Below are 197,548 nucleotides of genomic sequence, written 5' to 3' on the forward strand. Positions count from 1 at the left end.
GCCCACCGGTCGCGATGCCTCGGCCCTCGATGCTCGCATAGACGGCGGCAGCTTCGGCTTCATGCGGGCGCAAGCCAGCACCGGAGGCGCCGAGGGCGCTTTCGATTATTTCATCAATCTTTCAGAGCAGCGCGAGGATGGCTACCGCGATCACAGCGAAGGCCATATCGAACGCGGCAACGCGAATTTCGGCTATCAATTTTCGCCGGACATGGAAACGCGCTTTTATATCAGTGCGAATTCCTGGCGCCAGCGCCTGCCTGGCGAATTGACCAAGAGCCAGTCGCTGAATACGCCGCGCATGGCGAATGCCAATTTCGTGACGCAGGATCAGCAACGCAATATCGATTCCGTGCGCCTTGCCAACAAGACCACGGTGCGCTTCGACGAAACCACCATCGATTTCGGCATCTTCAGCCACAACCGGCATGTCGATCATCCGATCTTCCGCTATCTCGATTTCGATGTGGATGATTATGGCGGCTTCGTGAATGCCGTGGACGACCGCAGCATCGGCGGCTATCGCAACCGCTTCAATATCGGCCTCAATCTTCTGTATGGCGAGTTGGATTACCGCGAATATACCAATGCCGGCAACGCCACGAAGGGTGCGCTGCAATTCTCGACATTGGATAAATCGCAAATCTACACCGCTTATGCCGAGGATGCCTTCTATTTCCTGCCGGATGTCGCACTCGTCGCTGGCACGCAGGTGCTGCATGCCATGCGCGAACGCACCGACCGCTTCCTGGGCGATGGCGATCAATCCGGCAGCCGTACCTATAATATCTGGAGTCCCAAGGTCGGCCTGCTCTGGGAGGTAGACAAGGATTGGCAGGTTTTCGGTAATGTTTCACGCAGCGCCGAGATACCAACTTTCGATGCCAACACCTTTGCCGCGCCGGCCAATTCCAACCTCGAGGCGCAGACCGCAACCACCTATGAAATCGGCACACGCGGCCGCCGTGCCGATTTCAATTGGGATCTGTCGGCCTATCGCTCGGAACTGAAGAACGAGCTGCAATGCGTGCGTACTTCGCCTTTCGCGCTTTGTTCGGTGCGGAATGTGGATCGAACCGTGCATCAGGGTGTGGAGGCCGGCTTCGGCACTGCTTTCCTGAAAACATTGTTCGCGCCGGACGATCGCCTGTGGCTGAACGCCGCCTATACCTATAACGATTTCTACTTCGACGGTGCGACGTATAACGGCAACAGCATGCCTGGCGTGCCGAAGCATTTCCTGCGTACCGAGCTGCTCTACAAGCATCCGAGCGGCTTCTATGCCGGGCCTAGCGTGGATTGGATGATGCAATCCTTCTACGCCGACAATGCCAACAGCCTCGCGGTCGATCCTTATGCGCTGCTGAATTTCCGCCTCGGCTTCGATGCCGGCTCACGTTGGTCCGGCTATCTGGAAGGGCGCAACCTGCTCGACAAGCGCTATATCTCCAGCGCCGTGATCGCCGAAACCGCGCCGGCTACCGAGGCATTATTCAATCCGGGCTATGGCAGGGCTGTGTATGCCGGCCTGCGCCTCACCTGGTAAGTGCGGCAAGCCGTTTGGCCTGGCCTGCGATGGCTTTGCCGCGTGATGGCTTTGCGGAGCGGGGGCCGGTTGCGGTCCCTGCTCCGAAAGGCGCCGCGCTGCCCGCCGTATCCCTTGCGCTGAAGGATGATAAAGAATGATCGGACAGTTCTATCGCGCGGTTTGGCGCTGGCATTTCTACGCCGGCTTTCTCACCATGCCGATCCTTGTCGTACTGGCGGTGACCGGCGGGCTGTATCTGTTCAAGCCGGAGATTCATCTGCTGCTCTACCGCGACATGATCGTGGTGCAGCCGCGCGATGCGGCTCCGGCTCCGGCCAGCGCGCTGGTTGCCGCTGCCGAGGCGGGCTTGCAGGGCCGGGTGGTGCAGATCACCCTACCGGCGCGCCGCGACCGATCGGCCGAGGCGCTGGTGCGCGTACCAGACGGCACGGTGAGAAACGCCTATATCGATCCATATGATGCGAAACTGCTCGGCTCCACCGTGGCGGGCGGCACGATGCAGACCATACGCAACCTGCATAGCCTGTCGTTGATCGGGGCCTGGGCCAATGCGTTGGTCGAAATCGCCGCCGGCTGGGCCATCATCATGGTTTTCACGGGCATCTATCTCTGGTGGCCTAGGGGCGCGCCGGGCGGCGTGCTGAGTATTCGCGGCAAGCCAGGCCAGCGGCTGTTCTGGCGCGATCTGCATGCCGTGGCGGGCATCCTGGCCGGTGGTGTGATCGTTTTCCTGGCGGTGACCGGCATGCCCTGGTCGACGTTTTGGGGTGCGAAGGTGCAGCAATGGGTGGCGGTATCCGGATTGGGCGCGCCGTCGCCGCCGTCGGGTGTGACGCCGCGCTTTCTACTGACACTGCCTGCGGGCGCATCATCCGATCACAGCCATGCCGCGCCGCGGCCCTGGGGGTTGGAGAAGCTTCCCGCGCCGCATTCCCATAATGCCAGGGGGCATGAGATCGGCATCGATGCGGCTGCCGCGCGTTTCGAGGCGTTGGGAGTACCGAAGCCCTATGGCCTGCAGCCGCCGGAGAGCGAGAAGGGCGCTTATGCCGCAACCCATACGCCGGATCGGGTGGAGGGCATCCGGCTGGTCTATCTCGATCAATATTCGGGTAAGCTGCTCTCGGAAACCCGCTTTGCCGATTATGGCCCCGCTGCCAAGGTGATCGAATGGGGCATCGCCGTACACCAGGGCCTGCAATATGGCGAGGCGAACCGCCTGGTCATGCTCGCGGGCTGCATCGCCATCCTGGTGCTGGCGGTGTCGTCGGTCACGATGTGGTGGAAACGCCGCCCGAAAGGCGGGCTAGGCATCCCGCCGCGCGGCGGCCGCGCCGAAGCCTATGTGGTCGGCGCGATTGCCGTGGTCGGGCTGCTCTATCCGCTTACCGGGCTTTCATTCGTGATCGCCGTCGTGATCGATCTCGCCGCGACCCGCTTGCGGCAGGCCCGGCGGAGCGGCCTTACTTGACGCCCAGCAATTCCACTTCGAACAGCAGGGTGGCGTTCGGCGGAATCACGCCGCCGGCGCCGCGCGCGCCATAGCCCAGGTCCGGCGGCACGATCAGGGTGCGGCTGCCGCCCACCTTCATGCTGGCCACGCCTTCGTCCCAGCCCTTGATCACGCGGCCCATGCCGAGCGGAAATTCGAACGGCTCGTTGCGATCCTTCGAGGAATCGAACTTGCGGCCGCGCTGGCCGTTCTCGAACAGCCAGCCGGTGTAATGCACCACGGCGGTCTGGCCGCGCAAAGGCTGGGCGCCGGTGCCCTGGCGGATTTCGATGAAGCGCAGGCCGGAGGCGGTGCGCTGTTCGGCATTCTGGGCGGCGGACTCATCGGTCATGGCGGGGAACAATCCTGCGAGAAGGGAAGCAACAAGAAACAAGCGGCGGGACGCGCGCATGGGTCGGCTCCGGTTGGGTTGGATAATGCGGCGGCGCCTCAGCGCACCGCCATCAGCTCGATTTCGAACATCAAGGTGGAACTGGGCGGAATGATGCGGCCCATGCCCTGGGTGGAATAGCCCAGATAAGGCGGCACGATGATCCAGCGTTTGCCGCCCACCTTCATGTAGCGCACGCCTTCGTCCCAGCCCTTGATCACCTTGCCGCTGCCCAGCACGAAAGCGAAAGGCTCCTTGCGGGCGCGCGAGGAATCGAACATGCGGCCGGCCTTGCCGTCCACATAGAGCCAGCCGGTGTAATGCACGACAACGGTCTTGTCCGGCACGGCCTTTTCGCCGTCGCCGACTTTTTCTTCCCAGACCTTGAGCCCCGAAGCGGTGGCGCTGAATTTCGCTTCCTGCCCAGACTTGTTGCCGCCAAGACCTATGGCGCCGAGTATTTTGTCAAACATTCCAGCCCGTAACCTATAAGACCAGGCCCGTTAACCCGGGCCCGCTACAGGCATCACATACCCCATGCGGGTTAACTTGGCAAACTTCAATCGGCAACGGCAAGCGGCCCGGTTTTTTCCGGCTCCAAGCTTAAGGCATTGATATCGCCTAAAGTTTCCCGCAATGCCGGCCAATGCAGGATTTCCAGCCGGCCATCGGCATGCTCAACCAGAGCGGTACAGGATTCCACCCAATCACCATCGTTGCAGTAGAGTATGCCGTCGATATCGCGGATTTCCGCATGGTGGATATGGCCGCAGACCACGCCATCCACATGGCGGCGGCGGGCTTCCTCGGCAATCGCGCGTTCGTAATCCGAGATGAATTCGACGGCGTTCTTCACCTTGTGTTTCAGGTAGGCCGACAGCGACCAATAGGGCAGGCCGAGGCGGCGGCGGGCATGGTTGAACCAGGTGTTCAGCGCCAGCGCCATGCCATAGGCCATGTCGCCCAGCAGGGCCAGCCATTTGGCATAGGTGACGATACCGTCGAAATGATCGCCATGGGTCACCAGCAGGCGGCGGCCATCCATGGTGCGGTGGATCGCCTCCATCTTCACTTCCACGCCGCCGAAATGCAGTTCGGTGAAATCGCGCAACGCCTCGTCGTGGTTACCCGGCACATAGATCACCTGGGTGCCCTTGCGCGCCTTGCGCAGCAATTTCTGCACCACGTCGTTATGGCTCTGGTTCCAATACCACGAGCGCTTCAGCCGCCAGCCATCCACGATGTCGCCCACCAGATACAGAATGTCTGATTCCGTATGGCGCAGGAATTCCAGCAGCAGATCGGCCTTGCAGCCGCGCGTGCCCAGATGGATATCGGAAATCCATATGGCGCGGTATTTCGCGGGGCGGAGGGCCATGTTCATGGGCCGGATTCCTGCGCTGTTTACGGGCGATTCGAAGGCCCGGGGAGAGATGCGCGGAGAATGAGTCAGGGCCGGGCGCTTGTCCCGTGAATTTTCCATGACCCAGGTTGCAGTTATGTGACGCGGCGGCTTCCATTTGCCAGCCTTTGGTCTTAGCTTGGCGACCCAGAAAATCCCGTCACGCCGATTTTGCAAAAAACTGATTGAGAAGGGGAAACGCCATGGTTTCGCGTCGCTTGCTGCTTTCCGTGTCCGCTGCTGCCGCCCTGTTTGCCGGCCTGGTTCTGCCCGCCTCCGTACAGGCTCAGGCCAAACAGAAGGTTTCCATCGCCTCGCTGGCCTTCGTGTCCTCGGCGCCGGTCTTTATCGCCAAGGAACGCGGTTATTTCGATGCCGAGGGCCTCGATCTCGATATCAAGATTTTCAATGCCGCCCAGGCGATTGCCGTAGCGGTGGCCGGCAATGATGCCGATTTCGGCATCACGGCTTTCACCGGCGGCTTTTTCAATCTGGCCGGCAAAGGCGCATTGAAGGTGATCGCGGCCCAGAGCCGCGAAGAGCCGGGCTATAATTTCGTGGCCTATGTGGCGGGCAACAAGGCCTATGATGCCGGCTTCCGCAGCCCGAAGGATTTCGCCGGCAAGAGCGTGGCGATCACCACCATCGGTTCCAGCTTCCACTACAATCTCGGCATGCTGGCCGATAAATACGGCTTCAAGCTGGATAGCGTGCAGATGAAGCCGGTGCAGTCGATCCCCAACATGATGGCGGCTTTGGCCGGCGGCCAGGTGGATGCCACCATCCTGCCGGCCAATAATGCACTTAAATTGCAGGCCGATGGTTCGGGCAAGATCATCGGCTGGGTGCATGAACATACGCTGTGGCAACTTGGTGCGCTGTTCACCTCCTCCAAGCATGTGCAGCAGAACCGCCCGATGGTGGAGCGTTTCGTGCGCGCCTACCAGAAGGGCCTGGCGGATTACGCCGAGGCTTTCCTGGCCAAGGATGCCAGTGGCAACCGAGTATTCGGCGCCAAGGCCGAGGCCGCATTCCCGATCCTGGAAAAATGGGTGGAGCCGAAGCCCAGCTTCGAAGTGGTGAAGGTTTCCGCCAATTACATGGATCCGCAGGGTCGCCTGCTGGTGAAGAACATCTACGACCAGGTGGCCTGGAACCAGGCGCAGGGCCTGGTGGACAAGAGCGTGGATGCCAAAAGCTTCCTCGATCTCAGCTTCGTCAAGGGGCATCTCGATCTGCCCAAGTAAGGATCACCATGCGATTGCTGTTGCGGCAGGTCGGCCATCATTATGCCGACCTGCCGGTTCTTGAAGATATCTCGCTGGATGTGGCGCAGGGCGAAACCGTCGCCATCATCGGCCCGTCCGGCTGCGGAAAATCCACGCTGCTGAATCTGGTGGGCGGTTTGCTGCCGTTGCAGCAGGGCAGTATCGAAACCCTGGGCGCGCCGCCGCCCGGCTGTCTCAATCCGCTCACTTTCGTGTTTCAGGATTTCGCCCTGCTGCCCTGGCGCGATGTGGCCGGCAATGTGGCGCTGGCGCTGGAACACCATGATTTAAGCCGCGTCGAGCGCGATGCGCGCATCCAGGATGTGCTGGCCTTGTGCGGCCTGTCGGATTTCGCCAAGGCTTTGCCCAAGCAGCTTTCCGGCGGCATGCGCCAGCGCGTGGGCATTGCGCGCGCCATCGCCGTGCGGCCGGCCGTGCTGTTGATGGACGAGCCATTGTCGGCGCTGGATGCGCAAACCCGCGAATTGCTGATGGAAGACCTGCTGGCCATCTGGGGGCGCGAACGCACCACCACGCTTTATGTTACGCATAATCTGGCGGAAGCCGTGCGGCTGGCGGATCGTGTGATGGTGCTGTCGCGCCGCCCGGGCAAGGTGAAAACCATCATCGGCATCCCGATCCCGGTGCTGGAACGCGGCAAGCCGCAGCATGCCGCCGCTCTGGCCGCGCTGCAGGAGGATCTGTGGCAATCCATCAAGATCGAGGCGCAGGTGGCAGACCGTGAAATGCTGGGGGAGGCGCAGCATGGCTGAGCCGCGCACCAGGATTGCGTTTCGCGGCGGCGGCTTCGTGCTGGGTAATCGCCGCTGGGCGCCGTGGATCGCTTTCGTGATCATCATCGCCGGCTGGGAAGCCGCCTCGCTGAGCGGCCTGCTGCCCGCGCTGTTCATGCCCGCGCCCCATGAAGTGATTGCGGCGCTGCGCGATCTGGTGAATTCCGGCAAGCTGGGCAACCATATCGGCGCCTCGCTGTATCGTGTGCTGGTCGGCTGGGCGTTAGGTACCAGTTGCGGCTTGGTGGCGGGCTTTGCCATGGGCGTGTTCAGCATGGCGCGTGCCGCCGGCCTGCCGGTGGTGGCGGCGCTGTTTCCGATTCCGAAAATCGCCCTGCTGCCGCTGCTGATCCTGTGGTTCGGCATCGGCGAGCCATCCAAGGTTGCCACCATCGCGCTGGGCGTATTCTTCCCCACCGTGGTTTCCACCTTCTCGGCGGTGGATGCCGTGCCGCGCAACCTGATCCGCATGGCGCAAAGCTTCGGCTTGGGCATGCCCGATATCCTGCGCAAGGTGGTGTGGCCCGGTGCGCTGCCGGGCATTCTCGCCGGCTTCCGTATTTCATCGTCGATTGCGTTGATCCTGTTGGTATCGGCCGAGATGATCGGCACGCAAGTGGGCATCGGCGCCTTCATCCTCGGCGCCGGCAACCTGATGCAAACCGATCAATTGGTGGCCGGCGTTGTGCTGCTATCCATCCTCGGCCTCGCCATCAGCTTCCTGCTGAGCCTGGCCGAAAAAACCCTGCTGCGCTGGCGATGAGCAAGCGGGTTTTTCCGGGCACGCATATCGTTACGGCGGGTGCGGCGCCTGCCGCCACGCTGATCGAGGCCGATCTTGCCATCCTGGGCGCCGGCATTGCCGGTGTGGCCGCAGCGCTAGAGGCGGCGGCTTTGGGCCGCAAAGTGGTGTTGATCGACGGCGCGCAGCAGCTTGGCGGGCAATCCACCGGCTCGTTGATCGGTACGTTCTGCGGCTTCTACGGCAATGGGCCGCAGCCCTGTCGCGTGGTTTACGGCGCGGCCAGCCGCATGTTGGATGATCTGCGCAAGGCCGGCGCCACCCAGCCGCGCCATGGCCGCAACACGCTGATCCTGATGTATCGCGAACAGGCGCTGGCACGCTGGATAGAGGATGCGGTGCTGGCCGCCGACACTATAAAACCGTTGCTGGGCAGCACATTGCTGGGCGTGCGGCGCCAGGGCAACCGCATTGCCGGCCTGGATATCGCCACCCGTTTCGGCGCGATCAGTGTGCAGGCCAAAGGCTATATCGATGCCTCGGGCGATGCGGCGCTCAGCCATGCCTCCGGCTTCGCCTGCCGTGAACCCGATAGCCCGATCATGGGCAGCCTGATGTTCAGCATCGAAGGCATCGACGAAGCGGCAGCCCTGGCGCTGGATCGCTGGCAGGTGCAGGCGCGGCTGGCCGAAGTCGGGCCGCGCTATGGCCTGGTGCGGCGCGACGGTTTCGTTTTCGCCATTTCCGGCGAGGGCGCTTTCGGCGGCCAGGCTTTGGTGAACATGACCCATGTGGAAACCCCGCTTGATGCAGAGGGCCAGGCCCGCGCGCAGATTGCGGGCCGGCAGCAGGCCGATCGCGTGCTGGATTTCCTGAAAGGCGAATACTCGGCGGTGTTCGGCCGCGCCCGGGTGCGGCATTACGGCCTGCTGGGTATTCGCCAGACCCGATGGATCGTCGGGCGAGAAAGCCTGACCGTGCAGCAGGTGCGCCAAGGCCATCGCCATCGGGATGCCATCCTGCGCTGTTCCTGGCCGATCGAGCTGCACGACCGGGTGGACGATGCCCATTGGGAAGTGTTCGGCGACGACCATATGCATTACCTGCCATTCGGCGCCATGCTGCCGGCGGAAGCGGAAAACCTGTTGGCCGCCGGGCGCTGCGTGGATGGCGATGCGGCAGCGCTTTCCTCGGTGCGGGTGATGGGGCCGTGCTTCGCCATGGGCAGTGCTGCCGCCCATGCGTTCGATCTTGCCATGGAGCGGGGGCGTGGCGATGCCGGCGCGGTCAACCAGATCGATATCGCGGCCCTGCAGGCCAGATTGGCCGACAATCTGGAACGCTGCGATCCATCCTGATATCCTGGCCGGCATGAAGGTGCTTTTCGTGGTGCATGCTCCGGCGACCGAATTGGCCGGGGGCGAGATCAAGCTGGCTAGCGTGCGCTATCGCGCGGCCATGCCGGTGGCCGAATTGCGCCGCATGGGCATCCAGGCCGACTTGCTCAGCACCGAGCAGATAGCGGCGCCCGGTTTCGCATTGGATGCCGATGTCGTGGTGCTGGCGCAGCCCAAGGAAAGCATCTTCGCCGAAGGGGCGCCGCTTGGCGGTTTGCTGAAATTCATCCAGGGCGTGAAGGCCGCCGGCAAGACGCTGGTGGTGGATGTTTGCGATCTCAAGCTGGGCGAACCCTATTGCGCTTATATCGCCAGCCTGCATGGCGCCGGGGTGGCCGATGCCTGTCGGCGTTTCTATCCCGCCTTGCTGCGTATGGCCGATGCGGTGGTAACGCCCACGGCGGCGTTGGGCGGCCGGTTGCGCAGCTATCTGCCTGAATTGCGAAACACCGCCATCGTGGCCGATCCCATCGAGGTGCCGCTGGGCGCGGCGGCTTTCGCCCCCGATATCGGTCGGCCGCTGCGCCTGCTCTGGTTCGGCTTTTATGGCATGCATGCAGCGCCGGTCTCGGCCTTCTGCCGCGACGAACTGCCCGCTCTGGCTACGGAATTGGCGCCCGCTCGCCCAGTGCGCTTCACCGTGATGGCGGGGCCGGAGGCGGAGGCGCCGGTTTTGGCGCTGGGGGCGGCGGCCAAGCCGGCGATCATCTGGTTCCAGGCCTGGTCGGTGCCGGCGCTGGCACATGCCCTGCAAAACTGCGATGCCGTGGTGCTGCCGTTGGATTACCGCACGGATTCAGCCGTGGGCAAAAGCAACAACCGCGCCTTGCAGGCGTTGTATGCCGGCCGCCCGGTCTTTGCCCATCCGATCGACAGCTACCGCGAACTCGCCGCCTATTGCAGCATCTCGGAAGATCTCGGCGGCGCCATCCGCGCGGCTCTGGCCGATCCGGCCGCCTGCCTGGCGCATACCAAGGCCGGGCAGGATTATGTGGCGCGGCATTATTCCATCCAGGCCATAGCGCAAGCCTGGGCAGAGGTTATTCGCCGATAGAAGCCAGCAGGGCGGCGAAGGCTGCGTCATCATCGGGCGCGGCCAGTTGCGGCGGGGCGGGGCAGCCGATCTCGTCGGCCCAGCAGGCCCAGCCGAAATCCAGGATGCGCGGCCCTTGCGGCGTGATCATCACATTGGTGGAGCGCAGATCGCGGTGGCGGATGCCGGCTTCGCGCAACGCGGCCTGCGCCTGCAATAGCTGCTCGCGCAGGCCCTTGCGGTTGGGCAAGGCCTTGCTTGCCAGGGCCTGCTGCAGATTGGGGCCATCCAGCCATGGCAGCGCCAGGATATAGCCCTGTTCATCCAGCCCCACGCCCAAAGGCTGGGGAAAGAGCGGCGAATTCAGCGCGCAGAGAAATTCATGCTCACGATACAGCAGCAACCGCGCCATGCGGCTTTTCGCCTGCACGTATTTCACCGCGGCACGTTGCGGCGGCCCGCCGGGTTCGCCTTCCAGCGTCACTGGCAACACGCGGCAGATGAAATGATCGTTTTCCTTGGCGTAAAACGGTTTGGTCTTGGCCAGCATATCGCGCAGCCCGGCCATGGCATCGGGGGTCAGGGCCTGGATTTCCATGCCCGATGCGCGCGGCTTGGCGGCCGAACGGAACAGCAGGCGCGGGCCGTGATGGCCGGGCAGCAGCCCAAGACAATCCACCCGGGCATGATGGCCGCTGTTTTTCAGCGCCTTGGCTAGGGCGTTTTGCTTCGGCCCCACGGCCAGGAACAGGGTGGGGCAGCGAGCCTGCACCGCAGCCAGCACGGCAAGCGGGATATCGGTATCGTTGATCAGCAGCGCCACATCGAAGCCGCCCATCCGCTCCATCATTTCAGGGTCGATGGCATGATCCACGAAATGCGCCTTGCTGCCGGCCAGCATGGCGGCCTCGCGGCCCCTGGCGATCAGGTCTGAATCGGGGTCCAGGATGGTGCAATCATGGCCGGCGGCAGACAGTGCCAGCAATTGCGCCAGGCAATCCGAGGTCGGATCGGCAATCGGGCCGCAGCCCAGAATCAGCAGGCGGGCCGGCGCGAAGGGGCGCGGCAGCCAGGTTTCAAGCAGGGCGATACGGGTATTGCTCATGGCGCCATTCTGGCCTTTTTCGCTTTGGCAGACCAGCCCATGCGCGCCGGCATTTCCGATTTGTTAAGGCTGAAAAGCTACTTAACAGGGATGGAAGCGCATCTCCTGATCGTCTGGGCCAATGGCTTGGCCAAGCCCCAAGCGGCCGACGCCCTCGACCTGATCCGCCTGCCGGTGCTGCGGCGCCAACGGCTGCTCTGGCCGGGGGATCGTTTCATGGCCAATTTGAGCCGCTTCTACGACCGCGATATCGCCACTTTGCAGCTCAAGTCGCATGAAACCGGCCTGGGCGAATGCCTCACCTTCGTGCTGCGCGACGATGCCCCGCGCTATGAGGCCCGCCTGACCAGCACCGGCCTGCGCCTGGTCAATGCCGCGATGTTCGATCTGCGCGAGGCGATGCGCGCCAGGCTGGGCGGCAACATGGTGCATGCCACCGTTACCGCCGAAGAAGGCCGCCGCGATCTTTACCTGCTCACCGGCCAGCGCGCCGATGCCTGGTTGCAGCAGCCGGCGATGGCCGAAGAGGCCGCGCCCTCGCAGGCCGATCTGGTGGGCGCCCATGGCTGGAAGCATCTGGACGAAATCTTCGCCCTGTTCAACGAGGCGCTGCCATATCTGGTGTTGCGCAATTTCGAGGGCCTGCCGGATCAGATTTATGTGCCGGGCCATAACGACGTAGACATGCTGGTAAGCAACCGCGATGCGGCCGTGCGCCTGCTGGGCGGCAAGCCGGTATTCCCCCAGCCCTGGCGGGTGCATTACAGCATCGATTTCAACGGCCATGATGTGCGTTTCGATCTGCGCCATATCGGCGACAAATATTACGACACGCGCTGGGAACTCGATCTGCTGTCGCGCCGCATCATGGCGCCGGGCGGCTTCTATCGCCCCGAGCCGATCGATTATTTCTACACGCTGCTCTATCATGCCGTGGTGCATAAGCGGGCGATGAAACCCGATTACGCCGAGCGTTTATCGCGCATGGCGGCTGATCTGGCGGGTTGGACCATTGCGCAGGATTTGTTCTTCGACCGCAACCGGGCGCTGGAAATCCTGTCGCGCCACATGAATGGCCGGGGCTACAAGCCCACCGTGCCATCCGACCATTCGGTCTTCTGCATCTTCCGGCCCCAGCAGCAGGCCCAACAGCAGCCCCAACAGCAGGCCCAGCAGCAATAGCCCGCTTTGTGGCTATTGCAGGCTGGATTCCACCAGCCGGCGCAGCAGGCCGATCAATTGCATGCGTTCCGCCTCGGTGAGCGGATCGAGCAGCCTTTGCTGGGTGCGTTGCGCTGCCGGCAGATAATCGCGCAGCCAGGACTCTCCGGTAGGCGAGATGGCCAGCGTGTTGGCGCGGCGATCATCGCCTGAACGTTCGCGCCGCAGCAACCCGCGCTTCACCAGGCGGGCCGCCATCTCCGCTACGGTGGAGCGGTCGATGCCGGTATGGCGCACGAGGTCCACCTGCGATGCGCCGGGATGCTGGAAGATCGCCGTCAGCAGCGCGAATTGCGGCTGGGTAGGGCCTTCGGTGCCGATTTCCTCGGCATAGATATCGGCACTGCGTTGCTGGCTGCGCCGCAGCAGATGGCCGGGCTGTTCCAGCAGGGTGAAACCGGCGAGCGGATCTCCCGCCATGCCGTTCATTGCCGGGCTTGCGACGGTTTTATTGGTGGCTGGTATTTCGCCCATGATGCCCCCCTGTTATTTTTTTTGTTGTTCCGTACACGTTACGCCCGCTCGGCGCGGTTTGCCAAGCCATGCCGTGCGGCACTAGGATTAGACTTATGGCGATACAGAAACCTGCCGATTACGGCTTCAGCCACAGCGTGCCCGAGGGCGATGACAAGCCGCGCCTGGTTTGCGGCGATTGCGGTTGGATCCATTACGTGAACCCGAAAATCGTGGTGGGCAGCGTGGTACACCATCAGGGCAGGGTGCTGCTTTGCCGCCGCGCCATCGAGCCGCGCCATGGCTTCTGGACCCTGCCGGCCGGTTTCATGGAGGAGCGCGAAACCAGCGAGGTCGGTGCCGCCCGCGAGGCGATGGAGGAAGCCTGCGCCCGCATCGAGATCGATGCCCTGCTGGCGGTCTACAACATCCCCCGCATCAGCCAGGTCCAACTGATCTACCGCGCCAGCCTGGTGGACGGGCAATTCGGCGTGGGACCGGAATCCCTGGAAGCCCGGCTGTTCGCCTGGGATGAAATCCCCTGGGCGGACCTGGCCTTTCCCACCGTGCATTGGGCGCTGAAGCATTGGTTCGAAACCCGGGATGCCGCCCGCATCGTGCCCTTCGGCAATCCGCCCGGATTGGATGCCAACACGCTTTGAGCCGTTTTTTTGTCCAAAATATGAACATTGTTCATTTTAATGAACTATGGTTATAATGGGCAAAAAACAGGAGGCGATGATGACCGAGACCTACAAAACCCTGCGCTATGAAAGCGATGGCCGCGTGGCTCGCATCACTCTGAACCGGCCCGAGCATCTGAATGCCATCACCGATGATACGCCCGGCGAATTGCGCGCGGCCGTGGAGCGGGCCAATTGGGACGAGGCAGTGCATGTGATTGCGCTGTCGGGCGCCGGGCGGGCGTTTTGCTCCGGCTATGACCTGAAAGCCTATGCCGAGGCGCCGCGTCCGGTGAAGGGCAGCCAGGACATGCCCTGGGATCCCCTGGTGGATTACCAGTGGATGCGCCATTGCACCGATTGTTTCATGAGCCTGTGGCGCTCGCTCAAGCCGGTGGTTACCAAGGTGCAGGGCTATGCGGTGGCCGGCGGTTCGGATATCGCGCTCTGCTCCGATCTGGTGGTGATGGCGGAGGATGCCCGCATCGGCTATCCGCCGGCGCGCATCTGGGGCTGCCCCACCACGGCGATGTGGGTGTATCGCTTGGGCGCCGAAAAGGCCAAGCGCATGCTGCTCACCGGCGATCTGATCGATGGCATCACGGCCAAGGCATACGGTCTGGTGATCGACGCCGTGCCGGCGGATGCGCTGGATGCGCATACCGAGGCGCTGATCCAGCGCATGGCCAGCGTGCCGAAAAACCAGTTGATGATGCAAAAGCTGATGGTGAACCAGGCCTACGACAATATGGGCATGAACTCCACGCAAACCCTGGCCACTTTGTTCGATGGCATCACCCGGCATTCGCCGGAGGGCGTGGCCTTCAAGGCGCGCTGCGAACAGGTGGGATTCAAGGCCGCGGTGCACGAACGCGATAGCGGCGATCCGCTCGCCTGGCGCAATGCACGATGACGCAAGCGCGCCTTGCTCGCCGCGAAAGCCTGAAAGCCTATAAGCGCGAGGCTGTGCTGGCGGCGGCGCGCCGGGTATTCGCCCGGGCCGGCCTGGACGGCGCCACGATCCGCGCCATCGCCCAGGAGGCCGGCATTGCCAGCGGCACGGTGTATCTGCATTTCCCCGACAAGGAGAGCATCTACGCCGAATTGCTGAGCGCTTCGCTGGCCGATCTGCACAGAATGATGCGGGCTGCCACACGGGATGCGGAGATGCCGGCAACCGAAGCGTTGCTGGCCGGTGCACTGGCCTTCTATGGCTTCTATCGCGCACGACCGGAAGATCTCGATCTCGGGCTTTACCTGGTGCATGGCTTCAAGCCGGTCAGCGACCGCCCCGGCAGCCTCACGCCCGAACTCGACCGCCTGCTGAATGGCCGCCTGATCCAATGCCTGGCGCCGCTGGGCGAGGCGATCGGCCGGCTGATCGGCCCCGATGCCGAAGCCATCCGCCGCGAAAGCGTGGATATGGCCACCCTCATCATGGGCTGCCTGCTGCTGGAAGCCAGCGGTCGCATGAAAATGCTGGGCGATACCGGCGAAGCGGTGCTGCGCCGCCAGGTCGGCCATGTGGTGGCGCGGTTGGCGCTCCGCACGGGGTTGCAAGCGCGGCGATAAACCGCGAACATACGGCAAGCCTCCCTTATCCGACCTAGCATAACGAGACCGGCGTGACCGTTTTCACCGAAACCTATCGTGGCAGCGTGGCTGCCTGGGAATGCGACCAATACGGCCATATGAATGTGCAATTCTATGTCGGCCGGATTTCCGATGCCGCGGCCAGCACCATGCTGGCTGCCGGGATGGGGCAATCGGCCCTGACCGAGCGCGGCCTGGGCATCGTGGCGGTGAACCAGAATATAGATTATGTGCAGGAATTGCGTGCCGGTGCGCTGATCCGCATGGAAAGCGCCATCAAGAGCATCGAGGGGCGCAAGGTGGTGTTTCATCACCGGCTGTTCGATGCCGAAACCGGGGCGCTGGCCATGCAGGCCGATGTGCTGGGCTTGTGCTTCGATCTCAAGGCGCGCAAGACCACGCCTTTCCCCGACGACCTGGCGCAGGGCTTTGCCCGGCTGCTGATGGATGGCACCGAGCCGCAGAAGCCGCATCAGATCGTTCCGCAGGCGCTGCCGGAACTGGAAGACGGTTGCCTGGCGGGATATCGCGGCCCGGTGAATGCCTGGGAATGCGACCGCATGGGCCACATGAATGTGCAATTCTATCTCGGCCGGGCCGCCGAGGCGGTGAACCATGTGTTTGCCGCGCTGGATCTGGGCGCCACGCGTTTGCGCGAGGATGGCCTGGCCTTGCGGCCGCATCTGCATCATCTGGTGTTCCGCCGCGAAATGCGCGAGGCGGCGATCGGCCGGGTGATCAGCGGTATCCGCAAGGTGTCGCCCGACAGGCTGACGATCAGCCACCGCCTGCTGAATGCCGAGACCGGTGAGGTTTCCGCCCAGGTGGAAAGCGAAGTGAGCCTGATGCGCGCGGCGGATGGCGAGGCCGTGCCGCTGCCCGATGATGCGCTGCTGCGGGCCGAGCAACTGGCCGCCGGTTTTGCCGGGCCTGAGACAATCAAGCCGCAAGCGGGGCCGAAAGCGCCGGCCTTGGTGCAGCCGGAAATGCTGATAACCAGCCGCAGCATGGTGGATCGTTGGGAATGCGACCGCAATGGCATCATGGCCACGCGTTTCTACATGGCGCGCTTTTCCGATGCCGTGGGCAACCTGGTGGCCGGCCTTGGCCTGAATCCGATGGAACTGCACGCCCGCGATGTCGGCTTTGCCGCGCTGGATTATCGCATTGTGATCGAGCAGCCGCTGCGCCTGGGCCAGGCGCATTCCGTGTGTTCCGGCGTGCTGGAAATCCGCGACAAGACCTGGCGCTTCTGCCATCTGCTGCTGGATAGCCGCACCCAGGCGGTGATCGCCCGGGCCGAGGTTGTTTCCACCACCTTCGACCTCAAGGCACGCAAATCCATCAGCATCCCCGACGACCTGCGTGCTGCCATCGCCAAGCGGCTGATCGCGCTGCCCGGCGCCGAAGCCGCGGCGCAATAGGCCTGGGATAAGGAAGGCACGGCGCCATGGAAACCCTGCTCACGGTGTCATTGCCTTTCTTCGGCCTGATCTTCACTGGCTATGCCGCCGGGCATTTCCGGCTGATCACCGCATCCGCCCATCTGGGCCTCAATGCTTTCGTGATCTGGTTTGCGCTGCCTGCCATGCTGTTCATGAAGATGGCCGAAGCGCCCATCGTGGAGGCCTTCAATCCCAGCTTCGTGGCGGCCTATACCGGCGGCGGACTGATCGCCTATGCAATCGTGATGCTGGTCAGCCGGTTGCTGCTGCCGCGTTTGCGCTGGGGCGAGCGCGCCGTGCAGGGCATGGGCGCAGCTTTCGGCAATGTGGGCTATATGGGCCTGCCGATCCTGTATGCGCTGTTCGGCGATGCCGCTGTGCTGCCGGCGGTGCTGGTGCTGGTATTCGACCATGTGGTGCTGATTCCGCTCACCACGGCGATCATCGAGGCCAGCAGCGGTCGTGCCGCCTCGCTGCGCATGATTTTCAAGCGCGTGCTGTTCGGCATGCTGCGTAATCCGCTGATCATCGCCACGTTTGCCGGCTTGCTATGGAATGTCAGCGGATTGAGCCTGCCGGCGCCTTTGGGCGCGTTCGGCAATCTGCTGGCTTCGGCCTCGGCGCCCTGCGCGCTGTTTTCGCTCGGCCTCACCCTGGTGGGCCGGCCGCTGCAGGAAGGGCTGGAAGAGGTGAGCATCACCGCCATCGGCAAGCTGGCGCTGCATCCGCTGCTGGTCTGGATTCTGGCCAGCAGCGTGTTCAAGCTCGATCCGTTTCTGGTGGCGGTGGCGGTGATCCAGGCCTCCATGCCCACGGCGGCCAATGTGTATATCCTGGCCAGCACGATGAACACTTTCATTGAGCGCACCTCCACTACCATCCTGATCACCACCCTGATCGCCACCGTTACGGTGTCTGCCTTCATGGTGCTGTTCACAGCCTATTAGCGGCAGCAATAACTCCGTAAACGGCGCAACTCCTTAGCAGTTGCACAATACTCCGCATTGCGCCTATTGCGATTAATTTACCTTGCAAGCTTCACGCGCATACACGCATCATGCGCAGCAGTAGCTCTGCCTTGATTCCATAAAAAACATGGCTGCATCGCGGCCCCATAACATAACCGGAGGAAACAGCATGACCGACACCACCAAACCCACGAAAGCAGCATCGCGCCGGCGTTTCATCGGCGGCGCCGGCCTGGCCGTGGGCGCTGCCGCAGCCACGGTAGCGATGCCCAATGTCAGCCGGGCGCAAACCGTGACGATGAAATACCAGAGCACCTGGCCCACCAAGGATATCTTCCATGAAATGGCCGGCGATTATGCCACCCGCGTCAACGAGATGTCGGGCGGTCGCCTGAAGCTGGAAGTGCTGGCCGCGGGTTCGGTGGTGCCGGCTTTCGGCATGCAGGATGCGGTGCATAGCGGCGTGCTGGATGCCGGCCATGGCGTGACCGCCTATTGGTATGGCAAGCACAAGGCGTTTTCGCTGTTCGGCACCGTGCCGCCATTCGGCTGGGATGCCAATGGCGTGCTGGCTTGGATGGCCTATGGCGGCGGGCACAAGCTGTATAACGAACTGGTCAACGATGTGTTGAAGCTCAACATCGTCGGCTTCGTTTCCGGCCCGATGCCCTGCCAGCCGCTGGGCTGGTTCAAAACCCAGGTGAAGGTGCCGGAAGACCTGAAGAACCTGAAATACCGCACCGTCGGCCTTTCGGCGGATGTGTTCAAGGAAATGGGTGCGGCGGTCACCATCGTGGCCGGCGGCGAAATCGTGCCGGCGATGGATCGCGGCCTGCTGGATGCGGCGGAATTCAACAACCCGTCGTCGGATCGTGTGCTGGGCTTCCCCGATGTGTCGAAGGTCTACATGCTGCAAAGCTGGCATCAGGCCGCCGAATGTTTCGAGATCATCTTCAACAAGACCAAGTTCGACGGCCTGGCCGCCGAGCAGAAGGCGATCCTGAAATATGCCGCCGAGGCGGCTTCGTCGGATATGTCGTGGAAGGCGCTGGACCGCTATTCGCGCGATCTTGCCGAATTGCAGACCAAGGACAAGGTGAAGGTGTTCACCACGCCGCGTCCGGTGCTGGATGCCCAGCTCAAGGCCTGGGATACGGTGCTCACCGAACAGCGCAAGGAGGCGTTCTTCGACAAGGTGGTGAAGTCGCAGCTCGATTGGGTGCGCCGCACGGTGCGCTACGAATTGCTCAACACCCCCAGCAAGCAGGTGGCCTACAACCACTTCTTCAATCGCAAAACCTGATCCTGCCGATGCAACAGGCGTGATGGCGCGGGAACCGCCGCCGGTATGGCGGTTCCCGCGTCGGGTTTTTTCAGCAGCAGGGCCGCTGGAGTGCAGATGGACAAGAATGGTTTCGACGGGCGCTTGGTCTATTGGATAGATGCGCTCAATACCTGGATCGGCAAGGCATTCGGTTGGTGCATCCTTCTGCTCACACTGGCCACATGTTACGAAGTATTCGCTCGCTATGTGCTGCGCGCGCCCACCGAATGGGCGTTTGATGCCGCCTATATTCTTTACGGCACGCTGTTCATGATGGCCGGTGCCTATACCCTGGCCCGCAACGGCCATGTGCGCGGCGACTGGCTGTATCGCGGCTGGCAACCGGCCACCCAGGCGCGCTGGGATATGCTGCTGTATTTCCTGTTCTTCTTCCCCGGCATTCTCGCGCTGATCTATTCCGGCTGGGATTATGCCGCGCATTCATGGGCGATGCGCGAACGCAGCCTGTTCAGTCCCAACGGCCCGCCGATCTATCATTTCAAAACCTTGATACCGCTCACCGGCCTGTTGCTGCTGTTGCAGGGCGTGGCCGAGGTTTTGCGCTGTCTGTATTGCATCCGCAACAATGCCTGGCCGCCGCGCATGGGCGATGTGGAGGAGTTGGAAACCGTTATCCTGCGCGAACATGCCGACCCTGATGCCCCGAATGGGCAGGAGGCCGCGCGATGAGCGATCCGCAGGTCGGCATTCTGATGCTGGTGGTGTTCCTGTTCGCCATCGGCTTCGGCTTTCCCATCGCCTTCACCCTGATGGCCATGGGCGTGGGCTTCGGCTATTACGCCATGGGCGATCATATCTTCCAGCTTTTCGTACAGCGCACCTTCAGCGTGATGGCCAATGATGTGCTGATCTCGGTGCCGCTGTTCCTGTTCATGGGATATATCGTCGAGCGCGCCAATATCCTCGACCGATTATTTTTCAGCATAGAATTGGCGGCCAAGAACCTGCCGGGTTCGCTGGCGGTGGCTACCTTGCTCACCTGCGCCTTGTTTGCCACGGCCACCGGCATTGTCGGCGCGGTGGTAACGCTGATGAGCCTGCTGGCTTTGCCCGCCATGCTGCGGGCCGGCTATGACCCCAAATTGGCGGCCGGCGTGGTTTGCGCCGGCGGCTGCCTGGGGATTCTGATTCCGCCTAGCGTTCTGCTGATCCTGTATGGCGCCACGGCGGGCGTTTCCGTGGTGAAGCTTTATGCCGGCGCTTTCTTTCCCGGTCTGATGCTGGCCGGCCTGTATATGGCCTATGTGATCACCCGCGCCTTGCTCAATCCGGCGCTGGCGCCCAAGCCGCCGAAAGAGATTCTGGATGTGCCTTTCTCCAAGGTGGTATGGGCGCTGCTCACATCCTTCGTGCCGCTGGCCACGCTGATCGTTACCGTGCTTGGCGCCATTCTGGCCGGCCTGGCCACGCCCACCGAGGCTGCTGCCGTAGGGGCGGCGGGGGCCATTCTGCTGGCGATTGCCTATCGCAGTTTCGATCTGGTGAAGCTGCGGGAATCGGTGTTTCTCACCGCGCGTTCGGCGGCCATGGTGTGTTGGCTGTTCGTCGGATCGGCCACCTTCTCGGCGGTGTTTGCCTATCTCAATGGCCATGAGGTGGTGAAGGATCTGATCGATTATCTCGATCTGTCCTCCACCCAGTTCATGATGCTGGCGCAGTTCATCATCTTCCTGCTGGGTTGGCCGCTGGAATGGACCGAGATCATCATCATTTTCGTGCCGATCTTCCTGCCGCTGCTGCAGCATTACGATGTGGATCCGCTATTCTTCGGCGTGCTGGTGGCGCTGAACCTGCAAACCTCGTTCCTCACGCCACCGGTGGCGATGGCGGCCTTCTATTGCAAGGGCGTGGCGCCGAAAAACATCAGCATCGAGCAGATATTCCGCGGCATCTATCCTTTCGTTGCCATGGTTCTGCTGGCGATGGCGTTGCTTTATATCTTCCCCGATATAGCGCTCTGGCTGCCCGATGCGCTGTATTCATCCAGCAGTGGCGAGGGCGCGCTGCCGGTCGATGGCCTGCCGCTGGACTTACAGGCGGACGATGCGCAGATGCAGCAGGATCAGGCCACCGAATCGGGCGATGGCGCGTCTGGCGAGGATGACGATGGCGCCGTGCCGCCGCCCGAGGAGGAATAAGGCGCAACATTAAAAAGGTTTAATCCGGCATTCAGGCCCCGTGCAGGCGGGGTTTCCTATCTTGCAGGCATCCGATGAGCCAAAGGAGGATGCCATGCGCTTCAAACGGACCCTTATCGCTGCCCTGCTGGCCAGCACGATGCTTTCGGCCACCGGCGGTTATTTTGCCGCCCGCGCCGCCGGCAAGGATTTTCCGATGCCGGCCGCCAATCCGCCGGCTGCCGTGCAGGCGCCGCTGGTTCAGCCCAATGTCCATCCCGGCTTTGCCGATCTGGTGGAGAAGGTGAAGCCCGCCGTGGTGAATATCGCCACCACGGAGAAGATCGAGGCCGGCCGCAATCGCGGGCCCGGATCGGGTTCTGGCCAACCGCCGCAAAATCTGGAGGAATTCTTCCGCCAGTTCATGGAACAACAGCAGCAACAGCGCGGCCCGCGCCATGCCCTGGGTTCGGGCTTCATCATCGATCCGGCCGGTTATATCGTTACCAACAACCATGTGGTGGATGGCGCCGCCAAGATCATGGTGAAGCTGGAAGACGGCAATGAGTATGCCGCCACGCTGAAGGGCCGCGACGAAAAGACCGACCTTGCGCTGCTGAAGATCGATGCCAAGCGGCCGCTGCCTTATGTGGCCTTTGGCGATTCCGATGCCGCGCGTATCGGCGATTGGGTGCTGGCGGTGGGCAATCCCTTCGGGTTGGGTGGTACCGTCACCGCCGGCATCCTGTCGGCGCGCGGTCGCGATTTGAATAACGGGCCTTACGACAGCTTCCTGCAGATCGATGCGCCGATCAATCCCGGCAATTCCGGCGGGCCGATCTTCGATGCCACCGGCCGGGTGATCGGCATTTCCACGGCGATCTATTCGCCCAATGGCGGCAGCATCGGCATCGGCTTCGGCGTGCCGGCCAATATGGCGGCCAGCATCGTGGAGCAGTTGAAAAGCAACGGCCAGGTACAGCGCGGCTGGTTGGGCGTGAGTCTGCAGCCGATGACCGAGACCATGGCCAAGGCGCTCAACCTGCCCAAATCGCCCGATGGCAAGGTGGCGGGCGTGCTGGTGAACGGCGTGCAAGATGACAGTCCGGCTCTCAAGGCCGGCCTGCGCCAGGGCGACGTGCTCACCGCGCTGAACGGCACAGGCCTGCGCGATGGCCGCGATCTCGCCACCCGCGTGGCGGCGCTCAAGGCCGGCGAGAATGCGGCGCTTACCTATTGGCGCGATGGCAAGGAGCATGTCGCCCGCGTGGAGGTGGGCAAACAGCCGACCGAGCGCACCGCCGATGCCGCTGCCGATACCGGCGAGGCCAAGGTGGGCCTCAGTCTGGCGCCGCTGAACCCACAATTGCGCGAACGCCTGGGGCTTCAGGGTGGCAAGGGCGGCGCCGTTGTGGCCGAGGTGGAACCGGCCAGCAAGGCCGATGAAAGCGGCGTCCGGCCCGGCGATGTGATCGTGGGCGTGGCCGGCCAGCCGGTGCGCGACCCAGACCAGGCAGTGAGTGCCATCCGTGAGGCCCAGCATCAGAAACGGGAAGCCATCCCCTTGCTGGTCATGCGCGACGGCACTACCTATTATCTCGCCTTGCAACTGACCTGACCTAACCGAACCGGGCGATCTCGACATGAAATTCCTTCTGGTGGAAGACAATGCCGAGGTCGCCCGTTTCGTCCGCAAGGGATTATCCGAAGCCGGCCATACCGTGGATCACGCCGATAACGGTCGTGATGGGCTGTTTCTCGCCAGCAGCGAAAAATTCGACGCCATCATCCTCGATCGCATGCTGCCCGGCGGTATCGATGGCTTAGGCATCATCGAGGCGCTGCGCCGCACCGGCAATGCCACGCCGATCCTGATCCTGAGTGCGCTGGGCGACGTGGACGAGCGCATCCGCGGCCTCAAGGCGGGCGGCGACGATTATCTCACAAAGCCCTTTGCCTATGGCGAATTGGAAGCCCGGCTGCTGGCGCTCACCCGGCGCGGCCAGGGTGCGGTGGCCGAAACCGAACTGGCGGTGGGCGATCTGCGGCTCGATCTGCTCGGCCGCAAGGCCAGCCGCGCCGGCAAGCCGATTGCGCTCAAGCCGCGCGAATACAAACTGCTTGAATATCTCATGCGCCATGCCGGCCAGGTGGTGACGCGCACCATGCTGCTGGAATCGGTGTGGGATTATCATTTCGATCCGCAAACCAATGTGATCGACGTGCATATCAGCAATCTGCGGCAGAAGATCGATGCCGGCTTCGATGCGCCCCTGCTGCATACCGTGCGTGGCGCCGGCTATAAGCTGAGCGTAGAACCATGAAGCTGCTGCGCTCCACATCCCTGCGCGTGGCGTTGCTGTTTGCCGGCCTGTTCGTGGTCGCCGCCCTGGCGCTGAGCGCGCTGCTCTGGTGGAACACCACCGGCTATCTGGACCGCGAAACCGATGCGGTGATTGCCGCCGATACCCGTGCGGTGGCCGACCGTTTGCGCGATTTCGGTCTGCCTGGCGCCATCCGCATGCTGGAAGAGCGTATCGAGGCCGGCGCGGCAGACAGGGGCGGCGCGGATCGCCGTGCGATTTATCTGCTGGCCGATCCTCGGCTGCGGCCGCTGGCCGGCAATGTGGATGCCTGGCCGCTGAAGGTGGGGGCGCGCGCCGGCTGGTATGAGATCGATCTGGTCTACCGCGACAAGCTGCATGCCACGCGCCTGCTGCATGTGGAACTGCCAGGCGGTTTTCAATTGCTGGTCGGCCGCGATGTGCAGGATCGTGCACTGATCCGCGACCTGTTCCTGCGCGCCTTGCTGTGGTCTGGCCTGCTGGTGCTGGCCCTGGCGCTGGGCGGCGGCTGGTTGGTGCGCCGCGCCGTGCTGCGTCGGGTGGATGGGATCAACCGCACGGCGCTGGCGATCCAGCAGGGCGATCTCACGCAACGCCTGCCGCAGCATGCCAGCAGCGATGAATTCGATCAGCTTGCCGCCACCATCAACCGGATGCTGGATCGCATTCAGCAATTGGTGGAGGGCGTGCGCCAGGTTTCCAACACCATCGCCCATGATCTGCGCACGCCGCTGGCCGAAACACGCGTGCGGCTGGAAGGCCTGCTGCGCCATATGCCTGAGGCAGGCCAGGCCGAAATCGCCGCCGCCATGGCCGATATCGACCGGCTGATCGGCGTGTTCAACGCGCTGCTGCGGCTGGCCGAATTGGATTCCGGCCTGCGCCGCGCCGGCTTTGCCGAACTCGACCTCACCGAACTGGTGGAGGAGGCCGCCGAGCTTTACGCGCCCAGCGCCGAGGCCAAGGGATTGACGCTGAGCTGGGATGCACCGCCCGGCCTGCGCCTGCATGGCGACCGGCAATTGTTGGCCCAGGCCATCGGCAACCTGATCGACAATGCGATCAAATATACCCCAGCCAAAACGCTTGATGGGGCTGGCGGACGTATCATGCTTACGGCACGCGCCGATGCCATCACCGTGGCCGATAACGGCCCCGGCATGAGCGATGAGGATCGCACCCGCGCCGCCGAACGGTTCTATCGCGCCGATAGCAGCCGCAGCCAACCGGGATTCGGTTTGGGGCTCAGCCTGGTGCAGGCGGTGGCCCGGCTGCATGGCGGACAGTTGAAGCTGTCGGACAATGCGCCGGGTTTGCGGGCGGAGATCGTTTTTTCGGCAGCCTAAACGCAACCGCAGGATTTAGGATCCGGCCTGATGCAGCATTGATGCTGCAAGATGGATGCCCGGAACAAGTCCGGGCATGACGATTAGAGAAAGCTATGCGCGCCACCAAAGGCCGTCACCCTCGGGCTTGTCCCAAGGGTCCATGCCTGAAGTGGCGCGCATGCTCGTAAGGGCTAAGCCGCGTAAAACCGCTTGCCTTCGGTGGCCATGTCGCGCAGCAGCTTGGGCGGCGTGAAACGCGTGCCATGCTTTTGCGCCAGGGCGTCGCATTCCGCCACGAAGGGTTTCACGCCCACGGTGTCGATATTGCTTACCGTGCCGCCCCGGAAGGGCGGGAAGCCCCAGCCCATGATCGAGCCCACATCGGCATCGCGCACATCGATCACCACCTTTTCCTCAAGGCAGCGCGCGGTCTCCACCGACTGGATGTAGACCAGCCGCTTGATCACATCCTGCACATCGGGTTGTTCGGCTTCCGGCTTCTGCGGGAAGGCCTGGGCCAGGCCGCTCCACAGACGCTTCTTGCCGTCGGTGGGATAATCATAAAAGCCCTTGCCGGCTTTCTTGCCGATGCGGGCGAGCTTTTCCACCATATTGGTGAGCACCGGTTCCGAACCATCGGCCTTGTAGGCCGCGCCGAGATCCTTCTTGGTCTGCTGGCGCACGCGATGCATCAATTCAAGCGACACTTCATCGGCCAAGGCCAGCGGACCCACCGGCATGCCGGCCATCTTGCCGGCATTTTCGATCAGTGCCGGGTTGACGCCTTCGCTCAGCAGGGTGAGGCCCTCGTTCACATAGGTGGCGAAGACGCGGCTGGTATAGAAGCCACGGCTATCGTTCACCACGATGGGGGTTTTGCGGATCTTCTTCACGAAATCCATGGCACGCGCCAGGGTTTCGTCAGAGGTCTGCTTGCCCCGGATGATTTCCACCAGCGGCATCTTGTCCACCGGCGAGAAGAAATGCAGGCCGATGAAATTCGCCGGGCGCGCACTGGCTTCCGCCAGGCCGGTGATCGGCAGGGTGGAAGTGTTGGAAGCGAAAATCGCACTTGCTGCCAGTTGCGCCTCGGCCTTCTTGGTCACATCGGCCTTGATCGCACGATCCTCGAACACCGCCTCGATCACCAATTCGCAACCCTTCAGCAAGGCATAATCCGTGGTGGGCGTGATCAGCGCCAATTGTGCATCGCGCGCTTCGGGCTTCAGCTTTTTCGCGGCCACGCGTTTGTCCAGCAGGCCGGTGCTATAGGCCTTGCCCTTGTCGGCGGCTTCCTGCGTGCTATCCAGCAGCACCACGTTCAGGCCGGCGGACGAGGCGGCAAAGGCGATGCCCGCGCCCATCATACCGGCACCCAGGATGCCGATCTTGCTATAGGCCTGCGTCGGCACGCCCTTGGGCCGGTTGGCCAGCTTGTTCGCTTCGCCTACCGAGATGAACAGGCTGCGGATCATGTTGCGTGCCGCGTCCGAGGTGGCGCAGGCGGTGAAATAACGCGCCTCGATGCGGATGGCGGTGTCGATATCCACCAGGCTGCCTTCATAGACGCAGGACATGATATGCTGCGCGGCGGGATAATTGCCGAAGGTCTTGGCCCGCAGCATGGCATTGCCGGCCGTGAAGGTTTGCGCGCCGGCCGGGGTCATGGCGGCATCCTTCATGCGATAGCCCTTTTGATCCCAGGGCTTCTGGCTGTCGGCCGGCGTGGCGGCGAGAATCCATTCCTTCGCACGCTTGAGCAGATCGGCTGGCGGCACCACTTCGTCCACCATGCCCATGCCGAGCGCGGTTTTGGGATCCACCTTGCGGCCTTCCAGCAGCATCGGCAGGGCGTTGCGCACGCCGATCAGGCGCGGCAGGCGCTGGGTGCCGCCGGCGCCGGGCAACAGGCCGATGGTCACTTCCGGCAGGCCGATCAGCGCCTTGGGATTATCGGCCACGATGCGGCGATGGCAGGTCAGGCAGATTTCATAACCGCCGCCCAAAGCCGTGCCGGGAATGGCGGCAACAAACGGCTTGCCGGCCTTTTCGATGGTGCGGAACAGCTTGTGCAGGTCCATCGAAAAATCGAACACCGCCTTGGCGCTGGTATCCTTGAACAGGGTGATCAGGTCGGCGCCGGCCACGAAATCGGGCTTGGCGGAGGCGACGATCACGCCTTTCACGGTCTTGTCGGCAATCGCTTTCCCTACTGCGTCCTTGAAGGCGGCGATGGAGCCTTCGTTAAGCACGTTCATCGACCGGTCGGTCATGTTCCAGGTGATGGTGGCGACGCCGTCGCCATCGACAATGTAATCGATCATGGCTGTTATCCTTTAGACGCGCTCGATGATGGTGGCAGTGCCCATGCCGGCGCCCACGCAAAGCGTGACCAGCGCGGTGCTTTTGCCGCTGCGTTCCAGCTCGTCCACCATGGTGCCGAGGATCATGCCGCCGGTGGCACCCAGCGGATGGCCCAGCGCGATGGAGCCGCCATTCACGTTGATCTTGTCATGCGGGATATTCAGTTTCTGCATGAACAGCAGCACCACGGCGGCAAAGGCTTCGTTCAATTCCCACAGATCGATATCGGAGGGCTTCATGCCGGCGAGCCGCAGGGCCTTTTCGGCGGCGAAGCTGGGGCCGGTGAGCATGATGGTGGGTTCCGAGCCGATGGAGGCGAAGCTGCGGATGCGGGCGCGCGGCTTCAGGCCGGTTTTCTTGCCGGCTTCGGCATTGCCGATCAGCACGGCGGATGCGCCATCCACGATGCCGGATGAATTGCCGGCATGATGCACATGCTCGATACGCTCCACTTCCGGGTAGCGCTGCATCGCCACGCTGTCGAAACCGAATTGCTCGCCCGGCACGGTGAAGGAAGGATCCAGCTGCGCCAGCGTCTGCATCGTGGTTTCCGGGCGCATATGCTCGTCGTGGTTCAGGATGGTGAGGCCGTTTATGTCCTTCACCGGCACGATGGATTTCTTGAAGCGGCTTTCGTCCCAGGATGTCTTGGCGCGCTTCTGGCTTTCCACGGCGTAGGAATCCACATCGGCGCGGCTCATGCCGTATTTGCTGGCGATCAGATCGGCCGAAATGCCTTGCGGGATGAAATAGGTGGGTATCGCCACGGCCGGATCCAGCGCCCAGGCGCCGCCATCCGAGCCCATCGGCACGCGGCTCATGCTTTCCACGCCGCCGCCGATGGCCATCTGCGATTGGCCGCTCATCACCTGGGCCGCCGCCATGTTGCAGGCTTCCAGGCCCGAGGCGCAGAAGCGGTTGATCTGCACGCCGGCGGTGGTTTCGGCATAACCGGATTGGATCACCGCCACGCGGGCGATATCGGCGCCCTGTTCGCCCACCGGCATCACGCAACCCAGCACCACATCGTCCACCAGAGCGGTATCCAGTTCGTTGCGGTCGCGCACGGCTTCCAGCACCGTGGTGGCCAGCCGCATCGGGGTCACTTCATGCAATGCGCCGCTCGAGCGGCCCTTGCCGCGCGGGGTGCGCACGGCGTCATAGATGAACGCTTCGGTCATTTGGCTTTCTCCCTAGCTTGTGCCTTCACTCGCCGGATACCCGGTTATGCTCAATTGGTTCAGAGCGTGCGCCCGATCAACTCCTTCATGATCTCGTTGGTGCCGCCATAGATGCGCTGCACGCGGGCATCGGCATAGGCGCGGGAAATCGGGTATTCCCACATGAAGCCGTAGCCGCCATGCAATTGCAGGCAGCGGTCGGCCACCTTGTTCTGCAAATCCGAGCACCAGTATTTGGCCATCGCGGCGGTGGCGACATCCAGTTTGTTCTGCGCCACCAGTTCCACGCATTTATCCAGAAAGACGCGGGCGATCTGGGTTTCGGTCTTGATCTCGGCCAGCTCAAACCGGGTATTCTGGAAATCCAGGATCGACTTGCCGAAAGCCTTGCGTTCGCGGGTGTAATCCACGGTCCATTTCAGCATGGCCTCGCAGGCTGCCACCGCCATGATGGCGATCTGCATGCGCTCCCAGGCCAGTTCCTGCATCAGCATGTAAAAGCCCTGGCCCTGGCCGCCCAGCATGGCATCGGCCGGCACCCGCACATCGGCGAAGAACAATTCGGATGTGTCCTGCGCCCGCATGCCCAGCTTGTCGAGATTGCGGCCCTTGGTGAAGCCCGGCAGGCCGGCTTCCACCAGAAACAGCGAAATCCCCTTGGCGCCCTGGGCCGGATCGGTCTTGGCCACCACGATCACCAGATCGGCATTCTGGCCGTTGGTGATGAAGGTCTTCTGGCCGTTGATGATGAAATCGTCGCCATCGCGGATGGCGGTGGTTTTCACGCCCTGCAAATCCGAGCCGGCGCCCGGCTCGGTCATGGCAATCGCGCCGATCACATCGCCGCTGGCCATCTTGGGCAGCCATTTCTTCTTCTGCTCTTCGGTGCCGTAATTCAGGATATAGGGCGCCACGATATCGGAATGCAGCGAAAAGCCCGGGCCGGTGAAGCCGGCATAGGATTGCTCTTCCATCAGGATGGTGGAGTACATGCGGTCGGCGCCCACGCCACCGTATTCTTCCGGCATGGTGGCGCAGAGGAAGCCGGCTTCGCCGGCCTTTTTCCACAACGCGCGCGGCACGATGCCGTCTTCTTCCCACTTGGCATGATGGGGCGCCACTTCGCGCTCGTAGAAACGCCGCACGGATTCGCGGAACTGATTATGCTCGTCGTCGAAAATCGTGCGCGGTATCGCCAATTCGATCATTGTGGTGTTTTCTCCCTAGACTGCAACGAAAGCTTAGAAGGCGGCGGCCTCCAATGCCATGGTGGATGCCGCACCGGCCTGGATCTTGGCCAGTTGCGCCGCCGTATCGGGCAGCATGCGGTCCATGAAGAATTTGCCCGTCAGCAGCTTGTTCTGGAAGAAAGCCTCATCGCTGCTGCCGGCCGCCAGCTTCTCATTGGCCACCTGGGCCATGCGGGCCCACATGAAGCCGATGGAAACCAGGCCGAACATGCACAGGTAATCCCAGGATGCGGCACCCGCTTCATCGGGATTTTTCAGGCCCTTTTCGCTGATATAGCCGGTGGCGGTCTGCAGCCGGGCGAAGCTTTTCGCCAGCGGCATCACGAAATCCTTGCCGATCTTGGGGTCGGCCATGTTGGCCTGGATGAAGCCATCCACCTGATGGAAGAAGCGCCGCGCCAGGCGGCCGATACCGGTGGGCAGCTTGCGGCCGACGAGGTCCAACGCCTGGATGCCGTTGGCGCCTTCATAGATCATGGCGATGCGGGCATCGCGCACGAACTGCTCCATGCCCCATTCCTCGATATAGCCATGGCCGCCATAAACCTGCTGCGCCATGGTGGCCGACTGATAGCCGTATTCGGTGAGATAGGCTTTCACCATCGGTGTGAGGAAGGCCACCAGATCGTCGGATTGCTTGCGCTGCTCCTCGTCGGGATGCTTGGTGGCGAAATCGATTTCCAGGCCGGTCCACAGGGCAAGCGCGCGGGCGCCTTCGGTGAAGGCCTTGATGCTCATCAGCATGCGCCGGATATCGGGATGCACGATGATCGGGTCGGCCGGCTTTTCCGGTGCCTTGGTGCCGGTGATCGAGCGGCCCTGCAGGCGGTCGTTGGCATAGGTCACGGCATTCTGATAGGCCACTTCGGCTTGTGCCAGGCCCTGGATGCCCACGCCCAGGCGCGCGGCATTCATCATCACGAACATCGCCTGCATGCCCTTGTGCATCTGGCCCACCAGCCAGCCCTTGGCATTGTCGTAATTCAGCACGCAGGTGGAATTGCCGTGAATGCCCATCTTGTGTTCGATCGAGCCCACGCTCACGCCGTTGCGCTCGCCCAGCGAGCCATCGGCGTTGACCAGGAATTTCGGCACCACGAACAGGCTGACGCCCTTGATGCCTTCGGGGCCGCCGGGAATCTTGGCCAGCACCAGATGGATGATGTTCTTCGACATGTCGTGTTCGCCGGCCGAGATGAAAATCTTGGTGCCGGAGATCAGATAGCTGCCGTCTGCCTGCGGTTCGGCCTTGGTGCGCATCAGGCCCAGATCGGTGCCGCAATGCGGCTCGGTCAGGTTCATGGTGCCGGTCCATTCGCCGGTCAGCATCTTGGGCAGATAGGTGCGCTTCTGTTCGTCGTTGCCATGGCGATGCAGCGCCTCATAGGCGCCATGCGTCAGGCCGGGATACATGGCAAACGCCATGTTGGCGGCCGATTGCATCTCGGCCATGGCGAAGCCCACCACATGCGGCAGGCCCTGGCCGCCATATTCCGGGTCGCCGGTCAGTGCGCCCCAGCCGGCTTCGCAATATTGCTCATAGGCTTCCTTGAAGCCGGTGGGCGTATACACCACGCCATTCTCCAGCCGGCAGCCCTCGCGGTCGCCCACCTGGTTCAGCGGCTGCAACACCTCGCTCATGAACTTGCCGCCCTCTTCGAGGATGGCATCGATGGTGTCGCGGCTGGCATCCTCGAAGCCGGGGATCGCCAGATGGCTGTCCAGCTTCAGCATGTCGTGCAGGATGAACTGGTAATCCTTCACCGGGGCGGTATAGGTCGGCATGGCCTGTCTCTCCCGTCTTAATCAATTACGCAGGGGCTTGCCGGTGGTGAGCATATGCTCGATCCGGTCCAGCGTGGCATTGGTCTTGATCAGCGCCATGAAATTTTCGCGCTCCAGCTCCAGCAGCTTCTTTTCCGTCACCACTTCGGTGATGTCGGTATTGCCGCCGGACACGACGTTGGCCAAGGCGGCGGATACCACCACGTCATGCTTGGTGGCCTTGCCCTGCTGGGCGAAGCCTTCCACGGCAAGCTGCATGGCGGCGCGCGCGGTGGCGCCGGGCAGGTTGATCTCCACCGGCTTGGGCGGCGTGTAGTTTTCCGCCAGCTTCAGCGCCTTGGCCTTGGCATCGGCCAGCAGGCGGCGGCGGTTCATGGTGATGCCGTCGCTTTCGCGCAGGATCAGCATGTCGCGGGCTTCCATCGCCGAGGTGGAAACCTTGGCCGTAGAGATCGCCTCGAAAACCTGCGCCAAAGCCGGCATCGGGCCGCCGGGGCGCTTCTTGTTGGTGATCGCGCGGGTCACCAATTCCTTGCAGCCGCCCCAGCCCGGGATCACGCCCACGCCCACTTCGACAAGTCCCATATAGCTTTCGGCATGGGCCTGGATGGCATCGGAATGCAACGTGATTTCGCAGCCGCCGCCCAAAGCCATGCCGGCCACCGCCGACACAACGGGGAAGGGCGCGTATTTCAGCTTCATATAGGCATCCTGGCCTTCCGAGATGCCCTGTTCGATGGCCGGCCACATGGCGATATTGGCCTGGAACAGTGCGATGCCCACATTGGCGCCGACGGAGAAATTGTCGTAATCGCCGCCGATGACCAGCGCCTTGAAGCCTTTCTTGTCGATCTTGGCGGCTTCCTTCACCATGGTGATGATATCGGCATCCACCGCATTCATCTTGGTGTGGAATTCCAGGCCGGCCACGCCATCGCCCAGATCCCACAGGCTGGCGCCCTTGTTGGATGCGATGGGCTGCTTGCCGCGCTTCTTATCGGCCAGGGTCCAGGCATCGGCCTGCACAACGATCTCGGCATATTCGCCATTCGGCATCAGGCGATAGGCCTTGTCGCCGTCTTCCTTGTAGAACGGCCGGCCATTGGCCACCGCCACCATCTTGGGCACCGGCAAGCCGCTGGCTTTCAGCTTATCGGCAAACCATTGCGTGCCGAGCTGGTCGATCTGCTCGAAGGGGCCATGCTTCCAGGCATAGCCGGTCTTCATCGCGGTATCGACGGCCAGGATATCGTCGGCGATTTCCGGCACCAGGTCGGCGGCATAGCCGAGCACGCGGCTCAGCACGCCCCAGGCATAGTGGCCGCCCTTGTCGTCATACTCCACCAGCGCGCGCAGGCCCTTGCGCGCCGCCTTCACGGAGGCGAGGTTCGGCTTCTGCTTGGGGCGGAATTCGCCGCTTTGCAGATCCAGCGCTTCCTTGCCGCGGGCGCGGTAGAAACCGCCCTTGCCCTTGCGGCCGGTATAGCCATCCTTGATCAGCTTCTGCATCAGCGCATTCAGCGGATGCTCCGCCTTGTAGAATTGATGCAATGCGTCGGTCTTGGGCAGGGTCTTCAGCATCGAGCCCACCACATAGGGGCCGAGATCGATGCCGGTGAGATCGGCCAGGCCGAAAATGCCGGTCTTGGGCACGCCCATCGGGCGGCCCACCACGCTATCGGCCTCTTCCACGGTGAGGCCGAGATCATAGGCCAAAGCGGTGGCCACCGTAGACCAGTAGATGCCGATGCGGTTGGCGATGAAGCCCGGGCGGTCTTTGCAATCCACCACTTCCTTGCCCAGCTTCACATCGCCGAAGCGGCGCAGCGCTTCGATGGCATCCGTGCGGGTCTTGGGGCCTTTCACCAATTCGAACAGCCGCATGTAGCGCGGCGGATTGAAGAAATGCGTGACGGCGAAATCGGCGGCGAAGCTTTCCGGCAGGCCCTGGGTCAGCAGGTCGAGCGGGATCGTCGAGGTGTTGGAAGTGACGATGGAGCCCTTCTTGCGGTTGGCTTCCAGCTTGGCATAGAGGTCGCGCTTGAGGTCCACATTCTCGATGATGGCCTCGCAAATCCAGTCCACGTCGGCCAGCTTGGCCAGATCGTCCTCGATATTGCCGGGCGTAACCAGCTTGGCGACACGCGCATGCATGAAGGGCGCGGGCTTGGTCTTCAGCATCTTCTCGATGGCGCCCTTGGCCAGCATGCTGCGATCATTCGCGCCATTTGGCACGATGTCCAGCAACAGCACGGGAATGCCGGCATTGGCCACATGGGCGGCAATGCCGCTGCCCATCACGCCCGAGCCGATAACGGCTACTTTTTTGATCTCGCTCATGATCTGGCTCCCGTGGCTCACACGGCTTCCAGCACGGTGGCGATACCCTGGCCGCCGCCGATGCATTGCGTGGCCAGCGCGAATTGCTTGCCTTCGCGCTTCAGCAGCGATGCCGCCTTGCCGGTGATGCGCGCGCCGGTGGCGCCCATCGGATGGCCCAGCGCAATCGCGCCGCCATCGAGATTGACCTTGCTCATGTCGAAATCCGACTGCTTCACGCAAGCCAGCGCCTGGGCGGCGAAAGCCTCGTTCAGTTCAACGATGTCGATATCCTTCAGGCTCAGGCCGGCGCGCTTCAGCGCCTTGTCGGTGGCGGGCACCGGGCCGATGCCCATCAGCTCCGGCGCGCAACCGGCCACGGCGATGGATTTGATGCGGGCCAGCGGCTTCAGGCCATGGGCCTTGGCGAAATCTTCCGAGCAGACCAGCGTGGCCGAAGCGCCATCGGTGAGCGGCGAAGAGGTGCCGGCGGTAACGGTGCCGGCCTCGTCGAAGGCCGGCTTCAGGCCGGCCAGGCCCTCGGCGGAGGTATCCGAGCGGATGCAGCCATCCAGTTCCACGCGGTTGTTGCCATCGGTGATGGCGACGATTTCGTCCTTCAGCTTGCCGGCCTGTTGGGCGGCGAAGGCCTTGGCATGGCTTTCGACGGCCATCTTTTCCTGGGTGGCGCGGTCGATGCCGTATTTCTTCGCCAGATTCTCGGCGGTGATGCCCATCGACACATAGGCCTGCGGATAATCCTGCAGCAGCTTCGGGTTGGGCAGGGTGTTGAAGCCGCCCATCGGCACGCGGGTCATGCTTTCGATGCCGGCGCAGATGAAAGCCTCGCCGGCATTCATCTGGATCGCACCGGCAGCCTGATGGATCGCTTGCATGGACGAGCCGCAGAAACGGTTCACCGTGGTGGCGGCGGCTTCCAGCGGCAGGCCGGCCAGGAAGCTGATCAGGCGCGCCACGTTCAGGCCCTGCTCGCCTTCGGGGAAGGCGCAACCCACGATCACGTCTTCGATCGCCTTGCCGTCCACGCCGGTGCGCTCCAGCAGGCCTTTGATCACCTGCGCCGCCATGTCATCGGGCCGCACCTTGGTGAGCGCACCCTTGCGGGCCAGGGTGAAGGGCGAGCGGGCATAGCCGGCGATGACGACGTTGCGCATTGGTTTCCTCCTGAAGCGGTACGGCTGAAGCGGTATGGGCTGAAGCGATACGGGCGAGACGGTTTGTTTCGGCAGTGAATACGGTGAATATGGTGTGTGACGGCAGGATTGCTATTCGGCCACGCTGAGCAGGGCGTCGCTGCGGCCTTTCACGAAATCGTCGATATCGGGCACTTTGGCGCCGCGTTCCTTGAGGCCGAGATATTCCTCCAGGATGCGCACGCTGCGATGCAGCTCGTCTATGGCGGCTTCCACATCGCGGCGCTGGGTTTCCAGGGCACGCAGCCTGTCCTGCGACCGCTTGAGCGTAACGCGCAATTGTTCGGTCTGGCCATCGCCAAGATCGTAGAGATTCAGCATTTCGCGGATTTCCGCCAGGCTGAATCCCAAGCGCTTGCCGCGCAGGATCAGGATCAGACGGGCGCGGTCGCGCCGGCTGTAGATGCGGTTCATGCCTTGGCGCGAGGGCTGCAACAGCCCCTTATCCTCATAAAACCGGATGGCGCGGGCGGTTACCTTGAATTCGTGGGACAATTCGGTGATCGAGAAAGTCTGATCCGAATTGGATTGCTGTTCAGACACGCAAGACCCTCCCGGAAAGCCTCTCTGCGGTCCCGCTGCTTGCCGACGGTAAGGCGGGCGGCGCAGGATTTGCCCGACTCTTAGTTTACGTTTACGTAAACGTCAACTGAAATCTTGCCCTCGCGTCATGCCGTATGGTCAACGGCTGGCGGCAGCGCAGGCGAACCAGGGAAGCCCGACCAGGCAGGGGAGTGTCGGTAAGAAATCACCGCCTCATGGCAATGTGGCATGGCAATCCAAGGTTTACGGGTCTATGCTGCCCGGCCTCTGCGGAGGACGCTCCATGTCGAATCACGACACGAATCCGGCCATGTCACCCGATCCCCTGCCATCCGATCCCCTGCCATCGGATACCGGTGAACGCATCACCAGTTATGCCGCCTTCTGGCCCTATTACCTGCGCGAGCATGGCAAGCCGCTTACCCGTGCCTGGCATTATCTGGGCACCACCCTGGCCATCGGCTGCCTGCTCGGTCTGATCATCACCGGCGATTGGCGCTTTCTGCTGGCCGGTCTGGTCTGCGGCTATGGCCCGGCCTGGATTGCGCATTTCTTCGTGGAGAAGAACCGCCCGGCCACCTTCAAATATCCGTTCTGGTCGCTGTTTTCCGATTTCCGCATGTATGGCTGCTTCCTCACCGGCAGTATCGGGCGGGAATTGCAGAAAGCCAGCCGGGGCGCCATCATCGACTGACAGCATCGCATTACGGATTTCGGAGCCAGCCCCCAGTCATGCAGATTTACCTGCCCATCGCCGAGCTTTCGGTCAACATCTGGTTGATCCTGGGCCTGGGCGGAGTGGTGGGCTATCTGTCGGGCCTGTTCGGCGTCGGCGGCGGCTTCCTGCTCACTCCCTTGCTGATTTTCATCGGCGTGCCGCCGGCGGTGGCGGTGGCCACTTCGGCCAATCAGGTGGTGGCGGCCAGCGTATCCGGCGTCTATGCCCATTGGCGCCGCGCCAATGTGGATTTTCGCATGGGCGGCGTGCTGCTGGTGGGCGGCCTGGTCGGCTCGGCGCTGGGCGGCCTGCTGTTTTCCTATCTCAAGCAGCGCGGCCAGATCGATCTGGTGATCAGCTTGTCCTATGTGCTGATTCTGGGTGGCGTGGGTTTTCTGATGGCGCAGGAAAGCCTGCGCAGCCTGTTGCGCAAACCGCAGCCGGGGGTGCCGCCGCGCCGTATCCGGCGGTTTCATGATCATCCGCTGCTGCGCGCGCTGCCCTTCAAGATGCGGTTCCGCAAGTCGCAGCTTTATATCAGCGCCTTGCTGCCGCTGGTGCTGGGCACCGTGGTGGGCGTGATGGCCGCCATCATGGGGGTGGGCGCCGGCTTCCTGCTGGTGCCGGCGATGATCTACCTGCTGGGCATGCCGGCCGCGGTGGTGGTGGGCACATCGTTGTTCCAGATCATTTTCGTCACCGCCAATGTCACCATGTTTCATGCCATCGCCACGCAAACCGTGGATGTGATGCTGGCCTTGCTCTTGCTGGTCGGCTCTGTGGTGGGCGCGCAATACGGCGCCCGCCATGGTACCAAGCTGCGCGGCGAGCAGATGCGCGGCCTGCTGGCCCTGCTGGTGCTGGGTGTGGCGGTGGCGTTGGTGGTGGAAATGGTGCTGCCGCCGGCCGAGCAATTCTCCTTCGAACCCGCGGTAACCGGGGGTGTGCGATGATGGCGCGCCCGGTATTCATGCGCATTCTGCTGTTGCTGCCTTTGCTGCTGATGGGGGGGGCGGCTTTGGCGCAGACCCGTGCACCAATGGCCGCGCTGGCGCCCGCCGATGCGCCGCTGGTCACCGATCTGTCGGCGCATCTGATCGCCATCACCTCCAGCTTTACCGGCACCGAATTGCTTTTGTTCGGTTCCATCGACGAACCCGGCGAAATCGTGGTGGTGGTGCGCGGGCCGCCGGGTTCCACGGTGGTGCGGCGCAAGGATGAGGTGGCCGGTATCTGGCTCAACCGCCGCTCGCTGCGCTTCGATGGCGTGCCGGCCTATTATGCTGTGTCGTCCACCCGCCCGCTGGACGAGATCGCCAGCCCCACCTTGCTCAACCGCCTGCAGATCGGCGCCGAAAGCCTGCGCTTCCGCCCCGCCAGCGACCGCGAAGATCCGCAGCAATACCGCGCCGCCGTGTTGCGCCTGAAGGAACAGGCCGGGCTTTACCGCGAAGAGCTGGGCGTGGTTTTCCTGGGCTCCAAGCTGTTTCGTGCCGAAATCAGTTTTCCCTCCACCGTGGCCGTTGGCACCTACCGCGCAGAGGTATATCTGATCCGCGATGATAGGGTGATCGCCGCGCAATCCACGCCGCTTTTCGTGGACAAGCAGGGCTTGGAGCAGGAGATTTTCGATTATTCCCGCCGCGAACCCGCCATCTACGGCTTCATTGCCGTGCTGCTGGCGGTCTCTGCCGGCTGGCTTGCGGCCTTGCTGTTCCGGCGATAGGCCCGCGTATAGAAAGACAACGGAGTTTCGTTTCCATGGATGCCGATACGCTCGCCCAGTTCCGCGACACGCTGCGCCGTTTCGTGCGGGAAAAGCTCGTGCCGCTCGAAGCCGAGGTGGCCGAAACCGATCATATCCCCGATGAGATTCGCGCCGCTTTCGCCGAGATGGGATTGTACGGTCTTTCGATCCCCGAGGAATATGGCGGCCTGGGCCTGAACATGGCCGAAGAGGTGGAGCTGGTTTTCGAACTGGGCTGGACCTCGCCGGCCTTCCGCAGCCAGTTCGGCACCAATGTGGGCATCGGCAGCCAGGGCATCCTGATCGATGGCACCGAAGCGCAGAAGCAGACCTATCTGCCCAAACTGGCGGCGGGAGACATGATCGCCAGTTTCGCGCTCACCGAACCCGATGCCGGCTCGGATGCCGCCAGTTTGCGCACGCGCGCCGAGTTGCGCGGCGATGTGTATGTGGTCAACGGCGCCAAGCGGTTCATCACCAATGCGCCGCATGCCTCGATCTTCACCCTGATGGCGCGCACCGATCCAAGCATCAAGGGCGCTGGCGGCATCACCGCCTTCATCGTCGATGCCAAATCGCCCGGCATCAAGATCGGTAAACCCGATAGGAAGATGGGCCAGCGCGGCAGCCATACCGCCGATGTGATCTTCGAGGATGTGGAAGTGCCGGCGGCCAATGTGATCGGGTTGAAGCCCGGGCAGGGTTTCAAAACCGCCATGAAGGTGCTGGATCGCGGCCGGCTGCATATCTCGGCCATGTGCGTGGGGGCGGCCGAACGGTTGATCCACGAGGCGCTTGCATTCGCCGTGCAGCGCAAGCAATTCGGCCAGCCGATTGCCGAATTCCAATTGATCCAGGCCATGCTGGCCGACAGCAAGGCGGAAAGCTATGCCGCGCGCTGCATGGTGCAGGATGCCGCCAGGCGCTATGCGGCCGGCGAAAATGTTTCCATGGAAGCCTCCTGCTGCAAGCTTTATGCATCCGAAATGGTGGGGCGCGTGGCTGATCGCGCGGTGCAGATCCATGGCGGCAGCGGTTATATCCAGGATTATGCTGTGGAGCGTTTCTATCGTGATGTGCGGCTGTTCCGGCTCTATGAAGGCACCAGCCAGATCCAGCAATTGGTGATCGCGCGCAACATGCTGCGGCAGGCGGGCGCTTAGCCGATGCCGGATGAGGAAAAGGCGCATCCGCCGGAGGATGACGATTCTACCGCCACGCTGATGCGGCGCCTCGGCCTGATGGTGGCCGTCTGCGTGCTGTTCAGCATGGCGGCGCGTGGCCTCGCTGAAACCTTCACGGTATTCCTGCTGCCGCTGGTCGAGGAATTCAACACCAGCCGCACCAGCGTGATGGCGGTGTATTCCGTGCAGGTATTGTGCAGCGCGCTGGCCGGGCCGCTGGTAGGGCATCTGTTCGATCGCTTCGGCGTGTTGCGGCTTTATCTGGGCGGTGCGCTGCTGCAGATGAGCGGGCTGGTGCTGGCGGCATTTTCCGATAGCCTGTGGCTGGTGTTTCTCGGCATCGGGCTGTGCACCGGCACGGCTTCGGCGGCTTTGGGTTCCGTGCCGCATGGTGCGTTGCTGGCGCGCTGGTTCGATGGCCGCGCCTATACCCGCAACATGAGCCTGGTGTTTGCCGGCACCGGCCTTGGCAGCCTGGTGCTGGTGCCGCTATCGCAATGGCTGATCGGGCATTATGGCTGGCGCCATGCCTATCTGATCCTGGCCGGCCTGCTGCTGATCGTGCTGTTGCTCAGCCTGCAATTGATCAACTGGCGCCGTGCCCAGGCCGGTTCGCCGCAATGGCAGGCCAGGCGCCAGGCTGTGCCGGTTCAGATACCTGCGCAGGAATTGGATACAGCAACCCTCAACGATGACGCGCTTCGCAGCCAGGAAGGCCCCAGCCTGGTGCAGGCGTTGCGCGTGCCGGCCTTCTGGGGCCTGGCCTCGGTGTATTTCTTCACCAGCACCGGGATGTATTCGGTGATGGTGCAGGCAGTGGCCTATCTGGTGGAAAACGGCTTCGCGCCGCTGCAGGCCGCTTCGATCTATGGTCTGATCGGCTTGCTCACGCCGGTGGGCATGATCGGCTTTTCCTGGTTGGATGGGCGGATCGGGCGTCAGGCCTCGGTGCTGTTATCCTATCTGCTCAGCCTGTCCGGGCTGATCGCGTTGTTCCTGCTGCAATGGTGGCCCAGCATTCCGCTGCTTTGGGCCTTCGTGCTCTGCGTGGGTTTCAGCTTCGGTGCCCGCGCGCCGCTGATCGCCAGCACAACGGCGCGCATCTTTCAGGGCCGCCACCTTGGGGTGATTCTCGGCTGCGTCACGCTCGGGGCCGGTTCGGGCATGTTCGCGGGATCGCTGATGGGCGCTTTCCTGCACGATGTCACTGGCGGCTATGTGGCGGTTTTCTGCTATTCGGCTATTTCATTGCTGATCGGCGTGCTGCCCTTTCTGACGGTCCGCGCCTTGCGCGGGGCGATCTGAGCGCCTTGGCCCGGCAGATAGCCGCGAGGGCGGCTTGAAACCGGGCGTGGAATCCCTATCATTCCTGCAACTACGTGGCCCCCCGAAGGAAAATCACATGAGCAAATTCGGTCTCAGCCAGCCGGTGCGCCGGGTGGAAGACAAGCGTTTCATCACCGGCACGGGGCGCTATACCGACGATATCAACCTGCCCGGCCAGGCCTATGGCGTGATGCTGCGCTCGCCCCATGCCCATGCCCGGGTGCTGGGCATCGACACCACCGAGGCGCGCCAGGCGCCGGGCGTGCTGGCGGTTTACACCTATGCCGATCTCGCCGAGGCGAAGATCGGCAACCTGATCTGCTCGATCCCGCTGAAGAACCGCGACGGCACGCCGCGCGCCGATACCCGTCGGCCCGCGCTGGCCGATGGCATCGTGCGCCATGTCGGCGACCCGGTGGCTTTCGTGGTGGCCGCGACCGCCGCCCAGGCCCGCGATGCCGCCGAACTGATCGGCGTGGAATACGAGGCACTGCCGGCGGCGGCCGACATGGCCACCGCCATGCAGCCGGGCCAGCCGCAGATTTGGCCCGATGCGCCCAATAACCGGGTGTTCGACTGGGAAACCGGCAACAAGGCCAAGACCGACGAGCTGTTCGCCCAGGCCGCCCATGTGGCCAAGCTGCGGCTTACCAATAACCGCGTGGTGGTGGCGTCGATGGAAGCGCGCGCCGCGCTGGCCGCCTACGATGCCGGCCGCAATCATTTCACGCTCTACACCCCCACCCAGGGCGTGTGGCTGCCCAAGCGCATGCTGGCGGCCACCTTCGGTGTGCAGGAATCCGATGTGTCGGTGTTCACCACCGATGTCGGCGGCGGTTTCGGCATGAAGATCTTCATCTATCCCGAACAGGTGATGACGCTGTTCGCCGCGCGCCAGTTGGGCCGCCCGGTGAAGTGGACCTCCGACCGTTCGGAAGCCTTCCTCACCGACACCCAGGGCCGCGCCAATATCACCGATGCCGAGCTGGCGCTGGACAAGGATCACAATTTCCTGGCGCTGCGGGTGCATAACCTGGCCGATATGGGCGCCTACCTTTCCACCTATGCGCCGATGATCCCCACCATGGCCGGCACCAAGGTGCTGTCTTCGGTCTATCGCTTCCAGGCCGTGCATGCCCATGTGGAAGGCGTGTTCACCAACACCGTGCCGGTGGATGCCTATCGCGGCGCTGGCCGTCCGGAATCGAATTACATCATGGAGCGGCTGATCGATGCCGCGGCCCATGATCTCGGCGTCGAGCGCAGCGAATTGCGCCGCAAGAACTACATTCCGCCGGATGCCTTCCCGTGGACCAGCGCGATGAAGCTGACCTACGATTCCGGCGATTTCGCCAACACCGCCCAGGCCGCGCTGGATGCCTTCGATTGGGCCGGCGCCGCCGCCCGCAAGGCCGAGGCCGCCAAGCGCGGCAAGCGGCTGGGCGTGGGCATGGCTTATTATCTCGAAGCCACCGGCGGCGCGCCCACCGAACGCGCGGAAATCCGCTTTGTCGATAACGGCGCGGTGGAGGTTTATGTCGGCACGCAATCCACCGGCCAGGGCCATGAAACCGCCTATATGCAGGTGGTGGCCGACAAACTGGGCGTACCGTTCGAGAATATCCGCATCATCCAGGGCGATTCCGACCGCATCCCCACTGGCGGCGGCACCGGCGGCGCCCGCTCGCTGTATTCCGAGGGCGGCGCCATCCTTTCGGCCTCCGACAAGGTGATCGAGAAGGGCAAGGAGGTGGCTGCCGACCTGCTGGAAGCCGCCGCCGGCGATATCGAATTCAGCAACGGCGAATTCCGCGTGGCCGGTACCGACCGCTTCAAGGATATCCTCGCCGTGGCCGCCGAGGCGCGGTTGCGTTCGGGCGTGGCCGCCGATCAGCCGGCCGGGCTGGATACCGCGATGGATTTCAACATCCAGGCAATCACCTTCCCCAATGGCTGCCATGTGGCCGAAATCGAGGTGGATGACGCCACCGGCACCGCCCGGGTCACCCGCTATGTGGTGGCCGACGACATGGGCAAGGTGATCAACCCGATGATCGTGGAAGGCCAGATCCAGGGCGGTGTGGTGCAGGGCATCGGCCAGGCGCTGTACGAGCGCGTGGTGTTCGATGCCGATGGCCAGTTGCTCACCGGCAGCTTCACCGATTACTGCATGCCGCGTGCCGACGATATCCCGCCGATCAAGGTTATTCTCTGCGAAGTGCCCTGCAAGACCAATCCGCTGGGCGTGAAGGGTGCTGGCGAGGCGGGCACGGTGGGGGCCGCGCCGGCGGTGATGAATGCGCTGGCCGATGCCCTGGCGGTGCGCCATGTGGACATGCCGGCCACGCCCGAGAAGCTTTGGGGCATTCTGCAGGCCACCCAGCCCGCGCTGGCGGCGGAATAGCCACCGGCATGTCGCGCGAATATCCGGCGGCGCCCATCGTGGGACTCGGCGCCGTGGTCTGGCACCAGGGCAAGGTGCTGATGGTGCAGCGCGGTAGGCCGCCCCGGGCCGGAATCTGGAGTTTGCCCGGTGGCGCGCAACTTCTGGGTGAAACGGTGGAAGAGGGAATCCGTCGCGAAATCCGCGAGGAAACCGGCATCGAGATCGAATTGCTGGGGCTGTTGGAGGTGATCAATTCCGTACAGCGCGATCCCGAGGGCAGGGTGCTCTACCACTACACGATCATCGACTATGCCGCCCGTTGGATCGGGGGCGAGGTTCAGGCGGGCGACGATGCCGCCGATGCCGCCTGGTTCGCGCCAGACGCGCTGCATGGAATGGAGCTTTGGGCCGAGACGATACGGGTAATCGAAGAATCTCGGCGTTTTTTCGCGGTCTGAGACCCCTCCCGGGCTTTTCTTTCGCACTGCGAATATGATTTAGTAGCGCTCAGGATACGGTCAATTCTACCCTCAGGGGAAGGAATGAATTTTCCCAAAGGTGCCGGCTCGCAGTTTCAGCCGACGAAATTCGAGGAACGCGGTACGGCGGTGGCTTTCACCACGCCCGCGCTGAGCCAGGCGCGTGTCCGCAAGGATAGCCGCGACCAGCTCGAACTCACGGTTTCGTCATTCTCGGGCGTGAAAGGCAATTATGTCATCCGCTGGAAGGACGTGGCGGAAATCTTCTCCCTCTCGATGCATGACCGGGAGTTGCATGAGGTCATCCTGAAGGCCAATTCCTGCCTGCCGCCGCAGGTGCGGCATGCCATTCTGGAAGTGGCCAAGGGCGGCCTGGCCGGGCCGGAAGCGCAAAAATCCGCCGAGGAAGCGCTGGCCGAGGAAGAAAACGAAGCCCTGCTCACCCGGTTTTTCCTGTTCAAGGGCTCGCTGGAGCGCATGACCGGCGGCCAGGTGAATCTGAAGGTGGCGGATTTCGTGGCCCCCAGCGGCCGCGAGCGGGTGAAGGCGGCGATGACCGATGTTGCCCATCGCATGCATGTGCAAACCCAGGTTCTGTATGACCGGCTGGAGCAATGGGGCTCGCTGATCGCGCCGCTGGGCCTCAACGGCATGTCGAAGGAATGCCGCCTGCGCCGCATCATCAATCAGATTGCGATGCTGGAAAACACCATGACCAGCTGGAGCGCCGAGGATAAGTCCGAGGCATCCGAACTGGCGGTGCCGATTGCCCGCATGGCCGGCTATACCGCCGATTACGCCAAGGAGATCATGGCCTCGGCGCTGCGTCCGGTGGAGGTGCCGGAGAAGGTGCTATTCAACTGGGAGAAGGCCAGCGCGCTGATCCAGGTGGATCTCGAGAGGTTGTGGTGGACCGTCGATGGTTGGGAATTCGTGCTGCTGTTGTGGGCCGATGCCCAGGAGCGCGATCGTGACAGCCAACGCGCCGCGGTAACGGAAATTTATCGAGTTCTGCCCATTATTCCCGAGAAAGAGGTGGCGAATCGCCCCAAAGCCAAGGCCATGCAGGAGAATTCGCGCCTGCAGGTACGCGCGCTCGAAGGTTGGAACAGCGGTATGCTCGATATCGAGATGATGCGGCGGGTGGAGACCACCAAGAAGAGGCGGATATGACCGATCTGGCCTCCGAACTGCGCGATATCGAACGCAAGCTGTTCGAAATCCCCGACGAAAAGGTGGCGCAGCTCACCATGCTGATCGAGCGCTCGCGCGCGGTGGTGATGTCGGCTGCCATGGCCAATGCCGCGCTCGGCACGCTGCGCCCGCGCCTTACCAAGACGCGCCCGCCGCGCTATCTCACCCTGCAGCGGGTATTCTGCCATCCTTTCGAAGACCTGCTGGTCCCGTCCGAAACCGATAAGCAATTCGCCCGCATCGCCCGCCGTTCGCTGACGCCGGTCTGGGATTTCCTCATCGCGCGCCTCGATCAGGCCGCCGTGAAGGAACTCGAAGCCGCTCTGCGCGCGGCGCCGTCGCCCGAGATGGGCCTGCATGCCGATCCGCGCATTCCGCGCCTGGGCCCGAAATTCTGGGAGATCAGCGCCAAGCTGCTGCGCGCCGAACTGGCCAAGGCCGAAGCCGATGCCGCACAGCGCGATGAAATCATCCATGAACTGGGCGGCGAAGCGGTGCTGGCCGATCTGGTGGATATCGTGGCGGTGCTGGAACTGGCGTTGCCGCTGCAGGAATTGCGCGAGGAATTGTCGCCCAAGCCGGTGGGGCGCCTGCTCGAAACCCAGGTCGAGGCGATCAAGCTGGCCTATACCGGTCTGCTCGAGGCCGGCACGGCCAATCCGGGCCATCTTATCGCCGTGGTGATCGCCCGCCTGTCCGATGGTTTTCAGGCGCTGCCGATTTTCGATGGGATGGGCGAAGTGGCCACCGGCATCGAAGGCATGTCGCCCGGCAAATTCGCCCGCGCCATGCTGTCGGGCGATTGCAAGCGCTTCCTCAGCAATGTCAGCAAGGCCGACCCGGAAAAGGTGTCCGATGCCGGCGTGGCGGACATGGTGGGCGATTTCGCCAATCTGCTGAGCCGCCTGAAGAATGACGGCATGGCCGAGGGCGCGGAAAAGGAAATCCAGGCCGCCACCCAGCAGCTCAAGCATATGGTGAAGTCGAATGTGCTGGGCGGTATCGATGGCAAGGTGATGGGCGGCGTCAGCGCCGTGCTGAGCGCGCCGCCGGCGGAAGAGGCTGCCGATCCCGAAGCCGCCAAGCAGGCGGTGTTCGATGCCAAGCTGGAAGCCGAGAACCGGGTCTATGCCTTGCAACGTGTGGCAAAGGTTGCTGGCGAGATAGGCGCGGAGAAGGATATAGCCGGCGCCTTGAAGGAACTGACCGGGCAGATCGAAAGCACCGGCGCCACATTGATCAACGACATAAAAAGCGGCAAGCTGAATGCCGAGGGCAAGGATGCGGCGAAAACCAAGCTGTTTGCCGCGCTGCGCATGCTCGAGCTGGTGGCCGGCAGCAACGCCGCAACCAAGCTGATGAAAGACGGATTGGCGGCAATCGCACGCATGCCCGGCTGACAGCATCCAATCAGGATGACCATGCCGGGTGATGCCGGCGGATGTCGTGATGCCGGGTGCCGTCAGGTGCCTGGCGGGGAGCGGATAAGCCATGAGTGGCGGGATCGGCAGCAGCCGCAAGAAGCTGAGCCATGCCGAGATGGCGCAAGTCATCAAGGCGCATGAGAATTACCGCAAGGGCGTGATGGGTGGCCGGCGCGCCATGCTCGGCTTCCACGATCTATCCGGCCTGATCTTTTCCGGCGCCAATCTTTCCGATGCCGATTTCACCGGCGCGGTGCTGTATGGCGCCAAGCTGATGGAATGCAATTTCGATCGCGCGGTGTTTTTCGGCGCCGATCTGCGCGAGGCGGATCTCACTGCGGCCAGCCTGGTGCGCGCCGATCTGCGCGGCGCCAGCCTGCATGGCGCCAATCTCACCAAGGCCAATCTGTTCGATGCCGATCTGCGCGATGGCATGATCGCCGAGCGCGACAAGCACGGCAACATCCACGCCATGCAGCATATGGATGTCGGCCCGGCCGAAATGCCCGGCGCCAAAATGGCCGGCGCCAATCTCAGCAATGCCAAGATGGCCGGCGCCGTGGCCTCGCATACCGATTTCACCGATGCCATCATGGTGGGCGCCAATCTGGTGCGCGCCAATCTGTCGAATGCCAATCTCACCGGGGCCAATCTTTCGGGGGCCGATCTTTCGGGCGCGTCCTTGAAGGGTGCTTCGCTCACCAACGCGGTGATCACCGGCGCCAAGATGCAGATGGCCGATATGAGCGGCGCCAAAACCGAAGGCATGCTGGGCGACAAGCCGGCCGGCAAACCGCTGGAGGATCTGGGCATGACGCCGGAAGAGGCGCTGCGCCAGCATGCATTGTGGGTTACCAGCGGCGGCAAGGAAGGCGTACTCACGGATTTTTCCGGCTATGACCTGCGCAAGTTGGGCAATCTCTACAAGGCCCTGCTGGTCGGGCTGGTGGCCAACAAGGCGGTGTTCTTCGGCCTCAACATGGAAGCCGTGCTGATGCAGGGCGCCAAGCTCGCCGAGGCCGACATGCGCTCGGCCAAGCTTTCGAATGCCGATCTGCGCGGCAGCAATCTCAAGGGCGCCAAGCTGGCCTATGCCGATCTGCGCGATGCCAATCTGGCCGCCCTGGTGGTGGGGCCGGAGCGTTACTTCGGTGTGAATCTGGAAGGCGCCAATCTGCGGCGCGCCGATCTGCGCGGCGCCAAGTTCAACCGCGCCAACCTGCGCGGCGCCGACCTTACCGAAGCGGAATTATTCGGCGCCGACTTTTCCGATGCCGATCTGGATGGTGCTATCGGCTATAAGCCGCAGGGGTAGAGGTTATTGCCGGTGAATCCGGCCCCTACTAATCCGGCGCGCTAGTCTCACCAAATGCCATCACCCTCGGATTTATTACGAGGGTGCATGCTTTAGCAGCACGGCTACCCGATGATGAATGCCCGTAACACGTCCGGGCATGACGTAAGCGCGGGCGCATGAAAAAAGCGCGAGACAGGCCCGCGCTTTATTGCCATCCCGTTTCCAGTTGGGTGTCGGATCAGGCCAGCACGTCCACGCTGCCGCCGACACCGCTGGCCAGGGCGCCGAGGCTCTGGCTCATTGCGGCCGAAATCTGCTGCAGGTTGGCCAGCGCCTGGGTTTGGGCGGTGGAGGGTGTGTTCACACTGCCCAGGCCGCTCGAGGATGAGTAGGCGGGGGCAGAAGATGTGGCAGAGCCGATGCTTCCCATGCGGGCGATCCTTCAATCTGGTGCGAACAGCCTAATCGCCATGGCCGATGCCGGCAACAGGGTTGGTGTGGCCTGGGTGTGACGGCTGCTGCATTTCCTGCCGCAATTCCCCCCAGGCCTGCCGGGTCACCTGAGCCGCTGACCAGATCGCCAGCACGGCCATGAAGCTGGCCACTGCCAGATCCGGCCAGCCATTGCCCAGCAGATACACCGCGCCGGCCGCTGCCATCACCAGCACATTGCCGATGGCATCGTTGCGGGTGCAGAGCCAGACCGCGCGCATGTTGCTGTCGCCTGTGCGGAAGCGATACAGCACCAGTGCCGAAGCCAGATTGGCCAGCAGGGCCAGCAGGCCGATGGCGCCCATGGTGGCCGGCTCGGGCAGGGTGCCGCGCCAGAGATGCAGGCCCACGATGAACAGCACGCCCAGGCCGAACAGGCCCATGCTGGCCGCCTTCACCAGGGCGGCGCGGGCGCGCCAGGCCAGCGACAGGCTCAGCACCGCCAGGCTGAGGCCGTAATTGGCGGCATCGCCCAGAAAGTCGGCGGAATCCGCCAGCAGCGAGGCCGAGCCGGCAGCCAGGCCGGCGCCGATCTCGATGGCGAACATGGCGGCATTCAGGCCCAGTGCGATCCACAATGCCTTGCGCGCGCCGGGTTGGCTGGCATCGTGGTGATGCGAATGGCCCCCATGCCCATGATCATGCCCGTGATGATGTCCGCAGGTGGCGCTCATGATTGGCTCTCCTGGTGCGAATGGGGTTCATCCAGATGTTCGATCATGTCGGCCAGCATATGGCGCACATGGTCGTCGGCGGCCTGATACAGTACGCGCTTGCCCTGGCGTTCGGTCTTCACCAGCCGCGCGGCCTTCAGCAGCCGCAGATGATGGCTGGCGGCTTGCGGGCTTTGGTTGCAATAGGCGGCGAGTTCGCTGGCCGCCCATGGTTGATCCAGGCAGGCCAGCAGCAGCGATAGCCGCGAGGGATCGCCCAGCAGCCGGAAAACCTCCGCCAGTTGCTCCCGTTTGGCGGGGTTGGGCAGAGTGGGGCCCGAGGAAGAGGAAATAGAGCCCTGGGAAGTGGGGCTATGTGTGGGGTTGGCGGCTTGCACGCGCCTTGCTATATCGGCCATGGTTATCATTTCAATCATCATTTAATTGTTTAAACGTTTAAGTCAAGCCGGTTGCTTAAAAATCTGGCGGCGGTACCGGGAAACCGTTAGTGTGCCAATGAAAACAACGAGTTCCGCTGTTTATCCGGTCGCTTTTGGCCCCAATGCCGCCCTGACATGGTGTTGTTCGTGGAGTGTTTCACGTGAAACACGTAACTGTTCGCCCGGTGTTTCACGTGAAACACCCTGCTTTTCGTCCGGTGTTTCATGTGAAACACCCTTTGCTCCGGCTGGGCTGACGCCATGAGTCCCGTGGTTTGGTTTTTCGATTTCATCGGCAAGCATGCCACTCGGTTCATGTTCGTGGGCGTGCTGGCCGGGCTGGCCTTGCCGTGGTTTGCCGAGCTGCTCAAGCCGGCCTTCACGGTGCTGCTGCTGGTGCCGTTGATCCTGGCGTTGATGCGGATCGACTGGCTGGCCTTTCGCGCCTATGCCCGGCGGCCGTTTCTGATCCTGGCCATCCTGGTCTTTCTGCAACTGGTCTGTCCGGTGCTGCTGCTGGGGGCGTTGCAGCCTTTCGGCCTGCCGTTGCCATTGGTCAGCGCCATGGTGCTGATGGCGGCCGCGCCGCCGATCATATCGGCCGCCGCGATCTCGCTGATCCTGGGGCTGGATGCGGCGCTGGCGGTGATCGTGATCATCCTGAGCACCGCGCTGGTGCCGCTCACCCTGCCGCCGCTGGCGCTGCTGCTGCTGAATATGCAGCTGGATGTGTCGCTGGTGGAATTCATGGGCCGGCTGGCGCTGCTGGTGGGCATTGCCTTTGCGGCGGCCTTGCTGCTGCGGGCCATCACCAGCGATGCCTGGCGCGCGCGCAACAAGCGCATGATGGATGGCCTGGCGGTGTTCAATCTGGTGCTGTTCGCCATTGCCATCATGGCCGGCGTTACCGACAAGATGATGACCGCGCCGGGCTATGTGGCGCTCACCACCTTCTGCGCCTTCGCCGCCAACCTGGCGCTGCAGGCCCTGGGCTTCGGCTTCGGCAAGCTGGTGCTGCGGCTTGGCAATCCGGCGGCTGCCACGCTGGGCCTGGCGGCCGGCAATTGCAATATGGGCCTGGTGATGGTGGCGCTGGGCGACAAGGCGGAATTCGACATGGTTGTGTTCTTCGCCATGGGCCAGTTGCCGATGTATATGCTGCCAGGATTGCTTTATCCGGTGTATAAACGCTTGGCGCAGACCGCTCCCCCAGTGCCCCGTTCGGAGATCCCTTGACCATGCCCACGCTTTTCCTTTCCGGTGCCAATCGCGGCATCGGCCTCGAACTCGCCAAGGTTTATGCCGCCGATGGCTGGACCATCATCGCCACCGCGCGCGCACCGGAAACCGCCACCGCGCTTACCGCGCTGGCCGCTGAATACCAGGGCCGCATCACCATCGAGCGGCTGGACGTGAACGACGATGCGGCGGTGGATGCCGTGGCTGCCAAGCATGCCGGCCATGCCATCGATCTGCTGATCAACAATGCCGGGATTTCCGGCGGCAACGATCCGGCGCTCGCAATCGGCGATTTCAATAGCTTTCGCCGGGTGCTGGCCACCAACGCGGTGGCGCCGATGAAGGTGACCCTGGCTCTGTTGCCGGCGCTGAAGCTGGCCAGCAATCCGAAGATATTCACCATCTCCAGCCGGCTCGGCTCGATCGGCCTCAGCAATGGCGGCAAATACGCCTATCGCGCCTCCAAGGCGGCGGTGAATGCCGCCATGCATGCCCTGGCCATCGATCTCAAGCCGCTGGGCATCACTTGCGCCGTGGCGCATCCGGGCTGGGTGCGCACCGATATGGGCGGCAGCGGCGCCGACATCTCGGTGCAGGAAAGCGTGGCCGGCCTCAAGCAGGTGGCGGATAAGCTGACCTTTGCCGATACCGGCAAGTTCTTCAATTACACCGGCGAGGAACTGGCCTGGTGAGTCGCAGCATCCTCATCACCGGCGCCGGTCGCGGCATCGGCGCACAGGCAGCCATCCTGGCGGGTCGGCGCGGCTGGTCGGTGGCGGTGAATTACCGCGAGAATGCCAATGCGGCCGCCGCCACGGTTGCGGCTGTGCAGCAGGCCGGCGGCAAGGCGAAAGCCATTCAGGGCGATGTGGCGAACGAAGCCGATGTGCTGGCGATGTTCGATGCCGCCGAGGCAGCTTTCGCGGAAATGGGCGCCGGCACGCTCGATGGCGTGGTGGTGAATGCCGGCATCGTGGCGCCGAAAGCCAGCGTGGCCGAAATGGATGCCGCGCGCCTGAAGCATGTGTTCGACACCAATATCCTCGGCGCTTTTCTCTGTGCGCGCGAAGCGGCGCGTCGGCTGCCCGGCAGGGCCGGCGCCGGCATCGTATTGATTTCCTCGATTGCGGCGCGTCTCGGCTCGCCCGGCGAATATGTGGATTACGCCGCCTCCAAGGCCGCCGTGGATACGCTGGGGCTTGGGTTGGCCAAGGAACTGGCGCCGCTGGGCGTGCGGGTGAATGTGCTGCGGCCCGGTTTGATCGATACCGAGATCCATGCTTCCGGCGGTCAGCCCGGTCGCGCCCAGCGGCTGGGCAAGACCGTGCCTTTGGGCCGCGAAGGCCGGCCCGAGGAAATCGCCGAGGGCATCATCTGGCTGCTGGACGATGCGTCCAGTTATGTGGTGGGCGCCATGCTGGATATCAGCGGCGGCCGCTGAGCAGCTTTGCCGCCGCATCGCGCACGCTCATGCCTGCGCCGATGCCCTGTGCAACGCCCAGGCTGTTGCAGGCGGTGACGATGCCATTCTGCCAACCATCCAACGCCTCGCCGATGCGGGCCGAGCGGTGGCTATAGGCGATGGCGACGATGCCGGCCTGTGCCAATGGCTCCAGCCCCGAGAGGCCGGCATCATCCTTGCCGCCGCCGGCATCGTTGAAGAAGGCGGCCAGCGGCGGATGCGCCAGCGCGTAAGCCGTGGCCGAAGCGCCGCCATGGGAGCCGGCCACCACCACGCCGCCGCGATCCTGCGGCTGGATTTCGGTGATGCTGTCGATCAGCGCCACGCCGGATTGCGGCGAGGGATGCCGCATGCGGATCAGGCTGCCTTGCGGCGCGTGCGGCTGCCGGGCGGCTTGCCGATCATGCCGCTCACGCCTTGCAGCGCGCCGGGGGCAAGCTCCATCACCTGGAAACGCTCGGGGTCCACCCAGCCGGGCAGTTCCAGGCCATATGCCGGCGCATTCACGAAGCCGAAGGGTTCGTAATACGGCTTGTCGCCCACCAATACGCACAGCTTGTGGCCCTGGCGCGTGGCGGCATAGAGGCTGTGGCGGATCAGCGCCCGGCCGATGCCCTGGCCCTGGTAATCCGGATGCACCGCCACCGGGCCCAGCAACACCGCAGGCGCGGCAGCAGATCCGATGCTGATCGGCCAATAGCGGATCGAGCCGAGCAGCTTGGCTTCACTGTCGCGCACGGCGAAGCTCAGCGCCTTGATCGGCGCCACGCCCTCGCGCAGCCGATACACTGTCTTGGCGCTGCGATCCGGACCGAAGGTCAGATCGAGAAGGGTTTCGAGCTGGGCGGCGTCCTGCGGCCGCTCGCTGGAAATGGGGAACATGAGATTGCTTCCTGGCACAAGATCGGAGACCAAAACCAAGGACGGGGCGGCTTTCGCCTTCCGTCCAGACGGTCGGTTGCTCATGTGCATCGAAGGAAGCTGGCTTGCGAGGTGGGGCGAGGATGCCTGGCTTCAGCGCACACGAAGAACCGCCGTGCGCCGCTTTCGTACTTGCGGCGCAACACGGGACGGTCGTCGGTGTTGCCAAAGGCAGGTCATGGTCGTCTAGGTCCTCTGCGAACGGCGCTTCTTTAGCATGTTCGCCGGAGCCGGTAAACCGCTTTCCGCGACTTTCTGCCGCAGGTGAATCCAGCGGCAATCCCAGGGCGTGTCGATCCCGCCGGCATTGAACCGCGTGGCCAGGAAATCGATGAAGGCGCGCAGCTTGGGCGTCATATGCCGCCCGGCCGGGTAGACCGCATGCACGCCGCTATCGGGCAGGCGGTATTCCTCCAGCAGCGGCACCAGGGCACCATCGGCCAGATCGTTGCCGCACAGGAAGCTGGGCAACCGCACGATGCCAAGGCCGCCGCGCGCCGCTTGCAGCAGCACGTCGCCGTTATTGGCGCGCATCGGGCCGTTTACCCGCACCGCGCTGCCATCGCTGAAGCGCCAGATATCGGGCTCGGGCAGATATGTGTAGATCAGGCAATGATGCCATTTCAGCTCGTCGGGCGTTTTGGGGGCGCCGAAGCGTTCGATATAGCTGGGTGCGGCGCAGACCACGCCGCGGATCGGCGCCAGGCGCCGCGCCGCCAGGGTGGAATCGCGCAGGTCGCCGATACGGATCGCCACATCCACATCCTCTTCCAGCAGGTCCACACGGCGGTCGTTGAGGCTCACCTCCACGCGCAATTCGGGATAGGCGGCCAGGAATTCCGGCAGCAGCGGCGCCACATGGCTCAGCCCGAAACTCATCGGCATGTTCACCCGCAGCAGGCCGCGCGGCGCGGTTTGCAGATTCTGCACGGCAGCCTCGGCGGCCTGGGCCTCGGCCAGCGCGCGCTCGGCATGGTCCAGCACCACCCGGCCGGTCTCGGTCAGGGTCAGGCGCCGGGTGGTGCGGGTCAGCAGCCGGCTGCCCAGCCGGGCCTCCAGCCGCGCCACCTGCTTGGAAACGGCGGATTTGGACAGCCGCAGGCTTTCAGCGGCGGCGGTGAAACTGCCCTGTTCCGCCACCCGGGCGAAGACCGTCAGGTCGTTGAGAAGGTCCATGGATATTGTTCTCTATAGGAAACAATGTAATTCCTAATGCGATATTGTTTCTTTTTCAAGGATGGTTACCTTCACCCCCGGAACAACTCAATCCCGGACCGCAAGGTTCAATCCAAGGAGACCAAGACGATGACCAAGGTGCTGGTTCTGTATCATTCCATGTATGGCCATATCGAAGCCTTCGCCCAGGCCGTGGCGGAAGGCGCCAAGAGCGCCGGCGCCGAGGTGACGGTGAAGCGCGTGCCCGAGACCATGCCCGAAGCGGCCTTCAAGGCGGCTGGCGGCAAGTGGGACCAGGCCGCTCCGGTGGCCGATCCGAGCGAACTGGCGAATTACGACGCCATCATCTTCGGCACCCCCACCCGTTTCGGCAACATGACTGGCCAGATGCGGACTTTCCTGGATCAGACCGGTGGTTTGTGGATGAAGGGCGCGCTGGCCGGCAAGGTCGGCAGCGTGTTCGTGTCCACCGGCACCGGCGGCGGCAACGAAACCACCCTGTCCAGCTTCCACACCACCTTGTTCCATCATGGCATGGTGGTGGTGGGCATGCCCTACGGCATCCCGGAGACGATGGATATTTCCGAACCGCGCGGCGGCAGCCCGCTGGGTGCCGGCATGCTGGCTGGCCCGGATGGGTCGCGTTCGGCCAGCGCGAAGGAACTCGCCATGGCCCGCTTCCAGGGCAAGCATGTGGCCGGCATCGCCGCCAAGCTGGCTGCCAAGTAACCGATGAAGAGGTAACGACAAGCGCTGTCCGGGTGCCGGTATCGTACCGGGCCCGGACGGTTCGCAAAGGAGATGTGCCATGACCGCAGCAACTGCAAAAGTTGAAAAGACCACCCATGTGATTCCGTTCGACCGTTTGGGCCGCTATGGCGCCGACTGGCTCGACAGCCGCTTCCACTTCAATTTCTCGGGCGTGGCGGCACCGATGGGTTTCAGCTTCGGCCCGCTGCGGGTGTGGAACGACGACACCATCAAGCCGCATAGCGGTTTTCCGATGCATGGCCACCGCGACATGGAGATCATCACCTATGTGCGGCGCGGCGCCATCACCCACGAGGACAACCTCGGCAATCGCGGTCGCACGCCGGCCGGCGATGTGCAGGTGATGTCTGCCGGCACCGGCATCATGCATGCGGAATGGAATGAAGAGAACGAACCCACCCATCTGTTCCAGATCTGGGTGGAGCCGCGCCAGGCCAACCTGAAGCCGCGTTGGGCGCAGGCGCAGTTTCCGCGCGATGATCGCGCCGGCAAGCTGCTGCCCCTGGCCAGCGGCGAGGAAGCCATCCGCACGGCCAATCCCGAAGCCTTGCTGATCCATCAGGATGCCACGCTGTATGGCGCCATGCTGAAGGCAGGCAATGGCGTGCGGCATGAATTGCCGGAAGGCCGCATCGCCTATGTGGTGCTGGCCGATGGCGATGCCACAGTGAATGGCGAGGCGCTGAAAACCCGCGATGGCGCGGCGGTATTCCATACCGATGCGCTGGATATCGCCACCAAGAACGGCGCCGAAATCCTGCTGTTCGACCTGCCGCATCCGCAGGGGCGGTAAATCCAACCGTCATGCCCGGACTTGTTCCGGGCATCCATCGTTACCCGGCTTTGCCGTGTCAGGCATGGACCCCCGCAACAAGTGCGGGGGTGACGGCTTTTTTTGTTTTATCTACGCCCCAGGCCAGCCTATGCCGCCGGCCAGCAAGCTTCTTAATTCTTGCTGTAGCGGCTGATAATTTTTGTGAAAGCTTGCAACCATAGCCGGCATGAAACTCTGCGCGTTGATCATTTCCAACCGCAGGGGATGATCCGCCTTGGTGGCGATAAGGTCGAGAAATGTGAGTTGTATGCGCCCGTTGCCTTCGCGAAAGGGATGGATGGCATTCAGTTCACCAAGAAATATCGCTGCCTTTTCAACGAAGATATTTTCATCCAGGTCGCGCAGGAAGCTGTCGCCCCGTAATTGATCGAAAAGCGCATTCATCTGCTGCCGGATATGCTCTGGAAAACAGAACCAGTTGCCGCCCTTCGCCGTGCGTATGGTGCGATAATGCCCCGCCCAGGCATAAACATCCCGGAACAGGTGGCGATGGATATTGCGATAGTGAGTGGAGCTGAAGCGGCCTGACGGCAGCGGCTCTTCCGCCCGCAGACTGCTCAATTCAAGCTCGGCTGCTTCGAGTTGCGCCGGATCGCGCAGGCCCAGCCGATTACGCAGCGTATTTGTGCCTCTATAAAGGTACGGGTCTTCGAAGGCATCATATGCCCCGAATGGCATCAGCCTCCGAGGCGCTTGTAGGCCGTTATGATTTCCTGCCGGCGTTCGTCTTGGCTCAGGCGTCGCGTTTCAGCCTGATCGCGCCGGTTGCGGCCAGCGGTATTCAGTGTCAGGCCTTCCACGGCCGATATGGCAGCAAACTTCCTGGCCCCCAGAATATGGGGCGTGTTTTTCGCCGTATGTTTCGACTTTGCTGTCATGAGACAAATCTAGCCGAAAATGCGGCCCGCAGCCAGTGCGAAGGCGGCCAGTTTAAGCTCCAGGCCAGCTTATGTCACAGGCCAGCCTATGCCGCCGGCCAGCTTACGCCCCAGGCCTGGCCCGGTCCGCAATCGCGCGCAGGTCGATGCCCTTCGGCAGGGTGCCGAAGGCGTGGCCCCAATCGCCGGCCAGGCGCGAGGCGATGAAGCCTTCAGCCACCGCTGTGGGCGAACCTTGCACCAGCAGCGCGCCCTGCAGGGTCAGCATCATGCGTTCCACCACGCGGCGGGCGCGGGTTTCGATATCCTGCACATCCGCAAATTCCGCTTTCAGCCCGGCAATCGCGGCGTCCAGCCGCTTGTCGGCGCCGCTGGCAGATTCGATCTCCTGTAACAGCACATCCAGCGCGTCGCTGGATTTCATCAAGGCGCGCAATACGTCGAGGCACATCACATTGCCCGAGCCTTCCCAGATCGAGTTGAGCGGAATCTCCTTGTAGAGCATGCCCATCGGGCCTTCATCCACATAGCCGTTGCCGCCCAGCACCTCCATCGCTTCCACCACCGCCATCGGTGCGCGTTTGCACACCCAGTATTTAACCGCCGGCGTGCAAAGCCGGCGGAAGGCGGCTTCGGCCGGGTCGCTGTCGGCGCGATCGAAGGCGCGCGCCAGGCGTAGGGCCAGAATAGTGGCGGCTTCGGATTCCAAGGCCAGATCGGCGACAACGTTGGTCATCAGCGGCTGGTCGATCAGATGGCGCTGGAAGGCGCGGCGGTGATAGGCATGGTGCAGCGCCTGCGCCACAGCGCCGCGCAACTGGCCGGCGGATCCCAATGCGCAATCCAGCCGCGTATAGGTGCCCATCTCGATGATGGTGGGCACGCCGCGGCCTTCCTCGCCCAGCAACCTGCCCCAGGCGCCTTGGAATTCCACTTCGGATGAAGCGTTCGACTTGTTGCCGACCTTATCCTTCAGGCGCTGCACGCGGATAGCGTTGCGTGTGCCGTCGGGTTTGAAACGCGGCACGAAAAAGCAGCTCAAACCGCCCGGCGCCTGGGCCAACACCAGATGCGCATCGCATTGCGGCGCCGAGAAGAACCATTTATGGCCGGTGATGATAAACCCGCCGGTGCCATCCGGTTCGGCCCGCGTGGTATTGGCGCGCACATCCGAGCCGCCCTGCTTCTCGGTCATGCCCATGCCGATCAGCACCGAGGTTTTTTCCGGCATCGGCGCGGAGCGTTTGTCGTAGCGGCGGTCGTAAATCTTCGGCAACCAGTCCTTGGCCAGCGTGGCATCGCGGCGGATGGCGGGCACCGAGCCGTAGGTCATGGTGGTGGGGCATTGGCTGCCGGGCTCGATCTGCGCATGCATGATATAGGCGGCCCCGCGCGCCACATGGGCGCCGTCGCGCGGCTCGGCCCAGGGCGCGCTATGCAGGCCCTGGCCGATGATCAGATCCATGATCTGATGCCAGGCGGGATGGAATTCGATTTCGTCGCGGCGATGGCCGAAGCGGTCGAAGGGCTGGAATTGCGGCGGGAATTTATGCGCCAGCCGGCCGGCCTCGATGGTTTCCGGTGCGCCCAGCCTGCGGCCATAGGCAGAAAGATCCTCAGCCGCCCAATCGGCGCCGAAGCGGCGCGCGGCATCGCTCAAAGCACGGTCGCCGGCAAACAGGTCATGGCCTTCCAGCGGCGGCGGCTGGTTGAAGACTTCATGGGTTTCGAATGGATTGGCGCTCATGGCTGCCTCCTGATCTCCCTAGTGAGAGGGAGTTTATCCGGCGGGCGGCACAAGGAAAGCCTGTCGTGGCGTCAAACCAGGGGGGCGTCAAACCAGGGGCGGCAGCCTGGAAACAAAAAAAGCCCCCGCCGGGTTTCCCCGGGCGAGGGCTCGTTTGCTCGGAACCGAAAGGGCCGGATCAGGCCTTCTTCACGGCCTTCTTCGGCGCCTTCTTGGCGGCGGTCTTCTTTTCGCCAGACTTCTTGGCGGCAGTCTTTTTCTTGGCATCTGCCTTCTTGGCAGTGGCCTTCTTGGCGGGAGCGGTCTGCTGCGCCTGGGCGGGGGCGCTCAGGATCGGAGCGGCGGCAAAGCTGAGCAGGCCGGCAACCGCAAAGGCGGCGGCCAACGATTTCAGAGAGGTGGTCATGCTGCGGATCAACATAGGAGCGTTTCCTGTGCTCGGTGCTGCATATCCCAGGCGATGGCCCGAGTTGCATCGCGCTGATCTCGCGCTCATACCGAGAATCCGTCAAGCGAATCGCAAAAACCCGCCTGGATCGCGGGGTTTTGTCGCTACAATTTCGAGTCGAGTGGCGCGAATCGAATCAAGCGGCCCGATTCGCAGCTTTGCGCTCCACCGATTCGGCTTTGGTGCCTAGGCAATTCTGGCCAATTCGCGGCGATGCCGGGCCACGTCCGGGCGGGCGGCGAGGCGGGCCTGCAGGTCTGGCCGGATGGTGTCGAAAGCGCCAGCGCGATAACCGGCTTCCAGCCACAGCCAGTGGAATAGGTCGCGCTGGGCATGGGAGCCGCCGATCTCCTGGCAGCGCGGCAGGCCCTGGCCGAGCTGGCGGAAGGCTTCCGGCCAATTCTCGTCACCATAGGCCAGGATGCCCCGACCCAAGGGCAGGGCCACTTCGCGCCAGGCACCGCCGCCAGGCTTGCCGGTGCGGGCGCGGGCATGCTCGGCCATCGAGCCGAGCAATTCGGTGGCTGAGGCCTCGCGGCCGGCGCGCACCAGGCCGAGCAGGTAATGCAGGTCCAAAAACGGCTCCACATGTTCATGCAGGCGACCGGCAAGGTATTGCGCCACATCCTGCCAGCGGTCGCCCACATCCAGGCCGACGAATTCCAGCCGCGCCAGCAGGCTGACGGCGTTCACCTGATCCTGGCTGTATTCCTTCCACACGCCCCAGACATGTTCGTCGAACAGCCGCAGGGCGCGTTCGGGGTCGTCGCTATCCATGGCGAACAGCGCCAGATGCCACCAATTATGGGTGAGCATGAAGCTGTTGCAGCCGGCCCATGTATCGGAATGTTCGGCCATGAAGCTGGCGCCTTCGCGCACGCGGCCCTGCGCTTCCATCACATGCGCCACCGCGTGATGCGCCCAGGGCTCGGCGCGCTGCATGGCGATGGCGTGCCGCGCGGCGGCCTCGGCTTCCGCCAGGCGGTTATTCTCTTCCAGCGCAAAGGCCAGCATGCCGTGGAAATACGGCGAATCCTCGCATCCGGCGCGGGCGGCCTCGGCCAGCCGCAGCATGGCCGGATGGTCGCCGAGATGGAATTGATGCACCTGGCCCAGTTTCATCGCCGCGATATCGGCGGGGAATAGCCGCACGATTTCCTCGGCTGCCGCAATCGCCGCCGGGATATCGTCGGCCCACCATTGGCGCACCAGTTCGTACCACAGCTTTTCGCGCGGCAGGGCCTGCGCCAGATTGGCTTCGGCGCGGGCCAGAAAGGGCGCGGCATTGGCCACCGCATCGCCGGTCTGCATGAATAAGTGCAGCGCGGCGGCCTTGGCATTCACCAGTACCTGGTCGGGCGTTGCCTTGGCGGCATCGAAGATCGCCCCGGCGGTGACGCCATAGGAGATGAAGCTCTCCACGAAGGTATCGATGCCGGCGATGGCGGCCGGATCGTCGGTGCTTAAGGCAAGGCCGCGCCTGTCGGTTCCCATCGGTCAGGTCCAGTCGTTCAACCGATCCAGCGGATAGATCGGGCGGCGCACATGCTTGTAATCCAGCTTGGTGTTGTCGGACGTGGTAACGCCAACGCCATCCAGGGTGAAGGTGGCCTTGGCCAGCGGCGCGAAGCCGGCACGGTAATGGATGCGGGATTTCAGCAGCACATAACGCTTGGCGGCGGGATCGATGCCCACCGAGGTGAACACGCCGATATCCCAGGGTTCGTGATGGCGGGATACCACCACGATCTGCATGCCGCCGGTCTCGAACACCGCCGTCGGCCCCATCATCACCTTGTAGCCGTTATACATCGGGCCGCGCACGATCCATTCGCCGTCCGTCAATGTGCGCACCCGGCCGGTGAGGCGTAAAGGCTCGCCCTTTTCGCCGATCGAGGGCAGGTTTGTCTTGCCGCCGAGATCGATGGTGATCTCGGCGCCCACGCCGGCCTTCTGCATCTGCGCCACGGCTTCCGGATCCCAGACCGCACCTACGGCCACGTCTTCCAGGCCCTGGCGCAGCACTTCGGCGATTACGGTCATCACATCCTGGCTGCCGCCCGAGCCGCAATTATCGGCATGATCCAGCAGGATCACCGGGCCGCCGAGATTTTGGCCGGTGGCGATCTGCCTGGCTTCGGCCACGCTCTCCTTCAGGTCGCGGTGTTTGTAGATATGCTGGTCGCGCACCTGCCAGATGCCATCGGCGATGCGTTGCGCCGCGGCATCGGCAGCAGTGAAATCCTCGCCCACGGTAATCACGGCGGTGCCGACATCATGGATATCGGCCAGTGCGAAGCTGCCGAACACGGTGGCGGCTACCAGCCCCTTGGCTTCCTCTTCACGGCAAGCATGGATGGCGCTTTTCATCGGCTCGTCGTCGGTGCCCTGGCACAGCGTCTGCGACATCAGCGGCAGCTTGCGCCAGGCCATCGCCGGCGCCGGTTTGTTGCCCAGGATGAAATCCATCACCCGGGTGCCGATTTGGCGCGACACGATATCCATGTCTACATGCGGATAGGTTTTGTAGCCGATCAGGCCGGTGCAGTTCTTCACCATCTTTTCGGTGAGGTTGCAATGCAGGTCGAGTGTGACGGCGATGGGCAGGTTGGGTGCGATGGCGCGGATACGCTCCAGCAGCGTGCCTTCGCCATCCTCGGTTTCTTCCGTCACCATGGCGCCATGCAGATCCAGCAGGCAGCCATCGCAGCCCTTGGCCACGGCTTCCAGGATCGGATCGGATAGCCGCTTATAGGCATCGGCGGTTACCCGGCCGCCCGGCATCGCCTCGGCTGCCATGGGCAGTACTACCTCCGCCTTGGCCTGGCGGGCCAGATCGAGATAAACGCCCAGCGGCATGTTGGTTTTGCCATAGGCCTCGATGGCGGCTTGGCCGGTATAGACGCCCCAGGCCTCGAACCGCGCCCAATCGGTGACGATGGGAGAGAAGGTGTTGGTCTCATGCTTCATCATCGCAAGGACAAGCTTCATGGCGGCGAACGGGGCTCCGGCTGTTTTCGTTTGCAAGCGTATGAAAGCATAGCGCCGGGTGGCGGCCCGGTAAAAGGGCCAGAAAAGCAAAAAGCCCCGGGTTTCCCCGGGGCTTCCGCAACTGGGCGGCTGATTCAGCCGATCATTCGTTCTTCTGGCCGAACAGGCTGAGCAGGGCCATGAAGATATTGAGGAAGTTCAGGTAGAGGCTGACCGCGCCGAACACCGCCTGCTTGGTCTGGATATCGGCCGGGTCGCCCTCGTAGAATTCGCTCTTGATGCGCTGGGTGTCGAAGGCGGTGAGGCCGGTGAACACCAGCACGGTGATCGCCGAGATCGCCATCTGCAGCACGCTGGAACCCAGGAAGATGTTCACGATGCTGGCAATCACCAGGCCGATCACACCCATGAACAGGAAGCTGCCCATGCCGGTGAGGTCGCGCTTGGTGGTGTAGCCCCACAGGCTCATGGCACCGAACATCGCGGCGGTGATGAAGAAGATGCGCATGATCGAGGCGCCGGTATAGACCATGAAGATCGTGGAGATCGACAGGCCCATGGTGGCCACGAAAGCCCAGTACAGGCCCTGGACCGCAGTGGCCGACAGCTTGTTGACGCCGAAGCTCATCACCAGCAGCAGGCCGAGCGGGGCCAGCATCACCACGAAGGCGAGGCCGCTGCCGAAAATGGTCTGCATCAGGGCCGGGCTGGACGACACCGCCAGAGCGACGATGCCGGACAATGCCAGGCCGGAGCCCATCAGGTTGTAGACACGCAGCATGTAGCTGCGCAGCGCCTGATCGATGACGGCGGTATCGACCGAGCTGGCACCGTAACCGAAGCGGGCGCGCGGTTGATTGAAAGGTGTGGACATAGCTTCTCTGGCCTCCTTGCCGGGTCTGAGCGGCGCAATGCGCGCCATCTTTATGTCTCGAAGTGGTATATTGGAGGTAACGACCGGGATTTCAAGCCGAATTGCCCCCGCTATCTGCGGTTATCCTGTTCACAAGGCTGTCAGACTCCCGGCTTTGATATATAAATAGCGCGGAGCGTGGATTAACCGCGCCGGAGCCCTCCCATGAAGCCTGAATCCACCGCCCCAGCCAATCTCGGGCGCATAACGCTTATTCTCGGCGCGCTGACCGCATTCACGCCGCTGGCCATCGACATGTATCTGCCGGCATTGCCGGCGATGGAAGCGCAGTTTTCCGCCGCTCCCGGGCAGGTGCAATTCACCTTGGCACTGTATTTCATCGGCCTTGCGCTGGGGCAGGTCGTGTTCGGTCCGCTATCCGACCGCTATGGCCGGCTGAAGCCGCTTTTTGCCGGCTGCGTGATATTCGTGCTGGCATCCCTGGCCTGCGCGCTGGCGCCCGATGTGGAAACTCTGTCGGTCTTGCGATTCGTGCAGGCTTTGGGTGGATCGTCCAGCATGGTGGTGGCGCGTGCCATGGTGCGCGACATCTATCCGCCGCGCGAGGTGGCGCGGGCGTTTTCGCTGCTGATGCTGGTGCTGGGCGTGGCGCCGATCCTGGCGCCGATGCTGGGCAGCTACATGCTGATCTGGTTCGGCTGGCAGGCGATTTTCCTCACCCTGGCGCTGGTCAGCGCCGTGGTGCTGGTGCCGGCCTGGCTGCTGCTGAAGGAAAGCCATCCCGGCCCCTACAAGCCGCTCACGCTGGGCGGCGTGCTGGGGGCTTATGGCAAGCTGCTGGTGGATCGCAATTTCCTGGGCTACACGCTGGCCTCGGGGCTGCCCACGGCGGGCATGTTTGCCTATATCGCCGGCTCGCCGTTTCTGTTCATCCAGGTTTATGGCCTCGACCCGCAGCATTATGGCTGGCTGTTCGGCGCCAATGCGGTGGGCATGATCGCGGCCTCGCAGATCAACCGCACGCTGCTCAAGCGGTTCAGCCCGGAAAGCATGATCCCGCCGCTGGGCCTGTTCCAGGCCGCCGTCACCGCGGTGTTCCTGGCGGCGGTGTGGATCGAGCCGGCCTCGGTCTGGCTGTTGATCGTGCCGCTGTTCTTCGTGATGGCGCCGCAGGGCATGCTGATGCCCAATGGCGGCGCGGCGGCGCTGAGCGGCGTGGGCCAGGGCGTGGGCACGGCCTCGGCGCTGATCGGCATTCTGCAATTCGCCATGGGCGGCATCAGCAGCGCGCTGGTAGGCGCCCTGGCCGACGGCACCGGCCGGCCGATGGCGCTGATCATGCTGGTCGGCACCTTCGGCGGCTGGCTGGCCCGGGCGTTGCTGGTGAAGCCGCGCAGTTGATCGGCTCAAGCCTGCCTGAGCAGCGGCGCCGGCTTGGCGCCCAGCGTGGCCCAGGCGCCGATCAGGCCGAGCAGCAGGGCAACGGCCAAACCGCCCAAAGCCGTCAGTGCGCCGACCTGCGGCAGCATCACGAAGGCGGCATTCATCTGCTTGGCCACGATGGCCCAGGATGCCACCAGGCCCAGCCCGTAAGCCACCAACGCGGCGCATAGGCCCACGGCTGCATATTCCATCAGGGTTGCCGCCATGATGTCGCGCCGCGTGGCGCCCAGGGCTTTCAGGATGGCGCCCTCGCGCAGGCGGCGGCGATGTTCGGCGGCCAGGGCGCCGGCCAGCACCAGCAGCCCGGCGATCAGCGTTACCACCGCGGCCCCGCGCACGGCGGCACCAAGCTGTTCCACGATGCGGTTGAGTTCGGTCAGCACATCCTTCATGCGCACCACCGAGATATTGGGATAGCTGGCGGTGATCGCCTTGAACAGGGCGGTTTCGCCATCCGGCGTGGCCTTCACGGTGGCCAGCATGGTATGCGGCGCGCGCTCCAGAAGGCCGGGCGAAAACACCAGCACGAAATTGATGCCGAAGCTGGTCCAGTCCAACCGGCGGATATTGGCGATGCGCGCCTCGATATCGCGGCCCAGGATATTCACGGTGAGCGTATCGCCGATGCCGATGCCCAGGCCGCGCGCGGCGGCTTCTTCCAGCGAGATCAACGGCGGGCCATCGTAATCCGCCGGCCACCATTGCCCTTCCACCAGGGTTGAACCCTCGGGCAGGGCGCGGGCATAGGTGATGCCGCGATCGCCTTGCAGCACCCAGCGCTGTTCGGTGGCGGCATGGCTGCTGGCTTGCTCGGCGCTTTCGCGGCCCACCCGCACCACGCGACCGCGCATGTTGGGCACGGTTTGCAGATCATGGGCGCCCGGCGTTGTGCGCACCAGGTTTTCCAGCAGCGGCACCTGGTCGGGCTGGATATCCACCAGGAAGAAGGCCGGGGCCTCGTCGGGCAGGCGTTCGGAAACCTGGCGTTGCAGATTGCCTTCCACCAGGGCCATGGTGACCAGCAGGGTGAGCGCCAGACCGAGCGACAGCATCAGGCTGGCGGTGGCCGCGCCCGGGCGATGCAGATTGCCGAGCGCCAGCCGCAGCCGCGCGGTAAACCCGCCGCTGGGCGGCAGCTTGATGGCGGCGGCGAGCCATCCCAGTCCCCAGGCGATGGCGCGGAAGAACAGGAACGACACCGTGGCCGCGCAAACGAAATAGAAGGCGAATTTCGGCTCGGCGGCACCGAAGACGGTGAGCAGGGCCAATGCCAGGAACAGGCCGGCCGCCGCCAGCACGAAGATGCGGCGCGGCCATGTGCGGCGGCCCGCAATCATGTCGCGGTACAACGCCGCCGGCTTGATCTCGGCGGCGCGCGCAAGCGGCCAGAGCGCGAAGGCCAATGCCACCAGCAGGCCATAAAGCGCGGCCATGCCCAGCGGCAGCCAATAGATGCCGGCGGCCAACGGCACCGGAATGATCTCGGCCAGCAGGGTGACGGCCAGATAAGGCATGGCGGCGCCGAAGATCAGCCCGATCATGATGCCCACCGCCGACAGCAGGAAGGTCTGCCACAGATAGATGCGGAAGATCAGCCCGGTGGTGGCACCCATGGATTTCAGGGTGGCGATGGTGGGCAGCTTGCTTTGCATATGGGCATGCACCGCATTGGCCACGCCAACGCCGCCGATCAGCAGGGCCGTGAGGCCCACCAGCACCAGAAACAGCCCGGCGCGGTCCAGAAAACGCCGCAGGCCGGGGCTGGAGGCGCTCCAGTCGCGGATACGCCAGCCGGCCTGGGCGTGTTCGGCCTTGGCGCGCTCGGTCACCATCTCTGGCGTGAGACCGGGCGATAGCCGGATGCGATATTCCCAATTGCTAAGCGTGCCGGGCTGCACCAGGGCGGTGGCGGCCAATGCGGCATCCGATACCATCACGCGCGGCCCCAGCGTGAAACCATCGGTGGCGCGATCGGGTTCGCGCTTCAGCACGGCGGCCACGCGGAATCGCGCCGCGCCGATTTCGATCTCGTCGCCCACATCGATGCCGAAACGCACCAGCGCGGTTTCATCCACCAGCGCGCCCCAGGTATTGCCCTGGGTATTGTTCTGGGTATTACCTTGCCGTTGCAGCGCCTCCTGCAGCGGCAGATCGGGTTCCATTTGCGCCTGGCCATAAAGCGGATAGGCCTGGTCCACGGATTTCAGTTCGATCAGGTGGCGTTGATCGGTTTTCAACGCATGGCCCATGGCGCGCATCTGCGCCACTTCCGAAACCTGGCCCTGGGCTTCGAGGAACAGGCGTTCCTCGGGCGTGGCCTGGCGATGGGTGAGGCGGAATTCGATATCGCCGCCCAGGATGCGGCGGCCATCGCGCTCCAGCCCGGCGAAAATGCCCGCGCTGATCGATCCGATGCCGGCGATGGTGGCAACGCCCAGCGCAAGGCAGGCAACGAAAAGCCGGAAACCCAGCAGGCCACCGCGCAATTCGCGCCAAGACAATCTGAATGACAGCATCTCAGTCTGCCGCCTGTCGCAAGGGTGCTTGTTGATTTGCGGCATTGCCGGCGCGCATATCGGCGATCACGCCATCCTCGATGCGCAGCACGCGGTCGCATAATTCGGCCAGTTGCGGATCATGGGTGATCAGGATCAGCGTGGAGCCGAGCCGGCGCGCTTCGCCGAACAGCAGATCCACGATGCCTTGCCCGGTGCGGCCATCCAGGTTGCCGGTGGGTTCGTCGGCCAGCAACAGCGGCGGGCGCGGCGCCACGGCGCGGGCCAGCGCCACGCGCTGCTGCTCGCCGCCCGATAGCTGCGCCGGATAATGCGTGAGGCGCTTTTCCAGGCCCACTTGCGCCAGCGCCGTGCCGGCACGTTCGGCGGCATCCTGCAAGCCCGCCAATTCCAGCGGCACCATCACATTTTCCAGCGCGGTCATGGTGGGGATCAGGTGGAAGCTTTGGAATACGATGCCGACATGACTGCGCCGCCACAGCGCCAGGGCATCCTCGCTCATGCCGTTCAGCGCCGCGCCGGCCACGTTCAGGCTGCCGCCGGTGGGCGCTTCCAGCCCGGCCAGCACCGCCAGCAGGCTGCTCTTGCCCGAGCCCGAGGGACCGACGATGCCAACGCTTTCGCCGGCCTGTACCGAAAGATCGATGCCGCGCAGGATATCGACCGGCCCGGCCGTGCTGGGTAGAGTGAGGCGGATATTGCTGAGCTGTACGATGGGTTCGGCAGGTGTCATGAGGCTTTTTATGCTTTCGGAATTGGCTTTTAGCAGGTGCGGCATGCAGACAATACACGGTTTATATGGGGCCATCCTGCGGTTTCGCCAGATAACGGCGGCATTTATGGTGATCGGGCTCACGCTTTGTGCAATCGGTGCCGCGCAGGCGCAGGCCGGCGGTAAAATGCAGGGCGGCCCGAAAATACTGGCTTTAGGCGACAGTCTCACCGCCGGCTATAATCTGCCCGCCGATGCGGCTTTTCCGAAACAGCTTGAAGCGGCTTTGCGCAAGGATGGCATTCAAGCGAATGTGATCAATGCCGGCGTATCGGGCGATACCACCACCGGCGCGCTCAACCGTGTGGATTGGGCTTTGGCCGACAAACCCACCCATGCCATCGTGGCGCTGGGTGCCAACGACATGCTGCGCGGCCTGAGCCCGGAAACCGCCCGGGCCAATCTGGAAAAGATCATCGTGAAATTGCAGCAGGCCGGGGTGAAGGTGATGCTGGCCGGCATGCTGGCCGCGCCCAATCTAGGTGCCGATTACGCCGCGCGCTTCAATCCGATCTATCCCGATCTGGCGAAGCAATACGGCCTGGCGCTGTATCCGTTTTTCCTGGATGGCGTGGCGGGCCAGCCGGCATTGAATTTGTCGGACGGCATTCATCCCACCCGCGAGGGCGTGGCCGAGATGGTGAAGCGCATGCTGCCGGGTGTTAAGGCTTGGCTGGCGGGGTAGTTGGGCTTCCCGCCGCATGCGTCGCGGTGTGCTTTTGCGAAAACACATCGTCACCCTCGGATTTATTCCGAGGGTCCATGCCTGGCCCATGCGCGCTGCTTGACCATGGACCCTCGGGACAGGCCCGAGGGTGACGGTGGGGGCGGGTGAGTGGCGGCGATGGGCGTTACAGCGCCGCCTTGATCGCCGCGCCGATGCGGTCGGCGGTTTCTTCCGGCATGAAGGGGTGCATGGGCAGGGCGAGGATTTCGCCGCTCAGCTTTTCGCTCACCGGCAGTGAGCCGGGGCCGCCGCCGAATTGCGCATAAGCGGTTTGCAGATGCATCGGGCGCGGATAATACACCGCCGTGGGCACACCGGCGGCTTTCAGCTTGGCGGCCAATTCGTCGCGCTTCGGCGTGAGGATGGAATATTGCGCCCAGGCGCTTTGCGTACCCTTGGGGCGGATCGGCGTGACCACCAGGCCCTTGAGCATGGCATCGTAATGCTGGGAGAGTTTTTCGCGCGCTTCGATCTCGGCGGCGAAGCTGGGCAGCTTGGCCAGCAGCACGGCGGCCTGAATGGTATCCAGCCGGCCATTCACGCCCACGCGCACGATGTCGTATTTATCGTCGCCCTTGCCGTGCGCCCGGATCGAGCGCAGCACATGGGCGGTTTCGTCGTCCTGCACGAAAATCGCGCCGCCATCGCCATAGCAGCCCAGCGGCTTGGCGGGGAAAAAGCTGGTGGCGGTTGCCGGCGCCAGCAGGCCCACGCGGGTATTGTCGCGCGCGCCGCCGAAGCTTTGCGCGGCATCGGCCAGCAGCAGCATGCCGTGCTGGTCGCAGGTTTTCTTCAGCGCGCTGTAATCCGCCGGCAGGCCGAACAGGTCTACCGCGATCACGCCGCGCGGCTTGAGGCGGCCTTCCTTCTGCACCCGTGCGATGGCGGCTTCCAGGCTGGCCAGGTCGATATTGAAATCGCGGCCATCGACATCGACGAAAACCGGCTCGGCGCCCAGCAGCAGCACCACTTCGGCGGTGGCCGTGAAGGTGAAGCTGGGCATGAATACGGCATCACCGGGGCCGATATTCTCCGCCATCAGCACCATCTGCAGCGCGTCGGTGCCGCTTGAGCAACTGATCACATGCTTGGCGCCGCAGAATGCGCCCAGCGCCTTTTCCAGTTCGGCCACTTCCGGGCCCATGATGAAGGCGCCGTGTTCCAGCACGCGGGCGATGCGGGCGTCGATATCGGCCTTCAGGTGGCTGTATTGCGCTTTCAGATCGACGAAGGGAATGGCGGCTTGGCTCATGGCTGCTTACTTTGATTGGAGGGGAAACAAATTGCCATCGCGTTCGGCATAGCGTTCGCCGGTGCGCGGGCAGACGAGATCGGGGCCGAGGCGTTCGCCGGTGCGGCTGACCCAGCCGATGCGGCGCGCCGGATTGCCCACCACTAGCGCGTAATCCGGTACATCCTTGGTGACCACGGCGCCGGCGCCGATCATGGCATAGGCGCCGATGGTGTGGCCGCACACAATCGTGGCGTTGGCGCCGATGGTGGCGCCGCGCTTTACCAGGGTGGGGCCGAATTCGTTCTTGCGCTCCACGAAGGCGCGCGGCGTGAGCACGTTGGTGAACACGCAGGACGGGCCGCAGAACACATCGTCTTCCAGCGTGACGCCGTTATAGAGCGCCACGTTGTTTTGCAGCTTGCAGCCATCGCCCAGGCTGACATTGGGGCCCACCATGGTGTTCTGCCCCAGCACGCAGCGCGTGCCGATGCGGCTGCCAGGCAGCACATGGGCGAAATGCCAGATCTTGCTGCCTTCGCCGATCTGCACATCGCTGTCGATGATGGCGGAGGGATGAACGTAATAGGATGGCTGGCTCATGCGGCCTCTTGCAGCAGGGATACGTAGAAATCATGCATTGCGCCATGCTCTGGCCCCGGCGGCTGGCCGGTATGGTATAGCAGCACCAGATCGCCGCCGAAGCGCCGGCAGGTGGCGATGATCGGGCGGCAGAGTTCCAGCGCCTGTTGCGGCGTGCAATCGCGGTATTTGCCGCCGAACAGGCCGAATTCCATCACCGGCGTGCTGCCTTGCAGCAGATCCAGGCTTTGCCGGCGCACCAGCGAATAGGCCGGCAGCGTGCGGCAGGAGCCGCTGCGGAAACCTTCGGCTTCCGGATAGCCCAGCGAATAATCCGCCTGCATGCCGGCATCGTTCCAGATATCGGGCGAGGTATCGGCGCGCCAGGACAGGATATGCTGGCGGCCTTCGCGCACCGGGCGGCCGATGGCGGCTTCCAGTCCGTCGCGCTGGCGGCGCCATAGCGACGCATCGGTTACCGTGCCGAAGCCGGGATGAAAACCCAGGCGATGGCCGCGCGCGGCAATCTCGTCGGTCAGCTTATGCAGCAGGCCGGGCATGCTGGCGGCATAGGGGCTGTCGTAGCTGCTGTCGCTCGGCCCCATCAGATAGAAGCGCGAGCGCAGGCCGTGGCGTTCGGACAGATCGAGCAGGTCGCGCACCGAACCCCAGGGCTCGTTGCTGGCATAAGCCTGCAGCCGCTTGAAAGCCGAAAGCGGCTTGCCGCGCTTGAGCAGGTCGCCGGCGGCCAGCCGCAGCGGCTCGATGGGCCGGTGATAGGCTTTCAGGCGGTCCACGTCGTGGGTGGGGATGGCGCGATAGCTTGTGGTGCTGGCCGGGTTGGCCTCGCCGGTGATCAATTGGGCCAGAGCCAGCAGGGCTTCATCCGCCGGCGCGTTGCCATACAGGCCCTGTTGCACCATGAAATCGGCCTGATAGGGATAGCGGCCATAGCGGTCGCGTTCGGCATGATCGCGCTCTTCCAGGCGGCTTTGCAGCAGGAAGATCAGGCCGATGGCATCGAACTGGCGGGGGTCCGGCCGGGGCTTGAGCTGCGCCGCGATGGCATCCAGCCGGGCGCGATTGAGATGCAGGCCATCGGCGGCAATCGTTACCGCCTGGGGAAACAGAAAGGCCGGCAGAGGGATGGCGCCAGAGGGGGGCTCGGCGCCGTAATGCAGCCAGCAGGGCGAGTCATCCGCCCGGCGCAGGCCGTAGCTCAGCGCCAGAGCCTTGCAGACATGGCCAATTTCCGGGGAATAATCCCTGGTATCGGGGCCGAGGCTGAGGCGATAGGTGCGGTTCATGGCAGGCCGTATAGGCCAGTGTTTAGCAGCCGGAAGGCGCCAGGGTCAAGGCGTGTTCAAGATGTGAACATGACCTAGCGGGCGGTATTCAGCAGCCGGATATCGTAAAGCGCCGGCGCGGCCTCGAATTCGCCCAGTTCGCCGGTGGCCAGCCCGAGCTGGATGGCATCGCTATCCTCGCGGTCGAAGATCATCCGGGCATTGAAGGTCTGGTGCGCGTAACCGTGCTTGTCGAGGATGCGATAGACCGTGACGCCGTTGCGGATCTCGGTGGCCGAGGTGACGCTGGCGCGGATGTTGCTGATGCGGTAGCCGCCGATCTCGCGGCCCAGCAATGGCTGCATGATCTTCTCGGCGCGGGCCAGGAACATGATCGTATCGACATCCGACTGGTTCACCAGCGCGTCGGTGCCGCGATTGAACTGGCCCACCAGCACCTGATAGGGCAGCGCCTTGGCGATGATGCGGGCCAGGGTGATGGTCACGTCGCCGACGATATACTCGAAGCCGCGCGGATTGACGCCTTCCACCTGATGATAGGAAAAATGCGAGCCCACCGTGAAGGCCGCGCGCAGCGTGGGCACCAGGCGCGGATCGCCCTTGCGGCGCGCCAGCGCATTGTCGGCCAGGATCAGCAGCAGCGCCAGATAGGTGCGCAGATCGGCTTCCAGGCCCTTGCTGCGGTTCCACACATAGAAGCCGTCGCCCACCGTCGAGCGTGCCAGTTCCACGCGCAGGCCGCATTCGTTCAGCCGCTTGCTGGCGCTGTTGATGGAATATTCCAGCGAGGAAAGCTGGGCCACCTGCTCCAGCGGCGTATGCTTGGAAAACCCCACGATATCGAACAGCATCACCGCGCGGTTGGCGGTTTCGGTGACAGCGTAGCGCTTCACCAGATTTTCGATCACGCCGGGATTCACATCGGCGCGGCCCTGGCCGATGTTGAAGGGTACTTCCATGGTGAGCGGGCGGGTGCGCAGCACCTTGCAGGTTTCGGCGAAGGTATGGTCGCCCATCAGGCGGCGGCCGCGGATCAGGCGCGGATATTCCTCGGCGCGGCCCAGCACATTGTAGGGTTCGGAAAACGCGAACGACACTTCGCTGCCGCGGTGGGTCCAGCCGGCAAGGATATGCTTGCCCAGGCGCCAGGAGGAATACAGGACGAAGTCGATCTCCCGCATGCCCTGACGGACGGCGTCCTGATCGCTCATCCGAGCCTCGTTCCCCTGTATTGTTAGTCGACAGCGCCTTTGCGGGCGACTTCGATCAACCCGTTGGTTGCCGGATCATGATGCGGCTGTCGTTTCGGGTCCGTCAACTCCTCGAGGATCGGCTTTGCAAGGCGCTTGCCCAGTTCCACCCCCCACTGGTCGAACGAATTGATGCCCCATACCGCGCCTTGCGCGAAAATCTTGTGTTCGTAGAGGGCGATCAACTGACCCAACGTAAACGGATCGATGCGCGGCAGCAGCAGCGTGGTGGTGGGCCGGTTGCCGGGAAAGCTGCGATGCGGCGCCAGCATGCGGGATTCGTATTCCGGCTGGCCGCTCTGGCGCAGTTCGGCCATCACCTCGGCCTGCGGCCTGCCCATGGCCAGCGCTTCGGTTTGCGCGAAGGCATTGGCCAGCAGCATGGCGTGATGCCGGGTGCCATTCTCGCCCATCGGATACCGGCTGTGCAGCGGCACGATGAAATCCGCCGGGATCGGCTGGGTGCCCTGATGCAGCAATTGATAAAAGGCATGCTGGCCATTGGTGCCTGGTTCGCCGAACACCACGGGTCCGGTGGCGTAATGCACCGGGCGGCTCCAGCGGTCGACGCGCTTGCCGTTGCTCTCCATGTCGGCCTGCTGCAGATAGGCCGGCAGGCGGGCCAGGCCCTGGTCGTAAGGCAGCACGGCCAGGGATGTGAAGCCCAGGAAGTTGATGTTCCAGATGCCGGCCAGGGCCATCAGTACCGGCAGATTGCGCTCCAGCGGCGCGGTCTGGAAGTGTTTGTCCATGGCATGGGCGCCGGCCAGGAAGCTGCGGAAATTCTCCATGCCGATGGCCAGCGCGATGGGGAGCCCGATGGCCGACCACAGCGAATAGCGGCCACCCACCCAATCCCAGAAAGTGAGGCGATGATCAGGCTTGATGCCGAATGTTTCCATCTCGGCAGGCGCCGCCGACAGCGCGATGAAATGCGCCGGCCAATCGGCATCTCGGCCCAGGCCGGCCTGCAACCATGCACGCGCCGAGGCGGCGTTGGTCATGGTTTCTTGGGTGGTGAAGGTTTTGGAGGCGACGATGAACAGCGTCTCGGCCGGGTCCAGCCCGGCCACGGCACGCGCCAGATCGGCACCATCCACGTTGCTGACGAACCGCACATCCAGCCCCGGCTGGTGATCGGCGGCCAGGGCATCCACCGCCATGCGCGGGCCCAGATCGGAACCGCCGATGCCGATATTGATCGCGGTGCGGAAAGGCTTGCCCGTCGCGCCGCGCCAGCGGCCTTCGCGGATGGCGGCCACCATGGCAGCCATGCGTTCAAGTTCGGCCTGCGCGGTGGCGGCCACATCCTCGCCATCGAGATCGAAAGCACTGCCCGGCGGCAGACGCAGCACGCTGTGCAGCACGGCGCGGTCTTCGGTCAGGTTGATATGCTCGCCGGCAAACATTGCGTCACGCAGGCCGGTCAGATCGGCGGCCTCGGCCAGATCGAGCAGCAGGCGCAGGGTCTCGGCGGTCAGGCGCTGACGGGAGAGATCGAGCAGCAAGCCGTCCTGGCGCCAGGACAGGGTATCGAACCGCTGGGCATCGGCGGCGAACAGGTCGCGCAGAGTCTGCGGCGCCAGCGCTTCGGCATGGGCTTGCAGGGCCTGCCAGGCGGGGCTGCTATCAATCGGCGGAAGCTGATCCATGCTGACAAGGGCCTTTCAGGTTATTACATCGGGTCCGCTGCGGCCGCTTTGCCGTCGCAGACCGAGCAGGCTTTCGGCAAAATCAATCAGCGGCGCCAGGCGCTGCTGCGGATCATCCTGCTGGCCTGCCGGATCCGGCTCGTAGGCCTCGAAATACAGCCGCACCGTGGCGCCTTCGGTGCCGGTGCCGGAAAGCCGCGCGATGATGCGGGCCTGGTCGCCGCAGATGATGCGCAGGCCCTGATTGCGGCTGATGCTGCCATCCACCGGATCGGTGTAGCTGAATTCATCGGCCGCCGTGATGGCGAGGGTGCCGATCTTTTGCCCCGGCAGGCCCGGCAGCGCCTTGGTCAGATTCGCCATGCAATCGGCAGCGATGTCGCTTTGCACGGCTTCGTAATCATGGCGGCTGTAGTAATGCCGCCCGAATTGCCGCCAATGCTGTTGCACGATTTCGGTTACCGATTGCTTCCGCACGGCCAGGATGTTGAGCCAGAACAACACGGCCCAGAGGCCGTCTTTTTCGCGCACATGGTCCGAGCCGGTGCCATAGCTTTCTTCGCCGCAGAGCGTGATGCGGCCGGCATCCAGCAGGTTGCCGAAGAATTTCCAGCCCGTCGGCGTCTCATAACAGGGCAGGCCCAGCTTTGCCGCCACCGCATCGGCGGCGCGGCTGGTGGGCATGGAGCGCGCAATGCCAGCCAATCCGTTTTTGTAACCCGGAACCAGATGCGCATTCGCCGCCAGGATTGCCAGGCTGTCGGACGGGCTGACCGCGAGATTGCGGCCCAGGATCATGTTGCGGTCGCCATCGCCATCCGACGCCGCGCCGAAATCCGGCGCATCCCTGCCATTCAGCAGCGCGGTGAGCTCTTCCGCATGGGCGGGATTGGGATCGGGATGGCCACCGCCGAAATCGGGCAGCGGCGTACAATTCAGCAGGCTGCTTTCCGGTGCGCCGAGCAATTCCACCAACAGGCGGCGCGCATAGGGGCCGGTGATGGCATGCATGCCATCGAAGGCGATGCGGAAGCCGCCTTTCAGCAAGGCGTGCATGGCATCGAAATCGAACAGGTTTTGCAGCACCTGGGCATGGTCATGCACCGGGTCGATCACCGATACCCGCATGCTGCCCAAACTGGTCTCGCCCACGCGATCGAGATCGGGCAACGGCCAATCCAGGATGCGATAATGGCTGATTTTCTGTGTGGCCTGGTAAATCGCTTCGGTGACGCCTTCAGCCGCCGGGCCGCCATTGCTGCTGTTGAATTTCACGCCGAAATCGCCATCCGGTCCGCCGGGATTATGGCTGGCCGACAGGATGATGCCACCTTGCGCCTTGTGGGCGCGGATCACCGCCGAGGCTGCCGGCGTGGAGAGCAGCGCGCCGCTGCCGATGATGCAGCGCGCCACGCCATTGGCGGCCGCCATGCGCAGGATGATGCCGGCGGCCTCGCGGTTGAAAAAACGGCCATCGCCGCCGAGCACGAGGCTGCCGCCCTGCAACGCCGGCTGGCTGTCGAAAATCGCCTGCACGAATGCTTCCAGATAGCCGGGCTGCTGGAATTCGCGCACCTTTTTGCGCAAGCCCGATGTGCCGGGCTTCTGGCCGGCAAAGGGCTTGATGGCGATGTCCTGGATCGACATGAATGCCTCAGGGCTTCAGGCGTGCGGCAGGCGGCTGGTGAGGTCGTATCGCGCGCCGGTGGCGGCATCCAGAATCAGTGTGTGCAGGATGGCGGTGTTGCCCTCGATGCGCACGCCCTGGCAGACCGGGCCGCTATTGATGCCGCTGGCCACGAACAGCGCATGCTCGGCTTTCACCAGGTCGCTGCCCGCAAGCCATTTGCCGGTATCCAGGCCGAAGGCGCGCACCTTCTCGGCCTCATCGTCGCTCTGCGGATCCACGCGACCGAAGAATTCGCCGCCCATGGCGCGCGCGAAGATCGCGGTGATCACGCCTTCCGGCGAACCGCCGGTGCCAAACAGCGCATCCACCGGCTGGCCATCCTGCAGCGCCATGAAGGCGCCGGCCACATCGCCGTTTTCCTGCAACATGGTGCGCGCGCCGGCGGCATGGATATCCTTGATCATCGCATGATGGCGCTTGCGGTTGAGCACGAAGATGCGCAATTCGCGGACCGGCTTGCGCAAGGCGTCGCTCAAGGCTTCCAGCCGCTGCTTAACCGGCCAGGCGGGATCGACCTTGCCCTTGGCGGCGGCCGGCAGCACCAGCTTGTCCATGTAGAAACTGGGGCCGAGATCGAACATCGCGCCGCGCGGCGCCAGCGCCATCACGGCCATGGAATTATCCACGCCGTTGGCCATGTTGGTGGTGCCCTCGATGGGGTCCACGGCGATTTCGATTTCAGGATCTTTCTGGCCGATGCGTTCGCCGCGATAGAGCAGCGGCGCATTGTCCTTTTCGCCCTCGCCGATCATCACGATGGCATTGATGCCGATCTCGCTCAGCGCCTTGCGCATGGCATCCACGGCGGCGCCATCGCCGTCTTCCTTGGCGGAGCGACCGGCCCAATCGTAGGCCGCCAGCGCGGCTGACTCGGTGACCAGGCGGAGCGCAAAGGGAAAATCGGGGCGGGCAAAGGGATTGGATGCAGGCGCGTTGCTAGCAGACATGGGGTGGCGGTCTCCTCCTGGCCGGCCGATTGATCGCTTGGGAATACGGCAAAAACCCGGCTACGCCAAGGCGGATGCATGAATTTAGCACTGCATTATGCAGGCATTGCAGGGCCGGAAATGAGACATTCAGATTATCGGGACAAGCCGCCGGAAGTGGGACAGCGGCAGGCTATTGATCCCGGCGCCGCAGGCTATTGATCCCAGCGCCGCAGGCTATTGATCCCAGCGCCGGCGCCAGAATTCCTGGCTCTGGCGTTCGCCGATATCGCAGCCCTTGGCATAGCCCTGGTTCTGGGTGGGCATCACGCGCCAATCGTTGAGCTTGGGGCGCGGGCCGAATTGCAGCCAATCTTTGGGCACCACCGGGGCGCTGGCGATTTCCAGGATCAGCTTGCGGCGCACGGCTTCATGGAAGGTGTCGAAACCCTGAGCCACCACCACGAAGGAGCCCGGCCCGCCGGTGACACAGCCTTCGTAATAGGCGTCCAGATCCGGCAGCGTGGGAAAGCCCCAGGTATTCTGTTTGTCGTTGATGATGGTGAGGCCGTTGATCACGATGCCGGCGGCCAATGCCATGTCGCGCGCCACATCCACCCGGCCGCCATCGTTGTTGGGGCCGTCGCCGGAAATATCCAGCACGCGCCGCATGCCCTGATAGGGTGCGGCGGCAAAGCGCGGCAGGGCATGGGTGATGGCGCCTGAAATGCTGGTGCGGCGCGCCGTGCGGATCGGCTGGGCCAGCAGATGCTGCGATACCCGCTCGGCGCTGGCGGCGTCCGAGATCAGCGTCCAGTCCATGATCTGATTGTCGGTGAAGCTGTCGGCCCATTCGAAATAGGCGACGGCGATGCGGCCATGGATGCCGCCCTGGATAGCCTTCACCACTTTGGGATCGACGATTGCCTTGGCATAGCCTTCGCGCTGCAGGCGGGCTTCGTCGGGATCGATGCTTCCGGAGATATCCACCGCCAGCAGCAACACCAGATCCACTTGGGGTTTGTTGGGGTCGAAACCGAGGGTGCCGCCATCCCGGTTCCGGAGCTGGGCCGAAGCGGGAGCGGAAAGGGATACCGACGCCAGCAGAGCCAGCGCAAGAATCGCAAGGCAACGCCTGATCATGCAATCAGCCTAGCCCGGGCGCGACACCGCGTCCATCGCAGATTGCTTTACAAGCCGGCCCGGCAGGGGGATGCTGCCGGCCATGACAACGCTCGATACCGATATTGCCATCGTTGGCGGCGGCCTTGCCGGCCTCACCCTGGGCATCGCCCTTGGTAGGATGGGCGGCCGTATGGGTGGGCCGGGCTTGCGGGTTTTGCTGGTAGACCGCGAAGATCCGGCCAGGGCCCTGGCTGCCGGCTTCGATGGCCGGGTATCGGCCATCGCGCTCGCCTCGCAGCGCATGCTGGATGCCATCGGCCTGTGGCGCCATGTCAGCGAGGCGCAGCCGATGTGGGATATCCGGGTATCGGATGGCGATTCCCGGCTTTTCGTGCATTACGATCACCGCGACCTGGCTGAACTGGGCGACCAGCCCTTCGGCTGGATGGTGGAAAACCGGGTGATGCGCCAAGCCCAGCAGGCGGCCCTGGCCGATTTGCCCAACGTGACCCTGCTGGCGCCCATGGGCGTGACCGGCATGCAGCTGGGCGAAAGCGGCAGCGGTCAGCCGGCCAGCCTGCAGCTTGCCGATGGCCGCGAAGTTCGCGCCCGCCTGGTGGTCGGCGCCGATGGCCGGCAATCGCAGATCCGCCAGCTTGCCGGTATCGGCGTGCAGCACTGGAGCTATAACCAGACCGGCATCGTCTGCACCGTGGTGCATGAACGGCCGCATCATGGCGTGGCGCAGGAGCGTTTCCTGCCCGCCGGACCCTTCGCCATCCTGCCGATGACCGACGATAGCGCGGGCCGGCATCGGTCCTCCCTGGTCTGGACCGAGCCGCCGGAACGCGCCAAGGCGATCCTGGCGCTGGACGAGGCCGGCTTCGTAGCCGAGATGCGGCTGCGCTTCGGCGACCATTTCGGCAAGCTGACCAGCACGGGTCCGCGCTGGTCCTATCCGCTCACCTTCCTGCATGCGCGCGATTATTGCGCCCATCGCCTGGCGCTGGCCGGCGATGCCGCCCATGGCATCCACCCGATTGCCGGCCAGGGCCTCAATCTCGGCTTGCGCGATGTGGCCACGCTGACGGAAGTGATCGTGCAGGCGGCGCGTGTGGGGCTGGATATCGGGCAGGAAAATGTGCTGGACGATTACGCCCGCTGGCGGCGGGTGGATAGCACCGTGCTCAGCGCCGTCACCGATGGTTTGACCCGGCTATTCTCCAACGATATCGCGCCGATCGCGCTGGCCCGCCGGCTCGGCCTGGGGCTGGTGCAGAAATTGCCGCCGGCCAAGCGATTGTTCATGCGCCATGCCATGGGCGATCTGGGCAGGCTGCCCAAGCTGCTGCGCGGCGAGGCAGTTTAGCCACAATCACCCCAAATCCGTCATGCCCGGGCTTGTTCCGGGCATGACGGATTTGGGGTGGCGGGTTCGCAGGCTACGGCTTTTCAGGAGCCTTCGCGGCCGGTTTCCGCCGCCATGCCGATGCGGCCGATGCCGGGCAGTTTGAGGGCAGGGCGCAGCAGGTCGATGCCGAGTGTGAGGCCGAGCAGGTTCAACTCGATGCCTTCGGCGGGCGCCAGCGTCAGGCCGGCCAGGCCGAACAGGGAAAGCTGTACGCCATGGCCGCTGGGTGCGGTGCCAATCGGCATGCCTTCGGCGATGAAATCCTTGCCCACGGCGGTAGGCGGCAGGCTCAGGCCGAGTTCCGGCACGGAGCGACCGATATGGGCGGTGAATGTGTTGGAGTTCGGCCCCGGCCACATCACGTAACGGTCGGCATGGGGATATTCGGCAATCGCCTGCAGCACGCGGGGGATCAGCTCGGTGGCGCGAGGGCCGCGGATATCCAGCAGCAATTCCGGTTCGTTGCCGGCCCAGCGGGTATCGGGCTGGCCATAGCGTTCGCGCACATTGGGGCTGCTCCAGCGCACCACTTCAAAGCGCCGGAAGCCATCGGCGCCCTCAGGCTTCACGGCGATCCAGGTATGCACCGCGAAGGCGCCGCGCCAGCCCCATACCCGGGCGGCATAAACCTGGATGGCGGCTTCGCTGTTCTTGGTGGGATCGGGGGCCAGGCCGGTGCTGTCCCAGCGCGCGCCGCTCCATGAACGGGGCCGGTCTTCCTGCAAAGCCAAGCCGGCCGCGCTGACACCCAGCGGCAGGAAAAGCAGGGCTAGCAATATCAGGGCAATACGTCGCGCGGTCTGCATGACCTGCGATGATAGGGCGGATTATGGCGGCAACAAGGCCGTTTTCTCCGCCCTCACCATTTCGTGGTCAGGAACCGATTTGCAGTCAGGCGATATCGCTTTGGTTCTGCACGATACGGCCGACCAGGCCATAGGCGATGGCCTCATCGGCGGTCATCCAATAATCGCGGTCGGTGTCCTTTTCGATCCGCTCCAGCGGCTGGCCGGTTTCGCGGGCGAAAATTTCGTTCAGCCGCTTGCGCATGCGGATGATTTCCTTGGCCTGGATGGCAACATCCGATGCCTTGCCGCCGGCGCCGCCAGACGGCTGGTGCAGCAGGAAGCGGGTATTGGGCAGGCAGAGGCGGTTTTCCCGGGTGGCGGCGCTGAAGATCAGCGCGCCGGCCGAGGCCACCCAGCCGGTGCCGACGATGCGCACGGTGGGTTTCACGAACTTGATCGTGTCGTAGATCGTGTCGCCGGATTCGACGTGGCCGCCCTGGGAATTCAGGAAGATGGTGATCGGGTCGTCGCTGTCGGCGGCCATGGCCAGCAGCCGGGCGGTGACGCCCTGGGCCAGTTTCTGGTCGATGCCGCCGAAAATCAGGATGGTGCGGGCCTTGAACAGCCGCTCATCCAGGCCGCCGAACTTGTCCTTGGCGTCCTTTTCGTCTTTCTCTTTTTCCGGGGCGTCGTCGTTCAGCGCATACAGCATCGGTCAAACTTCTCCTGGCGGTTGATCCTGCCTAGCCCAGCCCGTTGCGGCTTGCAAGGGCCGGGGGCGCCTTGCAAGGGCCGGGGCAGGGCAGCAAGATGGTGTTACGCCGGCCAATCCGCTAGATTGCCGCCGGAAACCACAGCAAATTCCACTTATAAATCCACTTATAAAGGAGTGCAGCGATGCTGAAAGGCAAGTCCGCCGTCGTGACCGGCTCCACCTCCGGCATCGGGCTCGGCATTGCCGATGCCCTGGCCGCGGCCGGCGCCAATGTGATGCTGAACGGCTTCGGCAAGCCCGAGGAGATCGAGGCGATCCGCGCCGGCCTGGCCGCCAAGCACAAGGTGACCGTGCTCTATAGCGGCGCCGACATGAGCAAGGGCGAGGAGGTGGCCGGCCTGGTGCAGGGCGCCGAGCAGGCCTTCGGCAGCGTGGATATTCTGGTGAACAATGCCGGCATCCAGTTCGTGTCGGCGGTGGATGAATTCCCCGAAGCGCGCTGGGCTGCCATCCAGGCGATCAACCTGTCGTCAAGCTATCACGCCATCAAGGCCGCGCTGCCGGGCATGAAGAAGCGCAACTGGGGCCGCATCGTGAATATCGCCTCGGCCCATGGCCTGGTGGCCTCGCCGTTCAAGTCGGCCTATGTGGCGGCCAAGCATGGCCAGGTGGGCCTTACCAAATCGGTGGCGCTGGAAGTGGCCGAGCAGAATATCACGGTGAATGCGATCTGCCCCGGCTATGTGCGTACGCCGCTGGTGGAAGGCCAGATCGACGACCAGGCCAAGGCGCATAACATGCCGCGCGACCGGGTGATCCGCGAAGTGATCCTGGCTTCGCAACCCAACAAGCGTTTCGTGGAAGTGGAAGAAGTGGCGCAACTGGCGCTGTTTCTCTGCGGCGAATACGCCAAGTCGATCACCGGCACATCCATTGCCATCGATGGCGGCTGGACGGCGCGTTAAATCACCGCGCTAGGCGGCGCGCAGCACGAACACATAGCCGGCCACCGGCTTTGCATCTTCCTGGCGCAGGGTTTCCCGCGCCAGGCTTTGCAGCGCCAGGCTTTCCAGTGCTGGGCCTGCGGTTTCGGTCAGCTTGCGGATATAGCCCTCGCCATGGGCGTAGCGGCCGCTCTTGCCCGCCGTGAAACCATCGGGGCGCAGGGCATCGGCTTCCACGGTGGCCACGAAAATGCCGCCGGGCCGCAAGGCCGCGCGGATGGCGGCGAAGGCATCCTCCAGTGCGCCGAAATAGGCCAGCACATCGGCCGCCAGCAGCAGATCGAACTTAGCCGGCCGCGCCTGCAGCCAGGCCACGATCTCGGCCACGTCCAGCGCATCGTAGAGTTTGCGCTCGCGGGCTTTCTCGATCATGCGCGGCGACAGGTCGATGCCGCTTAAATGCGTGCAGAGGTCGCGGATTTCAGGCCCCAGCAGGCCGGTGCCGCAGCCCAGATCACAGGCATTTTCCGCCTTGATGCCGACCAGTGCCGCGCGCGCGGCATCGGCCACCAGCTTGGGGGCGCGGTATTCCAGCCAATGGGTGAGCGTGCGATCAAACGTATCGGCGAAGGCATCGAATAGCCCGGCCACATAGGCGGGATCTGGCCTGGCCGGTGCGCTGCCCGACAGCACCGCATGCATATGCGCCACTTCCGGATCGTCTGGCAGCAGGGCATGCAGGCCGGCATAGGCGGCCCCGGCCTCGGCGCGTTTATCCAGCCGCAAGGCAAGCTGCGCCACGCTGCGCAAGAGCGGGATGGATTGCGGATTGGCGGCCAGTGCACGGCTCTGGCGGGCGAATTCCTCTTCGCGCTGGCGCTTCTGCTTTTCGGCGGCCAGCAGGCTTTGCACCGGATCGGGCGCAAAAGCCGCGGGCAGGGCGGCCGTGCCGGGCATCGCCTGTTTGCCGGCCAGGCCGAGCAGGCGGTCGCTGATCGAAGTGGCGGCAACAGGCTTTTGCGGTGGCTGCGTGTTGCCGCCTGCTTTTCCTGCTTGTCGCCGCTGCTTGCGGTTCATCTGCTGGCTGTGCCGTTTTTAGCTGCGGACCAGGGGTTTGTACTTGATGCGATGCGGCTGATCGGCATCGGCACCCAGGCGCTTTTTCTTGTCGGCTTCGTAATCCTGGAAATTGCCCTCGAACCATTCCACATGGCTGTCGCCCTCGAATGCCATGATATGGGTGGCGATACGATCCAGGAACCAGCGATCATGGCTGATCACGATGGCGCAGCCGGCGAAATCCAGCAGGGCCTCTTCCAGCGCGCGCAGGGTATCGACATCGAGATCGTTGGTCGGTTCGTCGAGCAGCAGCACGTTGGCGCCTTCCTTCAGCATCTTGGCCAGATGCAGACGGTTGCGCTCGCCGCCGGAAAGCATGCCGACTTTCTTCTGCTGGTCGGCGCCCTTGAAGTTGAACCACGAACAATAGGCGCGGCTGGGCACTTCGCGTTTGCCCAGCGTGATCATGTCGTTGCCTTCCGACAATTCCTCCCACACGGTTTTCTTGTCGTTCAGGCTGTCGCGGCTCTGGTCCACATAGCCCAGCTTCACGCTCTCGCCCACGCGCAGGCTGCCGGCATCGGGCGTTTCGCCGCCGGTGAGCATGCGGAACAGGGTGGTCTTGCCGGCGCCGTTCGGGCCGACGATGCCGACGATGCCGCCAGCCGGCAGCTTGAAGTTCAAATTCTCGATCAGCAAGCGGTCGCCGAAGCCCTTGGTGAGGCCTTCCGCCTCGATCACCACATTGCCAAGGCGCGGACCCGGCGGGATCGTGATGGTGACCTGCTCCACAGCCTTGTCCTGCTGCTGGGCCAACATCTCTTCATAGGCATTGAGACGGGCCTTCGACTTGGCCTGGCGCGCGCGCGGGCTCTGGCGCACCCATTCCAGTTCGTTCTTGAGGGTGCGGCGGCGGGCGTCTTCCGCCTTGCCTTCCTGCTCCAGGCGTTTTTCCTTCTGGTCCAGCCAGGAGGAGTAATTGCCTTCCCAGGGAATGCCGGCGCCGCGATCAAGCTCCAGAATCCAGCCGGCCACATTGTCGAGGAAGTAGCGGTCATGGGTGACGGCCACGACAGTGCCGGGATATTCGTGCAGGAAGCGCTCCAGCCAGGCCACGGATTCGGCATCCAGATGGTTGGTCGGTTCGTCGAGCAGCAGCATGTCTGGCTTGGACAGCAGCAGGCGGCACAAAGCCACGCGGCGCCGCTCGCCGCCCGATAGTTTGGTCACATCGGCATCGCCGGGCGGACAGCGCAGGGCATCCATGGCGATTTCCACGTTGCGCTGCAGATCCCAGGCATCGGCGGCGTCGATCTTTTCCTGCAGCTCCGCCTGTTCGGCGATCAGCGCATTCATTTCATCGTCGTCGGTCACCTCGCCGAACTTCATCGAGACTTCCTCGAAGCGGTCCAGCAAAGCCTTGGTCTCGGCCACGCCTTCCATCACATTGCCCAGCACATCCTTGGACGGGTCGAGCGCCGGCTCCTGCGCCAGATAACCCACCTTCACGCCTTCGGCGGCCCAGGCCTCGCCGGTGAATTCGCTGTCCAGCCCGGCCATGATCTTCAGCAGCGTGGATTTGCCGGAGCCGTTCAGACCCAGCACGCCGATCTTGGCGCCGGGCAGGAAGCTCAGCCAGATATTCTTCAAAACCTGCTTGCCGCCGGGATAGGTCTTGTTCAGACCCTTCATCACGTAAATATATTGATACGAAGCCATGTTATTGATTCCACTAGATGATCATTTCGTCGCGCGGTCGGCCCGAACGGCGCCGCGCCTGCGGCCCGCACTCTATACGTTTTCACGCCGGCCTCAATGCCCAGGGTTTTTCACCGGATCAGCAGGGCGATCACCAGGGCATTCACGATATCGATGAAAAAGCCGCAGACCAGCGGCAGGATCACGAAGGCGCGGTGGGCGGCGCCGTATTGCTGGGTGACGGCGGTCATGTTGGCAATCGCCGTGGCCGTGGAGCCGAGTGTGATGCCGCCGAAACCGGCCGCCATCACCACCGCCTCGTAATCCCGGCCCATCAGGCGGAAGACCAACAGCAGCGTGTAGCCGATGGTGAGGGCGATCTGCAGCGTCAGCACCGTGATAATGAAGCCGAAGCTGCCGGCCAATTGCCAGAGCTGTAGTCCCATCAGTGCCATGATCAGGAACAGACCGAGCGATAGATCGGAGATCAGCGCAAAGCCATGGCGGATGCCGGGCCACAGCCTGAGCAGGGTGCGGCCCACGATATGCGGCAGCACGTTGCGCACCAGGATGCCGGCAAACAAGCAGCCGACGAATGTGGGCAGTTTCAGCCCCAGCGTATCGATCATGCCATGCAGGCCGATGCCCAGCATGATGGTGGTGTTGAGGATCAGCAGCGCCCAGAGGATGCCGAAATAATCCAGCGGCGCATCGTCTTCATCATGGGTGGTGCCGATATCCAGCCGGGTATCGGTGGATGGCTCCACGGCATGGCGGCGCATCAGCCAGGCTGCCATCGGACCGCCGATCACGCAGGCCGCGATCAGCCCCAGCGTGTTGCCGGCCAAGCCCAGTTCCATGGCATTGCCGATGCCGAAATCGCGCTCGAAATGCGGCGCCCAGGCCAGGGTGGTGCCCACCCCGCCGGTGAGCGAGATCGACCCCACCATCAGCCCGGCGCGCGGATCCAGCCCGAAGGCTTTCGCCATCGCCATCGCCATGCCGTTTTGCAGCAGGATGAACACGCTGGCCAGCGCCAACAGCATAATCAGCGGCCTGCCGCCCTGCAGCAGGCTGCGGATATCGGATTTCAATCCGATGCCGGCGAAAAACATCAGCAGCAGAAAATCCCGCGCCGTCAGTTCGAAGCGGATTTGCTGGCCGAAGCCGAAATAGGCCAGCGCCACCAAGGCCGCACAGAGCAGGCCGCCGATCACCGCTTCATGGATGCTGTAGCGGCGCAACGGCTCGATCAGCATGGTGACGATCTTGCCCAACACCAGCAGCACCAGCGCGATGGTGAAAGAGAGGAAGGCGTCGATATCGACGACATTCACCGGTGCTGTCATCCGCGTCATGCCGCTCAGCCCAGCATCAGCGCGCGCACATGGGCGGCGGTGGCGGAAGCCAGCGCGGCGAGGTCGTAGCCGCCTTCCAGCGTGGAAACGACGCGGCCTTGCGCGGTTTCATCGGCAACGGCCAGCAATCGTTCGGTGATCCAGGCATAATCGTCGTCCTGCAGATTCAACTGCGCCAGCGGATCGCGGGCATGGCCGTCGAAGCCGGCCGAGATCATCACCAGTTCGGGCCGGAAGGCGCGTAGCATCGGCAGCAGGCTTTCGCTGGCGGCGGCGCGGAATTCCTGGCTGCCGGCATAGGGCCTGAGCGGCAGGTTCAGGATGTTGTTGGCACAGCCGCGTTCGCTGGGGCGCCCGGTGCCGGGATAAAGCGGCCATTGATGGGTGGAGATGTAGAAGAGGTCGGGATCGTCGTTGAAACTGGCCTGGGTGCCGTTGCCGTGATGTACATCGAAATCGATCACCGCTACCCGCCGGATGCCCCAGCGTGCCCGGGCCTGCAATGCGCCGATGGCCACGTTGTTGAACAGGCAGAAGCCCATAGCCTGTTCCGGCTCGGCATGGTGGCCAGGCGGGCGCACGGCGCAGAAGGCATTGCGCACTTCGCCGGCCATCACCGCATCCACCGCAGCGCAGACCGCGCCCGCCGCCCGCAAGGCGGCTTCGCGCGAGCCTGGGCTGACCACGGTATCGCCATCGATATAAGACAGGCTGCGCCCCCGGCCGCTTTCCGGGATGCTGCCCAGGATATGCTGGATATGCGCTTCCGGGTGCACCCGGGCGATCTGGTCCAATCCGGCCTCCGGGGCTTCCCGGCGATCCAGCCACATGAATTCCTCGGTCTCCAGGCGTGCCAGCACGGCTTGCAACCGTTCAGGGCATTCCGGGTGTCCGTCGCCCGTATCATGGCGTAGGCAGGCTGAATGGCTGTAGAGCGCCGTGACCATTAAACGTGCAGTTCCTCTGCTGCTGGCGATGGTGTGGGCAGTCGATAAATCGTCGGATAAATACTGTCATGTCAGAACATGGCTAGGCAACGCTCGGGCTACTTGTGTATTCTCATCGCAGGCCAGCAGCCAGGATTGAACAAAACACATGAAACTCTGGGGTCAGATTGCGTTGATCGCGGCGCTGGGCGCCGCGGGCACCGGCGCCTATTTGTATCGTGACAAGATTCCCTTCCTGACCCCGCCCTCGGCGGCGCCCCAGGCGGTGCGGGCTGGCGGCGGCGGCCCGCCGGCCTTGCCGGTGGAAACCGCGGCGGTGAAGCGCATGGATGTGGTGCGCACCCTGGAAGCCGTGGGCACCGCGCAATCCAATGAAGCCGTGAACGTGACCGCCAAGGCCAACGGCATCGTCGATCGCATCAATTTCCAGGAAGGCCAACTGGTGAAAACCGGCAGCATCCTGGTGGAACTGGAAGCCGGCGAGTCGAATGCCAAGCTGGCCGAGCTGCGCGCTGCCCGCGATGCCGCACGGCTGGCTTATGATCGCGCCACTGCGCTGGCCGAGAGCCGTTCCGTGGCCCAGGCGCGGGTGGACGATTTATCCAAAGCCTTCGAAGCCGCCGAAGCGCGGCTGCGCGGCGAGCAGGCGAAATTCGCCGACAGCGTGATCCGGGCACCGTTCAGCGGCAAGCTGGGCATGCGGCGGGTATCGCTGGGGGCGCTGGTGCGGCCGGGCGATGTGATCACCACGCTGGACGATACCTCGCTGATCAAGCTGGAATTCGAAGTGCCGGAAACCGCGTTGAGCGGCATCGCCGTGGGCAATGCGGTAACCGCCACGGCCAGCGCCACTCCGGGGCGTAAATTCCAGGGCAATGTCACCGTGATCAACAGCCGTGTGGATCCCACCACGCGCGCTATCAAAGTGCGGGCGCAGATTCCCAATGCCGACGATGCCATCAAGCCCGGCATGTTCATGACGGTTGCATTGTCGATCGGCACCAGCAACAACGCCATCGTGGTGCCCGAGGAAGCCCTGCTGGCCCAGGGCGGCGAGCAATTCGTCTATGTGATCCGCGATGGCCGCGCCAGCCGCACGCGGGTGCGGATCGGCCAGCGCCTGCCCGGCATGGCGCAGATCCTGGAAGGCCTCGATGCCGATGCCCGGGTGGCGATTACCGGCCTGCAGCAATTGCGCGATGGCATGGCGGTGCGTCCGCCGGGGCCGCCGCCAGGGCAACAGCCTGCGCCGGCCACCGCCGCAAAACCCGCCGCCAGCTAAGACACGCCACAAACCGAAGCCGCGAGGCAGCCATGGTGCTCTCCGACGTTTCCATCAAGCGACCGGTCTTCGCCACCGTGATGTCGCTGGTGCTGATCATCTTCGGCCTGTTTGCCCTGCGCGGCATGGCGGTGCGCGAATATCCCGATATCGATCCGCCGGTGGTATCGGTGAGCACCACCTATCGCGGCGCTTCGGCCGAGATCATCGAAAGCAAGATCACCCAGATCATCGAGGACAGCGTGGCGGGCATCGAGGGCATTCGCTCGATCACCTCGTCCAGCCGCGAGGAATCCTCCTCGGTTTCCATCGAGTTCAATCTCAGCCGCTCGGTGGATGCCGCCGCCAATGACGTGCGCGACCGCGTAAGCCGCGTGCTGTCGCGCTTGCCGGCGGAAGCCGACACGCCCACGGTGGCCAAGACCGAGGCCGATGCCCGGCCGATCGTGTATCTGTCGCTGACCAGCGACCGCATGAGCTTCCTGGAACTCACCGATTATGCCGACCGTTTCCTGGTGGATCAGTTCTCCATCGTGGATGGCGTGGCCAGCGTGAATATCTATGGCGCCCGCAAATACGCCATGCGGGTCTATCTCGACCGCATGGCGATGGCGGCCCGCAATGTGACCGTGCAGGAAGTGGAAAGCGCGATTGCGCGGCAGAATGTGGAATTGCCGTCCGGCCGCGTGGAAAGCAGCCAGCGCGAATTCACCGTGCGCACCGAAAGCGGCCTGCGCACGCCAGAGCAATTCCGCAACATCGTGCTGCGCCAGCAGGATGGCTATCTGGTGCGGCTGGGCGAAGTGGCGAAGGTGGAACTCGGCGCCGAGGATGAGCGTTCGGAACAGCGCACCAATGCCAAACCCTCCATCGGCCTGGGCATCATCCGGCAATCCAAGGCCAATGCCATGGATATTTCCAATGGCGTGCAGGCGGCGCTGGATCGGGTGAAGGATTCGCTGCCCCAGGGCGTGAATCTGGAAGTGACCTACGATCAGTCGAAATTCATCAGCCAGTCGATCTACGAAGTGTTCCATGCCCTCACGGTGGCACTGGGCCTGGTGATCGGCGTGATCTTCCTGTTCCTGCGTTCCTGGCGGGCCACGCTGATTCCGGCGGTGGCGATTCCGGTTTCGGTGATCGGCAGCTTCATCGTGCTGGGTGCGCTGGGCTATTCGATCAATGTGCTGACCCTGCTGGCGCTGGTGCTGGCTATCGGCCTGGTGGTGGACGATGCCATCGTGGTGCTGGAAAACATCCATCGCCGCATCGAACTGGGCGAGCCGCCGCTGCTGGCGTCTTTGCGCGGCGCACGGCAGATCGGCTTCGCGGTGATTGCCACCACGGTGGTGCTGATCGCGGTGTTCGTGCCGATCTCGCTGATGGAAGGCAATACCGGGCGGCTGTTCCGCGAATTCGGCATATCGGTAGCGGCCAGCGTGCTGTTCTCGGGCTTCGTGGCGCTCACGCTCACGCCGATGATGTGTTCCAAGCTGCTGCACGAGGCGAAGGACGAGGGCTGGTTCTACAAGATCACCGAAAAATTCTTCGTCGGCATGACCAACGCCTATGGCTGGACGCTGAAGCAGGCGTTGAACATGCCCTTCGTGGTGCTGGCGCTGGGCGGCGTGGTGTCGCTGGCCGCCTACCTGATGTTTCTGGCTTTGCCGCGCGAATTCGCGCCCACCGAGGATCGCGGCGTGTTCTTCGTTTCGATGACCGGGCCGGAAGGCTCCAGCTACGATTATACCCGGCGCAATGTGATGCGGGTGGAGCAGGTGCTGCAGCCGTTGATCGATCGCGGCGACGTGACCCGCGTGCTGGCCAATGTGGCGCCGGGCTGGGGCGGCCGGCCGGCGCCGGTGAATACCGGCTTCATCGTGGTGCGGTTGAAGGATTGGCATGAGCGTACGGTGAAGCAGCAGGATCTGGTGCGGGAGGTGTTTCCGCGTCTGCTCGGCATCACCGGCGTGCGCGCCTTCGCCATCAATCCGCCCAGCCTGGGCCAATCGGGCAGCCAGGCGCCGGTGCAGTTCATCATCGGCGGCCCCACCTATGCCACGCTGGATCAATGGTCGGAACGCGTGATGGAACGCGCGTTGGGCAATCCCAACCTGCTGAATCTGACCAAGAGCTATCTGCCCACCCGGCCGGAAATCCGGGTTGAGATCGACCGCAACCGCGCCGCCGATCTTGGTGTGCCGATCGAAACCATCGGCCGCACCATGGAAACCATGCTGGGTTCGCGCGAGGTGACCAACTTCCAGCGCGAAGGCAAGCAATACAAGGTGCTGGTGCAGGCCCGGCCGGAGGATCGCGTCACGCCGTCCGACCTCAACAATATCTATGTGCGCACCGTCTCGGGCGCGCTGATCCCGTTGCAAAATCTGGTGAAGATCGGCGAGGGCGCCAATGCCCGCGAACTCACCCGCAACGACCGTCTGCGGTCGGTCACCATCACCGCCTCGCTGACCCCGGATTACACCCTGGGCGAAGCGCTGGATTATCTGGAGAAGGTGGCCGCCGAAACCCTGCCGCCGGAAGCGCGCATCACCTATGGCGGACAGAGCCGCGAATTCAAGGATTCCTCGGCCGCCGTGTATCTCACCTTCGCGCTGGCGCTGGTGATCGTGTTCCTGGTGCTGGCCGGCCAGTTCGAAAGCTGGATCCACCCGGTGATCATCATCTTCTCGGTGCCGCTGGCGATTACCGGCGCGCTGGGTGCGCTGCTGTTCAAGGGGCTGTCGTTGAACATCTACAGCCAGATCGGCATCATCATGCTGATCGGCCTGATCGCCAAGAACGCCATCCTGATCGTGGAGTTCGCCAACCAGCTGCGCGATGAAGGCCGCGATGTGCGCACGGCGGTGCAGGATTCCTCAACCATCCGCCTACGGCCGATTCTGATGACCACGATTGCCACGATCTTCGGTGCCATGCCGCTGGCTTATGCCACCGGGGCGGGTGCGGAAAGCCGCTCGGCGCTGGGCTGGGTGATTGTCGGCGGCATGAGTTTTGCCACATTACTCAGCCTTTATGCCGTGCCGGCGCTGTATCTTCTGCTGGCGGGCTTCGCCAAGCCGGCAGGCTTCATTGCACGCAGACTTTCCGATATGGATGCTAAGCAGCCGGATGTGGATGCCAAGCATGGCGTTGCGGAATAGGCTGGCGACCTGTTGCAAGCAGTGGGGTGGGGTGTGAGGATTTTCAGGCAATGAGCGGCGCGGGTGCCGACGATCCGGCGAATTTCGCCGCGGCCCTGGCACAGGCGCAGGCTGCCGTGGCCGCCATGGCGGATGAGTATATCGGCTGGGTGACCGCCGATCTGGTGCGGCTGGACGAGGCGGTGGCGGCGATAGACCCCGCCAACCCGCCAGCCGGCCTGAAAGCCGCCCATGGTGTGGCGCATGATATCAAGGGCCAGGGCGCCACATTCGGCTACAAGCTGGTGACCGATATCGCCGCCATGCTGTGTCGATATCTGCAGCATCATGCCGAGACCGGGAGTTACGATCCCGAGGTGATCGAGGCCCATGTGCAGGCGTTGAAGACCGTGGTGGAGAACCGCGTGAAGGGCGATGCCGGCGCGCTGGGTCAGGAGATACTGGCCACCTTGCAGGAAGTGGGCGGCCCCGCCTAAGGGCCGCATCCCGCGCCGTTAACCTTTTCGGATAAGGCCGGCACTGCGACGATCCGTCCTGATTCCCCCTCTTTTCAGGCCGGGTAGCGAGTCGTTAGTATGGCTCTACCAGCAATTCCAAGGCCTTGGATCCGCGCTGTCGCGGGCCGGGCTGCCGGGAGAGGCATTGCCCCATGGACTATGAAGCCATTTTCGGCCAGGCGGTCGAGAAACTGCGCGATGAAAAGCGCTATCGGGTGTTCACCGAATTGGCCCGGCAGGTTGGGCAATTTCCGGTCGCCGACAATTTTTCGGGCATCGGCCCGGAGAAGATCACCATCTGGTGCTCCAACGATTATCTCGGCATGGGCCAGCATCCCGTGGTGGTTGAGGCCATGGCATCGGCGGTGCGCCGCTATGGCGCCGGCGCCGGCGGCACGCGCAACATCTCGGGCAACCATCACGCCATCGTGGAACTGGAAGCCGAACTGGCCGACCTGCATGGCAAGCAGGCCGCCCTGGCTTTCGGCTCGGGCTATGTCGCCAACCAGACCAGCCTGGCCACCATCGGCAAGCTGCTGCCCGGCTGCGTGATCCTGTCGGACGCCGACAACCACAATTCGATGATCGAGGGCATCCGCCAGTCCGGTTGCGAGCGGCATGTATTTCGCCACAATGACCTGGCGCATCTGGAAGAATTGCTGAAGGCGTTGCCCATCGGCAAGCCGAAGCTGATCGCTTTCGAGAGTGTGTATTCCATGGATGGCGATATCGCGCCGATCCATGCGGTTTGCGATCTGGCCGACAAATACAATGCCATGACCTATATCGACGAGGTGCATGCTGTGGGCATGTATGGCCCGCGCGGCGCCGGTGTTGCCGAACGCGACAACGCGATGCATCGCATCACCGTGATCCAGGGCACCTTGGCCAAGGGCTTTGGCGTTGTGGGCGGCTATATCGCGGCGTCGAAAGATCTGGTTGATGCCGTCCGCTCCTATGCGCCGGGTTTCATCTTCACCACCACGATGCCGCCGGCAGTGGCGGCCGCAGCCACGGCCAGCGTGCGCTATCTCAAAAACAGCCAGGTGGAACGCGCCCGCCACCAGGAACGCGCCGCCACCTTGCGCCGCATGTTGCAGGCTGCCGGTTTGCCGGTGATGATGAACCAGAGCCATATCGTGCCGGTGATGGTGGGCGATCCGGCCTTGTGCAAGCTGGCCTCCGATCTGCTGCTCAGCGACCACGGCGTTTATATCCAGCCGATCAACTATCCCACCGTGCCGCGCGGCACCGAGCGTTTGCGCATCACACCCACGCCGGTCCATACCGACGAGATGATGCGCGGCCTCACCGGTTCGCTGGGCGCGGTCTGGGAAAAGCTGGGGCTGCGGCGCCGCGCGGCCTGACGAGCCTTGCGCATATTTTGCTACAATTGAGGCGCCATGCTGCTGCGGCCTACCGCCGCGATCAGTGTCGAATGCTCCGTGTAGAATAGATTGCGCGCAGAATGCATAAACTCTTGAAGAGAGTGCGGGTGTAGAGCCTACGACTGTTGCAAGGGCAAATTGCCGCAGGGTATTCTGCCGGCAAACCTTCCCCAAGAGTCCCGCTTCATGGCGTCGAGAGTCTACACATCACTGGTGGATTTCGGTTTCAAGCCGGAAGACATGAACCAGATGGCACAGCGCTTGCGCTATTCCCATGTGGTCTTCATTGCCGGACCTCCGGGCGGCGGCAAAACCGCCTGCGCCACCATGCTGGGCTGGTTCCTGTTTCAGGGCGTGAAGCGGCCATTCCGGGCCGATGGTTCCACCTTGTCGGTGGAGCAGGTGCGCGAGGCGGCGATCCAGGGTACCCATGGCATCTTCTTCAACGAGGTGGCCACCCAGGCCGATCTCACGAAGTCGGTCTATTGCGCCGATTGCCGCATGGTGTCGCTGGTCACCAGCGTGATCGCCGAGCCGAAAGTGCCGCAGATTTTCCAGATCTTGAATTTCTTCAATCCCAAAGTGGCTGCGCGCAAGGATTTGATCCTGGTCGGCGTAGAGCCCGATGGCGACCGCTTCAAGGTCGATTGCAAGTTTCCGCCAGCACCGGTCTAACCTGCCCAGGTCTAACTCGCCGGCGTGAAGCGGCGGGTGATGGCCACGCCGGTCAACACGATGGCGGCCCCGAAAGCCTGGATAAGGCTGAAGGTTTCGCCCAGCAGCAGATTGGCGCTGACGACGGCCACCACCGGTATCAGGTAGGAGTAAACCGCCGCGCGGCTCACGCCCAGGCGCGAAATGCCTTCATACCACCACAGATTTCCAAGCGCCGCCGAGCCGATCGCGGTGAACAGGAAACAGGCGATGATCGGCAGGGTGAAGGCATCGGATGTGACGTCGCCGAGGTTGAGCAGGCCGATCGGCAGCAGGCCAAGAGCGCCGAAAAATAATGTCCAGGCCGAAACCGGCAATGCGCCCATGCTTTTCAGATAAGGCGTGGCCATCACCGAATAGAATGCCCATAGCATGGCGGCAAACAGGATTGCCGCATCGCCCAGCAGGCTGCCGCCGCCCAGGGTGATGGCGGTGAGGCTGTTGTTGAGCACCAGAAACACGCCGCCGAATGAGAGCAGGATGCCGAACCAGGCCAGCGGCCCGGGCAGGGCATCGCTGCTGCCGCCTTTGATCAGATGCCGCGCGATGCTGAACAAGTTGGTGAAGATCGGTGCGGTGGCGATCAGCACGGCGGCCTTGGAGGCGGTGGTGAGATTGAGGCCGGCGCTCCACACATACTGGTTCAGGCTGATGCCGAGCAGGCCGAGCAGGATCAGCATCGGCAGATCGCGCCGGCGCGGCAGATAGAGCACACCGCGCCAGCGCAGCAACAGCAACAGCAGGATGCAGGCAATGAGGAAGCGGGAGGATACGAATACCGAGGGCGACAGTTCGGTCATCACGATCTTCGCGCTGGCGAAGGTATTGCCCCACAGCATAATTGTGGCCAGCAGATAGAAATCGCCGGCGAAATTCTTAGTGCGGCGATTGGGCGCTTCACTCATCGGCTGCTGCCTTTCAGTTTTTCCGTTCGGCGCAGCAACAGCGCCAGGCCCAGGCCGATCAGCCCGGCCAGCAGCAACAGCCAGCGACCTCGGCCCCAGCCGTCCTGGCCAGAACCGCCGCCGAATTGCGTGACCAGCAAAGCCAGCGCCGGCGGCCCCAGAAAGGCGCCGAGATTCAGCACCTGCACCACCACGCCATTCACGGTGGCGATTTCCTCTGGTTTGCGCGCATGCAGCGGCACGCTGGCCAGCACGGCGGCCGGGATCATGCCGCCAAGCCCCGATGCCAGAAAGGCGAAGCCCAGCTTGGTGCTGCCGGCGATGCCGGGGCCGAAGATCATCAAGCCGCACAGCCCCATGATGGTGCTGACGCATGCGATGATCAGCCAGCGTGCCACGCCGCGCTGCATCAGCAGCGCCGCGCAAAGCCCGCCCAGCACATTGGCCAGCACCACCAGGATCGTGCCGTAATTGCCGGCGGCCAGGCCGGCGCTGTTCAGATAGCTGGGCAGCCAGGTGATGATGGCAAACCATTGCAGGGCGTAGAAAGCGAAACAGCCGGCCAGCAGCCATGGGCCGGCCTGCGCGAGGGCGGAAAGCTGTATCTTGCGGCGCGTCGGTTGGGCGGCGATGGCGGGGCTCAGCAGTAAGGCCAGGGCAAACAGCAACAGCATGCCGGCCATGGCAAGCCACAGCCCGCGCCAGCCCAGCCAGGCGCTGAGCGGCGGTGTCAGCAGCAGGCCCAAAGCCACACCCAGCGGCATGTAATTCGCCCACAGACCTAGCGCCAGCTTGCTTTGTTCGGGCCGGATCAGCCGGGCGATCAGGCTGGGCCCGGCCACCACGGTGAGCACGAAACCGATGCCTTCCACCAGCCGACCGGCCACCAGCAGCCAGCTTCCGTTGCCAAAATAGCCGGCCTGGACGTATCCAGCCTGGGCGCCGATCAGGTTGCCCAGACCGAGCAGGCCGAGGCCAAGCGCCTGGGCGTGGCGGCCGCCGAGCCGGTCGCTGACCATGCCGCCCAGGATGCCCAGGCCGCCGCCGATCAGGTTATAGGCTGAGGCCATAAGGCCGGCGCCCACCATGCCGAGGGCGAATTCGGCGCGCAGGCCATCCAGCAGCGGCGGCATCTTGCCGACCTGCAGCCCGCAGGCGATGCCCGCCAGCATCACAATGCTGAAGGCAGCCCAATTGCTGTTCGTTATTGGCTTCCCGGACATGTTTTTGATGGCACAAAAATATAAGGGCGGCAGGGGAGCCGCCATGGTCTGTCATGGCCGCCACTGTGTAGAGCGGCTGGTGCGATGGCAACCCGTTCCGCAGCGGAAACCGAATCCGGCTAAAACAAAACGCCCGGCAGTTTCCTGCCGGGCGTTGGCGATCAATCCTTGCGGATCGGATCAGGGCATCATGCGCTCGGCCTTCGGCGGCAGGAAGGCGTTGGTGAACAGCTCGTCTGCCTTCGGCGCCCGCTCCAGGCCCACGGCTTCGGCCACGGCCTTGGCGGAACGCTCCAGGCGACCGGCATCGACATCGCCGAAGCCATTGGCCTTCACCCAGGGGGTGAGCACGTTACGCTGCAGCGAGAGGTTCAGGCGCTCCAGTTCCAGCGCCTCGTCGATCAGGCCGTCGCGGGTCTTGGCGGCAGCGGAACCGATCTTCGGATCCTTGGCGATTTCCTGCCAGGCCTTGATGGTGGCCTTCACGAAGCCCTTCACGGCATTCGGGTTGGCAGCCATGAAGCTGGGCGAGGCGATCACGGCGTTGCCGTAGAAATCCATCCCGAAATCGGAATAGAAGAACACCTGCACATCATTCGGATCGACGCCGATCTTCTTCAGGTCGAGCAGCGAGGAGAAGAAGTGGCCGGTGATGAAATCCACCGAGCCGTTCTTCAACGAGGGCTCGCGCAGCGGCGGGGCCAGGTTGATGTTGGTCACCTTCTTCAGGTCGATGCCGGTCTTGGCGGCAAAGGCCGGAAACAGCTTGAACGAGGCGTCGAATACCGGGGCGCCCAGCTTCTTGCCTTCCATGTCCTTCGGGGTCTTGATGCCCGAGGATTTCAGCGCATAGGCGCCGAACGGCGGGGCGTCGTAGGCCATCATCACGGCCTTCACCTGCTTGTCGGCATTCTTCACGTTGTATTCGATCAGCGCGTTGATGTCGGCAAAGCCCATTTCATAGGCGCCGGTGGCCACACGCTGCAGCGCGCCGGCCGAACCCTGGCCGGCATCCAGCGTCACGTCCAGGCCCTCGGCCTTGTAGTAACCCTTCTGTTCGGCCAGCAGGAAGGCCGCGGTGGGGCCCTGGAAGGCCCAGTCGAGGGTGAACTTGAACTTGGTCTGCGCGGCGGCCTCGCCGGCGATGCCGAAGGCCAGGCCCAGGCTCGCGCCAAGGCCAAGGAGGGCGGCGCTCAGCTTCAGTTGGATGGTCATCTTGGATGGCTCCCTGTGTGACACGTCGGTAGATGATACGGCGTAGAGGCTACGGCGTAGATGTTTGGTGCCGGCGGCGTTCCCTGGCTATCGGGCCGGGGCGATCCAGGCGGCACAAGCGGACAGTCTATGCCGTCTGGTTGTGCGCCGCCAAGGTCGAATCGCTACCGGGCCGCGGATCATACCGGTACCCTTTAACGGATTGTTCGTATGCAAATCCGGGACCAGTCATTGCCCCCGGGCCGATCTGCGGCAAAGCGCCGAAATTTGCGGCCACGGGGGTGGGGTGGAATGTCCTGGTACAATTATGCGGCAGGCTGCCTATTTTCTTGGCTATTTCCCCGGCGACCGGCTATCGGTACCCCCTAAGCGTGGTTGCGCTGCGGTTTGCCCCGGCGTAATGTCCGCGCGTTTTTTCTTGCAAGCCCACGGGAGCAGCTTTCCATGCCGTTTTTGTCCGACGCGCTTGGCCGCATCAAGCCGTCCGCCACCATTGCCGCCACCCAGAAGGCCCGCGCCCTGAAGGCCGCCGGCCGCGACATTATCGGCCTGGGGGCGGGTGAGCCGGATTTCGACACGCCGGAGAATATCCGTATCGCCGCCAAGGCCGCGATCGACCGGGGCGATACCCGCTATACCGATGTGGATGGCACCGTTGCGTTGAAGCAGGCCATCGTTGCCAAGTTCAAGCGCGAGAACGGCCTGGATTACAAGCCCGAGCAGATCAGCGTGGGCACCGGCGGCAAGCAGGTGCTGTTCAACGCGCTGTTGGCCACCATCAATCCCGGCGACGAGGTGATCATTCCGGCGCCCTATTGGGTGAGCTATCCGGATATCGTGAATTTCGCCGGCGGCACCCCGGTGCCGGTGGTGGGCAAAGCGGAAAACGGCTTCAAGCTTTCGCCCGAAGATCTGGATCGCGCCATCACGCCGAAGACCAAGTGGCTGATCCTGAATTCGCCCTCCAACCCCTCTGGCGCCGCCTATACGCGCGACGAGTTGAAGCGGCTGACCGATGTGCTGCTCAAGCATCCGCATGTCTGGATCCTGACCGACGACATGTATGAGCATCTGGTCTACGACAATTTCGTGTTCACCACCCCGGCCCAGGTGGAGCCTGCGCTGTTCGACCGTACGCTGACCATGAATGGCGTGTCGAAGGCCTATTGCATGACCGGCTGGCGCATCGGCTATGCCGGCGGTCCGGTGCAGTTGATCAAGGCGATGGGCGGCCTGCAGAGCCAGTCCACCTCCAACCCGTCCTCGATCAGCCAGGCGGCTGCCGTGGAGGCGCTGAACGGCCCGCAGGATTTCATCCCGAAGAACAACGCCGTGTTCAAGCAGCGCCGCGACCTGGTGGTGAGCATGCTCAACCAGGCCAAGGGCATCCATTGCCCCACCCCGGAAGGCGCCTTCTATGTCTATCCGAGCTGCGCCGGCACCATCGGCAAGACCTCGAAGGGCGGCGTGAAGATCGAGAATGACGAAGTCTTCTCCAATGCCCTGCTGGAAGAAACCGGCGTGGCCGTGGTGTTTGGCGCCGCCTTCGGCCTCAGCCCGCATTTCCGCATCTCTTACGCTACGTCCACCGAGGCGCTGCGCGAGGCCTGTGCCCGCATTCAGGATTTCTGTGCCGGCCTGAAATGATGCAACCGGCTCGGGCGAGGATGAAAAGAGTGATGGCCGTCACGCCGGGCATAGACGCCGCTTCCGGCGGCCCGGCGGCGATGCTATCTGGTCGCCCGAGTAGCATTGTGCGTTGCAGTATAACGTGCGGGGAGCAATCCTGATGCCCACGACGGTGAAAAAACGCTCCGTCATGGTGGGCGGGCATCGTACCAGCATTTCGTTGGAACGGGCCTTCTGGGTCGCCTTGCGCGAATTGGCGGCCAGCGATGGCAAGACCATCAACAAGATGGTCTCCGACATCGATGCCGAGCGTGCTGGCAATCTTTCCAGCGCCATCCGCGTACATGTGCTGGCTCGGGCCCGTCTGGGCCAATTGGCCGCCGAACCGCCCCAGGCGGCACAGGTGGAAGAAGACATATAGGCGGCGCCATCTCGGCTCCGCCAGTGCGACTGGTGGAGACGGTATCATGGCGGCGCTAACCCGGCCTTTGCTCTCGATCACGCTGCTGGCCTTGCTGCCGCTGCTGTCTGCCTGCGAACAGCCGCCGCCGCCGCCCGAGCCGATCCGCCCGGTGCGGGTGGCCACTGCCCAGCCCCAGCCGTTTGAAAGCCGCTCGACATATACCGGCGAAGTGCGCGCCCGTTACGAGACCAATCTGGCCTTCCGTATCGGCGGCAAGATCGTGGCGCGCTATGTGGAAATCGGCAGCGAGGTGAAGAAGGGCACGCTGCTGGCCCGGCTGGATCCAGAGGATACCAGGCTGGCCATCGAGAATGCCCGCGCCCAGGTGAATGCCGCCCAGGCCGACATGAACCAGACCCAGGCCGATCTGGCGCGCTATCGCCGGCTGTTCGATACCAAGGTGATCAGTCAGGCCGAATTCGACCGCCGCGAGGCGGTGGCGCAATCGGCCGCCGCCAAGCTGGAAAGCGCACGGTCGCAATTGCGCGTGTCGCAGAACCAGATGGCCTATACCGAATTGAGCGCCGATGCCGATGGCGTGGTTACCTCGCTGACCGCCGAGTCAGGCCAGGTGGTGGCCGCCGGCCAGACCGTGCTGCGCCTGGCGCGGCCGGAGGAAAAGGAAGTGGTGTTCAACGTGGCGGAGAACCGCCTGGATGAACTGCGCAATGCCGGCAGCATCCGGGTTTCGCTTTGGGCCCAACAGGATGTCAGCGTGGCCGCCAGCGTGCGCGAGATCGCGCCCGGCGCCGATCCGGTCACCCGCACCTATGCCGTGAAGCTGAGCGTGCCCAATCCGCCGCCCGGCATGCGGCTGGGTATGACCGCTTCGGTGGAAATCCTGCGCCGCGATGGCGGCAATGTGGTGGCCCTGCCGCTATCGGCGCTGTACCAGAAGCAGGCCGATCCGGCGGTATGGGTGTTCGACCCGGCCAGCGAGACCGTGAAGCTGCGGCCGGTGAAGGTGGCCGCCTACGTGGAGAAATACGTGCTGATCGCCGATGGCCTGAAGCCCGGCGAGCAGGTGGTGACCGCCGGCGTGCATAAACTGATTCCGGATCAGAAGGTGCGCCTGCTGCCCGGTGCGGCGAATGGCGCGGGGAGCCGCGCGTCGTGAGTTTTTCCGATCGCACCAATCTGTCTGCCTGGGCGCTGCGGCATCCTTCGCTGATCGGCTTCCTGATCGCCATGCTGCTGCTGGCCGGCGGCATGGCTTATGCGAATCTCGGCCGTGCCGAGGATCCGGACTTCACCTTCAAGCTGATGATCGTGCGCTCCAACTGGCCGGGCGCCACGGCGCGCGAGATGGAGCAGCAGGTTACCGACAAGATCGAGAAGAAGCTGCAGGAGACGCCCTATCTCAGCCATGTGATGAGTTTCTCCAAGCCGGGTGAATCCACGGTTTATGTGGTGTTGCGCGACGATACTCCGCCCAAGCAGGTGGAGGGCGTGTGGTATCAGGTGCGCAAGAAGGTGAACGATATCCGCCACACCTTGCCGCAGGGCACCCAGGGGCCGTTCTTCAACGACGAATTCGGCGATACATTCGGCACCATCTACGCCTTTACCGCCGATGGCTTCACCCATCGCGAATTGAAGGATTACGTGGAAACCGTGCGCGAGGAATTGCTGCGCATCCACGATGTGGGCAAGGCCGACCTGCTGGGCGTGCAGCCCGAACGCATCTATATCGAATTCTCGAACAAGAAGCTGGCCAATCTGGGCATCACGCCGCAGCAGATCGTGGATGTGCTGCAACAGCAGAATACGCAATCCTCTTCCGGCGTGGTGGAAACCCCGTCGGACCGCATCTACACGCGCGTATCGGGCAATTTTCAGGATGTGCGCGCGCTCACCGAATTGTCGGTGAATGCCAATGGCCGCCTGCTGCGGCTGGGCGATGTGGCCGATATCAAGCGCGATTATGTGGATCCGCCAGCGGCGCAATTCCGCTTCAACGGCGAGCCCGCCATCGGCCTGGCGGTGAGCATGGCCAAGGGCGGCAACATGATCGAGCTGGGCAAGAAGCTCGAGGCGGCGATGCGGCAGATCCGGGCCGACATGCCGATCGGCATCGAATTGCAGAAAGTGGCCGATCAGCCCACCGTGGTTCAGCGCAGCATCGACGAATTCATGAAGGTGCTGCTGGAAGCCGTCGTGATCGTGCTGGGCGTAAGCTTCCTCAGCCTCGGCCTGCGCTCCGGCTTCGTGGTGGCCCTGTGCATTCCGCTGGTGCTGGCCATCACTTTCGTTTGCATGCAGATTTTCGGCATCGATTTCCAGCGCATTTCGCTGGGCGCCTTGATCATCGCACTGGGTCTGCTGGTGGACGACGCCATCATCGCGGTGGAGATGATGCAGGTGAAGATGGAGCAGGGCATGGAGCGCGCCAAGGCTGCCGCTTTCGCCTATACCTCCACGGCTTTTCCGATGCTGACCGGCACATTGATCACGGCGGCCGGCTTTGTGCCGGTGGGTTTCGCCCGGTCGGCGGCTGGTGAATACACGTTTTCGATCTTCGCGGTGGTGACGATCTCACTGCTGGTTTCCTGGATCGTGGCGGTGATCTTCACGCCGTTCATCGGCTACAAGCTGCTGCCTACGCCCAAGCCGGGCGCCCATGGCCATGATGTGCATCATGGCGGCATCTACCGTTTCGTACGCCCGGTGGTGGGCTGGTGCGTGGGGCATCGCTGGATCGTCATCGCGGTCACGCTCGGCATTTTCGCCGGATCGGCCTACAGCTTCCAGTTCGTGCAGCAGCAATTCTTCCCGGCATCCAACCGGCCTGAATTGATGGTGGATCTGCGCCTGCCGCAGGGTGCATCCATCGCGGCTACCCAGCAGGAGGCATTGAAGCTGGAGAAACTGCTGAAAGACGATCCGGATATCGAGAATTACACCACCTATGTGGGCAGCGGCGCACCGCGCTTCTATCTGCCGCTGGATATCCAATTGCCGAACGACAATTTCGCGCAGGTGGTGGTGCTTACCAAGGGCGATGCCGAACGCGAGCGGGTGCGCGCTCGGCTGATCAAGCTGTTCCAGGAAGATTTCGTGCTGTTGCGCGGTCGTGTGAACCGCTTGGAAAACGGCCCCCCGGTGGGTTTCCCGGTGCAGTTCCGCGTATCCGGGCCCGATCCGATGGAGGTGCGCAGGATCGCCTTCCAGGTGGCCGATGTGATGCGCACCAATGCCAATACGCGCGATGTGAATCTGGATTGGAACGAACTCAGCAAGGTCGTGAAGCTGGATGTGGACCAGGCCAAGGCACGTCTGCTCGGCATGTCGTCGCAGGATTTGTCGCTGGCGCTGAATTCCGTGCTCAGCGGCATCACCATCACGCAATACCGCGAAGGCAAGGAATTGATCGACGTGGTGGCGCGTGCCGAGGCTTCCGAACGCCTCAGCCTGTCCGGCATCAAGGATTTGAATGTCGGCGGCGGCGAGAATGGCCGGCCGGTGCCGCTTACCCAGGTGGCGGAAGTTTCCTATGCGCAGGAGCAAGGCATCATCTGGCGGCGCGACCGCCAGCCGGTGATCACCGTGCGCGCCGATGTGGTGGATGGCATTCAGGCGCCCGTTGTGTCGCAGCAGTTGAACCCGCGGCTGAACGAATTGCGCAGCCAGCTGGCGCCGGGCTATCGCATCGTGATGGGCGGTGCCATCGAGGAAAGCGCCAAGGGCAATGCCTCGATCGGCGCCGTGGTGCCGGTGATGATCCTGATCATGGTGACGTTGCTGATGGTGCAGTTGCAAAGCGTTTCGCGCATGCTGCTGGTGCTGCTCACCGCGCCGCTGGGGCTGATCGGCATCACGCTCGCTCTGCTCACCTTCAATGTGCCGTTCGGCTTCGTGGCCATGCTGGGCGCCATCGCGCTGGCCGGCATGATCATGCGCAACTCGGTGATTCTGGTGGATCAGATCGACCAGGATATCGCCGCCGGCCATACGCCCTGGGATGCGGTGATCGATGCCACGGTGCGCCGCTTCCGGCCCATCGTGCTCACTGCATTGGCGGCCATCCTGGCGATGATCCCGCTGTCGCGCAGCAATTTCTGGGGTCCGATGGCTTTCACCATCATGGGCGGCCTGCTGGTGGCCACCTTCCTGACGATATTGTTCCTACCGGCGCTTTATGCCGCCTGGTTCCGCGTGAAGCCGAACCAGGCGCAGGAGAATCCGGCCTAATCGATATCGCGGAACTTCGCCGGATCGAGCTGGCAATCCAGGATGCGCGGCTGGAAGGTAGCGCCGATCAGCAGCCGGCCGCGATGATGGGCGGCCACGCTGGCGCCTGAAAGCAGTTCGCCTGGATCGGCGAACACTTCCTGCACCCGCGTGGCACCGCGCAGATCGCTGTGGATACGCACGATGCGGCTGGGGCTCTGTTTCTCCGGATTACGGGCATGGCCGATGAAGGCGAAGCTGTTCACATGCAGGGCGGCCCAGAGATCGCCCTCATCATCCAGCCGCAGATTATCCACGCCGCCGGGCAGGGCCAGCGAACCGGTGCGTTTGATCAGGCCGCTCAAGGGATCGCGCTGATAGGCCAGCAGCATGCGCCATAGCGTGGAACCAACCACCAGGCTTTCGCCATCCCGCCCCAGCGCGATGCCGTTGGCAAACGCGATATCCTCGGCGGCGAGGCGAGCCCCACGTTCGTCGTTGAGCACGATGGTGGAGCGCGATAGCTGCAGGATATTCTCCACTGCATGCATCCAGCGCGGGCCGGAACCGCGATCGTTGGTGAGATAGAAGCTTTCCGGGCCCGTGGCGGCCAGTGCATTCGGGCTGATGAACAGGTCGCTGGAAATCGTGCCGCGATGGCGCAGTTTGAGGGCGCTGCCTTCGCCTTCGATGACGAAGATTTCCACCGTGCGGCGTTCGTCGGAGCGATTGTTGATCACCTGCAGATACCAGGTGCCGTCTGCCGCCGTATAAAGCGACAGGCCTTGCGGGTGGAAGGGCATCCCGGCGGGGACGGCAAGCTGCTGTGGTACGGCCGGTTGCCGGCTGAGATCGTACAGCCAGAGGCCGCCATCGCTCTGCCGGTTGCGGCGGTCCTGCGCCGAGATCAGCGCGGCCTTGCCATCGGGCAGGATCAGGATGTCTTCCGGCCCGGCCGGTGCATCCACCGCGCTGCATTGTCCGGCCACGAAGGGCCCTGCGGTTTGATAGGCGCCGCCCAGCCATATCGTGTAAAGCACATAGACCACCAGCACGATGGCCAGGAATACCCACCAGACCCTGAGGCGCGGACCGCGTCGGGGTTCATCAGCCGCACGCGCTTCGCGCGGGGATTCAGCCATACGCGCTTCGCGCGGGGATTCAGCCATACGCGCTTCGCGCGGGGATTCAGGATGCGGCGTCTTCGCCATTTTCGCCTGCCTCGGCGCGGATCGGATTGTCGAGGAATTGCAGCCGCGCCAGGCGGGCATAGAGGCCGCCCTGGCTGATCAGGCTGTCATGGCTGCCGGTGGCCAGGATGCGGCCCTTGTCCATAACCACGATGCGGTTGGCCTTGCGCACAGTGGCCAGGCGATGGGCGATCACCAAGGTTGTGCGGCCGCGCATCAGCCGTTCCAGCGCCTGCTGCACCTTCACTTCGCTTTCGGCATCCAGCGACGAGGTGGCCTCGTCCAGCAGCAGCAGCGGCGGATCGCGCAGCAATGCGCGGGCAATGGCTATGCGTTGGCGCTGGCCGCCGGAAAGCCGCACGCCGCGTTCGCCCAGATAGGTATCGTAGCCCTGCGGCAGCGCCTGGATGAAGCCATGGGCGGCTGCCGCCTCGGCGGCTGCGCGCACGTCATCCAGGCTGGCATCGGGCCGGCCATAGCGGATGTTTTCCGCCACGCTGGCGCCGAAGATCACTGCTTCTTGCGCCACCAGGCCAACATGCCGGCGCAGTTCCACCGGGTCCAGCCGGGTGATATCCACGCCATCGAACAGGATGCTGCCCTGCTGCGGATCGTAGAAGCGCAGCAGCAACTGGAACAGCGTGGTTTTACCGGCGCCCGAAGGGCCGACGATGGCCACGGTTTCGCCGGCGGCAATCGAAAGATCCAGCCCATCCACCGCCGCCTGCTTGGGCCGGGCCGGGTAATGGAAGCGCACGCCCTGGAAAGCGACAATGCCGGCTGGCTTGGCCGGCAGGCTGGCCGGCTGTTCGGGGGCGCGGATATCGGGCTGGGTATCCAGCAACTGCATCAGCCGCTCGGCGGCGCCGGCGGCGCGCTGCACATCGCCCCATACTTCCGACAATGCCCCCAGCGAGGAGGCGCAGATCACGGCATAGAACACGAAGGCGGAGAGTTCGCCGCCCGACATTTCGTTGGCATAAACCGCCTTGCCGCCGATCCACATCACGGCATTCACCGCGCCGAATACCAGCAACATCACGATGGCAGTCAGCCAGGCGCGGGCACGGGTGCGGCGCACCGCGGTGGAAAAGGCGTTTTCCGCATTGGCCGAGAAACGCGCGGCCTCGCGCGCCTCGCTGGTATAGGCTTGCACGGTGCCGATGGCGTTCAGGGTTTCGCTGGCCTGGGCGGCCAGATCGGCCACGCGATCCTGGCTCTCGCGCGACAGCTTGCGCAGGCGGCGACCGAAAATCACGATCGGCAGCACCACCATCGGCACCACCAGGGCCACCAGCATGGCCAGCCGCGGCGAGGTGAGGCCCAGCAGCACGGCGCTGCCGACGAATAGCAGCAGGTTGCGCAGCGCCACCGAGATGGAAGAGCCCACCAGGGTCTGGATCAGTTCGGTATCGGTGGTCAGCCGCGATTGCACCTCGCCGGTACGGGTGCTTTCGAAGAAGGCGGGATTGAGCCTCAGCACATGGCCGAACACCGCCTTGCGGATATCGGCCACCACGCGCTCGCCCAGCCAGGTGACGAAATAGAACCGTGCATAGGTGGCCAGGGCCAGCAGCGTCACCACGCCGAACAGGGCGCCGAAATAGAGATCCATCATCTGGCTGTCGGCGCCGCCGAAGCCTACATCGATCACCCGGCGGATCGCCTGGCCGATGCCCAGCACGGCGGCGGCGGCCACCACCAGCGCCACGCCGGCTCCCAACGCCGCCCAGCGATAGGGCAGCACGAAAACCAGCAGGCGGCGCAGCGCCCCCAGATTGGCTTTGCGGTCGGCCTTTTCGCTGCTCTGGGCGGCGGCCTGAGCGGACGGAGAACGGGCGGCGGTATCAGGGTCTGATTGGCTCATGTCTGCGCGGGTATAGCAGCGGCTTGGGGCTCTGCCCAGCGGCGGGATTATAAAACCTTCCCTCGCATATTTGGGGTCTAGAGGGAACAAATGTTCCCTCTAGACCCCAGTAATCAGTGCGTGTATATTAATGACAAATATTGATTAAGGGGAGTCCTTATGTCGATTGCATCCTTCCAAAAGAGCATAAAAAATAAGATTGTGATTAGAGGTATATGCGTTGTGGCTCTGCTCGGCCTTACCGCATGTCAGACGGGTGCCAATCAACGGCCTTCCACCACTTCTGCAAGTGTGCAGGAAACATCGCAGGAAGCGGCATCGAATGCCGCCGCCCCAGCCAATGCAGCCTCCGATGCAAAAAACGAACGCCGGGTTTCGCGCGAGAGCTATTCGATATTCTTTTCCCAGACCGATCATTTGAAGGCCTTGCTGGCGGAGCAGAAATTCGATGATGCCGCCAAGCTCTATGATGAGCAGGAAGCCTATTTCACCAGCGAACGCGGAATTTCGCGCGCTGGCGACATGATCGGCCAGGTGGGGCGCCAGCAGCGCGATGCCTGGGAAACGGACCTGAGCGCAGCTTTGCAGGCTTTGTCGGCGGAGCGTGCGTTGAGCGACCGGGCGCAATGGCCTGCCTTGCGCGAGGCTGTCGGCAAGGCCGAAACCGCTGTGCAAGCCAAGGCGGCTTCCAAGCTGCTGCGCCGGCCGGAATTCCTGCCGCCATCGCTGGCGCCTACCCGCACCGCACTGGAAGGCATGCGCGAAAGGTTGCGCCAGCAGGCGGTGGAATCCTTCCTTGCCCATGATCATGGCGGCGGGTCGTTTCTGACCGCTTATCCGATCGACTTGCCGGCGGGCGAATTTCTGCAGGCCAATTGGCAGGCGTTGCAGGCACGCCACACCCAGGCGCCGGCCACCGCGCTTGCTGCCATCGCCAAGGCTTATCCAGAGCTTGGTGCGACTGAACGCGACACGCTCACCGCGGCATTGATCAGCCGGCGTATGGCCGAGGCCGGCAGCGATATCAAGGGCGCGCTCAACGCCGTTGCCTTCGCACGCGAGCATGGCTTGCAGCCGAAGGCGATTCCCGGCTTCAAGGTGGCTTTCGTGCAGGCAACCAGCCGCACGCTGCTTTCCAAGGGGCAGATCGACTTTCCCGCAGCCGTGGAAGTCGATCTGCCGGTGGCGAATACCTATTCCGAACTGGAAGCCGCGCTCAGCGGAGCGGGGGCCGATGCGCCGCGTTATGTGATGGTGTTCGATGTGGCGGCAGCCAAGGCCAGCCGGCGCGTGATCGGCTCTACGCCGATGCCGTCGCGCACCGTCATTGGCTATCGTCCGGTGCCAAATCCGGCCTACAAATCCGCCGAACTTGATTTGCAGAAGGCCGAGCTCGACATGCGCGGCCTGGCCGGCGACAAGGCCGCAGCGCAGATCAATTCCGCCACCTGCTACGGCCTGGGCTGCCTGGGCGCTCTGGTCGGGCAGGCGGCGGTGATTGCCAGCGAAAATAATATAAAGGGCAAGATCGCCACCGCGATGGAAACCCTGCGCAATACCCCGCAGACCATCGAGGAACCGATCTATCGGTCCTACAGCTTCACGCGCGCCGAAGTGCGCGCCACCAAGATCATGACGGTGAACTACCACATCATCGATCTGCACGAACGCAAGCATTTCAAATCGACCTTCGATGTGGTGGAGCGGCGTTCCCTGCAGGTGGCCTACAACGTCGATCCGGCCGACCCGCAGCGCGAGGCCCATATCGCCGCCTTCACCAAGGAAGAAGAATTGCAGGAATGGGAGATCGCGCCGCAGCCGGTGAGGCTGTCGCAATTGATGCGGCAATACATGGAGGCGACCGAGCAGACGAAGCCTCTGGCCGATCTGGCGGCTTTGCGCGCCGAAATGACGGCGGATCGCGCCCAGGCGTTGGCCAAGCTGGCCGACGAGCCGGAGCAGCGGCCCTTGAACGATCCACGCTTCGATCATGTGGTGAAGGTCTATCGCGGCGGGAAAGGCGGGCATGGCAGCGGATTTTTCGTGTCCAGCGATGTCGTGCTCACCAACTGGCATGTAGTGGATGGCACGCAATTCGTGGAACTGATGGGCTACGACAAGCAGGAAAGTTTCGGCCGGGTGATTGCGCAGGATATCCGGCTCGATCTTGCCCTGGTGCGGGTGCAGAGCCGGGGCAAGCCGGTGCGGTTCTATTCCGGCCGGCAACTCGATCTTGGGCGTACGGTGGAGGCGATCGGCCATCCTCAAGGACTCGATTTCAGCGTCACGCGTGGGGTGGTGAGCGCGGTGCGTCCGATGCCGAATATCAACCTGCGTGGCTCCGGCGGCAGCGGAAAGGATGTGCTGTATGTGCAGACCGATACGGCCGTCAATCCAGGAAATTCCGGCGGACCGCTCTTCCTGGGAGATCGGGTGGTGGGGGTGAATACCTGGGGCCGCAACGACGCCACTGGCCTGAATTTCTCCGTGCATTATTCCGAGGTGTTGAATTTCCTGAAGGAAAATCTGCCCGGCTTTACTCCGGCGATGAATTGAGGATGACAATGAATTTGCAGAAATTCTTCGGACGTTCGGCGTTGATCGGCGTCGGTTTGCTGCTTGCCTCCTGCATCGGCGCTGCGCCGAGCCGCATGGGTATGGTGAAAGATCCCGATACCGGGCTGCAATTCGGCTCGGTGGTGGAGCGTTCCATCGTCACCGACCCGTCCTTCATGAATAATCGCCGGGTTAAGCTGCGGTTGCGCAACACCTCGGGCGATACGGCTTTCGATCTGCGTGGGTTTTCCGACCAGATCAAGCAGAGCTTCGCCTCTGCCGGTTATCAACCGGTGGAGGACGATAATTTCGGCGTCTTGGTGGATGTGAATGTCACCTATAGCGGCCAGATCCAGCGCAATCTGTCTACCGAATACGCTTTTCTCGGGGCCTCCGCCGGCGGCATCGCGGGCTACCGTTCCCAGACCAGCGCCGGCACCGCGATGGGTATCGTAGGCGGCGCCACCCTGGGCTCGATCATCGGCAGTTTCGTTACCGACGACACTTATATCATCGTCAGCCAGGTCACCATCGGCTTCGTGCGCCAGCCATTGGGGCGCGACGGCCGCACGGTGGTTTTCGGTCGCTCCGCCCAGGGCAATGCGGATGAGGAGGAGGAGCGCGAACAGCGCCGCCGCCAGACCCAGCTACGCAGCAGTACGGGTACCGGAGTCTCGGTTTTCGCCGGCGGCCGGAATGTGCGGCAATCGGAAATCGCCGGCGAGGTACGCCAGCGTATTGCCCGGATTATTGGGGATATCATCTGAGCCCCAGCCACCCCAAATCTGCCGCTTGCAAGGGGGGCCGGGGTTCGCTATAACCCGCCGCCATTGCGGAATTTTGAAAAGGTCCGCCGTTACCCTTTTGGGTTGTATGCCCTGGGTTGCGGTCGGCCAGGAGCCTGAAGATGAAGCCGGATATCCATCCCGATTACCACGAGATCAAGGTGCAGATGACCGACGGCACCGTGTATTCCACCCGTTCGACCTACGGCAAGGCGGGTGATGTGCTGGCGCTGGACATCGATTCCAAGTCGCATCCGGCCTGGACCGGCGGTCCCGCCCGCATCAACGAGGCTGGTGGCCAGGTCGCCAAGTTCAACAAGCGCTTCGCCGGCTTCGGCCTCAAGAAGTAAGCCGCACCGATCAGAAAACGCCGCGCCGGACAGATTTCCGCCGCGGCGTTTTTTTGTGTCCGATCAAGCCTTGCCGGGATGGCTAACAATATGGCGCAGGTCTATCAGTCCGCTTCCTTCAAGCTGGGGCATGAAGTGGTCACTCTCGTGATGGTGGCGCATTCGGCGCTTTCCACCGACGAGATGGCCCGCCGTTCGTTTTCGGCCTTGCAGCCTTATTTCCCCAATTCGGTCCTGGTGCTGTGCTGCCAGAGCTTCGATGGCAAGCCGCAATTCCTCGGCCCCCGCCATGTGGTGGCGGCGCTGAATGGCAAGACTTTTGCGGATTTCCGCTGGGCGCCGATTGCCATAACTTGAGGCGTCGTCACTAAAAGACCGGCCCGCAACAGGGCCTCTTGAAATCGCAAAACACGCTACCCACATCGGGTTTGTCCGGGTGCCATGATGGGCCCGGATATGCGGCGGTCCGGCCGGTTTTCGGCGGGTCGCATAACCCTGATTGCTCTTATCGCTCAAGGAGGATGAGACCATGCGTGCTTTTGATATTTCCCCGCTGCTGCGCTCCAGCGTTGGCTTCGACAATGTGAACCGGCTGTTCGATTTCGCCAGCCGGCTCGATGAAGCCAGCCTCAGCTACCCGCCCTACAACATCGAGAAGCATGGCGAAGATGCCTATCGCATCTCCATGGCCGTGGCCGGTTTCCGCCCCGATGAACTGGATGTGACGGTGAAGGAGAACAGCCTCACCATTTCCGGCAAGGCCGCCGAAGCCGAAGCCAATGATGCGGGCGTCACCTACCTGCATCGCGGCATCGCGCGCCGGGCCTTCGAGCGCCGCTTCGAACTGGCCGATACCGTGAAGGTGGTGGGTGCCCGTTTCGCCGATGGCCTGCTGTATATCGACCTCAAGCGGGAAATCCCCGAGGCGAAGAAGCCGCGCCAGATCCAGATCGTGGCCGGCAGCCAGCCGGTGACCCTGGAAGCCCAGGCTGCGTAATCTGGCCTACTGAAAAAACGAAAGCCCGGGTGGCAACACCCGGGCTTTTTTTGCGGCTATGCAGTCGGCTGTCAGTCTGCGGTCTTCAGCGCAGCCACGCCGGGCAGTTCCTTGCCTTCCAGCCATTCCAGGAAGGCGCCGCCGGCGGTCGACACATAGGAGAATTCCTCGGCCACGCCGGCATGGCGCAAGGCCGCCACAGTATCGCCGCCGCCGGCCACGCTGAGCAGGCGGCCCGAGGCGGTGAGGGCAGCCGCCGTGCGCGCCACCATCACGGTGCCGGCATCGAAAGGCGCGGTCTCGAAAGCGCCGAGCGGGCCGTTCCACACCAGCGTGCGGCAATCGGCCAGGATGGTGCCCAGGCGGGATGCGGCCACGGGGCCGATATCCAGGATCATCTGATCGGCAGCCACACGTTCGGCAGACACCACCTTGCTGGCAGCACCAGCCTTGAACTCGCGCGCTACCACCACGTCGTCGGGCAGGATCACGGCGCAGCCGCGCACCACGGCATCGCGCAGGATGTCGCGGGCGGTATCGGCCATGTTCTTCTCGCACAGGCTCTTGCCCACTTCGCGGCCTTGCGCGAACAGGAAGGTATTGGCCATGCCGCCGCCGATGATCAGCTTGTCCACCTTGCTCAGCAGGTTGCCCAGCAATTCCAGTTTGGTGGAAACCTTGGCGCCGCCGATCACGGCCGCCACGGGCCGCTCAGGCGCCACCAGGGCGGCTTCCAGATGCTTCAATTCCACTTCCATGTTGCGGCCGGCATAGGCCGGCAGCAGATGCGCCAGAGCCTCGGTGGAGACATGGGCGCGATGGGCGCAGGAGAAGGCATCGTTCACGTAGATATCGCCCAGCTCGGCCATCATGCGGGCAAAGGCGCTGTCGTTCTTTTCCTCGGCCTTGTGGAAGCGGGTATTTTCCAGCAGCACGATGCCGCCTTTGCGCAGCTTGGCGATGGCATCCTTGGCGGCATCGCCAACGCAATCATCGGCGAAGGCCACCGAACTGCCAAGCGCGGTGGCGAGCGCAGCCGCCACCGGCTTGAGGCTCATTTCCGGCACAACCTTGCCGTCGGGCCGGCCGAAATGCGACAGCACCACCACTTTCGCATCCTTGCGCGACAATTCGTGCAAGGTGGGCAGGATGCGGCTGATGCGCAGATCGTCGGTGATCCGGCCGTCCTTCATCGGAACGTTCAGATCCACGCGCACCAGCACCACCTTGCCGGCCACGTCCACGTTGTCGAGCGTGCGGAACCTCGCCATGGCCGGGCTCCGGATTACAGCTTGGCCATGGCCAGCGCGGTATCCGACATGCGGTTGGAGAAACCCCATTCGTTGTCGTACCAGCTCAGCACACGCACCAGATTGCCCTCCAGCACCTGGGTCTGCAGCAGATCGAAGGTGGAGGAATTCGGATTGTGGTTGAAGTCAGACGACACCAGCGGCACGTCGTTGACGCCCAGGATGCCCTTCAGCTTGCCATTGGCGGCGGCCAGGATGGCGGCGTTGATCTCTTCCTTGTTGGTGGCGCGCTTGGCCACAAATTTGAAGTCGATCAGCGATACATTGGGGGTCGGCACGCGGATCGACGAGCCATCCAGCTTGCCCTTCAGTTCCGGCAGCACCAGGCCCACGGCCTTGGCGGCACCGGTGGTGGTGGGGATCATGCTCAGCGCGGCGGCGCGGGCGCGGTAGAGATCCTTGTGCATGGTGTCCAGCGTGGGCTGGTCGCCGGTATAGGCATGGATGGTGGTCATGTAGCCTTTTTCGATGCCCACGGTCTCATGCAGCACATAGGCCACCGGGGCCAGGCAGTTGGTGGTGCAGGAGGCATTCGAGACAACGGTATGCTCGGGCTTCAGCTTGTCGTGGTTCACGCCGTAAACCACGGTCAGGTCGGCATCGTTGCCCGGGGCCGAGATCAGCACCTTGCGGGCGCCGGCGGTCAGATGCGCGGCGGCCTTGGCGCGATCGGTGAAGATGCCGGTGCATTCCATGGCGATATCGACCTTCAGGGCCGCCCAGGGCAGCTTGGCCGGATCGCGCTCGGCGCTCACCTTGATCGGGCCGCGGCCCACATCGATGCTGTCGCCGGTCACGGTCACGTTGCCGTTGAAGCGGCCATGCACCGAGTCGTAGCGGAATAGATGTGCGTTGGTTTCCACCGGGCCGAGATCGTTGATGCCGACCACTTCGATATCGGTGCGACCCGACTCGATGATGGCGCGCAGCACATTGCGCCCGATACGACCGAAACCATTGATGGCAACGCGAACCGTCATTTTTCCGTCTCCGAGAGGTAGGCCCGGCGGAGCGGTAGCAGACCCGAAAACCGGGTGGACGCCCGCGCGGGAACAGGGGAATTTTCGCGCCTCGTGTTAACGGCTTTGGCCGCGCCATGCAAGGCGGGGCGCCTGAAAATACAGCAGTTTGGCTGCCTGCCGGGCAGCGTGGCGCTTGGCGGTCGTCTCACCTTTGGTTAGAGTTGCGCAGGAAATGGGGATTTCTGTGGTTGGGGGAGACATGTTGAAGCAGGTGGTGCGGCAACCGCTCGTATCGGTTGTGTCGCGGGGGACCGTGATTGGAATCATCGCGGTTGGTGCGGTGTCGGCGTTGGCAGCTTTTACATCCGGCGCGACTCAGGCGCAGGTGAGGGCGCAGCAGCCGCAATACCAGGCTCCCTATCAGGTGGTTCAGAATCAGCCGGCCCAGGCGCCCCAGGCCCAGGCGCCCCAGGCTCAGGCTCAGGCCCAGGCCCGGGCGCAGGCCCAGGCCGCCAAGGCAGCCCCGTCACAGTCGCAACTCGCCGATGATCCGGCTTTCTGGTCGTTCTCGGCTGGCTGGTTCGATATCAACAAGCAGAAGAACGAAGCCTTCGAAGGCCGCATCGAATATCGTGACGACCATAAATTCTGGGGCTTCAAACCCTTCGGCGGCGTGATGGCCACGTCTGACCGCGCGGCCCATGTCTATGCCGGCATATTGATGGATTTGTATTTCGGTCGGCGCTGGGTGATCACGCCCAGTTTCGCACCGGGCTGGTATCATGAAGGCGACGGCAAGAAGATCAGCGACGGCATCCAGTTCCGGTCGCAACTCGAAATCGCCTATCGCTTCGATGATCGCTCGCGGATCGGCATCAGCATCAACCATATCTCCAATGCCGGCATCAACGATCCCAATCCAGGTTCGGAAACGCTCGCGCTGACTTATTCGATTCCCACCTCGGGCTGGCTCGGCCGCTAAGTCGCCGATTGGATTTCGGTATGGCCGATGCCCTGAAAGATATGTACGACCGTGCGGCGGTGGATTTTCTTGCCGCGCGCATTGTTGCCGTGCAGCCGAAATTTCCCCGCCAGGCTTTCGTGCGCGAAGTGGCGGCCGACCTGCCGCCGCTGGAATTGAAGGCGCGTTCGCTGCGTATCGCGGCCGGCCTGCGCCAGCATCTGCCGCAGGATTATGCCGCGGCGCTAGGCATCATCCTGAAAAGTCTGGGCAAGGATGACAGCACGGGCGGGATTGGTGGAGGCGGGATAGAAGGCATGGGCGGCTTCCGCTTCATGCCGCTGTTGAATTTCGTTGGCGCCTATGGGCTAGACGAACCAGAGCTGTCGCTGGATGCCCTGGGCGAGTTGACGCTGTATTTCAGCGGCGAATTCGATATCCGGCCATATTTGCGCAAATATCCGCGCCAGGCCTTTGCCAAACTGCAGCAATTGTCGCGCGACAAGGATTGGCGCCGCCGCCGGTTGGCATCCGAAGGCTCGCGGCCGCGCCTGCCTTGGGGCATGGGGCTGCCCGATCTGGTGCGCGATCCATCGCCCGCCCTGCCGATTCTGCACCGGCTGCATGATGATGCGCATGACAGCGTGCGGCGTTCGGTGGCCAATCACCTGAACGATATCGCCCGCGACCATCCCGAGCTTGCGGTGGATATCGCCGGGCAATGGGCCAAACGCGCCGGCCGGAAGCCGCCGGAAACCCTGCGCCCCACCATTCGCCATGCCCTGCGCGGCCTGGTCAAGCAGGGCCATCCGGGCGCATTGGGATTGTTGGGCTTCGAGGCCGATGTGAAACTGGCCTTGCAGGATTTCAAGCTGAAGGCGCAAAGCGTGGCCTATGGCGGGGCGCTGGAATTCAGCGCCACATTGATCAATCGCGGCAAGACGCCGGTCAATCTCAGTATCGATTATGCCATCTGGCATCTGCGCGCCGATGGCAGCCTGCGGCCCAAGGTGTTCAAGCTGGCAGTGCGCGAAGCGGCGCCCGGCGAAAGCATCGCGTTGACCAAGCGCCACGCCATCAAGCCGATCACCACACGGCGCTATTATGCCGGCAAGCAGGCGGTTGATATCCGCGTGAATGGCCAGGTGTTGGGCCGCTGCGATTTCACCCTGAAAATGTGATCAGACCGCGAAGGCGGCAGGATCGAGCTCGAGCTGCCGCCATAAAGCGGCCGGGTCCATGCCCTCCAGGCGCAGGTCGCGCAGGGATTTCGATCCTTTGCGTTTGGCCATGCGCGTGCCGTCGGGATCCAGCAGCAGGGCATGATGGGCGTATGCCGGCACCGGCAAGCCGAACAAGGCTTGCAGCAGGCGATGCAGATGGGTAGCGGCAAATAAATCCTCGCCGCGAATGATATGCGTGATGCCTTGCAAGGCATCGTCCAGCGTGACGCAGAGATGGTAGCTGGCCGGGGTATCCTTGCGCGCCAGCACCACGTCGCCGATGCCGCGCAGCAGCAGATCGGGCGAGGCATGCTGCGGCCCGGCCTGTTCGTCATGCCAATGCAGATGCTGCGCGGCATCGCCCAGGCTGGCGAGTGCCGCTGCCATGTCCAGGCGCAGGGCATGATTCTCGCCGGCTGCGATGCGGCGCGTGCGCTCGGCGGCGGAAAGCTGCCGGCAGGTGCCGGGATAGAGCGTGCCGTCTAAACCATGCGGCGCGGCGCCGATGCGGGCGATTTCCTCCTGCACCTGACGGCGGGTGCAGAAGCAGGGATAAAGCAGGGCGCGCCGTTGCAGATCGTGCAGGGCTGCGCGGTATTCATCGAAATGCTGCGATTGCCGCCGCACGGGTTCTTCCCAGCGCAGGCCCAGCCAGGCCAGATCGGCCAGCAGATCGTCGGTCAGTTCGGGTCGGCAGCGCGTGGCGTCGATATCCTCGATGCGCAGCAAAAAGCGCCCGCCGGCCTGTCGGGCACGCAGATAGGCCAGTCCGGCTGAATAAGCATGGCCGGCATGCAGATGGCCGGTGGGGCTGGGGGCGAAGCGGGTGACAAGCGCGGGCGGCATGTGCAAGCTGTTTGGCGACAAGGGAGACGGATGCTTATGGCAAGTCCAGCATCGCCTGTGAAGCCGGATCGCCGCAAGCGCACGCTGGCGGCGTTGGCGGCATTATGCGCCATCGAGCCGCGCTTTGCCCATGCCTTGCAGCATTGCGGATTCATCGCCGACCGCAGGCGGCCGGCGGATTTCGCCAATCTGTGCCGCATCGTTGTCGAGCAGCAGGTTTCGGTGGCCGCCGCCGCCACCATCTGGGGGCGGGTGACGGCTAAGGTTTCGCCTTTTACCGCCGATGCCTTGCTGGCGCATGACGAAGCCGCCCTGCTGGCCTGCGGCTTGAGCCGGCCCAAGCTGCGCTATCTGCGCCTGGCGGCCGAAGCTTTGCGCGATGGCAGCCTGAATCTGGCGGGTCTGCACAAGCTGCCCGATCATGAAGCGCAGGCGCATCTCACTGCCGTGAAAGGCATCGGGCGCTGGACCGCCGAGATATATCTGCTGTTCGCGCTGGATCGGGAAGATATCTGGCCAGCCCATGACGTGGCGTTGCAGGAAGCCGCCAAACGCCTGTTCAACATGCGCAAGCGGCCCGATGTGAAACGCATGGACCGTATCGCCGCGCGCTGGCGGCCGCATCGCGGCGTCGCGGCGCGGCTGCTTTGGCGCTATTATGGCTTGATGAAACAGAAGGCCATGCCATGACGATACAGCGCCTTGATGGCCCCCGCCTGCCTGCACGCCAGGGGCCGGCGCAACAGCTTGTGGTGCTGCTGCATGGCTATGGGTCCGATGGCAACGATCTGATCGAACTGGCCAAGCATTGGCATGGCCTGTTGCCGCGAGCGGATTTTGTGGCGCCCCATGCGCCGGGTCTGATTCCCGGCATGGAGGCGATGGCCGGTGGCCGGCAATGGTTCGGGCTTAACGATTACGATCCCAGCCTGCTGCGCCGCGATCCCCATCATGCCGCGCGGATTTATGAAAAGCTGCTAGCCGGCGCCGAACAGGCTTCCCCCAGCCTGGATGCCTTTCTGGACGCCGAACTGGCGCGTCTCAAACTGCCGCCTGCCAAGCTGGCCCTGGTGGGCTTCAGCCAGGGTACCATGATGGCCCTGCATGTGGGGCTGCGGCGCCGGCATGGCAGCCTGGGGGCGATTCTGGGTTATTCCGGTGCCTTAGTGGGCGCGGCTAAGCTGAAAGACCAGGCCAGCCCGCCATCGCCGCCGATTCTGCTGATCCATGGCACGGAAGACGATGTGGTGCCGATGGATGCCCTGTTCGACAGCGTGAATGGGTTGGGAGAGGCCGGAATTCCGGCCCGCTGGCATTTGTGCCCCGGCCTGCCGCATTCCATCGACCAGGAGGGCCTGCTGCTGGGCGGGCATTTCCTGGCCCGTACCCTGTAAGCCGCCCTAAATAAGGTGGTTGTCATGATGCGGTCACGCATCATATTGTATTGTCAGTACAGCACGAGTTGATCACCTCTTTTGCCGTCCGGCGTGGGAGTAGCAACACGATGGCGCCAGACAATTGTCCGGCTTTGGTACTGAATGCGGATTATCAGCCGCTGTCTTACTTCCCGCTCTCGGTCTGGCCGTGGCAGGAAGTGGTGAAGGCGGTCTGCATGGACCGTGTCACCATCCTTTCGGTTTACGATCAGGAAGTGCGCAGCCCGGGCTTTCGCATGCGGCTGCCCAGCGTGGTGGCGCTGAAGCGTTATATCCAGCCGGCCCGGCGCCCGGCCTTCACGCGCTTCAATTTGTTTCTGCGCGACCGTTTCTCCTGCCAGTATTGCGGCAGCCGGCACGAACTCACCTTCGACCATGTGATCCCGCGTTCGCGCGGCGGCCTCACGCGATGGGATAATGTGGTGGCGGCTTGCGCGCCCTGCAATCTGCGCAAGGGCGGTCGCATGCCGCGCGAATGCAACATGTTTCCACGCATCGCCCCGCATGTGCCCAGCGTGCATGAATTGCAGCAGAATGGTCGCGCCTTTCCGCCCAACCATCTGCATGAAAGCTGGCGCGACTATCTCTATTGGGATAGCGAACTGGAGCCTTAAATCGGCTCGGCTTCGATTGTTTTCAGCAGGCTAGATTGGCATGCCCGCCAAATCGTCACCCTCGGATTAATTCCGAGGGTCCATGCCTGATGCCGCAAGGCCGCTGAACCATGGACCACCGGAACAAGTCCGGTGGTGACGTTCTTTTTTAAATCCGTTCAGACAGCCAGATCGCCAGCTTGGTGGCGTTCTTGATGCCCTGGCTCAGCACCGGATAGGCGGGGGCTTCGGCTGCCCCGGCTTCGCGCGCGGTGTCGCGGTGTTCGATTTCCTCGGCGCGGAATTCGGCGATCAACGCCTGCAATTCCGGTTCGGCCTTGCCCTCGGCGGCGAGGCTGTCCAGCGTTTCAAGCTGGCGGGTGTAATGTTCGTCGATCACTTCCTCCACCGCCTCGGTGCAGGCCATGGCGGCTTTCTCGCCCATCAGCGCGGTGGCCGCGCCCAGCGCGAAACCGGCAACATGCCAGACCGGGCCCAGCAAAGTGGGGCGCACGCGGCGCTGCGGCAACAGGCGGTCGAAAGCGGAAAGATGCTTCAATTCCTGCTCGGCCATGTGTCGGATGGTGGGCGCATTGGCAGATTTGCCTAAGATGGCCAGCTGGCCGTCATAGATGCGTTTGGCGCCGTATTCGCCGGCATGGTCCACGCGCAGGATGCGCTCGATCATGGCACGCGGGCTGAGATCGCCCGGCAGGCGGGGTCTGGGCAGGCTGGGTCCGGGCAGATGCGGTCCGGGCAGGTGGGGCTTGATGGCCTGTGTCGTATCCGTCATGCAGCCTCCTGAAACGCGCGGCGGGCGAAACCCAGCGCCAGCACAGCCAGCGCCAGGCCCCAGATTGCGTTCCATGCTGCCATACTCAGGCCGAGAAAGCGAAAGGCCACTTCGTCGCACCGCACGATGGGGGCGGCCATGATCTGGGCCCGCAGGGCTTCCAGGCTCTGCGCCGTGCTACCGCCGCCGCAGCTTTCCAGCCCTTTCCACCAGCCATATTCCACGCCGGTATGAAATCCGCCGATGCCGCTGGTGGCGAGAAAGGCCAAGCCGGTCAGGGCCAGCAGCCAGGGCCGCAGCGCCTGGTTCCGCCAGGCCGCCAGGCCCAGCAGGATGGCGGCGGCATAGGGCCAGCGCTGCCACAGGCAAAGCTGGCAGGGCGCCAGGCCAAAGCCGTATTGCGCAACGAAGGCTGCGCCGAGGGTTATTGCGGCAAGGCCGGCTGAAAGCAGGCCCGCGAGACGGAGTGGGAAGCCAGACATGATGCCATCCTTGGATGCGACGATCCTAGAATAGGTAGCGCACCACCACAAAGCCACCGATCAGGCCGATGAAAAAAATCCACGTGAGCAGCACCAGCCGCTTCTCGATGAAATCGCGGATCGGGGCGCCGAAACGCCATAGCAGGGCGGCGATCAGGAAAAACCGCAAGCCGCGCGTGGCAATCGATGCCAGAATGAACACGCCCAGCGAGAAATGCGCCGCGCCGCTGGCGATGGTTACCAGCTTGTAAGGGATCGGCGTGAGGCCCTTGATCAGGATGATCCACACGCCCCATTCCCGGTAGGATTCCTGGAAGACGTGCAGCTTTTCGCCATAGCCATAAACCCGGATGATCCACTCGCCCAGGGTCTCGATCAGGAAATAGCCGATGCCATAGCCCAATATGCCGCCCAGCACCGAGGCGATGGTGCAGATCATGGCATAGCGGAAGGCGCGCTCGCGATGCGCCAGGCACATCGGAACCAGCATCACATCCGGCGGAATCGGGAAGACCGAGCTTTCCAGGAAGGAAACCAGCCCCAGCACCCGCCCGGCATTGGGCCGCGCCGCCTGGCGCATGGTCCATTGGTAAAGGTTCTGCATCATCGCCGGGCGGGTTTAGCCGGAATGCCGGGTGTTGTCCATCCGCCGAGGGTTGCGCGGCGGCGCGACTTGGCTAATATCCCGGCCGCATCAGTGATCGCTGCATAATCGATCCTGGCCCCAGTGGTGGAATTGGTAGACGCGACGGACTCAAAATCCGTTGCCCTCACGGGCGTGCTGGTTCAAGTCCGGCCTGGGGCACCAAACTCTGAAAAATCCGGCTTCAAGCAAGCAGCTTGATCACGCGAACAGCTTGGTCAGGGCGCGGTCGATGGCATCCACGAAACGGTCGATCTCGGCCGGGGTGACGATCAGCGCCGGGCTGAGGCAGAGCGTGTTGTTCAGGCCGGGCAGCGAGCGGTTGGTGGCGCCGATGATCACGCCCTGCGCCATGCAATCGGCCACCACGGCCTGCACCAGCTTTTCTTCCAGTGGTTCCTTGGTTTCGCGGTTGGCCACCAGCTCGGCGCCGCAGAACAGGCCCAGGCCGCGCACATCGCCGATCACCTTATGGCGTTCGGCCAGGCCATGCAGGCCTTGCATCAATCGCGCGCCCATCGCCAGCGTGTTGTCCAGCAGGTTCTCATCTTCGAGGATGCGCATATTCTCCAAAGCCGCCGCCGGGCCGCTGACGCAGCCGCCGAAGGTGGAGATATCACGGAAGAACGACATCGGATCGGATGGATCGTCCTTGAACAGGTTGAAAATCTCTTCCGTGGTGACGGTGCAGGAAATCGCGGCATAGCCGGAGGCCAGGCCCTTCGCCATGGTGACGAAATCCGGCTTGATGCCATAATGCTGATAGCCGAACCATTTGCCGGTGCGGCCGACGCCGCAGACCACTTCATCCAGATGCAGCAGGATATTGTGGCGCTTGCAGATATCCTGCACCTTTTCCCAATAGCCTTTGGGCGGGGTGATGACGCCGCCGCCCGCCGTCACGGTTTCCAGGCAGAGCGCGCCGATCTGGTCCGGTCCTTCGCGCAGGATCACCTGCTCGATGGCATCGGCGGCCATCTCGCCGTAATTCTCCACCTTGCCGTATTGGCTGCGGTATTCCAGGCAATGCGGCACTTCCACGAAGCCCGGAGGCATCGGGCCGAATTGCTCGCGGCGCTGCGGCTGGCCGGCAGCCGCAAGCGTACCCAGCGTGGTGCCGTGATAATCGCGCTCGCGGTAGAGTATCTTGTATTTGCGGCCGCCATGATGGCGATGGGCGATCTGGCGCACCATCTTGAAGGCCTTCTCGTTGGCCTCGGAGCCCGAGTTGGAATAATACACGCGGGTCAGGCCCGGCATTTTCTCGATCAGCCGCTTGGCGAATTGTGCGCCGGCGATGGAGCCCGCCGAATTGGCGAAATAGTTCAGCTTCACCAACTGGTCGCGCACCGCATTGGCGATGCTTTCGCGGCCATAGCCCACATTCACCGTCCATACGCCGCCTGAAACGCCATCCAGATATTCCCGGCCGGCGGCATCCCACAGCTTGAGGCCCTTGCCCTCCACGAAGATGCGCGGATCTACACTCTCGAAAGGCTTGTGCTGGGTGAGGTGGTGCCAGACATGGGCGCGGTCGGCTTCAACCACGTCGCGGATATCATTCGGATTGAGGGCGGTCTGCATGGGATTCTCTTTGGAAAAAACAGCAACATAATGGTTAGCACCCGGCCTGCCGGCTTGGCAGGGCCAAATCGTCTTGGACCAGTCGATAGCCGCCGCTGGACCAATCGCGGCAATCCCGTCACAATCGGCTCATGATCGACAAGCTCGAATACCTGATGGCCCTGGCGCGCGAACGCAATTTCGGCAAGGCCGCCGAGCAATGCGGCGTGACGCAGCCGACCTTTTCCGCCGGCATCAAGCAATTGGAAGACACGCTGGGCGTGTTGCTGGTGCAGCGTTCGTCGCGCTTCCTGGGCTTCACCGTGGAAGGCGAGCGGGTGCTGGATTGGGCGCGCCGCATCGTGGGCGACAGCCGCGCCATGCGCCAGGAAGTGCAGGCCTTGAAGCGCGGCCTGGTGGGGCATCTCAAGATTGCGGCGATTCCCACCGCGCTGGCCATGGTGTCGGCGCTCACCACGCCGTATCGCGCCAAGCATCCGAATGTGAAATTCACCATCCTGTCGCGCACCTCGGTGGAGATTCTGTCGATGCTCGACAATCTCGAAGTGGATGCCGGCCTTACTTATGTGGATAACGAGCCGCTGGGCCGTGTGCGTTCGGTGCCGATCTACCCAGAGCAATACCGGCTGCTCACCTCGGCCGACAGCCCGCTGGGCGACCGCGATAGCGTGACCTGGGCCGAGGTGGCGAAGATTCCGCTTTGCCTGCTGACGCCGGATATGCAGAACCGCCGCATCATTAACCGGCTTTTGCGGGCTGCCGGCGCCGAACCGGAACCCACCCTGGAATCCAATTCGATGATCGTGCTGTTCTCGCATGTGCGTACCGGCCGCTGGGCCAGCGTGATGCCGGAAAAGCTGGCCGATACCCTGGGCCTTACCGAAAGGCTGCGTTCGATTCCCATCGTGCAGCCCGATGCGGTGCATATGATTGGTCTGGTGGTGCCGAACCGCGAGCCGATGACGCCGCTTACCGCCGCCCTGGTGGCAGAAGCCAAGATTCTCGCCATCGGCGCCTAGTTGATTGGAATTTTCTATCAAATAATAGTTTTTGACTATGATTTATTGACCAATATTGCAGTGCAAAAGTATTTTATTACAGAAATTTCGGATGCTTCAGGCTGTTTATTGCGCCGCAACTGAGCAATTACCCTTGTTTAATAGAAATGTTCTATTGCAGCACCTTACGGCTTTATTGCGGCTAAAGGCTGCCGGCTCAATCATCGCACCAGTACGGAAAGGGTGGGAATGCCTATGAATGCCCCGTGGAATGTTTCCCGCGCAACGGAAATCATTGCAGAAAACCGTGGTCTGGAAGGGCCGATGCTGCCGATTCTGCATGCCTTGCAGGATGAGTTCGGCTATGTGCCGCAGGCCGCTTTGCCGATGATTGCCGAGGCCTTGAATGTGTCGCGCGCCGAAGTGCATGGCGTGGTCAGCTTCTATCATGATTTTCGCGACAAGCCGGCCGGCCGCCATGTGCTGAAGCTGTGCCGCGCCGAGGCGTGTCAGTCCATGCATGGCGAAGCGATGGCGGAAAAGCTGTTGCGGGATATCGGCCTGGAATGGGGCGGCACCACCGGGGATGGCCGCCTGACCGTGGAAGCCACGTATTGCCTGGGGCTTTGCGCCTCGGCGCCGGCCGCCATGCTGGATGGCCAGCCGATCGGCCGGCTCAATCAGGAAGCCCTGCTTGATCTGGCCCACGATGCCAGGCACCAGCAGGAAGGCAGGCGCTGATGGCCCGCATCTTTGTTCCTGCCGATGCTGCCGCGCGCGCCGTGGGCGCCGACAAGGTGGCAAGCGAGATTCAGGCCCAGGCCGCCAAACGCAGCCTGCGGGTGGATATCATCCGCACCGGCTCACGCGGGTTGTTCTGGCTCGAACCGATGATCGAGGTGGAAACCGCCGCCGGCCGCATTGCCTATGGCCCGGTGCGGCCAGAGGATGTGTCCAGCCTGTTCGATGCCGGTCTGCTGATTGCCGCCGCGCATCCATTGCGCCTGGGCCGGCCCGAGGAATTATCCTATCTCAAACGCCAGACGCGCCTGACATTCGCGCGCTGCGGCATCGTCGATCCGTTGTCGCTGGAAGATTACCGTACCCATGGCGGCTATCGCGGCCTGCAACGCGCCCTCAGCCTGGGACCGGCCGGGATCGTGGAGGAAGTGACCAAATCCGGCCTGCGCGGTCGCGGCGGCGCCGGCTTTCCCACCGGCATCAAGTGGAAGACCGTGGCGGATACGCCAGCGGAGCGGAAATACATCGTCTGCAATGCCGATGAGGGCGATTCCGGCACTTTTGCCGACCGCATGCTGCTGGAAGGCGATCCCTTCGTGCTGATCGAGGGCATGACCATCGCCGGCATCGCAGTGGGAGCCACCAAGGGCTTTATCTATATCCGCTCGGAATATCCCGATGCCATCCGCGTAACCACGCAGGCCATCGCCATCGCCCGCGAGGCGGGCTATCTCGGCAGCAAGCTGGCCGGCAGCAGCCATGCTTTCGATTTGGAAGTGCGGATGGGTGCAGGCGCCTATGTGTGCGGTGAGGAAACCGCCTTGCTGGAAAGCCTTGAAGGCAAACGCGGCACGGTGCGCGCCAAACCGCCGCTGCCGGCCCATAAGGGCCTGTTCGCCATGCCCACGGTGATCAACAATCTGATCTCGCTGGCCAGCGTGCCGGTGATATTGAGCGAAGGCGCGGCCAATTATGCCGATCTGGGCATGGGCCGTTCACGCGGCACCATGCCGATCCAGATTGCCGGCAATGTGCGCCATGGCGGTTTGTTCGAGGCCGCCTTCGGGCTCACCCTGGGCGAGATCGTGATGGATATCGGCGGCGGTGCGGCCAGCGGCAGGCATGTGCGCGCGGTGCAGGCCGGCGGTCCGTTGGGCGCCTACTTCCCGCCGTCGCTGTTCGACACGCCTTATGATTACGAGGCCTTTGCGGCACGCGACGGTCTGCTCGGCCATGGCGGGCTGGTGGTGTTCGACGACAGCGTGGACATGGCCCGCATGGCGCGTTTCGCGCTGGAATTCTGCGCCATCGAATCCTGCGGTAAATGCACGCCCTGCCGCATCGGCTCCACACGCGGCACGGAAGTGATGGACCGCGTGATGGCAGGCCATGATCGCGAGGCCAATCTCGCGCTGCTGGAAGATCTGTGTCAGACGCTCAAATTCGGTTCGCTCTGCGCCTTGGGCGGATTTACGCCCTATCCGGTGATGAGCGCGCTGAAACATTTCCCTGAGGATTTCGGCCGTGCACCCAACCGTGATGTTCACGCGCACGCCGCAGCCGAATAACAGAGGACAAGCCCCATGTCTCTCATTCATGAAATCGACTTCGGTACGCCAGCCAGCAAGGCCGGCGAAACTGTCAATCTCATCATTGATGGCCGCAGCGTGAGCGTGCCGGCCGGTACATCGGTGATGCGCGCGGCGATGGAAGCCGGCATTCAGGTGCCCAAGCTTTGCGCCACCGACATGCTGGATGCTTTCGGCTCTTGCCGGCTTTGCCTGGTGGAGATCGAAGGCCGTGCCGGCACCCCGGCAAGCTGCACCACGCCGGTGGCGCCCGGCATGAAGGTGACCACCCAGAATGATCGCCTGGCCAAGCTGCGCCGGGGTGTGATGGAACTCTATATCTCCGATCATCCGCTGGATTGCCTGACTTGCGCCGCCAATGGCGATTGCGAATTGCAGGATATGGCAGGCGCTGTGGGCTTGCGCGAAGTGCGCTATGGCTATGAGGGCGAGAACCACCTCAAGCAGCAGAAGGATGAATCGAATCCGTATTTCACCTTCGATGCTTCCAAATGCATCGTCTGCTCGCGCTGTGTGCGCGCCTGCGAGGAAGTGCAGGGTACCTTCGCGCTGACCATCCAGGCACGCGGCTTTGAATCCAAGGTCTCGCCCGGCATGGCGGAAAAATTCCTGGATTCGGAATGCGTGTCCTGTGGTGCCTGCGTGCAGGCCTGTCCCACGGCCACGCTGATGGAAAAATCCGTCATCGAGATCGGCCAGCCCGAACATTCGGTGGTGACCACGTGTGCTTATTGCGGCGTGGGGTGCAGCTTCAAGGCCGAGATGCGCGGCGAGCAATTGGTGCGCATGGTGCCCTACAAGGATGGCCAGGCCAATCGCGGCCATTCCTGCGTGAAGGGCCGCTTCGCCTGGGGCTATGCCCAGCACCGCGAGCGCATTCTCAATCCGATGATCCGCGAAAGCATCGACCAGCCCTGGCGCGAAGTGAGCTGGGAAGAGGCGATCAGCCATACGGCGGCCGAATTCAAGCGTATCCAGGCGAAATACGGGCGCGGCAGCGTGGGCGGCATCACTTCGTCGCGCTGCACCAATGAAGAAACCTACCTGGTGCAAAAGCTGGTGCGTGCCGGCTTCGGCAATAACAACGTGGATACCTGCGCCCGGGTGTGCCATTCGCCCACTGGGTATGGCCTGAGCAAGACCTATGGCACCTCGGCCGGCACGCAGAATTTCGATTCCGTGGAGCAGACCGATGTGGTGATCGTGATCGGCGCCAATCCGGTTGCCGCCCATCCGGTTTTCGCTTCGCGGCTGAAAAAGCGCCTGCGAAAGGGCGCCAAGCTGATCGTGATCGACCCGCGCCGTACCGAGATGGTAAAGGCGCCGCATCTGGAAGCCGCCTTTCATCTGCCGCTGCGCCCGGGCACCAACGCGGCGATCCTCAATGCGCTGGCCCATGTGATCATCACCGAGGGCTTGCAGAACGAAACTTTCATCCGCGAACGCTGCGACCTGGACGCCTTCGAACATTGGGCGACTTTCATCGCCGACAAGCGCAACAGCCCCGAGGCGGTGGAGGCCATCACCGGCGTTTCGGCGGAAGCCGTGCGCGGCGCGGCGCGGCTATACGCCACCGGCGGCAATGGCGCGATCTATTACGGCTTAGGCGTGACCGAGCACAGTCAGGGCACCACCACCGTGATGGCGATTGCCAATCTGGCGATGCTGACCGGCAATATCGGCCGGCCCGGTGTGGGCGTGAATCCGTTGCGCGGGCAGAATAACGTGCAGGGCTCTTGCGACATGGGCAGCTTCCCCCATGAATTGCCGGGCTATCGCCACATCTCCGACGATGCCACCCGCGCGATGTTTGAAAGCCTGTGGGGTCGGCCGCTGGATAGCGAGCCCGGCCTGCGCATCCCCAATATGCTGGATGCCGCCGTGGATGGCAGCTTTAAGGGCATCTACATCCAGGGCGAGGATATCCTGCAATCGGATCCCGATACCGCCCATGTGGCGGCCGGCCTGGCGGCGATGGAATGCGTGGTAGTGCAGGATCTGTTTCTGAACGAGACGGCGAATTACGCCCATGTATTCCTGCCGGGCAGTACGTTTCTGGAGAAGGATGGCACCTTCACCAATGCCGAACGCCGCATCAATCGCGTGCGCAAGGTGATGACCCCGAAAAACGGCTATGCCGATTGGGAAATCACCGTGATGTTGGCCAAGGCGCTGGGTCTGGAGATGGCCTACAGCCATCCCAGCGAGATCATGGATGAGATCGCGCATCTCACGCCCGGCTTTGCCGGCGTGTCGTATGATTTCCTGGAGAAAGTCGGCTCGGTGCAATGGCCTTGCAACGAGAAGGCGCCGATGGGCAGCCCGATCATGCACGTAGATGGCTTCGTGCGTGGCAAGGGCAATTTCATGATCACGGAATATGTGCCCACCGACGAACGCACCGGACCGCGCTTTCCGCTGTTGCTCACCACCGGACGCATCCTGTCGCAATACAATGTGGGGGCGCAGACACGGCGCACCGCCAATGTTGTGTGGCATGATGAAGATGTGCTGGAAATCCATCCCCATGACGCCGAGCAGCGCGGCGTGCGCGAGGGCGACTGGGTGAAGCTGGAAAGCCGCGCCGGCGGCACCACGCTGCGTGCGGTGATCACCGATCGCGTGGCACCCGGCGTGGTTTACACCACCTTCCATCATCCGCTAACCCAGGCCAATGTGGTGACCACCGATTATTCCGATTGGGCCACCAATTGCCCGGAATACAAGGTGACTGCCGTGCAGGTGGCGCCATCCAACGGCCCCAGCGAATGGCAGGAGCAATATCGCGAACAGGCCGAGCGTAGCCGCCGTATCGTCAAGGCAGAGGCCGCCGAATGATCCAGCCGGTGGTTCGCCAATCCCGTATCGCCTGGAATGGCGGTCGCGCGCTGAACGGCGAGCGCGCGCTGCCGGTGGAGATGGCGGTGGCGCTGGTCTTCAATGGCAGCAGTCATGCCGTGATGATGGCAACGCCCGCCGATCTGGAGGATTTCGCCATCGGCTTCAGTCTGGCGGAAGGCATCATCGATGCGCGGGGCGATATTCAGGAATTGAGCATCCATACGGCGGAGCAAGGCGTGGAATTGCGGCTCTGGCTGGATGATGCCCATGCCGAGAGACTGGCGGCACGGCGGCGGCAGATGGCAGGCCCCACCGGATGCGGACTCTGCGGCATCGAAAGCCTGGAGCAGGCGATGTTGCCGCCGGCGAGTGTGACGGCCATGCCGCGCTTCACGCCGCAGATGATTGCACAGGCATTGGCCAGCCTGCCGCTGGCGCAGAAGCTGAATGCCGAAACCCGCGCCGTGCATGCGGCGGCCTATTGGGAACCGGGCACAGGCCTTGTCGCGCTACGCGAGGATGTGGGCCGGCATAATGCGCTGGATAAACTGGCCGGCGCCCTGGCACGCAGGGACCAGGCGGCTTCGCGCGGTCTGCTGCTGCTGACCAGCCGCGTATCGGTGGAGATGGTGCAGAAGGCAGCCCGCCTGGGCGCGGCTGTCATCGTGGCGGTTTCGGCCCCCACCACGTTGGCGGTGCACATGGCGGAGGCCGCCGGCATCACGCTGATCGCGGTGGCGCGCGAACAGGATTTTGAGATTTTTACCCGCGCCGATCGCGTGCTGCTGGAGGCGACCGATCATGTCGCATGAAAACAAACTGGTAATGATGGCCAACCAGATCGGCAAGTTCTTCGCGCCGCAGACCAATATGGATGCGCCCGAGATGATTGCCGATCACATCGGAAAATTCTGGGATCCGCGTATGCGCCGGCAGATTTACGCTCATCTGGATGCCGGTGGGGACGGTATGGATGCGCCGGTGCGCGAAGCGATTAAACGTCTGCAGGAGAGGGACAAAGCAAAGCAGACGCGTGCGTGAAGTGTGAGAGGAAATGTCCAAATACTCTGGGAGGGAGAGGACAATGTCGGTTATTCAAGGAACGACGGATGGCACGCCGGGGGGCGTTGGCCTGCTGGATAAGGAGCGTATCGTAGCGCAGGCAGGGTTCAATCGATGGCTGGTGCCGCCCGCGGCATTGGCGATCCATCTCTGCATCGGCATGGCCTATGGCTTCAGCGTGTTCTGGCTGCCGCTGTCGCGTGCCATCGGCATCAACCGTTCGGTGGCTTGCCCGCCCGACATGACCCTTATGGCAGCGCTTTTCACCACCAGCTGCGATTGGAAGATCAGCGATCTGGGCTGGATGTATACCTTGTTTTTCGTGTTGCTGGGTTCAGCGGCGGCGATTTGGGGCGGCTGGCTGGAACGGGCAGGCCCGCGCAAGGCCGGTGTTGCTTCGGCGCTATGCTGGTGCGGCGGCCTGCTGATTTCGGCGCTGGGGGTTTATACGCATCAGCTCTGGATGATGTGGCTGGGTTCGGGCGTGATCGGCGGTATCGGCCTGGGGCTGGGCTATATCTCGCCGGTTTCCACGCTGATCAAGTGGTTCCCCGATCGCCGCGGCATGGCGACCGGCATGGCCATCATGGGCTTTGGCGGCGGCGCCATGATCGGCGCGCCGCTGGCCGATATCCTGATGAACTATTTCCGCACGCCCACATCGGTCGGCGTTTGGGAAACCTTCGTAGTTATGGCGGCCATCTACTTCGTGTTTATGATGGGCGGCGCCTTCGGCTATCGCATTCCGCCGGCGGGCTGGCGTCCGGAAGGCTGGACCCCGCCGCAAGATAACGGCAAGTCGATGATCACCAAGCATCAGGTGCATCTGAAAGATGCGCATAAGACGCCGCAATTCTGGCTGGTCTGGGCCGTGCTCTGCCTCAATGTGAGCGCAGGTATCGGCGTGATCGGCATGGCTTCGCCGATGCTGCAGGAGATTTTCGCCGGTGCATTGATCGGTCAACCGGATGTTGCCTTCGGCCAGTTGAACGACGATCAGCGCAAGATGGTGGCGGCGATTGCCGCCGGCTTCACCGGGCTGCTGTCGCTGTTCAATATCGGCGGGCGGTTCTTCTGGGCTTCGCTGTCCGACAAGATCGGGCGGAAGATGACCTATTACACCTTCTTCGCCCTCGGTATCGCGCTTTATGCCGCCTCGCCCTGGGCGGCGCATATCGGCAGCAAGGCTTTGTTCGTGGCCTTCTTCTGCGTGATCCTGTCGATGTATGGCGGCGGCTTTGCCACCATACCGGCCTATCTGGCCGATCTGTTCGGCACGCAATTCGTGGGCGCTATCCATGGCCGGCTGCTTACCGCCTGGTCCACGGCCGGCATCCTCGGCCCGGTGGTGGTGAATTATATCCGCGAAGCGCAAATCGCCGCCGGCGTGCCGCGTGCGCAGGTTTACGATTTCACCATGTATATCCTGGCCGGCATGCTGGTGCTGGGTTTCGTAGCGAACTTCTTTATCAAGCCGGTGGCCGACAAGTGGTATATGAAGGAAGCTGATGTGGCTGCTTTGCAGGCCAAGAATGCCGCCAGCAGCCAGCTGGTACAGCATGGTTCCTTCGGTATCGGCAAGGGCGGGCTGGATGGTCCGGCGGTTGCAGCTTGGTTGGTGGTGGGCGTGCCGATCCTGTGGGGCGTGTGGATCACGCTGTCCAAGGCCTTCGTGCTGTTCCACTAAGCCTGCAGGCAAAAATAAGCCCGGCGACCGCGAGGCCGCCGGGTTTTTTTTTATAGGGCGGGCCAGACGCCGCCGCTGACCGGCAGATTTTCGCCGGTGATATAGCCGGCTTCCTCGCTGGCCAGGAATAGCATGGCATTGGCGATATCCAGCGGCTCGCCGAAGCGCTTGAGTACGGTCTTGTCGCGGTAGAGGCGCTTTTCCTCTTCCGGCATGCGCTGCACCACCGATGTGTTGATCGTGGCCGGCGAAATGCAATTCACCGTCACTGCCGGCGCGAATTCTATAGCCAGGCTGCGGGTAAGAGAGGCCACGGCGGCTTTGGCGGCGCCGTAATCCGCCTGGCCCTCGGCACCGGCGAAGTTGATCGACGAGACATTGATGATGCGGCCATAGCCGGCCTTCAGCATGGCCGGCACGGTGAGCTTGATGAGATGGAAGTTGGCCATCAGATTCAGGTTGAAGGTGGCGTTCCAGCGTTCTTCGCTAATATTCAGGAAGGGCTCCGACATCACGCTGCTTTTGATACCGCCCACCACATTGATCAGCAGATCGATATGGCCGAACTTTTCCAGGCCGGTCTGCACCAAAGCTGCTGCCTCACCGCCATTGGTGACATCGCCGCGTAGCGAGGCGATTTGCACGCCTGGCACTTCGGCAGTGATTTCCTCCACAGACTGGCCCAGGCGGTTGGCCGAGATTTCGCCTAACACCAACTTGGCGCCTTCCTGCGCGAAACGCTTCGCCACTGCACGGCCCATGGGGCCGCCCGCTCCGGTGATCAACGCGGTGCGGTTTGCCAATCTCGTACCCGGTCCCATACTCTATCCTTTCTTACGACTGCAATCGTTCAGCGTGCGGTAAGGCCGCCATCTACCGGCAGCATCACGCCAGTAAGATTGCGGGCCATGGCGGAGCATAGGAACAGCGCCGCATCGGCCACATCCTCGGGCGCGATCAAACGACCCAACGGAATGCCGGCGCGGAACTGCTCCACGGCCCGATCGAAATCAGGCTGCACCTTGGCGGCGATGCTGCGGAAGAGCGGCGTATCGGTGGGGCCGGGGCAGACTGCATTGACGCGGATGCCCTGCGGCGCCAATTCCAGCGCCAGGCTGCCCACCATGCCGGAGATGGCGTGTTTCGATGTGCCATAAAGGCTGAAATTCGGACGCACCATCAACGACTGGATCGAACCGGTGAACAGCATCGCAGGCTGATTGCCGCGCTTGGCGCTATCGCGCAGGGCGGGCAGGGCGGCCTTCGCCATCACCATGGGGCCTAACACATTGACTGCCAGAACCTGTTGGATCGCCTCGAGCGACATGCTGTCGAGGGCACCTTGCGAGGGCATGCCGGCATTGTTGACCAGCAGATCCAGGCCGCCAAAACGCTTCACCGCCTTTTGCGCGGCAGCCTGGCAATCGGCCTCGCTGGTATGGTCGATACGGATATGATCGGCATTCGCTCCAAGGGCTGTGGCGGTTTGCGCTGCGGCATCGTTGTTCAGATCGGCGATCAGCACGGCGGCACCGGCAGCATGGAAGCGTTCGGCGATGGCTTTGCCGATGCCGGAAGCGCCACCGGTGATCACTGCGGTTTTGCCAGTAAGCGAAAGAGTCATTGCTCGTTCCAGTCTATTTGAGGGTAATTGCCGTCTACCAGAACCGGCTTCAGCAGGATGGAAAGGCCGCGATCGATATAGCGCCGGCAGGTCATGCGCGGCAGACGCCAGGCGGCCAGCGCCCAGCCATGTACCAGCAGCAGGCTCTGGTAGGTGAGCATCTGGGTGTCGATCGGATGGAACAATTCGGCCTTGATGCAGGCACGGATGCGATCCTCGATCAGCTTGGTGGTGGCCACGTCCTTCTGCAGGATTTCCCGCCGCGCCTCGGGCGAGAGCATGTGCGATTCGCGATAGCCGATCAGCCAGGCCGGTCGGCGTTCATCCACCACGCGGCCGAACCCATGCACGGCGGCAATGAACTGGTCCAGCGGATTGGTCTTGCTGGCGATTGCAATCGGCACTTCACGCACATAGGCATCCAGCACATCATTCATGGCATAGATCAGCAGGTCTTCCTTGTCGCGGAAATAGCTGTAGATCAGGCCTACGCTCATGCCGGCGTCATCGGCGATGCTTTGCATCGTGGTGGTGTGATAGCCATCGCGGCTGAAGCGCTCGATGGCTGCGGCGCAAATCTGGCTGCGCCGCGCCTCGATCAACTCGGCGGATCGTTTCGGTCGGCCACGCGGCGGAGAAGCCGATGCCTTGCGCGAGGAAGTCGGGCGTTTCATGCCGCATCTTCTCCTTAGTCGAGAACCTGCATGTCGTCGGCAAAAGGCGGGAAACCGAAGCTCTGGCTGATCGGCATCACTTCCAGGGTGTTGATATTCACCCGGCGTGGCAACAGCACACAGAACGCTATGATCTCGGCAACATCCTCGGCTTTCAGCAGATTGGGGTGATTATAGAAATTCTGCGCGCCCTGCTGCGAGCCGATGCGCACGGCGGCGAATTCGGTTTCGGTGGTGCCCGGCTCGATGCAGGTGGCGCGAATATTGCTGCCTTGCAGATCGGCACGCAGGTTGAGCGTGAACTGCTTCACGAAGGATTTACTCGCGCCATACACATTGCCCGATGGATAAGGCCAGTTGGCTGCAATCGAGCCGATATTGATAATATCGCCAAAGTCGCGCTCTATCATGCCGGGCAACACGGTATGCGTGATATTCAGCATGCCGTTGATATTGGTTTCAACAATGGTGCGCCAATCCTGCAGGCGTGCTTTCGGCACTGCAGCAGAGCCCACCGCGAGACCGGCACTATTCACCACCAAATCAATGGCGTGCCACTCTTTCGGCAATGCAGCAATCGCATTTTGCACTGCATCTGCATCGCGCACATCCAGTGGCAATATATACGCAGCATCGCCAATGCGGCTGCGCAATGCTTCAAGACGATCCTGTCTGCGGCCTGCAAGAATCACGCGGCATCCTGATTCCACAAGCTTTTGAGCTGTTGCCGCGCCAATACCAGAGGTGGCGCCAGTAACAAGAGCAATGCGGTGTCTCGCAGTTGCGCTGGCTTTGGTCATGGCGTTTGTCTCCCGCTGAAGTCTTTTCTTGACAGCCATATTATATTGAATATACGCTCATTCAAATAATGAATTGATGGCCGGCACGAAAAAACATCGGCCATCGGAGGAAATGTCTTGAATGGGCCGATCATGATCCGCTCGCATGCTCATTGTTGCCGATCCTCTGGTGCGGCCAGCGCAGTACGCTGCTGCATCCCGACTGAATCCGGCGCGTAGCCATGCTTAATAAGCCGGCCTTTCCGCAATCCGTGATCGATGCTTATGCCAAGGCGGGATCCTGGCCGCAGCGCGATATCTATGCCTTTTTGTCGGATGCGGCGGAAAATCAGCCGAACAAGACTTTGATCGTCGATCGCTTCGGTCGCCTCAGCTATGCCGAGGCGTTGGCGCAGACCGATGCGCTTGCCGGTAATCTGCAAAGCCTGGGGGTTGGACGCGGCGACCGCGTGGCGGTGCAGTTGCCGAACTGGCGCTATTTTCCCTTGATGGAATATGCCTTGGCGCGGCTTGGCGTGGTGATCGTGCCGCTGCCGCCGATCTATCGGCAGCGCGAATTGCGCCTGATGCTGGGTCTGGCCGAGCCGGTGATGGCGATCTGCCCGGATAGCTTTCGGGGCTTCGATCATGCCGGCATGTTCCATGATTTGCAGAAAGAAATCCCTAGTCTGCGCCATTTGGCGGTGATCGGCGAAACGCGCCCAGATGGTGCGTTGGATTTCTTCGATCTGTTGCGGCCCAACAAGGCGGACCTGCCGCCGCCGCTGGATCCCAATATCGTTACCGAAATCGCCTTCACTTCAGGCACCACTGGCGAGCCGAAAGGCGTGATGCATACCGCCAACACCAATTTCTGTCCGCTGATCAATCTGATCGAGGATCAGAAACTGGGCGCCGATACCGTGGTGCTGATGGCTTCCACCTTTGGACATCAGACCGGTTTTGCCTATGGCGGACAATTGCCGGTGATTGTCGGCGGCACCGTCGTATTGATGGAGCGCTGGGATGCCAAACAGGGTGCGGCGCTGATCGACCAGGAGAATGTTACCTGGATGATGGGCGCCACGCCTTTTCTGCAGGATCTGACCGATGCTGTGGAATCCGGCGCCGGACATTGTCGGTCTCTCCGCATCTTCCTCTGCTCCGGCGCGCCGATACCGCGTTCACTGCTGATCCGCGCGCAGAAGGTGCTGGGCGCGCATGTGGTGTCTGGTTGGGGAATGACCGAGGTGGGGCTCACCACGCTCAGCCGGCTGGATGATCCGGCGGAAAAGATTTTCGGTTCCGATGGCCGGCCTTTGCGCGGCATGCAGATTCGGGTGGTGGATGCCGATGACAAGCCCTTGCCCGATGGCGAAGAGGGCGAATTGCAATGCCGTGGGCCTACGTTGTTCGCCGGATATTGGTTGCGGCCCGATGTGACGGCAGCAAGCTTTGCCGATGGCCGCAATGCCGGCGATGGCGGATGGTTGCGCACCGGAGATCGCGCACGCCGCGATGTCGATGGCTATATCCGCATCACAGGCCGCAGCAAGGACATCATCGTGCGCGGCGGCGAGAATATTCCGGTGGTGGAAGTGGAAGACCTGCTGCACAAGCATCCGCGTGTGCAGGTGGCCGCTATCGTGGCAATTCCCGATCCACGCCTGCAGGAACGCGCCTGTGCCGTGATCGTGACGCGCGATGGCGGTAGTTTCGACATGGCCCAGATGTTGGCATTCCTGGAGCGGGAGCATCTGGCAAAGCAGTATTTCCCAGAGCATTTGGTGGTGATGGATGCCATGCCGATGACGCCGAGCGGAAAGGTGCAGAAATACATTCTGCGCAAGAAGGTTCTCGAAATCATAGGAGTGAGCGATGTCGCTTGAAGCGGGTTTCACGCCTTTGGAACGCCGGGTAATCCTGCCATCCAGTGTGGCAGGCGGCATCGCGCTGATTCTGCTTTCTGCCGTTGTTACCGGCGAGGTGATCCTGCGCGCCATGGGCATCGCCGTGGTGGGCGCGAATGAAATCGGCGGCGTGCTGCTGGCGCTGCTGATCTTCCTGGCGGTGGGTTACACGCAATCCATCGGCGGCCATGTCTCGATTGAAGCCGTGGTCAACCTGTTTCCGCCGAAAGGCCGGCTGGTTTGCGAAACCCTGTCCAATCTCATTTGCGGCGCTTTCAGCCTGGTACTGACCTGGACATCGGCACAGGAAGCATTTGTCAGCTATCAGCGCATGGAATACCAGTTCGGCACCATGGAATTCCCGCTCTGGCCGGTGAAGGCAGTGATCGCTTTCGGCATGGCGTTGTTGGCTCTGGCCTATGCCTGTTCGCTGTATCGCAATGCAGTGAATTTCAGGAAGGGTACGCCATGACCGCAGGCCTGGTCGTTACGCTGATTTTTGCAATCGGCATCATCACTGGCATGCCGATTGCTTTCGTGCTGATCATCTCGTCGTTCAGCGGCTTGGTGATGCTGCGCGGTTTCGATGTGGCGCTGAGTGCGCTCAGCACCATGCCCTACGGAAAATCCACCGATATCGCGCTATCGGTGATTCCGCTCTTCATCCTGATGGGCTACCTCGCTTCGCAGGCGGGAATTAGCGAAAAAGCCTATCAGATTGCCTATCGCTTCGTTGGCCATCTGCGTGCGGGCCTGGCGATTGCTACGGTTTTTGCCTGTGCGGGATTTGCCGCCACGTCGGGTTCCTCGGTGGCTACTTCCGCAGCAGTAGGTAAAATCGCCTTCACCGAGATGAAGCGCTTTCGCTACAATGATGCAATCAGCGCAGGTACTATCGCGTCGGCCGGTTTGCTCGGCATCATGATTCCGCCCAGCATCATGCTGGTGGTGTATGGCATCGTCACGCAAACCGATATCGGCCGGCTCCTGCTGGCCGGCATCCTGCCGGGGATTCTCACGGCGTTGGTTTTTTGCATCGGCCTTTATGTGCTGGCGCTGATTCGGCCCGATTTGATGCCGGTGGCCAATGAACGCTTTTCCTGGCGTGATCGTATGGTGGGCCTGAAGGATGGCAGCGGCATACTGATCCTGTTCACTGTCATCATCGGCGGCCTTTATTCGGGTCTGTTCACCGTGAACGAGGCGGCTGGCGTGGGCGCGGCCGCGGCTTTTGCGCTGCTCTTGCTCAAGCGCGGCTTCGATTGGAAAGCCTTGCTGATCGGCGGCAAGGAAGCCGTTGCCAGCACCGCGATGATATTCCTGATCCTGATCGGGGCCGGTTTGTTCGGCCAATATGTTGCGCTATCAGGCTTGGCCGGCACGGTTACCAAGCTGATCACGGGCTCGGATTTGCCGCGCTATCTGATTCTGGTGCTGATCCTGCTGGCCTATATTCCGCTCGGCATGTTCCTCGAGCCGATCTCGATGTGTTTGATCACGCTGCCGATCGTTTTTCCCGCCATCAAGGCGCTGGGTTTCGATCCGGTCTGGTTTGGCGTGATCATCGTAAAGATGAGCGAGTTGGCGAATATCACGCCGCCATTGGGTGTGAATGTATTCGTCATCAAATCGATACGGCCGGAAATCCAGCTATCCACGGTGTTCCGTGGCGCCAGCCTGTTCATGCTTTTGGAAATCATCACCTTGGTGATCCTGGTGATCTTTCCGGAAATCACCTTGTTCATCCCGAACTTGATGGCCAAGTGAAGAGAAGAAGCAAAACCATGGGAGGAGTATGGAAATGACTATCTCTAAACTGCTGAAGACGGGTGCTTTGTTGCTCCCGTTTGCATTCGCCGGTGCGGCCGAAACCGCACAGGCTCAGGTCAATCTCGTGTATTCCACATATGTGGCGCAGGGTTCCACCTCCAATCGCCAGTATGAAGTGTTTCTCGACGAGCTCAGCGCCCGCACCAACGGCTTTGTGAAGGTGAAGGACAAGCTCTATCTCTCGGCTCTGATGAAGGCCGGAGATCATCTTACCGGCGTTGGCAAGCGGGTTGCCGATGTGGGCTATTTCTGCACCGGCTACACGCCGGCTCTGTTGCCGCTTACCTCGATGGCGGAACTGCCCTATGTGAGCGACAAGGGCGATGCGGTTTCTGCGGCACTGCATGAAATGTATGAAACCAACGATGCGCTGCGCCGCGAATACCATAAGCAGAATGTTGAGCTTGTGGCCTTCGATGCGCCTTCGGCCACCATCATCGGCGTCAACAAGGAGATCAAGTCGGCTGCCGATCTGAAGGGCCTCAAAGTGCGCGCCTATGGCGATCTGGGCAAGATTGCCGGCAAGGCCGGCGGCATGATCCCGGTGCCGATGTCGACCGCCGAAATCTACACCAGCATGCAGACCGGCGCGATCGATGGCTATATCGGCATTCCGCTCTGGATGCCGGGGCCGGAAAACTGGCTGCCGCTGACCAAGACGCTGATCGCCCCGGCCATGGGCACCTACTATACCTGCGGCTTGGTGATGAACCTCGATCTCTACAAAGGCCTGCCTGACAATGTGAAGCAGGAAATGGCCAAGATGCGGCGCGAATTCCCCAAGAAGTCCATCGCGCTGGTGGAAGAGGGCGATGCTGCGACCGTGAAGGATGCCCAGGCCAAGGGCGTGAAGTTCTATCGCTTCACCCCGGCGGAAGTGGACGCCTGGAAGAAGACCACGGATTACGATGCGTTGAAGGCGGAATGGATCAAGACCCGCCAGGCCCGTACCGATGCCAATGTGGAAGAATACCTGAAGCAGTATCAGGCGATTCTGGCCAAGTATGTGCCGCAATCCAACTACGAGCAGCGGTTCCCGAAGTAAACCTTGGTCGGCGCGCCGGTGTATCCGGCGCGCCGATTGTTTCTGGCGTAAAGCATGAAGGGGTTAGGCATGGCGGATGATGATATTGCGATCGTCGGGATTGGGCAGACCAAGCCGACACGGCGCGCCGACCGCGACATTCGCGCGCTCTCCATCGAGGCCGTGCAGATGGCGCTGGATGATGCAGGCATTGCGCCCAGCGAAGTGGATGGCATTATCAGCGACGGCGTGATCATGCCGGGCAGCGTGCCGCGCGAATACATGGCGGCGCAATTCGGCATCACCCGGCGTTTTGATGGTGGCATGTCTTATGGCGGCACAGGCATTGCCTGCGCCCCCATGCTGGCCCGCATGGCGCTGCGCGCCGGCCTGGCCGATGTAGTCGTATTCTATTTCGGCGTGGATTGGGGCAGCCGGGCCGAGGGCCCATATGGTTTCCACAACATGTATCCCGCCAAGATGGCTTTCGAGAAGCCCCAGGGTTTCAATGGCCAGCCATCTTATTTCGCGCTCTGGGCGCGGCGCTACATGCATGAATATGGCCTTACCGAGGCCGATTTGGCAGCCATTGCCACCACGCAGCGCGCCAGTGCGTTGCGCAATGGCCGCGGCCAGGTGCAGAAGGCACTCAGCATGGATGATTATTATGCCTCTCGCATGATTTCCGATCCGCTGCGTGCAGCCGATTGCTGCCTGATCACCGATGGCGCCGTCGCTTTCGTGATGACGCGGATGGATCGCGCGCGGGATTGCCGCAAGAAACCGATCAAGGTGATGGGCTGCGGCTATGCCAGCGAGCCCTTGAGCGGCGACGACATCTTCACCCAGAAGCCGGCGCAATTGACCATGCCTGGCGCCAAGGAAGCCTGCGGGCGCGCCTTGCGCGAGGCCGGTATCGGGTTGGGTGCGGTGAATTTCGCCGAGATCTACGATTGCTTTACCATATCCTGCCTGATGCAGATCGAGGACCTGGGCTTCTGCAAAAAAGGCGAAGCGGGCGCTTTCGTGCGTGAGCAGGGCACGGGTATCGAGGGCAAGTTGCCGGTGAACACCCATGGCGGGCTATTGTCGCATTCCTACCTGCTCGGCGCCGAGCATGTGGTGGAGGCCGTGCGGCAATTGCGCGGCGAGGCCGGCAATGCCCAGGTGAAGAATGCGGAAATCGGCATGGTAACCGGGCTATCCGTGCCCGATTACGGCGTATTGCTGTTGGGTCGGTGAGCGATATGGCTGAATTGAACGAGATCAATCCCGAATTCCATGGTTTCTTCGCGCATCTGCGTGAGGGGCGTGTTGCTTTTCCGCATTGTAATGCCTGTGGCAAGCTGCATTGGTATCCGATGAAGATTTGCCCGCATTGCCAAAGCAGCGATATCGATTGGAAACCGATGCGCGGCGCTGGCGAATTGTGGAGCTGGACCGTGGTGCGGCATCCGTTTTCGCCGGCTTATAACGACAAGGTGCCTTATGTGGTGGCGATGGTCACCTTTGCCGAGGCGCCGGGCATTCGCTTGATCGCCAATATAGAAGACGTGCCGCTGGATAGCCTGAAAATCGGCATGTCGCTGGAACTGGCCCAGCCGAACAGCAACGAAGCGATGCCGCAGGTGCTGTTCCGGCCCAGCAAGGCGCTTAAGGCGGCATGATCGACGATACGGCCTTTCGCACGCTGGATGATGCCTTCCAGGCTGTGGTTCGGCGCAAGCCTGGCCTGGCTTGTATCGCTGTGCCGCCGGCACGGGGCCGCGATTACGCGCCGGATGGCCTGGAATGGAGCTATGGCGAAACCGCCGAACGGGTGGAGGCGGCAGCCCAGGCCTATGGCCGTGCTGGTTATGGCCATGGCCATCGGGTGGCGCTGTTGCTGGAAAACCGGCCGGATTTTCTGGTGCATTTCCTGGCGCTGAACCGCCTTGGGTGTTGTGCCATCCCGATCAATCCGGATTACCGCGCGCATGACATGGCCTATCTGCTGGAGCATTCCGGCAGCGACCTGGCGGTGGTGCTGGATCATCGTGTGGCTGATGTGCTGGCCGTGGCGCGAGGCATTGCCGGCAAGCCGCCGGTTTGCGGATTGTCGCATATGGCAGAGCTGCCGCGTGCACGCCGCGCCGCGTCTTCGACGCCGCCGGATCGAGGCAGCGAAACCGTGCTGCTCTATACCTCGGGTACCACCGGCCTGCCCAAAGGCTGCATGATCGACAACGAATATCTGTTCTTTGCCGCCGCACGATATAATCGTGCCGGCGGGGCCATGGCCGTGCGGCCGGAAGCCGAGCGGCTGTATAATCCGCTGCCGCTTTTTTATGCCAACAGCGTGTCGATCTCCAACCCGGCGATGATCCTCACCGGCAATTGCATGATCTTTCCGGATCGTTTCCATCCGAAAAGCTTCTGGGCAGACCTGGCCGCCACACGCGCCACCATGATCCATTATCTCGGCATCATTCCGCCGGTAATGATGAACATGCCGGCAAGCCCCGAGGAGCGGGCCCATGGTGTGCGTTTCGGTGTGGGGGCCGGCATCGATCCGGCCTTGCATGGCGCTTTCGAGAAGCGGTTCGGCTTTCCGCTGATCGAGGTCTGGGGCATGTCGGAACTTGGCATCGTCACGGCAGCCAATCACGAGCCGCGGCATATCGAAACCCGCAGCATCGGCCAGCCGCTCTGGGATGTGGAAATCGGCTTGCAGGATGATGCCGATGCGCTGGTGCAGGGGCCGGGGCTAGGCGAATTGGTGATCCGGCGTAAAGGCAACGATCCGCGCAAGGGTTTCTTCCGCGAATATTTCCGCGACCCGGAAACAACAGCCACCACCTGGCGCGGAGGCTGGTTCCATACCGGCGATATCGTGCGGCGTGACGAACAGGGCGTGGTGCATTTCGTCGACCGCAAGAAACATATGATCCGCCGTTCGGGCCAGAATATCGCGGCGGCCGAGATCGAGGCCTGCCTGCGCGAATTGCCCGGCATAACCGAAGTTGCCGTGCTGGCGGTGCCTGATGAATTGCGTGAAGAAGAAGTGATGGCGTGCATCATTCCGCGCGACGGCGCAGGCAAGGATCGTGCTGCTGCCCAGGCCATTGTGGAAGCCAGTTTGCAGCGCTTGGCGTATTTCAAGGTGCCGGGCTGGATTTTGTTCGTTGATCGGTTGCCCACCACTGCCACGCAGAAGCTGCAAAAAACGCAAATATTCAAGGCGGGCGAGGATCCGCGCCAGCGTGAGGGCGTATTCGATTTCCGGCCTCTGAAGCAGCGCGCGCCGAAAGGGAGCTGATATGCCGCAAGCTTTGATCGTTGGCGATGTAGGTATCGTCGGCGCCAATATGCGCAAGCTGCTGGCCGCTACCCCAGGCTGGCACAGTATCGGCGTATCGCGGCGCGCATTGCCCGAAGATCCCGATCATATCGCTGCCGATCTCACCGACCGCTCGGCCGCGCTTGCCATGGCGCCCAAGCTGGGCGGCATAACGCATCTTTTTGTTTGCGCGCGCGTGCCGGGCAAGAATCCTTCCGATGAAGCACGGGTGAATCGCCTGCTGATGGAGCATAGCCTCGATGCTCTGGCGGCGGCGAAGGCACCATTGCAGCGCGTGGTGCTGGTGCATGGCACCAAATGGTACGGTTCGCATCTCGGTCCTTACCGCGTGCCGGCCAAAGAAGATCATCCGCGCCACATGCCGCCGAATTTCTATCACGACCAGCAGGATGTGGCGGAAGCCCGCTGCCGGCAGGGCGGCTGGACCTGGTGTGCGTTGCGGCCCCATACTGTGTGGGGCTTTTCCACCGGCACTGGCAACAACCTGATCATGCTGCTGGCGGTTTATGCCGCGTTGTCGAAACAGCTTGGTTTGCCGCTGTGCTTTCCCGGGCCTGCCGCCACCTGGAGCAAGTTCTCGCAATCCACCCATGTGGACCTGCTCAACCGTGCCATGCTATGGGCGGCAATCGCACCGGAAGCGGCCAATGCGGCTTTCAATGTCACCAACGGGGATGTTTTCCGCTGGTGCGACCTTTGGCCACGTGTTGCGGCGTTTTTCGACATGTCGACCGGTCCGGTGCAAACCTTGTCGCTTGCCACCATGATGGCCGATAAGGCGCCGGTCTGGGATGCCGTTGTGGCCAAGCATGGTTTGCAGCCCTACAGCATGGCGGACCTTGCCGGCTGGGCCTATGGCGATGGCTTGATGGCCAATACCTGGGACGATGTTTCGTCCACGGTGAAAATCAGGCAGGCCGGTTTCGCCGAGGCCATCGACAGCGAGGAAATCTTCCTGCAATCGATGGCCGAATTACGGCGAAACCGTATTATCCCCTAAATCAGAGGCTGGAAAGCGCAGCAGTGAGATCGGCGAGGATATCGTCGATATGCTCGATGCCGATGGATAGCCGCACATAGCCGGGCGTGACACCGCTTTGTGCCTGTTCTTCAACGGTCAGCTGGCTATGGGTGGTGGAGGCCGGATGGATGGCCAGGCTGCGGGCATCGCCGATATTCGCCACGTGATAGAACAGTTTCAGGGCGTCGATGAATGTGCGGCCGGCTTGCAGGCCACCCTTGAGTTCGAAGCCCAGCAGACCGCCATAACCGCCCTTGAGATACGTATCGGCACGTTTGCGACTTTCGCCGCTTTGCAGGCCGGGATAGATCACCTTGGCGACGGCAGGATGCTTGCTCAGGAATTCGGCAACGGCAGCGGCATTGCGGCTATGCTCGCGGATGCGCAGCGGCAGGGTTTCCAGGCCCTGGATGATCTGGAAGCCATTGAACGGGCTGAGCGCCGCACCAAGATCGCGCAGCAGGGTTACGCGCGCCTTGATGATATAGGCCACCGGGCCGATCGGCTTCACGGCTTCGGTCCATACTGCGCCATGATAGCTGGGATCGGGCTGATTCAGCAAAGGCTGACGTGCGGGATGCGCCGCCCAGTCGAAATTTCCGCCATCCACGATGATCCCGCCGATCGAGGTGCCATGGCCGCCGATATATTTGGTGGTGGAATACACCACCACGGCAGCGCCATGGGCGAGGGGCTTCGCCAGGATCGGTGCAGCCGTGTTATCCACGATCAGCGGAATGCCCAAGGGACGGCCGATGGCAGCCACTTCGGCGATGGGGAAAACCGATAGCTTGGGGTTGGGCAGGGTTTCGGCGTAATAGGCCCGCGTGCGCGCATCGGTGGCGCGGCGGAAATTTTCCGGGTCTGCGGGATCGACGAAGCGCACTTCGATGCCCTGCTGCTTCAGCGTATTGGCAAACAGATTCCAGGTGCCGCCATAGAGATCGGTGGAACTCACCACGTTGTCGCCGGCCACAGCCAGGTTCTGCAACGCAAGTGCCGAGGCTGCCTGGCCGGATGCAACGGCAAGCGCGGCGGCACCGCCCTCCAGAGCCGTGATGCGCTGTTCCAGCACGTCCAGCGTGGGATTCATGATGCGGGTGTAGATATTGCCGAATTCCTTCAGCGCAAACAGATTGGCAGCGTGGTCGGCATCGCGGAATTGATACGATGTGGTTTGATAGATCGGCACCGCTACGGCGCCGGTGGTTGGGTCGGCGCGATAGCCGGCATGCAATGCAATGGTTTCCGGATGACTGAAGGTCATTTCGAGACTCCTCCCTTGAACAGGTATTTCGCCTGCATATTTGCTCTGGCCGGCAGGTCGCACAAGTTTGGGCGGAGCAAAATTTATTCGTGCGAAACTTTATCGGTTTTATAGCTTGGCAAGTCTGGGCGAAAATACAGGGGCAATCATGCGCCTGTAGCGCGAATATGGTTGTCCCAAGCAATTGGCAGATTGCGGCGCCGACCATCGGGCAGGATCATATCGCCGCGCCCGCCGCTGAACAGAAATCCGCCTTGCAGCGGCGCGGCGCCGCAGATATCGGGCATATACAGGCTGCTGCCATCGGGGTGATGCACAGCCAGCCCGCCATGGGGCGAGGTGATATAAAGGCCATCGCTCCCAGTCGCCAACGATCCGCAATAGCCGCGCAGATCGCCCTGCGCCTTGCCAAGCGGCTGCCATTCGAGATCGTCGCCGCGCCAGAAAACCAACAGCGGAATCCCCGGATCGGCATTGCCGCGATCCTGCGCGCCGACGGCCACGCGACCATCACTCAACACTGCCATATGGCGCAGGCTCAGCCGCCTCAATTCGTCGGGTACTGCGCGCAGGCTGAGAATTTCGCCATTGGCAATACCCATCAGAATGAGACTGGATTTATCCAGTGCATCGCCGCCATTGGCCACCGCCAGCTGGCCATCCAGCAGCAGCAATTCGTGGGGATCGACCCCTTCGGTAGGCCATAATGCGATCCGCTTGCCGGTTTGCGCTTCCAGCACGGCGATACAGCCCAGGCCATCGGCATCGCTGGCCGTGGCGGCAATGCGATGCTCATCCAGAAAGATGGCGTGGCCGCCAAAGGCCAGATCCTGGCTGGGCCAGAGTGCGGTTGCGCCGGTTTGCAGATCAAGCCGCAGCAGCCAGTGATCGGGCCGCCGCGCAGCCAGCACGGCGCTTTTACCATCGGGCGCGATGCCCATGCCATGGCCGCGACCGGGAAGTGCATGGCGCCAGAGCGGCGTGCCAGCGGCATCCAGGCCGAACAGCGCATCGCCCGTTACATCGGCGCCGCAGGTAAGCAGAGCGGCTTTGGCTTGCTGGGCCGCAAAAGCCATGCGCGATGCAAATGGCAGGGCAATAGCTGCCCCCAGCAGGCCGCGCCGACTGATCCGCGTCATGTCAGTCGCCATCCAGCGCATTGAAGCCCACTGGAATTTCCAATGTAGGCGCCAGCTTTTCAGCCAGCATGGATTTCACCGCAAGTAGATCGGCGCGGAGCTTTTCAAGGCCAGGCCGGGCAGAGGGGTCGGCTAGCGCATCTTCAAGATGCAATGCGGCGGTGCGGCTTGCCAGATCATCGAACCGCTTGCTCAGATCGGCTGCCAGAGCGCGATCCGGCACTTTGGCGGCCATGGCGGCAAACAATTCGCGCGCTGCGGCGATATTGGCGGCGATGGCGGCGCCAGACATGCCGCTGCGCCAATATTCGGCAGCCATCGGCTTCTGTTCGCGCAGGGATTTTCCCATCGGTCGATTGAGCTTGTGATCGGCTACAAGCTCCACTGCCGCGTGCAGTGCCTTGAACAGATCAAGCGTGGCCTCTTCAGGCCCGGCATAAACCACCAGATCACCCTTGGCTGCCACGAATTGTTGGGCGTAATTGCGGCCCTTGCCCCAATCGTCGTTGATATCCTTGGCCATGCCGGCAAGGTTTTCGGTTGCCGCCTGCAGCCATTGGCAACGGAAGGCATCGTCTTCCAGTTTAGCGGTTTCCTTGCCATCGAACAGCACGCGTTCCAGCGCGCCCATGCCCTGCACGGCGATGCTGCCGGCATGGAAATCGGGCAGCTTGCCGGAGGCGAATAATTCGTTCATCTGGCGCGGAATGCTGTTGCGCGGATCGGGCCAATAGGCGAAGCGCTGATAGCGATTGAACAGCAGCACCGGGCCAAAGCGCAGATGTTGCACGCCCTGCCAGGCCAGCATTGCCTGCTGCCAGCCCCTGCGCAAAGCCTCGCGCTCGCCGCAGCCGGGCTTGGCGGCATCGGCGAAGGCACGCGTGGTGCTTTGCAACTTGGCCAGGCGCGGCAGGATATGCGCCTGCACGGCCTCGCTATTGATGGCGCGATAATCCGGCGCGGCGTGCACAGCCTGGGTATAACAAAGGCTGGCCAGCAGCAGGGCGAACAGCATCTTGCGCATTACAGCGACTCCAGAAATGCCAGTAGGGCTTCGCGGTCTGATCCGGATAGCGCGATTACACGGTCGCGTGCCTTGGCTGCCTCGCCGCCATGCCAGAGAACGGCCTCCAGAATGCCATCGGCGCGGCCATCATGCAGCAGGTAGAAATGGTCATTCACCCGCCGTGTCAGGCCTAGGCCCCAAAGCGGCTGGGTGCGCCACACTCTTCCCAGCGGCGAGGATCCGTCCAAGCCGTTGGGGTCTGCCAGATCGTCGCCCATATCGTGCAGCAGCATGTCGGTATAGGGCCAGATGGTCTGGCCCGAAAGCTCGGGGAAGCTGTCGCTCCGGCCGGTGACGTGTTTGGGCGTGTGGCAAGCGGCGCAACCGATATCGTTGAACAGCTTCTGGCCTTGGCGCACTGCCGGTGCGGCAATGCCCTCGCGCGCCGGCACCGCCAGATGATGGGCATAGAATACCGTGAGATCGAACAGCTTCTGCGGCACTTCCGGTTCATTGCCTTCCGAACCATGCGGGGCCTCGCGGCAGGTTTTCTGTGCCGGCGTGCAATCGCCATAATCCTCCGGGAAGATCGGCGTGGAAAGCCCCATATCGTTCTTGAATGCGGTGGCGGTCTGGTCCGCCACAGAGGCTGTACCGGTCTTCCAGCCGAAACGGCCAAGCTTCATGGCGCCGCCTTCCGATGGGCTGGGCACGCGGCGGAAGCGGCCGCGTATGCCATCGCCGTTCAGATCCTCGGGATCGGCGCGCGCCATGATATCGGCTTCAGGAATCAACTCCAGCAAGCCCATGCCGATCATCGGCGGTGCGATACGCGGCGCTATGGTTGTGGTGCGATCAAACGGGCCATAACCGGGATCGACCAGCTTGTAATGCGGTTTGCGCAGCGTCACCACCATGCCATCGGTCAGGGTTATCGGGCGCAACTCATGGGTGGTTTCCACATTGGCTTCGGCGGCATGGCCCTGGGTGCCGAAGGTTTGCAGCTGATGGCCATAAACCGGATCGGCCGAGCCATCGGCGCGCGCCAGGGCGAAGAGCAACGAGGATGGGGTTTCACCGGCAGCAGGCGGCCGACCGCGTCCATCCTTCAAATGGCAGGCCTGGCAAGCGCGTGCGTTGAACAGCGGGCCCAATCCATCGGAACTCTTGGTGGAGGAGGGCGCTGCCACCCAGAGCTTGCGGAACACGCCATCGCCGACCTTGAAATCGAGTTGCTTGTCGAATGGCAGATTGCCGGAAGGATTGGAAAAGGCGCTGCGGTTGCGTGGGCCTTTGCTGGTGGCGGCACCGCCGGGCTTGTCCTCGCCGGTATCGGAGAGGCTGTTGCCCGCAAGCGCGACGCCAAGGGCCAGAAGCGTACTGAACAGAAAAAAGCGGTTCACTTTTTACCAACCTTGTCAGGTGAATCCAGGCTGTCGGACCCCTCGAAGGCGACCTTGCCGAGTTGCAGCGCCGCGCTGATACGCTCCAGCGTGCGGGTTTGATCGATCAGGGCTGCGATGGCGCCCTCCAGTACGGCAGCGCCTTCGGCATTGCCCTCGGCCAGCATCTGATCGTAACGCTCCACGGTTTCGGCACGCTGCTTCACCTTGCCCATGGCAGCCAACGAGGCATCAAGCTTGCCGCGCATTTCGCTATCCAGTGCCGACGCCTTTTCGGCCACCAACGCCGTCAGCCCCGGGCCGCTGATCTTGCCATACCGCCCGAGATAGATCGCCTGCATGCCCACTACATTGTAGTAATGCGAATTGTGAGTGTTGTCTGAGAAGCAATCATGCTCTTCCTCGGGATCATGCAGCAGCAGGCCCAGCTTCATGCGTTCGCCTGCCAATTCGCCATAGGCCAGGCTGCCCAGGCCGGTAACCATGGTGGCAATGCCGGCATTGGGATCGGCCAGCAGATGCTTGCGCGCTTCGCCTTGCGGGCCCCATTGCCCAGCCATCCAGGCCAGATCGTCCACCAGCAATTGCGTGGCCACCAGCAGATAGGCGGCGCGGCGGTCGCAATTGCCATTGGTGCAGGCGGCGCCCTTGGCATAATCGGTCCAGGGCCGGTTGCCGGCGCCGGGGCCGGTGCCGTTCAGATCCTGGCCCCAGAGCAGAAACTCCACGGCGTGATAGCCGGTGGCCACATTGGCTTCCACGCCGCCCACTTCCTGCAGGCCACGCAGCGTGCGCCAGGTGATGCGGCTGGTATCCACCTTGCGGCCGCCGATTTCCAGTTTGGTATTGGCGATGATGTTGGCGCCGTACCACGGATTGGCATCCGAGCTTTCGCCGTATTTTTCGCTGTCGACGTAATCGATCAGGCCTTCATCCAGTGGCCAGGCATTCACCCGGCCTTCCCATTCATCCACGATCGGATTGCCGAAGCGATACACCTCGGTTTGCTGATAGGGCACGCGGGCTGCAATCCAGGCGTCGCGCGCGGCGATCAGGTTCTGCTCGGATGGCTTGGCGGTCAGGGTTTCCACCTTGCGCAGCAGATGCCGTGCACTGCGCAGCGCATCGCCATACATTGCCTGGGCGATGTCGCTATAGGTATTCAGCACGGCTTCAGGGGTGGCGGCGCGGGCTGGGAGGCTGGCCAGAGCCAGGCTGGCGGAAACGAACAGGGCGGCGATCAGCGGCTTGAACACGGCTGGCATCCTCGGCAAGGCGGTGGATGGGGCAATTTTTTGCGACTGCCTATCAATATTAATGATAGCAGGGCAGGGCAAGCCCCCGCCTATTGGGTAAGACGTTTTGCCGCGCCGGATTTACCGGGTTTCGGGAAAATATTTTTTGGCGGTTAATCGGTATGTTCGATGCTGAGCACCACATGATCGGCGGCAAAGGCGGCGCGCACGAACTCGATCGGCCGGCCTTGGGGGTCGATATTCACCGTCTCGCTTTGCAGGGTGGCGCGGCTGCGCGGCAATTGCAGCAGGCGTGCCTCCGCGGCATTGAGCAGGCGCGCGCTCACGCGGGTGGAGCGGCGGCGATAATCGGCTACGCCGCCGGCCGCCAGCGCGGCCGTGATGGTGCCATGGCGGCGAAACAATTCCGGCATATTGGGAAAGCGCTCGGCGGGAAAGTAACGCTGGCTTACGCTGATGCGCTTGCCATCGGCGCGGTTCAGGGTTTCCAGCTGCCAAAGCTCGGCGCCGAGCGGCAGACCCAGGGCGCGGGCAATCTCGGCCGGTGCCTTCACGCGCTCGGCTGAGATCAGTTCGCGCAAGGCGGTTTTCTGCTTGGTTTGCAGGTTTTCGGTGAAGCGCGTGCGCGGGCCCAGGGCATAATCCAGCATGTTGTCGGCCACGAACATGCCGCGGCCCTGCTCGATACGGATCAGGCCCAGCTGACCCAGCCGCGCCATTGCCTGGCGCACCGTGTGGCGGTTCACGCCGAAGCGTTCGGAAAGCAGTTTTTCGGTGGGCAAACGTTCGCCCGGACCGATTTCGCCGGCACGGATTTCACGCTCCAGCCTGCTGGCCACCTGGCGCCAGATCGCCATGCCATTACCGCGTTCGATCCCAGGCCCGCGTTCGATAATTCCGCCAGAGTCCGTGCCCATGTCTCAGATCCGCAATGCCGCTGTCATAAAAACTTCGCGCTGACATGGCTTGATAACGCAGCCACACATCGCTAACGATATAGATGTCTAGACAAATTTAGACAAATGCGCAAGAGGTCTGTGTGTCGCCCATCGCTCAAACGGAAACACTGTCTGCTGGCCAGGCTGCGGGCCAGGCTGCTGGCCAGGCCGCGCGCAAGCGGCGTCTGGCTCTGTTGGCACGCGCTGAGCGCGCCCGGCTGGAAACGGCATGGGCCGAACTGCCGCAGCGCCCTGGCTATCGCATGCTCAAACCAGCCGAAACCGGCCTGGTGATGCTGCGGGGGCGGGCCGGCGGCGTGGGGCAGCGCTTCAATCTGGGCGAAATGACGGTGAGCCGCTGCGTGGTGGTGCTGGACGATGAAGGCGCCAGTATGGGCGTTGGCTATGTGCAGGGGCGCGACCGGCGCAAGGCGGAACTGGTGGCCTTGTTCGATGCCTTGGCGCAACAGGACCATCATGCAGCGCAGATTGAACGCGATCTGTTGGCCCCTTTGGAACAGCACTTGAATCGGCAGCGCGCGGTTCGTGCCGCCAAGGTTGCGGCCACCAAGGTGGATTTTTTCACCATGGTGCGTGGCGAGGATTGAGAGGCCGTATGAACCAGCTTTCATCCCGATCTCAGGATTTACCTATATCTCAGGCGCCGGCCCCTGGCTTCGCCGATCCGGTGAGCGACAGCCAGCAGGGGTTTCGCGCCTTGCTGGATGCCTTGGCGCATCCTGGCTGCATCGTCACTTTAGCTGCTGCATGCGGCCGGCCGGAGGCTCTGGATGCGGCACCGGCTGCCGCTTTGCTTACCCTGGCGGATTACGATACGCCGGTCTGGCTCGGGCCTGGGCTGGATGACGCGGCAATAGCTACCTGGCTGCGTTTTCATACCGGCGCCCCGCTGGTTGCCGATTCCGCGCGTGCTGCCATCGTGTTGCTCAAAGCCGATGCGCTGCCCGATCTGCAGGCTTTTTCGCTTGGCAGCGATATCGCGCCCGAACAAGGCGCAACCTTGCTGATCCAGGTGCCCGATCTGACCGACGAAACTGCAATCGTGGCGCGCGGGCCGGGGATATTGGGCGAGATCGGTTTGCCCAGCTGCGGCCTGACGGATGCCTTCTGGCAGCAGCGCGCAGCGCTGAACGATGCCTTTCCACGCGGGCTGGATATCTATTTCTGCGCAGGCGATGCGATGCTCGGTCTGCCGCGCAGCAGCCATATCGGCATGAGGGCATAACATGTATGTGGCGGTGAAAGGCGGCGAGGCCGCAATCGAAAATGCCCATAAGCTGCTGGCGGAAGATCGGCGTGGCGACATGGCGTTGCCAGAAATCGATGTGGCGCAGATTCGCGAGCAGATGAGTCTGGCCGTGGATCGTGTGATGACGGAAGGATCGATCTACGACCGCGATTTAGCGGCACTGGCGCTGAAGCAGGCGCGTGGCGATCAGGTGGAAGCGATTTTCCTACTAAGGGCCTATCGCACAACTCTGCCCCGGCTTGGTATGGCCGAGCCATTGGATACCCAGGGCATGCAGGTGTCGCGCCGCATATCGGCCACCTTCAAGGATTTGCCGGGTGGGCAATTGCTGGGGCCGACCTTCGATTACACCCATCGCCTGCTGGATTTTGCGCTGCAGGCGGAGCGGCAGCCATCGGAAGCAAAGCAGGGTGGCACCCTGCCGCAAGCCATGCCGCAAGTGGTGGACCTGCTGAATGCCGAGGGTTTGATAGAGCAGGAATGTCCGGATGACGATGATGAGGTGGTGGGCGACCTCACCCGCGAACCGCTGATGTTTCCCGCCAGCCGCGCGGTTCGGCTGCAATCGCTGGCGCGCGCAGATGAGGGCTATCTGCTGGCGCTGGGTTATTCCACGCAGCGCGGTTATGCAAAATCGCATCCCTTCGTGGGCGAAATCCGCAGTGGCATGGTGCGTGTGGAACTGGATATCCCTGAACTCGGCTTCGCAGTCGATATCGGCGAAATAGGCGTGACCGAATGCCAGATGATCAACCAGTTTCGCGGCTCGAAATCCGAACCGCCGAAATTCACCAGGGGGTATGGGCTCAGTTTCGGTTATGCCGAACGCAAAGCCATGGCCATGGCCTTGGTGGATCGAGCCTTGCGTGCCGAGGAATTGGGCGAGGATATAACCGCGCCGGCGCAGGATCAGGAATTCGTGCTCTACCATGGCGATAATGTGGAGGCATCCGGCTTCGTGCAGCATCTGAAACTGCCGCATCATGTGGATTTCCAGGCCGAACTGGCGCTGGTGCGCAAGATGCGCGCGGAAATCGCGGCGGGCGATACGGCCCCTGCCTTCGAGGAGGCCGCACAATGACCGCAGATGACAATTACAATTTCGGCTTTCTGGATGAGCAGACCAAGCGCATGCTGCGGCGTGCCATCTTGAAGGCGGTGGCGATACCGGGCTATCAGGTGCCGTTCGGCAGCCGCGAAATGCCTTTACCTTATGGTTGGGGCACGGGCGGTATGCAGGTGACGGCGGCGGTGATCGGCGCCGACGATGTGCTTAAGGTGATAGATCAAGGCGCCGACGACACCACCAATGCCGTATCGATCCGCCGATTCTTCACCCGCATGACCGGCGTTGCCACCACCGAGAAGACCCGCCAGGCCACGCTGATCCAGACGCGCCACCGCGTGCCGGAAACGCCTTTGCAGGCCGGGCAGATTCTGGTTTATCAGGTGCCGATCCCGGAGCCGTTGCGCTGGCTGGAGCCGCGCGAGACGGAAACCCGTATCATGCATGCGTTGTCTGAATACGGCGTAATGCATGTTAAGCTGTATGAGGATATCGCCCGGCATGGCCATATCTCCACGGCTTATGATTATCCGGTGCTGGTGAATGGCCGGTATTTGATGCGGTGTTCGCCGATCCCGAAATTCGATACACCGAAGCTGCACATGAATCCCGCTTTGCAGCTTTTCGGCGCGGGCCGGGAAAAGCGCATCTATGCCTTGCCGCCGCATACCGATGTGAAGCCGCTGGACTTTGCCGATCATCCTTTCGAGATCGAACATTGGCCGGAACCTTGCGCGCTATGCGGCGCCACCGACAGTTTCCTGGATGAAGTGATCCTGGACGACAAAGGCGACCGGATGTTCGTCTGTTCGGATACCGATTATTGCGGAGAGCGGCGCGAAGCCGGCCATCGCGGCCGGATGTCGCCGCCGGAAAATCTGGAGGCAGCGGAATGAGCGCGTTGGAAATGCCGCTGCTGAATGTGGAAGGCATCAACAAGAGTTTCGGCCGTCAGCAGGCTTGCCGTGAGGTATCGCTGGAGCTTTGGCCCGGCGAGGTGTTGGGTATTGTGGGCGAGTCCGGATCGGGCAAATCCACCTTGCTGAAAATCTTGGCCGGCCGCCTGCCTGCCGATAGCGGCTTTATCCATTATCGCTCGACCGAAGAAGGCATCGTGGAATTGCTGGGCGCCAACGAGGCGCAGCGCCGCCGCTTGATGCGCCGCGAATGGGGCTTCGTGCAGCAGCATGCCCGCGATGGCCTGCGTATGGGTTTTTCGGCCGGTGCCAATATCGGCGAACCGATGATGGCGCTGGGCCAGCGCGATTACGGGCACTTACGCAATATCGCCAAGGATTGGCTGCGTGCGGTGGAAATCCCGGAAGAGCGGCTGGATGATGCGCCGCGCACATTCTCGGGCGGCATGCAGCAGCGCTTGCAGATTGCCCGCAATCTGGTGACCCACCCGCGCATTGTTCTGATGGATGAGCCCACCGGCGGCTTGGATGTTTCCGTGCAGGCGCGTTTGCTCGACCTGCTGCGCCGCCTGGTGCATGAGCATAATGTTGCTGTGATATTGGTGACTCATGATCTGGGCGTAGCGCGCCTGCTGGCCGACCGATTGATGGTGATGCGACGCGGCCAGGTGGTGGAGGCTGGTTTGACCGATCAATTGCTGGACGATCCGCAGCATGCCTATACGCAGTTGCTGGTTTCCTCGGTTTTGGGAGTGTGATGCCATGCGCATGATCGATGTGCAGGCTTTGCACAAAACCTTCACCCTGCACCTGCGCGGCGGTGCCGTGCTGCCGGTGCTGCGCAACATGGATCTGGCTGTGCAGGCCGGAGAATGCGTGGTGCTGCAAGGCCCATCAGGCGCCGGCAAATCCACTTTGCTGCGTGCAGTCTATGGTAATTACCGGCCGCAATCAGGCCGCGTGTTGTTGCGTCACGATGGCGGGATGGTGGATATCGTTACGGCTAATCCGCGTCAGGTGATTGATATCCGCCGCCGCAGTTTGGGCTATGTGACGCAGTTCCTGCGGGTGATTCCGCGCGTGCCTACTCTGGATATCGTGGCGGAGCCATTGCTGGCGCGCGGTGCGGCATTGCCCCGGGCGCGGGAGCGGGCGGCAGAGTTGCTGGAGCGGTTGCGCATTCCGCGCAAGTTGTGGGATTTGCCGCCGGCCACATTCTCGGGCGGCGAGCAGCAGCGCATCAATATCGCGCGCGGCTTCTGTGCTGAATTTCCGATCCTGCTGCTCGACGAGCCCACTGCGTCTCTGGATCAGGATAATCGCCGCATCGTGATCGGCTTGATCGACGAGGCACGGAAACGCGGCTCTGCCATCGTTGCCATAGTGCACGATGCCGAAACCCGCACTGCCATCGCAACGCGTCTGGCGCCTATGCCAGCTCTGGAGGCCGCAGCATGACTGCCGAACTGATCATCACCAATGCGCGCATCATCGGGCGGAACGACGAAGTAGCGTCTGGCAATCTGGTTGTGCGCGACGGCGTAATCGCGGCTCTGGATGAGGGGGCGAGCAACCTACCGAATGCGGTGGATTTCGGCGGCGATTATCTGATGCCTGGCCTGGTGGAATTGCATACCGATAATCTGGAAAAGCATTTTGCTCCGCGTCCCGGCGTGCGCTGGCCCAGCCGGCTGGCGGTGCAGGCCCATGATGCGCAGATTGCCGCAGCCGGCATCACCACGGTGCTGGATGCGGTGGCGGTGGGCGATGTGCGCGACGGAGCGGTGCGGATGGAAATCCTGCGCGAGATGGTGGAGGCTATAGACATGTCGCAATCCGCCGGCATGTTGCGCGCCAACCATCTACTGCATCTGCGCTGCGAAATTTCCTTTGCCAGCCTGCTCGATCTGGTTCAGCCGATGGCGGGCCTTGGCTGGCTGAAGCTGGTATCGATCATGGACCATACGCCGGGCCAGCGGCAATTCGTCAGCCAGCAGAAATACCGCCAGTATTATCAAGGCAAGTTCGGCCTCAGCGATGCTGAAATGGACAAGTTCATGGCCGATCAGATTGCCGCTGCGGCTGCCAATGGTGCGCGTAACCGCCGTGCGGTGGTGGAGCTTTGCCGCGCCAATGGCCTGGCCTTGGCCAGCCATGACGATGCAACGGCGGAGCATGTGGCGGAAGCGGCATCGGACGGCATGGTGGTGGCGGAATTCCCCACCACCTTCGAGGCAGCGGAAATGTCGCGCAACAGCGGCATGAAGGTGATGATGGGCGGGCCGAATGTGGTGCGCGGCGGATCCCATTCCGGCAATATCTCGGCACGTGCATTGGCCGAGAAGGGCCATCTCGATATCATCTCATCGGATTACGTGCCGGGCAGCCTGCTCACCTCGGCTTTTCTGTTGCCGGGACAAGTGCCGGGTATTTCCTTGAGCGATGCAGTGGCAATGGTATCGGCTAATCCGGCCGAAGCCATCGGGCTGCATGATCGCGGAGCTTTGGAGCTTGGCCGCCGCGCCGACATGATCCGTGTCAGCCTGGTGCAGGATACCCCGGTGGTGCGCGCGGTGTGGCGCGAAGGCGAGCGGGTGATGTAGGGGAGGCAACGATGGCTGCGGTCGTGGATGAAATTGTCGGTCTGCTGGAAAAAGCCGGCGCGGAGCGTTATGGCATGGAGGCGGTGAGCCAATTGGAGCATGCTTTGCAATGCGCCATGCATGCCGAACGGGCCGGCGGCAGCGATGCTTTGGTTGTAGCTTGCCTGTTACACGATATCGGCCATCTGGTGGGCGAAGGCGATGAAGGCTTGGCCGAGCGTGGCGAGGATGCGGCGCATGAGCATCTGGCAGCCGATTGGCTGAGCCGGTATTTCGGTTCGGATGTGGTGCAGCCAGTGCGATTGCATGTGGATGCCAAACGGTATCTCTGCCATGCCGAGCCGCATTATTGGGCGGGCCTGTCGCAGGCTTCCAAAACCAGCCTGGAAGTGCAGGGTGGCACCTACAGCGCGGATGAAGCAGCGGCCTTCATGGCGCAGCCTCATGCCGCCGAAGCGGTTTTGCTACGACGCTGGGATGACGCAGCCAAGACGCCGAAGCTGAAAACGCCGGATATTGCCTATTATCGCCGCTTCCTGGAAGCGACGCTTAAAGCGTGAGCGGGTAGCGTGCCAGAATGCGGAATTGTGCATTCCCGCTTTGTCTGTAGAGGCACAGTTCGGTTAGTGGCATCGGTTGGGCGAGCAAGGGCAGCAGCCGGTTTGTGAGATACGCGAGCACGGCCGCCCGCTCTGCTTCATCCGTTATGCGCCCGGTTAGCGTGAAATGCGGCCGGAATTCCTCCAGAACATAGGGATAGCCCCAGCGCAGCAGATAGTCATCCTGCCGCGCTGAAAGCCCGGCGGCGCGCCGCTTGGCGATTTCTGCATCGCTTGCCTGCGCTCGAAATTCATCGAAGGCTATCACGCAGGCATCGGCCAGGGCGTGTAATTCGCCATCGCCACCGCCCGCTTCATGGGCGGGCCGCAAAGCCAGAAAGTTGCCGAGAGAAGCCAGTTGCAATGCCAGATGCGGCGGCGCGCTGCGGTGGGCCGCAAAATCTGCCAGCGCCTGCTGCAAGGCGGTTTCATCCTTGCCATCGGCCAGGCGGAAAGGTGGCTTCAGCGTGGCATGAAAGCCGTAACGGCGCGGCTCGGCGGTTAATGCGGCAACGCGTTCGGCCGACAGGCCCGGCACGGAGGGAGGCGGGTAGTCTTGGCCCGATTGCGGATCCCAGCCCAACCAGCGCGCGGCAAAATCATGCAGCGGATGCGCCAGTGGCGGTGCGGCATAGACAGCGTAACGGTGCGAAGAGCTAGACAAGTGCGCCAGTCATCCTGTGGGTAACCTTTCTGCTGCGAGTCCCGGCTGGGATTTCACCATCCCGTCGCCGAAGCGAAACAGAAGTGTCACATGCGATTGCTATCAGCGGCGCAAGGCATAACCGCAAAGCCTGCAGCAGGCTTCGAGGAGCAGCATGAGCACCGCCATCGAGATCACTCATCTATCGAAAACTTTCGGCACCGGCAAGCGCGCATTGGATGATGTAACGCTGCGTATCCGTCCAGGTGAGATGGTGGCGCTTATCGGTGCTTCGGGTTCAGGCAAATCCACTTTGCTGCGCCATATCGCGGGCCTGATTCCGAGCGACCGAGATCAACGGGCCCAGGTGGCTGTGAATGGTCGGATGGTGCAGCAGCAGGGCCGTATCGGCCGTGGTATCCGCGAAACGCGCGCCGGTATCGGCTTCGTGTTTCAGCAGTTCAACCTGGTCGGTCGTATGCGTGTGCTTACCAATGTGATGGCGGGCGACCTCGGGCGTATGCCGCTGTGGCGCAGCTTGCTGGGGCTGTTTACCGACGAACAGCGCCGTGCCGGCGTGCGTGCGTTGGCCCGCGTAGGCATCGCGCAATGCGCTTTTCAGCGCGCGTCCACATTATCTGGCGGCCAGCAGCAGCGTGCCGCCATCGCCCGAGCCTTGGTGCAAGGCGCCCAGGTGATCCTGGCGGACGAGCCGATTGCATCGTTGGATCCGGAATCCTCACGCCGCGTGATGGCCACGCTGGCCGATATCAACCGCAGCGACAATGTGACCGTGGTGGTTTCGCTGCATCAAGTGGATTTCGCGTTGAAATATTGCCGGCGCGTCGTAGCCCTGCGCGATGGCCGGGTGATGTTTGATGGCGCCGCCGAGCAGGTGAGCGCCGATATGCTGCGCGGCATATACGGCAATAACAGCGATCTGGATTTGGGCAGTCTGCTCGGCCCTCAGGCCGATGAGGATCTGCGCCCGGTCGCCGCGGCGCGTTTTGCTCTGGCTTGATCGCTACACCTTTAACACCACCCTCTGGAGAGAGAACCATGAATCGTCGTCATCTGCTTGCCGCCACCGCTTCGCTGGCGCTGTTCGGCCTTGCCTCGGGCGCCTCTGCCCAGGCGCTGAAGGAAATCAACTTCGGCATCATCTCGACTGAGTCGAGTTCCAACCTGAAGACCATCTGGGAACCCTTTCTGGCCGATATGCAGAAGCAGACCGGCATGAAGATCAATGCCTTTTTTGCGCCTGATTATGCCGGCGTGATCGAGGGTATGCGCTTCAACAAGGTGCAGATCGCCTGGTATGGCAATGCTTCGGCCATGCAGGCCGTGGATCGGGCCGATGGCGAAATCTTCGTGCAGACCACTTCCAAGGACGGTTCGCCGGGCTATTGGTCTCTTCTGCTGGCTCATAAGGACAGCCCGATCAACTCGCTGGAAGATCTGATCAAATCGCCTGGCAAGTATACCCTGGGTAATGGCGATCCGAATTCCACCTCGGGTTTCCTGGTGCCCAGCTATTACGCCTGGGGCCAGAACAATATCGATATCCGCAAGCATTTCACCCGCGTGGTGAATGCCAACCACGAAACCAACGCGCTGGCCGTGGCCAACAAGCAGGTGGATATCGCTACCAACAACACCGAAAACCTGGAGCGTCTGGAAAAGACCCAGCCCGCCAAGGCCAAGGACGTGAAGGTGATCTGGAAGTCGCCGCTGATTCCTTCCGATCCCATCGTGTGGCGCAAGGATCTGCCGGCCGAGACGAAGCAGAAGCTGAAGACCTTCTTCATGACCTACGGCACCAAGGATGCTGCCGAGCAGAAGGTGCTGGCCGATCTGCAGTGGGGCCCGTTCAAGGAATCCTCCAACAAGCAATTGCTGCCGATCCGCCAGTTGGCGCTGTTCCGCGACAAGATCAAGCTGGAAGGCGATACCGCCATGGCTGCAGACGAGAAGGCCAAGAAGCTGGCTGAGATCGAAGCCAAGTTGGCCGAACTGAACAAGCAGCTCGGCTCGTAACAACGCAGTGGCGGGGGTGTACACGCATCCCCGCCACGGCCTTTTTAAGGCGTGACCATGACCAGCATGTCCGGCAATCTTCTGAACGAGCATCCGATCCATCCGCCCAAACCGGGTCTGAAGTCCTCGCTTCTGCGGTATCTGGCTTATGGCCTGGGTGCTGCCTTGCTGGTTTGGTCGTATAACGGTGCGGAGATTGCGCCGGCCACGTTGATCCGCGACGCCGGCAATATGGCAACCTTTGCCGCGGATTTCTTTCCGCCGGATTTCACCGACTGGAAATTCTATTTCACCGAATTGATGGTAACCCTGCATATCGCCATTTGGGGCACTGTGCTGGCTATCGTCTGCGCCGTGCCGCTCAGCTTGTTGGCGGCCTCCAATATCGCGCCGGTTTGGTTGTATCAACCGGTGCGGCGTGTGCTGGATGCATTGCGTTCGATCAACGAAATGGTTTTTGCCATGCTGTTCGTGGTGGCGGTGGGTCTGGGGCCATTTGCCGGCGCGCTTGCGCTCTGGCTGCATACCACAGGCACTTTGGCCAAGCTGTTTTCCGAAGCGGTGGAAGCCATCGATCCGCAGCCGGTTGATGGCATCCGTGCCACGGGCGCCAATGCGGTCGAGGAAATTCTATACGGCGTGATCCCGCAGGTGATGCCGCTTTGGGTTTCCTACTCGCTGTATCGTTTTGAAGCCAATGTGCGCTCGGCTTCGGTGGTGGGCATGGTTGGCGCCGGCGGTATCGGCGTTGTGTTGTGGGAAGTGATCCGCGGGTTCCGTTTCGATCAAACCTGTGCGGTGATGATCATGATCATCCTGTTGGTCAGCGTGGTGGATATCATTTCCGCGCGTATTCGCGCCGCTTTGATCTGAGCGTGCCGAGACTATCCTAGCGGAATCAATTCATAAGGCCGGGGCTGCAGGGGCTCCGGCCTCTTCGCATTTGCACCCAAAAAGAGTCGTTGACTCTCGCTAATGAACGTCATTCAATAAGAGCCGTAAACACAAAGGCCGACTCAGATCGGCTGGGTAATTTAGGGAGGAGTACAGGGTGTCTGCGCCAAGCCGCCGGCTTGCGCATGAGACGCGGCGGTGAATCACGCCATGTCTATGCGCGATCAGAATGCCAAGCAAAATGATGCCATGCGGAGCGATGGCCGTATCCTGGAATGCCGTGGCATCGAACGCTCTTTCGGCGGTCTCAAAGCTTTGAAATCCGTTGATATTCATGTTGATCGCGGCGAGATATTCGGTCTGGTCGGTCCGAATGGATCGGGCAAGACCACGATGGTGAATGTGGTGACCGGCTTTTACCCACCCAATGCCGGCAGCGTGCAGCTATTCGGCCAGGATATCACCGGGATGAAGCCGAACCGCGTGGCGCGAATGGGCGTGGCGCGCACTTTCCAGAATCTGGCGCTGTTTCGCGGCATGAGCGTGCTGGATAATATCTTGCTCGGGCGCCATGTGCATATGAAGCCGGGCGCTTTGCCCTCGCTATTCTACTGGCTGTGGGGTGCGCGCGAAGAGATCGCCCATCGCCGCGCGGCGGAAGACATCATCGATTTCATGCAATTGCAGGATATCCGCGACGAGCCGGTGGAAGTGATTCCCATGGGTTTGCAGAAGCGCGTTGAGCTTGCTCGCGCCCTGGTGGCCGAACCGCGTTTTCTGATTCTGGACGAGCCGATGGCCGGTATGAATCAGGAAGAGAAGGAATACATCGCCCGCTTCATCCTGGATGCGCGCGACGAACGCAATGTCAGCATCCTGTTGATCGAGCATCATATGGATGTCGTGACCGCGATCTGCGACCGCATCGTGGTGCTCAGCTATGGCGAAATTATCGCCCAGGGCGAACCGAAGGCTGCCATCGCCGATCCGCAGGTTATCACTGCCTATCTGGGCGAACGGGCGGCAGCCCGCGTGCTGCAGGCGAATGGAGGGGCGCCATGAATGGCGCGCGTCCCGGCAGCCTGATTGCGGCATTGGCGCGCAATGCCGAGCAATATGGCGACCGCATCGCTTTCCGCGAGCGCGATTTCGGCATCTGGCAGCAAGCCACCTGGAAGGATGTGCGCGACACCGTTCTGGCCCTGGCGGCGGGCTTCGAGGAGTTGGGCGTTGTGCCGGGCAACGCGGTGATCGTTGTGGGCGATAATCGCGCCAATCTGTACTATTCCATGCTGGCAGCGAATGTGCTGCGGGCTTTTCCTTCGCCGATTTTCCCCGATGTGCCGGTGGATGAATTGGAAACCTATACGCGCTTCGGCAATCCCGCGCTGGCTGTGGCCGAGGATCAGGAGCAGGTGGATAAGCTGGTTGGCCTGCGCGAGCGCTCGGGCCGGCCGAAGGTTATCCTGTTCGATGATCCGCGTGGCCTGCTGCGCGACCGGCCGGAAGGCGTGTTGTCGCTGGACGAGGTTGCGGCACGTGGCAAGGCACGCTTGGCGGCCAATCCAGGCCTTGCCGCCGATCTGCTGAGCCGATGCCAGCCCGATGATATCGCCGTGTTGCTGTATTCCTCGGGTACCACGGGTTTGCCCAAGGGTATTCCACTGCGTCATCGCAACGTGAGCGGTGGCATCGAAAATGCCGAGAAAGGCGGCTATTTCCGCCCGCATGAGGAGTTGTTCGCCTATCTGCCTACAGCCTGGGTGGGTGACTTCGTATTCACCCTGGGTGCCGGCCTGATGCTGGTGGCCACCATCAACATCCCCGAGCGGCAGGAAACCGTGCTGCAGGATTTGCGGGCGGTGGCGCCGACCTTCTATCTCGCCGCGCCGCGTGCCTGGGACAACATGCTTACCCGTGTGCAGGTGGGCATGGCGGATTCCACCCCGCTCAAGCGTCGGCTGTTCGATTATTTCATGCCGCTTGCCGTGGAGCAGGAACGCCAGCGCCTGGCCGGGCGCGAACCTGGTCTGGGTGGTAAACTTCTGCATGCGCTGGGTGAGATTCTGGTCTATGGCCCATTGAAGGATCAGCTTGGCCTGTCGCGCGCCGAGCGGGCTTTCACTGGCGGCGAGGCGATGGGGGAGGATACGTTCCTGTTTTTCCGCGCGCTTGGCGTGAAGTTAAAGCAGTTCTACGGCCAGACCGAAACTTCGGCGCTTTCTGCGGCACAAAGCGAAGGTCATGTGAAACTGCATACCGTGGGCCCACCGATGCCTGGGGTAGATATAAAAATTGATGATAGCGGCGAGATATTGATCCGGTCGGCTTCGGTTATCGACGGCTATTTCGATGATGCGGAAGCCACCCGTAAGGCTTTGGTGGATGGCTGGCTGCATACCGGCGATGCCGGCTATCTGGATGAAGATGGCCACCTGGCCGTGCTTGGCCGTGTGAGCGAAGTGGTGCGCACCGGGGCCGGCGAGCGCTATATCCCGAATTATATCGAGAATCGCATCAAGTTCAGCCAATTCGTGCGCAACGTGGCGGTGATCGGCGCCGGCAAGCCATTCCTATCTGCCATCGTGTGTATCGATCTTGAAGCCACCGGCCATTGGGCCGAGAAACGCGCCATCACTTACACCTCCTATGCCGAACTGTCGCAGCAGCCGGAGGTGTATGAACTAATCGCCGGTGTGTTGCAGCATATGAATGCCAGCCAGCCGGAGGGATTGAAAATCCATCGCTTCGTGAATCTGCATAAGGATTTCGATGCCGATGACGGCGAGATTACCCGCACGCGCAAACTGCGCCGCAATATCATCGAGGAGCGCTATGCGACGTTGATTGCCGCGCTGGAAGGCACTGCCGATAGCGCCTCCTTCGATGCCGAAATTACCTATGAGGATGGCTCGCGCGGCAAGCTGAGCCGGGTTCTCGCAATCAGGGAGGTGCCGGCCTGATGGATTGGCTGCTGCTCGCCGAACTCGGCATCAATGGAATATTCGTCGGCCTGATGTATGGTCTGGTCGCTCTTGGCATTGTGCTGATCTACAAAACCTCCGGCCTGGCCAATCTGGCGCAGGGCGCATTGGCGATGACCGGTGCCTATGCGGCCTGGGCGATATCCGTGCCGCTGGGATTGCCGATCTGGCTGGCGATTCCGCTGGCTCTGGTGGCGATGTTCTGCTTCGGGGCCATTACCGAACGGTTGGCGCTGCGGCGTATGATCGGCCAACCGGTGATCATGGCGATCATGCTTACACTGGGTATCGAGATCATGCTGCGCGGTCTGTTGCCGGGTTTTGCCGGAGCCGCCGTGAAGCGGCTGGATATCGGCATTCCGGTCACGCCGCTATTCGTGGGCGATCTGCTGCTCAACCGCGCCACGCTGATTGGCGGCACGGTGTCGTTTGCCATGATCCTGCTATCTCTGCTGCTGTTCAACTCGCGGCTCGGCGTGGTGATGCGCGCGGTGTCGGATGACCAGACTGCTTCTTGGGCGGTGGGTATTCGAGTGGAACGCGCGATTGCGATTTCCTGGGGGCTGGCTGCTGCCAGCGCCACTGTGGCCGGTGTGATCTGGGGGGCAACGCAGGGCGTGGATTGGTCGCTCTCTCTGCTGCTGATCAAGGCTTTGGCGATTGCCATCCTGGGCGGACTGGATTCCATTCCCGGCGTGCTGATTGCCGGTGTGATCGTGGGCGTGGCCGAAAGCGTGGCCACCGGCATACTCGATCCGCTGGTGGGCGGGGGCACCCGGGATATCGTTGCATCCGTGATCATTCTGCTCACCCTGCTGCTGAAGCCGCATGGCCTGTTCGGCCGCGAACATATCGAGCGAATCTGATGTTCTATCGACGCGCCGGCATACGTTTCACCCGCTACCGCGACGAGCGCCAGATTTGGCCGTTGCCGCTGGATCGCCGCCTCATGCTGCTGGTTCTGCTGCTGGCTCTGGCGGCGCCCTATCTGCTGGATCGGCTGTATCTGGTGGGGTATCTGCTGCCCTGGCTGATCTGGGCCACGGCGGCGCTTGGCCTCAACCTGCTGATGGGCACGGCCGGTCAGGTGCATCTGGGCTATGGCGCGGTGATCGGCATGGGGGCTTATGGCTCGGTGCATCTGGTGCGTGCCGGCGCGCCGCTGGAACTGGCCATGCTGGCCGGTGGCCTGATCAGTGCCGCCGTAGGTATCGTGTTCGGTGCCGCGGCTTTACGCGTAAAGGGGCTGTATCTGGCGATGGCCACATTGGCCATGCAATACATCGTCGATTTCGTTATCAGCCATGTGCCCTTCATTAGCGGCGGCAGCCAGGCCACCATCACCGTGCCGCCGGTGCGGTTTTTGGGGATTCCCATCGTGGGCGATGCCGCCGTGTATTACATGGCACTCGGCGTCTGCATCGTGGTGACGCTGTTCATGCTGAATGTACGGCGCACTGCATTTGGCCGGGCCCTGGCGGCGGTACGCGAGAAGGATTATGCCGCAGAGGTTATCGGCGTGGATACCTTCCGCTTCAAGCTGCTGGCCTTTTGGGTTTCCTCCTTCATCGGCGGCGTTGTGGGCTCGGTACTGGCGGTTTGCTATCTGCGCTCGATCTCGCCGGATCAATTCCATATCGAATTGTCGATCCAATTGGTCGCCATGGTGATCGTGGGCGGCATGGGTAGCGTGCTGGGCAGCTTCTTCGGCGCGGCACTCATCCTGTTCGCCCCCATCGTGCTCAACAACCTGATCGGCTTCATGGCCGATAGCATGGACATGCAGATCAGCACGGATCTGCGTGCTCATGTGCCGTTGATGCTATATGGCGGCCTGATCGTCGGCTTCTTGCTCTGGGAGCCGCTCGGCTTGGCCAAGATCTATAACAATATGAGGAACTATTTTCTGGTATGGCCGTTCCGCCATGCCCAACGCTGAAGACAGAACCGCGTATAACGATAAACCAGGAGGAAACAATGCAGATCGATCGTCGCAATATGCTTGCCGGTATGGGCGCCGCTGCCTTGGCGTCGCAGGTTCCGGTCCGTGTGGCCTTCGGCCAGGACAAGACCATCCGCTTCCTGCTGACGCAGGATTTCACCCGCGTCTATACTTTCGTTACGGCTGAATACAGTCAGGGTCAGCGCGACTATATCTCGCTGATCAACGAACGCGGTGGTATCGGCGGCCACAAGATCGTGGCGGAAGTATCGGATCACGGCAACGACCTGCCGCGCGCCATCGAGAGCTACGAACGCGCCAAGGCCCAGGGCATGGTGCTGGTGGATCCGCTGTCCACGCCGGTGGCGCGTGCACTGGTCACCCGCGTGCTGGCCGACAAGGTGAACATGATCACCGCCTTCTCAGGCCGCTCGGATGCCGCCGATGGTTCGGTGTTTCCCTATATCTTCCCGCTCTCGCCCAATTATTGGACGCAGATGGGCCTGCTGATCGATTATTTCCGCCAGACCGACGGCAATCTGAAGGGCAAGAAGATTTGCTTCGTGCATATCGACACGCCGTTCGGCAAGGAGCCGCTGCCGATCCTGGAGGCCCTGCGCGATAAACTGGGCTATGAGTTGCAGACCTTCCCCTATACGCCGCCGGGCAATGACCAGTCTGCGATCTGGCCGCAGGTGCGGCGTGCCCGCCCGGATTGGGTGGTGTTCTGGGGCGCCGGCGTGGGCCAGACCGTGGCGCTCACCGAGGCGATCCGCAACGGCATCCGCATGGATCGCATGTCTTCCAGCGTCTGGCTGTCGGAATCCGATATGGATGTGGTGGGGCGCGAACAGGCCAAAGGTGTGCTCAAGATCGATCCCTGCGTGCTGGGCCGCGAAGCCAAGCCGATCCAGGCCATCCTCGATACCGTGGTGAAGCCCGGCAAGGGCGCAGGGCCGGAAAACAAGGTGGGCACCGTCTATTACAGCTACGGCGTGATGATTACCGCGCTGATCCTGGAGGGCGTGCGCAAGGCTTTCGAGATTGCGCCGAATGGCCCGATCAGCGGCCCCTGGCTGAATGCCGGCTTGCATGCCATCAAGGATTTCACCGCTGATGGCATGATCCCGGCAACCACCATCACTACCGCCGATCATCAGGGCGGCGGCAAGGGCCGCATCTCGCGTTGGGATGGCGGCAAGTTCACGCCGATCACCGATTGGTATTCGGCCAACCAGGATGTGGTCTGGGCAGAGGTGAAGAAATACTCCTCTGAATTCGCCAAGACCGGCAAGTAAACGTTATCCGGCGCGGCACGCTAATACGCTGCCGCGCCGGTTCCCTCTCAATCTTTGTAGGCGAGCATGGCGCTGCTTGAGCTGAACAATATCGAGGTGGTTTACGACCAGGTGTTTCTGGCCGTGAAGGGCGTGTCAATCGCCGTGCCGGACGGCGGGCTGGTGGCGTTGCTCGGCGCCAATGGCGCGGGCAAGAGCACGGTGCTGAAAACCGTGAGCGGCCTGCTCAAGCCCGAACGCGGTTCGGTCACGCGCGGCGACGTGACATTCGAGGGGCGCGATATCCTCAAGCTCGACCCGCCCGAGCGGGTGCGCGCGGGCATCGTGCATTGCCTGGAGGGAAGGCGGGTTTTCGGCCATCTCACGCCGGCGGAGAATCTGATCGCAGCCACTTCGATGCATAACGACCGCAGCCATGTGAACGATCTGATGGAACAGATGTTCGCGCTGTTCCCTCGCTTGGCCCAGCGCGCCAAGGCCAAGGCCGGATACCTTTCTGGCGGCGAGCAGCAGATGCTGGCCATCGCGCGCGCGCTGATGACGGAGCCTAAGCTTATCATGCTCGACGAGCCCAGCCTGGGGCTGGCACCGTATCTGGTGGACGAAATCTTCGACATCGTGCGCCGCATAAACGAAGAGAAGAAAGTGGCGGTGCTGTTGGTCGAGCAGAATGCCGCTGCCGCATTGGATGTGGCGCAATCCGCCTATCTGATCGAAAACGGCCGCGTGGTGATGAATGGCCCGGTGGATGTGCTGAAGGCCAACCCCGATGTGCAGGCGGCCTATCTCGGCGGCGCGCATAAGGTGGATTACCACGCCGTGAAGCATTATCGCCGCCGCAAGCGCTGGCTGGCCTGAGCGGGAGGAAGCGCATGTCTGGAGATCAGCACCGCATGTTAATGAACAAAATTCATTTGCACGCGGATAATCCGTCATGAGCGCCTTCCGTACCGTGCTGGTCGCCAATCGCGGCGAGATCGCCTGCCGGGTGATCCGCACGCTGAAACGCCTGAATATCCGCAGCGTGGCGGTCTATCACCATGAGGATCGTGCGGCCCCGCATGTCGCGCTTGCCGATATTGCCGTGCCGTTACAGGGCGCGGTACCCACGGCGGCCTATCTCGATACGGCGCAGATCATCGCTGTTTGCAAAGCGCAGAATGTGGATGCGGTGCATCCGGGTTATGGTTTCCTGTCGGAGAATGCCGGCTTTGTGGCGGCGCTGAATGACGCCGGTATTGCCTTCATCGGCCCGGATGCCGAGAGCATGCATCTGATGGGCGACAAAATCCGCTCTCGCGATTTCGCCCGTGCCAATGGCGTGCCGGTGGCGCCCAGCATCGAGATCGGCGTGGATGCCGCTGGGCTGGCCGAGGCGGCCAAGGCGCTGGGTTATCCGCTGCTGATCAAGGCCTCGGCCGGCGGCGGCGGCAAGGGCATGAAAGTGGTGCGAAACGCTGCTGAATTGGCCGAGGCGGCCAGTGCAGCGCGCGGTGAGGCACAGCGCTATTTCGGGGATGGCCGGATTTATGCCGAGCGCTTGATCGAGCGGCCGCGCCATATCGAAGTGCAGGTGCTGGGCGATGGCCAGGGCAATGTGCTGCATCTAGGCGAGCGCGAATGTTCGCTGCAACGCCGTTATCAGAAGATCGTGGAGGAGGCGCCGGCGCCCAACTTGCCGGAAAATCTGCGCGATGCGATCTGCGAGGCCGGACGCAGGCTGGCCGCTGCTGCGCGCTATCGCAATGCCGGTACGGTCGAGTTCATCCTGGCGCCCGATGGGGCATTCTATTTCCTGGAGATGAACACCCGGCTGCAAGTGGAGCATCCGGTAACCGAGATGGTTTATGGCGTAGATTTGGTGGAATGCCAGATTCGTATCGCCGAGGGTGCCGGACTGCCATTCGCGCAGGCCGATCTGCATCGCCAGGGGCATGCCATCGAGGTGCGGTTATGCGCTGAGGAACCCGAGCGCGATTTCCGCCCGGCCATCGGTAAAGTGGGTCTGTTGCGTGAACCGCAGGGGCTGGGGCTGCGCTTCGATGGCGGCATCCGTGAAGGCCAGATGATCACACCAGCCTTCGATTCCATGCTGGCGAAAGTGATTGCCCATGGCGCGCATCGCAATGAGGCGGCCATGCGGCTGCGCCAGGGGCTGCTGGATATGGCTTTGCTGGGCGTAAGCAATAACAGCGATTACCTGGCACGGATTCTGGCGCATCCGGAATTTCTGGCCGGCAAGCTGCATACCGGCTTTCTGGTCGAACAGGCGGAAAGCCTGCAAGTGCCGCCGCTTAATGCCGAAGCCTTGGCGATTGCTTCTGCCGCAGCGGCTTTGGGCCAGGCCGACACCCGCAGGCTGCTGCTGGATGTGCCCGAGCCCCATGCCAGCATCGGTTTCTGGAGGAACTAGGCCATGCGTTTCGATCTGGATGGCACAGCTTGCGATATTGCGGTGATGGCCCGGCGACCAGAGCTTGCCTTAGTGGTGAATGGCCATGGCGTCAGGTTGAGCGAATTGCCAGCCGAACAGGGCGCCTTTCGCTTGAATGTGGGCGGCCAGGAGATCCGTGGCTGGCGTTGGGTGCAAGGCGATGAGGTGCATCTGCGGTTGAACGGTCGCAGCCTGGTGCTGCGCCGCCATGATATCCGCAACGAGCAGGCGGACGGCAATGCAGCCAGCGGCAATCTGCATGCCGAGATGCCGGGTACTGTGGTGGCGCTGCATGCATTGCCGGGCAGGGAAGTGGAGGCCGGCGACAAGCTGCTGACCATCGAAAGCATGAAATTGCAGACGACATTGACAGCATCGCGGCCAGGCCGCATCGCCGCTTTGCATGTGGCGGAGAATGCCAGTTTCGAGCGCGGCGCCTTGCTGGTCAGTTTCGCGGAGCCTGAGTGAAAGCCATGAGCATCATCCGATCCGCCATTCGCACGAATGATGAGGAATTCCGTCAGCGCTATGCCGCCAATCGCGCGCTGGCTGCCGAACTGCATCGCCGCCAGCAGGCAGCGCGCCATGAGCGGCCGGCGCGCGATATCGAGCGTTTGTCCGGCCATGGCAAGCTGCTGCCGCGCCAGCGGCTGGACTTGCTGCTCGATCCCGGCACGCCCTTCCTGGAGCTTTCCACCCTGGCCGCCAACATGGCCTATGATGGCGGTTCGCCGGGCGCCAGTTGCCTCACCGGTATCGGTATCGTGGCCGGGCGCGAAGTGATGATCCACGCCGACGATCCCACGGTGAAGGGCGGGGCCTGGTATCCGCTCACCGTGAAAAAGATCGTGCGCTGCCTGGAAATCGCCTTGGAGAATCGGTTGCCGGTGATCCATCTCTGCGATTCCGCCGGTGGCTTTCTGCAAATGCAGTCGGATGTGTTCCCAGACAAGCATATGGCCGGTCGCATCTTCCGTAATCAATCCTTGCTCAGCAAGGCTGGTATCCAGCAGTTGGCCCTTGTTTTCGGCCATTGCACGGCGGGCGGTGCGTATATTCCCGCACTCAGCGATTACAATGTGATCGTGCGCGGCACCGGCGCGGTGTTTTTGGCCGGCCCGCCTTTGGTGAAGGCCGCCACCGGTGCTATCGTTTCCGCTGACGATCTGGGCGGCGCCACGTTGCATACCACGGTTTCCGGCACGTGCGATTATCCGGCAAACAGTGAACAGGAAGCCATCGCCATCGGCCGCGAGATCGTGGCGCAATGGACGCCGCAGACCAAGACCCTCATTGCCTGCGATCCCGCCGATCCGCCGCTTTACGATCCGGACGAGCTTTACGGCATCATCCCCGATGCCATCAAGAAAAGCTTCGATATGCGCGAGGTGATTGCGCGCCTGGTGGATGGCAGCCGCTTCCATGAATACCAGCCGGCCTATGGGCCTACGCTGGTTTGCGGCTATGCCAGCATCTGGGGCCAGCGGATCGGTATCCTGGCCAATAACGGCGTGCTTTTCAACGACAGCACGCTCAAGGGCGCGCATTTCATAGAGCTCTGCAATCAAAACAACACGCCGATGCTGTTCCTGCAGAATATCACCGGCTACATGGTGGGCCAGGATTACGAGGCCGCCGGCATCACCAAGGATGGAGCCAAGATGATCATGGCGCAGGCTTGCAGCCATGTGCCGAAGTTTACCGTGATGTGCCATGCTTCGTTCGGCGCCGGCAATTACGGCATGTGCGGCAGGGCTTTCGATTCACGTTTCCTGTTTTCCTGGCCCAATCATCAGATCGGCGTGATGGGCGGCGAGCAGGCGGCCAATACGCTGGTGGATGTGAAGCTGCAGCAATTGCGCCGCACCGGTGCGGCGGTGGATGCAGCAGAGATCGAAAAGCTGCGAGCCGATACGCTGGAGGCCTATCAGTCGCAGCTATCGGCTTATCATTCCACATCCGAGCTTTGGGATGATGGCCTGCTTGATCCGGTGGATACCCGCAATGCTTTGGGCATCGCCATATCGGCGGCGCTGAACGCCCCGTTCGGCCAGCCGGGTTATGGCGTGTTGCGACTTTAAGGAGACGTGTGATGAGCCGTATCCGTTTCACACCGAAGGATGGCGTTGGCCGCATCGCGCTGGCGGCGCCGGCCGCGCGCAACGCGGTTGATATAGGCTGGTGCGAGGATTTTTCTGCTGCCGCAAAGGCATGTGGGGCGGATGCGAGTCTGCGTGTGGTGTTGATCGAGGCCGATGGCGATTTCTTCAGCGTTGGCGGTGATATTGATCATTTCATCGCGCATAGAAACGATCTCACCCCTCATGTACGCCGCATGGCCGGATTGTTTCATGAAGGCCTGCTTGCTCTGCACCATGGTGGATTGCCGGTTGTGGCGGCTGTGCAGGGGCTGGCGGCGGGCGGTGGATTCAGCTTGGCTTTGCAGGCCGATCTGATCCTGGCAGCCAAATCCGCGCGGTTTGTCAGCGCGTATTCTTCATCCGGCCTTTCTCCCGATGGCGGCCTGACCTACACGCTGCCGCGCATGGTGGGCACGCGTCGGGCATTTGAAATCATGGCGCTCAATCCGGTGATGGATGCGGAAACCGCGCAACGGCTTGGCATCGTTGCGCGCATATTTGCCGACGATGTTTTCAAGACCGAGGTCGAGGCCTGCGTCAGGCGCCTGGCCGGTATGTCGGCGGGAGCATTGGCGGCACTCAAACGCCTGCTGGCGAGCAGCCTGAACAATAGCCTGGAACAACAATTTTCCGCTGAAGCGGAAGCCGTGGCGCAGCTTGCCGGCTCGGCGGAGACACTGAAGATATTAGAGGCGTTTCTTGCGCGGCGCGGGTGAGGCAACGGGATTCGGCCTCTGGTCCAGTCCTTGGCAAAGCAGGTTGGTGATGGCATCTGCCGTGCGTTCCACGTCGAAATCGCCTTCGCCACGCAGAAAGGCCCAGGTGTGATGCTCGATGCAGCCATAGATCAGGTTGCGTACCAGCGAAGGGGAAACGTCGGCGCGGAACTCTCCTGCCTGCATGCCCTCGCGTACGATATCGGTGACCCGCGAGGTATAGCGCCGGTTCAATGCGAAGATAGTGGTTTGTCGATATTCCGGATCGGGGCGGAACTCGGAGAAGACCAGGCGGCTCAAGCCAGGTTCCTGACGGATGGCGTTGAGGTGATGCCAGATCGCATGCCGCAGTTTGTTGCGCGCTCCCTCAATGCCCGGCAGCCAGGCTTCATCCTCGCTGATCATGCCGAGATACCATTGCTCGATTACCTTGATCACAAGGTCGCGTTTGTTCTGGAAGTAACGATAGATCGAGCCTTCAACCAGCCCGGCCCGCTCCGCGATTTCCGAAATCGAGGCATTTTCGTAACCGCGCAGACGGAAAACGTGCAGTGCCGCCTCGAGGATATCGGCCTCTCGCCGTTCGCGCGGCAGGCGGTTGACGATGCGCTTCTTGGTTCTCGGTCTGGCCATTTAATGAATGTAATTTATTTGGCTGCCGGGCGGAAGCCGGGAATGATGTCAGGCCACGGAAATTCCGCAACGGAAAAGCTTTTTTAGGGAGGACAGCATGTCGGTTCTGGTAAGTAAATCGGGAGCTGTGCAACGCATAGAAATCAACCGCCCTGAACGCCGCAATGCGTTGAATGCCGCAGTGGTGCAGGGCATTGGCGATGGCATTCGCAAGGCACAAGCCGATGCGGAAATCCGGGTGATCGTGCTGACCGGCAGCGGCGATAAGGCCTTCTGCGCTGGCGGAGACCTGGCGCCGGCAGCCGATGGCGCGCCCTTCACAGTCGACCCGGCGCATCCGCGCAATCCGGTGGTGGATTTGTTCAAGCTGATGGAGCAATGCGATCTGCCGATCATCGCGCGGGTGAATGGCCATGCATTGGCCGGTGGATTCGGCCTGGTTTGTGCCTGCGATATGGCGATTGCCTCCGATGCGGCCACGTTCGGCGTGCCGGAAAGCAAGATCGGCCTGTTTCCCATGATGATCATGCCCTACATGCTGCGTGTGACGCCGTTGCGCCGTTTCATGGAGCTTTGCATGACCGGTGAACCGATCTCCGCGGCCCGCGCGATGGATTGGGGTATTGTCAACGAAACTGTGCCGGCCGATCAACTGGATGCGCGGGTGGATGCCTTCACCGCGCTGCTGGCCCAACGCTCGCCCAGCGCGATACGCCTCGGGAAGCAGGGTTTCCACGCCATGCGCGACATGGCCGTGTTACAGGCATTGGAATATGCCCAATTGATGCTGCCGATGATGGCGCGCACCGAGGATGCAAAAGAAGGCATGCGGGCCTTCCAGGAAAAGCGTGCGCCGGATTTCAAAGGCAATTGAACATATAAAAATCAGGAAGGAAACGTCATGCAATTCAGCCTCACCGATGAACAGCAAAGCGTGCTTGATACCGCGGATCGCTTTGCCCGCAACGAGCTTTATCCGTTGGCTCAGCGCATGGATAACGAAGAATGGTGGCCGCAGGATATCTTCCCCAAGCTGGGTAAGGCCGGCTATTTCGGCATCACGGTGGATCCGAAATACGGTGGCGTGGGCTCCGACCTGTTCACCAGCGGCTTGATCCTGCAAGCTTTTTCGCGTTGGAACCATGCCCTGGCGCTGAGCTGGGTGGCGCATGAGAATCTCTGCCTGAACAACATCTACCGTAATGCCGATGATGAATTGCGGGCGAAATACTTGCCGGGCCTGTGCGATGGCAGCAAGACCGGCGCTTTGGGCTTAACCGAGCCGGGTGCCGGTTCGGATGCGCTGGGTTCTATGCGCACGACGGCGCGCCGCGATGGCGATCATTATCTGCTGAATGGCGGCAAGATCTATATCACCAACGGGCCTGTTGCCGATGTGCTGCTGGTCTATGCCAAAACCTCGCCGGAGCTATCGGCCAAGGGAATCTCGGCTTTCATCGTTGAGAAGGATTTCCCCGGTTTTCGCGTAGCGCAGAAATTGGTGAAGATGGGATTCCGCGGCAGCCAGACCGCCGAACTGGTGTTCGATGATTGCCGGGTGCCGGCGGCCAATCTGGTGGGCGGCGAAAATCGCGGCGTATCGGTGGTGATGAGCGGGCTGGATCTGGAGCGCGCCATGATCTCGCCGATCTGCCTTGGCATTTGCGAGCGGGCGCTTGAACTCAGCATTGATTATGCCCGCACCCGCAAGCAATTCGGCCGACCCATTGCCGATTTCCAGATGATCCAGTCTCGCGTGGCCGAGATGTATGTGATGATCGAAACCATGCGCAGCTTCACCTACAAGGTGCTAATGGATGCCAATGCATTGGAAGTGGGCGGCGGCGGACGCGGCAATGTTCATGCACTGACCGCAGCATCCGTGATGTATGCCGCCGATACCATGAACCGCGTGCTGGATCATGCCGTGCAGATCCATGGCGGCAGCGGCTATATCTGGGAGGCGGAGATCAACCGGCTGTTCCGCGCCACCAAGCTTTTGGAAATCGGCGCCGGCACCACCGAGGTGCGCAAGATGATTATCAGCGGTGAAATCCTCAAAAGTTGAAAAATGCCCTTATCGCGCTTCCTGACAATTGATTCGTATACCTACGATGGGCTAGCCTGCCGGCCCTTAGAAATATAAATGCCGGGAAGCCAGTGAGCCAATCCAACATACCTCTGTCGCATCTGCGGGCGCTCTACGCCATGATGTGCCGCATCCGCGCCTTCGAGGACGCAGCCGAAATCGCCAGCAAGGGCGGTGTGGCCGCGTTTGGCCAGGCTGCCGGCAGCACGGCGCATGTACGCGGCCCGTTGCACCTCTCCACCGGCCAGGAGGCTGTGCCGGCCGGCGTTTGCGCCCATCTGCGCCCGGCGGATTATATGACCTCGACCCATCGCGGCCATGGCCATACCTTGGCCAAGGGCGCCGATCTTGCCGGCATGATGCATGAGCTGTTCGGCAAGGCCACCGGCTTTTGCGGCGGACGCGGCGGCTCGATGCATATCGCGGATTTTTCGGTGGGGATGCTGGGGGCCAATGGCGTGGTAGCGGCGGGGATTCCGATTGCCGTTGGGGCTGCGCAATCCATCAAGATACGCGCCAGCCACGGCAATCCGGATGCCATCGCGGTCACGTTCTTTGGCGATGGCGCGATCAATCGCGGCCCATTTGCCGAAAGTCTGAACTGGGCCGCGGCCTTCAAGCTGCCGCTGCTATTCGTGTGTGAAGACAATCAATGGTCGGCCACCACCAAGACCGGTGCGATGTCTGCCGGCGAGGGGGCTGCGGCGCGCGCGCGCGCGCATGGCCTCGTAGCGGAAACCGTTGATGGCAACGATGTGGGGGCGGTGAGCGAGACCGCTCGCGCGCTGATTGCCGATATCCGCCAGGGTAAAGGCCCGGCTTTGCTGCATGCGCGCACCTATCGCTTCAAGGGCCATGTTTCGGTGGATCCGGCAGCCTATCGCGATCCGAAGGAGCTGGAAGCCGCCCTGGAGCATGATCCGCTGGTGCTGGCAGCGCGCAAGCTTATACAGCTTGGCATCAATGTGGCCGATGTAGACTCCATCATGCAGGCGGCGCGCGAGGAAGTGGCTGCTGCGGTGGCCAGTGCCGATGGAGCTGCTTGGCCCGATGACGCCGCGGCCTTCACTGAAATCCAGAGCATGGGAGCCGGGCAATGGCTGTGATGACCTATGCCGCTGCCGCGGCTTCGGCCTTGAACGACGCCATGCGTGCCGATCCCGCCATTGTGGCATTGGGCGAGGATTTGGGCCGAGGCGGCATCTTCGGTCAATATGCAGGGCTGCTGGCGGCATTCGGCCCCGAACGGGTGATCGATACGCCGATTTCGGAAGCCACAATCGTCGGCGCCGCCGTAGGCATGGCGCTGACCGGCCTCAAGCCGGTGGTGGAGATGCGGGTGATCGACTTCGCACTTTGCGCCATGGACGAGATCGTGAATCAAGCGGCGAAGAACCGCTTCATGTTTGGCGGGCAGGGCCGCGTGCCTGCTGTGATCCGCATGCCGATCGGCGTGTGGACTTCATCGGCGGCCCAGCATTCGCAATCGCTTGAAAGCTGGTTCGCCCATGTACCGGGCCTGGTTGTGCTGGCTCCGGCAACGCCGCAGGATAATCATGCACTGTTGAAAGCCGCCATCGCCTGTGGCGATCCGGTGGCCTATTTCGAGCATAAGGAACTCTGGCCGCTGCAAGGCGAGGTGGACGCCGATCAACGGACCGAGATCGGCAAGGCGGCGATCCGCCGCGTGGGCAGCGACATCACCATCGTCAGTTGGAGCAAGGCGGTGCATTGGTCGCTGGAAGCGGCCGAGGCGCTGGCGGCTGAGGGTATTCAGGCCGAGATGATCGACTTGCGCACCATCTGGCCCTGGGATCGCGATGCAGTCTTCGCATCTGCGGCAAAAACCGGACATGTGCTGATTGCCCATGAGGCGGTGCAGGCGGCAGGTTTCGGTGCTGAAATTGCCGCCACTCTGGCAGAGGCTGGCAATGCAAAGCTGGCACGGTTGGGGGCAAAGCGGGCACCGGTTGGTTACGCGCCCAATCTTGAGGCAGCGGTGCGGGTAACACCGGCAGTCATTGCTGCCAAGGCGCGTGCCCTGCTGGGTCGTTAAGCGGGTATTGGCAGGGGCAGTCATAAGTTGTAAGAGTACAAATCAGGGGATGCCGCTTATCGATGGTATTCCAGCCGGGAAAACAGTTTCATAAAACAGGCAATTGGAGGAAATAAAAATGATCAATCGTCGTTCGTTGTTGAAGGTCGGTGTGGCCGGTGGCGCGCTGGCTGCTGCGCCCTACGTGTTCAGCCGCTCGGCCGTGGCGCAGAGCAAGTATAAGGACGAATACAAGCTTTCCACCGTGGTGGGCCTGCCTTTCCCTTGGGGCCAGGGCGGCGAGATTTTCGGCAATCTGGTGCGTGAGCGCACTGCTGGCCGCATCAACATCAAGATGTATCCGGGCGTGTCGCTGGTGAGCGGCGATCAGACCCGCGAATTCACTGCGATCCGCCAGGGCGTGATCGATCTGGCGCTGGGCTCGACCATCAACTGGTCGCCGCAGGTGCGCGAGTTGAACCTGTTCTCGCTGCCCTTCCTGGCGCAAGATCATGCCGGCCTGGATGCGCTGGTGCAGGGTGATGTGGGCAAGCAGATTGTCGGCATCGTGGAAAAGGCGGGCGTGCAGGTTCTAGGCTGGGGCGAGAATGGCTTCCGCGAAGTGACCAATTCCAAGCGCGAAATCCGCACGCCGGCCGATATGAAGGGCCTGAAGTTCCGCGTTGTGGGTTCGCCGATCTTCAACGACACCTTCACCGCCCTGGGCGCCAATCCCACCCAGATGAGTTGGGCCGATGCGCAGCCGGCTTTGGCTTCCGGTGCTGTGGAAGGCCAGGAAAATCCCATGCATATCTTCACGGCGGCGAAGCTGCATACCCTGTCGCAGAAATTCGTCACGCGCTGGGGCTACGTGGCCGATCCGCTGATCTTCGTGGCCAACAAGGATATTTGGGCTTCTTGGGATGCCAAGGATCGGGATATCGTCAAGCAGGCGGCCGTTGATGCCGGCAAGCAGGAAATCGCCATTGCACGCAAGGGCCTTTCCGGCGCCGACCAGTCTATGGTGAAGGAAGTGGAAGCGCTGGGCGTGAAGGTCACTGAGCTGACCGACGCCGAGAAGAACGCTTTCAAGGCTGCCGTAAAGCCCTCCTACGATAAGTGGGTGCAGCAGATCGGTGCCGATCTGGTGAAGAAGGCGGAAGCGGCAGTGGCCGCCCGCAAAAAGGCTTAATGCGCGCCGCTTAGGTCTGATTCAGCATAATAGGGCAAAGGCCGGGTATCCCGGCCTTTGCTTTTAAGGGCGACGATAGATTTGGGAGAGTGTCAGCATGGCGGAGAACAGTCCATCGCAACCGAATCCTTTCCATCCGCTGCGATGGGAAGATTGGCTGGCGGCCATCGCCATGGGGCTTTTGGCGGTTATCACCTTTGCCAATGTGCTGGTGCGCTATCTCACCGATCAGTCTTTTGCCTGGACCGAGGAATATTCCACCGCGTTGATGCTGATCCTCACCTTGGCTGCCGCAGGTGCCGCAGTGTCGCGCGACCGGCATATCCGGATCGAGTTGTTTTTTTCCACGGGCAGTGCCAATCGTCAGCGTGTGCTCGCACTGGTTTCGGCGGCGGCGAGCCTGGGCGCTTTCGGTATTCTTACCGGCCTGGGCGTGAAATTCGCTTATGACGACTTTCAGTATGATGTGACATCGCCAGGCATCGGCCTGCCGCAATGGTGGTATAGCAGCTGGCTGCCGGCGCTTGGTCTGGCGATATGTCTGCGCGCCCTGATCCATCTCATTCGCGTATGGCGGTCGGCATGACAGCGTTAGCGATCTTCGCAGTCTTCGTCTTGCTGATGTTGTCCGGCACGCCGATTGGCGTGGTGATGCTGCTGGCCGGCAGCCTCGGTATCGGCATGGCCCAATTGGGCTGGTTGGCGGTACCCAACAATTTTTACGCCAGCATCGCCAAATATCCTCTGCTGGCATTGCCGATGTTCATTCTGGTGGGGGTTATCTTCGATCGCTCCGGTGTGGCGACAAGGCTGGTGAAATTTGCCACCGCGTTGATCGGTCGAGGCCCCGGCATGCTGCCGGTGGTGGCTATTTCGGTGGCGATGGTGTTCGGCGGTATTTCCGGTTCCGGCCCTGCTACGGCGGCTGCCGTGGGCAGCGTGGTGCTGGTGGCCATGGCGCGCGCCGGCTACAATCCCGGTTTTTCCGCCACCGTGGTGGGCGCGGCGGCCTCGCTGGATATCCTGATTCCACCGTCCATCGCCTTCATCGTCTATTCGGTGATGGTGCCGGGCGCCTCGGTGCCGGCGCTGTTTGCTGCTGGTATGGTGCCGGGCCTGCTGGCTGGCCTAGCCTTGATGCTGCCGGCGATCTGGCTGTCGCGCCGCCATGGCTTTGGCGTATCGGAACGTAATCTGCCGCGCCCGTCTTTCTGGCTTTCCTTGCGGGAAGCCAGTTGGGGTCTGGCCGCACCGGTGCTGATCCTGGGCGGCATGCGGGCCGGCTGGTTCACACCCACCGAGGCGGCTGTGGTGGCGGTGTTCTATGGCCTGTTCGTCGGCATGGTGATCTACCGTACCATTCGTTGGCGCGATATCCTGTCGATCCTGGTGGAAGCGGCCGAAACATCCGGCATCATCCTGGCCATCATGGGTATGGCCAGCGTGTTTGCCTATGTGGTTTCCACGCTTGGCGTCATCGACCCGATTGCTCGCGCCATCACCAATAGTGGCTTGGGTTCCTACGGCACGCTTGCTGTGCTGGTGGTGCTGCTGTTGTTCATCGGCATGGTGCTGGATGGCGTGTCGATCTTCCTGATCTTCATTCCGCTGCTGTTGCCGCTGATGCGGGCCTTCCAATGGGATCCGGTCTGGTTCGGCGTTCTGCTCACCTTCATGGTGGCGATCGGCCAATTCACCCCGCCAATGGCGGTAAACCTGATGGTATCCTCCAAATTGGCGGGCATATCCATCGAGCAGACAACCCGCTGGGCCTTCTGGTTCGTGGCGGCCATGCTGCTTATGGTGGCGCTGATGGTGATGCTCCCCGGCATCGTGCTGTGGCTGCCGCATGCCTTGGGATATTAAGAGGATCAGTCGCCCAGATTGTCGCGCCGGGTTTTGAGCAGGTCGATCAACTCGTCATGCAGCCAGGGCCCGGCCACCACCACCGATGGGTGGCGATGGTTCTGTCCGGCATAAACCAGCGGCCGGCCATCGGCGTCGGTCACCCGGCCGCCGGCTTCGCGCACCAGCAGGTCGGCGGCGGCCACATCCCAATCGCTTTTTTCAGCCAACGAGATGGCGGCATCGAACCTGCCGGCAGCCACCAGGGCCATGCGATAGGCAATCGAATTGCGATAAGCGAAATCCGCCTTGCCCATACGTGCCAGCCAGCCATGATGATCGAAGGTACGCTTGCTGGCCAGCAGCCTGGCCTCTGCCAGCGCGGCATGGCCCGAGGCGCGGATCGGAGCGCCATTGAGCAATGCGCCTTGGCCGGCGATGGCTGAGAAGAATTCATCGGTTGCGGGATTGAACACGGCAGCCAATTGCGGTGTGCCGCCGCGCAGCAATGCCACGCAGATGGTGAATTCCGGCTTGCCGGCAATGAAGGCGCGGGTGCCGTCTATGGGGTCGATCACCCATAGCGGCGCCGCCGTATCGGCGTGCAGGAAGCCGCTTTCCTCGCTGAGCCAGCCATAACCTGGGCGGGCGCCGATCAATTTCTCCCGCAACAATGTGTCCACTGCAAGATCGGCTTCCGATACCGGATCATTGGGTTTTTTGTGCCAAGATTTCACGCCGTCGCGGAAATATTTCAACGCAAGCGCGCCGGCTTCGCGCACGGCGGAAAATAATAGCTCGGCATCCTGCTGCATGATCAACGGCCAGCAATGGTCATGCCATCCACCCTTAGGGTGGGGGCATCGGTGCCGTATTTGAATATCAGATCGTTGGCCGGAGTTATGGCGCGGAACATCTGCTTCAGGTTGCCGGCGATGGTGATTTCCGAAACCGGTTCAGCCAGCTTGCCATCGCGGATCAGATAACCGGCGGCGCCACGGCTGTAATCGCCGGTCAGGCCGTTCACCGAGCTGCCCATCATTTCGGTGACGAACAGTCCCAGCTTGATATCGGCGATCAACTCTGCGGGCGAAAGCTTGCCGGCGGCCAGGTAAAGATTGGTGGGGCCGGGCGAGGGCGGCGAAGCGATACCGCGCGAGGCATGGCCGGTGCTCTGCATGCCAAGCTGGCGGGCAGTGCCGCAATCCAGCAGCCAGGTGGTGAGGCGGCCATTGTCGATCAGTTTGCGGGTCTGGCGAGCCACACCTTCCATGTCGAACCAGCGCGAGCGGAAACCGCGCTTGCGCAAGGGATCGTCGATCACATCCAGCCCTGCGGCGAAAATCTCTTCGCCCAGTTTGTCTTTCAGGAAAGACGTGCCGCGCGCCACGGCGGCGCCGTTGATGGCGCCGGCCAGATGGCCCAGCAGGCTGTTGGCCACGCGGTTTTCATACACCACCGGCATAGCCTGGCTTTCGATCTTGCGGGGATTAAGGCGCTTCACCGCGCGCTCGCCGGCATTGCGGCCGATGGCCTCGGGCGAAGGCAGATCGGAAAAATACGGCGCGGCGGCATAATCCCAATCGCGCTCCATACCGGTATCGCGGCCGGCTATCGCCACGGCCGAAATGCTGTGCGAGCCGCCGAAGCCATAGCCGCTGAAGCCGTTGGAGGCAGCGAATGCGATCAGGCCGGCGCTGCGTGAGGCGCTGCCGCCTTCCGAATTGGTGATGCCGGCCACATCGAGGGCGGCGGCCTCGCAGGCTCTGGCGCGCTCCAGCAATTCCGCCATCGGCAGATCAACATCGTCCAGCAGGTCGAGATCCTGTTCGTCGCGGGCCAACTGTGCCGGGTCGGCTAAGCCGCAGAATTTGTCTTCCGGCGCCAGTCGGGCCATGCCGATGGCGCGCTCCACGGTCTGTGCCATGGCATCCGGGGTGAAAACGGTGGTGGAAACGCACGCCTGGCGTTGCCCGATCAGCACGCGCAGGCCGATCTCGCGGTTTTCGCTGCTTTCCACATCCTCGGGCTTGCCTAGCCGGACGCCGGCAGAGAGCGAGCGGCTTTCGCTGTAGAGCGCATCGGCGTTGTCGGCCCCGGCCTTGCGGGCGGCGGCGATGATATCTGCAAGCAGGTTCTGCGCCTCAGCGGCGCGGGCTTTACGGTCAAACATCATATCATTCCACACGATCATCCATACGATAGGCCATAAAGCAGACAAAGGCGATGACGGTGCCCAAAGCCCAGCCTGCCCAGGCAAAGCTTTCGCCCCAATCCTGCCAGGCGCCGCCCAGCAGCCGGGCGGCGATCTGGGCGGCAAGATCAACCAGTATGCCGCCGATGGCTGCACCCAGGGCTATCGAGAAGCCGAGATTCCACGCGCCACGCAGCAGCAGCCAGGGATGCCACCAGGGCAGGATATCTGCGGGCGCGGCATCGGACGGCGCTGATTTGCGCGACGGAAATAGCATCGCGCGGCTCAGTGGATGGTAGGCGAAGGCAACGCGCCAGCCGCATCATGCGCTTCGCTGCTGCCGAGATTATGGGCCTCCGACGGAGCATCGCCGCGGTGTCGCGGTTGAATCCAGATCGGCATCATCTCGCGCAGGCCGCGGATCGGTTGCGGTCGTAACTCGGTCATGTCGCCCAGCGGGCCAGGATCGTTACGCACTTCCTGCATCAGACGATCCACGAAGGCCTGGCTCAGGCAGATCGAGGCATTCAGGTTGCGCGTCATCTGCTCCAGGCGGTGGGCCACATTCACGGTTTCGCCTACCAGGGCATATTCCACACGATTCTCATCGCCGATATTACCCAGGGTGACCGGGCCATAATGAATGCCGATGGCCAGTTGCAGCGGCGGCATGCGCATCAGCGCACGCTGGGCGTTCAGTTGCTCGATGCCGGCCTGCATGGCGCGGGCGGCCAGCAGGGCGGCGGAGGCATCGCGCGGGCCAGGACTGGGTGTGCCGAACGAGGCCATGATGCCGTCGCCTAGATATTTATCCAGGGTGCCCTGCTGCTCGAATACCGCTTGCGCCAGGCGCCGATGCACTTCGCGCAGCAGCGCAATGGTCTGTTGCGGCGTCATCTCATCGGTCAGGCGGGTGAAGCCCACCAGATCGGCAAACAGCACGGCGGCTTCCTGCTGTTTCACCGCGCCTAGCGGATCATCCATCCGCGCCAGCTCCTCGGCCATGTGCGGCGAGAAATGCCGAGCCAGGTTGCGCCTTGCCCGTTCGGTTTCGATCTGGCGCGCCACCAGATGTCGGCCACGGATCACCGCGATGGTGAGCACGCCGCCGATCATGCCTAGCAACACCAGTCGCCGGGCCATTTCTCCATACGACATGCGCCAGGGATCGGTCAGCCAGCTCAAGCGTTCCAGCAGCGGCATTTGCGCAACGCTGGCATTCAGCGGTGCAATATCCACGCCCGGCTGCAGCGCCACATAAAAAGTCGCTGCCATCCAAACCGCGATGGCAGCGATGGTGGAGATGAACACCATGCGCGCCGATTGTCCCAGCACGGAAAGCGAGAGGAACAGCGTGAGATACAGGATGGTATCGAAGCCCAGTCGCATCGGCGGTGGCAGCGGGGTCACATCGAATGGATTGGGCATGGCGATGGCCGCGCCGACCATCGCCATGTCGAATAGCGGAAAAACCCAATGCATCCAGGGGCGGTCTGTGCCGGGGCGGCGCAACAGCAATTGCAGATAACCGGAAAGCCCGAGCGCAATGATGTATGGATAGAAATTCAGCGACATCGGCCAGCGCATTTCTAGCGAAACCATCAGGGCCACGATAGCCAGAACCACGAAGCGCAAGCCGATAGCCAGCCGCAAGCCCTCGTATTCTTCGCTGGCATAGGCTGCCGTCAGCCGGGCACGCTCATTGTCGGGCAGGGATCTGCAATCCTCGCCGCAGATCATGTCGTGCATTTTTTGCCAAAGAGCCATAAGGCCGCGTCTCCAAAGGTCGGGCAACAGGATAGCGCGGCCACCCCTAAAGGGCGAGGGGCCGAATTTCCATTAGATAGGAGGGTTTGCGGTTATTTCCAGATCGGTTTGCCGCTGCCAGGCAGGCCCAGGCGGGACCATTTTTCGGTCACGGTCCGCACCACATCTTCGGCCATATAGAGCTTTTCGCCCCATTCCCGCTTGGTTTCGGGCGGCCATTTATTGGTGGCATCCAGGCCAATCTTGCTGCCCAGACCGGATTCCGGCGAGGCGAAATCCAGGTAGTCGATCGGGGTATGCTCGATCAGGGTGATGTCGCGCGCGGGGTCCATACGGGTGGAGATCGCCCAGACCACATCCTTCCAGTCACGGGTGTTGATGTCGTCGTCCACCACGATCACCCATTTGGTGTACATGAACTGGCGCAGGAACGACCACACGCCCATCATCACCCGCTTGGCATGGCCGGGATAGGCTTTCTTGATGCTGACCACGGCCACGCGGTAAGAGCAGCCTTCCGGCGGTAGCCAGAAATCCACGATCTCGGGAAATTGCTGGCGCAGCAGCGGCACGAACACATCGTTCAACGCTTCGCCCAGCACGCTGGGTTCATCCGGCGGGCGGCCGGTGAAGGTGCTCAGGTAAATCGGTTTGCGCCGACGGGTGATGGCACTCACGGTGAAAACCGGGAATTGCTCCACCGAATTGTAATAGCCGGTATGGTCGCCATAGGGGCCTTCATCGCGGTAATCGGCGAGGCTGACATGGCCTTCCAGCACGATCTCGGCCTCGGCAGGCACTTTCAGCGGCACGGTGCGGCAATCCACCAGATCCACTTTCTTGCCGCGCAGCAGGCCGGCGAACTGGTATTCCGACAGCGTGTCCGGCACCGGCGTCACGGCGGCCAATATGGTGCCGGGATCGGCGCCGATCACCACGGCCGCCGGGAAAGGTTCCATCTTTCCCGCCTGTTTCCAGCGCGCATGCTGCTGGGCGCCGCCGCGATGCTTGAGCCAGCGCATGAGCGTCTGCTTGCGGTTCAGCACCTGCATGCGGTAGATGCCGAGATTGAAGCTATCCTGCTTCGTGTTGCTCGGTCCTTTGGTGACGACCAGCGGCCAGGTGATCAGCGGGGCCGGCTCGCCGGGCCAGCAGGTCTGGATCGGCAGGGCATTCAGGTCGATATCGTCGCCTTGCAGCACGATCTCGTGCACCGGGCCGTCGCTCAATGTGCGCGGCTGCATCGCCATCACGGTTTTCACCAGCGGCAACATGCCCAAAGCCTCGCGGAATCCGCCGGGCGGTTCGGGCTGGCGTAGGAAGGCCAGAGTCTCGCCCACCTCGCGCAATTGATGCGGCTCGCGGTTCATGCCCCAGGCAACGCGCTCGACGGTACCGAACAGGTTCACCAGCACCGGAATGTCACTGGGTGTGCCGTCGGCGCGGATGGGATTCTCGAACAATACCGCCGGACCTTGCTCGGCCAGCAGGCGGGTTTGGATTTCCGTCATTTCCAATACGGTGGAAACCGGCTCGCGTACCCGCACCAGCCGGCCGCGGCTTTCCAGCTGGTCGATAAAGTCGCGTAACGAGGCAAAGGCCATCAGGGCATCTCCCGTGCGGGCGGCATTTATTTTGCTGGCTTGTGGGTGGCCAGGAACAGGCCGCACAGCACCAGCGTCGCGCCGGCCCAATGGTAGAACAGGAAGGCCTCGCCGAGAAGCAGCCAGGCCATCACGGATGTGTAGATCGGCGCCGCGTAAAGCATCAACCCGGTGCGGCTGGGGCCCAGATGCTGGTTGATGAAGCCGAAGGTGCCGTAGGCGCCCAGGCCAGGCACCAGCACCAGGGTGGCCAGGGCCGCCGATACACGCCAATCGCCGAAATTCGCCGGGCCGATGGCAATGGTTTCCCAGCCCAGGAAGGGCAGCATTACCAGCACGCCGCAGGCGGCGATGGCGGCCAGCCGGGCGGTCAGCCGCAGGGCGCTTTTCCAGCGCAGCAGCAGCACGGAATATAGCGCCCAGGCAATCGAGGAGATCAGGATAAGTCCATCGCCCGGGGTGAAGCTCAGGTGCCGCAGCGCATCGGGGGCGCCCTTCAGGATGATGAACAAAACCCCGGCCAGGGCCAGCGTCACGCCCAGCACCTGGCGCTGGCTCATCCGCTCGCCGAACCAGAAGCGGCTGAGCAGGATCACCATCACCGGCGATGTGGAATAGATCAGCCCTATATTGGTGGCCGTGGTGGTGGCGCCCCCCATATAGACCAGGGCGCCGCATATCCCCATGCCCAGTGCGCCGAGCACCAGCAATTGCGGCAATTCGCGCTTCAGTGCGGCGCGGTGGTGCCAGAGCTCGCGGTAGCAGAAGGGCAACAGCAGCAAGCATACGCCCAGCCAACGCCAGAAGGCCTGCGCCACCGGCGGAATCAGATCGGTTGTCGCACGCGCCATCAGCATGTTGGTGGCAAACATGGCCGGGGTGACAAACAGCAGGATATGGGCCAGGAGTTGATCCCGGTCCCTGGTTTTCTGGGAGGCTTGCATGGGCGGGGACAATAATGCGCCGGCCCCGAGGATGCCAGACTTGGCCTTTCCAGGTTCCAGAAATCGCGCTATCAACCGCCATGCGCCATTTCCCCGCCGAATTTTCCGATCTGCTGAGCCGCCAGGGGCTGCGCCTGCTCAATGGCACACACCCATTGGCAGGCAAGCTGGCCGAGCCTCGCACGCGTTTTCTGGCCTTGGACGACCTGCTGGCACCCGCCCGTATCAAGGGGGCCGCGGCCTTGCTGGAGCATAGCATCGGCCCGCATCTGCGACTGATGGAACAGCCGATTCCACCGGAAAGCATTTGGGAGATGCAGGAGGATTATGCCGAGCTGCTGCCAAAGACCATGCGCCAGCGCACCCTGTATCTGGATGCAGGCCGCAGCCGGGGCCGGCAGGCGGCGGAAGAGATCGGCCTGCTGGCGATGTTGCGGTCGGAAAGCTACCAGGCTTTTGCCGCCGCCTTGGCAGGGCGGCCGCTTCGGCGCAAATACGGCCTGCAGGCGATTGCTTATGGCCCTGGCGATTATGCCGGCCCGCATAACGATCACCATCCCGAAGAACCGCTGGCGCGGCATGGCTATCTGGATATGCATATCGGCTTCGTGACGCCGAATGCCCAAAGCCAGTTATTGGTTTATGCCAAGGCCGGGCATTTCACCGAATGGGTAGAAACCGCGCGTAACGGTCTGCTCACGGCCTACCGGTTGCCATTCTGGCATTATACGACGCCGCTGATCGCCAAGCCGAAAAAGCCCGATGGCGCGCGGCGCTGGATTTTGCTGGGCACTTTCCTGTTTAAGGATCAGTCGACGAAAGCTTAAGGCGCGAGATAGCCGCCTTTGGGCTCCGGCCCCAAAGTGCCGCCGGCTTCCTTCACTGCGCGCTTATAGGCGGCTTCGGACTTGTAGGCGCCCTGCGGTTTGAAATCGCCCGGCTTGGCCGGCAGCATTTCGTGGGTATAGGGCATAACCTTGAACAGCCCGCCATCGCGGCCCAGCAGAGGCAGCGGTCGCTTGGCGCGGGAATAAACCCGCCGGGCGGTGGCGCTGTAATCCTTCATGTTGTCGTATTCTTCCGGATCGAAGGCAAAGATGCGTTCGAAGGCGGCTACCATCTCGCGGATGAAGGGCAGCTCGGTCAGATCCATGCGATGGATCATCCAGCAGCGGTCCTCGAAGGTCCAGTAAACCGTAAGGCCGATGAACTCTCCCTTGCGGTTGAGATAGGGAAAGAACGGAAAGGCGCGGCAGGCGATGGTGCGGTTGTCGCGCTCGCAGAATTTTACGCCCTTGCATTCTACCGCACAGGTGGATCGCGGCAATTCCGATACCACCTTGCGCGACACGGCATCATGGGCCTTGAAGCGGGTCCACAGCTCGGTGCGCGATTGCAGTAGGGCGAATTCCGCCTTGTGCACAACCGGTATGGCATGCCCTGTGGTGCAACAGACCGGTTCGCCGCCATTCAATGGGGCGCATTTGCGGCCGCAGTCGAATTTGCTGATCGGGGCTTGGAAGCGGTCGTAGACCGCACCGAAATGGCTGGGTTCGATTCGAGGCTTTGTCATGGGGCGAGACTATAGGCAGATTTCAGCCCAGCAGGAAGCCGATCAATATGATCAGTCCGGCATCGCGGTTGGCGCGGAATTTGGCAAGGCAGGCGGCGCTGTCGTCTGGCTTCAGGGTTGCCGCCTGCCAGAGGAAATGCAGGGCCATCGCCGCCAGCGCCAGCCAATAGGGCCAGTGCAGGCCAGCCAGCCAGCCCACGCCTGCCAGGCCCAGGATGGTGATGGCGTAAAAAGCGGCAATCCAGGCCCGCGCATTGCGGCCAAACAGCCGGGCGGTGGATTTCACGCCGATCAAAGCATCGTCTTCTTTGTCCTGCAGGGCGTAGATCGTGTCATAGCCCAGGGTCCAGATGATGCCGCTGGCGTAAAGCAGCCCGGCAATCCAATCCAGCCGACCGGCCACGGCGGCATAGCCCAGTACAGCGCCCCAGTTGAAGGCCAGGCCCAGGAAGAATTGCGGCCACCAAGTGACGCGTTTCATGAAGGGGTAGATCGCCACCAGGCCCAGCGAGGCAATGCCCAGCAGGATGGCTGGAATATTCATGGTGATCAGAATGGCAAAGCCGATCAGCGATTGCAGCACCAGCCAGGCCCAGGCCTGTTTCAGGCTTACCAGACCCGCCGGGATCGGGCGCAGCCGGGTGCGTGCCACGCTGCCATCGAAATCGCGGTCCACGATATCGTTGAAGGTGCAGCCGGCGCCGCGCATCACCAACGCGCCGATGCCAAAAGCGATAAACAGCCAGGCATCCGGCCAGTTGCCCAGTGAGTTGACGCCCAGTGAGTTGCCACGCGGCTGGGTCAGTTGCGTGGCCAATGCCAGTGCCCACCAGCCCGGCAGCAGCAGCAGCCAGGTGCCGATCGGGCGATCCAGTCGCGACAGCCGGGCATAGGGCCGCCATGCCGGCGGCAGCCAGCGCTCTACCCAATGATCGGGCAGGGCATCGGCCGTGGCCTGGGCTGTGGCCTGGGCCGTAGCCTGGGGCGCGGCTTGCTGCGTGACTTCCGGTTCGGGCTTTGCCATAACCCAATCCGAATAGTGCTTTGCCGGAGGCGAGACAAGCATCATGGCTGCAACCGCGCGCCTGCATGTGGAAGCCGCATTGAATGCGGGGGCGGAGATTCCGCTGCCCGAGGATCAGGCCCATTACCTGCGCCATGTGCTGCGGCAGGAGGTCGGCGCCCAGTTGCTGCTGTTCAATGGCCGCGACGGCGAATGGCAGGCAGAGATTGCCCGGTTCGGCAAGCGGGATGGCAGTTTGCGCGTGCGCGAACAAACCCGCCGGCAACAGAACGGACCGGATCTATGGCTGCTATTCGCGCCGATCCGCCAGGGCCGGCTGGAAACCATCGTGGAAAAGGCCACCGAACTGGGCGCTGCGCGCATCATCCCGGTGCTGACCCGGCGCTGCCAGGTGCGGCAGGTGAATCCCGCCCGTTTGTTGGCCAATGCCCGCGAGGCCGCCGAACAATGCGAGCGGCTGGACCTTCCGGAAATCCCGCCCTTGGCTGAATTGCAGTCTGCCTTGGGCGCTTGGCCGGAGGATCGTCCACTCTATGTATGTCTGGAGCGGGCGCAGGCCCGGCCATTGGCTGAAGCGATAACCCCCGGGCCGGCGGCTTTGTTGGTCGGGCCTGAGGGTGGCTTTGCCCCCGAGGAGGCTAACTGGCTGGCCGGGTTGCCTTTTGTGGTGCCGGTGGGTCTGGGGCCAAGGATTTTGCGGGCGGAAACCGCAGCGATTGCCGGCTTGGCTCTGCTGATGGCCGCTTCGGGCCGCTGAACCGGTGTGGCTGGTGCCGGAGCTGGTGGCTGGTCTTGCGCGGCAGGACGCGGTATTGTGTTGAGGATTGATTACGATTACACAACGGTTTCAAGGCCTTGACTGCCTTTGAAGCCTCGGGAGCCGTAAGATGAATGCGCGTAAATGGTCGCCGGATAGCTGGCGGACAAAGCCTATTTTGCAAGTGCCGGAATACCCCGATGCCGCCGCCCTGGCTGCGGTGGAGGATAAGCTGTCGAAATATCCTCCGCTGGTTTTTGCCGGCGAGGCGCGGAATCTGAAGGCGGCCCTTGGCCGGGTATCTCAGGGGCAGGGCTTTCTGCTCCAGGGCGGCGATTGCGCCGAGAGCTTTGCCGAATTCAGCGCCAACAATATCCGCGACACTTTCCGCGTACTGCTGCAGATGGCAGTCGTGCTCACCTTTGGCGCGGCTCTGCCGGTGGTGAAGGTTGGCCGCTTGGCCGGCCAGTTCGCCAAGCCGCGCTCATCGAACACCGAAAAGCGCGGCGATGTGGAACTGCCCAGCTATCGCGGCGATATCATCAACGGCATGGAATTCACGCCCGAAGCCCGTGTGCCCGATCCCACCCGGCTGCTGCAGGCCTATAGCCAGGCGGCGGCTTCGCTCAACCTGGTGCGCGCCTTCGCCCAGGGCGGCTATGCCGATCTGCACAGCGTGCATCGCTGGAATCTCGGTTTCGTGGCCAAAAGCCCGGAGGCCGAACGCTGGCAGGATGTGGCCAACCGCATCACCGAATGCCTGGATTTCATGCAGGCTTGCGGCATCACGCCGGAACGCTCCAACGAAATGCGCACGGTGGATTTCTACACCAGCCATGAGGCACTGTTGCTCGGCTACGAGCAGGCGATGACCCGTATCGACAGCACCTCGGGCGAGTGGGTGGACACGTCGGCGCATATGCTGTGGATCGGCGACCGTACCCGTCAGCCCGATGGCGCGCATGTGGAATTCCTGCGCGGCGTGTTGAACCCGCTGGGCCTGAAATGCGGCCCCACCACCGATCCGGATGAACTGATCCGGCTGATCGACTTGCTCAATCCGCATAACGAGCCGGGTCGCCTTACGCTGATCGTGCGTATGGGGCATGACAAACTGGGCAAGCATCTGCCCGCGCTGTTGCGCAAGGTGCGCAGCGAAGGCCGCAACGTGGTGTGGTCCAGCGACCCGATGCATGGCAACACGCTCACCTCGGCATCGGGCTACAAGACCCGGCCGTTCGACCGCGTATTGTCGGAAGTGCGGCAGTTCTTCGAGGCGCATCTGGCCGAAGGCACCCATGCCGGCGGCATCCATCTCGAGTTGACCGGCCAGAATGTCACCGAATGCATGGGCGGTGCCCAGGCCATCGGCGATGACGATCTGTCGAGCCGCTACCACACCCATTGCGATCCGCGCCTCAACGCCTCGCAATCGCTGGAACTGGCTTTCCTGATCGCCGAAATGCTGAAACTTGAGCGCAACAACCGGACGCTCCGCCATGCAGCCGAAGCAGACTGATATCACCCCCTTCGTTTCGCCCGCCCAGGCCGCAGAGCTGGAGCGCGATATCGCCGGGCGCACCGATGTCTATTTCAAGAAGACCAAGGCGGTGGTGCAGCAATATGGCGACAAGCAGGTCACCTACGCGCTGTTCATGCGCCGCCCGGTGATCCTGTGCCCGCGCCTGATGATCGAATGGCTGGAGCGCGTGGCCGCCGCGCGCAACACCAAGTTCGGCATCGAACTGGTGCGCGAGGAAGGCACCTGGGTGGGTGCCGGCGAACCGCTGGTCTATCTCACGGGTTCGATGGCCGAGCTGGTGGATCTGGAAACCATCTACCTGCAAAAGCTGGGTGCGGCCTGCGTTGCGGCTTACAACGCCTATTCCATGTGCTGCGATCTGCCCAAAGTGCGCTTCCTGGCGATGGATGCGCGCCATTGCGCCGGCGCTGAGATGGCCGAGTTGATGGCCTATGCCGCGTCGGTCGGCTCGCGTGCCGCGCGCCGCGATGTCGGGGCGGCCGGCTTTATCGGCAATGCCAGCGATGCCACGGCGCATTATTTCGGCAACGATCTCGGTTTCGGCACCATGCCGCATGCGCTGATCGGCTATGCCGGCTCTACCTTGCGGGCGGCTGAGCTGTATCACGAAACTTTCCCCCACGAGCCGATGACCGTGCTGGTGGATTATTACGGCCAGGAAGTGACCGACGCGCTGGCGGTTTGCGAGCGTTTCCCCAACCTGGCCCGCGAAGGCAAGCTGTCGGTGCGGCTGGATACCCATGGCAGCCGCTATGTGGAAGGCCTGGACCCGCAATCCTCCTACGCGGTACTCGACCGCCATGTGCCCAATGCGATCCGGCAATACCGCACCGAAGCGGAACTGCGCTGGATGGTCGGCACCGGGGTTTCGGCTGCAGCGATCTTCCATATGCGCTCGGTGCTGGACAAAGCCGGTTTCCTGGGCGTGAAAATCGTGGGGTCTTCGGGCTTCAATGCCGCCAAGTGCAAGGTGATGGCCAGCGTGCATGCGCCGATCGATATTGTCGGCACCGGCTCGTATCTGCCCGACAATTGGCCCGAAACCTACGCCACGGCCGATATCGTGGCTTATGATGGCCAGCCGAGCGTGAAGGTGGGCCGTGAGTTTCTGCTGCGTAAGGTTGCGCTGCCATAATCCGTCATTACATCTGCAACATAAAATTCAAAAATCCTGGGAGGAAAATCATGCATTTCCGTTTCGCGCCCTTGGCGTTTGGCCTTTCGTTGCTTGCGTCCGTCGCCTTCACCGGCGCCGCCGATGCGCAGACCCGCGTGACCCTGAAATCCGCCACCGCCTCATCTTCCTATTATGTGATGATGGTGCAGTTGGGTGAGGTGCTGCGCTCTGAGAGCAAGGGCGCCATCCAGGCCACGGTGGAGGAAAGCCAGGGCAGCGTGCAGAATGTGAAGGAAGCCGCCAAGCGCCCCGGCAATTTCGTCTTCACCACGCCGCCCAGCCTGCTGGCCCAGGCCCGTGAGGGCAAGAAGCCTTTCGAGGGCGAGACCGGCTATGATGCCGTGCGTACCCTGTTCGTGGTGCCCTATGTGACGGTGCATTTTGTGGTGCGCGCCGATGCCGGCGTGAACAGCCTGGCCGATCTGGCCGGTAAGGATTTCATTTCCGGCGGGCGTGGCACTTTCTGCGATGGCCGTACGCGCACCATCTTCGGCCTGCTCGGCCTTGAAGGCAAAGTGAACTATGTGGATACCGAACTCGCTTCGGCCGACAATGCGCTGAAGAACCGCAAGGTGGCGGGCTATGCCACCTGCTCGTCGCATCCCACGCCGCAATTGCAGGAATTGGCCACCACCCTGCCGATCAAGATTCTGCCGATCTCGGCGGCGCAGGCCGAAACCCTGGTGAAGAGCGATCCGTCCTCCAGCCCGATCACCATCGCCAAGGGCACCTATAAGGGCGTGGATGTGGATACCCCCACTGTGGGCGTGCCGGTCGGCGCCTTCACCACCAGCCGCATGGATGACGATACCGCCTATGCCATCGTGAAGGCCTTCTGGTCCAAGAAGGACGAAATGGCCAAGACCAATCCCTGGTGGGCCGCCGTGTCGCCCAGCCTGGTGGCGGCGCTGAACGGCACCAAGCTGCATCCGGGCGCGGCCCGCTATTACAAGGAAGCCGGCGTGAAGCTGCCGGATTCGATGCAGTAAGCGGAGTGAAACAGTAAGCATCGATGCACGATAGCGTAGCGCCGGCACGGCCGGGTAATCTTCTGCTCGTCTGTGCCGCCGCTACGGTGGGCGTGCATATCTGGATGATCTTCAGCGGCCTGGTGCCCAATCTGGTCAGCCGGCCGCTGCATTTCGCCTCGGCCTTGCCATGGGTCTTCCTGTTCGCGGCGGCGCGTGGGCGGGTCGAGCGCTGGTTCGGTATCTTCTGCTGTCTGCTGGGGCTGGCCGGGGCGTTCTATATCATCGCCGACCGCAAGGCGTTGCTGGATCAATATGGCTCGCTGGATGGCAGCGCCTTCCAGTTCGCTTTAGCGATTGCCCTGATCCTGGTGACATTGGAAATGGCGCGCCGTGCCGTGCAGCCGGTGCTGCCCGGCGTGGCGTTGATCTGCCTGTTGTATGGTTTGTTTGGCGAGCATCTGCCCGGCATGTTCGGCCATCCCGGCGTGCCGCTGGATTATTTCTTCGGTGCCATGGTGCTTGCGGAAGGCGGCCTCTGGGGGCAACTCACCGGTACATCCATCGATTTGATCGTGCCCTTCATGATCCTGGGCGCCGCTGTATCGGCGGGCGAGGCCGGGCGCGGCTTCATGGCCATCGCCACCCAGTTGGCCGGCGGCTATCGCGCGGGCGCCGCCAAGGTGAGCGTGCTGGCCTCGGCGCTGTATGGCACGATTTCCGGTTCCGCCTCGGCCAATGTGGCTTCCGTGGGGGCTGTCACCATCCCCGGCATGATCCGCATGGGCTATCCGCGCCCGGTGGCCGCCGCCACTGAAGCCGTGGCTTCCACCGGCGGGCAGATCATGCCGCCGGTGATGGGGGCCGCCGCCTTCGTGATGGCGGAATTGCTGCGCAAGCCCTATGCCGAAATCGCCGTGGCTTCGATCCTGCCGGCCATCCTGTTTTTCTTCGTGGCCTGGGTAGGCGTGCATTGCTTTGCGCTGCGCTACAATCTGAAGGCCCTGCCGGCCAGCGAATTGCCGGGCTGGCGCGTGGCGTCGGTGGCGGCGCCGTTCTTCGCGCTGCCGCTGGCGGTGCTGATCCTGTTCCTGCTGGTGCTCAGCTATTCGCCGGCCTATTCGGCGATGGTGGCCACCTTGGTCACGGTTGCCATGCTGGTTTGGGATGGCAGCGGCAAGCGCTTCGATATCGCCTTGTTCGGCAATCGCCTGGCCGTCGGATTGGTGGAGGCGGCACGGCAGATCGCGTTGATTGCCGCCATCATTATCTGCGCCGGCTTGATCGTGGGCGTGTTCCACACCACCGGCCTGGGCGTGAAGATCACCGGCTTCATCCTGGATATGAGCGGTGGCAGGCTTTGGGTGGCCCTGCTGCTCACCGCACTGGCCTGCACCATCCTGGGCATGGAATTGCCCACCACGGCAGCGTATCTGATCTGCGTGGCGGTGGCCGGCCCGGCCCTGGTGAAACTGGGTCTGCCGGAATTGCACGCGCATATGTTCGTGTTCTGGTATGCGCTGCTCTGCACCATCACGCCGCCGGTCTGCGGCACGGTTTTCGTGGCCGCCTCGATTGCCGGCACGCCTTGGCTGCCGGTGGCGGGCATGGCGATGCGGATCGGCCTGGGGTTGTTCATCATTCCGCTGGGCTTCGTGGCCAATCCCGATCTGCTCTATCTGGCCGAGGCGCCCGTGGCGGCCATCTTTGCCATGGCGAAGATCGGTGCCGGGCTGGTAGGCCTCAGCTATGCGCTGATCGGCGGCGTGGGCAGTCTGTGGCTACGGCTGCTGTTCGGCCTGGTCGGCATCGCGGTGATTTTCGTCTAGCTGCTGTTGCGGGCCTGCTCGCGCACCCAGTCGCGGAAGGCGCAGATGGCCGGTTCACGCTCGCGGCCCAGCCGATGTACCAGCCAATAGCCTTCGCGGCGTTTCTGGCGATGATCCGACAGCGGTTCGGCCAGGCGGCCATGGCGCAGCTCCTCGCGCACCATGAAATCCGGCACCAAGGCCAGGCCCAGGCCGTTGATCGCGGCGTCGATCGACATGAAGAAATGCTCGAATGACGGGCCGAATTTCGGCTTATCGTTCAGCTTGATTCCAGTAGCAGCCAGCCAGTCGCGCCAGGCCTGCGGTCGGGTGGAATGCACCAGCAGGCTATGCCGGCGCAGGTCGGCCGGGCGTCGCAACGGTTTTTCCGCCAGCAGGGCAGGGGCTGCGACCAGGATCGCGGTTTCCTCCAGCAGCTTTTCCGACCACAGGCCGGGCCAGGGGCCGCGCCCCACGCGGATCTGCATGTCGATGGGTTCGGCGCTTAGATCCACCAGCCGGTCGGCCACCGTCACTTCCACCGCAATGCCGGGATAGCGATGCTGAAAATCCGGCATACGCGGCATGAACCAGCGCATGGCGAAGGTGGGCAGCATGCTCAGGCTCAGCCGGTCGCCGCGCGGGCGGGCGCTGATCTGGCGGGTGGCGGCGCGCAGGCGCTCCAGCGCATCGGTAACCGGCGGCAGATAGGCTGCCCCGGTTTCCGTGAGTTCCAATCGACGATGCAGGCGGCGGAACAGCGGCGCGCCAAGGGTGCGCTCAAGCTCCGCCACCAGGCGGCTTACTGCGCCCGGGGTTACATTCAGCTCTTGCGCTGCGCGGCTGAAACTCAAATGCCGGCCAGCGGCTTCAAAGCTGCGGATGGCGTTCAGCGACGGTTCGGCCATGATGCTTTAGCTTGAGAAAAACTCATAATAGGCGCAGTTTATATCGGTTGAGCCTCCGCTGCCAGCGGTTAATATCCGGGCAGAGATAACTGCCCCACCGGAGCCAGCCATGAATGCCCTGAACCCCACCCCCAAGATTGCCGAGCCGGTCGCCAAGTCCACGCTGCGGCCGTTTCACCTTGCCTTTCCGGTGCGCGACATCGCTGAAGCGCGGAAATTCTATGGCGAAGTGCTGGGATGCAGCGAAGGCCGCTCGGCCGAGCATTGGGTGGATTTCGATTTTTATGGCCATCAGTTGGTTGCCCATCTGGCGCCCGAGGAATGCGGCGTGAAGGCTTATAGCTCGGTGGACGACCATAAGGTGCCCGCCAAGCATTTCGGCGTGATCCTGTCGATTCCGGATTGGGAGAAGCTGGCCGCTCGGTTGATTGCCGCCGGCACCAAATTCGTGATCGAGCCTTATGTGCGTTTCAAGGGCGAAGTGGGCCAGCAGCACACCATGTTCTTCATGGATCCCTCGGGCAATGCGCTGGAATTCAAGGCGTTTGCCAACGACGAGATGATCTTCGCCAAGTGATGGGCATCATCAGCCCAGGCGTTCCAACGCCTGGGCGATGAACAGATCGCTCCATTCCTGCACGAAATGTCCGCCCTCGGGCAGTTCGATCGGTTCCGGGCAATTGCGGATCACTTTCCGCAAGCCATGCATCACCGGCGCGCCCAGAACCGGATCGGCCATGCCGATCACCATCACGCTCTTGCCTTGCCAGTCGTTTTGCCAGAATTCCTTGGCTCGGCGCGATAACTCGGCGCCCGGTGCATCCGGGCTGTCGGGCACCAGATTGGGAAAGCGCCGAACGCCACCCTTGTAATGCAGGTCCGGATAGGGTGCCTCGTAGGCGGCGGCTTCGGCTGGGCTGAGCTGCGGGCAACTGCGCTGCATCAGCTTGGCGATTGCCATGTCCGGATTCTTGTTGTTCCAGGCACGCCAGTCGAGAAAGCCTTGCGTCAGCGGCCTGTCGCCGGTTCCCAGGGCGGTGTTCATCACCAGCAGGCCATCGAAGCGCTCGGGCATTTTCTTGGGGATGGTCAGGCCCAGCAGGCCACCCCAATCCTGGCAGACCAGGGTGATCTGCTGCAGGTTCAGCGCGCGGATCAGCGCGATCAGGCTGTCGCGGTGGAAATCGAAGGTATAGACCGCATCCTCGCGCGGCTTGTCGGATTTGCCGAAGCCGAATAGGTCCGGCGCCACCACGCGATGACCAGCGGCCACAATTGCCGGGATCATGCGGCGGTAGAGGTAGCTCCAGGTCGGTTGGCCGTGCAGGCAGAGGAATGTGCGGCCGCCGATCTTGCCTTCATCCAGGTAATGCATGCGCAGGCCATTGGCATGCTCCAGGTAATGCGGGCGAAAATTATAGCCCGGCAGATTCTCGAAACGCTCTTCCGGCGTACGCAATGCCTCGATCATGCGGCTTCCTCCCTTTTATGGAGGAAGCCTCTCACGCCGGCCGGGGCTTTGCAATATCGGCTTAAGCTGCCTTGCGTTTCTTGGCGGCTTTCGGTTTGCCGGCCGCCTTTTTCTTCGAGCCGTGGGCAGTCATCGCCTTGGCCCCGAATACCCGGCGGAAGATGGTGTCTACATGCTTGAAGTGGTAGCCCAGGTCGAACAGGGCTTCCAACTGCTTCGGTTTCAGCTTGGCAGTCACTTCCGGTTCCTGCTTCAGCAGGGCCAGGAAGTCGCCACCATTGCGCCAGATCGTCATGGCATGCTTCTGCACCAGGCGGTAGCTGTCCTCGCGCGAGAGGCCGGCCTGGGTCAGCGCCAGCAAAATGCGCTGCGAATGCACCAGGCCGCCGAAGCGGTCCAGGTTCTTCATCATGTTTTCCGGGTAGACCACCAGCTTTTCGATCACGCCGGCCAGGCGATGCAGCGCGAAATCCAGATGGATGGTGGCATCCGGGCCGATCCCGCGTTCCACCGAGGAATGGCTGATATCGCGCTCATGCCACAAAGCCACGTTTTCCAGCGCCGGAATCACGGCGGAGCGCACCAGGCGCGCCAGGCCGGTGAGATTCTCGGTCAGCACCGGGTTGCGCTTGTGCGGCATGGCCGACGAGCCCTTCTGGCCGGGCGAGAAATATTCCTCGGCTTCCATCACTTCCGAGCGTTGCAGATGGCGAATCTCGGTGGCCAGCCGTTCGATGGAAGCGGCCACGACCGCCAGATGGGCGAAATAGGCGGCATGGCGGTCGCGCGGGATCACCTGGGTGCTTACCGGCTCGGGCTTCAGGCCCAGTTTTTTGGCTACATGCTCTTCCACGCGCGGATCGATATTGGCAAATGTGCCCACGGCGCCGGAGATGGCGCAGGTGGCCACTTCCTCGCGCGCCAGTTCCAGGCGGCGGCGGGCGCGCTGGAATTCGGCATGATAG

General features: G+C 62.7%; 183 protein-coding genes and 1 tRNA gene. 108 read left to right on the plus strand and 76 right to left on the minus strand.

Going from position 1 to position 197,548, the window contains the following annotated elements; genetic code table 11:
* The coding region (locus KF827_RS01170; RefSeq protein WP_290998553.1) for a TonB-dependent receptor at positions 1 to 1,546 on the plus strand (1,546 nt) is incomplete at its 5' end.
* Between the two features lie 136 nt (positions 1,547 to 1,682).
* Positions 1,683 to 3,020, plus strand: coding sequence for a PepSY domain-containing protein (locus KF827_RS01175; RefSeq protein ID WP_290998555.1), 1,338 nt, complete (start codon positions 1,683 to 1,685; stop codon positions 3,018 to 3,020).
* Here KF827_RS01175 and KF827_RS01180 read toward each other — a convergent pair.
* From KF827_RS01180 to KF827_RS01190, 3 genes are all read right to left on the minus strand, one after another.
* Positions 3,013 to 3,393, minus strand: a complete 381-nt coding sequence (locus tag KF827_RS01180; protein WP_290998557.1) for an FKBP-type peptidyl-prolyl cis-trans isomerase — start codon at positions 3,391 to 3,393, stop codon at positions 3,013 to 3,015. The genes KF827_RS01175 and KF827_RS01180 overlap by 8 nt on opposite strands.
* Positions 3,394 to 3,491: 98 nt before the next feature.
* Entirely contained in the window at positions 3,492 to 3,905 is a 414-nt protein-coding gene (locus KF827_RS01185; RefSeq protein ID WP_290998559.1) for an FKBP-type peptidyl-prolyl cis-trans isomerase, read from the minus strand.
* A gap of 86 nt (positions 3,906 to 3,991) precedes the next feature.
* The gene (locus tag KF827_RS01190; RefSeq protein ID WP_290998561.1) at positions 3,992 to 4,816 is read right to left on the minus strand and encodes a UDP-2,3-diacylglucosamine diphosphatase; all 825 of its coding nucleotides are present in this window, start codon (positions 4,814 to 4,816) and stop codon (positions 3,992 to 3,994) included.
* A 221-nt stretch (positions 4,817 to 5,037) separates the two neighbouring features.
* Here KF827_RS01190 and KF827_RS01195 point away from each other — a divergent pair, with 221 nt between their 5' ends.
* The 5 genes from KF827_RS01195 to KF827_RS01215 are packed head-to-tail and all read left to right on the plus strand — an operon-like array spanning position 5,038 to position 10,089.
* A complete protein-coding gene (locus tag KF827_RS01195) occupies positions 5,038 to 6,081 on the plus strand; it encodes an ABC transporter substrate-binding protein (protein ID WP_290998566.1) in 1,044 nt (347 codons plus the stop codon).
* An 8-nt stretch (positions 6,082 to 6,089) separates the two neighbouring features.
* Complete coding sequence (locus KF827_RS01200; protein WP_290998568.1) at positions 6,090 to 6,875, plus strand: ABC transporter ATP-binding protein; 786 nt, start codon at positions 6,090 to 6,092, stop codon at positions 6,873 to 6,875.
* On the plus strand, positions 6,868 to 7,659 hold the full coding sequence (locus KF827_RS01205) for an ABC transporter permease (protein WP_290998573.1): 792 nt from the start codon (positions 6,868 to 6,870) through the stop codon (positions 7,657 to 7,659). The genes KF827_RS01200 and KF827_RS01205 overlap by 8 nt, the downstream gene beginning before the upstream one ends.
* Positions 7,656 to 8,996 (plus strand): FAD-dependent oxidoreductase, encoded by a 1,341-nt coding sequence (locus KF827_RS01210; RefSeq protein ID WP_290998576.1) that lies wholly within the window; start codon positions 7,656 to 7,658, stop codon positions 8,994 to 8,996. Before KF827_RS01205 ends, KF827_RS01210 begins: the two co-directional genes overlap by 4 nt.
* Before the next feature lie 13 nt (positions 8,997 to 9,009).
* Positions 9,010 to 10,089 (plus strand): hypothetical protein, encoded by a 1,080-nt coding sequence (locus KF827_RS01215; RefSeq protein ID WP_290998579.1) that lies wholly within the window; start codon positions 9,010 to 9,012, stop codon positions 10,087 to 10,089.
* Here KF827_RS01215 and KF827_RS01220 read toward each other — a convergent pair.
* Positions 10,076 to 11,173, minus strand: a complete 1,098-nt coding sequence (locus KF827_RS01220) for a phosphotransferase (RefSeq protein ID WP_290998582.1) — start codon at positions 11,171 to 11,173, stop codon at positions 10,076 to 10,078. The two genes, KF827_RS01215 and KF827_RS01220, sit on opposite strands and share 14 nt — an antisense overlap.
* 90 nt (positions 11,174 to 11,263) lie before the next feature.
* Between KF827_RS01220 and KF827_RS01225 the strand changes: the two genes are divergently transcribed.
* On the plus strand, positions 11,264 to 12,355 hold the full coding sequence (locus KF827_RS01225) for a hypothetical protein (RefSeq protein WP_290998585.1): 1,092 nt from the start codon (positions 11,264 to 11,266) through the stop codon (positions 12,353 to 12,355).
* A gap of 12 nt (positions 12,356 to 12,367) precedes the next feature.
* On the opposite strand, the gene KF827_RS01230 is transcribed toward KF827_RS01225, so the two are convergent.
* A complete protein-coding gene (locus KF827_RS01230) occupies positions 12,368 to 12,868 on the minus strand; it encodes a MarR family transcriptional regulator (protein WP_290998588.1) in 501 nt (166 codons plus the stop codon).
* A gap of 95 nt (positions 12,869 to 12,963) precedes the next feature.
* Here KF827_RS01230 and KF827_RS01235 point away from each other — a divergent pair, with 95 nt between their 5' ends.
* The 11 genes from KF827_RS01235 (at position 12,964) to KF827_RS01285 (ending at position 24,689) form a co-directional block, all read left to right on the plus strand.
* Positions 12,964 to 13,509: an NUDIX hydrolase gene (locus KF827_RS01235; protein ID WP_290998591.1), complete on the plus strand. Its 546-nt coding sequence runs from the start codon at positions 12,964 to 12,966 to the stop codon at positions 13,507 to 13,509.
* A 79-nt stretch (positions 13,510 to 13,588) separates the two neighbouring features.
* Complete coding sequence (locus tag KF827_RS01240) at positions 13,589 to 14,443, plus strand: crotonase/enoyl-CoA hydratase family protein (RefSeq protein ID WP_290998594.1); 855 nt, start codon at positions 13,589 to 13,591, stop codon at positions 14,441 to 14,443.
* Positions 14,440 to 15,102 (plus strand): TetR/AcrR family transcriptional regulator, encoded by a 663-nt coding sequence (locus tag KF827_RS01245; RefSeq protein WP_290998597.1) that lies wholly within the window; start codon positions 14,440 to 14,442, stop codon positions 15,100 to 15,102. Before KF827_RS01240 ends, KF827_RS01245 begins: the two co-directional genes overlap by 4 nt.
* Before the next feature lie 53 nt (positions 15,103 to 15,155).
* The gene (locus KF827_RS01250; protein ID WP_290998600.1) at positions 15,156 to 16,547 is read left to right on the plus strand and encodes a thioesterase family protein; all 1,392 of its coding nucleotides are present in this window, start codon (positions 15,156 to 15,158) and stop codon (positions 16,545 to 16,547) included.
* A 26-nt stretch (positions 16,548 to 16,573) separates the two neighbouring features.
* On the plus strand, positions 16,574 to 17,515 hold the full coding sequence (locus KF827_RS01255) for an AEC family transporter (RefSeq protein ID WP_290998607.1): 942 nt from the start codon (positions 16,574 to 16,576) through the stop codon (positions 17,513 to 17,515).
* Between the two features lie 190 nt (positions 17,516 to 17,705).
* Positions 17,706 to 18,839 (plus strand): TRAP transporter substrate-binding protein, encoded by a 1,134-nt coding sequence (locus KF827_RS01260; protein WP_290998610.1) that lies wholly within the window; start codon positions 17,706 to 17,708, stop codon positions 18,837 to 18,839.
* A 96-nt stretch (positions 18,840 to 18,935) separates the two neighbouring features.
* Positions 18,936 to 19,550 (plus strand): TRAP transporter small permease subunit, encoded by a 615-nt coding sequence (locus KF827_RS01265; RefSeq protein WP_290998613.1) that lies wholly within the window; start codon positions 18,936 to 18,938, stop codon positions 19,548 to 19,550.
* The gene (locus tag KF827_RS01270; RefSeq protein ID WP_290998617.1) at positions 19,547 to 21,019 is read left to right on the plus strand and encodes a TRAP transporter large permease subunit; all 1,473 of its coding nucleotides are present in this window, start codon (positions 19,547 to 19,549) and stop codon (positions 21,017 to 21,019) included. The genes KF827_RS01265 and KF827_RS01270 overlap by 4 nt, the downstream gene beginning before the upstream one ends.
* Before the next feature lie 94 nt (positions 21,020 to 21,113).
* Positions 21,114 to 22,616, plus strand: coding sequence for a DegQ family serine endoprotease (locus KF827_RS01275; protein ID WP_290998619.1), 1,503 nt, complete (start codon positions 21,114 to 21,116; stop codon positions 22,614 to 22,616).
* Between the two features lie 25 nt (positions 22,617 to 22,641).
* A complete protein-coding gene (locus tag KF827_RS01280; protein WP_290998622.1) occupies positions 22,642 to 23,322 on the plus strand; it encodes a response regulator transcription factor in 681 nt (226 codons plus the stop codon).
* Entirely contained in the window at positions 23,319 to 24,689 is a 1,371-nt protein-coding gene (locus KF827_RS01285; RefSeq protein ID WP_290998627.1) for a HAMP domain-containing sensor histidine kinase, read from the plus strand. The genes KF827_RS01280 and KF827_RS01285 overlap by 4 nt, the downstream gene beginning before the upstream one ends.
* A 173-nt stretch (positions 24,690 to 24,862) precedes the next feature.
* Here KF827_RS01285 and KF827_RS01290 read toward each other — a convergent pair whose 3' ends face one another.
* The 7 genes from KF827_RS01290 to KF827_RS01320 all read right to left on the minus strand — a co-directional run bounded on the left by KF827_RS01290 (position 24,863) and on the right by KF827_RS01320 (position 35,327).
* On the minus strand, positions 24,863 to 26,995 hold the full coding sequence (locus KF827_RS01290; protein ID WP_290998631.1) for a 3-hydroxyacyl-CoA dehydrogenase NAD-binding domain-containing protein: 2,133 nt from the start codon (positions 26,993 to 26,995) through the stop codon (positions 24,863 to 24,865).
* 12 nt (positions 26,996 to 27,007) lie between these two features.
* Positions 27,008 to 28,216: an acetyl-CoA C-acetyltransferase gene (locus KF827_RS01295; RefSeq protein ID WP_290998634.1), complete on the minus strand. Its 1,209-nt coding sequence runs from the start codon at positions 28,214 to 28,216 to the stop codon at positions 27,008 to 27,010.
* A 59-nt stretch (positions 28,217 to 28,275) separates the two neighbouring features.
* Positions 28,276 to 29,424, minus strand: a complete 1,149-nt coding sequence (locus tag KF827_RS01300; protein WP_290998637.1) for an acyl-CoA dehydrogenase family protein — start codon at positions 29,422 to 29,424, stop codon at positions 28,276 to 28,278.
* Positions 29,425 to 29,457: 33 nt separating this feature from the next.
* A complete protein-coding gene (locus tag KF827_RS01305) occupies positions 29,458 to 31,251 on the minus strand; it encodes an acyl-CoA dehydrogenase C-terminal domain-containing protein (RefSeq protein WP_290998642.1) in 1,794 nt (597 codons plus the stop codon).
* 21 nt (positions 31,252 to 31,272) lie between these two features.
* Positions 31,273 to 33,591 carry a 3-hydroxyacyl-CoA dehydrogenase/enoyl-CoA hydratase family protein gene (locus KF827_RS01310; protein WP_290998645.1) on the minus strand — a complete coding sequence of 773 codons (2,319 nt, stop codon included), beginning with the start codon at positions 33,589 to 33,591 and terminating at the stop codon, positions 31,273 to 31,275.
* Between the two features lie 17 nt (positions 33,592 to 33,608).
* Complete coding sequence (locus KF827_RS01315; protein ID WP_290998650.1) at positions 33,609 to 34,745, minus strand: thiolase family protein; 1,137 nt, start codon at positions 34,743 to 34,745, stop codon at positions 33,609 to 33,611.
* 111 nt (positions 34,746 to 34,856) lie between these two features.
* Entirely contained in the window at positions 34,857 to 35,327 is a 471-nt protein-coding gene (locus tag KF827_RS01320; RefSeq protein ID WP_290998653.1) for a MerR family DNA-binding transcriptional regulator, read from the minus strand.
* 310 nt (positions 35,328 to 35,637) lie between these two features.
* On the opposite strand from KF827_RS01320, the gene KF827_RS01325 reads away from it, so the two are divergent.
* From KF827_RS01325 to KF827_RS01370, 10 genes are all read left to right on the plus strand, one after another.
* Complete coding sequence (locus tag KF827_RS01325; RefSeq protein WP_290998656.1) at positions 35,638 to 36,021, plus strand: DUF962 domain-containing protein; 384 nt, start codon at positions 35,638 to 35,640, stop codon at positions 36,019 to 36,021.
* 38 nt (positions 36,022 to 36,059) lie between these two features.
* Entirely contained in the window at positions 36,060 to 36,998 is a 939-nt protein-coding gene (locus tag KF827_RS01330; RefSeq protein WP_290998661.1) for a sulfite exporter TauE/SafE family protein, read from the plus strand.
* Positions 36,995 to 37,771, plus strand: coding sequence for a TIGR02186 family protein (locus KF827_RS01335; protein WP_290998664.1), 777 nt, complete (start codon positions 36,995 to 36,997; stop codon positions 37,769 to 37,771). The genes KF827_RS01330 and KF827_RS01335 overlap by 4 nt, the downstream gene beginning before the upstream one ends.
* 35 nt (positions 37,772 to 37,806) lie before the next feature.
* A complete protein-coding gene (locus tag KF827_RS01340) occupies positions 37,807 to 38,955 on the plus strand; it encodes an acyl-CoA dehydrogenase family protein (RefSeq protein WP_290998667.1) in 1,149 nt (382 codons plus the stop codon).
* Between the two features lie 3 nt (positions 38,956 to 38,958).
* Positions 38,959 to 40,281, plus strand: coding sequence for an MFS transporter (locus KF827_RS01345; RefSeq protein WP_290998671.1), 1,323 nt, complete (start codon positions 38,959 to 38,961; stop codon positions 40,279 to 40,281).
* 97 nt (positions 40,282 to 40,378) lie between these two features.
* Positions 40,379 to 42,706: a xanthine dehydrogenase family protein molybdopterin-binding subunit gene (locus KF827_RS01350; protein ID WP_290998674.1), complete on the plus strand. Its 2,328-nt coding sequence runs from the start codon at positions 40,379 to 40,381 to the stop codon at positions 42,704 to 42,706.
* Positions 42,707 to 42,714: 8 nt separating this feature from the next.
* Positions 42,715 to 43,146 carry an NUDIX hydrolase gene (locus KF827_RS01355; RefSeq protein WP_290998677.1) on the plus strand — a complete coding sequence of 144 codons (432 nt, stop codon included), beginning with the start codon at positions 42,715 to 42,717 and terminating at the stop codon, positions 43,144 to 43,146.
* Between the two features lie 84 nt (positions 43,147 to 43,230).
* Positions 43,231 to 44,340, plus strand: coding sequence for a hypothetical protein (locus KF827_RS01360; RefSeq protein ID WP_290998680.1), 1,110 nt, complete (start codon positions 43,231 to 43,233; stop codon positions 44,338 to 44,340).
* Complete coding sequence (locus tag KF827_RS01365; protein ID WP_290998683.1) at positions 44,337 to 45,761, plus strand: hypothetical protein; 1,425 nt, start codon at positions 44,337 to 44,339, stop codon at positions 45,759 to 45,761. Before KF827_RS01360 ends, KF827_RS01365 begins: the two co-directional genes overlap by 4 nt.
* Before the next feature lie 91 nt (positions 45,762 to 45,852).
* Positions 45,853 to 47,100 carry a pentapeptide repeat-containing protein gene (locus KF827_RS01370; RefSeq protein ID WP_290998688.1) on the plus strand — a complete coding sequence of 416 codons (1,248 nt, stop codon included), beginning with the start codon at positions 45,853 to 45,855 and terminating at the stop codon, positions 47,098 to 47,100.
* 220 nt (positions 47,101 to 47,320) lie between these two features.
* Here the strand turns inward: KF827_RS01370 and KF827_RS01375 are convergent, their stop codons facing one another.
* From KF827_RS01375 to KF827_RS01385, 3 genes are read right to left on the minus strand one after another with little or no spacing between them, the layout of a single operon-like run.
* A complete protein-coding gene (locus KF827_RS01375) occupies positions 47,321 to 47,512 on the minus strand; it encodes a hypothetical protein (protein ID WP_290998691.1) in 192 nt (63 codons plus the stop codon).
* A gap of 31 nt (positions 47,513 to 47,543) precedes the next feature.
* On the minus strand, positions 47,544 to 48,248 hold the full coding sequence (locus KF827_RS01380) for a cation transporter (protein WP_290998700.1): 705 nt from the start codon (positions 48,246 to 48,248) through the stop codon (positions 47,544 to 47,546).
* On the minus strand, positions 48,245 to 48,646 hold the full coding sequence (locus KF827_RS01385) for a metalloregulator ArsR/SmtB family transcription factor (protein ID WP_290998703.1): 402 nt from the start codon (positions 48,644 to 48,646) through the stop codon (positions 48,245 to 48,247). The genes KF827_RS01380 and KF827_RS01385 overlap by 4 nt, the downstream gene beginning before the upstream one ends.
* A gap of 282 nt (positions 48,647 to 48,928) precedes the next feature.
* Here KF827_RS01385 and KF827_RS01390 point away from each other — a divergent pair, with 282 nt between their 5' ends.
* From KF827_RS01390 to KF827_RS01400, 3 genes are read left to right on the plus strand one after another with little or no spacing between them, the layout of a single operon-like run.
* Positions 48,929 to 49,903 carry a hypothetical protein gene (locus KF827_RS01390; RefSeq protein WP_290998707.1) on the plus strand — a complete coding sequence of 325 codons (975 nt, stop codon included), beginning with the start codon at positions 48,929 to 48,931 and terminating at the stop codon, positions 49,901 to 49,903.
* A gap of 2 nt (positions 49,904 to 49,905) precedes the next feature.
* The gene (locus tag KF827_RS01395) at positions 49,906 to 50,598 is read left to right on the plus strand and encodes an SDR family oxidoreductase (RefSeq protein ID WP_290998713.1); all 693 of its coding nucleotides are present in this window, start codon (positions 49,906 to 49,908) and stop codon (positions 50,596 to 50,598) included.
* The gene (locus tag KF827_RS01400) at positions 50,595 to 51,347 is read left to right on the plus strand and encodes an SDR family oxidoreductase (RefSeq protein ID WP_290998716.1); all 753 of its coding nucleotides are present in this window, start codon (positions 50,595 to 50,597) and stop codon (positions 51,345 to 51,347) included. The genes KF827_RS01395 and KF827_RS01400 overlap by 4 nt, the downstream gene beginning before the upstream one ends.
* Here the strand turns inward: KF827_RS01400 and KF827_RS01405 are convergent.
* The 3 genes from KF827_RS01405 to KF827_RS01415 all read right to left on the minus strand — a co-directional run bounded on the left by KF827_RS01405 (position 51,331) and on the right by KF827_RS01415 (position 53,465).
* Positions 51,331 to 51,720, minus strand: a complete 390-nt coding sequence (locus tag KF827_RS01405; protein ID WP_290998719.1) for a hypothetical protein — start codon at positions 51,718 to 51,720, stop codon at positions 51,331 to 51,333. The two genes, KF827_RS01400 and KF827_RS01405, sit on opposite strands and share 17 nt — an antisense overlap.
* Positions 51,721 to 51,725: 5 nt before the next feature.
* Positions 51,726 to 52,250: an N-acetyltransferase gene (locus KF827_RS01410; RefSeq protein ID WP_290998722.1), complete on the minus strand. Its 525-nt coding sequence runs from the start codon at positions 52,248 to 52,250 to the stop codon at positions 51,726 to 51,728.
* Positions 52,251 to 52,475: 225 nt separating this feature from the next.
* A complete protein-coding gene (locus tag KF827_RS01415; protein WP_290998725.1) occupies positions 52,476 to 53,465 on the minus strand; it encodes a LysR family transcriptional regulator in 990 nt (329 codons plus the stop codon).
* Positions 53,466 to 53,594: 129 nt separating this feature from the next.
* Between KF827_RS01415 and wrbA the strand changes: the two genes are divergently transcribed.
* Both wrbA and KF827_RS01425 read left to right on the plus strand, forming a co-directional pair.
* A complete protein-coding gene (gene wrbA, locus KF827_RS01420; protein WP_290998731.1) occupies positions 53,595 to 54,194 on the plus strand; it encodes an NAD(P)H:quinone oxidoreductase in 600 nt (199 codons plus the stop codon).
* Positions 54,195 to 54,273: 79 nt separating this feature from the next.
* Positions 54,274 to 55,029 carry a pirin family protein gene (locus tag KF827_RS01425; protein ID WP_290998734.1) on the plus strand — a complete coding sequence of 252 codons (756 nt, stop codon included), beginning with the start codon at positions 54,274 to 54,276 and terminating at the stop codon, positions 55,027 to 55,029.
* 111 nt (positions 55,030 to 55,140) lie between these two features.
* Here the strand turns inward: KF827_RS01425 and KF827_RS01430 are convergent, their stop codons facing one another.
* From KF827_RS01430 to KF827_RS01460, 7 genes are all read right to left on the minus strand, one after another.
* Positions 55,141 to 55,749, minus strand: a complete 609-nt coding sequence (locus KF827_RS01430) for a Fic family protein (protein ID WP_290998737.1) — start codon at positions 55,747 to 55,749, stop codon at positions 55,141 to 55,143.
* Positions 55,749 to 55,949 (minus strand): hypothetical protein, encoded by a 201-nt coding sequence (locus tag KF827_RS01435; RefSeq protein WP_290998742.1) that lies wholly within the window; start codon positions 55,947 to 55,949, stop codon positions 55,749 to 55,751. Before KF827_RS01435 ends, KF827_RS01430 begins: the two co-directional genes overlap by 1 nt.
* A gap of 103 nt (positions 55,950 to 56,052) precedes the next feature.
* On the minus strand, positions 56,053 to 57,696 hold the full coding sequence (locus tag KF827_RS01440; RefSeq protein ID WP_290998745.1) for an isovaleryl-CoA dehydrogenase: 1,644 nt from the start codon (positions 57,694 to 57,696) through the stop codon (positions 56,053 to 56,055).
* 178 nt (positions 57,697 to 57,874) lie between these two features.
* On the minus strand, positions 57,875 to 58,117 hold the full coding sequence (locus KF827_RS01445) for a hypothetical protein (RefSeq protein ID WP_290998748.1): 243 nt from the start codon (positions 58,115 to 58,117) through the stop codon (positions 57,875 to 57,877).
* Between the two features lie 213 nt (positions 58,118 to 58,330).
* Positions 58,331 to 59,638 carry a tetratricopeptide repeat protein gene (locus KF827_RS01450; protein ID WP_290998751.1) on the minus strand — a complete coding sequence of 436 codons (1,308 nt, stop codon included), beginning with the start codon at positions 59,636 to 59,638 and terminating at the stop codon, positions 58,331 to 58,333.
* A 3-nt stretch (positions 59,639 to 59,641) separates the two neighbouring features.
* Entirely contained in the window at positions 59,642 to 61,135 is a 1,494-nt protein-coding gene (locus KF827_RS01455; RefSeq protein ID WP_290998754.1) for a M81 family metallopeptidase, read from the minus strand.
* Between the two features lie 142 nt (positions 61,136 to 61,277).
* Positions 61,278 to 62,009: a Bax inhibitor-1/YccA family protein gene (locus KF827_RS01460; RefSeq protein ID WP_290998760.1), complete on the minus strand. Its 732-nt coding sequence runs from the start codon at positions 62,007 to 62,009 to the stop codon at positions 61,278 to 61,280.
* Between the two features lie 204 nt (positions 62,010 to 62,213).
* On the opposite strand from KF827_RS01460, the gene KF827_RS01465 reads away from it, so the two are divergent.
* Complete coding sequence (locus KF827_RS01465; RefSeq protein WP_290998764.1) at positions 62,214 to 63,410, plus strand: Bcr/CflA family multidrug efflux MFS transporter; 1,197 nt, start codon at positions 62,214 to 62,216, stop codon at positions 63,408 to 63,410.
* Between the two features lie 5 nt (positions 63,411 to 63,415).
* On the opposite strand, the gene KF827_RS01470 is transcribed toward KF827_RS01465, so the two are convergent.
* Together KF827_RS01470 and KF827_RS01475 are read right to left on the minus strand one after the other, a co-directional pair.
* Positions 63,416 to 65,968, minus strand: a complete 2,553-nt coding sequence (locus KF827_RS01470) for an FtsX-like permease family protein (protein ID WP_290998768.1) — start codon at positions 65,966 to 65,968, stop codon at positions 63,416 to 63,418.
* 1 nt (position 65,969) lies between these two features.
* Positions 65,970 to 66,701, minus strand: a complete 732-nt coding sequence (locus KF827_RS01475) for an ABC transporter ATP-binding protein (RefSeq protein WP_290998773.1) — start codon at positions 66,699 to 66,701, stop codon at positions 65,970 to 65,972.
* A gap of 106 nt (positions 66,702 to 66,807) precedes the next feature.
* On the opposite strand from KF827_RS01475, the gene KF827_RS01480 reads away from it, so the two are divergent.
* Positions 66,808 to 67,425, plus strand: a complete 618-nt coding sequence (locus KF827_RS01480; RefSeq protein WP_290998778.1) for an arylesterase — start codon at positions 66,808 to 66,810, stop codon at positions 67,423 to 67,425.
* Between the two features lie 166 nt (positions 67,426 to 67,591).
* On the opposite strand, the gene KF827_RS01485 is transcribed toward KF827_RS01480, so the two are convergent.
* The 8 genes from KF827_RS01485 to KF827_RS01520 form a co-directional block, all read right to left on the minus strand.
* The gene (locus KF827_RS01485; RefSeq protein ID WP_290998781.1) at positions 67,592 to 68,719 is read right to left on the minus strand and encodes a DegT/DnrJ/EryC1/StrS aminotransferase family protein; all 1,128 of its coding nucleotides are present in this window, start codon (positions 68,717 to 68,719) and stop codon (positions 67,592 to 67,594) included.
* 6 nt (positions 68,720 to 68,725) lie between these two features.
* Positions 68,726 to 69,301 (minus strand): acyltransferase, encoded by a 576-nt coding sequence (locus KF827_RS01490; protein ID WP_290998784.1) that lies wholly within the window; start codon positions 69,299 to 69,301, stop codon positions 68,726 to 68,728.
* On the minus strand, positions 69,298 to 70,587 hold the full coding sequence (locus KF827_RS01495; RefSeq protein WP_290998786.1) for a hypothetical protein: 1,290 nt from the start codon (positions 70,585 to 70,587) through the stop codon (positions 69,298 to 69,300). Before KF827_RS01495 ends, KF827_RS01490 begins: the two co-directional genes overlap by 4 nt.
* A 74-nt stretch (positions 70,588 to 70,661) precedes the next feature.
* Positions 70,662 to 71,798, minus strand: coding sequence for a hypothetical protein (locus KF827_RS01500; protein ID WP_290998790.1), 1,137 nt, complete (start codon positions 71,796 to 71,798; stop codon positions 70,662 to 70,664).
* Between the two features lie 23 nt (positions 71,799 to 71,821).
* Entirely contained in the window at positions 71,822 to 73,489 is a 1,668-nt protein-coding gene (gene pgi, locus KF827_RS01505) for a glucose-6-phosphate isomerase (RefSeq protein WP_290998793.1), read from the minus strand.
* A 15-nt stretch (positions 73,490 to 73,504) separates the two neighbouring features.
* The gene (locus tag KF827_RS01510) at positions 73,505 to 75,136 is read right to left on the minus strand and encodes an alpha-D-glucose phosphate-specific phosphoglucomutase (protein WP_290998796.1); all 1,632 of its coding nucleotides are present in this window, start codon (positions 75,134 to 75,136) and stop codon (positions 73,505 to 73,507) included.
* A gap of 15 nt (positions 75,137 to 75,151) precedes the next feature.
* On the minus strand, positions 75,152 to 76,126 hold the full coding sequence (gene glpX, locus KF827_RS01515) for a class II fructose-bisphosphatase (protein WP_290998799.1): 975 nt from the start codon (positions 76,124 to 76,126) through the stop codon (positions 75,152 to 75,154).
* A gap of 216 nt (positions 76,127 to 76,342) precedes the next feature.
* On the minus strand, positions 76,343 to 77,248 hold the full coding sequence (locus tag KF827_RS01520) for a DUF1194 domain-containing protein (RefSeq protein ID WP_290998802.1): 906 nt from the start codon (positions 77,246 to 77,248) through the stop codon (positions 76,343 to 76,345).
* A gap of 82 nt (positions 77,249 to 77,330) precedes the next feature.
* Here KF827_RS01520 and KF827_RS01525 point away from each other — a divergent pair, with 82 nt between their 5' ends.
* Positions 77,331 to 78,599 (plus strand): UbiH/UbiF/VisC/COQ6 family ubiquinone biosynthesis hydroxylase, encoded by a 1,269-nt coding sequence (locus KF827_RS01525; RefSeq protein WP_290998806.1) that lies wholly within the window; start codon positions 77,331 to 77,333, stop codon positions 78,597 to 78,599.
* An 83-nt stretch (positions 78,600 to 78,682) separates the two neighbouring features.
* On the opposite strand, the gene KF827_RS01530 is transcribed toward KF827_RS01525, so the two are convergent.
* Positions 78,683 to 79,447, minus strand: coding sequence for a DUF3750 domain-containing protein (locus KF827_RS01530; RefSeq protein ID WP_290998809.1), 765 nt, complete (start codon positions 79,445 to 79,447; stop codon positions 78,683 to 78,685).
* An 85-nt stretch (positions 79,448 to 79,532) separates the two neighbouring features.
* The gene (locus KF827_RS01535) at positions 79,533 to 80,141 is read right to left on the minus strand and encodes an ATP-dependent Clp protease proteolytic subunit (RefSeq protein WP_290998812.1); all 609 of its coding nucleotides are present in this window, start codon (positions 80,139 to 80,141) and stop codon (positions 79,533 to 79,535) included.
* A 185-nt stretch (positions 80,142 to 80,326) separates the two neighbouring features.
* On the opposite strand from KF827_RS01535, the gene KF827_RS01540 reads away from it, so the two are divergent.
* Positions 80,327 to 81,109, plus strand: a complete 783-nt coding sequence (locus tag KF827_RS01540) for a 3-hydroxybutyrate dehydrogenase (RefSeq protein ID WP_290998815.1) — start codon at positions 80,327 to 80,329, stop codon at positions 81,107 to 81,109.
* Between the two features lie 9 nt (positions 81,110 to 81,118).
* Here KF827_RS01540 and KF827_RS01545 read toward each other — a convergent pair whose 3' ends face one another.
* The 4 genes from KF827_RS01545 to KF827_RS01560 all read right to left on the minus strand — a co-directional run bounded on the left by KF827_RS01545 (position 81,119) and on the right by KF827_RS01560 (position 86,150).
* Positions 81,119 to 82,165 carry a methyltransferase gene (locus tag KF827_RS01545; protein WP_290998817.1) on the minus strand — a complete coding sequence of 349 codons (1,047 nt, stop codon included), beginning with the start codon at positions 82,163 to 82,165 and terminating at the stop codon, positions 81,119 to 81,121.
* An 18-nt stretch (positions 82,166 to 82,183) separates the two neighbouring features.
* The gene (ettA, locus tag KF827_RS01550) at positions 82,184 to 83,866 is read right to left on the minus strand and encodes an energy-dependent translational throttle protein EttA (protein WP_290998820.1); all 1,683 of its coding nucleotides are present in this window, start codon (positions 83,864 to 83,866) and stop codon (positions 82,184 to 82,186) included.
* A gap of 110 nt (positions 83,867 to 83,976) precedes the next feature.
* Positions 83,977 to 85,203 carry a sodium/glutamate symporter gene (gltS, locus tag KF827_RS01555; protein ID WP_290998823.1) on the minus strand — a complete coding sequence of 409 codons (1,227 nt, stop codon included), beginning with the start codon at positions 85,201 to 85,203 and terminating at the stop codon, positions 83,977 to 83,979.
* Positions 85,204 to 85,208: 5 nt separating this feature from the next.
* A complete protein-coding gene (locus KF827_RS01560) occupies positions 85,209 to 86,150 on the minus strand; it encodes a histone deacetylase family protein (RefSeq protein ID WP_290998827.1) in 942 nt (313 codons plus the stop codon).
* 148 nt (positions 86,151 to 86,298) lie between these two features.
* Between KF827_RS01560 and KF827_RS01565 the strand changes: the two genes are divergently transcribed.
* The 5 genes from KF827_RS01565 (at position 86,299) to KF827_RS01585 (ending at position 93,156) form a co-directional block, all read left to right on the plus strand.
* Entirely contained in the window at positions 86,299 to 87,432 is a 1,134-nt protein-coding gene (locus KF827_RS01565; RefSeq protein WP_290998830.1) for an efflux RND transporter periplasmic adaptor subunit, read from the plus strand.
* A 32-nt stretch (positions 87,433 to 87,464) separates the two neighbouring features.
* On the plus strand, positions 87,465 to 90,596 hold the full coding sequence (locus KF827_RS01570; RefSeq protein WP_290998834.1) for an efflux RND transporter permease subunit: 3,132 nt from the start codon (positions 87,465 to 87,467) through the stop codon (positions 90,594 to 90,596).
* Between the two features lie 50 nt (positions 90,597 to 90,646).
* Positions 90,647 to 91,072 carry an Hpt domain-containing protein gene (locus KF827_RS01575; protein WP_290998837.1) on the plus strand — a complete coding sequence of 142 codons (426 nt, stop codon included), beginning with the start codon at positions 90,647 to 90,649 and terminating at the stop codon, positions 91,070 to 91,072.
* 173 nt (positions 91,073 to 91,245) lie between these two features.
* Positions 91,246 to 92,460, plus strand: coding sequence for a 5-aminolevulinate synthase (hemA, locus tag KF827_RS01580; protein WP_290998840.1), 1,215 nt, complete (start codon positions 91,246 to 91,248; stop codon positions 92,458 to 92,460).
* Between the two features lie 207 nt (positions 92,461 to 92,667).
* Positions 92,668 to 93,156, plus strand: coding sequence for an ATP-binding protein (locus KF827_RS01585; protein ID WP_290998843.1), 489 nt, complete (start codon positions 92,668 to 92,670; stop codon positions 93,154 to 93,156).
* A gap of 11 nt (positions 93,157 to 93,167) precedes the next feature.
* Here the strand turns inward: KF827_RS01585 and KF827_RS01590 are convergent, their stop codons facing one another.
* The 3 genes from KF827_RS01590 to KF827_RS01600 all read right to left on the minus strand — a co-directional run bounded on the left by KF827_RS01590 (position 93,168) and on the right by KF827_RS01600 (position 96,538).
* Positions 93,168 to 94,100, minus strand: a complete 933-nt coding sequence (locus KF827_RS01590) for a DMT family transporter (RefSeq protein ID WP_290998846.1) — start codon at positions 94,098 to 94,100, stop codon at positions 93,168 to 93,170.
* Positions 94,097 to 95,272 (minus strand): MFS transporter, encoded by a 1,176-nt coding sequence (locus KF827_RS01595; RefSeq protein ID WP_290998849.1) that lies wholly within the window; start codon positions 95,270 to 95,272, stop codon positions 94,097 to 94,099. Before KF827_RS01595 ends, KF827_RS01590 begins: the two co-directional genes overlap by 4 nt.
* Before the next feature lie 231 nt (positions 95,273 to 95,503).
* Positions 95,504 to 96,538, minus strand: coding sequence for an ABC transporter substrate-binding protein (locus KF827_RS01600; RefSeq protein ID WP_290998853.1), 1,035 nt, complete (start codon positions 96,536 to 96,538; stop codon positions 95,504 to 95,506).
* Between the two features lie 444 nt (positions 96,539 to 96,982).
* Between KF827_RS01600 and KF827_RS01605 the strand changes: the two genes are divergently transcribed.
* From KF827_RS01605 to KF827_RS01620, 4 genes are all read left to right on the plus strand, one after another.
* The gene (locus tag KF827_RS01605; RefSeq protein WP_290998856.1) at positions 96,983 to 98,185 is read left to right on the plus strand and encodes a pyridoxal phosphate-dependent aminotransferase; all 1,203 of its coding nucleotides are present in this window, start codon (positions 96,983 to 96,985) and stop codon (positions 98,183 to 98,185) included.
* Between the two features lie 142 nt (positions 98,186 to 98,327).
* Positions 98,328 to 98,588 carry a ribbon-helix-helix domain-containing protein gene (locus tag KF827_RS01610; protein ID WP_290998859.1) on the plus strand — a complete coding sequence of 87 codons (261 nt, stop codon included), beginning with the start codon at positions 98,328 to 98,330 and terminating at the stop codon, positions 98,586 to 98,588.
* 46 nt (positions 98,589 to 98,634) lie between these two features.
* On the plus strand, positions 98,635 to 99,747 hold the full coding sequence (locus KF827_RS01615) for an efflux RND transporter periplasmic adaptor subunit (RefSeq protein ID WP_290998862.1): 1,113 nt from the start codon (positions 98,635 to 98,637) through the stop codon (positions 99,745 to 99,747).
* Positions 99,744 to 102,821: an efflux RND transporter permease subunit gene (locus KF827_RS01620; protein WP_290998865.1), complete on the plus strand. Its 3,078-nt coding sequence runs from the start codon at positions 99,744 to 99,746 to the stop codon at positions 102,819 to 102,821. The genes KF827_RS01615 and KF827_RS01620 overlap by 4 nt, the downstream gene beginning before the upstream one ends.
* Here the strand turns inward: KF827_RS01620 and KF827_RS01625 are convergent.
* Both KF827_RS01625 and KF827_RS01630 read right to left on the minus strand, forming a co-directional pair.
* The gene (locus KF827_RS01625) at positions 102,818 to 104,011 is read right to left on the minus strand and encodes a hypothetical protein (protein WP_290998868.1); all 1,194 of its coding nucleotides are present in this window, start codon (positions 104,009 to 104,011) and stop codon (positions 102,818 to 102,820) included. The genes KF827_RS01620 and KF827_RS01625 overlap by 4 nt on opposite strands.
* The gene (locus KF827_RS01630; RefSeq protein WP_290998871.1) at positions 103,989 to 105,857 is read right to left on the minus strand and encodes an ABC transporter transmembrane domain-containing protein; all 1,869 of its coding nucleotides are present in this window, start codon (positions 105,855 to 105,857) and stop codon (positions 103,989 to 103,991) included. The genes KF827_RS01625 and KF827_RS01630 overlap by 23 nt, the downstream gene beginning before the upstream one ends.
* Positions 105,858 to 106,148: 291 nt before the next feature.
* On the opposite strand from KF827_RS01630, the gene KF827_RS01635 reads away from it, so the two are divergent.
* The 5 genes from KF827_RS01635 to KF827_RS01655 all read left to right on the plus strand — a co-directional run bounded on the left by KF827_RS01635 (position 106,149) and on the right by KF827_RS01655 (position 110,545).
* Positions 106,149 to 108,413, plus strand: coding sequence for a trypsin-like peptidase domain-containing protein (locus KF827_RS01635; RefSeq protein WP_290998876.1), 2,265 nt, complete (start codon positions 106,149 to 106,151; stop codon positions 108,411 to 108,413).
* A gap of 8 nt (positions 108,414 to 108,421) precedes the next feature.
* Entirely contained in the window at positions 108,422 to 109,180 is a 759-nt protein-coding gene (gene traT, locus KF827_RS01640) for a complement resistance protein TraT (RefSeq protein ID WP_290998880.1), read from the plus strand.
* A 140-nt stretch (positions 109,181 to 109,320) separates the two neighbouring features.
* Positions 109,321 to 109,548, plus strand: a complete 228-nt coding sequence (gene rpmE, locus KF827_RS01645; protein WP_290998885.1) for a 50S ribosomal protein L31 — start codon at positions 109,321 to 109,323, stop codon at positions 109,546 to 109,548.
* Between the two features lie 78 nt (positions 109,549 to 109,626).
* Entirely contained in the window at positions 109,627 to 109,905 is a 279-nt protein-coding gene (locus tag KF827_RS01650; RefSeq protein ID WP_290998888.1) for a hypothetical protein, read from the plus strand.
* A gap of 172 nt (positions 109,906 to 110,077) precedes the next feature.
* The gene (locus KF827_RS01655) at positions 110,078 to 110,545 is read left to right on the plus strand and encodes an Hsp20 family protein (RefSeq protein ID WP_290998891.1); all 468 of its coding nucleotides are present in this window, start codon (positions 110,078 to 110,080) and stop codon (positions 110,543 to 110,545) included.
* 71 nt (positions 110,546 to 110,616) lie between these two features.
* Here the strand turns inward: KF827_RS01655 and pgk are convergent, their stop codons facing one another.
* Together pgk and gap are read right to left on the minus strand one after the other, a co-directional pair.
* On the minus strand, positions 110,617 to 111,816 hold the full coding sequence (gene pgk / locus KF827_RS01660; protein ID WP_290998894.1) for a phosphoglycerate kinase: 1,200 nt from the start codon (positions 111,814 to 111,816) through the stop codon (positions 110,617 to 110,619).
* A 14-nt stretch (positions 111,817 to 111,830) separates the two neighbouring features.
* Positions 111,831 to 112,835 carry a type I glyceraldehyde-3-phosphate dehydrogenase gene (gene gap, locus KF827_RS01665; RefSeq protein ID WP_290998897.1) on the minus strand — a complete coding sequence of 335 codons (1,005 nt, stop codon included), beginning with the start codon at positions 112,833 to 112,835 and terminating at the stop codon, positions 111,831 to 111,833.
* Positions 112,836 to 113,130: 295 nt separating this feature from the next.
* Between gap and KF827_RS01670 the strand changes: the two genes are divergently transcribed.
* Both KF827_RS01670 and KF827_RS01675 read left to right on the plus strand, forming a co-directional pair.
* Complete coding sequence (locus KF827_RS01670) at positions 113,131 to 113,799, plus strand: acyloxyacyl hydrolase (RefSeq protein WP_290998900.1); 669 nt, start codon at positions 113,131 to 113,133, stop codon at positions 113,797 to 113,799.
* Positions 113,800 to 113,819: 20 nt separating this feature from the next.
* Positions 113,820 to 114,959 (plus strand): hypothetical protein, encoded by a 1,140-nt coding sequence (locus KF827_RS01675; RefSeq protein ID WP_290998904.1) that lies wholly within the window; start codon positions 113,820 to 113,822, stop codon positions 114,957 to 114,959.
* Here KF827_RS01675 and gluQRS read toward each other — a convergent pair whose 3' ends face one another.
* Positions 114,960 to 115,847: a tRNA glutamyl-Q(34) synthetase GluQRS gene (gene gluQRS, locus KF827_RS01680; RefSeq protein WP_290998907.1), complete on the minus strand. Its 888-nt coding sequence runs from the start codon at positions 115,845 to 115,847 to the stop codon at positions 114,960 to 114,962.
* A 36-nt stretch (positions 115,848 to 115,883) separates the two neighbouring features.
* Here gluQRS and KF827_RS01685 point away from each other — a divergent pair, with 36 nt between their 5' ends.
* The 3 genes from KF827_RS01685 to KF827_RS01695 all read left to right on the plus strand — a co-directional run bounded on the left by KF827_RS01685 (position 115,884) and on the right by KF827_RS01695 (position 117,897).
* Positions 115,884 to 116,537: a DNA-3-methyladenine glycosylase 2 family protein gene (locus KF827_RS01685; protein WP_290998910.1), complete on the plus strand. Its 654-nt coding sequence runs from the start codon at positions 115,884 to 115,886 to the stop codon at positions 116,535 to 116,537.
* A complete protein-coding gene (locus KF827_RS01690; RefSeq protein ID WP_290998913.1) occupies positions 116,534 to 117,241 on the plus strand; it encodes a dienelactone hydrolase family protein in 708 nt (235 codons plus the stop codon). The genes KF827_RS01685 and KF827_RS01690 overlap by 4 nt, the downstream gene beginning before the upstream one ends.
* A gap of 110 nt (positions 117,242 to 117,351) precedes the next feature.
* The gene (locus tag KF827_RS01695) at positions 117,352 to 117,897 is read left to right on the plus strand and encodes an HNH endonuclease (protein ID WP_290998916.1); all 546 of its coding nucleotides are present in this window, start codon (positions 117,352 to 117,354) and stop codon (positions 117,895 to 117,897) included.
* A 148-nt stretch (positions 117,898 to 118,045) separates the two neighbouring features.
* On the opposite strand, the gene KF827_RS01700 is transcribed toward KF827_RS01695, so the two are convergent.
* From KF827_RS01700 to KF827_RS01710, 3 genes are all read right to left on the minus strand, one after another.
* Positions 118,046 to 118,564, minus strand: a complete 519-nt coding sequence (locus KF827_RS01700) for a demethoxyubiquinone hydroxylase family protein (protein ID WP_290999169.1) — start codon at positions 118,562 to 118,564, stop codon at positions 118,046 to 118,048.
* Between the two features lie 101 nt (positions 118,565 to 118,665).
* Positions 118,666 to 119,151 carry a disulfide bond formation protein B gene (locus KF827_RS01705; protein WP_290998919.1) on the minus strand — a complete coding sequence of 162 codons (486 nt, stop codon included), beginning with the start codon at positions 119,149 to 119,151 and terminating at the stop codon, positions 118,666 to 118,668.
* A gap of 25 nt (positions 119,152 to 119,176) precedes the next feature.
* Positions 119,177 to 119,755, minus strand: coding sequence for a YqaA family protein (locus KF827_RS01710; RefSeq protein WP_367273104.1), 579 nt, complete (start codon positions 119,753 to 119,755; stop codon positions 119,177 to 119,179).
* Between the two features lie 117 nt (positions 119,756 to 119,872).
* Between KF827_RS01710 and KF827_RS01715 the strand changes: the two genes are divergently transcribed.
* Positions 119,873 to 119,959: transfer RNA gene (locus tag KF827_RS01715), tRNA-Leu, on the plus strand.
* Positions 119,960 to 119,995: 36 nt separating this feature from the next.
* On the opposite strand, the gene KF827_RS01720 is transcribed toward KF827_RS01715, so the two are convergent.
* Complete coding sequence (locus KF827_RS01720; protein ID WP_290998925.1) at positions 119,996 to 121,378, minus strand: aminotransferase class III-fold pyridoxal phosphate-dependent enzyme; 1,383 nt, start codon at positions 121,376 to 121,378, stop codon at positions 119,996 to 119,998.
* 131 nt (positions 121,379 to 121,509) lie between these two features.
* On the opposite strand from KF827_RS01720, the gene KF827_RS01725 reads away from it, so the two are divergent.
* The 7 genes from KF827_RS01725 (at position 121,510) to KF827_RS01755 (ending at position 130,296) form a co-directional block, all read left to right on the plus strand.
* A complete protein-coding gene (locus KF827_RS01725; protein WP_290998928.1) occupies positions 121,510 to 122,397 on the plus strand; it encodes a LysR family transcriptional regulator in 888 nt (295 codons plus the stop codon).
* A 234-nt stretch (positions 122,398 to 122,631) separates the two neighbouring features.
* A complete protein-coding gene (locus KF827_RS01730; RefSeq protein ID WP_290999172.1) occupies positions 122,632 to 123,117 on the plus strand; it encodes a formate dehydrogenase subunit gamma in 486 nt (161 codons plus the stop codon).
* Positions 123,117 to 124,685 carry an NADH-quinone oxidoreductase subunit NuoF gene (locus KF827_RS01735; protein ID WP_290998931.1) on the plus strand — a complete coding sequence of 523 codons (1,569 nt, stop codon included), beginning with the start codon at positions 123,117 to 123,119 and terminating at the stop codon, positions 124,683 to 124,685. Before KF827_RS01730 ends, KF827_RS01735 begins: the two co-directional genes overlap by 1 nt.
* Positions 124,686 to 124,700: 15 nt before the next feature.
* The gene (gene fdhF, locus KF827_RS01740; RefSeq protein ID WP_290998934.1) at positions 124,701 to 127,544 is read left to right on the plus strand and encodes a formate dehydrogenase subunit alpha; all 2,844 of its coding nucleotides are present in this window, start codon (positions 124,701 to 124,703) and stop codon (positions 127,542 to 127,544) included.
* On the plus strand, positions 127,541 to 128,359 hold the full coding sequence (fdhD, locus tag KF827_RS01745) for a formate dehydrogenase accessory sulfurtransferase FdhD (protein WP_290998937.1): 819 nt from the start codon (positions 127,541 to 127,543) through the stop codon (positions 128,357 to 128,359). Before fdhF ends, fdhD begins: the two co-directional genes overlap by 4 nt.
* Positions 128,349 to 128,588 (plus strand): formate dehydrogenase subunit delta, encoded by a 240-nt coding sequence (locus tag KF827_RS01750; RefSeq protein ID WP_290998940.1) that lies wholly within the window; start codon positions 128,349 to 128,351, stop codon positions 128,586 to 128,588. Before fdhD ends, KF827_RS01750 begins: the two co-directional genes overlap by 11 nt.
* 43 nt (positions 128,589 to 128,631) lie before the next feature.
* Positions 128,632 to 130,296, plus strand: a complete 1,665-nt coding sequence (locus KF827_RS01755) for an OFA family MFS transporter (RefSeq protein WP_290998943.1) — start codon at positions 128,632 to 128,634, stop codon at positions 130,294 to 130,296.
* A 50-nt stretch (positions 130,297 to 130,346) separates the two neighbouring features.
* Here KF827_RS01755 and KF827_RS01760 read toward each other — a convergent pair whose 3' ends face one another.
* Genes KF827_RS01760 through KF827_RS01775 form a run of 4 tightly spaced genes read right to left on the minus strand, consistent with a single transcriptional unit; the run spans position 130,347 to position 133,394 of the window.
* Positions 130,347 to 131,099 (minus strand): SDR family NAD(P)-dependent oxidoreductase, encoded by a 753-nt coding sequence (locus tag KF827_RS01760; protein WP_290998946.1) that lies wholly within the window; start codon positions 131,097 to 131,099, stop codon positions 130,347 to 130,349.
* Between the two features lie 47 nt (positions 131,100 to 131,146).
* Positions 131,147 to 131,920, minus strand: coding sequence for an SDR family oxidoreductase (locus KF827_RS01765; RefSeq protein WP_290998949.1), 774 nt, complete (start codon positions 131,918 to 131,920; stop codon positions 131,147 to 131,149).
* Positions 131,917 to 132,594, minus strand: a complete 678-nt coding sequence (locus KF827_RS01770; protein ID WP_290998952.1) for a TetR/AcrR family transcriptional regulator — start codon at positions 132,592 to 132,594, stop codon at positions 131,917 to 131,919. Before KF827_RS01770 ends, KF827_RS01765 begins: the two co-directional genes overlap by 4 nt.
* Positions 132,595 to 132,608: 14 nt before the next feature.
* Positions 132,609 to 133,394 (minus strand): SDR family NAD(P)-dependent oxidoreductase, encoded by a 786-nt coding sequence (locus tag KF827_RS01775; protein WP_290998955.1) that lies wholly within the window; start codon positions 133,392 to 133,394, stop codon positions 132,609 to 132,611.
* 221 nt (positions 133,395 to 133,615) lie between these two features.
* Here KF827_RS01775 and KF827_RS01780 point away from each other — a divergent pair, with 221 nt between their 5' ends.
* The 8 genes from KF827_RS01780 to KF827_RS01815 all read left to right on the plus strand — a co-directional run bounded on the left by KF827_RS01780 (position 133,616) and on the right by KF827_RS01815 (position 142,477).
* Positions 133,616 to 135,262, plus strand: a complete 1,647-nt coding sequence (locus tag KF827_RS01780; RefSeq protein ID WP_290998958.1) for an AMP-binding protein — start codon at positions 133,616 to 133,618, stop codon at positions 135,260 to 135,262.
* A complete protein-coding gene (locus KF827_RS01785; protein ID WP_290998961.1) occupies positions 135,252 to 135,755 on the plus strand; it encodes a TRAP transporter small permease in 504 nt (167 codons plus the stop codon). Before KF827_RS01780 ends, KF827_RS01785 begins: the two co-directional genes overlap by 11 nt.
* A complete protein-coding gene (locus KF827_RS01790) occupies positions 135,752 to 137,050 on the plus strand; it encodes a TRAP transporter large permease (protein WP_290998965.1) in 1,299 nt (432 codons plus the stop codon). The genes KF827_RS01785 and KF827_RS01790 overlap by 4 nt, the downstream gene beginning before the upstream one ends.
* Positions 137,051 to 137,084: 34 nt before the next feature.
* Positions 137,085 to 138,158: a TRAP transporter substrate-binding protein DctP gene (dctP, locus tag KF827_RS01795; protein WP_290998971.1), complete on the plus strand. Its 1,074-nt coding sequence runs from the start codon at positions 137,085 to 137,087 to the stop codon at positions 138,156 to 138,158.
* A 69-nt stretch (positions 138,159 to 138,227) separates the two neighbouring features.
* Entirely contained in the window at positions 138,228 to 139,379 is a 1,152-nt protein-coding gene (locus tag KF827_RS01800) for a thiolase family protein (RefSeq protein ID WP_290998977.1), read from the plus strand.
* Between the two features lie 5 nt (positions 139,380 to 139,384).
* Positions 139,385 to 139,804, plus strand: a complete 420-nt coding sequence (locus KF827_RS01805; RefSeq protein ID WP_290998980.1) for an OB-fold domain-containing protein — start codon at positions 139,385 to 139,387, stop codon at positions 139,802 to 139,804.
* A complete protein-coding gene (locus tag KF827_RS01810; protein ID WP_290998984.1) occupies positions 139,801 to 141,435 on the plus strand; it encodes an AMP-binding protein in 1,635 nt (544 codons plus the stop codon). Before KF827_RS01805 ends, KF827_RS01810 begins: the two co-directional genes overlap by 4 nt.
* Position 141,436: 1 nt before the next feature.
* A complete protein-coding gene (locus KF827_RS01815; protein ID WP_290998989.1) occupies positions 141,437 to 142,477 on the plus strand; it encodes an SDR family oxidoreductase in 1,041 nt (346 codons plus the stop codon).
* A gap of 1 nt (position 142,478) precedes the next feature.
* Here the strand turns inward: KF827_RS01815 and KF827_RS01820 are convergent, their stop codons facing one another.
* The 6 genes from KF827_RS01820 to phnF form a co-directional block, all read right to left on the minus strand.
* Positions 142,479 to 143,765: an O-acetylhomoserine aminocarboxypropyltransferase/cysteine synthase family protein gene (locus tag KF827_RS01820; protein ID WP_290998992.1), complete on the minus strand. Its 1,287-nt coding sequence runs from the start codon at positions 143,763 to 143,765 to the stop codon at positions 142,479 to 142,481.
* A 146-nt stretch (positions 143,766 to 143,911) separates the two neighbouring features.
* Positions 143,912 to 144,904: a DUF1513 domain-containing protein gene (locus KF827_RS01825; protein WP_290998995.1), complete on the minus strand. Its 993-nt coding sequence runs from the start codon at positions 144,902 to 144,904 to the stop codon at positions 143,912 to 143,914.
* Between the two features lies 1 nt (position 144,905).
* Positions 144,906 to 145,928, minus strand: coding sequence for an imelysin family protein (locus tag KF827_RS01830; RefSeq protein ID WP_290999000.1), 1,023 nt, complete (start codon positions 145,926 to 145,928; stop codon positions 144,906 to 144,908).
* Positions 145,928 to 147,313 (minus strand): di-heme oxidoredictase family protein, encoded by a 1,386-nt coding sequence (locus KF827_RS01835; protein ID WP_290999003.1) that lies wholly within the window; start codon positions 147,311 to 147,313, stop codon positions 145,928 to 145,930. Before KF827_RS01835 ends, KF827_RS01830 begins: the two co-directional genes overlap by 1 nt.
* Positions 147,310 to 148,569 (minus strand): imelysin family protein, encoded by a 1,260-nt coding sequence (locus KF827_RS01840; protein ID WP_290999006.1) that lies wholly within the window; start codon positions 148,567 to 148,569, stop codon positions 147,310 to 147,312. Before KF827_RS01840 ends, KF827_RS01835 begins: the two co-directional genes overlap by 4 nt.
* A gap of 152 nt (positions 148,570 to 148,721) precedes the next feature.
* Complete coding sequence (gene phnF / locus KF827_RS01845; RefSeq protein WP_290999010.1) at positions 148,722 to 149,486, minus strand: phosphonate metabolism transcriptional regulator PhnF; 765 nt, start codon at positions 149,484 to 149,486, stop codon at positions 148,722 to 148,724.
* Between the two features lie 122 nt (positions 149,487 to 149,608).
* Between phnF and phnG the strand changes: the two genes are divergently transcribed.
* The 8 genes from phnG to KF827_RS01885 are packed head-to-tail and all read left to right on the plus strand — an operon-like array spanning position 149,609 to position 155,923.
* Positions 149,609 to 150,115, plus strand: coding sequence for a phosphonate C-P lyase system protein PhnG (gene phnG, locus KF827_RS01850; protein ID WP_290999013.1), 507 nt, complete (start codon positions 149,609 to 149,611; stop codon positions 150,113 to 150,115).
* An 8-nt stretch (positions 150,116 to 150,123) separates the two neighbouring features.
* Positions 150,124 to 150,753 carry a phosphonate C-P lyase system protein PhnH gene (gene phnH, locus KF827_RS01855; RefSeq protein ID WP_290999018.1) on the plus strand — a complete coding sequence of 210 codons (630 nt, stop codon included), beginning with the start codon at positions 150,124 to 150,126 and terminating at the stop codon, positions 150,751 to 150,753.
* 1 nt (position 150,754) lies between these two features.
* Positions 150,755 to 151,858 carry a carbon-phosphorus lyase complex subunit PhnI gene (locus KF827_RS01860; RefSeq protein WP_290999021.1) on the plus strand — a complete coding sequence of 368 codons (1,104 nt, stop codon included), beginning with the start codon at positions 150,755 to 150,757 and terminating at the stop codon, positions 151,856 to 151,858.
* On the plus strand, positions 151,855 to 152,739 hold the full coding sequence (locus KF827_RS01865; RefSeq protein WP_290999025.1) for an alpha-D-ribose 1-methylphosphonate 5-phosphate C-P-lyase PhnJ: 885 nt from the start codon (positions 151,855 to 151,857) through the stop codon (positions 152,737 to 152,739). The genes KF827_RS01860 and KF827_RS01865 overlap by 4 nt, the downstream gene beginning before the upstream one ends.
* Positions 152,736 to 153,518, plus strand: coding sequence for a phosphonate C-P lyase system protein PhnK (phnK, locus tag KF827_RS01870; protein WP_367273106.1), 783 nt, complete (start codon positions 152,736 to 152,738; stop codon positions 153,516 to 153,518). Before KF827_RS01865 ends, phnK begins: the two co-directional genes overlap by 4 nt.
* A 4-nt stretch (positions 153,519 to 153,522) precedes the next feature.
* Positions 153,523 to 154,218, plus strand: coding sequence for a phosphonate C-P lyase system protein PhnL (gene phnL / locus KF827_RS01875; RefSeq protein ID WP_290999028.1), 696 nt, complete (start codon positions 153,523 to 153,525; stop codon positions 154,216 to 154,218).
* Complete coding sequence (locus KF827_RS01880) at positions 154,215 to 155,363, plus strand: alpha-D-ribose 1-methylphosphonate 5-triphosphate diphosphatase (protein WP_290999031.1); 1,149 nt, start codon at positions 154,215 to 154,217, stop codon at positions 155,361 to 155,363. The genes phnL and KF827_RS01880 overlap by 4 nt, the downstream gene beginning before the upstream one ends.
* A gap of 11 nt (positions 155,364 to 155,374) precedes the next feature.
* Positions 155,375 to 155,923, plus strand: a complete 549-nt coding sequence (locus KF827_RS01885; protein WP_290999035.1) for a phosphonate degradation HD-domain oxygenase — start codon at positions 155,375 to 155,377, stop codon at positions 155,921 to 155,923.
* Here the strand turns inward: KF827_RS01885 and KF827_RS01890 are convergent.
* The gene (locus KF827_RS01890; RefSeq protein WP_290999042.1) at positions 155,913 to 156,626 is read right to left on the minus strand and encodes a DUF1045 domain-containing protein; all 714 of its coding nucleotides are present in this window, start codon (positions 156,624 to 156,626) and stop codon (positions 155,913 to 155,915) included. The two genes, KF827_RS01885 and KF827_RS01890, sit on opposite strands and share 11 nt — an antisense overlap.
* A gap of 154 nt (positions 156,627 to 156,780) precedes the next feature.
* Between KF827_RS01890 and phnC the strand changes: the two genes are divergently transcribed.
* The 13 genes from phnC (at position 156,781) to KF827_RS01955 (ending at position 171,051) form a co-directional block, all read left to right on the plus strand.
* Entirely contained in the window at positions 156,781 to 157,626 is an 846-nt protein-coding gene (gene phnC / locus KF827_RS01895) for a phosphonate ABC transporter ATP-binding protein (protein ID WP_290999045.1), read from the plus strand.
* A gap of 38 nt (positions 157,627 to 157,664) precedes the next feature.
* The gene (gene phnD / locus KF827_RS01900) at positions 157,665 to 158,642 is read left to right on the plus strand and encodes a phosphonate ABC transporter substrate-binding protein (RefSeq protein ID WP_290999049.1); all 978 of its coding nucleotides are present in this window, start codon (positions 157,665 to 157,667) and stop codon (positions 158,640 to 158,642) included.
* Between the two features lie 57 nt (positions 158,643 to 158,699).
* Positions 158,700 to 159,515 (plus strand): phosphonate ABC transporter, permease protein PhnE, encoded by an 816-nt coding sequence (phnE, locus tag KF827_RS01905; protein ID WP_290999052.1) that lies wholly within the window; start codon positions 158,700 to 158,702, stop codon positions 159,513 to 159,515.
* 231 nt (positions 159,516 to 159,746) lie between these two features.
* Entirely contained in the window at positions 159,747 to 160,598 is an 852-nt protein-coding gene (locus KF827_RS01910; RefSeq protein WP_290999055.1) for an ABC transporter ATP-binding protein, read from the plus strand.
* Positions 160,595 to 162,499: a long-chain fatty acid--CoA ligase gene (locus KF827_RS01915; RefSeq protein ID WP_290999058.1), complete on the plus strand. Its 1,905-nt coding sequence runs from the start codon at positions 160,595 to 160,597 to the stop codon at positions 162,497 to 162,499. Before KF827_RS01910 ends, KF827_RS01915 begins: the two co-directional genes overlap by 4 nt.
* Entirely contained in the window at positions 162,499 to 163,386 is an 888-nt protein-coding gene (locus KF827_RS01920) for a branched-chain amino acid ABC transporter permease (RefSeq protein WP_290999061.1), read from the plus strand. The genes KF827_RS01915 and KF827_RS01920 overlap by 1 nt, the downstream gene beginning before the upstream one ends.
* Positions 163,386 to 164,459: a branched-chain amino acid ABC transporter permease gene (locus KF827_RS01925; protein ID WP_290999065.1), complete on the plus strand. Its 1,074-nt coding sequence runs from the start codon at positions 163,386 to 163,388 to the stop codon at positions 164,457 to 164,459. Before KF827_RS01920 ends, KF827_RS01925 begins: the two co-directional genes overlap by 1 nt.
* Positions 164,460 to 164,497: 38 nt before the next feature.
* Positions 164,498 to 165,760: an ABC transporter substrate-binding protein gene (locus KF827_RS01930; protein ID WP_290999068.1), complete on the plus strand. Its 1,263-nt coding sequence runs from the start codon at positions 164,498 to 164,500 to the stop codon at positions 165,758 to 165,760.
* A 66-nt stretch (positions 165,761 to 165,826) separates the two neighbouring features.
* Positions 165,827 to 166,618 carry an ABC transporter ATP-binding protein gene (locus tag KF827_RS01935; protein ID WP_290999071.1) on the plus strand — a complete coding sequence of 264 codons (792 nt, stop codon included), beginning with the start codon at positions 165,827 to 165,829 and terminating at the stop codon, positions 166,616 to 166,618.
* Positions 166,619 to 166,694: 76 nt separating this feature from the next.
* Complete coding sequence (locus KF827_RS01940; RefSeq protein ID WP_290999075.1) at positions 166,695 to 168,173, plus strand: biotin carboxylase N-terminal domain-containing protein; 1,479 nt, start codon at positions 166,695 to 166,697, stop codon at positions 168,171 to 168,173.
* Between the two features lie 3 nt (positions 168,174 to 168,176).
* Positions 168,177 to 168,662: a biotin/lipoyl-containing protein gene (locus KF827_RS01945; protein WP_290999078.1), complete on the plus strand. Its 486-nt coding sequence runs from the start codon at positions 168,177 to 168,179 to the stop codon at positions 168,660 to 168,662.
* Between the two features lie 5 nt (positions 168,663 to 168,667).
* Positions 168,668 to 170,275: an acyl-CoA carboxylase subunit beta gene (locus KF827_RS01950; protein WP_290999081.1), complete on the plus strand. Its 1,608-nt coding sequence runs from the start codon at positions 168,668 to 168,670 to the stop codon at positions 170,273 to 170,275.
* A gap of 11 nt (positions 170,276 to 170,286) precedes the next feature.
* A complete protein-coding gene (locus tag KF827_RS01955) occupies positions 170,287 to 171,051 on the plus strand; it encodes an enoyl-CoA hydratase/isomerase family protein (protein WP_290999084.1) in 765 nt (254 codons plus the stop codon).
* Here the strand turns inward: KF827_RS01955 and KF827_RS01960 are convergent.
* On the minus strand, positions 171,022 to 171,684 hold the full coding sequence (locus tag KF827_RS01960; RefSeq protein WP_290999087.1) for a TetR/AcrR family transcriptional regulator: 663 nt from the start codon (positions 171,682 to 171,684) through the stop codon (positions 171,022 to 171,024). The genes KF827_RS01955 and KF827_RS01960 overlap by 30 nt on opposite strands.
* Before the next feature lie 97 nt (positions 171,685 to 171,781).
* Between KF827_RS01960 and KF827_RS01965 the strand changes: the two genes are divergently transcribed.
* From KF827_RS01965 to KF827_RS01995, 7 genes are all read left to right on the plus strand, one after another.
* A complete protein-coding gene (locus tag KF827_RS01965) occupies positions 171,782 to 172,558 on the plus strand; it encodes an enoyl-CoA hydratase-related protein (protein ID WP_290999091.1) in 777 nt (258 codons plus the stop codon).
* A 27-nt stretch (positions 172,559 to 172,585) separates the two neighbouring features.
* Positions 172,586 to 173,752, plus strand: a complete 1,167-nt coding sequence (locus tag KF827_RS01970; RefSeq protein WP_290999094.1) for an acyl-CoA dehydrogenase family protein — start codon at positions 172,586 to 172,588, stop codon at positions 173,750 to 173,752.
* A gap of 92 nt (positions 173,753 to 173,844) precedes the next feature.
* Positions 173,845 to 174,879, plus strand: a complete 1,035-nt coding sequence (locus KF827_RS01975) for a thiamine pyrophosphate-dependent dehydrogenase E1 component subunit alpha (protein WP_290999097.1) — start codon at positions 173,845 to 173,847, stop codon at positions 174,877 to 174,879.
* Positions 174,870 to 175,829, plus strand: coding sequence for a transketolase C-terminal domain-containing protein (locus tag KF827_RS01980; RefSeq protein WP_290999100.1), 960 nt, complete (start codon positions 174,870 to 174,872; stop codon positions 175,827 to 175,829). The genes KF827_RS01975 and KF827_RS01980 overlap by 10 nt, the downstream gene beginning before the upstream one ends.
* Before the next feature lie 118 nt (positions 175,830 to 175,947).
* Positions 175,948 to 177,000, plus strand: a complete 1,053-nt coding sequence (gene dctP / locus KF827_RS01985) for a TRAP transporter substrate-binding protein DctP (RefSeq protein WP_290999103.1) — start codon at positions 175,948 to 175,950, stop codon at positions 176,998 to 177,000.
* 97 nt (positions 177,001 to 177,097) lie between these two features.
* Positions 177,098 to 177,586, plus strand: a complete 489-nt coding sequence (locus KF827_RS01990; RefSeq protein WP_290999106.1) for a TRAP transporter small permease — start codon at positions 177,098 to 177,100, stop codon at positions 177,584 to 177,586.
* Complete coding sequence (locus KF827_RS01995) at positions 177,583 to 178,866, plus strand: TRAP transporter large permease (RefSeq protein WP_290999110.1); 1,284 nt, start codon at positions 177,583 to 177,585, stop codon at positions 178,864 to 178,866. The genes KF827_RS01990 and KF827_RS01995 overlap by 4 nt, the downstream gene beginning before the upstream one ends.
* Positions 178,867 to 178,871: 5 nt before the next feature.
* On the opposite strand, the gene KF827_RS02000 is transcribed toward KF827_RS01995, so the two are convergent.
* From KF827_RS02000 to KF827_RS02025, 6 genes are all read right to left on the minus strand, one after another.
* The gene (locus KF827_RS02000; RefSeq protein ID WP_290999113.1) at positions 178,872 to 179,660 is read right to left on the minus strand and encodes an inositol monophosphatase; all 789 of its coding nucleotides are present in this window, start codon (positions 179,658 to 179,660) and stop codon (positions 178,872 to 178,874) included.
* 2 nt (positions 179,661 to 179,662) lie between these two features.
* Complete coding sequence (locus KF827_RS02005) at positions 179,663 to 181,018, minus strand: TldD/PmbA family protein (RefSeq protein WP_290999116.1); 1,356 nt, start codon at positions 181,016 to 181,018, stop codon at positions 179,663 to 179,665.
* Between the two features lie 4 nt (positions 181,019 to 181,022).
* Entirely contained in the window at positions 181,023 to 181,316 is a 294-nt protein-coding gene (locus KF827_RS02010) for a hypothetical protein (protein WP_290999119.1), read from the minus strand.
* Between the two features lie 8 nt (positions 181,317 to 181,324).
* Positions 181,325 to 182,806: an adenylate/guanylate cyclase domain-containing protein gene (locus KF827_RS02015; protein ID WP_290999122.1), complete on the minus strand. Its 1,482-nt coding sequence runs from the start codon at positions 182,804 to 182,806 to the stop codon at positions 181,325 to 181,327.
* A 92-nt stretch (positions 182,807 to 182,898) separates the two neighbouring features.
* Positions 182,899 to 184,410 (minus strand): UbiD family decarboxylase, encoded by a 1,512-nt coding sequence (locus KF827_RS02020; RefSeq protein ID WP_290999125.1) that lies wholly within the window; start codon positions 184,408 to 184,410, stop codon positions 182,899 to 182,901.
* A gap of 26 nt (positions 184,411 to 184,436) precedes the next feature.
* Positions 184,437 to 185,354 carry a DMT family transporter gene (locus KF827_RS02025; RefSeq protein ID WP_290999128.1) on the minus strand — a complete coding sequence of 306 codons (918 nt, stop codon included), beginning with the start codon at positions 185,352 to 185,354 and terminating at the stop codon, positions 184,437 to 184,439.
* Between the two features lie 80 nt (positions 185,355 to 185,434).
* Here KF827_RS02025 and KF827_RS02030 point away from each other — a divergent pair, with 80 nt between their 5' ends.
* Positions 185,435 to 186,181: a hypothetical protein gene (locus tag KF827_RS02030; protein WP_290999131.1), complete on the plus strand. Its 747-nt coding sequence runs from the start codon at positions 185,435 to 185,437 to the stop codon at positions 186,179 to 186,181.
* On the opposite strand, the gene KF827_RS02035 is transcribed toward KF827_RS02030, so the two are convergent.
* Both KF827_RS02035 and ubiA read right to left on the minus strand, forming a co-directional pair.
* The gene (locus KF827_RS02035) at positions 186,178 to 186,927 is read right to left on the minus strand and encodes a hypothetical protein (RefSeq protein WP_290999134.1); all 750 of its coding nucleotides are present in this window, start codon (positions 186,925 to 186,927) and stop codon (positions 186,178 to 186,180) included. The genes KF827_RS02030 and KF827_RS02035 overlap by 4 nt on opposite strands.
* Before the next feature lie 22 nt (positions 186,928 to 186,949).
* Positions 186,950 to 187,951, minus strand: coding sequence for a 4-hydroxybenzoate octaprenyltransferase (ubiA, locus tag KF827_RS02040; RefSeq protein WP_290999137.1), 1,002 nt, complete (start codon positions 187,949 to 187,951; stop codon positions 186,950 to 186,952).
* Positions 187,952 to 187,994: 43 nt separating this feature from the next.
* Between ubiA and KF827_RS02045 the strand changes: the two genes are divergently transcribed.
* From KF827_RS02045 to KF827_RS02065, 5 genes are all read left to right on the plus strand, one after another.
* Positions 187,995 to 188,708, plus strand: coding sequence for a 16S rRNA (uracil(1498)-N(3))-methyltransferase (locus KF827_RS02045; protein WP_290999140.1), 714 nt, complete (start codon positions 187,995 to 187,997; stop codon positions 188,706 to 188,708).
* Between the two features lie 130 nt (positions 188,709 to 188,838).
* On the plus strand, positions 188,839 to 190,227 hold the full coding sequence (locus KF827_RS02050; protein ID WP_290999143.1) for a class II 3-deoxy-7-phosphoheptulonate synthase: 1,389 nt from the start codon (positions 188,839 to 188,841) through the stop codon (positions 190,225 to 190,227).
* Positions 190,208 to 191,386 carry a nicotinate phosphoribosyltransferase gene (locus KF827_RS02055; protein WP_290999146.1) on the plus strand — a complete coding sequence of 393 codons (1,179 nt, stop codon included), beginning with the start codon at positions 190,208 to 190,210 and terminating at the stop codon, positions 191,384 to 191,386. The genes KF827_RS02050 and KF827_RS02055 overlap by 20 nt, the downstream gene beginning before the upstream one ends.
* A gap of 50 nt (positions 191,387 to 191,436) precedes the next feature.
* Complete coding sequence (locus KF827_RS02060) at positions 191,437 to 192,417, plus strand: TAXI family TRAP transporter solute-binding subunit (RefSeq protein WP_290999149.1); 981 nt, start codon at positions 191,437 to 191,439, stop codon at positions 192,415 to 192,417.
* 23 nt (positions 192,418 to 192,440) lie between these two features.
* On the plus strand, positions 192,441 to 194,225 hold the full coding sequence (locus tag KF827_RS02065) for a TRAP transporter fused permease subunit (RefSeq protein ID WP_290999153.1): 1,785 nt from the start codon (positions 192,441 to 192,443) through the stop codon (positions 194,223 to 194,225).
* On the opposite strand, the gene gcvA is transcribed toward KF827_RS02065, so the two are convergent.
* The gene (gcvA, locus tag KF827_RS02070) at positions 194,222 to 195,112 is read right to left on the minus strand and encodes a transcriptional regulator GcvA (protein WP_290999156.1); all 891 of its coding nucleotides are present in this window, start codon (positions 195,110 to 195,112) and stop codon (positions 194,222 to 194,224) included. The two genes, KF827_RS02065 and gcvA, sit on opposite strands and share 4 nt — an antisense overlap.
* A gap of 109 nt (positions 195,113 to 195,221) precedes the next feature.
* On the opposite strand from gcvA, the gene KF827_RS02075 reads away from it, so the two are divergent.
* A complete protein-coding gene (locus KF827_RS02075; RefSeq protein WP_290999159.1) occupies positions 195,222 to 195,689 on the plus strand; it encodes a VOC family protein in 468 nt (155 codons plus the stop codon).
* A gap of 9 nt (positions 195,690 to 195,698) precedes the next feature.
* On the opposite strand, the gene KF827_RS02080 is transcribed toward KF827_RS02075, so the two are convergent.
* Together KF827_RS02080 and KF827_RS02085 are read right to left on the minus strand one after the other, a co-directional pair.
* Positions 195,699 to 196,583 carry a haloalkane dehalogenase gene (locus tag KF827_RS02080; protein ID WP_290999162.1) on the minus strand — a complete coding sequence of 295 codons (885 nt, stop codon included), beginning with the start codon at positions 196,581 to 196,583 and terminating at the stop codon, positions 195,699 to 195,701.
* Positions 196,584 to 196,644: 61 nt separating this feature from the next.
* Positions 196,645 to 197,548, minus strand: a 904-nt coding sequence (locus KF827_RS02085) for a lyase family protein (protein ID WP_290999165.1), incomplete at its 5' end; no start/stop codon positions are given.

It is taken from the genome of Ferrovibrio sp., assembly GCF_019636075.1.
Classification (GTDB): Bacteria; Pseudomonadota; Alphaproteobacteria; order Ferrovibrionales; family Ferrovibrionaceae; genus Ferrovibrio.

Coding starts and splice junctions, on each gene's coding strand:
- KF827_RS01175 (WP_290998555.1), top strand. CDS start 1,683: ATGATCGGACAGTTCTATCGCGCGGTTTGGCGCTGGCATTTCTACGCC.
- KF827_RS01180 (WP_290998557.1), bottom strand. CDS start 3,393: ATGACCGATGAGTCCGCCGCCCAGAATGCCGAACAGCGCACCGCCTCC.
- KF827_RS01185 (WP_290998559.1), bottom strand. CDS start 3,905: ATGTTTGACAAAATACTCGGCGCCATAGGTCTTGGCGGCAACAAGTCT.
- KF827_RS01190 (WP_290998561.1), bottom strand. CDS start 4,816: ATGAACATGGCCCTCCGCCCCGCGAAATACCGCGCCATATGGATTTCC.
- KF827_RS01195 (WP_290998566.1), top strand. CDS start 5,038: ATGGTTTCGCGTCGCTTGCTGCTTTCCGTGTCCGCTGCTGCCGCCCTG.
- KF827_RS01200 (WP_290998568.1), top strand. CDS start 6,090: ATGCGATTGCTGTTGCGGCAGGTCGGCCATCATTATGCCGACCTGCCG.
- KF827_RS01205 (WP_290998573.1), top strand. CDS start 6,868: ATGGCTGAGCCGCGCACCAGGATTGCGTTTCGCGGCGGCGGCTTCGTG.
- KF827_RS01210 (WP_290998576.1), top strand. CDS start 7,656: ATGAGCAAGCGGGTTTTTCCGGGCACGCATATCGTTACGGCGGGTGCG.
- KF827_RS01215 (WP_290998579.1), top strand. CDS start 9,010: ATGAAGGTGCTTTTCGTGGTGCATGCTCCGGCGACCGAATTGGCCGGG.
- KF827_RS01220 (WP_290998582.1), bottom strand. CDS start 11,173: ATGAGCAATACCCGTATCGCCCTGCTTGAAACCTGGCTGCCGCGCCCC.
- KF827_RS01225 (WP_290998585.1), top strand. CDS start 11,264: ATGGAAGCGCATCTCCTGATCGTCTGGGCCAATGGCTTGGCCAAGCCC.
- KF827_RS01230 (WP_290998588.1), bottom strand. CDS start 12,868: ATGGGCGAAATACCAGCCACCAATAAAACCGTCGCAAGCCCGGCAATG.
- KF827_RS01235 (WP_290998591.1), top strand. CDS start 12,964: ATGGCGATACAGAAACCTGCCGATTACGGCTTCAGCCACAGCGTGCCC.
- KF827_RS01240 (WP_290998594.1), top strand. CDS start 13,589: ATGACCGAGACCTACAAAACCCTGCGCTATGAAAGCGATGGCCGCGTG.
- KF827_RS01245 (WP_290998597.1), top strand. CDS start 14,440: ATGACGCAAGCGCGCCTTGCTCGCCGCGAAAGCCTGAAAGCCTATAAG.
- KF827_RS01255 (WP_290998607.1), top strand. CDS start 16,574: ATGGAAACCCTGCTCACGGTGTCATTGCCTTTCTTCGGCCTGATCTTC.
- KF827_RS01260 (WP_290998610.1), top strand. CDS start 17,706: ATGACCGACACCACCAAACCCACGAAAGCAGCATCGCGCCGGCGTTTC.
- KF827_RS01265 (WP_290998613.1), top strand. CDS start 18,936: ATGGACAAGAATGGTTTCGACGGGCGCTTGGTCTATTGGATAGATGCG.
- KF827_RS01270 (WP_290998617.1), top strand. CDS start 19,547: ATGAGCGATCCGCAGGTCGGCATTCTGATGCTGGTGGTGTTCCTGTTC.
- KF827_RS01275 (WP_290998619.1), top strand. CDS start 21,114: ATGCGCTTCAAACGGACCCTTATCGCTGCCCTGCTGGCCAGCACGATG.
- KF827_RS01280 (WP_290998622.1), top strand. CDS start 22,642: ATGAAATTCCTTCTGGTGGAAGACAATGCCGAGGTCGCCCGTTTCGTC.
- KF827_RS01285 (WP_290998627.1), top strand. CDS start 23,319: ATGAAGCTGCTGCGCTCCACATCCCTGCGCGTGGCGTTGCTGTTTGCC.
- KF827_RS01290 (WP_290998631.1), bottom strand. CDS start 26,995: ATGATCGATTACATTGTCGATGGCGACGGCGTCGCCACCATCACCTGG.
- KF827_RS01295 (WP_290998634.1), bottom strand. CDS start 28,216: ATGACCGAAGCGTTCATCTATGACGCCGTGCGCACCCCGCGCGGCAAG.
- KF827_RS01300 (WP_290998637.1), bottom strand. CDS start 29,424: ATGATCGAATTGGCGATACCGCGCACGATTTTCGACGACGAGCATAAT.
- KF827_RS01305 (WP_290998642.1), bottom strand. CDS start 31,251: ATGCCGACCTATACCGCCCCGGTGAAGGATTACCAGTTCATCCTGCAC.
- KF827_RS01310 (WP_290998645.1), bottom strand. CDS start 33,591: ATGAGCGAGATCAAAAAAGTAGCCGTTATCGGCTCGGGCGTGATGGGC.
- KF827_RS01315 (WP_290998650.1), bottom strand. CDS start 34,745: ATGCGCAACGTCGTCATCGCCGGCTATGCCCGCTCGCCCTTCACCCTG.
- KF827_RS01325 (WP_290998656.1), top strand. CDS start 35,638: ATGTCACCCGATCCCCTGCCATCCGATCCCCTGCCATCGGATACCGGT.
- KF827_RS01330 (WP_290998661.1), top strand. CDS start 36,060: ATGCAGATTTACCTGCCCATCGCCGAGCTTTCGGTCAACATCTGGTTG.
- KF827_RS01335 (WP_290998664.1), top strand. CDS start 36,995: ATGATGGCGCGCCCGGTATTCATGCGCATTCTGCTGTTGCTGCCTTTG.
- KF827_RS01340 (WP_290998667.1), top strand. CDS start 37,807: ATGGATGCCGATACGCTCGCCCAGTTCCGCGACACGCTGCGCCGTTTC.
- KF827_RS01345 (WP_290998671.1), top strand. CDS start 38,959: ATGCCGGATGAGGAAAAGGCGCATCCGCCGGAGGATGACGATTCTACC.
- KF827_RS01350 (WP_290998674.1), top strand. CDS start 40,379: ATGAGCAAATTCGGTCTCAGCCAGCCGGTGCGCCGGGTGGAAGACAAG.
- KF827_RS01355 (WP_290998677.1), top strand. CDS start 42,715: ATGTCGCGCGAATATCCGGCGGCGCCCATCGTGGGACTCGGCGCCGTG.
- KF827_RS01360 (WP_290998680.1), top strand. CDS start 43,231: ATGAATTTTCCCAAAGGTGCCGGCTCGCAGTTTCAGCCGACGAAATTC.
- KF827_RS01365 (WP_290998683.1), top strand. CDS start 44,337: ATGACCGATCTGGCCTCCGAACTGCGCGATATCGAACGCAAGCTGTTC.
- KF827_RS01370 (WP_290998688.1), top strand. CDS start 45,853: ATGAGTGGCGGGATCGGCAGCAGCCGCAAGAAGCTGAGCCATGCCGAG.
- KF827_RS01375 (WP_290998691.1), bottom strand. CDS start 47,512: ATGGGAAGCATCGGCTCTGCCACATCTTCTGCCCCCGCCTACTCATCC.
- KF827_RS01380 (WP_290998700.1), bottom strand. CDS start 48,248: ATGAGCGCCACCTGCGGACATCATCACGGGCATGATCATGGGCATGGG.
- KF827_RS01385 (WP_290998703.1), bottom strand. CDS start 48,646: ATGGCCGATATAGCAAGGCGCGTGCAAGCCGCCAACCCCACACATAGC.
- KF827_RS01390 (WP_290998707.1), top strand. CDS start 48,929: ATGAGTCCCGTGGTTTGGTTTTTCGATTTCATCGGCAAGCATGCCACT.
- KF827_RS01395 (WP_290998713.1), top strand. CDS start 49,906: ATGCCCACGCTTTTCCTTTCCGGTGCCAATCGCGGCATCGGCCTCGAA.
- KF827_RS01405 (WP_290998719.1), bottom strand. CDS start 51,720: ATGCGGCATCCCTCGCCGCAATCCGGCGTGGCGCTGATCGACAGCATC.
- KF827_RS01410 (WP_290998722.1), bottom strand. CDS start 52,250: ATGTTCCCCATTTCCAGCGAGCGGCCGCAGGACGCCGCCCAGCTCGAA.
- KF827_RS01415 (WP_290998725.1), bottom strand. CDS start 53,465: ATGGACCTTCTCAACGACCTGACGGTCTTCGCCCGGGTGGCGGAACAG.
- wrbA (WP_290998731.1), top strand. CDS start 53,595: ATGACCAAGGTGCTGGTTCTGTATCATTCCATGTATGGCCATATCGAA.
- KF827_RS01425 (WP_290998734.1), top strand. CDS start 54,274: ATGACCGCAGCAACTGCAAAAGTTGAAAAGACCACCCATGTGATTCCG.
- KF827_RS01430 (WP_290998737.1), bottom strand. CDS start 55,749: ATGCCATTCGGGGCATATGATGCCTTCGAAGACCCGTACCTTTATAGA.
- KF827_RS01435 (WP_290998742.1), bottom strand. CDS start 55,949: ATGACAGCAAAGTCGAAACATACGGCGAAAAACACGCCCCATATTCTG.
- KF827_RS01440 (WP_290998745.1), bottom strand. CDS start 57,696: ATGAGCGCCAATCCATTCGAAACCCATGAAGTCTTCAACCAGCCGCCG.
- KF827_RS01445 (WP_290998748.1), bottom strand. CDS start 58,117: ATGTTGATCCGCAGCATGACCACCTCTCTGAAATCGTTGGCCGCCGCC.
- KF827_RS01450 (WP_290998751.1), bottom strand. CDS start 59,638: ATGGGAACCGACAGGCGCGGCCTTGCCTTAAGCACCGACGATCCGGCC.
- KF827_RS01455 (WP_290998754.1), bottom strand. CDS start 61,135: ATGAAGCTTGTCCTTGCGATGATGAAGCATGAGACCAACACCTTCTCT.
- KF827_RS01460 (WP_290998760.1), bottom strand. CDS start 62,009: ATGTCCACACCTTTCAATCAACCGCGCGCCCGCTTCGGTTACGGTGCC.
- KF827_RS01465 (WP_290998764.1), top strand. CDS start 62,214: ATGAAGCCTGAATCCACCGCCCCAGCCAATCTCGGGCGCATAACGCTT.
- KF827_RS01470 (WP_290998768.1), bottom strand. CDS start 65,968: ATGCTGTCATTCAGATTGTCTTGGCGCGAATTGCGCGGTGGCCTGCTG.
- KF827_RS01475 (WP_290998773.1), bottom strand. CDS start 66,701: ATGACACCTGCCGAACCCATCGTACAGCTCAGCAATATCCGCCTCACT.
- KF827_RS01480 (WP_290998778.1), top strand. CDS start 66,808: ATGGTGATCGGGCTCACGCTTTGTGCAATCGGTGCCGCGCAGGCGCAG.
- KF827_RS01485 (WP_290998781.1), bottom strand. CDS start 68,719: ATGAGCCAAGCCGCCATTCCCTTCGTCGATCTGAAAGCGCAATACAGC.
- KF827_RS01490 (WP_290998784.1), bottom strand. CDS start 69,301: ATGAGCCAGCCATCCTATTACGTTCATCCCTCCGCCATCATCGACAGC.
- KF827_RS01495 (WP_290998786.1), bottom strand. CDS start 70,587: ATGAACCGCACCTATCGCCTCAGCCTCGGCCCCGATACCAGGGATTAT.
- KF827_RS01500 (WP_290998790.1), bottom strand. CDS start 71,798: ATGAGCGATCAGGACGCCGTCCGTCAGGGCATGCGGGAGATCGACTTC.
- pgi (WP_290998793.1), bottom strand. CDS start 73,489: ATGGATCAGCTTCCGCCGATTGATAGCAGCCCCGCCTGGCAGGCCCTG.
- KF827_RS01510 (WP_290998796.1), bottom strand. CDS start 75,136: ATGTCGATCCAGGACATCGCCATCAAGCCCTTTGCCGGCCAGAAGCCC.
- glpX (WP_290998799.1), bottom strand. CDS start 76,126: ATGTCTGCTAGCAACGCGCCTGCATCCAATCCCTTTGCCCGCCCCGAT.
- KF827_RS01520 (WP_290998802.1), bottom strand. CDS start 77,248: ATGATCAGGCGTTGCCTTGCGATTCTTGCGCTGGCTCTGCTGGCGTCG.
- KF827_RS01525 (WP_290998806.1), top strand. CDS start 77,331: ATGACAACGCTCGATACCGATATTGCCATCGTTGGCGGCGGCCTTGCC.
- KF827_RS01530 (WP_290998809.1), bottom strand. CDS start 79,447: ATGCAGACCGCGCGACGTATTGCCCTGATATTGCTAGCCCTGCTTTTC.
- KF827_RS01535 (WP_290998812.1), bottom strand. CDS start 80,141: ATGCTGTATGCGCTGAACGACGACGCCCCGGAAAAAGAGAAAGACGAA.
- KF827_RS01540 (WP_290998815.1), top strand. CDS start 80,327: ATGCTGAAAGGCAAGTCCGCCGTCGTGACCGGCTCCACCTCCGGCATC.
- KF827_RS01545 (WP_290998817.1), bottom strand. CDS start 82,165: ATGAACCGCAAGCAGCGGCGACAAGCAGGAAAAGCAGGCGGCAACACG.
- ettA (WP_290998820.1), bottom strand. CDS start 83,866: ATGGCTTCGTATCAATATATTTACGTGATGAAGGGTCTGAACAAGACC.
- gltS (WP_290998823.1), bottom strand. CDS start 85,203: ATGACGCGGATGACAGCACCGGTGAATGTCGTCGATATCGACGCCTTC.
- KF827_RS01560 (WP_290998827.1), bottom strand. CDS start 86,150: ATGGTCACGGCGCTCTACAGCCATTCAGCCTGCCTACGCCATGATACG.
- KF827_RS01565 (WP_290998830.1), top strand. CDS start 86,299: ATGAAACTCTGGGGTCAGATTGCGTTGATCGCGGCGCTGGGCGCCGCG.
- KF827_RS01570 (WP_290998834.1), top strand. CDS start 87,465: ATGGTGCTCTCCGACGTTTCCATCAAGCGACCGGTCTTCGCCACCGTG.
- KF827_RS01575 (WP_290998837.1), top strand. CDS start 90,647: ATGAGCGGCGCGGGTGCCGACGATCCGGCGAATTTCGCCGCGGCCCTG.
- hemA (WP_290998840.1), top strand. CDS start 91,246: ATGGACTATGAAGCCATTTTCGGCCAGGCGGTCGAGAAACTGCGCGAT.
- KF827_RS01585 (WP_290998843.1), top strand. CDS start 92,668: ATGGCGTCGAGAGTCTACACATCACTGGTGGATTTCGGTTTCAAGCCG.
- KF827_RS01590 (WP_290998846.1), bottom strand. CDS start 94,100: ATGAGTGAAGCGCCCAATCGCCGCACTAAGAATTTCGCCGGCGATTTC.
- KF827_RS01595 (WP_290998849.1), bottom strand. CDS start 95,272: ATGCTGGCGGGCATCGCCTGCGGGCTGCAGGTCGGCAAGATGCCGCCG.
- KF827_RS01600 (WP_290998853.1), bottom strand. CDS start 96,538: ATGACCATCCAACTGAAGCTGAGCGCCGCCCTCCTTGGCCTTGGCGCG.
- KF827_RS01605 (WP_290998856.1), top strand. CDS start 96,983: ATGCCGTTTTTGTCCGACGCGCTTGGCCGCATCAAGCCGTCCGCCACC.
- KF827_RS01610 (WP_290998859.1), top strand. CDS start 98,328: ATGCCCACGACGGTGAAAAAACGCTCCGTCATGGTGGGCGGGCATCGT.
- KF827_RS01615 (WP_290998862.1), top strand. CDS start 98,635: ATGGCGGCGCTAACCCGGCCTTTGCTCTCGATCACGCTGCTGGCCTTG.
- KF827_RS01625 (WP_290998868.1), bottom strand. CDS start 104,011: ATGGCGAAGACGCCGCATCCTGAATCCCCGCGCGAAGCGCGTATGGCT.
- KF827_RS01630 (WP_290998871.1), bottom strand. CDS start 105,857: ATGAGCCAATCAGACCCTGATACCGCCGCCCGTTCTCCGTCCGCTCAG.
- traT (WP_290998880.1), top strand. CDS start 108,422: ATGAATTTGCAGAAATTCTTCGGACGTTCGGCGTTGATCGGCGTCGGT.
- rpmE (WP_290998885.1), top strand. CDS start 109,321: ATGAAGCCGGATATCCATCCCGATTACCACGAGATCAAGGTGCAGATG.
- KF827_RS01650 (WP_290998888.1), top strand. CDS start 109,627: ATGGCTAACAATATGGCGCAGGTCTATCAGTCCGCTTCCTTCAAGCTG.
- KF827_RS01655 (WP_290998891.1), top strand. CDS start 110,078: ATGCGTGCTTTTGATATTTCCCCGCTGCTGCGCTCCAGCGTTGGCTTC.
- pgk (WP_290998894.1), bottom strand. CDS start 111,816: ATGGCGAGGTTCCGCACGCTCGACAACGTGGACGTGGCCGGCAAGGTG.
- gap (WP_290998897.1), bottom strand. CDS start 112,835: ATGACGGTTCGCGTTGCCATCAATGGTTTCGGTCGTATCGGGCGCAAT.
- KF827_RS01675 (WP_290998904.1), top strand. CDS start 113,820: ATGGCCGATGCCCTGAAAGATATGTACGACCGTGCGGCGGTGGATTTT.
- gluQRS (WP_290998907.1), bottom strand. CDS start 115,847: ATGCCGCCCGCGCTTGTCACCCGCTTCGCCCCCAGCCCCACCGGCCAT.
- KF827_RS01685 (WP_290998910.1), top strand. CDS start 115,884: ATGGCAAGTCCAGCATCGCCTGTGAAGCCGGATCGCCGCAAGCGCACG.
- KF827_RS01690 (WP_290998913.1), top strand. CDS start 116,534: ATGACGATACAGCGCCTTGATGGCCCCCGCCTGCCTGCACGCCAGGGG.
- KF827_RS01695 (WP_290998916.1), top strand. CDS start 117,352: ATGGCGCCAGACAATTGTCCGGCTTTGGTACTGAATGCGGATTATCAG.
- KF827_RS01700 (WP_290999169.1), bottom strand. CDS start 118,564: ATGATCGAGCGCATCCTGCGCGTGGACCATGCCGGCGAATACGGCGCC.
- KF827_RS01705 (WP_290998919.1), bottom strand. CDS start 119,151: ATGTCTGGCTTCCCACTCCGTCTCGCGGGCCTGCTTTCAGCCGGCCTT.
- KF827_RS01710 (WP_367273104.1), bottom strand. CDS start 119,755: ATGCAGAACCTTTACCAATGGACCATGCGCCAGGCGGCGCGGCCCAAT.
- KF827_RS01720 (WP_290998925.1), bottom strand. CDS start 121,378: ATGCAGACCGCCCTCAATCCGAATGATATCCGCGACGTGGTTGAAGCC.
- KF827_RS01725 (WP_290998928.1), top strand. CDS start 121,510: ATGATCGACAAGCTCGAATACCTGATGGCCCTGGCGCGCGAACGCAAT.
- KF827_RS01730 (WP_290999172.1), top strand. CDS start 122,632: ATGAATGCCCCGTGGAATGTTTCCCGCGCAACGGAAATCATTGCAGAA.
- KF827_RS01735 (WP_290998931.1), top strand. CDS start 123,117: ATGGCCCGCATCTTTGTTCCTGCCGATGCTGCCGCGCGCGCCGTGGGC.
- fdhF (WP_290998934.1), top strand. CDS start 124,701: ATGTCTCTCATTCATGAAATCGACTTCGGTACGCCAGCCAGCAAGGCC.
- fdhD (WP_290998937.1), top strand. CDS start 127,541: ATGATCCAGCCGGTGGTTCGCCAATCCCGTATCGCCTGGAATGGCGGT.
- KF827_RS01750 (WP_290998940.1), top strand. CDS start 128,349: ATGTCGCATGAAAACAAACTGGTAATGATGGCCAACCAGATCGGCAAG.
- KF827_RS01755 (WP_290998943.1), top strand. CDS start 128,632: ATGTCGGTTATTCAAGGAACGACGGATGGCACGCCGGGGGGCGTTGGC.
- KF827_RS01765 (WP_290998949.1), bottom strand. CDS start 131,920: ATGACTCTTTCGCTTACTGGCAAAACCGCAGTGATCACCGGTGGCGCT.
- KF827_RS01770 (WP_290998952.1), bottom strand. CDS start 132,594: ATGAAACGCCCGACTTCCTCGCGCAAGGCATCGGCTTCTCCGCCGCGT.
- KF827_RS01775 (WP_290998955.1), bottom strand. CDS start 133,394: ATGACCAAAGCCAGCGCAACTGCGAGACACCGCATTGCTCTTGTTACT.
- KF827_RS01780 (WP_290998958.1), top strand. CDS start 133,616: ATGCTTAATAAGCCGGCCTTTCCGCAATCCGTGATCGATGCTTATGCC.
- KF827_RS01785 (WP_290998961.1), top strand. CDS start 135,252: ATGTCGCTTGAAGCGGGTTTCACGCCTTTGGAACGCCGGGTAATCCTG.
- KF827_RS01790 (WP_290998965.1), top strand. CDS start 135,752: ATGACCGCAGGCCTGGTCGTTACGCTGATTTTTGCAATCGGCATCATC.
- dctP (WP_290998971.1), top strand. CDS start 137,085: ATGACTATCTCTAAACTGCTGAAGACGGGTGCTTTGTTGCTCCCGTTT.
- KF827_RS01800 (WP_290998977.1), top strand. CDS start 138,228: ATGGCGGATGATGATATTGCGATCGTCGGGATTGGGCAGACCAAGCCG.
- KF827_RS01805 (WP_290998980.1), top strand. CDS start 139,385: ATGGCTGAATTGAACGAGATCAATCCCGAATTCCATGGTTTCTTCGCG.
- KF827_RS01810 (WP_290998984.1), top strand. CDS start 139,801: ATGATCGACGATACGGCCTTTCGCACGCTGGATGATGCCTTCCAGGCT.
- KF827_RS01815 (WP_290998989.1), top strand. CDS start 141,437: ATGCCGCAAGCTTTGATCGTTGGCGATGTAGGTATCGTCGGCGCCAAT.
- KF827_RS01820 (WP_290998992.1), bottom strand. CDS start 143,765: ATGACCTTCAGTCATCCGGAAACCATTGCATTGCATGCCGGCTATCGC.
- KF827_RS01825 (WP_290998995.1), bottom strand. CDS start 144,904: ATGACGCGGATCAGTCGGCGCGGCCTGCTGGGGGCAGCTATTGCCCTG.
- KF827_RS01830 (WP_290999000.1), bottom strand. CDS start 145,928: ATGCGCAAGATGCTGTTCGCCCTGCTGCTGGCCAGCCTTTGTTATACC.
- phnF (WP_290999010.1), bottom strand. CDS start 149,486: ATGGGCACGGACTCTGGCGGAATTATCGAACGCGGGCCTGGGATCGAA.
- phnH (WP_290999018.1), top strand. CDS start 150,124: ATGAACCAGCTTTCATCCCGATCTCAGGATTTACCTATATCTCAGGCG.
- KF827_RS01860 (WP_290999021.1), top strand. CDS start 150,755: ATGTATGTGGCGGTGAAAGGCGGCGAGGCCGCAATCGAAAATGCCCAT.
- KF827_RS01865 (WP_290999025.1), top strand. CDS start 151,855: ATGACCGCAGATGACAATTACAATTTCGGCTTTCTGGATGAGCAGACC.
- phnK (WP_367273106.1), top strand. CDS start 152,736: ATGAGCGCGTTGGAAATGCCGCTGCTGAATGTGGAAGGCATCAACAAG.
- phnL (WP_290999028.1), top strand. CDS start 153,523: ATGCGCATGATCGATGTGCAGGCTTTGCACAAAACCTTCACCCTGCAC.
- KF827_RS01880 (WP_290999031.1), top strand. CDS start 154,215: ATGACTGCCGAACTGATCATCACCAATGCGCGCATCATCGGGCGGAAC.
- KF827_RS01885 (WP_290999035.1), top strand. CDS start 155,375: ATGGCTGCGGTCGTGGATGAAATTGTCGGTCTGCTGGAAAAAGCCGGC.
- phnC (WP_290999045.1), top strand. CDS start 156,781: ATGAGCACCGCCATCGAGATCACTCATCTATCGAAAACTTTCGGCACC.
- phnD (WP_290999049.1), top strand. CDS start 157,665: ATGAATCGTCGTCATCTGCTTGCCGCCACCGCTTCGCTGGCGCTGTTC.
- phnE (WP_290999052.1), top strand. CDS start 158,700: ATGACCAGCATGTCCGGCAATCTTCTGAACGAGCATCCGATCCATCCG.
- KF827_RS01910 (WP_290999055.1), top strand. CDS start 159,747: ATGTCTATGCGCGATCAGAATGCCAAGCAAAATGATGCCATGCGGAGC.
- KF827_RS01915 (WP_290999058.1), top strand. CDS start 160,595: ATGAATGGCGCGCGTCCCGGCAGCCTGATTGCGGCATTGGCGCGCAAT.
- KF827_RS01920 (WP_290999061.1), top strand. CDS start 162,499: ATGGATTGGCTGCTGCTCGCCGAACTCGGCATCAATGGAATATTCGTC.
- KF827_RS01925 (WP_290999065.1), top strand. CDS start 163,386: ATGTTCTATCGACGCGCCGGCATACGTTTCACCCGCTACCGCGACGAG.
- KF827_RS01930 (WP_290999068.1), top strand. CDS start 164,498: ATGCAGATCGATCGTCGCAATATGCTTGCCGGTATGGGCGCCGCTGCC.
- KF827_RS01935 (WP_290999071.1), top strand. CDS start 165,827: ATGGCGCTGCTTGAGCTGAACAATATCGAGGTGGTTTACGACCAGGTG.
- KF827_RS01940 (WP_290999075.1), top strand. CDS start 166,695: ATGAGCGCCTTCCGTACCGTGCTGGTCGCCAATCGCGGCGAGATCGCC.
- KF827_RS01945 (WP_290999078.1), top strand. CDS start 168,177: ATGCGTTTCGATCTGGATGGCACAGCTTGCGATATTGCGGTGATGGCC.
- KF827_RS01950 (WP_290999081.1), top strand. CDS start 168,668: ATGAGCATCATCCGATCCGCCATTCGCACGAATGATGAGGAATTCCGT.
- KF827_RS01955 (WP_290999084.1), top strand. CDS start 170,287: ATGAGCCGTATCCGTTTCACACCGAAGGATGGCGTTGGCCGCATCGCG.
- KF827_RS01960 (WP_290999087.1), bottom strand. CDS start 171,684: ATGGCCAGACCGAGAACCAAGAAGCGCATCGTCAACCGCCTGCCGCGC.
- KF827_RS01965 (WP_290999091.1), top strand. CDS start 171,782: ATGTCGGTTCTGGTAAGTAAATCGGGAGCTGTGCAACGCATAGAAATC.
- KF827_RS01970 (WP_290999094.1), top strand. CDS start 172,586: ATGCAATTCAGCCTCACCGATGAACAGCAAAGCGTGCTTGATACCGCG.
- KF827_RS01980 (WP_290999100.1), top strand. CDS start 174,870: ATGGCTGTGATGACCTATGCCGCTGCCGCGGCTTCGGCCTTGAACGAC.
- dctP (WP_290999103.1), top strand. CDS start 175,948: ATGATCAATCGTCGTTCGTTGTTGAAGGTCGGTGTGGCCGGTGGCGCG.
- KF827_RS01990 (WP_290999106.1), top strand. CDS start 177,098: ATGGCGGAGAACAGTCCATCGCAACCGAATCCTTTCCATCCGCTGCGA.
- KF827_RS01995 (WP_290999110.1), top strand. CDS start 177,583: ATGACAGCGTTAGCGATCTTCGCAGTCTTCGTCTTGCTGATGTTGTCC.
- KF827_RS02000 (WP_290999113.1), bottom strand. CDS start 179,660: ATGCAGCAGGATGCCGAGCTATTATTTTCCGCCGTGCGCGAAGCCGGC.
- KF827_RS02005 (WP_290999116.1), bottom strand. CDS start 181,018: ATGTTTGACCGTAAAGCCCGCGCCGCTGAGGCGCAGAACCTGCTTGCA.
- KF827_RS02010 (WP_290999119.1), bottom strand. CDS start 181,316: ATGCTATTTCCGTCGCGCAAATCAGCGCCGTCCGATGCCGCGCCCGCA.
- KF827_RS02015 (WP_290999122.1), bottom strand. CDS start 182,806: ATGGCTCTTTGGCAAAAAATGCACGACATGATCTGCGGCGAGGATTGC.
- KF827_RS02020 (WP_290999125.1), bottom strand. CDS start 184,410: ATGGCCTTTGCCTCGTTACGCGACTTTATCGACCAGCTGGAAAGCCGC.
- KF827_RS02025 (WP_290999128.1), bottom strand. CDS start 185,354: ATGCAAGCCTCCCAGAAAACCAGGGACCGGGATCAACTCCTGGCCCAT.
- KF827_RS02030 (WP_290999131.1), top strand. CDS start 185,435: ATGCGCCATTTCCCCGCCGAATTTTCCGATCTGCTGAGCCGCCAGGGG.
- KF827_RS02035 (WP_290999134.1), bottom strand. CDS start 186,927: ATGACAAAGCCTCGAATCGAACCCAGCCATTTCGGTGCGGTCTACGAC.
- ubiA (WP_290999137.1), bottom strand. CDS start 187,951: ATGGCAAAGCCCGAACCGGAAGTCACGCAGCAAGCCGCGCCCCAGGCT.
- KF827_RS02045 (WP_290999140.1), top strand. CDS start 187,995: ATGGCTGCAACCGCGCGCCTGCATGTGGAAGCCGCATTGAATGCGGGG.
- KF827_RS02050 (WP_290999143.1), top strand. CDS start 188,839: ATGAATGCGCGTAAATGGTCGCCGGATAGCTGGCGGACAAAGCCTATT.
- KF827_RS02055 (WP_290999146.1), top strand. CDS start 190,208: ATGCAGCCGAAGCAGACTGATATCACCCCCTTCGTTTCGCCCGCCCAG.
- KF827_RS02060 (WP_290999149.1), top strand. CDS start 191,437: ATGCATTTCCGTTTCGCGCCCTTGGCGTTTGGCCTTTCGTTGCTTGCG.
- KF827_RS02065 (WP_290999153.1), top strand. CDS start 192,441: ATGCACGATAGCGTAGCGCCGGCACGGCCGGGTAATCTTCTGCTCGTC.
- gcvA (WP_290999156.1), bottom strand. CDS start 195,112: ATGGCCGAACCGTCGCTGAACGCCATCCGCAGCTTTGAAGCCGCTGGC.
- KF827_RS02075 (WP_290999159.1), top strand. CDS start 195,222: ATGAATGCCCTGAACCCCACCCCCAAGATTGCCGAGCCGGTCGCCAAG.
- KF827_RS02080 (WP_290999162.1), bottom strand. CDS start 196,583: ATGATCGAGGCATTGCGTACGCCGGAAGAGCGTTTCGAGAATCTGCCG.